Consider the following 207,739-nt stretch of genomic DNA (forward strand, 5'->3'; position numbering starts at 1 on the left):
TGGTCTGTCCCGCCACTGCCGCCAGGGTGACCCCGGCTCCGGCGTTGAGCAGTCGCCTGCGTTCCATGCGTCCCTCTCCTGTTCCGGTGGTTCGGATCGCCTCACACGACCGGTGGCAGGGCCGTGCCGACCTTCAGGTCGAACAGCTCCGCCGCGTTGCGCCACAGCACTCGCTCCAGCTCTTCCTCCGTGAACCGCGCGTCCCGGACCACGCCCAGGGACACGCAGGGGTCGATCAGGGTCGCGTCGGTGCCGAACAGCATCCGTTCGACGGGGACCCCGGCCTCGCGGGCGTACGCGATCCGTCCCGCGTCGGTGGCCGTGCGGCAGTGCTCCAGGTAGAGGCGGTCGCAGGCGGCCGCGGCGTGCGCCGCCTCGCGCCAGGCGTCACCGCCCGCGTGGCCCATGATGACGCGCAGCCCGGGCCGCGCGTCGACGAGTTCGGGCAGAAGGGTGACCTCGCGGCCCCAGGTGTGCAGCAGCAGCGGTACGCCCGCCTCGGCGACCACGTCGAAGGCCTCGGCCATCTCGCGGCAGCCGGGCATCCGCCCCGGGTAGTGGGTGTGGATCTTGGCACCGACGAACCGGCCGGTGTCCAGGCAGCGCCGGAGGTCGGCGGCGCTCTCCTCGATGCGGTTGGGGTTGACGACGGCGTACCCGTACAGCCGGGGCCGGGTCTCCAGCGCCTCGCGGAGGGCGGCGTTCCCGGCGACCGCGTCGTACACCACGGCTTCGGACGCCGAGACGATCTGCAGGTCGATGCCGTAGCGGTCCATCAAGGCGAGGTTGGTGTCCGCGTCACCGGTCGTCAGGTGGAACTGCCAGCGGCCCACGTGGGCGTGCACATCGATGATCGGCATCAGGCGAGCAGCTCCTCGACGTTCTTGGTGGCGATGGCGGCACGGTCGTCGGGCGAGATGTCGGCGTACCGCAGCTTCAGCGTCTGCGGCGAGATGTCCATGAAGGGGGTGCGGGAGCCGAAGACCAGGTGGCGGGAGCCGACGGCGCCGACGACCCGTTCGATGGAGTCGGGGCCGGACAGCATGCGGGTGGTGGCCCGGAAGCCGGGCTCCTCGCGGGCCATGAGGAGGAAGTCGGCGAGCAGGTAGGCGTGCAGGTCGAGGAAGACGACGTCCGCGCCGCGCCCCATCAGGGGCGGACCGAAGCGGCGGGGGTCGCCGTCGTGGAGGAGCACCATGCCGCGGCCGATCGCCAGCTCCACCACGTGCCGGTAGCCGGGGAAGCCGGGCTCGGCGGCCTGTTCGAGGGTGAAGAGCCGCAGGAACCGGACCCCGGCGGCGGCCAGTTCGTCGAGGCGGTCCTCCGCGGTCGGGGCGTCGCGCACGTCGACGGTGCCGACGGGCCGCAGTTCCGGGCAGCCGGCGAGGTCGCGGAGCGTTTCGGCGTTGCCCGCCGCGTCGTCGTAGAGCGGGCCGCGGGTGGAGAGCGCCAGGGCGCCCGCGACCGGGGAGGCGCGCAGATGGGCGCGGACCTCGTCGAGGCCGGTGTCGCGGTGGTGGCGGGGCCACGGCCCGTACAGGACGTCGACGTCCCAGCCGACGTGCTCCTCGGGGGTGGGCCTGAGCCATGCGTACGTCCGTTGCGGCGACTCGCTCATGATGCGGCGACCTTCCCCAGCGCCTGCGCGATCCGGTCCACGTCGTCCTCGCGGTAGGCCTCGTTCCACGGCAGAACAAGCAACGTACGGTCGATGAGCCGCTCGGCGCGAGGACACAGGCCCGGCGGGTACCCGGACAGTGCCGGATTGGCGTACAGCGGACGCTCCAGGTAGCCGGGGAGGGCGGGGACGCCGAGCTCCGCCAGCGCGGTGGCCCAGCGGGTGTTGTCGTCGACCAGCAGCGGGACGACCCACCAGGCGTGGCCGGGGTGCCGCCGGGGCATCGTCACGCCGGGCAGCCCGGCGACGGCGGCGGCCAGGCGCCGCGCGCTCGCCCGGCGGCGGGCCACGACGTCGGCGACGCGCGTGAGCTGGACCCGGGCGACCGCGGCGGCCAGCTCGGTCATGCGGTAGTTCAGGCCCATGGTGCGGTGGATGCGGCCCTCGGCGCGGTCCCAGCCCTTGTCCATGAACAGCCGCATCCGGGTGGCGAGAGCGGGGTCGTCGGTGACGCACAGGCCGCCGTCGCCGGCGGTGATGTGCTTGTACTGCTGGAGGCTGAAGCAGGCGACGTCGCCGGCGGTGCCGAGCAGCCGTCCGTCGTCGTCCTCGCCGAGCCAGGCCTGCGCGCAGTCCTCGACGAGCAGCAGTCCGTGCCGGTCGCAGATCTCCCGCAGCCGTACGGTGTCGGCGGCGCCGCCGAAGAGGTGGACGGCGATGACGGCCTTGGTGCGCGGGGTGATCGCCGCCTCGACGGCGTCCGGGTCGAGGTTCCCGTCGTCCTCGCGCACGTCGGCGAAGACGACCCGCCCGCCCTGGGCGAGGACGGGTGCGACCGTGCCGAAGTCGGAGATCGGGGTGGTGACGACCTCGTCGCCGGGGCCGACCCCGGCGGCGGCGACGGCGAGGTGCAGGGCGGCGGTGCCCGAACTGGAGGAGACGGCCTCGGCGCGCCCGTACAGCCGGGCCATCTCGCCCTCCAGCTCCCGGGCCTCGCGTCCGAACGCCCCGCACAGGACGGCCGAGTCGAGGACCCGGAGCACCGCCGCGCGTTCCTCCTCGCCGAACGTCCTTCCCCGGGGGTCCAGAACTGTGGGCAGCGGCATTTCCCGTTGCGGCATCGGGGGATTATCCTCTCGGCAGCACGCGATTATGGCCTGGGCCGAAAGTAGAACCCCTGTCGACGGCCGTCAATCAGGCGTCACCGAGCAAGTCGCACCCGCGAGTACACCCGGCAGAACGGAGACCGACCATGCCGCTCACGGTCGGCGTGATAGGTCCCGAGGACCTGGTCCACAAGGTGGTCGCGGTCGGCGGCCGCGCCGCCGGATCGGCACGGCTGCTGCCGCTGCCGTACCGTCACGAGGACGAGACCACCCGGGTGGTGACGGACGCCCGGTCACGGGCGGACGCGCTGCTGTTCACCGGGGTGGTCCCGCACGCGCTGGCCGACGCGGCCGGGGTGCTGGACCGGCCGGCGATGTACGTGCCGTACAACGGGGCGACGCTGCTGCGGGTGCTGGTGGAGCTGCTGCGGCTCGGGCACGACGTCTCCCGGGTGTCGATCGACACGCTGCGCAGGGACGAGGTCCTGGAGACGATGACGGAGGCCAAGCTGCCCACGGACCGGGTGCGGGTGCTGCCGTACCGGCCCGGCCTGACGTCGCAGGACGTCGTCGACTTCCACCTCGAGGCGCGGGACGCGCAGAAGACCAGGGTGGCCATCACCTGCCTCGGGTCGGCGTTCCACGTGCTGGAGCAGCACACGCACGCGGTACGCCTCGCCCCGTCCCGGCACTCGATACTGGCGACCCTCCAGGCGCTCGTCCTCGCCACGGCCGGACGGCACAGCGGGGACGCGCAGGTGGCGCTGGGCATCGTCGACCTGCCGGCGGGCACCGGGGTGGACGCGCGGCTCCCGGAGGACATACGGGTGCTCGGCGGCAGTCTGGCCGAGCTGCCGGACGGGCGGCGGCTGCTGGTGACGACCCGCGGGGTGCTGGAGACGGCGACGGAGCGGTTCACCCGGATCCCCTTCCTCGACGCCCTGGCGTCCCGGCACGGCTCCGCGTACGTGGGCTTCGGTCTGGGGCGTACGGCGGCGGAGGCGGAGGCGCTGGCCCGGCGGGCCGTCAACCGGGCGCGCTCGGTGGGCCCGGCGGCCGGGGTGGTGTCCATGGCGGACGACGTCGACATCGTGATCGCGCCGGACGCCGCCGGGGTGACGGGCGGTGTCCCCGGTGAGGCCGGGGCCGCCGGTGCCGCCGGGGTGACCGGTGGCGCTTCCGGGGCGGCCGGTGCCGCCGGGGACCGGTCCGCACGGCCGTCCGCCCTCTCGCCGGAGAGCCCCGCACTGCTGGCCCGCCGGGTCGGCCTGCACCCGCAGACCCTGGACCGGCTGCGGGAGCTGACCGCCGCCGACGGGGCCGCGGGCGTGACCGCCCACCGTGTCGCCGAGCACCTGTCCGTGCAGCAGCGCACGGCCCGCCGCATCCTCAAGCGCCTGGAGCGGGCGGGCGTCGCCGTACCGACCGGGAGCCGCCAGGAGGGGCAGACCGGCCGCCCTCCGATCGTCTACCGGGTGCACCTGTAGCCCGCGGCCCACCGATTGCGGCCAGGGCCGAAACCCCGACATCGCAGCCGCCGCGGTGGGAGCGCCGTACGGCGGAGACCAAGGAGCTCGCGCGTGAGAATCGCCTCCTTCCACACCCGGGTCGTCCGTGCCCGCTACCGCCGCCCGTTCGTCATCAGCAGCGGCACCAGCCCCGAACTGGTCAGCCTCGTCGTGGAGGTGCGGACGACCGACGGCGCCTCGGGCTTCGGCGAGGCGTCGCCGATGACCGCGTACACCGGCGAGACCCTCGCGGGGCTCCGCGCGGCGGTGACCGAGCACGTCGCGCCCGCGCTGGTGGGGCGCGACCCGCGCGACCTGGCCGGTGCCCATGCCGCGATGGACACCGCCATCCGGGGGCAGCACCTCGCCAAGGCGGCGCTGGACCTGGCGCTGCACGACCTCGCGGCGCGGGACGCCGGGTGGCCGGCCCACCTGCTGCTGGGCGGCGGGCGGGTGACCGGCCCGGTGCCGACGACATGGGTGGTGGGGCTGGGCACGCTCGACGAGATGGCGGAGGAGGCCGCCCGGTACGCGGCGGCCGGCTTCCGCCACATCAAGCTCAAGGGCGGTGAGGACCCGGCGCTCGACGTGGAGCTGGTGGCCGCGGTGCGCAAGGCGGTGCCGGACGCGGTGGAGCTGTCGCTGGACGCCAACGAGGGGTACGCCCCGGGCGACGCGGCACGCGCGGTGGGCCGGCTGGCGGACGCGGGCCTGGACCTGGTGGAGCAGCCGCTGCCCCGCTGGGACCTGGAGGGGATGGCGGCGCTGCGGGCGCGGGGCGGGGCGCGCGTGATGGCGGACGAGTCGGTCCAGTCGGCGCACGACGCGCTGGAGGTGGTGCGCCGGGGCGCGGCCGACGTGCTGAACATCAAGGTCCTGAAGGTGGGCGGGCTGTACCGGGCGCGGCAGGTCGCGGCGCTGGCCGAGTCGGCGGGGCTCGCGGTGAAGATCGGCACGATGCCGGAGCTGGGCGTGGCGACCCTGGCTGCCGCGCACCTGTCGGCGGCGCTGCCGCACGCGACGGTCCCGCCGGACCTGGTGGGCCCGCTGCTCGTGGAGGAGGAACCACTGGCCCCGGCCGCGTTCGCGTCGACGCCGGGCACGGGAGTGGTGGAGCTGCCGCTCGCACCGGGCCTGGGGCACCAGCTGGAGGGCACCCCCGGCTGAGGGCGTCCCCGCCCAGGCGTATACAAATGAACCGACAAGGGGACGAAGAACGCGGGGGCGGATCAGCACGGTGACGGACAAAGCGGCGGCCGGGGCGGCGGACACGGCCGGTACGACGGACAGGGCCGGTACGACGGACAGGGCCGGTACGACGGACGGGGCCGGTGCGGAGAACGCGCCGGACGCGACGGACTCGGCGGACTTCGCCGGCGCCATGCGCACGAACTCGGCGGGCACGGCGGACACGACCGGCGCGACGGACGGGCCGCAGTCCCCCGACCGGGCGGGCGGGGCCGGTGTGCCCCCGTCGCCGGGGCGGCGGCTGATCAGCGTCGACGTGGCCCGGGCGATCGCCGTGTTCGCCATGTTCGCCGCGCACATCGGCCCGCCCGCGAAGCCGGAGGGCGCGGGCCACCTGCTGGTGGCGTTCGACGGGCGGGCGCCCGCCATCTTCACCCTGATCGCGGGGCTCTCCCTGACGCTCTCGCGCGGCGGCGCCCGGCCGCGCCCCGGCCCGCCGCCGGCCGGCGCGTGGCGCTCCACGCTCATCCGGTGCGCGGTCCTCGCGGCCCTCGGGCTGGCGCTGACCGAGCTGCGGTCGGGCATCGCCGTGATCCTCACGTTCTTCGCCCTGTACTTCCTCGCGGCCGAGCCCCTCGCCCGGCTGGGCACCCGCGCCCTGACGGCGGTGGCCGCCGTGTCGGTGGTCGCCGGCCCCGTCCTGTCGTACGTCCTGGGCCCCTTCTTCGGCTACCGCGTCGTCGGCCGCGGGCGCTATCCGGGCTTCGAGGCCGTGACCAGCTGGTCGAACTTCACCGACGCGCTGGACACGCTGCTGCTGTCGGGCGCGTACCCGTGGCTGACGTACTTCCCGTACGTCGTCGTCGGCATGGCCCTGGGGCGCCTCGTCGACCTGCGCCGCCCCGGTGCGGCGCGCCGGCTCCTCGGCTGGGGGGCGCTCGCCACCGTGGCCGGGCACGGCCTGTCCGCGCTGGCGCTCGGGCCGGGCGGCGGGCGCGAGGTGCTGCTGCGGGCGATCGCGCAGAGCCACGCGTACGCGGTGAACACCCCCGATCCGGTGCAGGCCGTCCTGAACCGGCAGGCGGGGGCGATCCCCAGCACCTCGTGGGCGTGGCTGCTGGTCGACGGCCCGTACAGTCAGACCCCGTTCGAGACCGTCGCCAACATCGGCGCGAGCCTGCTGCTGCTGGGCCTGGCCGTCGCGGTCTGCCGCATCACGGTCCTCGCGGCGCTGCTGCGCCCGCTGGCCGTCGTCGGCACGATGGGCCTGTCGGTGTACGCCGTGCACGTCGTCGCCCGCGCCGAACTGCACCCGCACCACGGCTGGCCGGCCCTGGGCGCCTTCTGCGGGGTCTCGCTGGTGGCGTGCGCCGTCTGGGCGTTCGTCTTCCGCTCGACACCGCTGAGGCGGGGGCCGCTGGAGTGGGCGCTGCACGCGCTCATGCCACGAGCAACCGGTCCCGCAGCCGGGCGGTCACGGCGTCCGTGACGCCGACCCGCTGCCCGAGGTAGCCGCGGACCGACCCGTACCGGGCCGTCAGGTCCGCGAACACCAGCTCCATGACGGCGGCGGGTGCGCGCCCGTACCCGGGCCACTTCAGCTCCCGGCCCGGGTGGGCGGCGCGCCAGTCGGCGGTGAGCCGTTCGGTGGCCAGCTCGGTGAGCGCGAAGTCCTCCCCCACCTGCTCCGCGGACACGCCGAGCAGGGTCAGCACGAACGCGGCGATGAGCCCGGTGCGGTCCTTTCCGGACGTGCAGTGGAACACGACGGGGCCCTCGTCCCCGGCGATGATCTCGATGGCCTGCCGGATCTCCGCGTGCCCGTCCTCGGTCACCTCGGCGAACCGGTCCGCGAGGTACCGCCACGGGTCGAGGGCGGGGTCGATCTCGGCCTGGTCGTACGGCCGGTGCTCGATGCTGCAGTTCGCGTACCGGAACCGGTGCGCCTCGGGCACCCTGCCCTTCGCCTCGATCTCCCACGGGTAGCGCAGGTCGACGACGGTGCGGACGCCCAGCCCGAGGAAGCGCTCCCAGTCGGCCCCCCGCAACTTCCCGAGCGAATCGGCCCGGTACACCTTCCCCCACGCAACGGTCCGCCCGTCGACGGTCCGGTATCCGCCCAGGTCACGGAAGTTGTGCAACCGCTCGAACCCGATGTGCCGCTCCACGCGTACGCCCCCCGTGTTCGCCGACCTGCCCGACGCCGACCGCCCATCGTAGGCGGCGGCGTCGTCGGGGCGGGCGGGGCGGGGCGGGGCGGGCGGGTGTGGTGCGGACCTGGCCCGTCACCCTGCCGTCGGGCCGTGTCCGGGGGTGGGGCGGGTTTTCGGGGTGTCGGGGTGGGTGGTCTGCCAGGAGTGCCAGAGGGACGCGTAGGCGCCGTCCGCGGTCAGGAGCTGGTCGTGGCTGCCGAGTTCGACGATCCGGCCGCGGTCCATGACCGCGATGCGGTCGGCGTCGCGGACCGAGTCCAGGCGGTGCACGATGGAGATCACCGTGCGGCCCTCGATCAGCGCGGCGAGCGAGCGCTCGACGCGGCGGGAGGCGGTGGAGTCCAGGAGTGCGGTGGCCTCGTCCAGGACCAGTGCGTGCGGGTCGGACAGCAGCAGCCTGGCCAGGGCCAGTTGCTGGGCGGCCGACGGGGACACCGGGGCGGCGCCGGGGCCGATCTCGCTGTCGAGGCCGTCGGGAAGGGCGCGTGCCCAGTCGGCCAGCAGGACGGTGTCCAGGGCCTCCCACAGCCGCTCGTCGGGCGGGGCCTCCTCGCGGGCGAGCGTGAGGTTGTCCCGTACGGTGCCGGTGAAGACGTGCTGCTCCTGGGTCACCAGGACGATCTCGCGCCGCAGTTGGCCCACCGGAAGGTCGGCGATGTCGGCGCCGCCGATGCGTACGGTGCCGCGGGTCGGGTGGTGCACGCCGGCCAGCAGCTTGCCCAGGGTGGACTTGCCCGCGCCCGAGGCGCCGACCACGACCAGGCGCTCGCCGGGGGCGATGTCGAGGTCGATGCCGGACAGGACCTCGCGGCCGGGGCCGTAGCCGAAGCCGACGCCCTCCAGCCGGATGGCGTGGCCCTGGGTGGCCGCCGGCGGCCGGGGCTCCTCGCGCGGGAGCCGGTCCACGCCGAGGATCCGGCGGAGCGCGGCGTTGCCGATCTGGAGCTCGTCGGTCCAGGTGAGCAGGTCGTTGAGGGGCTCGCCGAGGGCCTGCACGTACAGCACGACAGCGGTCAGCGCGCCCAGCCCCACGGCACCGCGCTGGTAGGCGAGCCCGCCGATCAGCAGGGTCAGCGCCATGGGCACCATCGTGGCGAGGTCCAGGCTGGGGAACCAGATGGTCTGCAGCCAGGTGGTGCGCTGCCTGGTGCGTACCACCTGGTCGACGGCGGCGCCGTGGCGCCGCACCTGGCGGGGGCCGAGCCCGAGGGCCTCGACGGTGGCGGCGCCGCGCGCGGTCTCGTGCGTGACGGCCAGGACGTCGGCCTCCTGGGCGAGCAGCCGCTCGTAGGCGCGGGTGGCGCGCGGCCGGTACCACCAGGTCGACAGGACCGCGAACGGCACCCCGGCCAGCAGCCCCAGCGCGAGGAGGGGCGAGGTCAGAAGGATCGCCGCGAAGGTGAACACCAGGGTGACGGCGGCCAGGGCGATGCGCGGCACGGCCTGCCGGATGCTCTCGTTGAGCCGGTCGGCGTCGGTGGTGGCCCGGCTGAGGAGGTCGCCGGTGCCGACGCTCTCCACCTCCGACAGCGGCAGCCGGAGGACCCGGCGGACGAAGTTCTCGCGCGTACGGGCCAGGACGCGCTCGCCCAGCAGGGTGGCCTGGGTGCGGGCGGCGCGGGCGAGGAGCGCGTGGCAGAGCAGGATCGCCACGAAGGCCAGGGCCAGCAGGTCGACCCGCCCCGTGGTGGTGCCCGCCTTGACGGACTCGACCAGGTGGCCGAGGAGCCGGGGCCCGACGAGGCCGGCCACCAGGGCAGCGGCGAACAGCGCGAAGGTGAGGAGCAGCCGGGCGGCCTCGCCGCGGAGGAACGCGCCGACCCAGGCGCGGACGTCGGACCGGTCGGCGAGGGGCAGCCGCCCCGGGTGGCCGGACGCGCCGGCGGGACCGGTGCCGGCGCCGGTGGTCGCGGCGGAGGCGGACGGCGGGGCCGGGGAGGCGTTGCCGGACGGGGTGGTGGCGTCGGTGCGGTGGGCGGGGGTCGTCGTCACGAGGGCACTCCTGCGGAGCGGTCGGTGCTGCCGGGGGCTCGGTCCGCGTCGAGGCGGATCTCTCGGTCGGCGACGCCGTGCCACAGCGGGCTGTCGCTGAACACGACGGTGGTCCGCCCGGCGCGCAGCGCGGCCACCCGCTCGACCACCCGGGCCTCGGTGTGGGCGTCGACGGAGGAGGTCGGGTCCTCCAGCACCAGGACGTCGGGGGCCGCGAGCAGGGCCCGCGCGAGGACGAGGCGCTGGCGCTGGCCGCCGGAGAACGTCCGGCCGCCCTCGTCCACCCGGGTGTCCAGCCCCTCGGGCAGGGCCTCGACCACGTCGGCGGCGTCGGCGGCGTGCAGGGCGCGGTCCAGTTCCTCGGGCGACCGGGCGGTCCGGCCGGTCAGCTCCTCCCGCAGCGTGCCGCTGAACAGGGCGTCGGCGGGCCCCGACCGCAGGACGCGGGAACGCAGTTCGGCCGGGTCCACCCGGTCGAGGGGTACGCCGCCGAGCAGGACGGCCGGGGTGTCGTCCCCGGCGACCGGAGGGAAGGTGAGCCGGTCGGCGAGCTCCCCGGTGCGGTCCGCGGGGGCGGTGACCACGGTGAGCCGGCCCGCCTCGGCGGTGACACCGGTGTACGGGTCGGTCAGCGCCGGCGGCCCGGGCGGCAGCGGCCGGGGGTGGACGGGCGGGGTGACGGCCGGGGTGAGACGCAGCAGGGTGCAGACCCGGCCGGCGGCGACCCTGGCCAGGCTCAGCGTCTCCGCGGCCTCGGTCGCGGTGCTCACCGGCAGGGTCAGGAAGGCGGAAGCCCCGTAGAACGCGACCAGTTCACCGGCGGTGATGGTGCCCTGGAGCGCGAGGCGCGCACCGAGCCAGACGATGCCGACGGTGACGAGTCCGGGCAGCAGGACGCCCGCCGCCTGAAGCCACGCCTCCATCCGGCCGGCCGACTCGCCGGCGCGCCGCACCTCCTGGCTGGTGCGGCGGAAACGTTCGGCGAAGCCGGCCTCGCCGCCGATGCCGCGCAGGATCCGCAGGCCGGCGACGATGTCCCCGGCCTGCGAGGTGGCGACGCCCATGTGCTCGCGCTGGGCCTCGTCGCGTTCCTGGAGGGGCCGCAGCAGCGGTCCGATGCCGAGGACGGCCGCGGGGACGCCGATGAGCACGGCGAGCCCCAGCACGGGCGAGGTCGCGGTGAGGGCGACGGCCACGAGCACGGCGGCGAACACCGCGCCGATGGTGCGCCCGACGACCTCGAAGGCGTTGCCGATGCTTTCGACGTCGGCGGCGGCCGAGGCGGCCACGTCACCGGAGCGGGCCTTGCCGCGCAGGGCCGCGCCCAGCCGGACCACTTGGCGCACCAGCACGCGGTGGGTGTACGACAGGGCGTGCGCCTCGGCGCTCACGGCGGCCTGGATGAGCCCGGCGCCGGCCACGGCCTGGAGCACGCCCAGGCCGAGTGCCGTCAGCGACCACAGGTACAGGCCGCCCTGGCCGGCGCCCCGGCCCGCCTCGTCGATGGCCCGTCCGATGACGAGCGGCACGAGGGCGAGGGGCACCATCCAGACGGTGCCGAGCACGGCGCTGAGGACCAGCGGCCACGGCCGGATGCGCACCAGCCACCACAGGTACGCCCAGGGGCCGCGGGCGTCCGCCTCGGGTACGGCGGCGGGCGCCACCGATGCGTCGAAGAGCCGGTTCGTCACAGGTACCGGTCCCGGGTGGCCGCGCGGTCGACCTTGCCGGTGCGGGTGTGCGCCAGCTCGGGCACCGCGACGATCCGGTCGGGGACGAGGTGGTGCGGCAGGGTGGCGCGCAGCCGGGCCCGCAGCGCGGCGGGGTCGGGGGCGGGAGCGGTGGCGGTGCGGTGGACGGGGCCGGTGGCGTCGTGGGCAGGGCCGGTTGCGTCGTGGGCCGAGTCGGTGCCGTCGGCGCCGGTGCTGTCGTGGGGCGCGGGGGCGTCGTCGTGCGGCGCGGGGGCTTCGGGTGCGAGGACCACGAAGGCGACCAGGGCGGTGTGTTCGCCCTTGCTGTGGGGCGCGGCGGCGACCGCGGTCACACCGGGGAGCCGGCCGATGGCCTCCTCGACGTCCAGCAGGTCCACCCGGTGGCCGCGGATCTTGACCTGGTGGTCGACGCGGCCGTGGAAGACCAGGGTGCCGTCGGCGGCCTCGTGCACCAGGTCGCCGGTGCGGTACCAACGGGCGGGGCCGCCGCCGAGGTCCGCCTCGACGAAGCGGGCGGCGGTGCGGGCCGGGTCGTCGAGGTAGCCGGTGGCCAGCTGGGGGCCGGAGACGAACAGTTCGCCGGGGCCGTCGGGTGCGTCCGGGCGGGGCACCACCGCCTGCCGTACGGACGGCAGCGGGCGGCCGATCGGGACGCCGTCCGCGAACGGGTCGCCATCGGAGGGCCGTTCGGCGTCCGCCGGCCCGGCCACGGTCGTTTCGGCCCCCGGGCCGGCGAGGACGGCGCTGTGGGTGACGAGGGCGGTCTCGGTGGAGCCGTACGTGTTGAGCAGCCGGACGCCGTCGGCGCCGAGCCGGTGCCAGCGCTCCAGCATGTCCGGGCGTACCGCCTCACCGCCGATGACGACGGTCTCGACGCTGCCGGGGAGCTTCCGGCCGGTCTCCAGCAGGTGGCCGGTGTAGATGTGCCAGTAGTCGACGGGCAGGTTGATCAGGGTGACCTCGTGGTCGGTGAGGACCCGGTCGAGGTCCGCCTCGGCGTCCCCGTCCAGGACGACCAGGCCGCCCGTCAGCAGCGGCGGGAGGATCTCCTCCAGGCTGGTGTCGCCGTCCGCGCGGGTGAAGTTGAGCGACACGGTGTCCGGGCCGGCCCCGTACCGCTCGATCAGGTGCGGCAGTACGGCGTGCAGGGCGCGGTGGGGCACCGCCACGGCCTTGGGGGCGCCGGTCGAGCCCGAGGTGAACAGCACGTAGGCGGGGTCGTCGGCGCCCACCGGCCGGCCACCGTGCCGGACCGGGGCGCGGGAGGGGGTCCAGCGGGGGCGCAGGACCCGGTCGACGGCGGGCAGCGGGCCGGTGTCGGCGGTGGCGATCAGCTCCCGGCAGCCGAGGGCGCGCAGGGCGTCGCCCGCGCGGCCGGCGTCCTCGCCGGGCACGACCACGTAGCCGCGGCCGGCGGCGAGGACGCCGAGGATCGCGGCGATGTCCCGGACGCTGTGGTGGGTGACGACGGCCACGGGCGGGTGCGGTCCCGGTGTGCGGGTGGCGACGAGGTCGGCCACCGTTCCTGCCCAGGAAGCCAGTTGGCCGTATCCGACGGTCATTCCGTTGTCGATGACCGCCGGCCGCTCGGGGTGCGAGCGGGCGGCGGCGAAGAAGGGATCGAGCACGCTGGGCAGGGTCATGGCAGGTGTCTTCTTCTCTTGTCCGTCCGGGGGGTGTTCAGCTGTCCGCCGCCCCGGCCGCACCGGGTGCCGCCGACCCGTGGCCCACCGCGTCGAGGAGGGCGGTGAGCGCGGCGCGGTGGCGGGCGGCGAGGTGGCGTACGGTCGCCTCGTCGTGCAGGGCCGTGGAGTACCACCACTCGGCGCGCAGCACGTCGTCGTCGGTCGTGGCGATCACCTCGATGAGGTGGGGCCGTGTCCAGTGCGGGGCGGTGATGTCGCCGATGGGCTCCGGTGCCACGTCCGGCAGCACGGTGCGCAGCGGCAGCGCGTCGGCGTCGTCGCCCTCGAAGTCGAAGGAGACGTCGCTGGGCGGGGCAGCGCGCAGGGCGGCCGAGATGCGCGGCCGGCCGTGCCGGCTGAGCGCGCCGAACCCCACTCCCCCGCCGGGCAGGGCCGCGAGGTGGCCGACGGTACGGGCGAGCCGTTCGGCCGCGGTGCCGGGTGCGAGGTCCAGGCGTACGGGCACGGTGGTGGTGAACCAGCCGGTCGTGCGGGCGAGGTGCGAGTCGCCGACGGCCTCCTCCCGCCCGTGCCGCAGGACGTCCACCCGGACGGCCGGCTCGTCGAGCCATCCGGCCAGCGCCTCGCCCAGGGCGTGGAGGACCAGGTCCCCTGGGTGCGCGCGGTGGGCGCGGGCGGCCGCGTCGAGGCGGGCGGTGAGTTCCGGCGGGAACTCCTCCCGGTGCGTGGCGGCCGTGCGGGCGGTATTCACGGCCCGGGGGTCGTCGGGGGTGTGGTCCAGGGGCACGGTCGCGGGGGTGCGTACGACGTCCGTCCACCACTCGGCCTCCGCCTCGGCCTCGGGGGTACGGGCGTGCTCGGTGAGCGCCCGGGCCCACTCGGGGTACGGCGTGCCCTCGGCGCACCGGGCGTCGGTGCGGCCGGCCTCCAGCGCCGTGTACAGCTCCTCCAGGTCCTCCAGGAGGACGGACCACGAGACCATGTCGAACGCGAGCTGGTGGACGACGATCAGCAGCCGCCCCGGCCGGGTCGGGCCCGCGTCGAAGCGGACGAACCGGGCCACCGGGCCGGTCGCCGGGTCGAGGGCGCCCTGTTCGACCGCGCAGCGCAGGGTGATGGCGGCCGCCAGGTCGGCGTCGGCCAGTTCGGAGATGTCGACCGTGTCCAGCACCGGGCCGAGGGCGGCGCCGGGCGGGCCGTCGAGCGCGACGGCCGCCACCTGCTGGCGGGGCCTGCGGGCCGGCGGGGCCACGACGGTGAGGCGCAGCGAGGCGTGCCCGGCGACCAGGCGGCGCACGGCCTCGGCGAACAGCTCCCCGTCGAGCCCCGGCCGGGTGGTGAAGAGCAGGGCCTGGTTCCAGTGGCCGCGGTCGCCGCTCTGCTCCTCCCACGCCTGTTCCTGCGGAGGGGTGAGCGCGACGGGGCCGTGGCCGGCGCCGGGCGGGGCGGTGTCGGCGGTACGCCGCCGGGCGGCGCGTTCGGCGACCAGTTCGGCCAGGCGGGCGGTGGTCATCGTCGGCACGGCCAGCTCCCGCAGCTGCACCCGGACGCCGAAGGCGGCCTCGACGCGGCGGGCGGTGCGGATCAGGTCGAGGGAGTCCACGCCCAGGTCGAGCAGCGGGGCCGACAGGTCCGCCTCCGGTGTGAGCACGGTGTCGCCGAGCCATGCCTCCAGCCGGGCCCGTACGTCCTCGACGGCCGGAGCGGCGGGGTCGTCGCCCGGGTGCTCGGCGTCGGCGGCGGGGTGGTCGGGATCCGTGACCGAGCGGTCGGGGTGTGCGCCGGGGGCGGGGGCCGTGGGCGATTCCGGGGCCGTGTCCGCGGGGCCGGGGCGGGTGGGGGCGGTCATGCGCCGGCCTCGCCGACGGCGCCGTCGGGGCGGCGCACCAGGAACGGCCCGATGGCCAGCGCGTCCATCGGCAGCCGGTGGAAGGTGGCGAGGGCGTCGCGCGGGCTGCACACCACCGGTTCGTCACGGCCGTTGAAGGAGGTGTTCAGCACCACCGGGGTTCCGGTGTGCCCGCCGACCTCGCCGATGAGCCGGTGGTAGAGCGGGTCGACCTCGGCGGAGACGGTCTGCGGCCGCGTGGTGCGGTCGCTGTGCACCACGGCGGGCATGACGGCGGCGCCGGCCTCGGTGACCGGGGTGGTGACGATCATGTACGGGAGCGGGGTCGTCGTGCCGATGAGGGCCTCGGCCGCCTCCTCCTGCATGCTCGGGGCGAACGGCCGCCACGCCTCGCGGTCCTTGATGCGGACGTTGACCCGGTCGCGGGTCCCCTCGGGGTTCGGCACGGCGACCATGCTGCGGTGGCCGAGGGCACGGGGGCCGCCCTCGGCCCGGCCCTGGAACCAGCCGGCGACCCCGCCGGCGGCCAGGACGTCCGCGGTGGCGGCGGCGATGTCCGCCGGTTCGGTGTAGGCGGTGCCGGACGCCTCCAGGACACGGCGGATCGCGTCGGCGTCCCACTGCGGTCCCCAGGCCACCGAACCCTCCATGGGCCGGATGCGGTCGCCCTCCTGGGCCGCGCACCAGACCGCCGCGCCGAGCGAGACGCCCTGGTCGCCGGCGAGGGGCTGGACGAAGAGGTCCTGGACCTCGGGCATGCGCATGAGTTTGCCGTTGAGCGTCGCGTTGAAGCCGACGCCGCCCGCGACGAGCAGGGTGGTCTCGCCGCTCGCCCGGAGCAGGCCGCGTACGAGCGCCATGACCGCGCGCTCCAGGGCCGCCTGGGCCGTGGCCGCGATGTCGCGGTACTCGAACGGGTCCCGGTCGGTGATTTTGGTGTAGCGCCCCACGCGGGGGTCGAAGCGGCGGACGGAGCGGTTGGGGGCGTCCGGCAGCACCTTCTCCAGGTGCCGCAGCCAGTGCCGGATGGTGGCCGTCTCCTCGTCGGTGCTGCCGGTGGACCGCAGGTCGGGCGGCACGACGCCGACGGTGAAGTCCTCGTCCGTGAAGTCGAGGGCGCCGCCGAAGGTGAGGTCCTGGGGGGTGCCGTACGAGGCCAGGCCCATCATCTTGCCCGCGGCGTCGGCGCCGAGGCCGGCGTACTCGCAGACCGCCGCGTAGAAGTAGCCCAGTGACCAGCCGGGCGTGTGGCTGCGCAGGGTCTTGATCTCTCCGTCGATGCCGACGGCGAGCGTGGTGCTCACGTCCTCGCCCTGCCCGTCCAGGACCAGGATCGCGCCGCGGTCCCGCCCGGAGAGGTGGTAGGCGCTCGCGGCGTGGGCGATGTGATGGTTCACGAACGTCAGGCGCGGGTCGCGGGAGCGCGGGAACAGCGCCTTGGGCAGCAGGTGCTCCAGTGCGGCGGCGTCGTCGGCGAACCAGTCCAGACCGCGGTCGCCGAACAGCTTGGGCAGGTCCCAGCCGTGGGCGACGACGTCGATGTCGTCCAGGGTGAAGCCGCCCTCCGCGAGGCAGTGCGCGGCGGCGTTCAGGGGCGCCTCCCCGTAGGCGTGCTTGTTCCTGGTGAAGCGTTCCTCCTCGGCGAGGGCGACGACTTCGCCGTCCACGACGAGGCAGGCGGCACCATCGTGGCTGGCCCCGGGCCAGCCGTTGACTCCGAGCACACGCATGGTCAGTCCCCAAAGGTCGGTCGGGATCATGCGGTGCACCCCGCGCCTCGTGGGCGCGGGGTGCACCGGTCACGCGGACCGATCTTGTCGACCCGGGGAGTTGTACACGACCTTCGACGTTGTGCGGAGATCGGCGGCGAAGATGGCGGACGCCGCCTTGAGCACCTCGTTCGCGCGCCGCAGTTCCTCCACCTCGCTGCGGAGCCTGCGCAGTTCGGCCCGTTCGTCGCGGGTCAGCGCGCCGGGGGCGCGGCCGGTCGGGGAGGCGGCGGGCGCCGGGGCGCCGTGGTCCCGCCAACCGGGGTCCTGGCCGCGGGCCGAGGCCCGGTCCGGGCCGCGGTCCGGGCTCCGGTCCGCGGCACGGGGGTGGCCGCGGTCCGGGGCACGATCCGTGGTCCGGCCGGCGTCGCGGTCGGTTGCCCGGCCGGTGACGCCGTCCGTTGTCCGGTCTGTTGTCCGGCCCGGGGTTCGGTCCGTCGTCCGGTCGGTGGCGCGGTCCGTTGTGCGGTCCGAGGTCCGGTCCGTTGTGCGGTCCGTCGTCCGGTCGGGGCCGCGGTCCGTTGTGCGGTCCGAGGTCCGGTCCGTTGTGCGGCCGGCGGTTCGGTCGGTCGCGCGGTTCTCCTGGCCCCGGTCCGTGGGCCGGTCCGGCACCCGTTCGGAGCCCCGGTCCACCGCCCGTTCCGCGGTCCGGTCCCGGTTCCCGCCCGGACCGCGGTGCGGGGGATGGTCCGCCGCCCCGGCCGCGTGCCGTCCGGGTTCGGGGTCCGGGTGGTGGCCCGGAGGGCTCGGCGCGGGCCGGCGGCGACCGGCACGGAGCGGCTCCCGGGGAGGTTCCCGTTCCGCTCCGCCCGGGCGCCGCCGTCTCAGGACGTCGCGGGCCTCCAGTTCGCTGCTGACACTGTGCCAGCGGCGCGACCACACCTCCTCGTCCCCACCGCACGCGGCCACATAGGCGAGCGTCACCTTCAGCGAGGGTTTGTGCAGCCCCCGCGCGGCCTCGGCGAGGGTGGCCACGGAGTAGTGCGCCCGTTTCGCCATGGTGCGGTACGACGGGTTCCCGGCCCGCCTCCGTAGAATGCGCAAGTCGTGGGCGAACGCCTCCAGTGGTCCTGCAGTTGGGTCCAGTAACCGCTCTGGCCTGGGCATGTTTCCCCCCTGGTACTCGGTTGTCTCGACGAGGCACAGGTCCCGCGGGCCGTACAACCGTGGTCAGCGGCGTCCGGTCCCGACGGCACGATCAGCCGGAGGCTGCCGGCCTCCCGGCAGGGAGACCTTCGCACCCGATCCGGGGTCATTGGTACATGCCAGTGACATACACATCAACTCATCAACCAACTATTCAGGCCAGCGGTCGCAGCCGGTCGCACCGCCCCCCGAGCGCGGTCGTCCGCTCCCCTCCTACCCCACTGGGCGTCTTCCGCTTCGCGCCGAACGGCCCGGAGTTGTACAGGGGCACTCACTGTTCGCGCCCCGTACAACTTCCCCTCGTGTACAACCCCTCACGCTCTGCAAGATCGACGGCAGGCGATACGGCCGAAACCGATGGGATTGGGTGGCGGGTTGGTGGACACAGCACGCAGCCAGACGGAATCAGCAGCACTGGAAGGCGTCTACGAGTACCGCAGCCGTCCGCTCGTGGAGCCGGACTGGCGGCGCCTGCCCGGGTGGCGCGACGTCACCGCCGCCGAGTGGGCGGACCCCCAGTGGCAGCGCGCCCACTGTGTGAAGGACGCGAAGGGCCTGCGCGCGGTCATGGGCGACCTGCTGGACGAGGGCTTCTACGAGGACTGGGAGCAGGACCGGCTGCACCGCGCCACCATGTCGGTGCTGCTGCCGCCCCAGATGATCAACACCATGGCGCCGGAAGCGGCCGGCGGCCGGCCGGGCGAACTCACCAAGGCGTTCTACGACGACCCGGTACGCCGCTACATGCTGCCGGTCCTCTCCGACCGGCACCCCGAGTGGCCGTCGCACCCGATGGCCTCCCGGGACTCCCTGCACGAGCAGGACATGTGGGTGGTGGAGGGGCTGACCCACCGCTACCCCACCAAGGTGCTGGCGGAGTTGCTGTCGACGTGCCCGCAGTACTGCGGGCACTGCACACGGATGGACCTGGTGGGCAACTCCACGCCCCAGGTCGCCAAGAACAAACTCCAGTTGAAGCCGACCGACCGTGCCGACCGCATCCTGGAGCACCTGCGGGCCTCCCCCGGCATCCGGGACGTGGTGGTCTCCGGCGGCGACCTGGCCAACATGCCCTGGCCGCGGCTGGAGCGCTTCATCGACGGCCTGCTGGGGATCGAGTCGATACGGGACATCCGGCTGGCGAGCAAGGGGCTGGTCGGACTGCCCCAGCACTGGCGCTCCGGGCCGGTGCTGGAGGGTGTCGCACGGGTCGCGCGGACGGCCCGTTCGCGCGGGGTGCGCATCGCGCTGCACACCCACGCCAACGCCGCCCAGCAGATCACCCCGGCGGTGGCGGAGGCGTCCGGGGCGCTGCTGGGCGCGGGACTGCACGACGTGCGCAACCAGGGCGTGCTCATGCGCGGCGTCAACGACAGCGCGCACGACCTGCTCGACCTGTGCTTCGCGCTCATCGATCACGCGGGGATCACGCCGTACTACTTCTACATGTGCGACATGATCCCGAACGCCGAGCACTGGCGGGTTCCGTTGCACCGGGCCCAACTGATCCAGCATCAGATCATGGGCTACCTGCCCGGGTTCTCCACGCCCCGCATCGTGTGCGACGTGCCGCTGGCCGGCAAGCGCTGGGTGGACCAGGCCGACTCGTACGACCGCGTGCTCGGCGTCTCGCACTGGAGCAAGAGCTTCCTCACCCCGCTGGAGGCGGCGGACCCGGAGGCCCGCAACGGCTCGTACCACTACTACGACCCCATCGACACGCTGCCGCTCGCCGGGCAGCAGTGGTGGCGGGAGACCCACCAGGGCGCCCGTCAAGGGTAGAAGGGACAGTTGCACACCCATGAGCAGTCTGCGTCCACCGCGTGAGGACCCCCCGGTGCTGGAGGAGTGGTACCGCCGCCACCTGGGCCCCGACATCCACGACATCAGCTCCAGCGGCGTCCACCCGTACACCTTCGCCGAGATACGCGAACTGTGCGGCATCCCCGCCGAGGACCTGGACGCCGTCGTCATGGACGACAGCGTCTCCCAGGGGGGCGCCGGCATCCGGCAGGCGATCGCCGACCGGTACGCGGGCGGCGACGCCGACCGGGTACTGGTCACCCACGGCTCCAGCGAGGCCATCGCCCTCACCCTCGGCACACTGCTGCGGGCCGGCGACCGGGTGGTCGTCCAGCAGGGCATCTACCACTCGCTGGGCCACTACCCGCGGGCGGCGGGCTGCGACGTCGCCGAGCTGCCGGCCGCGGCCGTGCGCGACGGCGAGATCGACGAGGACGTGCTGGAGGGCCTGGTCACGCCCGGCACCGCGGCCGTCGTCGTCAACTTCCCGCACAACCCCTCCGGCGTCACACTGTCGCCGCAGGGCCTGAAGGCGCTGACCGAGCGGACCGCCGCCGCCGGCGCGACCCTGGTCTGGGACGCCGCCACCGCCGAGATCGCACACCGCTGGGACGTCCTCCCGGACCCAGCCGCCACCCGTGGCGACACGATCTCCTACGGCACCTTCTCCAAGACGTTCGGCCTGCCCGGGCTGCGGGTCGGCTGGGCCATCGCGCCACCCGACATCGTCCCGGCCGTCTTCCCGCTGCGCGACCGCACCACGCTCTTCCTGTCCCCGCTGGTCGAGCTGATCGCCGAGCGGGCGATGCGCCACGCCGACGTGCTGATCGGCAGGCGCGCGGCCGAGGCACGGCGCAACCTCGCGCACCTCACCGAGTGGATGGCCGAGCACGAGGACCTGGTGCGCTGGACGCCGCCGGAGGGCGGGGTGTGCGCGCTGCCGGTCTTCCGGGAGCTGGAGCGGGCGGCGGACGGTCCCGCCGCGGTGGAACGGTTCTGCCTGGAGCTGCTGTCGCGCCACCGCACGCTCCTGGTGCCGGGCACCGCCTTCGGCGCCCCGCACGGCGCGCGGCTGGGCTTCGGCGGCCCGGAGGAGGGCTTCCGGGCCGGACTCGCGGGGCTGTCGGAGTTCCTGCGCACCCGCGGGGCGGGACGGTGACCGCCGTGGACGCACCCGACGTACTGGACCTGTGGGACCTGCGCGTACGCCATCAGCCGGACGCGCCCGCGCTGGTGACACCGGACCGGGTGCTCACCCACCGGTCGGTCGACCGGCTGACCGATGCCTGGGCCGCCTCCCTGGCCGGGCGCGGGGCGGGCCCCGGGCGGCTGGTGGGGCTGGCGTTCGCCGACCCCGGCCGCACGGTGCTGGGCATGCTCGCGGCGCTGAAGGCGGGGGCCGGGTTCACCGTCCTGGACGACCGGCTGCCCGCCGCCGCGCGGGACTCGCTGGTGCGCCGTACGGAGGCGGCGGTGTGGCTGGGCGACGGCGCCCACGCACCCGCGGCGGCGTACGTACCGGACGGCGCGGCCGGCGGCGCGGCCGACGGGACGGCCGGCGGGGCGGCGACCGGAGAGGGGGCCGGGGCGGCGGACGTCGGCGGCCGCCCGGTGCGGCCGCCGGCCCGGGCCGCCGGACACGACGTGGCGTACGTGCTGTTCACGTCGGGGTCCACCGGGCAGCCCAAGGGCACGCTCATCGAGCGGGACTCGCTGCGCAGGTTCGCCGCGGCGGTCGCCGAACGGCTGGAGCTGGCCGCCGGGGACCGCTGGCTCCAGGTGGCCTCGCTGGGCTTCGACGTCCTGATCGAGGAGGTGTTCCCCGCCCTCGTGGCCGGCGCGGCGGTCGTGTGCAGGGCCGACACCCGGGCCCTGGACGCGGAGGAGCTGCACACCATGATGGCCCGTACCGGGACCACGGTGGTGGAACTGTCCACGCAGTACTGGCTGGAGTACGCCCGCTGGCTCGACGCACGGGGCCTGACCACCCCGCCCGGGCTGCGCCTGGTGGTGGTCGGCGGCGAACGCATGGACCCGCGGCCCTACCGGGAGTGGCAGGCCCGGCAGCCCGCCCAACTCGCCCACGTCTACGGGCTCACCGAGTGCACCGTCAGCTCGACCTTCTACACCGGGCTGCTCCCGGCGGACGCCGGGGAGGTTCCGCTCGGCACCCCGCTGCGGGACGTGGAGATCAGCGTCCGGCGCGACGGACGGCCGGTGCCGCAGGGCGAGTCGGGGGAGATCCACATCGGTGGGCCGCTGCTGGCACGCGGGTTCCTCGACGACGACGCCGCCACCGCCCGCCGCTTCGTCCCCGACCCGCTGTCCGCCGTCCCCGGCGCGCGGGTCTACACGACGGGTGACCTGGGGCGCATCGACGCCGACGGGAACCTGGTCTTCCTCGGGCGGCTCGACGACCAGGTCAAGATCCGCGGCCACCGGCTGGAGCCGGCGCGGGTGGAACGCGCCCTGTGCGAGGACCCCTCGGTGGAACAGGCTGTGGTGTTCCCCGACCCGGCGACCGGAACCGTGCTGTGGGCGTTCACCGTCCCGGCCGACCCGGAGCGGGCCCCGCTCCCCGGGGAGGCGGTGCGCCTGACGGCGGCGGAGAGGGACGCGCTGGTGGCGCCGCTGGAGGAGCAGCTGCCCGACTGGGCCGTGCCCAGGGTGCTGTACCGGGTGTCCGTCCTGCCGAAGAACCCGCACGGCAAGATCGACAAGCGCCGGCTGAGCGACTGGGCGACGGCGACGGCGACGGTCATGAACGCGGCGGCGGCCACGGGCACGGGCACGGCGGCCACCGGTACGGGGGCCGGGCGCACCGTCCCCGGAGCCCCGGGACCCGGCGGTGAACCGCTGTCCACCGTCCTCGGCCTCTTCCGCGAGGTCCTCGGCGCACCGGAACTCGGCCCGGACGACGACTTCTTCGAGCACGGCGGGCAGTCCCTGCTCGCCATGCGGCTGCTTGCGCGGCTGCGCGAGTTCCTCCCCTCGGCGGCCGGGCTGCGGGCGAGCGCCCTGCTCCGGTGTCCCACCCCCCGGCTGCTGGCCGGGGCGCTCGCGACCGCCGGTCCACGGGAGGCGGGCCCACGGCAGGCCGGCCCACAGGAGGCGGGCCTGCCCCGGTAGACCGGTCCGCCGCGGGGGGCCACCGGCCCCGCACGGCCGCCCCGCCCCGAGCAGCCACGCACGCGGAGGGCCGCCGGCCGGCCCCCCGGCAGCGGCAACGCGCGGGCGGGCGCCCGGCGCGTCACACCGGCCACCACGCCACACCGACCACCCCGCGCATCACAACGACCAACACGCGTCCCACCGGCCATCACGTCACACCGACCACCGGGCGCCACGCGCATCACACGGGCCAACGCGCACCCCACCGACCATCGCGTCACCACGCACCACCCGAGGGCCCGCGGGCCCGGCTCCGGCCGCCCGCGAGCGGTAACCATCCCCGACCACTCAGCGAGAGTTGGCAATGTCGAACCTCACCGACCAGTCCACACGCAGCTACACCCTCACCTCCGACGAGGCCGCCGCCACCGCCGCGCTCACCCGCGAACTGGCCGCCACCTACCCGTCCTTCGGCGACCCGGAGCTCCTGCGCGACCTGCCGCGGCTCGCGGCCCGGCTGCCGCTCGGCGTGCAGCACTTCCTGCGCGACTTCAAGCTGGGCGACCGCCACGGCCATGTGGTCGTCCGCGGCCACGAGTTCGACCAGCGGCGCATCGGGCCCACCCCCGAGCACTGGCGCGGCCGCCACCGGCCCGGCCCGGAGTTCCCCGAGGAGCTGCTGCTGATGCTGTACTCGGCGGTGCTGGGCGAGCCCTTCGGGTGGGCCACGCAGCAGGACGGCCACCTCGTGCACGACATCTTCCCGATCCGCCAGCACGAGAACGACCAGCTCGGCATGGGCAGCAAGGAGCTGCTGACCTGGCACACCGAGGACGCGTTCCACCCGTACCGCAGCGACTACCTGATCCTGGGCGCGCTGCGCAATCCGGACCACGTGCCCACCACGATCGGCGAGCTGGACCTGTCCTCGCTGTCCGACGAGGACATCGACATCCTGTTCGAGTCGCGGTTCTACATCGCCCCGGACGAGTCCCACCTGCCGAAAAACAACACGATCACCTCCGAGGAGGAGGCGGCCCGCTTCGCCACCATCCAGCGGATGATCGACGAGCGGCCGCTCGGCCCGCTGCTGTACGGCTCGCGCCAGGACCCGTACATGCGGCTCGACCCGTACTTCACCTCCGTGCCGGAGGACGACGCCGACGCCCGGCGCGCGTACGACGCGCTGTTCAAGGTGGTGGACGCCGGTATGCGGGAGGTCATCGCCGACCAGGGCGACGTGCTCTTCATCGACAACCACCGGGCGGTGCACGGCCGTCTGCCGTTCCGGGCCCGCTACGACGGCACCGACCGCTGGCTCAAGCGGGTGTGCGTCACCGCCGACCTGCGGCGCTCGCGCCCGATGCGGGCCTCGGCCGAGACCCGGCTGCTGGGCTGAGCGCACCCGTGGCACTCACCCTCACCGACCTGTCCCGAGACCCGTGGCTGCTGCCCGAGGTGGACGCCCTGATCGGCGCCAACATGCCCGCGTTCATGAGCTGGGAGTCCCCCGGCAACTGGCGCTGGCACGGGATGTACGAGCGCTACCCGGACCACCAGCTGTGCCTGGTCGACGGCGGCGGCAGACTCGTCGCGGCGGCCAACGGGCTCCCGGTGCGGTGGGACGGCACGGCCTCGTCGCTGCCCTCCGGCAGTGACGAGGTCCTGGTGCGGGCCGTCGACGACGGCCCCCCGGAGCGGCCGGACGCCGTCTGCATGCTCTCGGTGTCCGTCGACCCCGCCCACCGGGCGGCCGGCCACGCCGAGCGGTTGCTGACCGAGGTGCGCGCCAGGGCCGCCGACCGGTGCCCGCTCGGGGTGATCATCCCGGTGCGGCCCACGCGCAAGCCGCGCTACCCGCTGGTGCCGATCGAGGAGTACGCCGCCTGGCGCCGTCCCGACGGGCGCTGCTTCGACCCGTGGCTGCGCACGCACCTGGAGCTGGGCGCCCGGCAGCTGGGCATCGCGCACCGGTCGCTGGTGATCCGCCAGCCCGTGTCCCGGTGGGAGGAGTTCCTGAGCCTCCCCCTGCCGGGGCCGGGCGACCACCCGCTGCCCGGCGGCCTCGTGCCGCTGCGGGTCGGCGACGACGGGCACGGCACGTACGCCGAGCCGAACGTCTGGGTGCACCACCCGGCCGGGGCGCCCTGACCCGCACCGCGCGCCCCACGGCGTACGGCCGCCCGGGCGCCTCCCTCCCCGACCATCCCCGCCACTCCCTTCCGACCCTCTGGAGAAACCCATGCCTCCCGTACGTCTCGCCATCGTCGGGTGCGGTGCCGCCGCCCGCGGCTGCCACCTGCCCGCCCTGCCGCCGCTGAAGGGCGACGTCCAGCTGACCGCGCTCATCGACCGCGACCCGCGGCAGGCGCGGGACGCGCTGGAGCTGTACCGCGAGCTGGGCGGTACGGGCGCCGACGAGGTGGTGATCGCCACCGACCCCGCCGAGGCCGCCGGTGACTTCGACGCCGCCGTGGTCGTCGTACCGCACAGCGCGCACGCGAAAACCGTGGAGTCCCTGCTCGCGGCCGGCAAGCACGTGCTGCTGGAGAAGCCGATGACCACCTCGGTCGAGGACGCCCGGCACCTGGTCGAGCTCGCCGCGGACGCCTCCGCGCCGCTGCTCGCCATGGCCCATCCGCGGCGGCTCTTCCCCGCGTACGCCTGGGTGAAGCGGCTCATCGACAGCGGTGACCTGGGCGACGTGGTGCGCGTCGACTGGTCGGAGGGCCACCCGTACGCCTGGGAGCCGGTCTCGTGGTCGATGTTCGACCGGCGGCTCGCGGGCGGCGGGGTGCTCACCGACACCGCCTCGCACGTCTTCGACACGCTGCACTGGTGGCTCGGCCACGACGTCGAGGTCGTCCGCTACCGGGACGACACGCTGGGCGGGGTGGAGACCGACGCCGAGGCCCACCTGCGCTTCGGCGCTGTCGACGTGCACTGCGCGTTCAGCCGGGTGCGCGACCTCGGCATCTCCTGCACGGTGACCGGCACCCGGGCGACCGTCACCATCGGCACCGACTTCCCGGCCGGCGAGTGCACCCTGGTCACGGCGGACGGCGTGGAGCTGCACCGGGGCGACGTGGAGGCGGTGGCGCCCGCGCAGGGCGAGTGGGAGCTGCTCTTCACCGAGCAGCTCGCCAACTTCGCGGCGGCCGTGCGCGGTACCGCCGCCGTGCACTCCGGCCCCGAGGACGGTCTGCGGGTCGTGGAGCTGATCCAGGAGTGCTACGGCGGCGCCCACGAGGAGGCCGTCCAGCCCTGGACCGCGCGCGCCGTCCCGGACGAGTGCGCCGCCGCGGTCGCCGACCGCACGGTGGCGGTCACCGGTGCCGGCGGGTTCATCGGGGGGCGCGTCGTCGAGCGGCTCGCCCTCGGCACCCGGGCGCGTGTCCGTCCCGTGGTGCGCGGCTTCGGCAGGGCCGCGCGGCTGTCCGCGCTGCCGCAGGAGCGGCTGGAGTTCCGCCGGGCGGACCTGCTGGACACCGACGCGCTGCGGGAGGCCTTCGAGGGCTGCGACACCGTCGTGCACTGCGCCTTCGGCAGCGCCGGTGACGAGGCCGACCGCTGGGCCGCCTCGGTCGAGGGCACCGCGAACGTCCTGGCCGCCGCGCGCGCGGCGGGCGTCCGGCGGGTGGTGCACCTGAGCACCGTCGACGTCTACGACCCCGCGGTCACCGGAGAGCTGACCGAGGAGTCGCCGGCCCGCCCGGCCGACCCCGCCGACCGCGAGTACGAGCAGCAGAAGCTCGCCGCGGAGCGGCTGGTCCTCGACGCCCACGGCCCCGACCTGGAGACCGTCGTGCTCCAGCCGGGCGTGGTCTACGGGCCGTGGGGCGGCCAGTGGACCACCGCCCAGTTGCAGCGCCCGGAGGGCGACTTCGCCGCGCTGCCGACGGGCGAGGACACCGGTGTGTGCAACGCCGTGTACGTCGACGACCTGGTGGACGCGGTGCTCCTGGCCACCGGGACCGGGGCGGCGGCCGGTCAGCGCTTCCTCGTCGGCAACGGCGAGCAGCTCGGCTGGGGCCGCTTCTTCGACGCGATCCGCTCGCTGCGGGGCCTGGGCGAGCCGGAGGCGCAGGGCTCCGGCACCGGCGACCCGGTGCCGGACTGGGAGCTGGAGCTGTACCGCTCGACGGCCCGGGCCCGGTACGACAAGGCCGCGCGGCTGCTGGGCTTCACCGCCCGCACCTCCTTCGCCGAGGGCGCCGGGCTGACCGGGCAGTGGGCGGGCTGGGCCCGGCAGGTGCCGGAGGTGCGGTCGTGACCGGGGTCACCGATGTGCTGGTGGTCGCACCGCATCCGGACGACGACGTCATCGGCTGCGGCGGCTCCATCGCCAAACACGTCCGCGACGGCGCCCGGGTGACGGTCGTCATCGTCATCGGGCGCGAGCGCAGCGCCCTCGACGACGCCGTCACCGACGCCGAGTTCGCCGCCGAGACGGAGGCGGCCGCGAAGGCGCTCGGTGTGCACCGCTGCATCCGCTTCGACGAGCCGTCGCGGGACTTCACGCTCTCCCGCCGCGTGCACTTGAACCTGGTGCGGGTGCTGCGGGAGGTGCGGCCGCAGGTGGTCTACCTGCCGCACGACAACGACGACGACGTCGAGCACCGGATGGTGCACCAGCTGACCACCGAGGCGTTGTGGATGGCGCAGTCGGAGTTCTTCCAGGAGGCGGGCGACCGGCCCATGCCCGCGCCGCGGCTGGTCCTCGGGTACGAGGTGTGGGCGCCGATGGCCCGGTTCCAGTACGCGGAGGACATCGACGGCCAGATCGGCACCAAGGTCGAGGCGATGCGCGCGTACGTGTCCCAACTGCGCCACGCCGCCTGGGACGAGGCCATCCGCGGGCTGGCCCGCTACCGGTCCGCGGTGTCCACGGGCACGGGCCACGCGGAGGTGTTCCAGGTCCTGGGCCTGCGCACCCCGCCGCCGGCCGGCGGACCGGGAGGCGTCCGTGACTGAGCGGCTGCTGGTCTGCGGGCTCGGCTCGGGGATGGACCGCTCGCTGGCCGAGCTGCGCTCGACCCGGCGGGAGCTGGTGGTGGTCACCGACACGCCCACCGAGCGGGCCCGGGAGGCGGCGGACGTCCTGCTGGTCTGCGACCCGGCCGACGGCACGGCGGTCCTGGCGGAGCTGTCGGCGGCGGAGATCGACCGGCTGGACGGCGTGTTCTCGCTGGGGGCCGACAATCCGCCGGCCGTCAGCGTGGTGGCGCACCGGTTCGGCTGCCCCGGCCTGCCCCTGGAGACGGCGCTCGACTGCACGCTCAAGGACCGGCGGCTGGCGATCCTGCGGGAGGCGGGCCTGGACCTGCCCCGGTTCGCGGCCGCCGAGAGCGTGGAGGAGGCGCTGCGGGCGGTCGCCGAGGTGGGCCTGCCCGCCGTGATCAAACCCAGTGACCAGACCGGGTCGCTGGGCGTCGTCAAGGTGGACTCGCCCGGGGCGGTACGGGAGTTGGCGGCCGAGGCGCTGCGGCTCAGCCCCGTCGGGCGGATCGTCGTCGAGGAGTTCCTGGAGGGCACCGAGCACACGCTCGCCGCCTTCATGGTCGACGGCGAGCTGCACCGGTTCGGGTTCGCCGACCGGGAGTACGGGCGCAAGGAGGAGTTCGCCCCGTACTTCTTCGAGGGCGGTGACACCCTGCCCAGCCGGCTCACCGGGGAGCAGATCGAGGAGGTCACCGACACGGTGCGGCGCGGGGCACTCGCGCTGCGGCTGGACCCGGCGGTGATCAACACCGACATCCTGCGCACCCGTGACGGCCGGGTGGTGCTGTTGGAGATCACCTGCCGGATCACCGGCGCGCGGATCGCCACCGAGGTGATGCGGCTGGCGACGGGCGTGGACCCGCTGCCCAACGTGGTGCGCCTGGCGCTGGGCCGGCCGCTGGACCTCTCGGAGCTGCGTCCGACCCGCGACGGGGCGGCGGTCCAGCGGTTCCTGCCGGCGGACGGCGGGGTGGTGGAGTGGGTGGGCGACCCGCGGGACGTCGCCCGGCGGGCCGGGGTGCACGACGTCTTCTGGGGCATCGAGCTGGCGCCCGGCACCGTGGTGCCGCCCTACCGCGGCGGGGCGGACGTCCTGGCGGGGGTGATCGCGTACGGCGGTGACTCGGCGGAGGCGGAGGCGATCGCCGAACGCACCCTGCGCGCGCTGCCCCTGCGGTTCAAGGCGCCGACGCGATGACCACGACACCGCCGGCGGACGGGCGCGGAACACCTGCTGCGCCCACCCGCCCGCGTACCCGTACGGACAGCCGTACGCCCAGCCGCGGCGAGGCCCGCGGACACACGAACAGAACGAGGGAGAACGGGATGGCCACCGACCAGGTGGACGAGGCCGCGGTGGACCGGGGGATCGCCCGCACGGCCGTCGTCATCGCGCTGCGCGACGACCTGCGGATCGCCGACTGCATCGCGTCGATCGACGAGGACGTCGAGATCGTCCTGGCGCTCAACGGCCCCAGCGACGCCGTACTGAAGCTGATCGCCGACCACCCGCGGCCGCTGACGGTGACGGAGATCGAGGACGTCGGCAACCTGGGCGCCGCCTACAACGCCGGGGCCGCCGCCACCGACCGGCAGTACCTGCTGTTGATGGACTCCGACTGCACCTTCGCACCGGGCGTGGTGCGGGCGATGGTCCGCGCCGTCCTCACCGAGCCGGTGGTCAAGGGCCAGGTGGTGTACGGGGAGTCGGACGGCCTGCTCAGCCGGCTGACCGCCCGGGTGCGGGAGTTCGACGAGGGCGACTACGTCAGCGCCCTGTCCCCGCCGCTCATCTACAACCGGGCGATCGTCGACCACATCGGCGGCTACCACTTCGACGAGCTGATCCACTGGTGCGAGGACCGGGAGTTCGACTTCCGGCTCCAGCTGGCCGGCATCCCCGTGGTGTACCTGCCCGAGGCCCGGATCTTCCACGACGCCCAGCACGGCTTCGCCAACATGCGCAGCTACTTCCGCTACGGCGTCGGCGAGGGCATCGCCCAGGAGACGGGCGTGTTCACCACGCCGGCCGTGCCGGTGCTGTGGCGGCTGTTCGAGGCCACCAGGACCCTGGTGCACTGCGCCCGCGACAAGGGCGCGGGCGCCGCGGCGTACTACGCGCTGCTGAAGGTGGCCTTCCACGCGGGTACCGCGCACCACCTGCTCAACGACCCCTACCGGGTACGGGACCGCTACCCGGCCTCGGCCAAGCGGGCGCGCATGGTGCGGTCGATCCCGCAGCACAGCACCCGCCTGACCAAGGCCCAGTTGCGGCGGCTGAGGCGGGCGCACTGGGAGGCGGGCCGGCGGATCGAGAAGGTGGCCGACCTGTCGGTCTTCCATCCGGACGCCGCCGGCCCGGCCGCCGCGTCAGCCGCCGGCGAGGCGCGGCAGCAGCAGGTGTGAGGGATGGGCACCGCCGTGGTGGACCGTGTGGTGCGCGACCACCCGGGGGTGGACGTCGAAGCGCGGGGTGTTGCCGGCCGCGACCTCCAGGCGCACGCGGTGGCCGGTGCGGAACACATGGCCGATCGCGCCGAGGCGGACGGTGACCTCCGTCGGCCGGCCGGGGGCGGGCACCCCGCCCGCCTCCGGGCCCGGGCCGGTGTCCGCCTTCGGGTCGGGGCCGGTGTCCGGCACCGGGCCCGGGCCTGCGTCCGGCACCGGGTCCGGGACGGTGTCCGCCTTCGGGCCGGGATCCGGCGTCGCCCCGGGGACCGGCGCCGCCGGTTGCGGTGCCAGCCGGTGGATGCCGTCGCACAGCAGCTCCGCCCGGCCGTCGGGCCAGACGTCGACGAGCTTGCCGGTCACGTCGGCGCCCGCCGCGTCGGGAGTGACGTACACCGTCAGGACGGTGTCGCCGACCACGGTCAGCGGGGCGGTGAGCGGCGCCCCGGTGAAGCACAGGACGTCGTCGCGCCGCTCCACCTCACGCTGGTCGAGGGGGCCGCAGTCGCCGCCGGTGAACTGGCCGGGCAGGGCGGTGGCCCCGCCGGCGGTGGGCACCGGGTCGGCCGGGTCGTGGCGGATGACGTCGCTGCCGGGCGCCTCCGGTGCCGGGCCGGCCACGAGCCGCCGGCCGTCCAGGTGCAGCACGTACGCCTCGGTGCCCGGGACCGGCCAGTCGGGGAAGGCGCGCCACTCGTCGGCGCCGGTGAGGAAGAGCCGCACCGGTTCCGGGGCCGGGCCGGCGGCCGGGCGGCCGCGCAGGTGGCGGTCGAAGTGGTCCAGGTGCAGGCCGGTGACGTCGAGCCGCTGCTCGTCGGCGGCGAGCCCGTAACGGCGCTGCGGAAATGTTCCGCCGGTGACGCAGTGGGACCAGGGTCCGACCACCAGACGTGTCTCCACGCCCTGTTCCCGAATTCCCCGGTAATTCTCCAGGGCCCCGGCCAGGAAAATGTCGTACCACCCCGTCATATTGAGCACGGGAATGTCGATCTCCGCATACGCGTCACGGGGTGCTGCACGTCTCCAGTAAGGGTGTCCGGTGGGATGCGCGAGCCATTCCCGGTAATAGGGCGCGAGCCGGTCCAGGAGGTCGGCGGCCGCGTCCGGGTCCCGGTACAGCTCGTCGATCCGGTCGACCGCGCCGGCCACCTCGGCCAGCTCCGGTCCGCTCAGGCCGGCCCCGTCGAGCAGCAGGTCGTACAGCACCCAGTAGAGGAGGAAGCCCAGCTGGAGGGCGCCGCCCTGGCGGGTCCAGCCCTCGTCGAACCCCGAACCGGCCACGTGGGGCGCGACGGCCCGCAGGCCGGGCGGCCGTTCGGCCGCCGCGAGCAGCGCGGCCATGCCCTCGTAGGAGCGGCCGAACAGGCCCGCCGAGCCGTCGCACCAGGGCTGCCGCACCGCCCAGGCGACGGTGTCGGCGCCGTCCCGGGCCTCGTTCCAGTACGGCTCGAAGGTGCCGCCGGAGGCGAACCGGCCGCGGACGTCCTGCACCAGCAGGGCGTATCCGGAGCGGACCAGCCGCAGCCCGTCGACGGAGGCCCCGCCGGGGCTTCCCGCTTTTCCGTAGGGCGTCCGCCGGATGAGCACCGGCACTTCGCCTGCCGTGTCCGGGCGGTAGAGGTCGGCACTCAATAACACGCCGTCCCGCACGGGTATCTTCACATCGTGTTCCACAACAATACGCACCCGCCAATATTCCAACAGAATCCGGGAATTCACAATGGAGTCCTCCGCACCCTCCTTTCTGGAACCGTTCTTCGACACGGCACGCGACGATCCGGACCGGCCGGCCGTCGTCGACAACGGTCTCGTCCTGACCTACGGCACCTTCGCCGCCTGGGTGGCACGGGTGGCGGGTGCCGTGGAGCCGCGCACGGCGGAGCCCCAGCCGCCCGTCGGGGTCGTCGCGCACCACTCGGCGCGTGATGTGGCGGCGATCCTCGGCGTGCTGGCGGCGGGCCGGGCGTACGTCCCGCTGGAGGCCCACCATCCGGAGCCCCGGCTGGAGGAGATCCTGCGGCGGGTCGGGTGCCGGGAGGCGGTGGCGACCGCGGAGACCGGCTGGCAGCCCCCGGTCGAGAAGGTGATCCGGCCCCGCTGGACGCCGGCCGCCGGGCCGTCCGCGTCACCCGGGCGGGCGTCCGCGCGGCTGCCGCGGCCCGAGGACCCGGCGTACGTCCTGTTCACCTCCGGGTCCACCGGGGAGCCGAAGGGCGTGGTGGTCCCCCACCGTGCCCCGGCGGCCGTGGTGCCGCCGCTGCGCGAGCTGTACGGCATCGGCGACGGCGAATCCGTGCTGCACTTCCACGGCGTGGGCGGCGACACCAGCCTGGAGGAGATCCTGCCGACCCTGACCGGTGGCGGCACCCTCGTCCTGGACGACGGGGCGCGGGAGGGGTTCGCGCGGGTGGCGGAGGAGCAGCAGGTGTCGGTCGCGGTCCTGCCGACCGGCTTCTGGGACAGCCTGACGGGTGATCTGCTGCATCACGGGGCCCGGCTGCCCGCGTCCCTGCGCACCGTGGTGATCGGCGGGGAGGCGGTGCGCGCCGACATGCTGGAGCGCTGGAACCGGGTGCGCGGCGCCGAGGACGTCCGGCTGCTCAACACCTACGGCTCCACGGAGACCGCGCTGGTCACGCACGCGTTGCAGCTCGCCGGGCCGGGCGCCCCGGTGCTGCCGGAGACCGGCGGGGACCTGCCGATCGGGCTGCCGCTGCCGCACGTCGGCCAACTGGTCGACGGGTCGGGCGAGTTGTACGTCTCCGGCCCCGGCCTGGCCCTCGGCTACCACGACGACCCGGGGGCGACGGCCGCCCGCTTCACCGAACGGGACGGCACCCGCTGGTACCGCACCGGTGACCTGGTCGGCGAGGCGGCGGGCGGGCTCCTGGTGTTCCGGGGCCGCTCGGACCACCAGGTCAAGATCCGCGGCTTCCGGGTGGACCTGCTCGACGTCGAGGCGCTGATCGGGCGGTGCGAGGGGGTGTCGTCGGTCGCGGCCGCGCGGGTGGAGCGCGCCGGGCACTCGTCACTGGCCGCGTTCTTCGTCCCCCTGCCGGACTTCGCGCCGGGCGAGGTCGCCGCGGCCATCCGCGAGCGCCTGACCCGGACGACGGCACCGCACCTGGTGCCGGGCCTGATCGTGCCGGTCGACGCGCTGGAGCGCACCCACACCGGCAAGGTGGACCGGAACGCCACCCGGGACCGCCACCTGGGCACCGTGGAGGCCGCCCGATGAGCGCCGCCGCCACGACACCACCCGGTGCCGACGCCACGACACCACCCGGCACGGACACCGCGGCGCACCCGGGCGCGGATACCGCGGAGCTGGCCGCGTACGCCTCGCGGCGGCTCGGCGTGGAGCTCGTGCCCGGGTCCGCGCGGGCCGACGACAGCGGCTGGGACTTCCGTGTCGTCCACATCCGCGCGACCGACGGCACGCACTGGATCCTGCGCCGGCCGAGGCGGCCGGAGGCGTCCGCCCAACTGGCCGTCGAGGGCGCGGTGCTGGCCGCCGTGCGCGGCCGGGTCGCGGTTCCGGTGCCCGACTGGCGGCTGCACACGCCGGAACTGGTGGCCTACCCCCGCCTCCCCGGTGTGGCGGCGGGCAGCGAGGACCCGGAGACCCTGGTCTACGGCTGGTCGATGGACCCGCTGGCCCGGCCGGACCGCTACCTGGAGCCGCTCGCCCGCTGCCTGGTGGCGGTGCACTCCACGCCGCTGGACGGCACGTGGGAGCTGCCGGGCGCGCACCCGGCGGACCCCGGGACCGTACGCTCGCGGATCGCGGACAAGCTGGCCCGCGCCCGGGCCGAACTGGAGCTTCCCGCCCACCGGGTGGCACGGTGGCGGAAGTGGCTGGACGACGACCGCCTGTGGCCCGACCGGCTGGTGCTCGTCCACGGCGACGTGCACCCCGGCCACACCCTGGTGGAGTCCCGTCCCTCCGGCCCCCCGGCGCTGTCGGGTCTGCTCGACTGGGCGAACGCGGGCGTCGGCGACCCGGCGGCCGACTTCGTCGACATGCTGTACGCCGGCGGCACGGACGTCCTCGACCGGCTCCTGGACGCCTACCGGGCGGCGGGCGGCGAGGTCCGGGACGGCATGCGGGCGCACGTCCTGGCCCGGGCGTCGTTCCTCTGGGTCCACGTGGCGCTGCGGGGCCTGGACACAGGTCGCCCGGCGTGGGTGGAGACCGCGCTGCGGAGGCTGGCCCGGTGAGCGGCACGGCGTACACGGTGCACGGCACGGGGCGGCCGGTGGTCCTGGTCGCCGGCGCCGGGGGCGACGGCCGGATCTGGGAGCACCACCAGGTGCCCGCGCTGACCGAGGCGGGCCACCAGGTGATCACCTTCGACCACGACGCGGCCGGCTCCCCCGTCCAGGAACTCGTTTCCATCGTCCGGGACTTGGTCGCGACGCTCGGGTTGCCGCCCTGCCCGCTGGTCGGCCACTCCCTCGGCGCCCTGGCGGTGCAGGAGCTGCTCGTGAGCGATCCGCACCTGGCGAGCGGTGCGGTGCTGGCCGCGACACGGGGACGGCCCGACGCGGTCGGTGACGCGCTGTCCCGCGCCGAGACCGCGATCGCCGAGACCGCGATCGCCGGGTCCGCGTCGCCCGGGACGGCACCGGCCCGGGCGGGCAACCGACTGCCGCCGGAGTACGAGGCGTTCGTACGGCTGGTGCAGAACCTCTCCCCCCGGACCCTGGCCGACGAGGGCGCGGTCACGGAATGGCTGGACCTGTTCGAGATCGCCGCCCTGAGCGGCACCTCCGCCGCGCACCGCCCCCGCCCGCCGGTCCCGGACCGGCTGGCCGCGTACGCGCGGATCACGACGCCCGTGCTGGTGGTCGGCTTCGCCGACGACGTGCTGGCCCCCGCCTACCTGGGGCGCGAGGTGGCCGCCGCGGTTCCCGGCGCCCGCTACACGGAGCTGGCGGACACCGGCCACCTCGGGTTCCTGGAACGCCCCGCCGCCTTCAACGCCCTCCTGCTCGACTTCCTCGCCACCCTCGCCGCCCTCACCACGACCGACACCACCGACGCCGACGGAGCACCCCGTGTCCACTGACTCCCTCCCCACGACACCCGCCACGCACCCCGCCTCCGCCTCCGTGGAGGTGGTGTACGTCGGCCGGGAGGCCCCCGACTCCTGGGACGCCTCCGTGTACCTGTGCGGGCCCACGCCCACCGACCCGGCGGAGCCGTCGTGGCGCCCGGCCGCCGTGGCCGCGCTGCGCGCCGCCTGGGCCGGGCCCGGGCGGCTGGCGGTCTTCCTGCCGGAGCCCGCGGACGGCGGGGACTACCCGGCGTACGCCGACCAGATCGCCTGGGAGGAGGAGGCGATGCACCGGTCGGACGTGGTGCTGTTCTGGATCCCCCGGGACATGGCACGGCTCCCCGGACTGGTCTCGAACATCAAGTGGGGAGCCTGGTACGACTCGGGCCGCGCCGTGCTGGGAACGCCCCCGGAGGCCGAACGCATGGCCTATCTGCTGCACTTCGCGGACACCCGCGGCGTACCGGTGGAGCGCACCCTGCCGGGGGCCGCGGAGGCGGCCCTGCGCGCGGTGGGCACGGGCGGCCGCCGCACCGGGGGCGAGCGGGCGGTCCCGCTCCCGGTGTGGCGTTCGGAGCCCTTCCGGAGGTGGTACGCCGACGGGCGTGCGGCGGGCCTCCGGCTGCTGGACGCGCGGGTGGAGTGGTATCAGCCGGCTCCGTCCCCCGGCGCCGATCCGGCCTGGCTGCTGACCGTCACGGTGGCGCCGGGCGACGGGGCCGCGCCGTCCGTGGTGCGCCTGCTGGCCGCTCAGGGGCAGGGCATGCTCATGTAGAGCGCCTGCTCGCCGTCCGAGGGGGTGCCGTCGTACAGGGCGGTGTCCAGGCCGCAGAAGGTGAACCCCATCCGCCGGTACGCGTGGATCGCCGGTGCGTTGACGTTGGTGACCTCCAGCCAGAGGTGCCCGGCGCCCCGCTCGCGGGCGAACTCCGTCGCGAGCCCCATCAACGCCCGCCCGACCCCGCGGCCCCGGTGCTCCGGGGCGACCTCGATGTCCTCGATGGTCAGCCGGCGGTTCCAGCCGGAGTACGAGACGGCCACGAAGCCCGCCAGGTCGCCGGCGTCCCCGTACGCGACGAACGTCCGGGAGTCCGGGTCGCCGTCCTCGCCGTCCTCCCCGTCGTCCGAGTCGTCGTCGGGGAACACCTTGGTCAGGGGCGGGTCCACCGGCACCTCCCGCAGGGTGAAGCCGTCCCCGGTGGCGGTGACGCGGAAGACGGTGTCGGTGGTGAAGGACCCGTCCAGTGCCTCGATGGCCTCGGCGTCCCCCGGGACACTGGTGCGGTACCGGTAAGCCGTGTCGTCAAGAGTGGTCATGGCGCGACGCTACGGCCACCCCGACCGCCCGACGGCATGTTTCGGCCGCCCCTCGCCCCGCCCCCCGCCCCGCCCCCGGCGCCGCCGAGGCCGTGGGCACCGGTCAGTGCGGAACCACCGGAGCGGCGCGGAGGTCGTCGAGCCGCGGGAAGGGGTTGTCCGGCCGGAACTTCCGGTACACGTCGTCGACGAACGACATGGGGGCCCATTTCGACGGCTGTTCGTCGATCTGGCGGACCACGTCCTGAAGGATCCGCTCCCGCAGGTCCAGCCAGGGGAACGCCGAGTGCGCGGCGTCGAGCACCGCCCGGTCCAGTTCCTCGCCCGCGAACCCGAAGACGTCGGCGCCGATGCCGAGGTGCGCGAGGGCGACGACCGGCTGCTTGTGGACCGCTATCCCGGCCGAGGTGTGCAGCGCCACCGCGTCCCAGATCAGGTCGGCGGCCGCGTCGGACAGACCGTGGTCCCGGGCGAAGCGGGCGGCGCGAAACGCACCGTCCACCTCGAACCGGTTCGGCCCCCGCCCCTCCTCGGTCAGGCCGATGTCGTGCAGCACCGTGGCGAGAAACAGCGTCTCCTCGTCGTAGTGCGTCCCGGCGACGAGTCCCCTGGCAGCGGCGATCGCACGGGCGTAGAAGAAGCTGCGGACGCAGTGGTTGAGGAGGTGGGCGGGCGAATGCTCGGCGGCGAGGGCGAGGGCGGCCTGTGCGGCCGGTGTCCGCGGCCAGGAACCCAGGACGGCCGGGAGGCGGTCGAGCGGGGTCACCGTGCCACCGCCCCCGGCGGCCGGGTCGGGGCGCCCCCCGCCGGGGCGGCCGGTGCGGGTCGGGTTCTGGGCGTGCATGTGGCGCTCTCCTCGGTGTGCGGTCGCCGGATCGGTGCGACAGCGCCCACGCTAGGAGGAACCGGGGCCGCCGTACGATGGCCATGTGGACAAGGAGCCCAAGGATCCGGCCAAGGTCGCGGTGGTGGTGCAGCCGGGCTTCGTCCCCCTGGACGTCGCCATCCCCCAGCAGGTGTTCGGCCCCTGGCCCGACCAGCTGACCGCCTCCCGGGCCGGTGGCTCCCCTTACGAACTGTCGCTGGTGGGGCCACCGTTGGCGGACCGGGCGCCGTTGGCGCACGTGGTCGAGCCGCTGGACCGCCTGGAGGTGGCCCACACGGTGATCGTCGCCGGCGTGGACGACCCCACCGGGCCCCCGGACGCGGAGCTGGTGCGGCGGTTGCGCGCGGCGTACGACCGCGGCAGCCGCATGGTGTCGATCTGCACCGGCGCGTTCGCCCTGGCCGCGGCCGGGATCCTGGACGGCCGGGGCGCCACCACCCACTGGCACTGGGCGCGGCTGCTGAGGGACCGTCACCCGTCGGTGACGGTCCGTGAGGCGGAGCTGTACGTCGAGGACACGGGCGTCTTCACCTCCGCCGGTGTCCTGGCCGGGGCCGACCTGTGCCTGCACCTGCTGCGGCTCGACCACGGCCAGGCGACCACGAACGCGATGGCGCGCTTCCTGGTCGGACCGCCGCACCGGGAGGGCGGGCAGGCGCAGTTCATCGAGCCGCTCCCGCCCGCCGGCGACCCGGGCATCACCGCCGTGACCACCTGGATACTGACGCACCTGGACGAGCCGCTCACCCTCGGCACGATCAGCCGGCACAGCCATATGAGCCCGCGGACGCTGCGCCGCAGGTTCCTTGCCGCGACGGGCACGAGCGTCATGAACTGGGTCGCGGCGCAGCGTGTGGCCCGCGCGCGGGTCCTGCTGGAGACCACTCGTCTCGGTGTCGACGACATCGCCCACCGCTGTGGCTTCGGTTCCGCGGCGTCGCTGCGCGTGCACTTCACCGCGCTGACCAGGACGACGCCGTCGCGTTACCGCCGTACGTTCGCCGGCTGACGGCCGCCGCCCGGCCGACCCGCCCGGCCCGCCCGGCCGACGGCCCGTCGGCGGCCCGTCGTCCGGGTGAGGGGGACGGCGGGCCGCCGGGGGGCGCGGGGCGTACGGAGGGTGCGTACTACTTGGGCATGAGGACGGTGTCGACGATGTAGACGTTGGCGTTCGCCGTCCTGACGTTGCCGCACACGACCTTGGAGCTGTCGTTCACGGTGTAGTCCTCGCCCGATCCCTTGGTGGTGAGCATGCCCTTCTGGAGGGTCTCGAAGGATCCGTTCTCCAGCTGCTGGGGCGTCAGCCTCTCACCGACGACGTGGTAGGTGAGGATGTTCGTCAGCGTCTCCTTGTCGGCGAGGACCTTGTCGAGCTGGGCCTTCGGGATCTTGGCGAAGGCGTCGTTGGTCGGGGCGAACACCGTGATGTTCTGCGCGTTGTTGAGGGTGTCGACCAGACCGGCCTGCTTGACGGCGGTGACCAGAGTGGACAGGGCGGGGTTGTTGGAGGCGGCGGTGGCGACCGGGTCCTTCGCCATGCCGTCGAAGGAGCCCGCGCCCTCCTTCGGGACGCCGGCGCACGCGGGGCCGAAGGGCTGGTCCCCGGTCGCGGGGGCCGCGTTCCCGGTGGCCGGTCCGGCGGCCTCCGAGGCGGGTGCGGAGGCCTTGGTGTCACTGCCGGAGTCCGAGCAGGCGGCGAGCGAGAGGGGGAGGAGCGCGGCGGCGGCCAGCGCGAGGGCGCCACGGCGGATACGCGGGGAGTTCATCACGGTTTCTCCTTGTATGGGTGGATCACTTGTTCAGCGAGGGACGGGTGGTGCTGCTCCGGACGGCGCCAGGCGCTTCCGGTGGTCTAGGTGACGGTGACGAACACGCTGTGCCGGCCGGTCGCGCCGTCGGGGACGGTGGGCGCGCGCCGTTCCGTCTGGACGCTGCCGGTGGCGTCGGTCGCGCGCACGGTGATGCGGTGCCCGCCGGGTGCGGCCGGCCAGCGGTGGGACCACTGGCGCCAGGTGTCGGTGGTGTTCCGGACGGCGAGGTCGGCGTCCTGCCAGGGGCCGTCGTCGACGCGGATCTGGACGCGGGTGATCCCGCGGTGCTGGGCCCAGGCGACGCCGGCGACCGTGACGGTGCCGGCCGCGATCCGGGCGAAGGGTTTCGGGGTGTCGATGCGCGACTGCGTCTTGACGGGCGCCTTGCGGGCCCACTTGCGCTCGACCCAGTAGGGGTCGTAGGCGTCGAAGGTGGTGAGTTCGATGTCCTCGATCCACTTGCAGGCCGACACGTAGCCGTAGAGGCCGGGGACGAGCATGCGGACGGGGAAGCCGTGGTCGAACGGCAGGGGTTCGCCGTTCATGCCGACGGCGAGCATCGCGTCGCGGCCGTCCATGACGTCCTCCACGGGCGAGCCCAGCGTCATGCCGTCCACCGAGCGGGCCACCAGCTGGTCGGCGCCTCCACCGCGGGACGGTGGCACGACGCCGCACTCGGCCAGCAGGTCGTCGAGGCGGACGCCGAGCCAGCGGGCGTTCCCCGCGTAGGGGCCACCGACCTCGTTCGACACGCAGGTCAGAGTGATGTCCCGCTCGATCAGCGGCCGGGCGAGGAGGTCGTCCAGACCGAAGGTCCGGGGGCGGGCGACGCCCTTGCCGTGGACGCGCAGCCGCCACGCTCCCGCGTCGACCTTGGGCACCACCAGGGCGGTGTCGACGCGGTAGAAGTCCGCGTTGGGTGTGGTGTACGGGGTGATGCCGGGGACCGGGAGGCTGACGCCCCTGGGTACGGGCGGTGCGGGCGACGCGGGAGCGGGCAGCACCAGCCCCTCGCGTGACGCCACGGCCCCGCGGGCCCGCCGGCCGGACACGTACCGCCCGAGGAGTCCGCCGGTGGTCGCGACGGCGGCCGTCGCACCGGCGGCGACGAGGAACCCGCGCCGGTTCCGGCCCCCGCCGGTTCCGCCGCCGCCCACGTCCTCCCCGCTGCCGTCCGGGCCGTCCGCGGCGTCCTGCGCGGTGGCCCCGCGGACGGCCTGCTCCCGCATGACGTGGAGGGCCAGGGCACCGGCCGCGGCGCCGGCGAGCGACGGGAGGACGTCCCCGGCGCCCTGCGCGTCGGGACGGCTCGCGGCCGCGACCGCCCCGATGAACCCGAAGAGCAGGACGCCACCGGGGCCCGCCCACCGGCGGCGGAGGGCGATGATCCCGAGTGCGGCGGCGAACAGGGCCAGGACCGCGAGGATGCCGAGCCGGAGCACCGTCTTGTCGTCCTCGCCGAAGGTGCGGACGGCGAAGTCCTTGACCGGCGTCGGGGTGCGGTCGATGACCGCGCCGCCGACGACCGTGACCGGTCCGGCGGCGGGCCTGACCAGGCCCGCGACCAGCTCGGCGACGGCCAGGGCGGCGAAGGCGGCCAGGAGGCCGGCCGTCGCGCCGACGGCGGTGCGGTGCGGACCGCTGCGGAAAGTGCTCACGACCGGCATTCGTCGGAGACCGCCGGACGGATGGGTCGGCCACCCGAACGAGTGAGAAGAACCTCCGCACGACCGGGTTCACCCCGGGTGACGGCGGGCACCGGAAAGTTCTCCCATCCGCATGCCGGACGGCTACGAAGAAGAGAGCGACACCTTCACACACCTCCCGGGGCCCGGAGCGTCGGCTCCGCCCGCCCCTCTCTCACGCCCCCAGGGACAAGGACCGGCATGCGATGGATGACTCGCCCCCCGACGGCCGCGCCTGGCCGCGACTCCGCCTTCTCACGTCAGGAGCAGCGGCGCAGGTGAACCGACCGCTTCCCTCCGGTGCCGGTGCTCCCGCCCCGGCCCCCGCCCCCGCCTGCGCCTCCGCTTCCTCCTCCGCGGGGGACGGCGGCCTGGCCGAGGTCATGGAGAAGGTGGCCCACGGGGACAAGCAGGCCTTCTCCGTCCTCTACGACGCCCTCGCACCCCTGGTCCTCGGCATCGTCGTCAGGGTCGTGCGCGACCGGGCGCAGGGCGAGGAGGTCGCCCAGGAAGTCATGATCGAGCTGTGGCGGCAGGCGGCGAGGTACCGGCCCGAGGCCGGCAGCGTCACCACCTGGGCGGGGACGATCGCCCACCGGCGCGCCGTGGACCGCGTCCGCTCCGCGCAGGCGTCCGCCGACCGCGAGCAGGCCCAGGCGTCCCGCGAGCACCACACCGCCTTCGACGAGGTCGCCGAGCAGGTGGAGACCAGGCTGGAGAGCGAGCAGGTACGCCGCTGCCTGAGCGGCCTGACCGAGCTGCAGCGCCAGGCCGTGACCCTGGCCTACTACCGGGGCCTGACCTACCGTGAAGTCGCCGAGACCCTGCGCACGCCGCTTCCCACGATCAAGACACGCATGCGCGACGGGCTGATCCGGCTCCGCGACTGCATGGGGGTGACCACATGAAGCACCACGCATCCGATGCCCACACCCTGGCCGCCGCCTATGCCCTCGGAGCCCTGGAACCGGACGAGCGGCGGGAGTTCACCGCGCACCTCCGGGAGTGCCAGGCGTGCCGGCAGGAGGCCGCGGAGTTCGAGGCGACCGCGGCCCGGCTGGCGGCGGCCGTCTCCCAGGCCCCGCCGCCCGCCCTGAAGCCGGCGGTCATGTCCGCCATCGACGGCGTGCGCCAGCTGCCGCCGCGCGTGGCCACCACGGCCCCCTCCCGCCTCTCGGGCGTCCTGCGCCGCAGGGCCGTACCGCTGGCCCTGGCCGCCTGCGTGGCGGCGGCGGCGCTCGGCGGCGTCGCGGTGTGGCAGACGCAGCAGAACCGGGAGGCCGAGCAGCGCGCGGGACGGGCCGAGCAGCGCCTCGACGCGATCAGCAGCATCCTCGCCGCGCCCGATGCCCGGACCGTGCACGGCAGGACCTCCAACGGGGCGCTGACCACGGTGGTGTCCTCCCCGGCCCGCGACAGGGCCGTCTTCACCGCCGCCGGCCTGCCGGCACCGGCGGGGGGCACCACCTACCAACTGTGGCTCGACCACGACGGCACCATGCGTCCGGCGGGCTTCGTCGACGGCGACGGAACCGTGCTCATCGAGGGCGGCACCGCCGGCGCGGAAGCGGTCGGGCTCACCGTCGAACCCGACGGCGGCTCCCCGCGCCCCACGACGGCCCCGCTGCTCCTCATGCCCCTGACCGCGTGACCCCCGCCCGCGCCGCCGGCCCCGCCGAGGCCGCCCGGCGCGGGCGTGAGGCGCCGCCGCACGACGACCAGCGGCCCCGGCCGCGTTCCGGACGGCCTCGTCGAAGGCGGTGCCCCCCGCAGCCCGGGCACCCGGCTCGCGATGCTCGGCAACAGGCGGGCGTCGTCCGACGCGGCGCCGGCCCGCGTGCCGGAGAGGTTCGGGTTCCCTCCACGGCGTGTCAGCCGCGAGCGGTTGCCGGAGGTCACGGGGCAGCCGTCTGGTGCTCGAACACCTCGGTGACCGCATTCGGCTCCGCTGTGGTCCCGGCCCGACCGGCGGCCGCCGCCCGTCGGAGTCAGAGGGCGGAACCGGCGGACCGCAACTCCCGCACCAGGGCCCGTACGACGGCGGATCCGGCGAGCTCCGGGGTGGTGGCGTAGCCGACGCGGCGCGTCGGGCGTTCCGGACCGAGATCGGTGATCTCTATCGCGTCCGTCGCTCCGGCCAGGGAGAGCGCGGGCATGATCGCCATTCCGTGCCCACCGCTCACGAGCGACAGCACCGCGCCGTCGTCCTCGGCCTCGATCGTCGCCTTCGGGATCCAGTCCTGCGCGCTCCACCAGGCCCGGGTGTACGAGCCGCAGTTCTCGGCCCAGTCGACGAGCGGCAGCGAGCGCGGGTCAGGGTGTCCGGCCGGATGCACCAAGGAGTAGCTCTCCTCGAAGAGCTCGCTCGCCACCAGCCCCGCCGGCATCTGCGCCCCGTCCAGGGTGGCGATGGCGAGATCCGACCGCCCGTCGGCCACTTCGCCCGCCGTGCCGCGCCCGACTTCACGGACGATCCGCACCTGAGGCTCGATCCCGGGGTACCGCGCGCGCAGCCGCCGCAGGACCGGTGGCAGCAGGTGCAGCGCGGTGCTGCGGAAGGCCGCGATCCGCAGCGGGCCCTCCGGCCCCTGCTTCGCCTCGGCCCGGGCGGCCTCCCGCACCTCGGCGACGAGCACGTCCAGGAGCCGCAGTACACGGCGCGCATGCGCCACGGCCTTCTCCCCCGCCGGGGTGGGTCTCGCACCGCTGCGGCCCCGTTCGAACAGCACGGCGCCGATCCTGCGCTCACTGCCGCGTACCGAGTGGGAGACCGCGGACTGTGTCAGGCCCAGCGCCACGGCCCCGGCCGAGAAGCCGCCGGCATCCGCAACCGCCACCAGAACGCGCAGTTCGTGCGGAGCGAGATCGGTGTCGGTCGTGCGGGCCACGGGGCGCTCACCTCAAGGTATGAGAACTGCTCATGGAACGGGGCGTCGCATGAGCCCAACCGCCTGCCCGAGGGCTCCATTCCCGTTCTACGGTCCCGGCATGACCGAGATCGCCGTCACCGTCCAGCAGACCGCCCGACCCCACGGTTTCCCCACCACCGCGGACTTCGCCTTCGTCGAGTCCGCGATCCCCGAGCCCGCGGCGGGTACCGCACTCGTGCGGAACCTCTACTGGTCCGTGGACCCGTACCACCGCGAGATGATGGACGACGTGCCCGGCGGCTTCACGCTCCGCACACCGCTCGAGGGCCGGACCCTCGGGCGCGTCGTCGCCTCGCGGACGCCCGAACTGCCCGAGGGCGAGATCGTGTTCCATCGGCAGGGCTGGCGCACCCACTCCGTGGTCCGGCCCGAGGAGACACGCAGACTCCCCCGCTTCGACAAGGTCCCCCCGACGGCCTACCTGAGCGTCCTCGGCGGCACCGGACTGACCGCGTACGTGGGTCTCACCCGCATCGCCCGGCTCCGCGAGGGCGACGACGTCTTCGTCTCCGCCGCGGCCGGCGGCGTCGGCACCGCAACGGGCCGGTTCGCCCGGCTGATGGGCGCCGGCCGGCTCGTCGGCAGCGCGGGCTCGGCGGCGAAGGTCGATCATCTGACCCGGGAGGTGGGCTACGACGCGGCGTTCGACCACCACGACGGCCTCCCCTCCGCACTGCTCGCCGAGACCGCACCGGACGGCATCGACGTCTACGTCGACAACGTCGGCGGGGAACAACTGGCCGCCGCGGTGGGCGCACTGCGCGAGTTCGGGCGCATCGTCCGGATCGGCACCATCAGCCGTTACAACACCCCGGACGCGCCCCCGCCGCACTTCGACCACGCGGACGTCGTGGAGAAGAGCCTCCGCATGGAGGGCTTCCTCGTCAGCAACTACCGGCGTCTGCAGGACGAGTTGTACGAGTTCGCGGTGCCCCACCTGCAGAGCGGCCGGCTGGCGCTGGACGAGACGGTGGTGGACGGGTTCGAGCACATCGTGGACGCGTTCGTGGGCATGCTGCACGGCCGGAACACGGGAAAGACCATCGTGCGGGACCGCGCGTAGGTCCGGCTCGGCAAGGCGGCGGACCCGCCTGTCGCCCCGCACGCGGCGATGCCCGGACCGGGCGTGCCCGGTCGGGCCCGGCGGGCAGCCGCGCAGTCCCCCCGGTGGTCCGGTCATGCCCAGGCAGGCATCCCGGCGATCCGGCGACCGGCCGGGCACGAGCCCGCGTCCCGGCCATCCGATCAGGCACCGGCCGGCGCCCTCGTCGCGTCGTTCCGGTCCGTTGCACCCTCGGCGGCGGGTGTGCCGCAGCGGCAGACGCGTGCCGCCGCCCCAGGTCCCCCGCCCCCTCGTCGGTCGTGGTCCGCCCCGGGGCGCGCGTGCCTCGCCCCCGGCGTTCGGTCGCGGCGCCCGGTGACGGCCGCCCTCGCCCCGGCCCCGCCGCCCCGTCGGCGCGGGGGTGCTCCGGCCAGCGGTGGCTGGGGGCGCCCGGTGTCGCGATGATGGGCACAACGGCCGGTACGTGGCCGTGGTGCCGGCACCCTCGGCCACACGTGGGATGCGGCCACCGGCGGGATCACGCCGGTGCCGCGCCGGCGCGAGGAGGCTGCGCGCCGGCGGCCGGCGCGGAGGGCCGAGGAGGCGTTGTGAACGACTACCCCCCGATCGCGGACCACGGCATCATCGGTGATCTGCAGACGGCGGCGCTGATCGCCTCCGACGGAACCCTCGACTGGTGGTGCACCCCCCGGTTCGACTCCCCGAGTGTGTTCGCCTCGCTGCTCGACAGCGACCGCGGCGGTTCCTGCCGCCTCGCCGCCGATGTCGGGGACGAGGCCACCGTGCGCCAGCTCTACCTCCCCGACACCGCCGTCCTCATCACCCGCTTCATGACACCAGGTGGTGTCGGCGAGGTCGTCGACTTCATGCCACCGGACCCGTCGGCGACACCGTCCGCCCGGCACCGGCTGATCCGGGTCGCGCGGGTGGTGCGCGGCAGCATGCCGTTCGAGCTCATCTGCCGGCCGCGCTTCGACTACGGCCGGGCACCGCACGGGCTGACCCGGCTGGACGACGGGTCCGCACTGTTCCGGGGGCCCGGCACGGACCTGCACCTGCAGGTCACTCCTCCGATCGCCCTGCACCCGAACGGCACCGACGTCTCCGCCCGCTTCACCCTCCGGGCCGGGGAACGGGCCGCTGTCGTCCTCACCAGCGAGACCGGCACCCCGGGCGGCCTCAGCGGCCTTCCCGGCGGTGCGACGCCCACCACCGACGCGATCCTCGCCGACTTCGACGCGTGCAGCGCGTTCTGGCTGAACTGGCTGCGTGCCTCCCGCTACCGCGGCCGCTGGCACGAGATGGTCACGCGCTCCGCCATCACCCTCAAGCTCCTCACCTACGCCCCCACCGGTGCCCCCATCGCCGCCGCGACCATGGGACTGCCCGAGCAGATCGGCGGGGAGCGCAACTGGGACTACCGCTACACCTGGGTCCGCGACGCCTCCCTGTCGGTGCGGTCCCTGATCGACCTCGGCTTCTCCGCGGAGGCGAACGCCTTCCGCCGGTGGCTGCGCGACCGCCTGGACGCCGGTGGCACCGCCTCGGGCGAACCGCTGCAGATCATGTACCGCGTCGACGGCGAACCGCACATCGCCGAGGAGGTGCTGGACCATCTGGAGGGCTACCGCCGCTCCTCCCCCGTACGGGCCGGCAACGCCGCCGCCGACCAGATCCAGCTCGACATCTACGGCGAGGCCGCCTTCGCCTTCGCCCAGGCCGAGGACATCGGCGGCATCCGTGGCTGGCACGCCTTCGCGCGCGTCATCGACTGGCTCGCCGACCACTGGGACCGCCCGGACGAGGGCATCTGGGAGACCCGCGGCGGGCGCCAGAACTTCACGTACAGCCGTCTGATGACCTGGGTCGCCTTCGACCGTGCCGTCAAGCTCGCCTCCGCCCACTCCCGCCCGGGCGACCTCACCCGCTGGCTGGGCGCACGCGACGAGGTCCTGCGGCAGATCGTCGACCGCGGCTGGGACGACGGACGGCGTGCCTTCGTCCAGCACTACGACACCGACGTCCTCGACGCGTCCCTGCTCCTGATGCCCAAGGTCGGCTTCCTCACCCCCACCGACCCCGACTGGCTGAGCACCCTCGACGCCATGGACGGCGAACTCGTCAGCGACAGCCTCGTCTACCGCTACGACCCCGCCGCCTCACCCGACGGCCTGCGGGGGTCGGAGGGCACCTTCAACCTGTGCAGCTTCCTGTACGTCGAGGCACTCGCCCGGGCCGGCCGCCTCACCCAGGCCCGCTACGCCTTCTCCAAGATGCTCACGTACGCCAACCACGTCGGCCTGTTCGCCGAGGAGATCGGCCCCTCCGGCGAACAACTCGGCAACTTCCCGCAGGCGTTCACCCACCTGGCACTCATCGACGCGGCGATCGCCCTGGACGAGGAGCTGGACCGCGCCGAGAACGAGCCGGGCTGACGGACGCGCCCCGCCGGGGTCACCGGCGCGGCGCACCCGGCGGATCCGCCCTGCCGGCTCCGGCGGCGGGGGGCCGGGGAACGCGCGGCAGCAGAGCCGCGGCGGTCAGTCCGACCAGCCCGACGACCGCGAGCGCCCCCATCGCCGCCGCGTACGCGCCCTTGCTGAGCCCCGACACCAGGATCGTGCCCGCGACGGCCGTGCCGAGCGAGGAGCCGAGGTTGGAGACGCAGCGGGACAGGCCGGAGATCTCGCCCTGCTGCGTCTCGGCGAAGCACGACTGGACCACGTTCACCGAAGGAGTGAGCATCACCCCCAGACCCAGCCCGATCAGCAGCAGGCCGGGGGCGAACGCCCAGGCACCGGGCTTCCAGGCGACCAGGGCCAGCAGCACCGCGATGCCGGCCGTCGTCACGACGAAGCCCGCCATGATCAGGGTGCGCTGCGCACGGCGCCGGGCCAGCTTCTCGGCAGCCAGGGAGGAAGCGAGGATGCCGAGGGTCGCGGCGGTGAAGATCACGCCCGTCCGGATCGCGTCGTAGCCGCGTACGACCTGCAGGTAGGCGGCGACCGTGAACGAGACGCCCATCAGCATCAGCCACTGCGTGTTCTGGGTGACCAGACCGAGGTTGGAGGTGCGGTCGCGGAACAGGTCCGTCGACAGCAGCGCCTCCCGGCCGGCGCGCTCACGGCCGCGCACCCGGGCGAAGAAGCCGACCAGCACCAGCGCACCGGCCAGCAGCAGGCCCAGCGCTAGCCACCCGTTGTTGTCGACGGCCAGGATGCCCGTCACCAGCAGCACCAGGCCCGCCGCCGACAGCACCGCCCCGACGGTGTCGAACGGCCGAGCGGGGTCGGGCGGGAGCGGATCGTCGATCCCGCGGCTGAGCACCACGATCACCACGATCACCAGCGCCTGGAACACGAACGCCGCCCGCCAGCTGATCCCACTGGTGATCAGCCCGCCGATCAGCGGGCCCGCGGCCGCCCCGATGCCGCCCATCGCCATGATCGCGCCGAACGCCCGTGCCCGGGACGCCGTGTCGGTGAACAGCAGCGTGGTCAGGATGTAGACCGGCGGGATCAGCAGCGCCGTACCCACGCCCTCCAGGATCGAATTGCCGATGATCAGCACGCCCAGTCCCGGCGCCACCGCGCTGAGCACCGCGCCCGCCCCGTAGATCACGAGCCCGGCCAGCAGGCAGCGCTTGCGCCCCCACTTGTCGGTCAGTTTCCCGCCCGGGATCATCAGTGCGGCCATCACCAGCAGGAAGATCGTGATCGCGACCTGCACGCCCTGCACCGTGGTGTCCAGGTCCTCGCTGATGTCGTTGATCATCACGTTCATGTTCGAGCCCGCGAAGCTGCAGATGAACTGTGCCAGCGCCAGCGGTGCCAGGACACGCCGAGCCGTCGGCGCGGGTCCCGACGCTCCCGCAGCAGCCGATCCCGCCATACCGCCCGTCCCGTCCGCTCGCCCGGTCCAAGGACCGCCCGGGGCCGCTCCCGTGGATCGGCGCGGCCTCCCCATGACCGTCCCACGAGTGCCTGCCGTCACGACGAAGACGCGCAGTACCCGGCCGGTTTCGTCACCGCCACGAGGTCGTGGGTCCGGTGGCGCCGGGCCGGTTGCGGCGCCTTCCTACCGGCGGCTGCGCACCAGCAGGTGGAGGAAGTACGGCGTGCCGATCACCGCGGTCATCAGACCGGCGCCGAGCTGGGCCGGTGCGATCACGGTGCGGCCCACCAGGTCCGCCGTGCACACGAGGACGGCGCCGAGGAGCACCGCGACCGGTACCACGCGGGCGTGCCGGCGGCCCACGAGGGCGCGGGCCGCGTGCGGGGCGACGAGTCCCACGAAGCCGATGGTGCCGGCGGCGGCCACGGCGGTGGCGCTGAGCAGCACGCTGAGGACGAGGAAGCCGAGGCGCCCGCGTCCGAGGTCGAGGCCGAGGAGGCGGGGGGTGTCCTCGTCGAGCGAGACGAGGTCGAGTTCGGTGCGCCGGGCGACCGCGACGGCCACGCCGATGGCGAGGGCGGCGGCGAGGGGCACCACGTCGGGCAGGGTCCGGCCGTACGTGGAGCCGGAGAGCCAGGTGAGCGCCTTGGTGGCGTTGAACGGGTCGGTGAGGATGATGAGGAGGCTGACGAGGGCGGCCGCGCCCGAGTGGATGGCGAATCCGACGAGGACGAGCCGGGTCTGCTGGAATCCGCCGCGCGCGGCGAGTCCGAAGAGCAGGGCGGAGGCGGCCGCGGCGCCCGCGAACGCGGCACCGGCGACGCCCCACCCGCTCGCCATGGGCACGGTGGTCACGAGGAGCACGGCGCCGAGGGCGGCACCGCCGGAGACGCCCATGATGCCGGGTTCGGCGAGGGGGTTGCGGGTCACGGCCTGGACGAGCGTCCCGGCCAGGGCGAGGGCGGCGCCCGCGAGGAGGGCGGCGAGGACGCGGGGCACACGGGTGTCCAGGACGAAGCCGACGGTCTGTCCGGCGCGGCCCAGTGCCCAGTTGGTGACGTCGCCGAGGAGCAGCTTGGCGTCGCCGAGGAGGACGGCCGCGACGATCACGCCCACGAGTGTCGCGACGAGGGCGGACGCGACGGTGAGGAAGGCGGTGCGGCTCCTGATGCGCAGCTTGTCGGCGGCGACGCCGGCGGTGTCCCGCAGTCGTGCGGCCATGACCGTCACGAAGACGGCTCCGACGAGGCTGGTGACGACGCCGGTCGGCACGGCGACGGCCGTGTCCGCCGGCACGAGGGTGCGCAGCAGCACGTCGGCGCCGAGCACGAGCCCGGCGCCGACGAGTCCCGCGGCCGGGATGCCCGCACGGGACCGTGCGAAGCCGCGGAACCGGCGGGCCAGGGGGCGAACGAGCGCCGGGGCGCACAGGCCGACGAACCCGACCGGACCGGCCAGGGTGACGGCTGCCGCGGCGAGCAGGGCGGCGAGGACGACCGCGGTCATGCGGGTGGCGCGTACGGGTACGCCGAGGCCGCGGGCGGCGTCGTCGCCGAGGGCCAGGGCGTCGACCCGGCGGGCGAGGAGCAGCAGGCCGAGGAGGCCGACGGCGCCGATGGGCGCCATCTGCAGGACGCCGTCGAAGCCGTTCTGGGAGATGCTGCCCTGGTTCCAGTGGTAGACGCCCTCGGCTTCCTGGGGGAACAGCAGGACCAGTCCCTCGGTCATGGCGGTCAGCCCGAGGGTGAGGGCGCTGCCGGCCAGTACGAGGCGGATGGTGCCGGTGCCGAGGCCGGACAGTCCGAGCACGACGGCCGCGGCGGCGAGTCCGCCGGCGAAGGCGACGCCGGAGGAGGCGAGCAGCGGCAGCGAGAGGCCGGTGGCGGCGGTGAGCCCGAGGGCGAAGTAGGAGCCGGCGTTGACGGCGAGGGTGTCCGGCGCGGCGAGGACGTTGCGGCTGACCGTCTGCAGGGCGGCGCCCGCCATGCCGAGGAGGACCCCGACGAGCAGCCCCGCCGTCATCCTCGGCAGCCGCGAGGCGATGACGACGGACGCGTCGGCGGTGTCGGCGCGGCCGGTGAGGGCCTTGAGGACCTCGGGGGCGCCGACGGAGGCGGTGCCCTGGGTGATGTCGACGAGTGCGAGGCCCGCGACGAGGAGGAGCAGTGCGGCCGTCACCGCGGCGGCGCCCGTGCGGGACGCGGTCGCCGGCGGAGGGGTGGCGGGGGTGGTCGCGGTGACGGCCATGGTGCTGCTGGCTCCTCTTCCCTACTTCTTCGTCAGTTCGGTGACGACGGAGTCGATGTACTGGTTCATCGACTCGGGGCCGCCGAACATCCAGATGCCGTCGGGCAGGCGGTGGACGTTGCCCTTCTTGACGAACGGCAGCGAGGTCCACACCTTGTCCTTGGCGAGGGCGCCGGTGAACGGGGTGCTGTTCCGGTCGCCGTCGTTGCCGATGTAGGCGAAGTGCACGTCGGCGCTGAGCTTGGTGAGGCCCTCCACGTCCGTGGTGCCGAGGCCGTACGCCGGGTCGCCCTTGACCGTCCAGTCGTTCTTCAGGCCGAGCTTCTCGTTGACCGCGCCGATCAGCGAGCCGCCGGTGAACGGGCGGATCGAGGTCTGGTTGGAGACGAGGTAGCCGTCGGCGAAGGCGTACTTGGCACCCGCGAGTCCGGCTCCCGCGAGGGCCTTCCTACCTTCCTCGATCTTCGCCTCGAACCGCTTCTTCAGCTCGCCGGCCTTCTCGGTGGTGCCGGTGGCCCGGGCGAGCAGGTCGAGGTTCTTCGTCATCCGCCCGATCGGGTCGGCCGCGTCGGCCGACTTCACCTCCACCACCGGGGCGACCTTGCGCAGCTGCTTCACGGCGGCCGGCGGCAGGTCGGTGCTGGCGACGATGAGGTCCGGCTTCAGGGCGGCGATGGTGTCCATGCTCGGCTCGCCGCGGGTGCCGATGTCCTTGGGCTCGTTCTTCAGCGGGACCGCGCTGTCCCAGGTCTTGTAGCCCTTGACGTCGGCGACGCCGACCGGGTCCACGCCCAGCGAGATCAGCAGCTCGACCTCGTGCCACTCGGTCCCGACGACCTTCTTGGCGGGGCCGTCGAGTTCGACCTTCTGCCCGGAGGCGTCGGTGAGCGTGATGCGCTCGGCGGTCTTCTCGGTCTTGCCGTCGGCGGCGGGCTCGGTGGTCCCGCAGGCGGTCAGGGTGAGGGCCGCCGTGGTGAGGACCGCGGCGGTGACCAGGTGTCGTCTCATGAGGGGGTGCTGAGCCTTTCGCTTCGCGAGTGGTGCCGGCCGATGGCCCGGGTGCGCAGCCGGCCGGTGAGGGGGTCGGTGTCGACGTCGATGCGGATGCCGTACGTCTCGGTCAGCCGTGGCGCCGTCAGGACGTCCTCGGGTCTGCCGTCGGCGACGATCCGTCCCTGCTGGAGCAGGGCGATCCGGTCGGCGACGGCCGCGGCCTGGTCGAGGTCGTGCAGGACGACGCCGACGGCGATGCCGTGCTGGTCCGCCAGGTCGCGCATGAGGTCGAGCAGTTCGACCTGGTAGCGCAGGTCGAGGTAGGTGGTGGGCTCGTCGAGGAGCAGTACTCCCGTCTCCTGCGCGAGGCAGCCCGCGAGCCACACCCGCTGGAGCTGTCCGCCCGACAGGTGCTCGGCCCCGCGTTCGGCGAACTCCGCGACGCCCGTGAGCGCGAGCGCACGGTCGACGGCGGCGGCGCCCCCCGGGTCGGTCCTGCCCCAGCGTCCCCGGTACGGGTAGCGCCCGAACTCGACCACGTCCCGGACGGTCAGCCCGCTGGGCGTGGGCCTGCCCTGCGTCAGCAGCGCCACCATGCGGGCGAACTCGCGCGGGCTCAGCGCGAGCCCGTCGGTGTCGCCGTCGATGACGAGCTCCGCGGTCCTGGGCCGCTGCAGGCGCGCGATCGTACGCAGGAGCGTCGACTTGCCGCTGCCGTTCGGTCCGACGAGGGCGGTCACCTCGCCGGGCCGCAGCGTCAGCGAGGCGTCGTGGACGACGTCGACGCCGTCGTACGCCACGGTGACACCCGTGGCCGACAGTTCATGACCACGGGGGCGTCCGGCCGCGGAGGTCTCTTCACCAACATGCACGCCGTGAGGTTAGCCTACCCTTAGTTGAAAGTGAAAGGGCGGAGCCACCGCACCGAGACAAGGCTGAAATAAGCCAAGCTCGGACCACATCGCGCCGACATAGGCCCTCATCCGCCCGTGAGAGGCGTGACTTCGTGCCGGGTGGCGGCTCTCCTCCGCCGGGCAGGCCCTACCGGGTGGCCGCACACGGCGGGTCGTAGGGCAGGGGGACGACGTACCGGCTCCATTGCTGCCGGGTCAGGGCGCCGGAGCTCCCGGCGCAGATGCGGCTGATGGCGGACTCGACGTCCAGGTCCCAGAGCGTGGCCACGCCGTCGTCGGTGGTGGCGGCCAGGGTACGGCTGTCCGGGCTGAACGCCAGGACGGCGACGAATCCGGTCTCCACGGTCAGCGGCCCGCCGATGGCGGTGGGGTGGTCGGGATCGGAGACGTCCCACAGGTGGATGGTGCCGCTGTCGGTGTGGCCGGCCGCCGCGAGGGTGCGCCCGTCCGGGCTGAAGGCCACCGACCACAGGCTGCCCCCGGGTACGGTCAGGGGGCTGCCCCTGCGCGAGAGGCGGTGGGGGTCGGTGGCATCCCACAGGGTGACGGTGCCGCGACTGTTCCCGGTGGCGAGGGTGCGGCCGTCCGGACTGAACGCCACCCAGGTGCTGGTGGCGGTCGGCTGGTCGATCGGCTGCCCGATGCGGACCCCGGGGGCCGTCGTACTCCACAGTCCGACGGTGCCGTTGCTGCCGTCGCCGCCGGCCGCCAGCATCGTGCCGTCGCGGCTGAACGCCAGGGACATGACGGACGACGTACGGGAATTGGAGATGCCGGCCCGGGAGACGGGGTGTGCGGGGTCACTGACGTCCCAGAGGGCGATGCTGCCGGACCTGTGGTCGCCGGCCGCGGCCAGGGTGTTGCCGTCGGGGCTGAACGCCAGCGAGAAGATGAGCCCGTCCGCCCCGGTGAGGGTCTCACGGAGGCGAACGGGATGGCTGATATCGGTAACGTTCCACAAGGTGACCGTGCCGCCGCTGTCGCCCGCGGCCAGGGTGCGGCCGTCCGGGCTGAACGCCACGGCGTCGACCGGGTCGTCGGGGCCGGTGAGCGGATCGCCGCGGGGAACGGGGTGGTTGGGGTCGGTGGTGTCCCACAGCGAGACGGTGTTGTTCTGGTTCCCAGCGGCCAGGGTCCGCCCGTCCGGGCTGAACGCCACGGATGCCACGTTCCCGCCGGCGCCGACGATCCGGGTCGGCGGCAGATTCCACAGATCGACGTTGCCGTCGTGGTTCCCGGCGGCGAGGGTGCGGCTGTCCGGGCTGAACACCACGTCGGTCACCGCGTCGCCGGGACCGGTCAGCGGCCGGCCCAGAAGGCCGATGGCCTTGGGGTGGGTGACGTTGTACAGATGGATGGTGTGGTCGGCGCTGCCGGCCGCCAGCGTGTGACCGTCGGGGCTGAACGCCACCGACGTGACGGACTGGGTGGGACCCGTCAGCGGCTTGCCCAGAGGGGCGGGGCGGCCGGGATCGGCGACCTTCCACAGGTGGACCCTGCCGGGGTTGGACCCGGCGGCCAGGGTGCCGCCGTCCGGGCTGAACGCCACGGACTTGACGTGGTGCCCGGCCTTGACGGAACGGCCCCGGCCGGGGCGGGCCGGGTCGGTGGTGTTCCACAGGCTGATGGTGCCGGCCTCGTCGTCGCACGCGGCGGCCAGGGTACGCCCGGTGGGGCTGAACGCGATGCGACCGGAGAAGACTCCGGGGCAGCCGAGGTTCAGGGGCGGTTCCGCGGGGTCGACGTCGTCGGGGCGGGTGACGTTCCACAGGCTGACGAGTCCGGCGTGCCATCCGGCGGCCAGGGTGCGGCCGTCGGGACTGAACGCCAGCGATTCGACGGCCGTCGCGGCGTCGAAACCCCGAATGGCGGGAGCCTTCGGCCGGCCGAGCGGGACCGGGTGACTGGGGCTGGTCAGGCCCCACAGGTCGACGAATCCGCCGGAACCACCGTCCCCCTTGTCGCTCAAGTGGCCCCCGACGGCCAGCACCCGGCCGTCCGGGCTGAACGCGAGCGACCGGATCGACGCCACGGAACGGCTCACGGAAATGGGCCGGCCCAGCTCCACCGGACGGCCGGGATCGGAGACGTCCCACAACCGGACGGTGTTCTGGCGGTAATGCCCGGCCGCCAGCATGTGCCCGTCGGGGCTGTAGGCCACGGTGTTCACCGCGCCCTGCGGGCCGGGCAGCCGGGTGGCCAGCGGTGTGTTCTCGGTGCTGATGAGCCGGGACGCCGCCTCCGCGGTCGGGTCCATGCGATAGGCGGTCAGCGCGAGTTGGGCGGACAGCGAAGGATCGGTCGGCGCCAGCTGCACGGACGCGGACGTGACGGCGGCGTTGACGGCCTGGTCGCGGGCGCGCAGGGCCCGGGACTCCTGCCGGAAGGCGAACACCGCGGTCAGCGAGGCGATCACGGCCAGGGCGGTGATGGTGGCGACCGCGGCGCGCCGGAGCCATTGCCCGCGCCGCTGGTGGTGGCGGGCGGCTGCCAGGAACGCCCGGGCGGCGGCGCTGAGTTCCGGCCCGTGCGTCCCGGCCCAGGCGAGTGCGGCCTCCAGGCGGTTGCCGCGGTACAGCGCGGCCGCCTCCCGGCCGGCCCGTTCCCAGTGCGTGGCCGCCTCTTCGAGATCCTGCCGTACGAGGTTCCCGCTGCGGTCGTGCTCGATCCAGCCCCGCAGCCGGGGCCAGGCGCGGATGAGCACCTCATGCGTCATCACGACCGTGTCCTGGTCCCGGGTGAGCAGCCGGCCGCGGGTGAAGTCGTCCAGGACCCTGACGGCCGCTTCCCGGTCCGGCGCGTGACGCAGCAGCTCGTCGTACCGGACGCGCCGGCGGCTGTCGTCGGCGTCGCGCCCCACGATGACGAGCCGCAGGAACACCCACCGCGCGGCCTCCTGGCAGGGCGGCGGCAGGATGTCGTAGAGCCTGTTCGCCGTGGTGGCGATGGCGCCCTGGATGCCGCCGGTGACGCGGTAGCCGTCCACGGTGAGCGTGTGCCCGTGCCGCTGCTGCCAGGTGGCCCGCAGGGCGTGCGCGAGCAGCGGGAGCCGGCCCGTGGTGCTGGTGCCGACCGGTCCGCCGACCGCCCCCAGGTCCGCCAGCAGCACCTCGACCAGGCCGTCCTCGACGTCGAGGCCCACGCTGCCGGCCGGGCGGCGGATCGCGTCCTTGAGTTCGTCCTCCGTCATCGGTTCCAGCAGGACCGGTCCGGCCCGCAGTGCCGCCCGGAGCTGCGGATGGGCCGTGCACGCGGCGTAGAAGTCCGCGCGCACCCCCAGCACCACGACCGCACCGCCCGTGGGCCGGGCCAAGCGGTCGAGCACGTCGATGAGCCACTGCCGGTCGGTCTCGTCGCCGCAGGCCGTGAAGATCTCCTCGAACTGGTCGACCACGACGACCAGTCCCGCGGGCGGGGCGTCCCCGGTGGGCGCCGGGTCGCCGGCCCCGGTGATCTCGCGCAGTTCGGCGAGGCACCGTGCGGGATCGGCCCGCCACGCCGCCGCCGTGCTCCGGGCGGCCCCGGCGTCGAGCCCGGCGGCGGTGGCCAGCGCGAGGGCCGGGGACGCCGTCGGGGTCAGCAGCAGCCGCGGCCACGTGCTCGAACCCGCCACCGGAAACCGGCCGTCGTCCAGGGCCGGCAGCACCCCGGCCGCGAGCAGGGACGACTTCCCGGCCCCCGAGGGGCCGATCAGCACCAGCGGGCCCCCTTCACGCATCCGGGCGTCCATCCGCTCGCACACGAGGTGGACCATGCGCTCACGGCCGTGGAACCACTGCTTGTGCTGCGCGCCGAACGGGGCCAGGCCCGGGTACGGGCACAGCACCCGGTCGGCTCCGGGGCCGGGCACGGTTCTTCGCCCCTCGGCGCCGTAGCGGACGTGGAGGTCTCGGCCGGCCTGGAAGACGCTGCCGCCGCCGGTCGCGCTCGCCTCCTGCCGTTTCGGCTGCCAGAGGGGCGGCCCGTCGGGGGACGGGGCGCCGGTGCCGCGTTCCGTCACGCCTGTCCGCCTCTGGTGACGGTCATGTCCCGGCCCGCCAGGTAGGCGTCGCCGCCGGAGACATGTGCCTCCATCGTCATCGAGCCCGTGATCAGCTGTTCCGGGGCTCCGGCGGAGCGCGGTTCCCCGCCGAGCAGCGCGCGCAGCTCCTCGACGGCGTCCGGCCGCGTGGCCATGAGCCGGACGATGCGGGCCTGCCACTCGGCGACCAGCATCCCTTGGAGCTCCTGCCCGTCACCGGTCCGCCGTGCCCGGAGCAACTCGCCCCGTGCTTCGCCGAGTTCCTCCTCGACGCGCTCCGGGTGCGCGGACCGCCACAGTGACAGGACCGAGGACTTGACCGCGGCCCAGCCGTCCGTCGCCAGCAGATCGATCAGACGCGCCGCTGCCACCGATGCCAGGCCGGCGAGTTCCACACTCGTCTCCATGCTTCTCCCCGTTCCTTACCGTGCGTGGGCCGCGATCGCGGTCATCGTCAGGTGGGAGGCGACGAACACGCGGTCGCCGCCCACCGTCCACAGGAACCCCACGTCCGGCTGCCCGGGGTCGCTGTATCTCCACCGGGCCCTGCCGGTGGCCGCGTCGATGGCCCACAGCGTCTTGGCGCTGTCGGTGGCGAAGACGGTGTCGGCCGAACACTGCGCGCTCTTGCCGGAGATCCTGAGGGAGGCGTTGAACATGTTGGAACCGCCCGTCTCGCTCGCCCCGTCGAGCCTCGCGACCCATCGGGGCGTACCGTCGGCGGTGGCCAGGGCGGCCAGGTCGCTGCCGACGGGTACGTAGACGGTCGCACCGTCGAGGCCGGCGAACGGGGCGCCGATCCGGACCCGGTCCCCGCTCCTCGACTCGAAGCGCTGATGCCACTTCTCGCTGCCCGTGGCCGCGTCGACGGCGAACAGCGTGTCGCCGTCGCCGCCGGCGAACAGGAACAGCCCGGCGGCGTAGCACGTCAGCGGCCAGCCGGTGGTGAAGTAGAACCCGCCGTACGGGACGGACACCTTCCAGCCGCGGGCGCCTCTCCTTCCGGCGTCGATCATCTGGACGCGGCCGGGCCTGCTCGCCGGTACGGCCGAGGTGGCCAGCAGGCGAGACCCGGTGGGTGGCACCAGCACGTTGTTGATGTCGGTGCCCTTGACCCGCCACAGTCCCTTGCCGGTCGCGGCGCTGAACGCACGGATGTAACCGGTGGTCGGGGACGTGGACGAGTACGACCCGTCCAACACGCCCATCGTCCCGCACACGTACACCGTGTTCCCCGCGACGGCCACATAGGTGCTCCGGTACATCGCGGTGGGCTTGCCCCCGCCGGATTCGACCTCGGCCATCCTGGTCGCCCACTTCGCCTTCCCACTGGCGGCGTCGAACGCCGCCAGCAGGCCCGACTGATCGGGGGTGTCGCAGAGCAGGTAGAACACTCCGTCCGCGTACGCCGTCGGGTACTTGAAGCTGGTCGTGCCGTATTCGTTGACCGTGTTGAGCCCGGGGAACCTGGATTTCCCGGTCGCGGCGTCCAGGAAGGACGTGGCGGTGTCCGTGACCACCATGACCACCGTGCCGGAGGCTTCCAGGCAGGTGGGGGCGTGTTTCCCGACGCTCGACCATGCCTTGACGGCGTCGGGTCCGGCCAGCACGAGCGCTTCCGGTCCGTCCGTCGGGGACGGCGACGCGGAGGAGGCCGGGGAGCGCACGCCCGGCGGAGTGGCCGGCCGTGCGGTGGGTCCGGGCCCGCCGGCCCGGCCGCCGGGTGTCGGCGACGGGTCGCCGGTGAAGGCGAGTGCCGCCGCGGTCCCGCCGAGTACCGCCGCGCCCCCGGCCAGACCCATGAGCAGCTTCCGGCGGCTGACACCCGCGCCGGCGGCGTGCACCGGCGGCGGGCGTAACACCGTGCCCCGGCATCCGGCCCCGGCGGACGCCGATCCCAGGGCCGCGGTCGCGGCGGCCATGTCGGCGGTCACCGCCGGCGGCAGCCAACAGCCCGCGGGGGCCGGAAGGTCCTGACGCCTCAGGTACTCGACGAGTTGCTCGGCGGTGGGACGGTCCGGCGGGTCCGGGTACAGGCAGCCGCCGATCACGTCGCGGAGCGACCCGGGGAGGGCGCCTGTGTCCGGCTCGCCCCCGGAAGCCGCGTACAGCACGGTCGACCCGAGGTCGAACATGTCGTCCGTCGGTGCGGGCGCCGGACCGCCGGTGGGTCCCGTGAGTCCCAGGGCGATGACACGGGGCCCGTCCATGGTCAGCATGACCGAGTCCGGGCCCAGCCCGCCGTGGACCCGCCCGGCCGCGTGGAGTGCGGCCAGCGCCCGGGCGAGGCCGTCGGCGAGCACCCGCAGAGCCGGTTCGGGCAGCGGACCGTGCCGGTCCACCGCCCGCCGGAGCGGCAGTCCGGCGGTGAACCCGGTCGCCAGCCAGGGAACCGGCGCGTCTGCGTCGGCATCCAGCACCGGTGCGAGGAAGGGACCGGACAGCGTCCGTGCCGCCTCGACGCCGGCCCGGAACCGGTCCCGGAAGCCCGGCTCCGCGGCGAGTCCGGGTCCCACGACGGTGACCGTGACGAGCAGCCCGTCGTCCGTGCGGGCCCCGAAGACTTCACTCCCGCCGACCGTGCTCTGCCTTCCGAGCAGCGTGTAGGGCCCGATCCGATGCGTACCGCCTGCTCCGGGATGATCCATCGTCCGCCCCTCACGCCAGCCTGATCGTCTGGTCCCGGGCCGCCTGGTAGGCGCTGCCCCCGCCGGACACATGGGCCGTCATGGTCGTCGGCGGCACGGCATCCGCGGCCGGCGCCGTGCCGTGCCCGGGTTCGACGGGCGCACCGGCACCGGGCAGCAGAGTGGTCACCGCGTCGACCAAGTGCGCGAGCCCGTCCGGCAGATGGGTTTCCGGGACGCGGAGGAACTGAAGGCCCGCCAGCTCCGCGATCTCGGCCGGCAGCGCGGAGGCGTCCGGCAGCATCGTCGCGTCCCCCAGGAGGACCGGGACGACGCGGTTTCCCGCCCGCAGAGCCGTCGCGATCTCCACGCGGACCCAGTCGTGATCCCGGTCAAGGAGCCGCCCGCCGTCCTCGCCCCGGGCGTCGAGCCAGCCCGGCCCGATCAGTACGCACATGAGCTCGCACTCGGCGGCCTGCCGCCGCAGGATCCCGGCGAAATCGGCCCCGGGCGGAATCGACCGGCCCGACTTGAAGACCTCGTCGGCACCCAGGCGGTCGGACAGCGCGCGGTAGACGCGGTCTCGCATCCACCGGGAGTCCGGTTTGCGGAAGCTGAGGAAGATACGCGGCACAATTGCCCCCTCTCCGGCAGGTATTGCCGTCAGGAATCGTGTTCACCCTAGGGGTGGCGTACGCGCCCGGTGGCTATTCGCCGGGGATTGAATAGCGGCCGCGCGGCTCCGTACGCTGACTGGTATGGACCCGGTGGAGGACGCGGCAGGGACGGTCCCGGCAGGGGCATCGGCCGGCACCCGTCTGCCACCGGGCGACTTCGGCGTCGTCCTGGCCACGCTCCGGGCACGCCGGGGCTGGAGCGTGCGCGAGGTGGCCCGGCGCGCGAACGTGTCCGAAGGGCAGATCTGCAATCTGGAGAGCGGGCTGCGCAACCCGACGCCCGCCGTGGCGGCGGCGTGCGACGCGGCCTTCGGCACCGGCGGGGAACTCGTCGAGCTGGCCGGGGCCGGCCGTCGCGGCGCCCGCGCCGAGGCCGTCGTGGAGGCGGGCCCCGTGGTCGCCGGATACGAGCGGGTCCTGCGGGAGTTGAAGGACATCGGCAGATCGACCGGGCCGACGTTCGTCACCGCTTCGATGAAGTCGATCACGCGGATCCTCACGGACGCCGGTTCGCACGCCGTCGGCGAGCAGCGTGCCGAGATCTGGCTGCTGGCATCGAGGTTCGCCGAATACACGGGGTGGATGGCGCAAGAGGCGGGAAATCCCGCGGAGGCACTGCGCTGGACGAGCCTCGCTGTCCGCTGGGGCGCGCACGGCGGGGACGAAACGGTGGCCGCGTACGCCCTGGTCCGCAAGGCGTTCATCGCCCAGCACCGCGGTGACACCGGTGCGGTGATCCGTTTCGCCGACCAGGCGGCCGGGCACCCGGCGGCCACCCCGGTGATCCGCGCGCACGCCGCACGACGCGCGGCCCAGGGGCATGCGCGCCGTGGCGACGCGGGGGCCTGCCGGGAGGCGCTGGAGCGGTTCACGATCCACGCCGCCGAGGCCGTCGGCGACCGGACCCCTCCGTGGGGCCCGCGCATCGAGAACGGCAACTCCCGCCTCATCGAGGCCTCCTGCCTGCTCGGCCTCCACCGCTTCGAGCCGGCCGCCGACCTCTTCGCCACCGAACTCCGGGCGGCCGCCCCGGCGGACGGCAACTCCCGGGCCCGCTTCGCGATTCGCCAGGCGACGGCCCTCGCCGGCGCCGGCCGCCTCGACGACGCCTGCCAGGTCGTCGAGGCCGCGCTGCCCGTGATCAGACGCATCGACTCGGCCACCACCCGCGCGGAGCTGGCCCGTTTCGTCGAGCACGCCCGCGCCCGGCGACCCGCCCGGGGCCAACTCGCCCTCATCGAAGCCTCGGCCGCCCTCGCGGCCGGCTGACGGTCACGAGGCGCCCTGCCGGGGCGACGGGTCGGCGGACCCACGCCGGCGCGGCCCGCCCGCGGCCAGGCGATCAGAAGAACAGCAGGTCAGGCACCCTTTGCCGCAGGCTCCAGAATCGCCACGCACTCCACGTGGTGGGTCATCGGGAACAGGTCGAACGCCCGCAGCGTGCGCACCCGGTAGCCCACCTCCGCGAAGTACGCGATGTCACGGGCCAGGGCGGCCGGGTCGCAGGCGACGTACGCGATCCTCCGCGCACCCAGGCCGGCCAGGTGCTTGACGGTCTGCTTGCCGGCGCCCGCCCGCGGGGGGTCCAGGACGACGAGGTCGACCTCGGTGATGCCCGTGCGCGGGAGGGCCTGCTCGACCTTGCCCTGCTCGATGCGGACGCGGTCGAAGTGCTCCAGGTTGTGGCGGGCGTCCTCCACCGCGCGCTTGCCCGACTCGATGCCGAGGACCGCGCCCTTGTCGCCCACCCGGTCGGCGAGCGCGCCCGCGAAGAGGCCCGCGCCGCAGTAGAGGTCCAGGGCGGTGTCGCCCTTGCGGGGCAGGAGGCCCTGCATCACGGCGCGCACCAGGGTGTCGGCGGCCTGCGGGTGGACCTGCCAGAAGCCGCCGTTGCCGACGCGGTAGGTGCGGTCGTCGGCGCGCTCCCGTACGAACGGGCGGCCGTGCACGCGGTGCACTCCCCCGTCCTCGGCGACCCGCAGCACGGAGACCGGCCGGTTCAGCTCCACCAGGGGCAGGCGTGCTCCCGGGCGGGGCGTGAGGACGACCTGGCGGTCCTGCGAACCGCTCGCGGCGATCGCGTCCACCGACTCCATGCCCGACCAGTCGCGCTGCTCGATGCCCAGTTCGCTGACGCCCGGCGCGGCGATCAGGCAGCGGTCGATCGGCTGGACGTCGTGCGAGCGGTGCTTGCGCAGCCCGGCGTGGCCGTCGGCGTCCACGGCGTACTGGACGCGGGTGCGCCAGGCGGGGACCTCGCCGGCCGGGACCTTGTCGCCCTCGGCCGGCATGACCGTGCCGTCCCAGCCGGCCTCCTCGGGCGTCAGGCCGGCGAGCCGCTGGAGCTGCTCGGCGACGACCTCGCCCTTCAGCCGGCGCTGGGCACCGGGCTTGGCGTGCTGCCAGTCGCAGCCGCCGCACTTGCCGGGGCCGGCGTACGGGCAGGGCGCCTCGACCCGGTCCTTGGAGGCCTCCAGGACGCGCACGGCGTCCGCGCGCAGGAAGCGGGAGTCCTCGTTGCCCTCCGTGACGCGCACGACGACCTTCTCGCCGGGCAGCGCGTGCCGGACGAACAGGACGCGGCCCTCGCCGGTGCGGGCGATGCAGTGGCCGCCATGCGCGACGGGGCCGACCTCGACCTCGTACTCGACCCCGACGAGGGAGGACTCGGGTGCGTTCTGCATGTGGGGGTGACTCCAAGGGCTAGGGGGCTGCCAGGCGGCGGCAGCCCTCCAGTCTACGTGCCCGCGGGGTCAGCTCTTCGCCGTCGGGTCCTTGGGGCGCTCCACGGCGGGGCCGCGGCGCACCGAACCGGGCGCAGTCCACTCCTGGCGCTTCTTCGCCCGCTTCTTCGCGAGCTCGGAGGACTGGAGCTGGTACGGCACGGAGGTGACCATCACGCCCGGGGTGAACAGGAGGCGGCCCTTGAGGCGCAGGGCGCTCTGGTTGTGCAGCAGGTGCTCGTACCAGTGGCCGACCACGTACTCCGGGATGATCACGCTGACGGCGTCGCGCGGGCTCTCGCGGCGGATGTTCTTGACGTACTCGATGACCGGGCGGGTGACCTCCCGGTACGGGGAGTCGAGGATCTTCAGCGGGACGTTGATGCCGCGCCGTTCCCACTCCTCCTTGAGCGCCTTGGTCTCGGCCGGGTCGACGTTGATGCTGAGCGCCTCCAGCTTGTCGGAGCGCATCAGCCGGGCGTAGGCGACGGCCCGCAGTGTGGGCCGGTGGACCTTGGAGACCAGGACGATGGAGTGGACGCGGGACGGCCGCACGGTGTCGTCGCTCGGCTCGTCGGGCGCGGCGATCTCGTCGGCCACCCGGTCGTAGTGCTTACGGATCGCGGTCATCGTCCCGTAGAAGATGACCATGCCCAGCAGGGCGACCCAGGCGCCGTGGGTGAACTTCGTCGCGAGGACGACGACCAGGACGAGGCCGGTGAAGAACGCGCCGAAGGTGTTGATCGCGCGGGAGCGGATCATGCGGCGCCGGCGGGCGGGGTCGTGCTCGGTCCGCAGGTGGCGGTTCCAGTGCCGCACCATGCCGGTCTGGCTGAGGGTGAAGGAGACGAACACGCCCACGATGTACAGCTGGATCAGCTTGGTGGAGTCCGCCCCGTACAGCCACACCAGGAGCATGGCGGCGCCGGCGAGGAGCACGATGCCGTTGGAGAAGGCGAGCCGGTCGCCGCGGGTGTGCAGCTGGCGCGGCAGGTAGCGGTCCTGGGCGAGGATCGAGCCGAGGAGCGGGAAGCCGTTGTACGCGGTGTTCGCCGCGAGGAACAGGACGAGCGCGGTGGCCGCGGCGAGCAGGATGAAGAAGAACGTGCCGTCGCCGAAGACGGCGGCCGCGACCTGCGAGATCACCGGGTTCTGGACGTACTCCTCGCCGACGGGCACGCCGTCGCGGATCAGGTCGTGCGCCGGCTGCTCGGCCATCTTGACGTCGGTGGCCATGGCCAGGCCGATGATGCCGCAGAACATGGTGACGGCGAGGCCGCCCATGAGGGCGAGGGTGGAGGCGGCGTTCCTGCTCTTGGGCTTGCGGAAGGCGGGGACGCCGTTGCTGATCGCCTCGACGCCGGTGAGGGCGGCGCAGCCGGAGGAGAAGGCCCGCAGCAGCAGGAAGACGAGGGCGAATCCGGCGAGGCCCTCGTGTTCGGGCCGGATCTCGAAGTCGGCGGTCGGTGCCTTCATGGTCTCGTCGAGGACGATTCCCTTGAACGCGCCCCAAGCGATCATGATGAAGACGCCGACGACGAACACATACGTGGGAATCGCGAACAGCTTCCCCGATTCCTTCACACCCCGGAGGTTCATGAGGGTGAGGAGAAGGATTATCACTATGGCGGAGAGGACCTTGTGCTCGACGACGAAGGGAATGGCCGAGCCGAGGTTCTCCACTCCGGAGGAGATGGATACGGCCACGGTGAGCACGTAGTCGACGAGGAGGGCGCTGGCGACGGTGAGGCCGGCCTTCGGGCCGAGGTTGGTGTTGGCGACCTCGTAGTCCCCGCCGCCGCTGGGATAGGCGTGGACGTTCTGCCGGTAGGAGGCGACGACCGTGAACATCAGGACCACGACGGCGACCGCGATCCAGGGGCTGAAGTGGTATGCCGACACACCCGCGATGGAGAGGACCAGCAGGACTTCTCCCGGTGCGTACGCCACCGAGGAAAGCGGGTCGGATGCGAAGACGGGGAGCGCGATGCGTTTGGGGAGAAGGGTTTCTCCCAGCCTGTCGCTGCGCAGCGCCCGGCCGATCAGGATCCGTTTGGGCACGTCGGTCAGTTTGGACACGCAGAGGATCGTAAGCGCTTGAAATGAGCACCGCCCACCCACCACCCCTGGATCCCGCAGAAACTTGCACTCCCTTAACGCGGACGGCGCGAAACGCTGTGAGACGCGCCACCGATCCGCCCGTACCGCCCGTTCACGCGGGGTTCCGGTGGCGTACACGGGGCCCGTTCAGCTGCGGTTCGTTCTCCGGTCGTGGCGGCAACCGGGCGGGCGCGGGCCGCGTCCTTGTGGAGGGTTCCGTACCGGTGGGTGGCCTAAAGGAGCCGGAGGACGCGTCGGCCGCCTCGGATGAGGGCAACAGCGCGGTGGCGGCATAAGCTCGTCTTCGGGCAACACCGCACGCAGGCTGAGAGAGAAGAGTGAGCAGGGTGTTTTCGCAGGTCAGCAAGATGACCAGGAGTGCGGGGTAAGCAGACGTGCACATCGTCATCATGGGCTGCGGGCGAGTGGGAGCCGCACTCGCGCAGACCCTGGAACAGCAGGGCCACACGGTCGCCGTGGTCGACCAGGACCCGACGGCTTTCCGACGCCTCGGTTCCGGCTTCGGCGGGCGGCGCGTCACCGGTGTCGGGTTCGACCAGGACACCCTGCGCGAGGCGGGCATCGAGGAGGCCGGGGCGTTCGCCGCGGTCAGCAGCGGTGACAACTCGAACATCATCGCGGCGCGGGTCGCCCGTGAGATGTTCGGCATCGAGAACGTCGCCGCCCGCATCTACGACCCCCGGCGGGCCGAGGTGTACCAGCGGCTGGGCATTCCGACGGTCGCCACCGTGCGCTGGACCGCCGACCAGATGCTGCGGCGGCTGCTGCCCTCCGGCGCGGAGCCGCTGTGGCGGGACCCGAGCGGCGGGGTGCAGCTCGCCGAGGTCCACACGTCCCCCTCGTGGATCGGGCACAAGGTCAGCCGGCTGCAGGAGGAGACCGGCGTGCGCGTCGCCTTCCTCACCCGGCTCGGCGAGGCGGTCCTGCCGACGTCGCAGACGGTGTTGCAGGAGGGCGACCTGGTGCACGTGATGATGCGGACGGACGAGATCGAGAAGGTCGAGGCGGCGTTCGCCGAAGGCCCTGAGGAGGGCGGTCACTGATGCGGGTCGCTATTGCGGGCGCCGGCGCGGTGGGCCGTTCCATCGCGGGCGAGCTGCTGGAGAACGGGCACGAGGTGCTCCTCATCGACAAGGCGCCGACCGCGATCTCGGTGGAGCGGGTGCCGCAGGCGGAGTGGCTGCTGGCCGACGCGTGCGAGATCACCTCGCTGGACGAGGCCGCGCTCCAGCGCTGCAACGTCGTCATCGCGGCGACCGGCGACGACAAGGTGAACCTCGTCGTCTCGCTGCTCGCCAAGACCGAGTACGGGGTCCCCCGGGTCGTCGCCCGGGTGAACAACCCGAAGAACGAGTGGCTGTTCAACGAGTCCTGGGGCGTCGACGTCGCGGTCTCCACGCCGCGCCTGATGTCGGCGCTGGTGGAGGAGGCGGTGAGCGTCGGCGACCTGGTCCGGCTGCTGCGCTTCAGCCACGGCGACGCGAACCTCGTCGAGCTGACGCTCCCGCCGGAGTCGGCGGTCGCCGGTACGTCGGTGGGCGACGTGGAGTGGCCGCAGGACACCTCGCTGGTGACGATCATCCGCGGCTCGCGCGTCCTGACGCCGGGCCCGGAGGAGACCCTGGAGGCCGGCGACGAGCTCCTCTTCGTCGCGGCCCAGGCCCGCGAGGAGCAGCTGGAGGACCTGCTCTCCGTACGCCGCGAGGACGCCACGGGCTGACCCGTCGTCCACACCCGAAGGGCCCGTAACCGGTGACGGTTCCGGGCCCTTCGCGTGTGCGGGCGGGAGGCGCGGGTCCGGTACGTCGCGGGGGCGCCGGGCGGGCGGTGCGCCGCCGGCCGTGCCCGCACTGGGCGGGTGGCCCGCCTCGGGCGCGTACCGGCGTGCGGGGCGCCGCCCGCCGGTACCGGCACCGCGGCCGGCGGGCCGGGCAGGGGCGGCGGGTGCCGTCAGGCTTCGCCGTGGTGGGGGCGGGGCTGCGGGTCGGCGGCCGCGCGGGCGGCGGCGGCCTTGCGTTCCTCCTCGGCGCGCTCCTCCGCCTCCATCTCCGCGAACACGTCGATCGGCGGCGGCGCCTTCGCGAGGAACACCCACGTCAGGTAGACCGCGAGCAGGAACGGCGGGATCTTGAGGGCGACCAGCACCCAGCCGAGCTGGGTGGTGTCGGCCCACCAGTACAGCGGGAAGAGGATCGCGCACTTGGCGAGCAGGATCAGGCCCCACGCCCAGCTGGCCTTGGCGTACGCCTTCTTGCGGCCGGGGTTGCGGGTGCGCCAGGAGAGGTTCTCCTTGAAGACCGGGCCGAGCATCAGGCCGATCAGCGGCACACCGGCGATGGTGGTCGCGATGTACGCGATCGCCAGGCCCAGCGTGTAGAGCATGCCCGGCAGGTAGAAGTCCTTGGCGTTGCCGGTCATCATCGCGAAGACCACGCCGAACGCGACGCCGAAGACACCGCTGAAGGCGTGCTTCACGGTGTCGCGGCGGATGAGGCGGACCGCGACGAGCAGCAGGGAGACACCCAGCGCGGCGATGGCCGACAGGTGCAGGTCCTTGTTGATCGTGTAGATCGTGACGAAGAGCAGACCGGGGAGGACGGTCTCCACCATGCCGCGTACGCCGCCGAAGGCGTCGAACAGTGCCGCTTCCGTCACGGCCTTCGAGTCGTGCGCGCCCGCGGGGGCGTCCTGATCGGTGGTGGTCGGCTTGTCGACTGACGTCACCGGCTACTCCTGTCCGAGCGGTCGGAGTTCGTATTTGGGGTTGAAGAGGACCCTGCGACCGTGGCTCATGGAGATCCGGCCGGAGGCGATGAGCTTGCGGCCCGGTTCTATGCCCACGATGGAGCGCCGGCCCAGCCACACCACGTCCAGCGGGGCCGTGCCGTCGAAGAGTTCCGCCTCCAGGGCGGGCACACCGGCCCGCGGGCGCAGAGTGACCGTCCGCAAGGTACCAGTCACCTTGACGATCTGCCGGTCGTCGCAGTCCGAGATACGGATGCACCCCGAAGCCTGCGTGTCCTCCCGGAGCTCCTCCGACTCGAGCTCACCCTGGGAGCTCGAAAGCCGGCCGAGCATCCGGCGGAAACGGCCGGACTGCTTCTCGGTTCGCGGTGCAGCACTCATACAGAAAGCGTACCGGCCCTCACTGCCGGGAAATCAGCGCTCGAACCGGTACCCCATGCCGGGCTCGGTGATGAAGTGCTCGGGGTGCGACGGGTCCGCCTCCAGCTTGCGCCGCAGCTGCGCCATGTAGACCCGCAGGTAGTTCGTCTCGGTGCCGTACGACGGCCCCCACACCTCCTGGAGCAGCTGTTTCTGGCTGACGAGCCGGCCGCCGTTGCGGACGAGCACCTCCAGCAGGTGCCACTCGGTGGGGGTGAGCCGTACGTCCCGCCCGTCGCGCTGCACCTTCTTCGCCGCGAGGTCGACGGTGAAGCCGGCGGTCTCGACGACGACCGTGCCGCCGTCGCCGTGGCCCACCGGTTCGGCCCGGCGCACAGCGGCGCGCAGCCGGGCCAGCAGCTCGTCCATGCCGAAGGGCTTGGTGACGTAGTCGTCGGCGCCCGCGTCCAGGGCCTCGACCTTCTCGTCGGAGGTCTGGCGGGCGGAGAGCACCAGGATGGGCACGCGGGTCCAGCCGCGCAGCCCCCTGATCACCTCGACGCCGTCCATGTCGGGCAGGCCGAGATCGAGGATGACGACGTCGGGGTGGCGGCCGGCGGCCAGTTCCAGCGCGGTGGCGCCGTCGGGCGCGGCGTCGACCTCGTACTTCCGTGCCTTCAGGTTGATCACGAGGGCGCGTACGATCTGCGGCTCGTCGTCGACCACGAGCACCCGCGTCATGAGGGGCCTGCTTTCTCCAGCGGGGGGACTTGGGGGATGGTGGCGGCCGGGGCGGCCGCCGCCTTGAGCGTGAGGACCATGGTGAGGCCGCCGCCGGGCGTGTCCTCGGCCGTGATGGTGCCGCCCATCGCCTCGACGAATCCGCGCGCGACGGCGAGGCCGAGGCCCACCCCCGCGCCGCGCGGCGCGTCGCCGTGGCGCTGGAACGGGGCGAAGATCCGGTCCTTGGCCTCGTCGGGCACGCCGGTGCCGCGGTCCACCACCCGCAGCTCGACGCGGTCGGCCATCGCGCTGGCGGACACCAGGACGGGCGCTGCGTCGGGGCTGTACTTGACGGCGTTCTCGACGACGTTGGCGACGGCCCGTTCCAGCAGGCCCTTGTCGACCTCGACCATCGGCAGGCTCTCGGGGATGTCCAGTTCGGCGCTGCCGTCGGGGACGCCGCCGAGCGCCATGGGGACCACCTCGTCGAGGTCGATGGCCCGGATCAGGGGCGTCACCGTGCCGGTCTGGAGGCGGGACATGTCCAGGAGGTTGCCCACCAGGTGGTCGAGCCGGTCGGCGCCCGCCTCGATGCCTTCGAGGAGTTCGGCGCGGTCCTCCTCGGACCACTCGACGTCGTCGGACCGCAGCGACGAGACGGCCGCCTTGATGCCCGCGAGCGGGGTGCGGAGGTCGTGGCTGACGGCCGCCAGGAGCGATGTACGGATCTTGTTGCCCTCGGCGAGCTTGCGGGCCTCCTCGGCCTCGCCGACCAGCCGCTGCCGGTCGAGCACGACGGCGGCCTGGGCGGCGAAGGCCCCCAGCACCCGGCGGTCCTCGGCGGGCAGGACGCGGCCCGAGAGGGCGAGCGCCATGTGGTCGCCCACGGGCATGTCGACGTCCGCGTCCTCGGGACGGGCGACGGGCCGGCGGCCGACGCTGCCGGCGCGGGTCCACGGTTCGACGTCGCTCTCGCGCTCCAGCAGGGCGACCGATTCCATGGAGAACGTCTCGCGGACCCGTTCGAGCAGGGCGTCGAGGGCGGTCTCGCCGCGCAGCACGCTGCCGGCCAGGAAGGACAGCACCTCGGACTCGGCACGCAGCCGTGCCGCCTGGTGGGTGCGGCGGGCGGCGAGGTCCACGACGGAGGCGACCGAGACGGCGACGCCGAAGAAGACGGCGATCGCGACGATGTTCCTGGGGTCGGCGATGGTGAACCGGTACAGCGGCGGGGCGAAGAACCAGTTGAGGAGCAGGGAGCCGAACGCTGCGGACGCCAGGGACGGCGCCAGGCCCCCGAGCAGCGCGGACGCCACGGTCAGGGACAGGAACAGCAGCATGTCGTTGGCGAGCCCGGGGTCCGCGTCGATGTGGGTGAGCAGCAGGGCGAGGAGCGCGGGGCCGGCGACGCCGGTCACCCAGCCCCAGATGATCCGGGAGCGGCCGAGGCGGGCGCCGCGCGCGCCGGGCAGCCCGCGTCCGCGGGCGACCTCCTCGTGGGTGACGATGTGGACGTCCAGGTCGGGGCCGGAGTCGCGGGCGACGGTGGCGCCGACACCGGGGCCGAAGACGTACTGCCAGGTCTTGCGGCGGCTGGAGCCGAGCACGATCTGCGTGGCGTTGACCCCGCGGGCGAACTCCAGCAGCGCCGAGGGGACGTCGTCGCCTATGACGTGGTGGAAGGAGCCGCCGAGGTCCTCGACGAGGGTGCGCTGGACGGCCAGCTCCTTGGGGGACGCGGACGTCAGGCCGTCGCTGCGGGCGATGTAGACGGCGAGGATCTCGCTGCCGGAGCCCTTGGCCGCCATCCGGGCGGCACGGCGTATCAGGGTGCGGCCCTCGGGCCCGCCGGTGAGGCCGACGATGATGCGCTCGCGGGCCTGCCAGGTGGTGCGGATGTTGTGCTCGCCCCGGTACTGCTGGAGGTACTCGTCGACCCGGTCGGCGGTCCAGAGGAGGGCCAGCTCGCGCAGGGCGGTGAGGTTGCCGGGGCGGAAGTAGTTGGAGAGGGCCGCGTCGACCTTGTCCGGCTTGTAGATGTTGCCGTGGGCCATGCGGCGGCGGAGCGCCTGGGGCGACATGTCGACCAGTTCGATCTGGTCGGCGCGCCGGACGACCTCGTCGGGGACGGTCTCCCGCTGGCGTACGCCGGTTATGGACTCCACGACGTCGCCGAGCGACTCCAGGTGCTGGATGTTGACGGTGGAGATGACGTCGATGCCGGCGGCGAGCAGTTCCTCGACGTCCTGCCAGCGCTTGGCGTTGCGCGCGCCGGGGGCGTTGGTGTGGGCGAGCTCGTCGACGAGGGCGACGGCGGGCCGCCGCTCCAGGACCGCGTCCACGTCCATCTCGGCGACGACGGCACCCTGGTGGGTGAGGTCCTTGCGGGGTATCTGTTCGAGGCCGTGGAGCACCGCCTCCGTGCGGGGACGGTCGTAGTGCTCGACGCAGGCGACGGCGCAGTCGGTGCCGCGCTCGACGCGGCGGTGCGCCTCGGAGAGCATCGCGTACGTCTTGCCGACGCCCGGTGCCGCACCGAGGTAGATCCGAAGCTTGCCGCGTCCCATGGCCTCATTGTCGCTGTGTGTCGTTCGCCTGCGTGTGCGTAGACCTTACGACCAGGCCCTGCGGCAAATGGGACGGGGAGGTCGCTTCCCGGACCTCTTGACGGGATTCTGATGCGCCGGACCGGGGGCCGGAGCCCCTGGTTCCGCCCGGGCCGTGCCCGCTCGACACCCGCTCAGTGCTCGCTCAGTGCTCGGTCAGCGTGCCGTCGCCGAGTTCCAGGACCCGGTCCGCCAGGCCGAGCAGCTGGGCGTCGTGGGTGGCGACGAGGGCGGTGACGCCTTCGCTGCGTACGACGGCGCGCAGCAGCTCCATCACCGCGAGGCCGGTCTCGGCGTCGAGCTGCCCGGTCGGCTCGTCGGCTATCAGCCGGGCCGGTTCGTTGGCCAGGGCGCGGGCTATGGCAGCCCGAAGCCCTGGAAGACGAACCCGATCCGGTCGCGGCGCAGCTCCAGCAGCCCGGTCTCCCCCAGGCCGGCGAGGTCGGTGCCGTCGATGGTGATCCGCCCCCGGTCGGGGGTGTCGAGCCCGCCGACGAGGTTGAGCAGCGTGGTCTTGCCCGAGCCGGAGCGGCCCTTGAGCGCGACGAGCTCACCGTGCGGTATCTCGAAGGAGACGCCCCGCAGCGCGTGGACGGCCGCCGCCCCCGTCCCGTACGACTGGTGGACGTCCTCCACCCGCACCATGGGCGGCCGGCCCCCGGCGACGGCCGTGGCGGCGTTCTCCCCGCTGCGCTGCTCGGACATCAGTTCCCCCGTCCCCGTCCGTGATCAGTATGCGGGGGGCCGATCAAGGCCCGCAACGCCTGTGGACGACGCGCGGGAACGCGCGGGAACGCGAGGGGCCGCGCCCCGTGTCGTACGGGGAGCGGCCCCTCGTCGGTGTGCCGGCGACGGCCCGGCGGACCTCAGCGGACCTCGGTGATCTCCGGGCCCCGCTGGAGGTGGCCCATGCCGCCGGAGAAGCGCGACGTCTCCTGGTCCTCCTGCTGCACGCCCTCGGGCACCATCTGCGCGTCGTTCGGCAGCTTGAGGACGATCGGGTCGCGCGGCGCCATCGGCCCCTCGCCCCGAACCACGACGGTGTCCCGGAAGATCTGCTCCAGCAGCCCCGCGGCCTGCGGCTGCACCGCGCCCTGCCCGGAGATGACACCGCGCAGGAACCAGCGGGGGCCGTCGACGCCGACGAAGCGCACCAGCTGCACACCGCCGGTGCCGTCGGGCAGCTTGACGGGCACCTGGGCGCGCAGCTCCCAGCCGAGCGGGCCCTCGACCTCGTCGATGACGCCACCCTGCTGCGTGATGCCGGAGGCGATCTCCTCGCGGACCTCGCCCCAGATGCCTTCCTTCTTGGGCGCGGCGAACGCCTGCAGCTGGATGGCGCTGTCACGCAGCACCACCGTGGCCGCGACGATCGCGTCGCCCGCGACCTCCACCCGCAGCTCCATGCCCTCGACCCCGGGCACGAACATGCCACCCAGGTCCACCCGGCCCTCTTCGGGGCGGGAGACCTCGGAGACGTCCCAGGGACCGTCGGGCCGGGGTGCCGGCGGAAGGTTCACCCGGCGCGGCTCGTCGTCCGCGTCATCCGTGCCGACCTCGTCGACGACCTGCTCGGCCTCGCCCGCTGCGTCGGCAGCGGCACCGCTCTTCTTGCGACGTCCGAACACGTCACTGTCCTTCCCGGTCGGATACGACCGAAGCGTATCGATTCCCACCCGTCCAGCCCTCCGTGGCGGCATGACCGCCGGTGGACCCGAAGCCCCCCTCGGCCCGCGCCGAGCCGGGAAGCTCCGCCACTTCGTGGAAACGGACCTTCTCGACTTGCTGAACGACCAGTTGGGCGATCCGGTCGAACCGTGCGAACCGCACGATCTCGCGCGGGTCGAGGTTGACCACGATCACCTTGATCTCCCCACGGTACCCGGCATCCACCGTCCCTGGGGCATTCACGAGGGCCACTCCGCACCGAGCTGCGAGACCCGAACGCGGGTGCACGAACGCCGCGTACCCGTCGGGCAGCGCGATCGACACTCCGGTGGGGAGGACCGCGCGCTCTCCGGGGGCCAGCTCGGCGGCCTCGGTGGTGACGAGATCGGCGCCGGCGTCGCCCGGGTGCCCGTACGACGGGAGCGGCACCTCCGGGTCCACGCGGCGGATCAGGACGTCGACGGGGTTGCGCATCAGGGGTTCACCTCGAAGGCGCGGGCGCGCCGGACCTGGTCGGGGTCGGCCATCGCCGCCTGGATCTCCTCCGGGCGGCCGTTGTCGATGAAGTGGTCGACCTTGACCTCGATGAAGAGGGCGTCGGCGCGGACGGCCACGGGCCCCTCGGGTCCGCCGATCCGGCCCGTCGCCGTGCAGTAGATCTTCCGGCCGTGCACGGCGGTGACCTCGGCCTGCAGGTGCAGCACCGTGCCGACGGGCACCGGGCGGACGAAGTCGGTCTCCAGCCGGCCGGTCACCGCGATGACCCGCAGCAGCCAGTTCAGCGAGCCGAGCGTCTCGTCCAGTGCGGTGGCGAGGATGCCGCCGTGCGCCAGGCCCGGGGCGCCCTGGTGGTCGGACGTGACGGTGAACTCGGCGGTGATGGTCACGCCCTCGCCGGCCCGTGCCTCCAGGTGCAGTCCGTGGGGCTGCCCGCCGCCGCAGCCGAAGCAGTGCTCGTAGTGGGCGCCCAGGAGCTCGCCCGGGGCGGGCGCGTCGGGGTGCCGTACCGGCGGTATGGCGTCGGCCGGGGGCGTCAGTGCAGTGCTCACAGCGGGAGACCTTACCCGCGCGGCCGACCAGCGGTCGCGCCGTGCCAAGCTTGGGTGTATGCAGCCTTCCGCAGCGGCCTCCGTACCGGCCTCCGCCCCGCAGTACGACGAGCGTCTCACCGCTCCCCGCTCCTGGTGGTTCCTGGCCGTCCTGGTGGGCGTCTCCGGCGGGTTGATCATGCTGCCGCTGGGCACGCTGCCCATGCTGGGCGGCGTCATCCTGGCCGGTGCGCTGGCGTGCATGGCGGTCAGTTCGTACGGCTCGGCGCGCATCCGGGTGGTCGCCGGATCGCTGGTCGCCGGGGACGCCCGCGTCCCGGTGTCGGCGCTCGGTGAGCCGGAGGTGCTGGACGCCGAGGAGGCGCGCGCCTGGCGGACGCACAAGGCGGACCCGCGCGCGTTCATGCTGCTGCGGGGGTACGTCCCCGGCGCCGTGCGCGTGGAGGTGACGGACCCGGCCGATCCGACGCCGTACCTGTACCTGTCCAGCCGCGACCCGCGGGCCCTGGCGGCCGCGCTGGCCGGCGTACGGCCACAGACGCAGGCGTAGGGACGCACAGGTCGCGCGGGGGCACGCCCAGGGGCGGGGGCGGGGCGCGCGGCCGGCGGGGGCTAGAAGCCGATCTCCTTCGGGTTCTCCGACTGTTCCAGCGGGGGCAGGGAGGGCAGCGCGTCCCAGGGCACCTGGCGGGCGCGGAGGTCCGTACGGATGCGCTCGGCGAGCTTCTTGGTGTCGCGCCGGTTCATGACGGCACCGACGGCCGCGCCGACCATGAACGGCATCAGGTTCGGCAGGTTGCGCACCATGCGCTTCATGATCTGCTGGCGCAGCTCGCGCTTCATGCGGCCGCCGAGGGCGGCGTTGACGGTGGCGGGCCTGGTGACGTCGATGCCCCGTTCCTCCGTCCAGGAGGTGAGGTACGCCGCTGCCCGCTCCTTGAGGTTGCCCGGGGGCCGCTGGCCGTAGACCTCGTGGAGTTCGGCGATGAGCTTCAGCTCGATCGCCGCGACGCCGGTGATCTCGGCGGCCATCTCGGCCGGCATGGCCGGCGGTACGGGCAGCATGGCGGCCGCGCCGATGCCGGCGCCCACCGTGGAGGTGGCGTTGGCCGCGCCCGCGATCAGCTTGTCCGCGAGCTGTTCGGGGGTGAGGCCCGGGAACTGCCCGCGGAGGGTCGCCAGGTCCCGGACGGGAACGCGCGGGGCGTTCTCGATGAGCCGGTCGGCGAGGTGGGCGAGGCCCGCCCTGGCGCCCTCACGGCTCCTGTGGACGCCGCGCATGACGGCGCCGAGGCGTCGCCCTCCGGCGGACGTCCCGGCCGGTGTACCGGCCGTTGTGTCCCGCACGGACGGCGCCCCTGCCCTTCCGGCTGCCTCGAGCGAGGCCGAGGGGCCCCGCTCGTCGTCACGCGCGCCGGGAGGGGGCAGGAGGGCGGAGTGCTCGGCGGGCGCGTCGTGAGCGCCTGGTGCCGGGCCTGTGCCGCCCTGGTACGCCTCCGGCTTCCCAAGGAGCCGGAAGCGTCGCTTCCGAGAAGGGGTGTCGTCGCCTGCCACGGCCGACGGACCCTAGTCGCAGTCGCGGCAGATCGGCTGGCCGTTCTTCTCGCGGGCCAGCTGGCTGCGGTGGTGCACCAGGAAGCAGCTCATGCAGGTGAACTCGTCCGCCTGCTTGGGCAGCACCCGGACGGCCAGCTCCTCGTTCGAGAGGTCCGCGCCGGGCAGCTCCAGGCCCTCGGCGGCCTCGAACTCGTCGACGTCGACGGTCGAGGTCGACTTGTCGTTGCGCCGGGCCTTCAGCTCTTCAAGGCTGTCCGAGTCGACGTCGTCGTCGGTCTTGCGTGGGGTGTCGTAATCCGTTGCCATGTCGCTCTCCCCCTCTGGGTGGTTGCGGTGTCTCCAGCGCACGTAACGCGTGAGAGGCCGGACTTGTGCCCGACCTGAGGCGGAGATTTTGCCTCACATCAAGGTCTGTTACTCAATCGACACCCAACCGGACCCCTCGAGAGCGATCGGGTTTGGATGGCGAACGGGACCGTACACGGTCCGGAAGCCGCGCCCGATGGGCGCCACCCCGTGTACTTCCCGTGATCCCACCCCCCGGAAACCCGGACTTTTCCCGGTTTTCCGGGGGAATTCTTGATCACGGAGAGTAGATGGCCGGAACCGGTCCCTTGTGATCGATCACACACGGAACCCTCGTGAACGGGTCACGAAAATTCCGCGTAAAGCGAACAGCATGGACGGCTCGCCCGGCGTGTCACACCGGAAGCGTGACACGCATGACGAGGCCGCCGCCCTCGCGGGGCTCCGCGATGATACGGCCCCCGTGGGCCCGGGCGACCGACCGGGCGATCGACAGCCCCAGCCCGACGCCCTTGTCACTGCCGGTGCGCTCCTGCCTGAGCCGCCGGAACGGCTCGAAGAGGTTGTCGATCTCGTACGCCGGGACCACCGGCCCCGTGTTCGAGACCACCAGCACCGCCTGGCCGGGCCGGGTCTCGGTGGTGACCTCCACCCAGCCCCCGTCCACGTTGTAGCGGACGGCGTTCTGCACCAGGTTCAGGGCGATCCGCTCCAGCAGGACGCCGTTGCCCTGTACGCCGGCAGGGGCGCGCTCGCCGCGGATCTCCACGCCCTTGGCCTCGGCCTCCGACCGGGTCTGGTCGATGGCCCGCGAGGCGACCTCCGCCAGGTCCACCGGCTTGCGCTCCACGATCTCGTTGTCGCTCCGGGCGAGCAGCAGCAGGCCCTCCACCAGCTGCTCGCTGCGCTCGTTGGTGGCCAGCAGCGTCTTGCCCAGCTGGTGCAGCTCCGCGGGCGCCCCGGGGTCCGACAGGTGGACCTCCAGCAGGGTGCGGTTGATCGCCAGCGGCGTGCGCAGCTCGTGCGAGGCGTTGGCGACGAACCGCTGCTGGGCGGTGAACGCCCGGTCCAGCCGGTCCAGCATGTCGTCGAAGGTGTCGGCGAGCTCCTTGAGCTCGTCGTCCGGGCCGTCCAGCTCGATCCGGCGGGAGAGGTCGGTGCCGGCCACGTTGCGGGCGGTGCGGGTGATCCGGCCGAGCGGGGACAGCACGCGGCCCGCCATGGCGTAGCCGAAGGCGAAGGCGATGACGCTGAGGCCCAGGAGGGCGAAGAGCGAGCGGCGCAGCAGGTCGTCCAGGGCGTGCTCGCGCTGCTGGTTCACACAGGTGTTCATCGCCCGGTTGAACTCGTCGGGACCGGCCTCGACCGGGAAGTTGCAGACGTTGCTCGTCACCTGGCCGTTGACGATCTTGAACGGGAGTTCGCTGCCGATGTGGAGGGCCTGGGCGGCCAGCAGGTAGATGATCGACAGCAGCAGGATGCCGGCGATCAGGAACATCCCGCCGTACAGCAGCGTGAGCCGTATGCGGATCGTGGGACGCAGCCAGGGCCGGACCGGCTCCCTGGGGTCCCAGGTCGGCTTCGGTGGCGCCTGCGGTGGCGCGGGGATCGGGGTGGGGGTCGGAGCCACGGGATCAGATCCGGTACCCGGAACCCGGCACGGTGACGATCACCGGCGGTTCGCCGAGCTTGCGGCGCAGGGTCATCACGGTCACGCGCACGACGTTGGTGAAGGGGTCGGTGTTCTCGTCCCAGGCCTTCTCCAGCAGCTGCTCGGCCGAGACCACGGCGCCCTCGCTGCGCATGAGGACCTCCAGCACCGCGAACTCCTTCGGCGCCAGCTGGATCTCCCTGCCCTCCCGGAAGACCTCGCGCCGGTTGGGGTCGAGCTTGATCCCGGCCCGCTCCAGGACGGGCGGCAGCGGCACCGTCGTCCGCCGGCCGAGCGCCCGCACCCGTGCCGTGAGCTCGCTGAACGCGAACGGCTTGGGCAGGTAGTCGTCCGCGCCGATCTCCAGGCCCTCGACGCGGTCGCTGACGTCACCGGAGGCGGTGAGCATCAGGACGCGGGTCGGCATGCCGAGGTCGACGATCTTGCGGCAGACGTCGTCGCCGTGGACGAGCGGCAGGTCGCGGTCGAGCACGACCACGTCGTAGTCGTTGACCCCGATGCGCTCCAGGGCGGCCGATCCGTCGTACACGACGTCGACGGCCATGGCCTCCCGGCGCAGACCGGTGGCCACCGCATCGGCGAGCAGCTGCTCGTCCTCGACGACGAGTACGCGCACAGGTGGTTCCTTCCTCCGAGCCCGGTGCCGGGCAGGTCTTCCGCACTGGCCGTGCGCATCCATCCTGCCCCGTACGCGCGTAAACCGGCTGTAAGGCGGCTTGGGACGGCAGACGACCACTGTGCGGCGATACGGGAATCAACTGAATTCACGGACGAGTTGAGGTTTCCGTGAGGAAGCCCTTGGGGAGGACGACTGCACACCCGAGATCACGCCCCGTATGTGGCGCGCCACAAACCGCTCTGTCCCCCAGAGGTGCAGTGCGTGATCGAACGACAACCCTCGGCACACCCCCGTGCCACCGACCCATGACGAGGGGGCGCACGATGGACGCTTTCACCGCAGGACTGCTGCAGCGCATAAGGGCCACGGAGACCGACCTCACTCGGGCTCGCGAGACGGGAGACGACTTCCTGGCCGATGTCGAGCAGGCTGAGCTCGACGACCTGCACCGCCTCGCGGCGGAGCACGGCGTGGAGATCACCACCGCGATGGCCTGACCCCGGGCAGGACAGGGCCAGGGCCCCGGCCGCTCCGCAGATTCCGTGCGGGACGGCCGGGGCCTTCCGCTTGCCCGGGGCGGCCCGGACCCGCGCGGGCGGGCCGCCGTCCCGGCGCCGCCCCGGCGGGCCTCCGCGGCGGCGGAGGACCCGTCCTGGTCGTACCGGGCGCCCGTCCTAGTCGTGCCAGGCGCCGAAGTCCTCCAGGAGGGCCTGGAGCGGCTCGAAGACCCCCGGGGACGCCGCCACCGTCAGCTCGCCCGTCGGCGGCGTACCCGGCCGCCCGCCGGTCAGCGCTCCCGCCTCGCGGGCGATCAGGGCCCCGGCCGCCAGGTCCCAGGGGTGCAGCCCCCGCTCGTAGTACCCGTCCAGGCGGCCGGCGGCCACGTCGCACAGGTCGACGGCGGCGGAACCGCTGCGCCGGATGTCCCGGAGCCGGGGGATCAGGCGCTGCGCCACGTCGGCCTGGTGGGCGCGGACCGCGGCCACGTAGTTGAACCCCGTCGAGACGAGGGCCTGGTCCAGCGGCGGGGCGGGGCGGCAGCGGACGGGCCGGTCGTTCAGGAAGGCGCCGCCGCCGAGGACCGCGCGGAAGGTCTCACCGCGCACCGGCGCCTCGACGACGCCCACGACGGCCCGGCCGTCCCGCTCGGCGGCGATGGACACCGCCCAGGTCGGCAGGCCGTAGAGGTAGTTCACCGTGCCGTCCAGCGGGTCGACGACCCAGCGGATGCCGCTGGTGCCCTCCGTGGCGGCTCCCTCCTCGCCGAGGAGTCCGTCGTGGGGACGGTGCTCGGCGAGGAAGTCCGTGATCAGCTTCTCGGCGGCGATGTCCATCTCGGTGACGACGTCGATCGGGCTCGACTTGGTCGCCGCCACCCCGAGGTCGGCCGGCCGGCCGTCGCGCAGCAGGGCACCGGCCCGGCGGCCGGCCTCCAGGGCCACGCCGAGGAGCTCGGTCAGGAGCGGGTCACGCGGATCGGTCACGGGGTCTCCTCAGGCGTACGGGCTGTCGGCACCGGCCGCCGCGGGCCGCTCGCTGCGGGCCGGGCAGCAGCCGACGGGGCACAGGTCGTGCGACGCGCCGAGGGCGCCCAGCGCGCACCGCTCCACCGAGGTCCCGCGCTCGGCCGCAGCGCGCTCCAGGACCAGGTCCCGGACGGCGGCCGCGAAGCGCGGGTCGTCGCCGACGGTCGCCGACCGGCGCACCGGGAGGCCCAGCTCGGCGGCCTTGGCGGTGGCCTCGGTGTCCAGGTCGTACAGGACCTCCATGTGGTCCGAGACGAACCCGATCGGGACCATGACGACCGCCGGTGCCCCGGCGGCGTGCAGGGCCTCCAGGTGGTCGCAGATGTCCGGCTCCAGCCACGGGATGTGCGGGGCGCCGCTGCGGGACTGGTAGACCAGCTCCCAGGGGTGCTCGACGCCCGTCTGCTCCCGGACGGCGTCGGCGATGAGCCGGGCCACGTCCAGGTGCTGCCGCACGTACGCGCCGCCCTCCCCGTGCTGGTCCGCCGGTCCGGAGGTGTCGGCGGCCGAGGTGGGGATCGAGTGCGTGGTGAACGCGAGGTGGGCGCCCGCGCGGACCGACTCGTCGAGCTCCGCCAGCGACGTCAGGACGCCCTCGACCATGGGGCGGACGAACCCGGGGTGGTTGAAGTAGTGCCGCAGCTTGTCGACCCGGGGCAGCGGCAGCCCCTCCGCCTCCAGCGTGGCGAGGGCGTCGGCCAGGTTCTCCCGGTACTGCCGGCAGCCCGAGTACGAGGCGTAGGCGCTGGTGGCGAGGACCGCGATACGGCGGTGACCGGCGGTGACCATCTCGCGCAGCGTGTCGGTGAGGTACGGCGCCCAGTTCCGGTTGCCCCAGTGGACGGGCAGGTCGAGACCGGCGTCCGCGAAGTCCTTGCGCAGTGCGGCGAGCAGCGCGCGGTTCTGGTCGTTGATGGGGCTGACGCCGCCGAACAGGAAGTAGTGCTGCCCCACTTCCTTGAGGCGTTCCTTGGGGATGCCCCTTCCCCGGGTCACGTTCTCCAGGAACGGGACCACGTCGTCGGGGCCCTCGGGCCCGCCGAAGGAGAGCAGCAGCAGGGCGTCGTACGGGGCTGGATCGCGCTGATCGGCCATGGCATCGGACATGGTGCCGATCCTGCCACCCGGTTCCGACAGCGGGGAAACCGCCGTGCGCCCTCACCCGTTCGGACGTAATCTGTCAAGGCTGCCCATACGCCTTACGCCTCACGCGCCCTACGCCTCACCGGCCGGAGTACCCCCTTGCCCAGTCCCTACCGCGCGATCTTCTCCGCCCCCGGCACCGTGGGGTTCTCCACCGCCGGCTTCCTCGGCCGTATGCCGCTGGCCATGATGGGCATCGGCATCGTCACCATGATCTCCCAGCTCACCGGCCGCTACGGGCTGGCCGGCGCGCTCTCCGCGACCCTCGCCGTCTCCGCCGCCGTGCTCGGCCCCCAGGTCTCCCGGCTGGTCGACCGCTACGGGCAGCGGAGGGTGCTGCGCCCGGCCACCCTGGTCACGGTCGCGGCCGTGGCGGGCCTGCTGGTCTGCGCGCAGCAGGGGTGGCCGGAGTGGACGCTGTTCGTGTTCTCGGCCGCCGCCGGCTCCGTGCCGAGCATCGGTGCCATGACCCGGGCCCGGTGGGCGACGATCTACCGGGGTTCGCCGCGCGAGCTGCACACCGCGTACTCGTTCGAGTCGATCATCGACGAGGTGTGCTTCATCTTCGGCCCGATCATCTCCATCGGTCTGTCGACCGTGTGGTTCCCCGAGGCGGGTCCGCTGCTGGCCGCGGTGTTCCTGGCGGTCGGCGTGTGGTGGCTGACCGCCCAGCGCGGTACGGAGCCCCGCCCGCACCCGATCGAGCAGCACACCGGCGGTTCGGCGCTGCGGTCGCCCGGTCTGCAGGTGCTGGTGGCGGCGTTCGTCGCGACCGGCACGATCTTCGGCGCGGTGGACGTGGTGACCGTGGCGTTCGCGGAGGAGGAGGGCCACAAGGCCGCGGCCAGCCTGGTGCTGGCGGTGTACGCGCTGGGCTCGTGCGTGGCGGGGGCGGTCTTCGGCCTGCTGCACCTCAAGGGCGAGCCGTCGCGCAGGTGGGTCGTGGGTGTGTGTGCGATGGCCGTGAGTATGATCCCCCTCCAACTGGCCGGGAGCCTGCCGTTCCTGGCCGTGGCGCTCTTTGTCGCGGGCCTCGCCATCGCGCCGACGATGGTGACGACCATGGCCCTCGTCGAGGCCCACGTACCGCGCACCAAGCTGACCGAGGGCATGTCCTGGACGGGTACCGGCCTCGCGGTCGGCGTGGCGCTCGGCTCCTCGGCCGCCGGCTGGGTGGTCGACGCCCACGGGGCGGCCGCGGGGTACGCGGTCCCCGGCGTCGCGGGAGTGCTCGCGGCCGTGGTGGCGTTCCTGGGGTACCGCCGGCTGCGCAGGCCGGTGCCGACGCGGGAGGGGCAGCGTGAGCGGGACTCTCAGGGCTCTGGGGAGCCGGAGCGAGAAGGACACGTGGCGTAACTGGGCGGGGACGGTGGCCGCGAGGCCGGTGCGGGAGGCGCGTCCCGCCTCCGTCGAGGAGCTGGCGGAGACGGTGCGGTCCGCCGCCCGGGAGGGCCTGCGGGTCAAGACGGTCGGCTCGGGCCATTCGTTCACGTCGATCGCCGCCACCGACGGCGTCCTGATCCGCCCGGACCTGCTGACCGGCATCCGCCGGATCGACCGCCGGGCGATGACCGTGACGGTGGAGTCGGGCACTCCGCTGAAGCGGCTGAACGTGGCCCTGGCCCGGGAGGGCCTGTCGCTCACGAACATGGGCGACATCATGGAGCAGACGGTGGCGGGGGCGACCAGCACCGGTACGCACGGCACGGGCCGGGACTCCGCCTCGATCGCCGCGCAGGTCCGGGAGCTGGAGCTGGTCACCGCGGACGGCCGGGTGCTGACCTGCTCCGTGAAGGAGAACCCGGAGATCTTCGCGGCCGCCCGGATCGGGCTGGGCGCGCTGGGGGTCGTCTCGGCCCTGACGTTCGCCGTGGAGCCGGTCTTCCTGCTCACCGCGCGCGAGGAACCCATGACGTTCGACCGGGTCACCGCCGACTTCGAGGCGCTGCACGCGGAGAACGAGCACTTCGAGTTCTACTGGTTCCCGCACACCGGCAACTGCAACACCAAGCGCAACAACCGCAGCGCCGGCCCCGCGGCGCCGCCCGGCCGGGTCAGCGCCTTCGTCGAGGACGAGCTGCTGTCCAACGGGCTCTTCCAGGTGGTGAACTCGCTGGGCCGGGCGGTGCCCGCGACCGTTCCCGCCATCGCCAGGGTCGCCAGCCGCGCCCTGTCCGCCCGTACGTACACGGACATCCCGTACAAGGTCTTCACGAGCCCGCGCCGGGTGCGGTTCGTGGAGATGGAGTACGCGCTGCCGCGGGAGGCGGCCGTCGGCGCGCTGCGCGAGCTGAAGGCGATGGTCGACCGGTCGCCGCTGCGCGTCAGCTTCCCCGTGGAGGTCCGGACGGCACCCGCCGACGACATCGCGCTCTCCACCGCCTCGGGCCGGGACACCGCGTACATCGCGGTGCACATGTACAAGGGCACGCCGTACCGGTCGTACTTCACGGCGGCGGAGCGGATCATGACGGCGCACGGGGGGCGCCCGCACTGGGGCAAGCTCCACACGCGGGACGCCGCCTACTTCGCGGAGGTGTATCCGCGGTTCGGTGAGTTCACCGCGCTGCGCGACCGCCTCGACCCGGACCGGGTGTTCGGCAACGACTACCTGCGGCGGGTCCTGGGCGCCTGACCGCTCAGCCGGCCGGGCCGTCCGCGGACGGCGCCGGGGCGGGCGGAGCCGTGTCCTCCGGAGGCGCGGGGGCCGGGGAGGGCGGCGCCGTGCCGGGCCGCGCCGGGCCGGTTGTCGGTGCCGGCGCGGTGGTCGTGGGGCCGGTGGGGGCCGGGGTGGGGGTGGGAGCACCGGGGCCGCCGTCGCCGTCCGGTCCGGGTGTACGCGCCGGGGGCCGCTGCTCGTCCCGGTGCCGTTCCGGGTGCAGGTCCGAGGGCTGTTGCGGGTGCGCGGGCGACGGGGTGGTGGCCGGCCGGTGCGCGGAGTCGCCCCCGCGTACGACGCCGCTGACCGTGGTCCCCCCGCCGCCGCTGAGGTCCTGACCGGACATCAGCTCGTAGGCGGTGATGCCCGCCATGGCCACGCCGAAGACCACCGCCGCCGCGAGCACCGAACGTTTCCAGCCACGGACGCGTGTGCCATACGTCGTGGCCCCGCCGAACTCCCCCTGGCGCCCGGCACCGTCCGCCGTCACCCGCCGGAGGGGCGGTCCGCCCGGACGGGCCGGCGGCCGGGCCCGGCCGGTCCTCGGACGCGCCGCCCGGACCGTGGCACGCACCCGCTCCCCCGTGCTCCCGAGCACGTGCTGGAGGACCGAGCCCCCGCAGGTGGCGACGACGCTGATCACGCCCGCGCCCAGGACCGTGCCGTACACCCCCATCTTGGAGGCGAGTTTCGCCGCCACGACCGCGGCCACGGCGCTGCCCGCGACCTGGGCGGCGTTCAGATCGAGCCGCTTGCCCTTGCCCTTCATCCCTTCTGTCCCGTTATCTCGCGCATACGACTTATCGTCCATCTGAGATCTGATTTCACCCATCCGTACCAGCATGCCGAGTTAAGGGACTTATAGGCGAATCGAATGGTTCCGTTTCTGGAGGTTCCGTGAAGGACACCACGAATGACGGGCGATCAGGGCATCCAACTGCCGTACCGGGGGAGAACTTCGGCGGCGCGCCGGTCCACCCAGGTGGCCCGAATGGAGTACTGTGGCGAGCCCTGGGCCCCGATCCCTTTCGGGCGTCCGGGACCAACGGGAGGGGGCCGAAAGCGGCACTCGTTCCGGCGGCGCCGCAGCACCGCACGGCCGCCTGCTGCACAGAGTGACCAAATCGGTCACCCTGAGTGGCGAACAGGTAACCGTGCCATAACGGCGTTCCAGGGCCCATGCCCGACACGCCGGGCAACTCGGCAAGGTTGTGGCAGGCTGCACCCGGGCAGGCCACACTCGACTAGCGGAAGCAGCGACGCAGGTGACGTCGGCAGGCACCACCCGGGAGGTCCCCATGCCCGAACTGCGTGTCGTGGCCGTCTCCAACGACGGCACACGACTGGTGCTGAAGGCTGCCGACAACACGGAGTACACGCTTCCGATCGACGAGCGGCTGCGCGCCGCCGTCCGCAACGACCGTGCCCGCCTCGGCCAGATCGAGATCGAGGTGGAGAGCCACCTCCGCCCCCGCGACATCCAGGCGCGTATACGCGCGGGTGCCTCCGCGGAAGAGGTCGCCCAGCTCGCCGGCATCCCCGTCGAGCGGGTACGCCGCTTCGAGGGCCCCGTCCTCGCCGAACGCGCCTTCATGGCCGAGCGCGCCCGGAAGACCCCGGTGCGCCGGCCCGGCGAGAACACCGGACCGCAGCTGGGCGAGGCGGTCCAGGAGCGGCTGCTGCTGCGCGGCGCCGACAAGGACACGGTGATCTGGGACTCGTGGCGCCGCGACGACGGCACCTGGGAAGTGCTGCTGGTCTACCGCGTCGCGGGTGAGGTGCACTCGGCGAGCTGGACGTACGACCCGCCCCGCAGGCTGGTCCAGGCCGTGGACGACGAGGCACGCGCGCTGATCGGCGAGACCGACGACGCGGTGGCCGTCCAGGAGCCGAGCTTCCCGTTCGTCCCGCGCATCGCGCGCCTCCCGCGCGACCGGCCGCTGGACCGGGCCCTCGACCGGCAGATGGAGCGCCCGGCACCCGTACCGGCGCCCGAGCCGGAGGAGGAGTCCGAGCGCGACTCGCTGACGAGCCTGCTGGAGGCGGTGCCGAGCTTCCGGGGCGACATGGTCGTGCCCGACCGCCCGGCCGCCGAACCCGCGACGGCCGACCCCGTCCAGGAGCCCGACGCGGAGGAGCCCCCGGCCCCCGCCGCCTCGGCGGGCGCCGGCTCGGCGTACGCGGACGTCCTGATGCCCCGCGCGGTGAGCGGTCACCGCGACCGTCTGACGGGCACGACCGACCGGCAGGCCGAGGCGGACGGCGTCCGCCCCGGGCGCCGCGCGGCGGTCCCCAGCTGGGACGAGATCGTCTTCGGTACGCGGCGCAAGAAGCAGGAGTAACGGGAGCAGAGGGCGCGACGGCGGAGCGAGCGGCGCGTCACGCGCCGGGCGCGGGTCGCCGCGCCGCCCGCGCCGGTGGGGCGGGCGGCGGAACGACTCCCGGGGGTGCGGGCGGGGTTCGGCTAGCCGCGGGCGGGGCCCTTGGCGACCGGGCGGGCGGGGTCGGACGACCATTCGGACCAGGAACCCGCGTACAGCGCCGCCCGGATGCCCGCGATCTCCAGCGCCAGCACCTCGTGGGCGCCCGAGACACCGGAGCCGCAGTAGACGCCGACCTCCGGGGCGTCGCCCGCGCCCAGGGCCTTGAAGCGGGCCGACAGGATCTCGGCGGGCAGGAACCGGCCGTTCCCGTCGACGTTCTCCGTCGTCGGGGCCGAGGCCGCGCCCGGGATGTGGCCGCCCACGGGGTCGATCGGCTCCACCTCGCCCCGGTACCGCTCCCCCGCCCGCGCGTCCAGCAGCAGGCCAGTCCGGGCCAGCGCCGCCGCCCCGTCCGCGTCCAGCAGCGGCAGGGCACCCGGCTCGGGGGTGAAGTCGCCGGGCTCGGGCGCCGGCGCCTCGGTCGACAGCTCGCCCCGCCAGGCGGCCAGGCCGCCGTCCAGCACCTGCACCTCCGGGTGCCCCGCCCAGCGCAGCAGCCACCACGCGCGGGCGGCCGCCCAGCCCTGGCCGCCGTCGTACACCACGACCGGCGCGCCGGTACGGACGCCCGCGCGGCGCATGACGGCGCCGAACTCCGTCACGTCCGGCAGCGGGTGCCGGCCCCCGGCGCCGGGCCGGCCCGCCAGCTCGGTGTCCAGGTCGACGTAGACGGCTCCCGGGATGTGCCCCGCGTCGTACGCCGGCCTGCCGGGCGGACCGCCGAGCTGCCACCGGACGTCCAGGAGGACCGGAGGGCGCGCGCCGGTCAGCTCGTCGACGAGTTCTGCTGCCGAGATGATGGGGTTCATGACGCCATCCTCGCGCAAGGAGGGGCGTGCACGGGCGCACGGGCGCCGCCTGTACACCTGCGTGGGGATGGGCAACGATTTTTCGGGCATCCTCCTGCCGAATCGCGCCAACTCACGGCGCGGCCGGGACGCACCGCGCGGCCGACGGTGCGAGCATCTGACGGGGCGTACAGCCGGTGCCACGGCCGGTCCGACGAGCGGTGCCTCAGCGGCGCCGCGGCCGGTGGTGCCGCTGCCGCCGCAGCCGGTGGCGACACCGTGCCGGTGAGGCGCGGCGGCACGGCGCACGCCCGGTCCCCGCACGGCCACGACGATGGTCCGAGGAGAGAGTGACGATGACCGAGGCGACTCGGCACGAACCCGGTACACCCTGCTGGGTGAGCTTGATGGCGCATCGCCTTGACGCGACGCAGGAGTTCTACGGGGAGCTGTTCGGCTGGCAGTTCGAGCCGGGGCCGCAGCAGTTGGGCCCGTACGTCCGCGGGCTGCTCGACGGCCGGGAAGTGGCGGGGATCGGCCAGCTGCCGGCCGACCGGGACCTGCCGACCGCCTGGACGACGTACCTGGCGAGCAACGACGCGGGCGGGACCGCGGAGGCGGTCCGGTGCAGCGGCGGCACGGTCGCCGTCGGGCCGATCACGGCCGCCGACGCGGGGCGGCTGGTGATCTGCTCCGATCCCACCGGCGCCGTCTTCGGTGTCTGGCAGGCCGCCGCGCACCTCGGTACGGGCATCGTCGGCGTGCCCGGGACACCGGCCTGGAACGAGCTGCTGACCCAGGAGACGGAGTCGGTCGGCAAGTTCTACAAGACCGTGTTCGGGTACGAGCTCGACCCGGTCGTCTCGGCCGACCTGGACCTGGTGATGCTGAAGGTCGGCGACCGGCCCGTCGCCTCCCTGCACGGCGTCGGCGCCTCCCTGCCGCGCGACCGGGGCGCCCACTGGATGACCTGGTTCGAGGTGGCGGACACCGACGCCGCGGCGCGACGGGTGGCCGAGCTGGGGGGTCAGGTGCTCCAGCCGCCGCGCGACGACCCGGCCGGGCGGCTGGCGACCGTCGCCGACCCCGAGGGCACGGTCTTCACGATCGTGCGGTCGGCCGGTCGCTGAGTTCCTCGGCCGGGACCGGCAGCACGTCCGGCGAGAGGGCGGCGGCACGTGCGGTGGCGGCCGTCATCCGGCGCCGGTGGTGGCGGCGGCAGAGCACCTCGTACCCGACCTCGTCACCGGCGTTGACGTCGCCCACGACGACCTGCGCGCCCTCGACGACCATCTCGCCGCCGACGGTGCGCGCGTTGTGGGTGGCGCGGGCGCCGCACCAGCACAGGGCCTCGACCTGCAGCACCTCGACCCGGTCGGCGAGTTCGACGAGGCGCTGCGAGCCGGGGAAGAGCTTGGAGCGGAAGTCGGTGGTGATGCCGAAGGCGAAGACGTCCAGTTCCAGGTCGTCGACGACCCGGGCGAGCTGGTCGATCTGCTCGGGCGCGAGGAACTGGGCCTCGTCGGCGATCACGTAGTCGCAGCGGCCGCCCTTGGAGAGGTGCCCGACCAGGTAGGCGTAGAAGTCGAAGCCCTCGGCGGCCTCGACGGCGTCGGTGACGAGACCGAGCCGGGAGGAGAGCTTCCCTTCGCCCGCCCGGTCGTCCCGGGTGAAGATCATGCCCTGGAGGCCGCGCGCCGAGCGGTTGTGCTCGATCTGCAGAGCGAGGGTGCTCTTTCCGCAGTCCATGGTTCCGGAGAAGAACACCAGCTCGGGCATGGGGAAGTGACGACCTTTCGGGGCAGGGTCGGGGGCGGCGCGGCGGGACGGCGGGGAGGGCGGGTCAGGAACGTACTTCGAGGAGCGGGACGAGCTGCTCCACGGGTGTCATCGAGCCGTGCACACCCACCATGGCGGACTCGTTCGGCTCGTTGACGGAGGCCGTGATGATGACGTCGTCGTGGGCGGCCGCGATGACGTCGCCGATCCTGCCGTGGACGCGCTCGTCGATCGTGGGACCGAACCAGCCTGCCTCGATCGCCTCGTCGCGGCTCGCCACCCAGAACTGCTCGCCGAGCACCTCGCGCCAGCAGGCCAGTACGTCGGAGGCGGCGCCCGGCACCGCGTAGACGTGGCGGGCCCGGCCCTCGCCCCCGAGCAGGGCGACGCCGGCGCGCAGTTCCCAGTCCTCGTCGAAGTCGATGCGGGACTGCTCGTCGAACGGGATGTCGATCATGCCGTGGTCCGCGGTGACGTACAGCGCGGCGCGGGGCGGAAGCTGCTCGGCGAGGCGCTGGACGAGCCGGTCGACGCACATCAGCTGGCCGCGCCAGGCGTCGGAGTCGACGCCGAAGCGGTGGCCGCTGCCGTCGACCTCGCTGTAGTAGGTGTAGACGAGCGAGCGGTCCCCGGCGGCCAGTTGCCCGGCGGCCAGGTCCATCCGCTCCTCGCCGGTGAGCCGGCCGTGAAACGTTCCGCCACTGAGCGCGACCTTGGTCAGGGGGGTGTCCCGAAAGGTCGGGGACGAGACCTGCGCGGTGTGGACGCCGACGGTGTCGGCGATCTGGAAGACGGTCGGGTAGGGCTGCCAGGCGTGCGGCGGTGTCCACGGCTTCCAGCGCAGCTGGTTCATCAGCTCGCCGATCGCGGGGTCGCGCACGGTGTAGCCGGGCAGGCCGTGCTCGCCGGGCGGGCGTCCGGTGCCGACCGAGGCGAGGGAGGTCGCGGTGGTCGCCGGGAAGCCTGCGGTGATGGGCCGTCCCGTGCCGCCCCGGGAGCTGCCGAGGAGGGACGCCAGGAACGGCGCCTCGCCGGGGTGGGCCTTGATCTGCTCCCAGCCGAGGCCGTCGATCAGGAACACGCAGTTGCGGTCGGCGGGCGTCAGCTCGGCGATGCGGTGCTCGAAACCGGGCACCTCCAGGCCGGCGGCGATGGTCGGCAGGAGGTCGGCGAGGGAGCCGGTGCCGTACTCGGGCACCGGGGCGGTGTCGAGGGAGAGCGGTACCGGTTCGTCGGGCCAGGCGGACGCCATGTGTGCGGGCTGGGCCATCAGCGGGTGGCCGCGGTGGCTTCGGACAGGGCCTGCGCGAAGGCGAGGGCCTGGCGGACCGTCTCCGGGCCGTCACCGGCCTCGCTGACGCGCAGGCTCAGGTCGTCGGCGGTCGAGCTGCCGGTGTAGCCGTGGTCGGCGTCGCAGTTCGGGTCGCCGCAGGCGGCGGGCTCCAGGTCGATCCGGGAGACGGCGCCCCAGCCGATCGTGAGGACGACCTCGCGCGGCAGGGTGCCGGGCGTGTACGACTCCGGGTTGGCGACGACGCGGCTGAGCACGACGGACGAGATCCGGCCGAGCTTCACCGACTCGGTGGAGGTGGTGGCGTACGGCGTCGGGGAGCTGGTGTCGGCGTTCTGCTCGTCGGTGTGGCTGACGATGAAGCGCGTGTTCGTCAGGACGAGGACCGTGACGTGCCGGCGCACCTCGTTGGCGTCGAAGGTGGTCTCCTGGTGGACCAGGTACGACGCGATCGGCTCCCCGCCGACGGCGGCCTCGACCGCCTCGGCCACGAGGGCCGGGTAGTAGCCGCTGCGCTCGATCGCCGCGCGCAGCCCCTGGGTGGTCGTACCGGTCTTCGCCATGGGCTCCATCCTACGGGGGCGCGGTGACTGCACGGCACGCTCGGGAGCCGGGTCGCCGCCGGGGCGGTACCGACCGCGGGCGGGCCGGGGGCGGGTCGGTACCGGACCGCGGGCGCCGGGAGGGGGCGGGGGGCCGGGGCCGGGGCGGCCGGGCCCCGGGCGGCCGGGGGCCGGGGCGGCCGGGGGCCGGGCGGTTCCGCCCGGGTCAGTAGCTCGGGAGCCTGCGCGGGCCGAGGTCCGTCCATGCGGGGGCGGGTGCGAGCCGGACGGTGGCACCCAGGACGGAGAGCCCCCGCGGGGCGACGACCACCGGTTCCAGGCCGACGGCGACGATCTCCGGGTGGTCGTCGACCAGGCGTGACACCCGGAGCAGCAGCTCCTCCAGGGCGGCGGTGTCGACGGGCGCGGAGCCGCGCCAGCCGAAGAGGAGCGGGGCGGTGCGGATGGAACGGATCTGTTCCGCGACGTCCCGGTCGGTGGCGGGGACCAGGCGGTGGGCGGTGTCGCCCAGCAGTTCGGACGGCGCGCCCGCCAGCCCGAAGGACAGGACGGCGCCGACCCCGGGGTCGATGGCGGCCCGTACGACGGTGTCGACGCCGCGCGGGACCATGGCCTGGACGACCGGCTGGAGCTCCTCGGGCTTGCCGAGGGTCTCGGTCAGCTCGGCGTACGCGGTGCGCAACTGCTCCTCGCCGGCCAGGTCCAGGCGTACGCCGCCCAGGTCGGGCCGGTGGCGCAGGTGCGGGGCGGTGGTCTTGAGCGCGACGGGGTAGCCCAGGCCGGCGGCGGCGCGGACGGCCTCGTCCGGGGTGGGCGCGGGCAGCGTGGGGCGTACGGCGATGCCGTAGCGCCCGAGCAGTTCGCGGGCGTCCTCGGGGGCGAGGGTGACGCCCCGTTCGTCGGCGCCTCGCGCGAGCGCCCGCTCGATCTGGGCGGCGGCCCCGGTCTCGTCGATGCCCTCGTACTCCGGGACGCGCCCGGGGTCGGCGATCTGGCGCCGCCACTGCCCGTACCGGACGGCCTCGGCCAGCGCGCGGACGGCCCGCTCGGCGGCGGGGTACGCCGGGATGCGGTACCCGCCCTCGGGGGCGCCTGGCCCCGGCGCCCCGGCGCCGTCGGCGGCGGGGGTGGGCACAGGGGCGGGCGCGGAGGAGGGGGACTCGGGGCGCGGTGCTTCCGGGGCGGCCCCCGGCGTCGGCGGGGCCGTGCTGGTGGCGGCGGCCAGGGCGTCGGCGAGGGCGCCCATCTCCACGTGGACGACGAGCACCGGCTTGGCCGGCGCCTCCGCGGTGGCCGCCCGCAGCGCCTCCGCCAGGTCCTCGCCGTCACCGGGCTCGGTGACGCCGTTCTCCCCCACCCACGGGATGGCGGTCACCACGACCGCGTCGCACGCATCGTCCCGGAGCGCTTCGGCGAGGGCCGTGCGGAAGTCGTGCGGTGTGGCCGCCGTCGTCAGGTCGCGCGGGCGCCGGGGGCGGAGCCCCTCGGTCAGGCAGGCGTCGTAGGTCAGCAGGCCGAGCGACTCCGAGTTGCCGAGGATCGCCACGCGGGGGCCCGCCGGGAGCGGCTGGCCGGCCAGGAGGAGGCCGGCGTCGACGAGCTCGGTGACCGTGTCGACGCGGATCACGCCCGCCTGGCGGAGCAGGGCGGAGACGGTGGTGTGGGGGATGCGGGTGACCGGCACGGCGTGGCCGGGGGGTGCGCTGCCGCTGTGCCGGGCGCCCTTGACCACGACGACCGGCTTCACGGCCGCCGTGCGCCGGGCGAGCCTGGTGAACTTGCGGGGGTTGCCGATCGACTCCAGGTAGAGCAGGACGACGTCGGTGTCGGGGTCGTCGTACCAGTACTGGAGGATGTCGTTGCCCGACACGTCCGCGCGGTTGCCGGCCGAGACGAAGGACGACAGGCCGGCGCCGCGCCGGTGGAGCCCGGACAGCAGGGCGATGCCGATGGCGCCGGACTGGGTGAACAGCCCCGTCCGCCCCGGGACGGGAGGGTGCGGGGCGAGCGAGGCGTTGAGCCGCACGCCCGGGGCGGTGTTGATGATGCCGAACGCGTTGGGGCCGATGATGCGCATGCCGTACGAGCGTGCCTGGCGCACCAGTTCCCGCTGGCGGGCCCGGCCTTCGGCGCCCTGTTCGGCGTAACCGGCGCTCAGCACGACCAGGCCCTGCACGTCGTGCTCGCCGCAGTCGGCGACGACCTCCGGGACGCGCTCCGCCGGCACGGCGACGACCGCGAGGTCGACGGGCTCGCCGATGTCGGCGACGGAGCGGAAGGCGGGCACCCCGTCCAGCGAGGTGGTCGCGTCGGGCAGAGCGCGGTTCACGGCGTACGTACGGCCCGTGTACCCGGCGTCGAGGAGGTTGCGCAGGACCGTGCGGCCCACTCCTCCCGGGGTACGGCCCGCCCCGATGACCGCCACCGAGCCGGGGGCGAGGAGCCGCTGCACGGACCGGGCCTCGGCGCGCTGTTCACGGGCGCGCTGGACGGCGAGGGACCGGTCGGTGGGCTCCAGGTCGAGGTGGAGGCGCACGGCGCCGTCCTCGAAGCTGCGCTTCTGGGTGTAGCCGGCGTCGGTGAACACCTTGATCATCTTGTTGTTGGCGGGCAGCACCTCGGCGGCGAACCGCCGGATGCCCCGCTCGCGCGCGACCGCGGCGATGTGTTCGAGCAGCGCGGAGGCGACACCCCGGCCCTGGTGGGCGTCCTGGACGAGGAAGGCCACCTCCGCCTCGTCGGCCGGGGCGCTCGCGGGCATGCCCTGGGCGTTGATCCGGTCGTACCGGACGGTGGCGATGAACTCGCCGCCGACGGTGGCCGCCAGGCCCACCCGGTCCACGTAGTCGTGGTGCGTGAAGCGGTGCACGTCCTTGGCGGAGAGCCGGGGGTAGGGTGCGAAGAACCGGTAGTACTTCGACTCGTCCGAGACCTGCTCGTAGAAGCTGACCAGGCGCTCGGCGTCATCCGTGGTGATCGGCCTGATCCGCGCGGTGCCGCCGTCCCGCAGCACGACGTCGGCCTCCCAGTGGTCGGGGTACACGTGTTCCGGCTGATCCGACGGGGTCCGCATGGGCCCCAGGGTACGGTGCGGGCCGCCGGTCGCGGAGGTGCTGTGGACAACGCGGGACGGGGCCGTCCGACCGGCCGCGACGGGTCCCGGGAAGGCCGGTTCGAGCACCCTGTGGGACATGAGAGACTGGGTTCGACAACTGGTCTAGACAACCTCTGAGACTCGAAGGGCAACACCATGGCTGAGCGCCGCGTCAACGTCGGCTGGGCCGAGGGCCTGCACGCCCGCCCCGCCTCCATCTTCGTCCGCGCCGCCACGGCCACCGGCGTCCCCGTGACGATCGCCAAGGCCGACGGCAACCCGGTCAACGCCGCGTCGATGCTCGCGGTGCTGGGCCTGGGCGCGCAGGGCGGCGAGGAGATCGTGCTCGCGTCGGACGCGGAGGGCGCGGACGCCGCCCTGGACCGTCTGGCGAAGCTGGTCGCCGAGGGGCTCGAGGAGCTTCCCGAGACCGTCTGACCTCAGGGTCGCCCCACCCCCGCGTCGGCGCCGCGTCGCCGCATCGCTTCACGGCGGAGCCGTACCCCCGGGAATCCGGGCGGTGCGGCTCCGCCGTTTTCATTGCCCTCGGCGCCCGGACGGTTTCCCCCCGGAACGCAATTCGAGCGCCGCTTTCGGGCAGGGGGAATTACGGCAGGGAAATTGCCCCTTCTTTGTATACGGTGCCGCTGTTAATTACGGGCACCCGCGGTGTTTACGCGATGTTGCGAAGTCCTCACGGCGTCCCCGGCCGGGCGCTCCCGCGCCGCGGGCCGCTCCACGCGCCGCAGCCGGTGCGCGCCGAGAGCCCGCTCCACGTGCAGGGTGGTGAGCGTACGGGCCCGCTCCGCGTCGCCGCGGGCCACGGCGTCGACGATGGCGCCGTGCTCCGCCCATGCCTCCGCGGGCCGGGCGGACTCCTCGACCGCGTACATCCAGGTGATCTTGTGCCGCAGCTGGGTCAGCAGCGCCGTCAGGGCGGGGCTGCCGGAGGCCTGGGCAAGCGTCTCGTGGAACCAGCCGCCCAGCGAGCGCAGGTCCTCGCCCTGGCCGCGGCGCGCCCTCTCCTGGCCGAGCCTGACCAGCCCCCGCAGCACCTTCAGGTGGGCCTCGGTCCGGCGCTGGGCGGCGCGCGCCGCGCCGAGCGGCTCCAGCAGGGTCCGCATCTCCAGCAGGTCGGCGGCCTCCTGGTCGGTGGGCTCGGCGACGTACGCGCCGACATGGCGGCGGGTGGTGACGAACCCCTCCGACTCCAGGGTGCGCAGCGCCTCGCGGACCGGGACGCGCGAGACTCCGTAGCGGCGGGCCAGCTGCTCCTCGGTGAGCCGGCTGCCGCGGGCGAAGACGCCGTTGACGATGTCGTCGCGGATCGCCGTGCATACCGAGTGCGCTGGAATGCGCATACCAGAACCCCCACTTAATCCGCGCGAAACTCAGCCGATTGACACCTGTTCAGTGACTCTATTGCAAAGAGCCCGCATTTCCGATAGCCACCTGGAATCCATGGAGTTCTTTTTGGCCAGGAAGCCCGCGCCAGGAAGCCCGCGCCGGACGCCGCGCCGGGAGCCGCGCCCCGGCGGCCGCCGGGAGCCCGCGGCAGGGCGCCCGCCGGGAGTGGGCCGGCACGCCGAAGGCCCCGGTCCGCAGAGCGGGCCGGGGCCTTCGGGAAGGACTGGAGGGGTCAGACCCTGACGCCGTGCGAGCGGAGGTACGCGACCGGGTCGATGTCCGAGCCGTAGTCGGCACCCGTGCGGGCCTCGAAGTGGAGGTGCGGCCCGGAGGAGTTGCCGGTCGAGCCGGAGAGGCCTATCTGCTGGCCCGGCATGACGGTCTGGCCGGCCGACACGCTGACGGAGGAGAGGTGGCCGTACTGGGTGTAGGTGCCGTCGTTCATCCGGATCACGACGTTGTTGCCGTACGCGCCGCCCCAGCCCGCCTCGACGACGGTGCCCGCGCCCACGGAGACCACGCTGGAGCCGGAGGCGGCGTGGAAGTCGATGCCGGTGTGGCTGCCGGAGGACCACATGGCGCCACCGGTCTGGTAGCCGGTGCTCACGTAGGTGCCGGCGATCGGCAGCTGGAAGGCGTTCAGCCGCTTCCGCTCGGCCTCGCGGTCGGCGCGCTCCTTGGCCTCGCGGGCCGCCTCGACCCGGATCTCGGCCCTGCGCTTGGCCTCCGCCTCGGCCTTGGCCTGGGCGGCGGCCTTGGCCGCGGCCTCCTGGGCCTCCAGCTCCTGGGCCTCCGCCTGGGCGTCGACCTGCTCGGCGAGGGTGTCCGTGATGACCGCCTGGTTGAGGCCGGTGTCCTCGAGCGAGCCCGGAGCGGCGTCCGGGGCGGCGGCGAGGGCCGGGGAAGCGAGGGTTCCGATGACGCCGGTGGTGGCGATGGCCGCGACTCCGGCGACGTGTGCGCTCTTGCGGCTCAGACGGCTCGGGGCACGGTGCTTCCCGGTGGCACGGGTGAACGCCATGAAGTGGCTGATCCTTTCCTTCCTTCTCGCCTACCGGGTTAGCTGACGGGTTCGGAGCAGGAAGGTCTCCTACGGGCCCCTCCGCACGGGTGCGAAGGCGTCCGATTCACCCCAGGGACTTCATGGGTCCCCGGCTCCCCAGGCTCGCGCCTGACGGGGACTCGGCGATGGCTGCCCGGTGCCGCGGGTGCGACGGTTGCCGGTCGGACAGCGCATCAGACGCTAAGCGGCCGATCTTTCAATCACCAAACAGACACGGTTTTTTGTAGCGCACGCCACAGGTCAGACACTGAACCTCCGCAATAAAACGGACATATGGAAAGGCCCCGGTACCGGGTGGTGCCGGGGCCCTTCGCCCGTCCGCCTGCTGGGGGGAGGTGTTGCCAATCAGCCGGTGACGACGGTCACTTCACCGAGGCCGAGCGCCTCCACGGGCTCCTTGATGCGAGCCGCGTCCCCGACGAGGACCGTCACCAGACGGTCCGTCGGGAAGGCGCTGACGACCGCCGCGGTGGCCTCCACGGTGCCGGTCTCCGCGAGCCGGGCGTAGAGCTGGGCCTGGAAGTCGTCGGGCAGGTGCTGCTCGACCTGGTCGGCGAGGGTGCCGGCGACGGACGCGGCCGTCTCGTACTTGAGCGGGGCGACGCCCACCAGGTTCTGCACGGCCGTCTCGCGCTCGGCGTCGGTCAGGCCCTCGGCGGCGAGGGTGCGCAGCACCTTCCACAGGTCGTCGAGCGCCGGTCCGGTGTTCGGCGTGTCGACCGATCCGCTGATGGCGAGCATGGCGGCGCCGCCCTGGGGGCCGGAGCGCAGGACCTGGCCGAAGGCCCGTACGCCGTAGGTGTAGCCCTTCTCCTCGCGCAGGACCTTGTCCAGGCGGGAGGTGAGCGTGCCGCCCAGGCAGTAGGTGCCGAGCACCTGGGCGGGCCAGACGCGGTCGTGCCGGTCGGGGCCGATCCGGCCGATGAGCAGCTGGGTCTGCACGGCTCCGGGCCGGTCGACGATGATCACGCGGCCGGTGTCGTCCGCGGTCACGGGCGGGACCGGGCGGGGTTCGGCGGTGTCGCCGGTCCAGGCCCCCAGGGTGTCGGCGAGGACCGCGTCGAGGTCCACGCCGGTGAGGTCGCCGACGACGACCGCGGTGGCGGTGGCGGGGCGTACGTGGGCCTCGAAGAAGGCGCGTACGGCCGCGGAGTCGATGCCCGCGACGGTCGCCTCGGTGCCCTGGCGGGGGCGCGACATGCGGGAGGTGGCCGGGAACAGCTCCTTGGAGAGCTGCATGGCCGCGCGGCGGGCGGGGTTGGCGATCTCGTGGGGGATCTCGTCGAGCCGGTTGCGGACGAGGCGCTCGACCTCGCTGTCGGCGAAGGCGGGGGCCCGCAGTGCCTCGGCGACCAGCCCGAGGGCCTTGGCCAGGCGGGAGACCGGCACCTCCAGGGAGATCCGGACACCGGGGTGGTCGGCGTGCGCGTCGAGGGTGGCGCCGCAGCGCTCCAGCTCGGCGGCGAACTCCTCCGCCGAGTGCTTGTCCGTGCCCTCGGACAGGGCCCGCGCCATGATCGTGGCGACGCCGTCGAGGCCCTCGGGCTCGGCCTCCAGCGGGGCGGCGAGGAAGATCTCCACGGCCACGACCTGCTGGCCGGGGCGGTGGCAGCGCAGCACGGTCAGGCCATTGTCGAGGGTGCCGCGCTCGGGGGCGGGGAAGGCCCACGGCTTGGCGGTCCCTGGCCGGGGCTGCGGGTGGAACTCCATGGACGTCAGGGACACAGCGGCGTCGCTCACTGGTCGGCCCCCTCTTCTTCCTGCTCGCTGTGGTCGGTGCCGGCGGGTTCGTAGACCAGTACCGCGCGGTTGTCGGGGCGCAGACGGGCCTGGGCGACCGCCCGCACCTCGTCGGCGGTGACGTCCAGGACGCGCTGGACGGCGGTGAGGGCGAGCTGCGGGTCGCCGAACAGGACGGCGTACCGGCACAGTTCGTCGGCGCGGCCGGCGACCGTGCCGAGCCGGTCCAGCCACTCGCGCTCCAGCTGGGCCTGGGCGCGCTCCATCTCCTCGGGCGTGGGGCCCTCGGCGGCGAACCGGGCCAGCTCGTCGTCGACGGCCGACTCGATGTCGGGCACCTCGACCCCGCCGGACGTCTTCACGTCGAGCCAGCCGAGCGAGGGGGCGCCGGCCAGGCGCAGCAGGCCGAAGCCGGCCGCCACGGCCGTGCGGTCGCGGCGCACCAGCCGGTTGTGCAGCCGCGACGACTCGCCGCCGCCCAGGACGGTGAGGGCGATGTCGGCGGCGTCGCACTCGCGCGTGCCGTCGTGCGGGAGCCGGTAGGCGGCCATCAGGGCGCGGGCCGGGACCTCCTCGACGACGACCTCGCGCAGCTGCCCGCCGATGGTCTCGGGGAGCGTCCCGTCCCGCGGCGGCTGCTTGCCGTCGTGGGAGGGGATGGAGCCGAAGTACTTCTCGATCCAGGCGAGCGTCTGCTCGGGGTCGATGTCCCCGACCACCGAGAGGACGGCGTTGTTGGGCGCGTAGTACGTACGGAAGAAGTTCCGGGCGTCCTCGAGGGTGGCGGCGTCCAGGTCGGCCATCGAGCCGATCGGGGTGTGGTGGTAGGGGTGGCCCTCGGGGTAGGCGAGGGCGGTCAGCCGCTCGAAGGCGGTGCCGTAGGGGACGTTGTCGTACCGCTGGCGGCGCTCGTTCTTGACGACGTCCCGCTGGTTCTCCATGGACTCGTCGTCGAGCGCCGCGAGCAGGGAGCCCATCCGGTCCGCCTCCAGCCACAGCGCAAGCTCGAGCTGGTGGGCGGGCATGGTCTCGAAGTAGTTGGTGCGCTCGAAGCTGGTGGTGCCGTTGAGGGAGCCGCCGGCTCCCTGCACCAGTTCGAAGTGGCCGTTGCCCTGGACCTGCTTCGAACCCTGGAACATCAGGTGCTCGAAGAGGTGGGCGAGACCGGTGCGGCCCTCGACCTCGTGGCGCGAGCCGACGTCGTACCAGAGGCAGACCGCGGCGACCGGGGTCAGGTGGTCCTCCGAGAGCACCACGCGCAGGCCGTTGGCCAGGCGGTGCTCGGTCGCTGTCAGGCCGCCGGAGCCGGCCTGGGCTGTGGCCGTGTGACCCATGGGCATGTACGTCCCTTCGATCGCTTGGGATGAGTCCGGCTGCGGGTCGCGGCGGACGTCCGCTGCCACTGTATGCAGCTGCCGCGACCTGCTGCGGGACCGCTGTGGAAGTCCTGCCACTGTATGCAAGCGGACCGGCACCCCGCGAAGTTCCCGGATCCCCGTTCCGTCCCTCTTCCGGGTCGCGGTCGGCGTTGTCAGTGCGACGGTCCACAATGGTCGGCGTCAGATCAACCTTGTTGGTGAAGGAGCCGCAGCCGCGATGGCCCGCCGCAGCACGAAGACCACGCAGCCCGACGACTTCGAGGAGAGGATCCTCGACATCGACGTCGTCGACGAAATGCAGGGCTCCTTCCTCGAGTACGCGTACTCGGTGATCTACTCCCGGGCCCTGCCGGACGCACGCGACGGCATGAAGCCGGTGCACCGCCGCATCGTCTACCAGATGAACGAGATGGGCCTGCGGCCCGAGCGCGGCTTCGTGAAGTGCGCCCGGGTCGTCGGCGAGGTCATGGGCAAGCTCCACCCGCACGGCGACGCGTCGATCTACGACGCGCTGGTGCGCATGGCGCAGCCGTTCTCGATGCGCCTGCCGCTGGTGGACGGGCACGGCAACTTCGGTTCGCTGGGCAACGACGACCCGCCGGCCGCCATGCGGTACACCGAGTGCCGGATGGCGGACGCGACGTCCCTGATGACGGAGTCGATCGACGAGGACACCGTCGACTTCAACCCGAACTACGACGGGCAGGAGCGCGAACCGGTCGCACTGCCCGCCGCCTTCCCGAACCTGCTGGTCAACGGCGCGTCGGGGATCGCGGTCGGTATGGCGACCAACATGCCGCCGCACAACCTGGGCGAGGTCATCGCGGCCGCCCGCCACCTGATCAGGCACCCGGGCGCCGACCTCGAGACGCTGATGCGGTACGTGCCGGGTCCCGACCTGCCGACGGGCGGCCGGATCGTGGGCCTGACCGGCATCAAGGACGCGTACGAGAGCGGCCGCGGCACCTTCAAGATCCGCGCCACGGCGACCGTGGAGAACGTGACGGCCCGCCGCAAGGGCCTGGTCGTGACGGAACTGCCCTTCGCGGTGGGCCCCGAGAAGGTCATCGCGAAGATCAAGGACCTGGTCGCGGCCAAGAAGCTCCAGGGCATCGCGGACGTCAAGGACCTCACCGACCGCGAGCACGGGCTGCGGCTCGTCATCGAGATCAAGAACGGCTTCATCCCCGAGGCCGTGCTGGAGCAGCTGTACAAGCTGACGCCGATGGAGGAGTCCTTCGGCATCAACAACGTGGCGCTGGTCGACGGGCAGCCGCTCACGCTGGGCCTGAAGGAGCTGCTGGAGGTCTACCTCGACCACCGCTTCGAGGTGGTCCGGCGCCGCAGCGAGTTCCGGCGCACCAAGAAGCGCGACCGGCTGCACCTGGTCGAGGGCCTGCTCGTGGCGCTGCTCGACATCGACGAGGTCATCCGGGTCATCCGCTCCAGCGACAATTCGGCCCAGGCCAAGGAGCGCCTGATCGAGCGCTTCTCGCTGAGCGAGATCCAGACCCAGTACATCCTGGACACCCCGCTGCGCCGGCTGACCCGGTTCGACCGGATCGAGCTGGAGAGCGAGCGGGACCGGCTGAACAGCGAGATCGAGGAGCTGACCCGGATCCTGGAGTCGGACGCCGAGCTGCGCAAGCTGGTCTCCTCGGAACTGGCCGCGGTGGCGAAGAAGTTCGGCACGGAGCGGCGCACCGTGCTGCTGGAGTCGGCGGGCGCGCCGGTCGCGGCGGCGTCCCTGGAGGTCGCGGACGACCCGTGCCGGGTGCTGCTGTCCTCGACGGGTCTGCTGGCCCGTACGGCGAGCGGCGAGCCGCTGCCGGACAGCGGCGGCAGGCGCACCAAGCACGACGTGATCGTCTCGGCGGTGCCCGCGACGCAGCGCGGCGAGGTGGGCGTGGTGACGTCGGCCGGGCGGTTGCTGCGGCTGTCGGTGATCGACCTGCCGCAGCTGCCGGACACGGCGTCGGCGCCGAACCTGTCGGGCGGGGCGCAGCTGTCGGAGTTCCTGACGCTGGAGAAGGACGAGGCGGTGATGTGCCTGACGACCCTCGACGAGTCCTCGCCCGGTCTGGCGATCGGCACCGTCCAGGGCGTGGTCAAGCGCGTGGTGCCGGACTATCCGGCGAACAAGGACGAGTTGGAGGTCATCGGCCTCAAGGAGGGTGACCGGATCGTCGGCGCGGCCGAGCTGCGGACGGGCGAGGAGGACCTGGTCTTCATCACCTCCGACGCGCAGCTGCTGCGGTTCCCGGCCTCGGCGGTGCGTCCGCAGGGCCGTCCGGCGGGCGGCATGGCCGGCATCAAGCTGTCGGCGGGCGCCGAGGTGATCTCGTTCACCGCGGTCGACCCCGCGGCGGACGCCGTGGTGTTCACGGCCGCCGGGTCGACCGGCTCGCTCGACCCGACGTCGGCCACGTCGGTGAAGCTCACCCCGTTCGACCAGTACCCGCGCAAGGGCCGCGCGACGGGTGGTGTGCGCTGCCAGCGGTTCCTGAAGGGCGAGGACGCCCTGGTCCTGGCCTGGGCGGGCGCGGCGCCGGCCCGCGCGGCGCAGAAGAACGGCACCCCGGTGGACCTGCCGGAGATCGACCCGCGCCGCGACGGCTCGGGCACCCCGCTCGCGAAGCAGGTCGAGGTGCTGGCCGGCCCGTCCTCGTAAGGCCGCAGCGCCCGCCCGCCGCGACGCGCGCCCGCCGGGGAGCGGGCGCGTCGCCGCCGCGGGCGCGCCGGTGCGGGTCAGCGCCAGGGGATGTTCCGCCAGGGGCTGCCCTCGTCGTCGGTGAGCAGCCGGTGGGCGGCGAGGGCGCCTTCGTAGAAGTGCCCGTACTCCTCGCCGTCGAAGCGCAGCACCCTGCCGAGCGCGTACCCCGCCGAGAAGCCCTCCCAGGAGGAGTACGCGGCCTTGGCGAGCGCGCCCGCGTGGACGATGGTCTGCTCGGCCTGCTGCGGGTCGCAGTAGCGGGCGGACAGGCCCCAGCGGGCGAGGTTGACGGCCCTGCCGTAGTCGTACGCCGAGGCCGTGGTGACCCAGCCGTCCTCCGCCAGCAGCCCGTCCGCCCGGAATCGTGCCTCGTAGCGCAGGATGCGGCGTACCAGTTCCGCCATCTCCGCGACCAGCGCCGGAGGGGCTCCCCGGTCCTGGAGGCTTCCCGCGGCGGTCTCGCGCCACAGGTCGGCGGGCGGGAGCTCGCCGATGCTCCGGCGGAGCTGTTCACGCACGCGCAGCGCGTACTCGGGCTCCGCCGGACTGTTGCTGTAGTCCAGCAGGAACGCGGTCTGCCGCCGCCAGCCGTCGTGGTCGGTGATGTCCCAGGACCTGCGCAGCCTGCGCCGCTCCGAGGTGTAGTCGCCGCAGACCGTGCCGGCCTCGTTCCAGGGCACGCCGTTGGACACCGCGAGGTGCGCCCCGCAGGCAAGCCCGAAGGCGAGCGGTCCGAAGAGCGGCCCGGTGTGCAGGGCGGTCAGGCTCGGCACACAGCAGCGGTCGGCCTCGACCTCCTTGGCGGCGGCGGCAGCCTCGGCGTGCAGGGTGCGCCACTGGGCGCGGTCCTGGGGCGACGCGGGGAGGTTCAGCGCGGCCGGGGTGAACGGGTTGACGGCGAGCCACTGCCCGGGGGCGGACCAGGGGTGGTCCGCCACCCAGCCCAGTGTCACTTCGTGGAACACCCAGTCCGGGTGCCAGGGCGGGAGCATGCCGCGGGTGAACAGGGGCCTGTACGTGCCCCTGCTCGCCGGGTCCACCGCCACCCGCCACAAGACCCTGTCGGGCTCGGCGTCGACCTCGTGACGGACCTGGCCGATGAACAGCTCGGCGCCCGCCAGGACCCGCAGCTGCGCCTGTACGTCCCCGCGCAGTCCCGCCTCGTACAGCTGCCGCTCGATGTGCGTGGGCGGGACCCAGCTCATGCCCACGGCCCGCTTCGGTCCCGGCCCGCGCCGGTCTTGGCCGGCGGTGTCCAGTGCGTCGTCCCCCGTGTCACGGGCACGATCTTATGAATCGTCTTCGCCGGCCGTTTCCTGGGGCTCCGGTACGTAACGCAGCACGCCCCACATGCTGTGCTCCTCCGGGGCGTCCTGCGGGCCGGTGACGCGGCAGCCGTCCAGGGCCTTGTGGAGGGCGTCGCCGTCCGTCCCGGAGCCGATGAGGACGAGCTGGGTGAGGCGCTGCGCGCCGGGCGGCCAGGGTTCCGGGTAGAAGCGGAGGAAACGGCCGACGGCGTGCAGGGTGTAGCGGTTGGCGGGGTCGAGTGCGCCGAAGTCGACGAAACCCTTGATCCGGTAGAGGCCGTCGGGGCGGGAGTCGAGGAAGTCCAGCAGCCGGCGGGGGTGCATCGGCTCGTCGGCGGTGAAGGAGACGGTGTCGTAGGCCGCGTGCGGGTGGGTGTCGTGCTCGTCCTCGCGCAGGTCGTCGAAGGAGAGCTGCCCTTCGATCTCGTCGTCCCGGCGCGTGGCACGGTCGAAGAGGAGCTCGGGGTCGACCCGGCCGTACGCGGCGTCGACGACGGCGGCGCGCTCGGCGAGGCCTGCGACGGCCCTGTGGACGCGGCGCAGCTCGTCGTGGCCGACCCGGTCGGCCTTGTTGACGACGACGAGGTCGGCGATGGCCAGGTGGCGGTCGGTCTCGGGGTGCCGGGCGCGGGTGGCGTCGAATTCGGCGGCGTCGACGACCTCGACGAGACCGCCGTACACGACGCGCTGGTTGTCGCTGGCGAGGATCATGCGCACCAGTTCCCGCGGCTCGGCCAGGCCGCTCGCCTCGATGACGATGACGTCGAGGCGGGAGGAGGGCCGGGTGAGGACCTCCAGATAGGTGTCGAGCTCGCTCGCGTCGACGGCGCAGCACAGGCAGCCGTTGCCGAGGGAGACGGTCGAGCCGACCTGTCCGGCGACGGTCATGGCGTCGATCTCGATCGAGCCGAAGTCGTTGACCATGACGCCGACGCGGGTGCCTCTGGCGCTGCGCAGCAGATGGTTGAGCAGGGTGGTCTTCCCCGATCCCAGGAAGCCCGCGAGGACGACGACGGGGATCTGCTGCACGCTGCTCAAGGGGCACCCTTCTCGGTCGGCTGTCGGTCGGCCCCGCCCGCGGGAGTCGCGCCCACGGCCGTCGGGCGGCCACCAGGATAGGCGCGCGGGGTGGCGCCGGTGGCGGTCGCCGGAGGCTCGGTGGGTGGTTGCCGGACGACTGCCGGGCGGCCGTCGGGCCGGACATTTCGTACGTGACGCCGGACATTTCCTCTGCGGCGGGGCTCCCTTACCGTTCCTGCATGAGTCCCGCCCCGAGCCCGCCGCCCTCCCCCGCCCCCGCGCCGCGCTCACGCGGGCCGGCGGGGCGGCGCCGCCGGTTCGGCTGGCCGCAGCGGGTGTTCTCGCAGGTCCTGCTGATGCAGCTGGCCATCGTCGTGGGCGTGACGGTGCTGGCCACCGGCCTGTTCCTGGCGCCGCTCAGCGCCCAGCTCGACGACCAGGCGATGCGGCGCGCGCTGGCGATCGCCGAGACGACCGCGTCGAGCCGGGTCGCCGAGGACCTGACACGTACGCCTCCGAGTGCCACCGGGCCGGTGCAGGCGGAGGCCGAACGGATCCGGACGGCCACCGGCGCCGAGTACGTGGTGATCATGGACCGGCGCGGGGTGCGGTGGTCGCACCCCGACCCCGTACAGATCGGCAGGGTGGTCTCCACCGACCCGAGCGAAGCCCTCGCGGGCAGGGACGTGATGGAGATCGACGACGGCACGCTCGGCCGCTCGGCCCGCGGCAAGGTGGCGCTGCGGGACGCGGTGGGCGGGATCGTCGGCGCGGTGTCCGTCGGCATCGAGTACGACAGCGTCCGCGCCCGGCTGCTGGCCGCGATCCCGGGCCTGCTGGCGTACGCGGGTGGCGCACTGGCCGTCGGGGCCCTGGCGGCGTACCTGATCTCCCGGCGGCTCCAGCGCCGGACCCATGACCTGGCGTTCTCGGACATCTCGGCGCTGCTCGCCGAGCGCGAGGCGATGCTGCACGGCATCCGTGAGGGCGTCGTGGCGCTGGACCGCGCCGGGCGGATCCGGCTGCTGAACGACGAGGCGCAGCGGCTGCTGGGCGTGGGCCCGGAGGCGGCGGGCCGGTCCCTGGAGGCCGCGCTCGGGCCGGGCCGTACGACGGACGTGCTGGCCGGCCGGGTGTCGGGCGAGGACCTGGTGACCGTGCGCGGACACCGGGTGCTGATCGCCAACCGGATGCCGACGGACGACGGGGGCGCCGTGGCGACGCTCCGCGACCGGACCGAGCTGGAGCGGCTGGGGCGCGAGCTGGACTCCACGCGCGGACTGATCGACGCGCTGCGGGCGCAGGACCACGAGCACGCCAACCGGATGCACACGCTGCTGGGCCTGCTGGAACTGGAGATGCACGAGCAGGCGGTGGAGTTCGTCACCGAGGTGGTGGGCGTGCACCGGGCGACGGCCGAGCAGGTCACCGAGAAAGTGCGCGATCCGCTGCTGGCCGCGCTCCTCGTGGGCAAGGCCACCGTGGCGGCGGAGCGCGGCGTCCCGCTGCGCCTGGCGCCGGGCACCTTGCTGCCGGACCGGCTGGTCGAGCCCCGCGAGCTGGTGACGGTGGTCGGCAACCTCGTCGACAACGCCGTCGACGCGGCGGCCGGGTCGGCGGAGCCCCTCGTGGAGGTCGAGCTGCGGGCGGAGGGCCGCACGGTCGTGCTGCGGGTCACCGACAGCGGGCCGGGCGTCCCGCCCGAGCGGCGGGAGCTGGTGTTCACCGAGGGGTGGTCCACCAAGGACCTCCCGGCGCACGGGGGCCGGCGCGGCCTGGGGCTGGCCATGGTGCGCCGTCTCGCGGAGCGCCAGGGCGGCACCGCGCGGGTGGCGCGGGCCCCGGGCGGCGGCGCCGCCTTCACCGTCGTCCTCCCCGAGGCCCTGGCGGATGCCGCCCCGGCCGGCGGGGACGCGGCTCGGTCGGCGGGTGCCGGTGGTGGCGCCGGGGGCGGTGACCCGGAGGAGTGGGGTACGCCGCCGGCGGCGCGGGGGCAGGTGGGCGCCCAGGGGCCCGCGGAAAGCGCAGGCGCCCCGGCGGTCGCCGGATCACCGCCGGCCCCGCACACGGGCGCTCAGCGGCCTTCCCGGGGCCCGGACGGCTCGGCCTGCCCGGCACCCGGCGCACCCGCGCCCGTACCTCCCGGCGAGACCCCCGCGCCGGAGTCGTCGACCGGGCGCGGAGGTGCGCGGTGATCAACGTGCTCGTCGTGGACGACGACGTACGGGTGGCGGAGATCAACGCCGCGTACGTGGCGAAGGTCCCGGGCTTCGCGGTCGTGGCGCTGGCCCACACGGCGGCGGAGGCGCTCGCCCGGGTCGAGGACTCAGCGGTGGACCTGATCCTGCTCGACCACTACCTGCCGGACGGCAACGGCCTGGCGGTCGTCCGCGAACTGCGCGGCCGCGGGCACCAGACCGACGTGATCATGGTGACGGCGGCCCGTGACGTGGCCACCGTCCAGGCGGCCCAGCGCCACGGTGCGCTCCAGTACCTGGTCAAGCCGTTCAACTTCGCGGGACTGCGCCCCAAGCTGGAGGCGTACGCGGCGCTGCGGCGCACCCTCGACGGCGGGGGCGAGGCCGAACAGGCGGAGGTGGACCGGATCTTCGGCGCCCTGTCGGTGGGGTCCGGGGCGCCGGACCTGCCCAAGGGGCACTCCCCCACGACCGCCGAGCTGCTGCGCCAGGTACTGCTCGGCGCCGACGGCGCGCTGTCCGCTCAGGAGATCGCGGAACGGGCGGGGGTGAGCCGGCAGACGGCGCAGCGGTACCTGAAGCTGCTGGAGCGGACCGGCCGGGTGCGCCTGTCGCTGCGGTACGGCGAGACGGGCCGGCCGGAACACCGCTACGCCTGGGTCACCTCGTGAGCCGCCCGGCCGGCCACCGGGCCCGCTGCGCGCCGTCCCGCCCGGCCACCGGCCCGGCTCCCGGGCCGCGGACTCGCCCGTCAGGCCGCGCCCGCGCCCGTCAGTGCGCGTACCTCCGTCTCGGCATGCCGGGCCTCGTCCGGGGCCTCGGGCGAGGTGACCGTGCCGAGCCAGCCGGCGAGGAAGCCCAGCGGGATGGAGACCATGCCGGGGTTCTCCAGCGGGAACAGCTGGAAGTCCATTCCGGGGAAGAGCGCCCCGGGGCTGCCCGACACGACCGGTGAGAGCAGCACCAGCAGCACCGCCGGGACGAGCCCGCCGTACACCGACCAGACCGCACCGCGTGTGGTGAAGTTCCGCCAGAACAGGGAGTACAGCAGCACCGGCAGGTTCGCGGACGCGGCGACCGCGAAGGCCAGCCCGACCAGGAAGGCGACGTTCATGTCCTGGGCCAGCAGCCCGAGGGCGATCGCGACCGCGCCGACCCCGACGGCCGCCATCCGCGCGACCGCGACCTCGGTGAACCGCCGCTTCCGGTGCGGCCGCCCGAGCGTGGCGTAGAGGTCGTGCGCGACCGAGACCGACGAGGCGAGGGTGATGCCCGCGACGACGGCCAGGATCGTGGCGAAGGCCACCGCGGCGACCACCGCGAACAGCACCGCTCCGCCGGTCGTGCCCGCTCCGCCGCCGAGGTCGAGGGCGAGCAGCGGCACGGCCGTGTTGCCGGCGGCGTTCGACGCCCGGACCTCCGTCGTGCCGACGATCGCGGCCGCGCCGAAGCCGAGGACGATCGTCATCAGGTAGAAGCTGCCGATGAGGCCGATGGCCCAGACGACCGAGCGGCGGGCGGCACGGGCGGTCGGCACGGTGTAGAACCGGGACAGGATGTGCGGCAGTCCCGCGGTCCCGAGGACCAGCGCCAGGCCCAGACTGATGAAGTCGAGGCGGGCGGTCCAGTCCCCGCCGTATCTGAGGCCGGGCGAGAGGAAGTCCTTGCCGTGGCCACTGCGTTCGGCGGCGGCGGTGAGCAGCTGGTCGACGTCGCCGTGGAAGCGCAGCAGGACCAGCACGGTGAGCGTGGCGGCTCCCGCCATGAGCAGCACGGCCTTGACGATCTGGATCCAGGTGGTGGCCCGCATCCCGCCCAGCGACACGTAGATCACCATCAGCGCGCCCACGCCGATCACGGTCCAGGAGCGGGCGGCCGCGCTCGTGCCGCCCAGCAGCAGGGCGACCAGGCTGCCGGCTCCGACCATCTGCGCCACCAGGTAGAGGACGGACACGGCCACCGAGGAGGTGCCGGCGGCGATCCGCACCGGCCGCTCGCGCATCCGCGCCACGACCACGTCGGCGAGGGTGAACCGGCCGCAGTTGCGCACGAGTTCGGCGACCAGGAACAGGACCACCAGCCAGGCCACCAGGAAGCCGACCGAGTAGAGCATCCCGTCGTAGCCGAAGAGGGCGATCAGGCCGGAGATGCCGAGGAAGGACGCCGCGGACATGTAGTCGCCGGCGATGGCGAAGCCGTTCTCCATGGGCGAGAACAGCCGCCCCCCGGTGTAGAACTCCTCGGCCGATCCGCGCCGCCGACGGCCCGCCCAGGTGGTGATCGCCAAGGTGCCCGCGACGAACGCGGCGAACAGCAGGAGCGCCAGGGCCTGGTGGTCTCCGGTCAACGTTCGGCCGCCCCTCTTGTCAGCTCCTGGGTGTCCCACCGCAGGTCGAGTGCGGCGCGGTCGCGGTACAGCCGGGCGTGGCGCGCGTACGCCCAGGTCAGTGCGAAGGTGGTGAGGAACTGTCCGAGTCCGGCGACCATCGCCACGTTCACCGCCCCCGCGACGGGGTGCGACATCAGGCGGGGCGCCGTGATGGCCGCCACCACGTAGGCCAGGTACCAGGCGAGGAACGCCAGGACGGCCGGTACGACGAACCGCCGGTAGCGGGCGCGTACTTCCTGGAAGGCGGCGCTGCGCTGCACCTCCAGGTAGATGTCGGCCGCGGCACGCCGCTGCTGCGGCGGCCGGGCCGGGCCGGGCACCGCCGGCGTCCCTCCGCCGTCGCCCTCGCCCCAGCCTGAGGCCAGCGCGTCGTACCACGGGTCGTCGATCCGCGTGGTCGCGGCTTCGAGCCCTTCCCTGTTCTCCACCGGTCAACTCTCCTTGTCGGCGAACCGTTTCGGCCGCGTGCACAAGGATGGGCAGACCGGGCGGTTCCCGGACTCTTCTCTCCCTCACTTCACCCCATCAGGTGACGGAGACGCCCGGTGCCCCGGCTCCGTCCGTGCGGGGAGCCGGGGCACCGGGGAAGCGGATCAGGCGTCGATGCGGGAGCGGTCCAGGGTCGCGGCGGAGCTGGTGATGAACTCCTTGCGCGGGGCCACGTCGTTGCCCATCAGCAGGTCGAAGACCTGCTCGGCGCCTTCCAGGTCACCGATGTTGATCCGGCGCAGGGTGCGGTGCCGCGGGTCCATCGTGGTCTCCGCGAGCTGGTCGGCGTCCATTTCGCCCAGGCCCTTGTAGCGCTGGATGGAGTCCTTGTAGCGGACTCCCTTGCGCTGGAACTCCAGCAGCGTCTGGCGCAGTTCGTTGTCCGAATACGTGTAGACGTACTTGTCCTGGCCCTTCTTGGGCTGGACGAGCTCGATGCGGTGCAGCGGCGGTACGGCGGCGAAGACCCGGCCCGCCTCCACCATCGGCCGCATGTAGCGCTGGAACAGCGTCAGCAGCAGGCAGCGGATGTGCGCGCCGTCGACATCGGCGTCCACCAGCAGGACGATCTTGCCGTACCGGGCCGCGTCGATGTCGAAGGTCCGGCCCGATCCGGCTCCTATGACCTGGATGATCGCACCGCACTCGGCGTTCTTGAGCATGTCCGAGACGGACGACTTCTGCACGTTCAGGATCTTGCCGCGGATCGGCAGCAGGGCCTGGAACTCGCTGTTGCGGGCGAGCTTCGCCGTGCCCAGGGCCGAGTCGCCCTCGACGATGAAGAGTTCGCTGCGCTCCACGTCGTCGCTGCGGCAGTCGGCCAGCTTGGCGGGGAGCGAGGAGGACTCCAGGGCCGTCTTGCGGCGCTGCGCCTCCTTGTGCTGGCGGGCCGCGATCCGCGTGCGGGCGGCGGCAACGGCCTTCTCCAGCACCGCGCGGGCCTGGGCCTTGGCGTCGCGCTTGGTGGAGGTGAGGAAGGCCTTCAGCTCCTTGGCGACCACGTTGGCGACGATCCGGTTGGCCGCCGACGTGCCGAGGACCTCCTTGGTCTGGCCCTCGAACTGCGGCTCGGCGAGCCGCACGGTGACGACGGCGGTGAGGCCCTCCAGGGCGTCGTCCTTGACGATGTCGTCCTCGGCGACGCGCAGCAGCTTGCTGGAGCGCAGGACCTCGTTGACGGTCTTGGTGATCGCGCGCTCGAAGCCGGTGACGTGGGTGCCGCCCTTGGGGGTGGCGATGATGTTCACGAACGACTTGACGCTGGACTCGTACCCCGTCCCCCAGCGCAGGGCGACGTCCACGCCCAGTTCACGGGTGACCTCGGTGGGGGTCATGTGCCCGCGCTCGTCGAGCACCGGCACGGTCTCCTTGAAGGTGCCCTGGCCGGTCAGCCGCAGCACGTCGCAGACGGCCTTGTCCTGGGCCAGGTACTCGCAGAACTCGCTGATGCCGCCGTCGAAGCGGAACGTCTCCTCGCTCTTGCCCTCGCCCTCCAGGTCGCGCTCGTCACGGACGACGATGGTGAGGCCGGGCACCAGGAAGGCGGTCTGGCGGGCCCGCTGGTGCAGGTTCTCCAGGGAGAGCTTGGCGTCCTTGAGGAAGATCTGGCGGTCCGCCCAGTACCGGACGCGGGTGCCCGTGCGGGCCTTCGGCACGCGCTTGGTCTTCCGCAGCCCGTTGGCGGGGTCGAACGGGGCGTCCGGGCCGGACTCGGTGAAGATCCCCGGGACGCCGCGGCGGAAGCTGATGGCGTGGGTGGAGCTGCTGCGGTCGACCTCGACGTCGAGCCGGGCAGACAGCGCGTTCACCACGGAGGCGCCCACGCCGTGCAGGCCGCCGGAGGCGGCGTACGAGCCGCCGCCGAACTTGCCGCCGGCGTGCAGCTTGGTCATGACGACCTCGACGCCCGAGAGACCGGTCTTGGGCTCGACGTCCACGGGGATGCCGCGGCCGTTGTCCCGGACCTCCACCGAGCCGTCGTGGTGGAGGATCACCTCGATGTGGTCGCAGTAGCCGCCGAGAGCCTCGTCGACGGAGTTGTCGATGATCTCCCAGAGGCAGTGCATCAGGCCACGGCTGTCGGTGGACCCGATGTACATACCGGGCCGCTTGCGAACCGCCTCGAGCCCCTCAAGGACGAGCAGGTGCCGCGCGGTGTAGTTGGAACCGTCACGGTCTGCGGTCAGCAGCGCACTGGACGGCACGGACGTATCGGCGGTCACGCGGTTCGCTCCTCGCTGAATTTGGATGGTGGCCTGTGGGGGTAAAGGCCCGGCGTCTGTCACCGGTCAGAGGGTACAGAGGCCTGGTAGAGCCGTTGTCACGCCACCCACGTGAAAACTCATGCTAGTCCAGAGTCGCAAGGGTGTTCGATCCCTCGATGGAGTGACGTGGACATCACGTTCCCTTCCAGGCATGAACCATTTAGGCTCCGGGCACGTCCTCATGAACAACCGGCAACCGCCGGGAGGGCTGAACGAGACTGAACGAGACAAGCAACGCGAAACCCGTAGAGCACAGCAATACGGCTCATTCGCCGCCAACCGGCAGCAGACAGCCTCCTTGGAAAAACTTTCAGGGAAAAGCCACGAGCGGGAACGTTTTCGGCCTGGTTGGATGTTGACCCTGGTACGACAGCTCGTCGAGCTAGAGAAGAGGCGACGTGACTACTGTTCTGACCCCCGCGAGCCCGCTGACGGCCGCCGACCGCTGCGACCGCTGCGGCGCCCAGGCATATCTGCGCGTCGTGCTGACCAGCGGTGGTGAACTGCTCTTCTGCGCCCACCACGGGCGCAAGTTCGAGCCGGAACTCAAGAAGATCGCCGCGGAAATACAGGATGAGACGGACCGGCTCACCACCGTGCCGACCGCAGTCGATGAGGATCGCTGACACTCGCATCCACGACGAGCCAGGGGCCGGTCCAGGACCGGCCGACGGGCGACCGTCCCTCCCGAGGGGCCGGTCGCCCGTTCTCATACCGTCGCCGGGCGAACCCGGCCGGTGACGCCCTTCCGGGCGCCCTCGCGCGGGCCGGACGGCAGGTGCGCCGGCACCGGTGGCGCCGGCGCACCTGCCGCGCCCGCGCTCACAGGGGCGGCAGCACCGCCGAGACCCGGGTGTAGACGCCCGGGCTGCCGGGCTCCCCGCAGCCGCTCCCCCAGGACACCAGTCCGATGAGCCGCCCCCGCGCGACCAGCGGCCCCCCGCTGTCCCCCTGGCAGGCGTCCCGTCCGCCCTGGGGGTCCCCGGCGCACAGCATCGTGGCGGGCAGGTACCCCCCGCCGGCCTCCGGAGGGTACGCGCGGGAGCAGACCTCGTCGGGCAGCACGCTCACGCTCGCCGCGCGCAGCGTGTACGCGTACGCCCCGCCGCCGGTCGTGTCGCCCCAGCCGTACACCGCGGCGCTCGTCCCGGGCCGGTAGGCCGGGTCGCCCCGGCGGGCCGCCTCGATGACGTACGAGCGCGGCAGCGCACTCGCCAGCGTGAGCACGGCCAGGTCCCCGGACTGGGTGTCCGCGTCGTACTGGGGGCTGATCCAGGCCCCGCTCACCGCGATCTCCCGTCCGCCCGCCTCGCGCAGCTCCGTGCGCCCCGCGATGACCTTGAGGTCGCTCAGCTCCCGCGCGTCCGTGCCGAGCACCGTCGGGCCCAGGCAGTGGGCGGCGGTCACCACCTTGGTCGGTGCGACGACCACCCCGCCGCAGAACTGCCCCGCCCGCGTACCCCCGAACCGGTCACGGCTGGAGAGGGCCACGGCCCAGGGACTGTCGGAGGCACGCACCGGTTCGCCTCCGACGACGACGCTGTCGGCGGCAGCGGGCGCGGGCGTACTGAGCGGCAGGACGGCCGAGGCCACGAGGGCGGCCACGGCCGCTGTCCGCTTCCGGCTGATGGGACGACGCATGCGGTCTCCTGACTCTCCGGTGAACCAGCTTCACCCAGAGTCGACCAGCGCGCCGCGGCCCGCACCCCAACGGCGTGACCTCGCCGCGCAGGCCGGAGGGCCCGGTTCCCTTCCGGGATCCGGGCCCTCCGGCTCGTACGACCGTCCGACCTCAGTCGAGGTAGTCCCGCAGCACCTGGGAACGGGACGGGTGGCGCAGCTTGGACATGGTCTTGGACTCGATCTGGCGGATCCGCTCTCGGGTCACGCCGTAGACCTTGCCGATCTCGTCCAGCGTCTTCGGCTGGCCATCGGTGAGGCCGAAGCGCATGGAGACCACACCGGCCTCGCGCTCGGACAGCGTGTCGAGCACCGAGTGCAGCTGCTCCTGGAGGAGCGTGAAGCTGACCGCGTCGGCCGGCACGACCGCCTCGGAGTCCTCGATCAGGTCACCGAACTCGCTGTCGCCGTCCTCGCCCAGCGGGGTGTGCAGCGAGATCGGCTCACGGCCGTACTTCTGGACCTCGATGACCTTCTCGGGGGTCATGTCGAGCTCCTTGGCCAGCTCCTCCGGGGTGGGCTCGCGGCCCAGGTCCTGGAGCATCTGGCGCTGGACGCGCGCGAGCTTGTTGATGACCTCGACCATGTGCACCGGGATACGGATGGTGCGGGCCTGGTCGGCCATGGCGCGGGTAATCGCCTGACGGATCCACCAGGTGGCGTACGTGGAGAACTTGTAGCCCTTGGTGTAGTCGAACTTCTCGACCGCGCGGATCAGGCCCAGGTTGCCCTCCTGGATCAGGTCCAGGAAGAGCATGCCGCGACCGGTGTACCGCTTGGCCAGCGAGACCACGAGACGGAGGTTGGCCTCCAGCAGGTGGTTCTTGGCGCGGCGGCCGTCCTCGGCGATGATCTCCAGCTCGCGCTTGAGCTTCGGGGCCAGCTTGTCGGAGTTCGCCAGCTTGTCCTCGGCGAACAGACCGGCCTCGATGCGCTTGGCGAGCTCGACCTCCTGCTCGGCGTTGAGGAGCGGGACCTTGCCGATCTGCTTCAGGTAGTCCTTGACCGGGTCGGCGGTGGCACCGGCGACGGCGACCTGCTGCGCGGGCGCGTCGTCCTCGTCCTCGTCCGAGAGCACGAAGCCCTTGTTCTCGCCCTCGGCCTCCTCGTCCTCGCCCTTGCCGGGCGCGACGTCCTCGAGCAGCTCCTCGCCCTCGACGACCTCGTCGGCGTCCTTCTTGGCCGTGGTCTTCTTGGCCGTGGTCTTCTTGGCGGCGGTCTTCTTCACCGCCGTCTTCTTGGCGGCGGTCTTCTTGGCTGCCGCCTTCTTGGCAGGGGTACCGGCCTCGTCGGCCGGCGCGTCCGCGTCCTGGGCCGCCGGAGCCGCGGCGGCCGCGACGGACTTCGTCACGGTCGTCTTGGCGGTGACGGTCTTGGTGGCGGTGCGCTTTGCCGGGCTCTTCGCTGCGACGCTCTTGCGGGTGCGCTTCGGCGACTCCGCTGCACTGACCATCAGCGTCACACCCTCTTCCTCGAGGATCTGATTGAGGCTGCGCAGAACATTCTTCCACTGGGTTGGCGGAATCTGGTCAGCCTCGAAGGCCCGACGCACGTCATCGCCGGCGATCTGCCCATCAGCCTTTCCCCGCTCGATGAGCGCCATCACAGACTCGGACTCGGCGATCTCCGGCGGGAGCGTACGGGATGTGCTGGCCGACACGAACAACCTCTCGGAACGATGGAAACGGCTTCCGGCCCCGCCCATGATCGGGCCGGAGCCGACGACCGTCGGCTGGGGATGTGCCGACGACGCGGGCTGAACCTCGGAGGTGCACAGCGCCGTGTCCGGCGGCTGTATTCCCTCCTCGGCTGTCACCTCTTAGGTCATCGCAGGGCATCGAGGAGCGTTACGCCCAATCCGCGTGGCCCGAGTCACACCCCGTATGCATCCAAATACCCCCAGATCGGGAGGTCATCCCCTATCACGCCACCGAATCCCCTGCTCCCCGGGCGGGCGCCGGCCGCCGTTCGGGGTCCTACGGGCGCGCCGGGCCCCCGGGACGGTGTCCGGGGCCCGGCGGCACACGCCGCGTGCGCGAGGGTGAGCGCTCCTGGGCCGCGGGGCGGCTCAGTGCTCGCGGGGGGCGGGAACGACCCGCTCCACCTCGGGGTGCACGGTCAGCAGCTGGCGCATGGCGGCCTCGGCGGCCGGTCCGTCGCCGTTGGCCAGGGCGTCGACGATGCGCGCGTGGTGGGCGAGGCAGGGCTCGCCGGGGCGGTCACAGCTGATCGTCGGCGATCCGGACACCTGGAGGGCCGCCGAGACGATGCCGGAGAGGTGCTCGAGCATGCGGTTGCCGGCGAGCTGGATCAGCAGGCTGTGGAATTCGGCGTCGGCACGGGAGAAGGTGATCGCGTCACCCTGCGCGAAGGCGTGCCCCATGATCTCGACCATGTCGCCCAGGCGCTGCTGGACGTCCTCGCGGCCGTGTCCGGCGGCGAGACGCGCGGCGAGCGGCTCGATCGTCCAGCGCAGCTCGCCCAGCTCCCGGCGCTGGTCGTCGCGCTGGGGGCCGAACGCCCGCCATTCGATGATGTCGGGGTCGAGCAGGTTCCAGTCACTGACGGGGCGGACCCGGGTACCGACGTTGGGACGGGCGCTGACCAGACCCTTCGCCTCGAGGACGCGGAGGGACTCGCGCACCACGGTGCGGGACACCTCGAACCGCTGACCGATCTCCTCGGGTACGAGCGGGCGGTCGGCGCCGAGGTCGCCGGAAACGATCATCTGACCGAGCTGTTGGACGAGTTGGCCGTGCAGTCCGCGGCCGCGGCTGCCGCCCGCCCGCCGGCCCACCCGGCCGAGGTCCGTGTCGGCGCCCTCCCACGAGGGGGGCCCGACCCGGTCGGCGACGGGGGTCTCCGGGTAGGTGTAGCGGTCCAGTCCGCCCGGGGCCGTCAGGCCGGTCTCGACGGGGCGGGCGGCGGTCATCATGGTGTGCGCAAGGGTACTCACGCATCCTTTGTCGGCGTCGCTTCCACGACCCTTGAGGTCTTTGGTGAAAAGCACACGAAAGGGTGATCGGCGCTCGCTCTCCAATTGACGCCTTATCGGAAGGAACCGGGCAATTTTCAAGTGAGTTGTGACTGTTTGGAGCGGCACGATCACCGCTCGGTCACCATCGGCCGCGCAACGGCTACCAACGGGCCCGACGGCGCAGTCCGGTGAACAGATAAACGCACGTAAGCGCTGTCACGGACAACACCAGCGCCGTGCCCACGGGTTGGGCGACGACCCGGGCCACCGCCAGAAGCCAGCGGTCCGCCTCGTGGGGCCACTCGGTCCAGGACAGTTCGCGCAGCCTGCCCGGCAGCCCCGCGAGCGAACGCACGGACGGACCCGCCAACACCTGCTGCACCAGGGGCGCGACGACGACCGGCACGGCGAGCACGGCGGCGACGCCCGCCATGGTCGCCCGGAACACCCCGGCGGCCAGGAGCCCGGCCCAGGCGCACCCCACCGAGAGGCCGGCCCAACCGGCACAGAGCGCCGGCCAGTCCCCCGGCACGGGGATCACCGCGCCGCCGTAGAGGAGGCGGAGGGCCGCGAGGTCGGCCGCCGCGGCCAGGAGGGCGAGCAGCACCGCGGTGGCGGCGGTGACGGCGAGCTTGGCGAGGAGCAGCCCCAGGCGGCGCGGGACGGTGCCGGCGCCGGCGGAGAGGACCGGGTGGCGGTACTCGTCGCCGAAGGACAGCGCGCCCAGCAGGCCGGCCGCCAGGGCGGCGGGCGGGAGCGGCAGGAGGGTGGGCCAGGCGGCCAGCACGGCGGGCAGGGGGGTGGTGCCGTGGCGCGCCAGGAACGCGGCGAGGGCGACGGACACCAGCAGGGTGGCCGCGGCGATCACGCGGGCGGTGGGCACACCCAGCAGACGGCACAGCTCGTACCGGAGGGGGCGCAGGGGGCTGCGGAGGGGCCTCACCGCGAGCGGGGGCGGCAACTGGTGGGGGTGGGGCTGGTGATGCGAGTGGTACGGGGGTGTCGTTGTGGGACTTGCAGTAGCTGTGGGACGCGCAGGGTCTGCGGGGGGCTCGGAGTGCGTGAGGCGCTCGGGGTCCGCGGGGGACGCGGTGGGCGGGGCCGGGGAGGGGGCCGGTACGGGTACGGGGGCGCGGGTGGCGGTGGGGGTGGCCGGGCCCGGTCCGGTGTCGCCGATCTCGTCGGCGAGTTGGTGGAGGAGCACGCCGTGCCGGAAGGCGGTCTCCCCGACCTCGGCGCAGTCGCTGCCGTAGACGCACAGCCGGTTGCCCTCCTCGGTGACCACCTCGACGGAGCGCTGGGCGGCGCGCGCCTCGCGGGTGACCAGGGCGGCGAGTCGGGCGGCGTGCGGGGTGCGGACGGCGACGCGGGGGCGCAGCCGGGTGCGGGAGAAGGCCGCCGCGTCCTGGTCGGCGACCAGCCTGCCACCGCTGATGGTGACGACGTGGTCGGCCGTGCGGGCGGCCTCCTTGGGGTCGTCGGTGGTGTAGAGCACGGTGCCGCCATGCGCGGCGTGGGCCTTCAGCAGGCCGAAGAGCCAGCTGTTCTCGCGGGGCGAGAGTCCGTTGGCCGGCTCGTCGAGCAGGAGGGTGTGCGGATCGCCCAACAGGGCCGCGGCGAGGCCGAGTCGGCGTTCCATCCCGAGGGAGAGCGCGCCGAGCCGCTGGTCGCGCAGTCCGGCGAGGCCGACGATGTCGAGCATGGCGTCCGCGCGGGAGGCGGGCACGCCCGCGGCGGCGCAGAGCATGCGCAGCTGGCCGCGGCAGGTCCGGGCGGGGTGGCCGGGTACGTCGCCGAGCAGGACGCCGACCTCGCGGGCGGGGTGGGCGATGCGGTGGAGGGGGCGGCCCCGGAAGTAGGTGACCCCGCGGCCCGGTTCGCGTTCGAGCATCATCCGCAGGGCGGTGGTCTTGCCCGAACCCGTGGCGCCGAGCAGCGCGGTGACGCTGCCGGGCCGGGCTTCGAAGGTCAGGTCGTCCACGGCGGGCGGACGGTCTCGGCGGGGGGTGCTGGTCAGTCCGATTGCCTGGAGCATCGCTTCTCCCGCGGTAGAGGAAACCGCTCGGCGGCAGGGCGGGTACCGCAGCAAGATAACGCGATATTTCGGACTTTTGGTGCAGGGTTGAGCGGTGGCGGCCGGGTGTCAGACCTCGGGGCGGAGCATCGGAGGGTTGAGCAGGGTCGCGCCGCCGGCCCTGAAGAGCTGGGCGGGACGGCCTCCCTGACGGGTCGTGGTGCCCCCCGAGGGGACCAGGAAGCCGGGCGTCCCCGTCACCTTGCGGTGGAAGTTGCGCGGGTCCAGGGCGACGCCCCACACCGCTTCGTAGACCCGGCGCAGCTCGCCGACCGTGAACTCGGGCGGGCAGAAGGCCGTGGCCAGCGACGAGTACTCGATCTTGGAGCGGGCGCGCTCCACCCCGTCGGCGAGGATCCGGGCGTGGTCGAAGGCGAGGGGCGCGGGCTGCTCGCCCTCGCGGCCGGCGCCGCCTTCCTGGTCGAGCAGCTCGTCGACGGGTGCCCAGCGGGCGCTGTTGGCGTCGCCGCCCGCGCGGGGCGCGGGAAGGTCGGGGGCGAGCACCAGGTGGGCGACGCTGACGACCCGCATGCGGGGGTCGCGCTCAGGATCTCCGTAGGTGGCGAGCTGTTCGAGGTGGGCGCCGTTGCCCGCTTCGGGCAGCGGGGAGCCCGGGTCGTGGGCGCACAGGCCCGTCTCCTCGACGAGTTCGCGGGCCGCGGCCGCGCCCAGGTCCTCGTCGGGCCGGACGAACCCTCCCGGCAGTGCCCACCGCCCCTGGAACGGCGGCTCCCCACGGCGTACGACCAGTGCGCACAGCGCATGGCGGCGCACCGTGAGCACCACCAGGTCGACGGTCACGGCGAAGGGCGGAAAGGCCGACGGGTCGTAGGGCGACATGCGGCGATCATAGTCGTCTTCCTGACGATAAACACCTCCTCACGCAGGGTCCGGCGGCACTTCTTCCGCCCGTGCCGGCCTGCCCGGTGCCGGTGCCCGCCCGGGCGGCGGGCGCCGGCTCACACGCCGAGCTGGAGGCCCGCCGCGGCCTCCTCGACCATGCCGAGTCCCAGTCTGTTGACCCGTACGGCGAAGGGCTCGCCCGCGACGCGGAGCCCGGCCAGCCGGACGGCGCCCAGCGGGGCACCGCGCATCGGGTGCAGCGCCACCATGTGCGCCGGCACGTCGGGGCGGACCCCCGCCACGGTGGTGAGGAGGTGGACGCCGACCGCCGAGGCGACGGCGGCGGGACGGCACGCGGCGGGGTGCGGCACCGGTTCGCTGTCGGTGGTCCGCTGGTCGCCCCCGTACATCTCGGGCAGCCGGTAGGCGAACGCCTCGGCGGCGTCGAGCAGGCCGCGCAGCAGGGACGCCGCCTCCTTCTCGTAGCCGGCGGCGGCGAGCCCGGAGACGGCGACGGCCGTCTCGTGGACCCGGACCGCTCCCGAGCGGTGCCCGAAGGGGTTGTGGGCCGGCTCCCTGGCGGCCAGGCCGCGCAGACCCCAGCCGGTGTCGAGGGCGGGGCTGCCGAGCAGCCGGGCCAGCTGCTCGGTCTGCACCTTGTCGAGCAGGCCCTCGGCGAACCCGCCGCCGCCCAGGAGACCGGTGTCCAGGAGGTGCGCCGCGCCGCCTCCCAGGTACGGCAGCGGCAGGCCCGCGGAGGTGCGGGCGGCGACGGGACGGCCGCCGGTGCGGTCGTCGATCCAGAACCGGTCCTGGAAGACCTCGCGCAGGGTGCGGGCCCACTCGCGCCAGTCGTCCGCCCCGGGGCGGCCGCAGGCCTCCAGGAGGTCGGCGCCGAGGAGGGCGGCGCGGTGGGCGTGGGCCTGGGTCTCGGCCCGCAGGAGCCCCGCCGGGCCGGGCTCCCGCAGCAGGCCGTTCGGGTCGGCGGTGCCGCGCAGCCAGTGGAGGCACCGCTCGGCGGCCGGGAGCAGCTCGACGAGGTCCTGCTCCGGCAGGCCCCAGCGGAAGGCCTCGGCCAGGACGGCGGGGAAGGCGAGGGTCGCCTCCGTGCCGGTGCAGCTGGGCGGCAGGTGGGGGCCGGTGTCGCGCAGCGGTCCGGGGATGCGGCCGGCGCCCGGGCCCGGGCCGGGCAGCTGTGTGCGGGCGAGGGTGCGCAGGGTGCCGGCGGCGAGCCGGGTGCCGAGCGGGAGGGCCATGCGGGCGGCCCACAGCGCTTCCGCGGGTGCGGGGCCGCAGCGCCACGGGACGCCCGCCGCCGGGTGGAGGTCGGAGGGGTGCGCCGGGTCGCGGACCAGGAGGGCGCGCAGGTCGTCGAGGCCCGTCCGCAGGAGTCTGTCGACGCGCGGGTCGTCCCCCTCGGCACGGGCCTCGGTGAGGGCACGTCCGCGCGTCCGGCCGCCGGGCCGTGCGGTGCCCTGGGAGCGGACCCGGACGTGGATGGCGATGGTGCGGGCGGTGCCGGGGCGCAGCTCCAGCTCCCAGCGCAGGAGCCCCGCGGAGGCCACGGTGTCCTTGGGCGGGGGGTCGGCGGTGACGATCGCGTGGCCGCCGTCGGGAGCCGTCCAGCGCAGCCCCGAGTCGTGGACCGTGGCGCGCAGCTCGGGGGTGGGCCTGCCGGAGGCGACGGTGCCGAGGTCCGCGAGGTCGCTGCCCAGGCAGACCTCGACGGGCAGCCGGAGGGTGCGCCCCAGCGAACTGCGGAAGGTGATCCGTTCGGCGCCGTCCGCGTCCCGGAGCCGTTCGACGGTGACACCCGGGTCCGGGCCCGGGTCGGCGGACGTGCGCACCACCGCGAGGAACCGGGCCCGCTCGGCGGAGAGGAGCCGGCCCTGCACGGTGAGCGGGTCCCGTCCGGCCACGCGCAGGTGGCAGCGGGAAAGGACCCGGCGGCCCTCGTGGTAGACGCCTTCGAGGCCCTGGCCGCCGAGCTGGCCGTGCCGCGGGGAGACGGCGAACGACGGCAGGGCGACGCAGACGAGCGCGTCGTGCACGGGCGGCAGCCCGGGCGGGCCGGCCGTGACCGGTGGGGCGGGCCCGGCGGCCGGCGGCCGGTGGAACGGCGGGACGGTGGGCCGGGACGGGTCGGTGAGGTCCATGGGTGGTGTGCTGAGCCTTCTGTGCGCTCCGGACAGCCGCTGGAGGTACGACGGCACGGGTCGGGCGACTCCGCCACCAAGGGGAACGGCGCCACGGGCGTCATGGTCACGCTCGTCATCGTCCGGTCCTGCTCCCCCGTCCCCCGCCGCGGCGGACCGCGGCGGTGCGGGCCCCGGCCCCGTCCCGCCGGGCCGTCCCGGGCGCGGCGACCGGGGTGCCGCTCCCGGTGCCCGGCGGGGCGGACCGGCGCTTCCCGCGCCGGGCGGCCGGGCGCCCGCCGGGAAGAGCCCGCCCGCCGGGCACGCTCCGCCCCCGCAGCCTCGCCCGGGCCCCCGACGCGGCCCGTGCCTCCGCGGCCGCCCGCGCGTCCCTCTCGTCCCGCAGGCACCGCCGGAGGGACTCGGGGTCGAGGCCCTCGTTGCACGCCTGGTGCAGGAGCCTGGCGAAGACGTACTCCGGGTCGACCTCCAGGGCGCGGCCCAGCGCCACCCGGGCACCGGGCTCGTCACCGCTCGACCAGGAGACCCAGCCGGCGAGGGTCAGCGGCGCGGCGGAGTGCTCGACGTAGGCGCCCACGCAGCGGCGGGCCAGTGCGCGCCAGAGCCGCAGGGCCGGGGCGGCGTCGGGCCCCTCCATCCACTCCGCCGCCCGGTCCCGGGTCTCCCGGTCCTGCAGCCCGAGGATGACGGCGGCCGCCTCGTCGTCGCCGATCAGGGCGTCGTCCTGGGTGTCGGCCGCCGCCGGGTCCATGATCCGCGGGCCGTCCGCGAGGCGGCGCACCAGCTGCTCCGCCAGCCGGATCGTCTCCGTGCGCACCGTGTCCCGCCCCTCCGCGTCGAGAATCCTGGGCACCAGGGCGGCGGCGCCGCCGTCGAGCGCCCGCAGCTGCCCGGCCGACCGGGACGTCTCGTACGGCCAGGGCAGCAGCCGCGCCTCCATGTCGCGCAGCGAACCGCGCACCTGGATGCCCGCGTACGCCGCCGCGGCCGCCATCACCGACGTACCGGGGAGGGCCAGGGGGTTGCCCTCGGGCGGGCAGCAGCGGGTGTCGGGGCAGCAGTAGGACCAGAAGCGGCCGTCGGAGATGCACAGCGCCTCGTACACCGGCACGTCGAGGGTGCCGCAGGCCGTCCGCAGCCGCTGGGCGAGGGGACGCAGCCGCTCCATGACGTGGCGGCCGGTCTCGCCCTCGGCCGGGTCCTGGCACACGAAGACGACGATGCCGTCGGGCCGCGCCCCGCGCCGCTCGCAGCCCTCGACGAGGCATTCGGCCAGCTGCTCGGCGACGGGTGGCCATTCCCTCGGCGAGCGCGGGATGCCGAGCCTGAGCCGGCCGCCGAAGCGGCCCCGGTCGCCGTGGAGCGCGACCATCACGATCGAATCGGTGGGGTGATAACCCATCATGTACGGCAGCGCGTCCGCCAGTTCGGCGGGACCGCGCAGGGTGATCTGCTGCTGGTCGCCGGTGGGCCCGGTGGTGTCGTGGTGCTTGTTCATGGCCACGACGGTCCCGCGAACGCCGTCGGCCGTCGACCCCTGTGGAAAACCGCCGCGCGGCGCCGGGCGGCTTCGTCCACAGGGCCCGCCGGCCGCTCGCGGGCGGCGCCGCCGGCTGGTATACGCGCGCGGCGCGGCCCGGCGGACCGCCGCCCGGCCGCTGGTTCGCCGGTTGTCGTACCCGTGCTGTTGCATGGGGGCATGGAGCACACGAGCAACGCAGGATCCAGCACCCTCCGCGCAGCCGCCGACGCCGTGCTCGCCCGCCTCGTCGGGGACGACAGCGGCACGGCGAGACTGCGGGAGGACCAGTGGCGCGCGATCGAGGCGCTGGTCGCCGAGAAGCGGCGCGCCCTGGTCGTGCAGCGCACCGGCTGGGGCAAGTCGGCCGTGTACTTCGTCGCGACCTCGCTGCTGCGCGAGCGGGGCAGCGGCCCGACCGTGATCGTCTCACCGCTGCTGGCGCTCATGCGCAACCAGGTGGAGGCGGCGGCGCGCGCCGGGATCCGCGCCCGGACGATCAACTCGTCGAACACGGAGGAGTGGGAGACCGTCCAGCAGGAGGTGACCGACGGCACGGTGGACGTGCTGCTCGTCAGTCCCGAACGGCTCAACAACCCCGACTTCCGGGACCAGGTCCTGCCGAGGCTCGCCGCGGCGACCGGCCTGCTGGTGGTCGACGAGGCGCACTGCATCTCCGACTGGGGCCACGACTTCCGGCCGGACTACCGGCGGCTGCGGACCATGCTCGCCGAGCTGCCGCCCGGGGTCCCGGTCCTCGCCACCACCGCCACGGCCAACGCCCGGGTGACGGCGGACGTCGCCGAGCAGCTGGGCACGGGCGCCGGCACGGACGCGCTGGTGCTGCGCGGCCCGCTGGACCGGGAGAGCCTGAGCCTCGGGGTGCTGCGGCTGCCGGACGCGGCACACCGGCTGGCGTGGCTGGCCGACCACCTTGGCGAGCTGCCCGGCTCCGGGATCATCTACACGCTGACCGTCGCCGCCGCCGAGGAGGTGACCGCCCACCTGCGCCAGTGCGGCCACACCGTGGCGTCCTACACCGGCCGCACCGAGAACGCGGACCGCCAGCAGGCCGAGGAGGACCTGCTCGCCAACCGGGTCAAGGCGCTGGTGGCCACTTCGGCGCTCGGCATGGGCTTCGACAAGCCGGACCTCGGCTTCGTCGTGCACCTGGGGTCGCCCTCCTCCCCCATCGCCTACTACCAGCAGGTGGGACGCGCGGGGCGGGGCGTGGAGCACGCCGAGGTGCTGCTGCTGCCGGGCAAGGAGGACGAGGCGATCTGGCAGTACTTCGCCTCGGTGGCCTTCCCGCCCGAGGAGCAGGTGCGCCGGACCCTCGACGTACTGGGGCACTCCGACCGGCCGCTGTCGCTGCCCGCCCTGGAGCCGCTGGTGGAGCTGCGCCGCACCCGCCTGGAGACGATGCTCAAGGTCCTGGACGTGGACGGGGCGGTGCGCCGGGTGAAGGGCGGCTGGACGGCGACCGGGCAGCCCTGGTCGTACGACTCCGAGCGGTACGCCTGGGTGGCGCGGCAGCGGGAGGCCGAGCAGCAGGCGATGCGTGACTACGCGTCGGCGACCACCTGCCGGATGGAGTTCCTGCGGCGGCAGCTGGACGACGAGGAAGCGGCGCCGTGCGGGCGGTGCGACAACTGCGCGGGGCCCCGCTTCGACGTGAAGGTGTCGGCCGCCGCGCTGGACGCCGCCCGCGGTGAGCTGGGCCGCCCGGGCGTGGACGTCGAGCCGCGCAAGATGTGGCCGACGGGGCTGCCGGCGGCGGGCGTCGACCTCAAGGGCCGTATCCCGGCCGGTGAGCTGTCCTTCCCGGGCCGGGCGCTCGGACGGCTCTCCGACATCGGCTGGGGCAACCGGCTGCGGCCGATGCTGGCGCCCGGGGCACCGGACGGCCCCGTGCCGGACGACGTGGTGGACGCCGTGGTGCGGGTGCTGGCGGACTGGGCCAGGGGGCCGGGTGGTTGGGCGTCCGGGGCTCCGGACGCGCCGCCGCGGCCGGCGGGGGTCGTCACGGTCGCCTCGCACGGCAGGCCGCAGCTGGTGGGTTCACTCGGGCGCCGGATCGCCGAGGTGGGCCGGATGCCGCTGCTCGGTTCGGTCGAGTACGTGCCGGAGGCCGCCGACGCGCGGATCTCGCGGACCAACAGCGCGCAGCGGGTGCTGGGATTGCACCGGGCGCTGACAGTGCCGCCCGAGCTCGCCGGGGAGTTGGCCTCGGCCGGCGGTCCGGTGCTCCTGGTGGACGACCTCTCGGACAGCGGCTGGACGCTCGCGGTCGCCGCGCGCCTGCTGCGCAGGGCCGGCGCGGAGGGGGTGTTTCCGCTGGTCCTCGCCGTCCAAGGGTGACGGGACGCGTCATCCCCGGATGGATGGGGAAGGATATGAGTGTCATACCGGCCCATTCCAGACAGCGGCCCCAATTGCTCGTTGCCGCTTGCCCGTTCCGCCAGCAAGAATTGGAATCCGCTTCCCGCACGGCCCGTTCGCGGTCCAGAAGGGCTGTGCCGGTGCGTCCCTCACTCGACCCTGCCCGCTCTGTGGGCGCGTATGCGAAGGGAGGACCGTGACCTTCGGATTCGCTCCGTCCGCAGCCACCTCGATCAGCACGCCCGCCGACTCCGCCAGCCGCCTCGCCAGGATGCTCGAACCCGCCGAGTGGGCAGCGGCCGGCATCCCGCTGCTGCGCAACCCGCGCGAGGTCGTCAGCGGCCTGCACACCCGCCACCGTCCGACGCCCGCCACCGCTGTCGTCGCCGTCCTCGACCACGAGGAACGGCTGGCCGCCAGCGCCTCCTTCACGCGCCGGGCCGTGCCCGCGGACGGCTGGGAGTTCCGCAACGCCCTGCTGGCGCACTTGCGCCGGGTCATCCCGCACGACCTGCGGCGCCGCACTCCGGTGCGTACCGCCGTCCTGCTCTACTGCCGTGACGGGGACGAGCGGTGGACGGAGGAGGACGGCGCGTGGATGTGGGGGCTGCGGGACGCCTGCACCCTGCACGGGCTGCGCTGCGGCGCGTACATCACCCTCACCCGTGGGGGCTGGCAGGTGCTGGGCGAGGGCCGCGGCGGGCGGCGCCCGCACTCCGCCTCGCCCCCGGGCGACCTGGCGGACGCCTCGGCCGACGAGATACTCCCGGCTCCGCGCACCGCGAGCGGCGCGGCGGAGCCCCTGCGGCGCACCGCGGCACGCTGAGGCACCGGCACGGGCTCCCGCGGCCGGGTGCCGTGGTCGGCGACGACGACGGCACACGGCGACCGGGGCGGCGACCGGCGGCCGGACGGCACGGCGTTCGCGGGACCGCCGCCCGGGCAGCAGCGCCGGGCGGGCGCGGCAGCGGCCCGGGAGGAGCCGCCGTCCCGGCCGCGCAGGCGGGCCCCGTCGCGCGGAGCCGCCTGCGCGCGGGGCTCAGACGCCGGCGCCCAGCACCGGGTTGATCCGCTGCGGGTCACCGCACACGATCAGCAGCGCGCTCGCCCGGCCCATGGCCGCCGGCAGGGCGCGGGCGACCGCGTCGTCACCGCCGCCGTTGACCGCGACGACCACGACCGGCCGGGCCGACGCGCGCTCCGCGGCGGCCGCGTCCGCGAAGAACACGTCGTCGCGGGCGTCGTGTTGGGCCCAGTAGGCCGCGTCGCCGAAGGACAGCTCGTGGGTCGCCCACGGGTGCGGGTCACCGGTGGTCAGGACCAGGATGTCGCCCGGCGCCCGCCCGGTCTCCAGCAGCAGGTCGACCGCTTCCTCGGCGGCGTCGAGCGCGCCGGACGCGGGGGCGGGGATCAGCTGGATCTGCGGGCCTGCCGGTGACGGGGGCCGCGGCGCGGAACGATTCTCCGGCCGGGGCGTCGGGGGCTGCGCCGCACCGGTGTGCTGGCGGGGCGACGCCGGGTTCGTGGGCCTCGCGGGGCCGGGGCCCGGGCGTCCGGGACGCGGCGAGGCCGCGGAACGCGGGCCGGGTACGGGTCGGGGGGTCGGCGCGGGGCGGCCTGCGGCCGGAGTGGCGCGGGGACCCTGGGCACTCTCGTGAATCTGAGGCTCCTCGGGGATGAGAGGCATAAATGGATGTCTATCAAACGCCGGTGCGAGTGGCACCGGCGGGTGGCGCATACATGCGAGGTGCACGGAAAGGTGCATACCCGCGACGTCCGCATGTGGCCTGCTGTGCGGCGGGACGATGCCGGATGTTCAGAAATCGAAGCCGAGTTGGCCCCCGCTTTCCAGTGCGGCCGCCTCCGCGGAGATGCGGACCTTCTTGAGGTGCCGCCACTGGGGCAGAGCGTCGAGGTAGGACCAGCTCAGCCTGTGGTACGGCGTGGGGCCCCACTCCCGGAGCGCCGCCTTGTGGACGGGCGACGGGTATCCGGCGTTGTCCCCGAACCCGAAGACGGCGCACTGGGCGTACTCCGCCTCCAGTTCGGCCATCATCGCGTCCCGCTTCACCTTGGCGATCACCGAGGCGGCGGCGACGGCGACACAGGACTGGTCGCCCTTGATGACCGTACGGACCTGCCAAGGACGCCCCAGATAGTCGTGCTTGCCGTCCAGGATGACCGCATCAGGGCGGACGGGGAGCGCGTCCAGGGCGCGGACGGCGGCCAGCCGCAGGGCGGCGGTCATCCCGAGCTCGTCGATCTCCTCGGGAGAGGCGTGCCCGAGAGCGTGCGAGGTGACCCACTTCTCCAGCTCCTCGGCCAGTTCGGCGCGGCGCTTGGGGCTGATGAGTTTGGAGTCGGTCAGTCCGGGAGGTGGCCGGCGCAGCCCGGTGACGGCGGCACAGACCGTGACGGGACCGGCCCACGCTCCGCGTCCGACCTCGTCGACCCCGGCGACGATCTTTGCGCCGGTGGTCGCTCTGAGCGAGCGCTCGACGGTGTGTGTGGGTGGTTCGTACGGCATGGCGCCAGACAGGTTACGCCGCCCGGCCCCGCCCGCGATACCCGGATTGCGATCCTCCGGCCGGGCGGTCCACCGGGGGCCCTGCCGACGGGTTGTCGCGCGCGCCGCCCGGCGCCCCCGGGACACTCGGGCGGGCACGCCGGCCGGGAGCGCCGAGAGGCTCCCTCAACCGCCCGGAGCGCAGGAGCGGAGCCATGCCGAGGCGCTCGTCCGCACCTCGTTCGGTTCACTGACGCACACGGTACGAGCGGTGCGCTGCGGGCGACCGGTCAGGGGTCGCACCGCAGCCGGGTCCCGGGCTGACGGACCCGCCCGGTCCACCTCCATCCGCCGGAGGCAACAGGCGTACGCCGATCCGGCGGGGCGGCCGGCAGTACCGGCCGCTCGGCGAGGAGGCGGTCGGCGAACGCCCGAGGGTCGGCTTGCTGTCGCATTCGCGAACAGCGGGATGGGTCATCGGAGCGGGTCGGACCCGCCTGGCGGCCTCGACAGGATCGCGGGCGGGGCGGGGAGCCTGTGGCCCGGCACCGCGCCGCCGCGAGCCGTCGGCCGCGAGCCGCGCGGCGGCCGGCTTCGGGCGTCGGGCGTCAGTCGCTGCCCACCTCGCCGTGTTCGTCGAACTCGCCGTACTCCTCCCGCTCGCCGCCGTACTCGTCCCGCTCAGGAGTACAGACGTACCCCTCGAAGGTGAGCGCGCGGTCGTCGACGATGTCGCGGGCGCGGACCTCCGCCAGGCTGACGGCGTACCAGGGCTTGTCCTCCTCGTACATGTCCCCGGCGATGGTCCGGAGGGCGCACGACCGCAGCGGCTCGGGCAGCCGGTCGAGGGCGGGCGCGGCGTCGGCCGACAGACCTTCCAGGTAGCCGACGTCGATCTTGCCGGTCGTCTCGTAGCGCTCCACGTTCCGCTCGGCGACGAGCCCGTCCGGCGACGCCAGTCCAAAGGCGAGGACACCGGCCGCCGCGCTGACGGCGACGGCGCGCGGGAGCTGCAGCCGGCGCGCCCCCACGACACCGGCCACCATGAGCAGGACGAGGACGACGCCGAGCCACAGCTCCATGGCGGCCACCGAGACACGCAGCCGGGTGAGGCCGTAGGCGTCGACGTACAGGTCCATCCGGCGCAGCGCGGACGCCACCACCACCAGGGTGAGCAGGCACAGGGTGCCCAGGACGGACCGCACCAGGGTGCGGTCCCGGGCCCCGCCGCGGGGCGCCCACCGGAGGGCGAGACCGATGACGGCGAGCGTGAGCAGCGTGGCCCACAGGAGCTGCCAGAAGCCCTGGCGCGCGTACTCGGCGTAGGTCAGGCCGGTCTGGCTGAGCACCTTCTCGTACCCGCCGAACAGCACGGTGAGCTGTACGGCGTTGAAGACGGCGAAGAGCAGGTCGAGGACGATCAGCGGGAGCGCCCACTCGAGACGTGACCGCGGGCGTCCGGGGCGGGCCTTCAGACTGTCCCACCGCAGCGGGGCGGCGGCCGTCCGGGCGGCGGCGAGCGCTCCCAGCAGCCCGAGGACGAACAGCAGGGACCGCCAGGGCCCCTCGGTGACCGACACGTCGGGCACCAGCGAGCCGAGCAGGTCGGCGAAGGCGGCGTCGGCGCCCGCGAAGAGGCCGCCGAACACGACCAGGAGCCCCACCGCGACGGCGGTCGTCCGGAGCACGGGGGCCACCCGGCCCTGGGCGCCGCCGGCCCGCTCGCGCAGTCCGCGCCCGGCCCAGAGCACGCCGGGGACGATCGAGTCGAGGAGGCCGAACGGTCCGAGGACGATGCCGCGCCAGCCGCGGCTCCCGTGCAGGGCGAGCGATGCGAGGCCCAGGGCGGCGACCACGGCGAGGAAGGTGGGCCAGCCGGCGTCGCGCAGGGCGGGCACCACCAGCAGGGCGAGACCGCCCAGCCCCCAGACGACGGTCCAGGGCCGGACGCGGCGGCCGGCCGCGGCGGCGGCGAAGTAGGCGGTGAGGCTCGCCGGTACGGCGACCATGAGGAGGTTCAGGCCCAGCCCGTCACCGAGCAGGAGCGCGCTGAGGACGGCGGTGGCCAGGGCCGACCAGAGGGCGGCCGCCGGTATCGGGCCGGGCGGCCGCGGGCGTATGCGCGTCAGCCAGGTGTCGAGCGAGGCGGGGGCGGAGGGCGGCCGGTAGGGCGGTACGGCCGTGGCCGGCCACCCGGGTACGGGCCCGGCTCCCCCGCCCGCATGGGCACCCGCGCGGGCGCGCGCGTCACCGGCGGCAGGCTGGGGTGACGTGGCTGGGGACGGGGCCGGGGGTGGAGGGATGGACGCGGCCGGAGGGGCCGGTGAGGCCAGGGCCGTGTCCGGGACCGCATCAGGGGCCGGCGCGGGCGCCGTGGGCCGTGCGTCCTGCGGCGAGGACGGGGAGGTGGATGAGGACGACTGCTGCCGCGGTGAGGGCTCCTGCTGCGACACCGGCGCCGAGGCGTCTCCCGTCTCCGGCTGGCCGGCGGTCGCCGGTTGCTCCCCCGGCGGTACCGGGGACGACGGCGACGGCGACTGCGCTTCCGCCTGCGACGGCGGAGGCGCGGACGACGGCTCCGATCCGGCCGGCCGCGACGGCGACGGCGGTGGCGTTTCGGACGGCGTGTCTGGCACGGGACCCCCTCCCGACCGGGGCCCGCACACCTCGAAGCGGCTGTGCCGTACGACCCCGGCGTCTGGTCGGCGCGCGCTTGTCATGATCAAGGCGGCGGCGTGGCCGAAAGGGTAGCCCGGAAACCGCTCCGATCCCCTTCGGCCGCCGCGCTGTGGCAGGACCGTGACAGTGCGCCCGCGACCGGGCCGCCACCAGCCTGTGACCGGGCCACCGTCAACCCGCGACCGGGCCGCCACCAGCCTGCCTCCGGGCCGCCGCCCACATACGACCGGGCCACCGCCAACCCCCGACCAAGCCGCAGCCGACGGCCGCCGGCGGTCGCCTCAGGCGCCGGCCGGCCCCGTCGGCAGCCAGTCGGGCAGCGCCTCCGTACGGTCGGCCCACTCGGCGGGCGGCACCCCGGCAGCCGTCGCGGCCACCACTCCCCCGGCGATCGCGCACGTCGTGTCGACGTCCCCGCCCACCTGCGCGGTGGTCCAGAACGCCTGCTCGAAGTCGCCGAGGGAACGGGCGGCGGACCAGAGCGCGAACGGCACGGTGTCGTGGGCGCTCGTGCGCCGGCCGCTGCCGAGCACGGCGGCGACCGTCGCCGCGTCGCCGTAGTCGAGCATGTCCCGGGCGCGGCGCAGCCCGGCGCCCACCGCACTGCGCGGCACCAGCGCGACGACGCCGTCCAGCAGGTCCTCCGGCTTGGGCGGCCCCGCCGGATCGGCCGCGAGGGCGGCGGCGGCCGCGACCGCCATGCAGCCCACGACGGCCTCGCGGTGCTGGTGGGTGGTGTACGAGGAGATCTCGGCCTGGTGCGTCGCCTGCTCCGGATCGTCGGCGTACCAGGCGCCCAGCGGGGCGATGCGCATGGCGGCGCCGTTGCCCCAGGAGCCCTGCCCCTTGAACAGGCCCGCGGCCAGCTCCCGCCAGTCGCCGCCCTCCCGGATCAGGCGGAGCATGCGGTTGACCGCGGGCCCGTAGCCCCGGTCGAAGTCGTGGTGGTGGGCGAACGACAGGGCGAGCGCGTCCTGGTCGACGCGGCCGTGCTCGGCGAGGACGGCCAGCACGGAGCAGGCCATCTCCGTGTCGTCGGTCCACTGCCAGGGCTCGGGCGGCAGCTCGCGCCGCTTCAGCAGGGGATAGTTGGCGGGGACGAAGAACTGGGAGCCCAGGGCGTCTCCCACGGCCAGCCCGCGCAGGCTGGCCAGGGCGCGTTCGAAGCGCCGCTCGGAGGAGGAATCAGCGGTCATCGCCCTGCCACTCTATCCGGTGGTGCCGTACGTCTCAGGGGCTCGCCAGCGGTCGAACGGCCGGTCCAGGGCGTACCGCCCGTCCTCCCCGAGCACCAGCATCCGGGTCTCGCCGTTGCGCGGGTTGGTCAGCGACTCGAATTCGGCGACCGTCCAGTGGAACCAGCGCATGCAGAACAGCCGCATGGTCAGGCCGTGGGTGACGAGCAGGACGTTCGGCGGGTGGTCGGGCGCCTCGAAGCTGCGGTGGAGGCTCTCCAGGAACGCCCCGACCCGGTCGTACACGTCCGCCCCCGACTCGCCCTGCGCGAACCGGTAGAAGAAGTGCCCGTACGCGTCCCGGTACGCCTTCTGGAGCCGGACGTCGTTCCTGTCCTGCCAGTTCCCCCAGTCCTGCTCGCGCAGCCTGGGCTCCTCCCGGACCCTCACCTGTGCGGGGTCCAGCCGGAGCAGGTGGTACGTCTCATGGGTGCGGCGGTACGGCGAGATGTAGACGCTCACCGGCTCGTCCCCGAACAGGGCCCGCAGCCGTTCGCCCGTCTCCTCGGCCTGGCGCCGCCCCCGGTCGGTGAGCCTCAGGGCGTGATCGGGCTCGCGCTCGTACACGGTGTCGTCGGCGTTGCCCTCCGATTCGCCGTGCCGTACGAGAACGATGCGCCGTGGTCGTGCCATGCCCCGACCCTAGAGCGCCCCTTCCGGGGCGGCTCCACCGGCCCGGTACGGGCGGCCGCCATCCGGCGTACCCGCCGCCGAGCGCCCCTCCACGGCGGGGCTGCCGCCCGCCGCCCCGGAGGGCCCCTCAGACCGTCCAGGCCGCTTCGAGATCCACGACGTCGCCGGTCAGGGCCGCGACGTCCGCCTCGATCTGCGCGCGCAGCGCGAGCCGTTCCACCCGCTCCGTGCGGTACTTGCCGTGCTCGGCCGCCGACCGCCACATCGACAGGACCAGGAACTCGTTGCCCGGCGCCTCGCCGAACAGTCCGCGCAGCATCCCCGGCGAACCGGCCATGGCCGGGTTCCACACCTTCTCCTGCATCAGCGCGTAGTGCTCGACCCTCTCCTCGCGGATCCGGCTGTGCGCGACCCGGACGACGTCGGCGTCCGTGAAGCGGGGCTCGAACCCCGTCTTCACGTCGAACCGGTGGTCGAACAGCTTGACCTGCGCGTCCTTGAACGTGCCGGACTGCGCGGCGGCCAGCCGGTCGTGCGAGCGCGCCATGAAGGAGTCGTAGAAGGGCCGGCTCTCCCAGAAGGAGAAGACATGGGCGACACCGGGCCGGCTCCGGCTCCAGCCGCCCCCCTGCCCACGGAAACCCGGCTCACCCAGCAGCCCCGCCCACTTCCGCTGTCCCCGCTCGAACCCACGACGGTCCACCACGGTGCAGCGAATCCACTTGACCAGCACCGCGCCATCGTACGGCGCCGGGCGGCCCCCCGGTCCCGGTCTCGCGCACCGCACCCCGCCAGCGGCCGGCTGGCACGAACACCCGCCCCCGGTTCGAACGCCCCGGCACAATGATCGGATGACCGCGCTGCACACCAACCCGCTCTTCGCACGCCTCGAATCCGCCGAACGCGTCCTCGTGGCGGGTGCCGGCGGCGGCTTCGACATCTACGCGGGGCTCCCGCTCGCCCTGTCGCTGCGCCACCAGGGCAAGGAGGTCCACCTCGCCAACCTGGCCTTCAGCGCGGTGGAGGGCCTGCCCCTGGACTCCTGGCTGGCGCCCGACGTCGCCGTCGTCACCCCCGGATCGGCGCCGCACCAGACGTACTTCCCCGAGCGCACCCTCGCCCAGTGGCTGGCGCTGCACGGCCTCCCCAGCACCGTCCACGCCTTCGCCCGCGTAGGGGTCCAGCCGCTGCGCGCGGCGTACCGGGCGCTGATCGAGCACCACGCCATCGACGCGGTCGTCCTGGTCGACGGCGGTACCGACATCCTCATGCGGGGCGACGAGGCCGGGCTCGGCACCCCGGAGGAGGACCTGACCAGCGTCGCCGCGCTCGCCGGGCTGGACGTGCCGGTGCGGCTCGTCGCCTCGATCGGCTTCGGGGTCGACGCGTACCACGGCGTCAGCCACGGCCTGGTCCTGGAGAACATCGCCGCCCTGGAGAGGGACGGCGCCTATCTGGGTGCCTTCTCGGTGCCGCGCGCGACCCGTGAGGGTGCTCTTTTCCTCGACGCGGTCGCCCACGCCCGGGACAACACCCCCGACTTCCCGAGCATCGTCAACGGTTCGATAGCGGCGGCGGTCCAGGGATCCTTCGGCGACGTCCGGTTCACGTCCCGCACCCGGGGCAGCGAGCTGTTCATCAACCCGCTCATGGGGATCTACTTCGCCTTCGAACTGGAGGGCCTGGCCCGCCGGTGCCTGTACCTGGACCGCATCGAGGACACCCATCTGATCCGTCAGGTGAGCAGCCGGGTGGAAGCCTTCCGGGACGAGCTGCCACGGCAGCGCCCCGCACGCCGGATCCCGCACTGAGCGCGCGTGACACCATGGCAAGCAGCCGTCTGCCACGGGCAGTTGGCCGAGCAGGTACCAGAGAGGGGATTCCGTTGAGCAGTGCCAACAAGGGGGTCGGCAAGGTCGAGGTGACACTCAAGTGGGACCCGAGCCCCTCGGGCGCCCCCGACCGTGACCTCGACATCATCGCCGCGGTCTACCGCGCCGAGGAGCCGCATGGCGCGCCCGCGTACGTGGTGCACTTCGGCAGCCGCTCCCCGGACGGGACCATCACCCTCCAGCGGGAGAGCCGTACCGGGCAGGGCTTCGGTTTCGACGAGGCGATGACGCTGGAGCTGAACCGCCTGTCACCGGCGTACGGGCGCGTGATGGTGGGGGTGGCCATACAGCAGGGCGGCGGGCGGACGACGTTCGGTGACATCGCGGGTGCCCTGGTCCTCGTCAAGGAGGGCTACCGGGAGCTGGACCGTTACGACTTCGCCGACCTCGGGGACGCCACCGCCGTGACGGTCGTCGAGTTCCTCCGCGAGGGTACGGGGGGATGGGGTTGGCGCCGCGCCGTCCGGGGCTTCGACGCCGACCCGCAGTCCTTCACCGGGCTGATGGGCGCCGAGACGGCCTGACTCCGGCGCGGACACGCGGAACGGGAGGACCCTGCTCGGGCCCTCCCGTTCCTCACGTGTGCGGCCGGCGCCGGCTGTCAGCGGTCAGCCGTCCACGGTCGTCAGCTGCAGCCGCTCGTGGAGCCGCAGCCCTCGCAGATGTAGCAGGACCCGGCCCGCTGCATCTTCGTACCGCACGAGAAGCAGAGCGGCGCGTCCGCGCTGATGCCCAGCTGCATCTCGACCAGCTCCGCCGAGGTGTGCGCCTGCTTGGGGGCGGACGCCTCCGTCCCGGTCTTCGCCGGCGCGGCGGCCGCGACCGCCTTCGGGGCCTCCTGCTGGCGCGGGGCGGACTGGGCCAGGCCCTCGACGTCCACCTCCTCGTCGGACGGCTCGTACGAACCGGTCTCCAGGTGGCGCTGGCGCTCCTCGGCCGAGTGGATGCCGAGCGCCGAGCGGGTCTCGAAGGGCAGGAAGTCCAGCGCCAGGCGGCGGAAGATGTAGTCGACGATCGACTGCGCCATCCGCACGTCCGGGTCGTCCGTCATGCCGGCCGGCTCGAAGCGCATGTTGGTGAACTTCGAGACGTACGTCTCCAGCGGCACGCCGTACTGGAGACCGACCGAGACGGCGATGGAGAAGGCGTCCATCATGCCGGCGAGCGTCGAACCCTGCTTCGACATCTTCAGGAAGACCTCACCGAGACCGTCGTCCGGGTAGGAGTTGGCGGTCATGTAGCCCTCGGCGCCACCCACCGTGAACGAGGTGGTGATCCCGGGGCGGCCCTTGGGGAGGCGCTTGCGGACGGGGCGGTACTCGACGACCTTCTCGACCGCGGCGCGGATCGTCTCCTCGGCCTTCTCGGTGACCTCGGCCTTCTCCTGCTCCTTCTTCTTGGCGGAGAGGGGCTGGCCGACCTTGCAGTTGTCGCGGTAGATGGCGAGCGCCTTGACGCCCATCTTCCACGCCTCGAAGTAGACCTCCTCGACGTCCTCGACGGTGGCCGTCTCGGGGAGGTTGACCGTCTTGGAGAGCGCGCCGGAGATCCAGGGCTGGATGGCGGCCATCATGCGGACGTGGCCCATCGCGGAGATGGAACGCTCGCCCATGGCGCAGTCGAAGACCTCGTAGTGCTCCTGCTTGAGGCCGGGCGCGTCGATCACATTGCCGTGCTCGGCGATGTGGGCGACGATCGCCTCGATCTGCTCCTCCTGGTAGCCGAGGCGGCGCAGCGCCTGCGGCACGGTGCCGTTGACGATCTGCATCGAGCCGCCGCCGACCAGCTTCTTGAACTTGACCAGCGCGAGGTCGGGCTCCAGGCCGGTGGTGTCGCAGGACATCGCCAGACCGATGGTGCCGGTCGGGGCGATGACGGACGCCTGGGCGTTGCGGAAGCCGTTCTTCTCGCCGAGGCGGATCACGTCCTGCCAGGCCTCCGTGGCGGCGGCCCAGATCGGGGTGTCCAGGTCGTCCATGCGGACGGCCTTGGCGTTGGCGTCGGCGTGCTGCCGCATGACCCGCTTGTGCGGCTCGGCGTTGAGGGCGTAGCCGTCGTACGGGCCGACGACCGCGGCCAGCTCGGCGGAGCGCTTGTACGAGGTGCCGGTCATCAGCGAGGTGATGGAGCCGGCGAGGGCGCGGCCGCCGTCGGAGTCGTACGCGTGGCCCGTCGCCATGAGGAGGGCGCCGAGGTTGGCGTAGCCGATGCCCAGCTGACGGAAGGCGCGGGTGTTCTCGCCGATCTTCTGCGTCGGGAAGTCCGCGAAGCAGATGGAGATGTCCATCGCGGTGATGACCAGCTCGACGACCTTGGCGAAGCGCACCGAGTCGAACGACTGGTTGCCCTTGCCGTCGTCCTTGAGGAACTTCATCAGGTTCAGCGAGGCCAGGTTGCACGAGGTGTTGTCCAGGTGCATGTACTCGCTGCACGGGTTCGAGCCGTTGATGCGGCCGGACTCCGGGCACGTGTGCCAGTGGTTGATGGTGTCGTCGTACTGGATGCCCGGGTCGGCGCAGGCCCAGGCGGCCTCGGCCATCTTGCGGAAGAGGGCCTTGGCCTCGACCTCCTCGATGACCTCACCGGTCATACGGGCGCGCAGGCCGAACTTGCCGCCGGACTCCACGGCCTTCATGAACTCGTCGTTCACGCGGACGGAGTTGTTGGCGTTCTGGTACTGGACGGACGTGATGTCGTCGCCGCCCAGGTCCATGTCGAAGCCCGCGTCGCGCAGGGCGCGGATCTTCTCCTCCTCCTTGACCTTGGTCTCGATGAAGTCCTCGATGTCGGGGTGGTCGACGTCGAGGATGACCATCTTGGCGGCGCGGCGGGTGGCGCCACCGGACTTGATCGTTCCGGCGGAGGCGTCGGCGCCGCGCATGAAGGAGACCGGGCCGGAGGCGTTGCCGCCGGAGGAGAGCAGCTCCTTGGAGGAGCGGATGCGGGAGAGGTTCAGGCCGGCGCCGGAACCGCCCTTGAAGATCATGCCCTCTTCCTTGTACCAGTCGAGGATCGACTCCATGGAGTCGTCGACGGACAGGATGAAGCAGGCGGAGACCTGCTGGGGCTGCGGCGTGCCGACGTTGAACCACACCGGCGAGTTGAAGCTGAAGATCTGGTGCAGGAGGGCGTAGGCCAGTTCGTGCTCGAAGATCTCGGCGTCGGCGGGCGAGGCGAAGTAGTTGTAGTCCTCACCGGCCTTGCGGTAGGTCTTCACGATCCGGTCGATCAGCTGCTTCAGACCGGTCTCGCGCTGCGGGGTGCCGACGGCCCCGCGGAAGTACTTGCTGGTGACGATGTTGACCGCGTTCACCGACCAGAAGTCGGGGAACTCGACGCCACGCTGCTCGAAATTGACCGAGCCGTCGCGCCAGTTGGTCATGACGACGTCACGACGCTCCCACACGACCTCGTCGTACGGATGCACGCCGGGGGTGGTGTGGATGCGCTCGATACGCAGACCCTTGTTCACCTTGGTCCCCTTGGTACGGGACCCTCGTGCCGGGCCGCTCGCCGTCTCTGTCATGCCGCCTCCCATATACGGGCAAAAACACCCTGAAGTGCCCAGATCTTCCCAAGGCACGTTTTCTGTCTGTTGTCCCGGGCACCACGCACAGCACCCGTGACACGTCATGTGCCGCTCAGCGGCTGACCGCCGGCCCCTCGCCGGACCGGGCGGTCAGTCGGCGGCGGTCGCGGGGACCGGGACCCCGGGGGCCGCGCCGGTCCCGCAGTCGTCCGCGGGGGGCCGCCGCTCGCGGAGTTCCGCGATGGCGGCCTCGAAGTCCTCGAGTGAGTCGAACGCCCGGTACACGGACGCGAAGCGCAGGTACGCGACGAGGTCGAGCTCCTGCAGCGGTCCGAGTATGGCGAGTCCGACGTCATGGGTCGTGAGTTCCGCGCTGCCGGTGGCGCGCACCGCCTCCTCGACCCGCTGGCCGAGTTTGGCGAGGGCGTCCTCGGTGACCGGCCGCCCCTGGCACGCCTTGCGCACTCCGGAGATGACCTTGGTGCGGCTGAAGGGCTCGGTGACCCCGCTGCGCTTGATCACCATGAGTGACGCCGTCTCCACCGTGGTGAAACGGCGGGAGCAGTCGGGGCACTGGCGGCGGCGGCGGATGGCCGTTCCGTCGTCGGTGGTGCGACTGTCGACGACGCGGCTGTCGGGGTGCCTGCAGAAGGGGCAGTGCATCTCCCAACCCTCCTTCACAGCACGACTGAATAGCCTCGTCAGGACCGGTGAGGGCCCCTCGAAGCAGCCACCAGCATAGGCGATGACCACGCCCCCGAAGGACAGGGGGACCACAACTTGTGGGTGGCCGGGCCAATCCAACCACTAGATCTGGGGTCGAGCCGCCTTTTGGCCCCACAGCGCGTGTCGCGCGTCGCGGCACCGGGGATCGCCCCAGAGCCTACGGGAAGGAGGCGGCGCGGCGGAGTGCGGGGGCCCGCGCCGGCCCTCCGGGGCGCTTCACGGCGCCGCCCCGGACGGGCACCCGAGGGGAGCCCCGCGGCGGCGCACGGACCACAACACGGCGCCTACCCGCGCTCCGGCGCGCGACACCCGCGCGGGGCGGATCGCGGGGACCCTCCGTCATCATCGGCGGGGCCGCGGACCGCCCGGCGAGATCCTCGGACCACCTGCCGCGTACGCACAGGCGGGGCACGGTCCTACGGACCGACGGCGCCGGCGGTACGGCGAGGGGACGGCGGTGCGGGGGTGCCGGTGAAGGGGCGCGGCCGTGGGGCTACCGTGGGAGCACGGCCGCGGCGGCCGGAATCAGTCGGTCGACGGTCGCACATACACCTAGTCACACGCACACGTAAGCCAATCTACGATATTTCACTCGAACGTGTGTTTGGCGCAACCTTTCGAAAGCAACTACCGTTGTCCAGCTAGGGAGACCATTCGAGAGGGGCCGACGTGACCACCACCGCAGACAGTGCCACCATCACTGCCCAGGACCGCTCCCAGAGCCGACTCGAGCCGGTGCATGCCATGAACGAAGCGACCACGCACGCGGAGGGGCCCAAGCCCACACGATCGCTGCCCGGGCGACCTCCAGGCATCCGGGCCGACAGCTCCGGGCTCACGGACCGGCAGCGGAGGGTCATCGAGGTCATCCGGGACTCGGTGCAGCGGCGCGGTTACCCGCCGTCGATGCGGGAGATCGGCCAGGCGGTGGGACTGTCGAGCACCTCCTCGGTCGCCCACCAGCTGATGGCACTGGAGCGGAAGGGATTCCTGCGCCGGGACCCCCACCGCCCCCGGGCCTACGAGGTCCGCGGCTCCGACCAGCCGAGCAGCCAGCCGACCGACACCACCGGCAAGCCCGCCGCGTCGTACGTCCCGCTCGTCGGCCGTATCGCCGCCGGTGGCCCCATCCTGGCCGAGGAGTCGGTGGAGGACGTGTTCCCCCTCCCCCGCCAGCTCGTCGGCGACGGAGAGCTGTTCGTCCTGAAGGTCGTCGGCGACTCGATGATCGAGGCGGCCATCTGTGACGGCGACTGGGTGACCGTGCGCCGCCAGCCGGTCGCGGAGAACGGCGACATCGTGGCGGCGATGCTGGACGGCGAGGCCACGGTCAAGCGCTTCAAGCGGGAGGACGGGCACGTCTGGCTGCTCCCGCACAACGCGGCCTACCAGCCGATCCCCGGCGACGAGGCGACGATCCTCGGCAAGGTGGTGGCGGTACTGCGGCGCGTGTGACAGCGCGCGCCGGCTCCGACCGGACCCCGGGACCCACTGCGCCGGTCCCGGGGTCCTACTCATGCACCGACCGGTCCCAGCCCCGGTTCCGGTCCCGGTTCCGGTCCCGGGGAGTGCCGACGGACCGGCCCGGCGGCGGACCGCCCGGCCGCTCACGACCCCGTGCCGCCTAGACGTCGGCGGCCCGCGTCTCGTCCGCCCGCTCGTCGCCGGACTTCGCGTCGCCGGACTTCGCGGTGGCGGCCTTCGCGGTGGCGGCCTTCGCCGCGGCGTCGATCGCGGCCAGGGAGCGACGCACCTGGTTGCGGTCCGTGGTGTACCAGAAGTCGGGCAGTGAGGCGCGCAGATAGCTGCCGTACCGGGCGGTGGCGAGCCGGGGGTCCAGGACGGCCACCACTCCGCGGTCGCCCGTGGCCCGGACCAGCCGGCCCGCGCCCTGCGCCATCAGCAGCGCCGCGTGCGTCGCGGCGACGGCCATGAAGCCGTTCCCGCCCGCCTCCTCCACGGCCTTCTGGCGCGCGCTCATCAGCGGGTCGTCGGGCCGGGGGAACGGGATGCGGTCCATCACCACCAGCTGGCAGTTCGGCCCGGGGACGTCGACGCCCTGCCACAGCGAGAGCGTGCCGAACAGACAGGTGTCCGGGTCACTCGCGAAGTTCTTGATCAGTTCACCGAGGGTGTCCTCGCCCTGGAGCAGGATGGGCTTGTCGAGCCTGCCCCGCAGTTCCTCGGCGGCTGCCTGGGCTGCCCGCATGGACGAGAAGAGGCCGAGCGTGCGGCCACCGGCCGCCTCGACCAGCTCGGCCAGCTCATCCATCATGTCGCCGCGGCTGCCCTCCCTGCCCGGGGCGGTCAGGTGCCGCGCCACGTACAGGATGCCCTGCTTCGGGTAGTCGAAGGGCGAACCGACGTCGAGGCCCTTCCACACCGGCACGTCCTCGTCCTCCGTGCCGACCGTGCCCTCCGGCGGCAGGCCCAGCGAGGCACCGACGCCGTTGAAGTCGCCGCCGAGCTTCAGCGTGGCGGAGGTCAGGACGACGGACCGCTCCGCGAAGAGCTTCTCGCGCAGCAGACCGGAGACGGACAGCGGCGCCACCCGCAGGGACGCCCCGAACCGGTCGTGCCGCTCGTACCAGACGACGTCGTACTCCGAGCCCTGCGTGATGCGCTCGGCCACGGCGTGCACGTTCTCCACGGAGGCCATGGCCTGCTTGCGGACCGCGTCCTCGTCCTGGACCGACCTGTCCCGGGTGGAACCGAGGGCGGAGATCACCGTCCGTGCCGCGTCGCGGAGCGCCATCAGCGCGTACCCGAGGTCCTCGGGGATCTCCTCCAGCCGGCCCGGCAGGGCCAGCTCCATCAGCCGCTCGAACCCCTCGGCGGCCGTCTGGAGCTGGTCCGCGACCTTCTCGTCGACCAGCTTCGCCGCACGCCGCACGGCGCGGTTGACCTGGCCGGGGGTGAGCTCGCCGGTGGCCACGCCGGTCACCCGGGAGACCAGCTCGTGGGCCTCGTCGACGATCAGGACCTCGTGCTGCGGGAGCACCGGGGCGCCCTCGATCGCGTCGATCGCGAGCAGGGCGTGATTGGTGACCACCACGTCGGCGAGCTTGGCGCGCTCCCGCGCCGCCTCGGCGAAGCACTCCGCTCCGTACGCGCACTTCGACGCGCCCAGGCACTCCCGGGAGGTGACGGACACCTGCGCCCACGCCCGGTCGGAGACACCGGGGGTCAGGTCGTCCCGGTCCCCGGTCTCGGTGTCGTCGGACCAGTCGCGCAGACGCAGCAGGTCCTGGCCGAGCTTGCTGGTCGGCGCGGCCGCCTCGAAGGGGTCGAAGAGGCCGTCCTCCTCCTCCTGCGGGACGCCCTCGTGGAGCCGGTGCAGGCACAGGTAGTTCGACCGCCCCTTGAGCATGGCGAACTCCGGGCGCCGCCGCAGCTGCGGATGGAGCGCGTCCACCGTGCGCGGCAGGTCGCGCTCGACCAGCTGCCGCTGGAGGGCCAGCGTCGCGGTGGCGACCACGACCCGCTCCCCGTGCGCCAGCGCGGGCACCAGGTAGCCCAGCGACTTGCCGGTGCCGGTGCCGGCCTGGACCAGGAGGTGGGAGCCGTCGTCGATGGCCTGCGCCACGGCCTCGGCCATGGTGACCTGGCCTGGCCGTTCCACGCCGCCGACGGCGGTGACGGCGGTGTGGAGGAGCTCGGGGAGGTATGGCTTCGTCATAGCCCGTCCACCCTACGGCGCGGCACTGACAACCGGCTCACGCGAGCGGATTGGGGACGGTGCCGTGGACGGCGGCGTGCGGCCGCTGCGCCCGGTCGCGGTAACCGTCCAGATGCAGGCGGTTGCGGTTCAGACAGAGCCGCTCGATGCGCGGGGTCAGCAGGTCGAACAGCTCGTAGCGGTCCTTGAGGTCCGGGAACCGGGCCTGGTGGCGGAGGACCTCTGCCCGTACGAGTGACCAGAAGTCGCGCTCCGGCACGCCCAGTTGCTCCTCGCACAGGGGCGCCAGGTAGCGGAAGACGCCGATGAAGAGCCCGGAGTGGATGAACTGGGTGAGGAAACCGGGCTCCTCGGTGAGCAGCACGGCACGCACGTCGTCCGGCATCGTGCCGTGCTCGGGCACCGGGTGGGCGCTGACGTTGATGTCGTCGACGAAGTCCTTGATCGCCAGGCGTACGGGCACGTCGTGGTCGTCGAAGACGACGATGGTGTTCTCGCCGTGCGGGGAGAACACCGTGCCGTACCGGTAGAGGAAGTGCAGCAAGGGGGGCAGCAGGGCGGCGAACAGGTGCCGGAGCCAGACCTCGGGGCGGAGTCCCGAGCGGGCCACCAGTTCGGCGGTGAAGGAGCGGCCCGCCGCGTCGGTGTGCAGGAGGGAGGCGAGGGTCCGGGCGCGCTCGCCGGCCGGCAGGCTCAGCGGTTCGCGCCAGATCGCGCCGAGCAGCTCCTTGTACTGGTACGGGGCCTCGGGGAGGCGGTCGTACAGGGGGTGCTCGACCGTGACGGAGGCGACCTCGCCCAGCAGGATCACCCGGCACTCGTCGCGCAGGAAGGGGTCGGCGTCGCGCAGGGCGTGGACCCAGGAGGTCACGGCGGGGGCGGCGAGGGTGCGTTCGGTGGGCAGGCCGCGCCAGACCAGGGTGTTCAGCACGGACAGCGGCAGCTTGACGCTGAACCGGTCCGGCCGGCTGACGTTGAGGAACGTACGGATGGACTGCTGCGGCAGCCGGAGGTCGCCGTCGGCGGGGAGCGGCACGATCGCGCCCTCGGCGATCGCCGGCGCGTACAGCGGGAGCAGTACCTCGTCCCACTGCCAGGGGTGCACGGGCAGGTACAGGTACCGCTCCGGGTCGTGGCCCCGGGCGCGGAGTTCGGCGGCGAACGCGTCGCGCAGGGCGGGGGCCAGCTCCCGTTCGTAGAGGCGCGCGGGGGTGTCGAGCGCGGGGACGCCCCGGTAGGCGGCGAGCGCCGTGCTGACCGCGATCCACGGCAGGGGGGCCGCGCGGCGCGCCTCGGGCGCCCACCGGGCGGCGTCGGCGGCGGAGAAACCGATGCGGCCCTTGTTGAACACGATCCACGGGTGGCCGGTCTGGTGGCCCTCCAGTTCGGCGTAGCCGAGGTCGGCGAGCCGGGCGGCCGGGAGTGCCGTGTGGTGCAGCCGGGCGTCGGCGGCGAGCGTGATGGTCAGCTCGCGCAGGAGGTGCCCGAGCGTGGCTCCGTCGAGGCGGAGGAGGTGGCGGGCGCGTACGAGGAAGTCCAGCGGGTCGGTGAAGGGCCGGCCGTCACGGGTGATCGAGCGGGGGTCGACCCGCCAGCTGCCGTAGGCGGTCCGGCGCGCGGCGAAGGCGAGGACGGACCCGTCGTCGAGCCGGAGCGTGTACGGGTCGGTCGGCGGACGTCCCTCCCTCCCCGCCCGGTCGGCGTCCGGCACGCCCCCGTCGCCGTCCGCCCCTGCCGGGCCGCCGCCCTCCTCGGCCCGCTCGGCGGTCGGCGCGGCCCGGTCGGCGTCCGGCGCGGTCCGGTCGGTGTCCGGGGCTGCGGGGAGCCGGGCCGGATCGATGATCTCCTCGTACGCGAACTCACCGAGCATCTTCGCGAGCAGCAGGCGCGAGGCCCGGGCCCAGGTCCGCGGGTTGAGCTCGGGCGGACCGGCGGAGGTCGGCGGGGCGGGCGGCTCCGCGGAGTCGGGGGTGACAGGCGGTTTCGGCACGGGGACTCCTCCGGGTGGAACCGATGTGGATCGAGCGGTCTATGTGGAGCAGCGCGCTGGTCACAGCAGGTGTCGCAGGGTGCGGTCGCGGATCATCAGGGCGGCTCGCTTGTCGGGGAGGTCGAGTTCGGCGGAGAACCGGAAGCCGGCGCTCAGGAAGGCGGAGACGGAGGGGGTGTTGCGGAGGTCCGGCTCGGCGACGACCCGCGCGCAGTGCGGGCGGTGGTCCAGCACGAGGTCCGAGACCGCCCGGAGCAGGGTGCTGCCGACGCCCCGGCCGCGGTCGGTGACTCCCCCGATGAGCAGGTGGACACCGGTGTCGTGCGGGCGGGCCGGGTAGTACCGGGCCAGCGGGTCGAGGTCGGCGCGGTAGATCTCGAAGTAGCTCATGGGCGTGGTGTCCAGGACGCCGAGGCAGGGCACGCTGCGCCCGTCGCCGTCGAGTTGGGCGCGCAGGTGGGCCTCGGTGACCGAGGCCGGGCCGGCCAGCTCCCAGAAGGCGGCGACCGCCGGGTCGTTCATCCACCGGCTGATGAGGTCCCGGTCGCGGGCGAGGTGCACCGGGACGAGCCGGAAGGGCCCCAGGGGTGTGGTGGCGGGGGCCCAGCCGGCGACGGTGTCGAGGAGGTCGTCGCCGGCGTCGTCGGCCGGCCGCCGGCGCCCGGGGCCCGGGTCGTCGGGGCGCAGCAGGGTCAGCAGTTCGTCGGGCAGCCGGAGGTCCAGGGTGTCCTCCGTGCCGGTCCCGGCCGGCGCGGGGGCGCTGGGTCCGGTGTCGGCACTCGCGTCGGTGGGAGGCACGGGCGCTGTCCTCTCGGCGGTCGGGGCGGGGCGGGTGGTGTCAGCGGCGGAGGGGGTTGGGGACGGTGACGTACACGGACTGGGTGTCGACGGGGCCGACCAGCTCGTCCAGGCCGTGCAGCCGGGTCAGGAGGTTGGCCTTGCAGCGCAGGGTCGGGCTCTCCAGCAGGCGGGCCGGCAGGGGGGAGCCGAGGCCGGTGCTGCTGGTGAGGAACTGCCGGAAGGCGGCGAGGAGGAGCTGCTCGTCGGCGAGGCGCTGGGAGCCGAAGGCGCCGATCAGGCCGAGGATGTTGTTGATGCCGAGGTAGTAGGCGAACCGCTCGTCGGTGACGTCGTCGGGGACGAAGGTGTCGCTGCGGGTGCCGATGCCGGGGAGCCGGTGCTCCAGGGCGGTCCGGTGCGATTCGCGGAAGTAGTAGCCCTGGTTGTCGCGGTAGCGGCCGCCGCGGGGCCAGCCGTCGGGGTCGAGGATCACCAGGGTGTTCTGCTGGTGCGCCTCCAGGGCGATGCCGGCGGTGCCGTCGAGCCACAGCACGGGGCGGACGACTTGGTCGAGGTAGCGCAGGAACCACTCGGCGGCGACGGCGCCGGTGGGGCGGCCGGTGCGGGCGGCGAGCCGGGACACGATGACGGCGAGGCGCGACCGCATCCGGGCGCTGCCGGGCCAGGGGCGCGGGGTGGTGAGGCCGGCGACACAGGCGGCGTCGTCCCCGAGGCCGAAGGGGTTGTGGCGGAGGACGACGTCGAGTCCGGGGACGGGTTCGCCGGACGGGGTGTCGACGGCCAGCCACGCCGGGTCGCGCACGATGTCGAAGCCCGGGTGGGCGGCCTGCCACTGTTCGGCGAGGCCGGTGCGCAGGAGCCGGTGCACCTCGACCCCGCGGTGGAGTTCCTTGCGGAGGTTCTCGCGGCGGGAGTTGGTGATGCGTACGCCGAGGGAGAGCTTCAGCATGGCCGGGGCGCCGGGCCGGTGGACGGTCCGGACGGAGGAGGTGGGGTGCCACGGGGCGCCGTGCGGGCCGAGGTCGTGGAGGAGGCCGGCGGAGAGCAGTTCGGCGACGGCGGGCCGGTGGAGCAGGTCGCGGGCCTGCCAGGGGTGCAGCGGCAGTGCGGCGGTGCCGTCGGGGAGGGCGAGGCCCTCGGCGAGGCGGGCGGTGAGGTGGTCGGCGGTCCGCGGGCGGCCCTGTTCGGTCCAGGCGGAGTCCGTGGCGAGCACGGACCGGTCGACGGCCATCCAGTGCAGCGGGAAGGAGCCGCTGGTCTCGGGCGAGTAGAGGCGGGCCTCGGAGTCGGTGAGCCCTTCGCGGCTCTTGGGCGTGGGATGGAGGGGGTGGCCGAGCAGCAGGGACTGCTCGGTGGCCAGGAAGAGGTCGGCGTCCGCGGCGGGGCCGGGGTGGTGGCGCCGGTGGGTGAGGAAGACGGCGGTGCGGCGGGCGGAGTCGGCGACCCGGCCCACCAGGTCGGCGCCCTCGCGGTGGTCGCCGGCGGGGCCCGACTCGCGGCCGATGAGGGCGGCGGTGGTCACGGCGTCGACGGGCGGGGCGGTCGGCGGGGCGCCTTCGAGGGTGGGCGGCCCGAAGCGGTGCCAGCCGGTGGGCGACCAGTAGTGGACGGGGACGAGGAGCGCGGTGCCGCTGGCGGGGAGGGGGACGCGCAGGGTCCGGCCGCCGGGCCGGGTCAGGCCCTTCTCCCGCACCCAGCAGCGCAGCAGGTTCTCGACGGTCGCCGCGTCCGCCGCGTGGTGGGCGTCCGGGTGGTCGAGGGGGTCGGGGCCGTCGGCGTGGGCGCCGTGCCCGTCCGTCGCGCCCTTGGCCGGGGCATGGCCGCCGGGCAGGTCTTCGTACCCGCCCGCGTGCTGGCGCGGCACTGTCGTCGACTCGCCGGGGCGGTGGCCGGCGGGGGCGGTGGGAGGGCCGTCGGCGCCGGGTGCCGCGGGTACGGGGGTGGGGTTCACGGGCGGGGACTTTCTGGTGAGGAGGTTCGGGTTCAGCGGGACGGCCCGGGGTCGCTCGGGCGGGGCGTGGTGTTCTCCGCGGCGCCCAGGGCGTCGGCGAAGCGGTCGAGGACGGCCCCGGCCTGCTCGTCGGTGAGCGTGAGCGGGGGCAGGAGGCGTACGACGGCGTTGTGCCGGCCGCCGAGTTCGACGATGAGCCCGCGTCCGAGGCACTCGCGCTGGACGGCCGCGGCGAGGGCGGGGTCCGGCGGCGGGACGTCGGCCGTGGTGTCCGGGTCGACCAGCTCGACGCCGATCATGAGTCCCCGGCCCCGTACGTCCCCGATGCGGGGGTGGGCGGCGGCGAGGCCCTGGAGCTGCCCCAGCATGCGTGCGCCGAGGGTCGCCGCGCGCTCGGCGAGGCGGTTCTCGCGTACGAAGGCGAGGGTGGCCGCGCCGGCCGCCATGGCCAGCTGGTTGCCGCGGAACGTGCCGGCGTGGGCGCCCGGTTGCCAGACGTCCAGGCCGGACCGGTAGACGATGACGGCGAGCGGCAGGGAGCCGCCGATGGCCTTGGACATGACCATCACGTCGGGGACGACGCCGCTGTGGTCGACCGCCCAGAAGGCGCCGGTGCGGCCGACTCCGGTCTGCACCTCGTCGGCGATGAGCGGGATGGAGCGGTCGGCGGTGACGCGGCGCATCCGGCGCAGCCAGTCGTCGGGCGCGGGGATCACCCCGCCCTCGCCCTGGACGGGTTCCAGGATCATTCCGGCCGGGGCGGGGACGCCGGACTTGGGGTCGTCGAGGAGGGTCTCGGTCCAGCGGGCGGCGATCCCGGCGCCGCGTTCGCCGCCGACGCCGAAGGGGCAGCGGTAGTCGTGCGGGTAGGGCAGGCGGGTGACCCGTACGTCGGTGGCGCCGCCGGAGGCGGCGAGGGCGCCGGCCGTCATGCCGTGGTACGCGCCGGTGAAGGCGAGCAGTCCCTGCCGGCCGGTGGCGTTGCGCACCAGCTTGAGGGCGGCCTCGACCGCGTCCGTGCCCGCCGGGCCGCAGAACTGGATCCGCGCGTCGTCGGCGAGGCCGCGCGGCAGCGTGGCGAACAGCTCGGTGATGAAGGCGTCCTTGACCGGGGTGGCGAGATCGAGGACGTGCAGTGGGGCGCCGGAGTCGAGGACCTTCTTGATGGCCTCCAGGACCACGGGGTGGTTGTGGCCGAGGGCCAGGGTCCCGGCTCCGGAGAGGCAGTCGAGGTAGCGTCGCCCGTCGGCGCCCTCGATGGTCAGGCCCCTGGCCCGCACGGGCACGATGGGCAGGGCGCGCGCGTAGGTGCGGGCGGCCGATTCGCGCAGCGACTGGCGCCGCAGGATCCCCTCCTGTGCGCTCGTCGGTGCCACCGGGGCTGAGTCGGTCACGGCCACGGCTTCGGATCCTCCCGGTAACGGTTGCGCTGCCCACCGGTCTACGACTCGTCCCGCTTCCGGGCGGAATGAGCACCGGCCTGGTGTCCCTCGTACGTACCAACGACGAGATGTGTTTCCGATCACGGTGTTCGTGAAGATCCTTACGGCCGGGGAACCGCGGCCCTGCCGCTCGCCGTCCCCAACGGCACCGGCATAGTGGGGGGCCGCACTCCGGTGCCGGAGCCGGCCGAAGTCCGGCCGGGCGCAGCCGGGTCCGCACGTGCCGGGAGGCACGCGGAAGTGCTCCGTCACGAAACACGACGTCACGAAGTCCCAGGGGGATCACGACATGCGACCCATTCGTCCGCTGCTCGCCGCAGCCTCCGTCGCCGCGGCACTGGCCCTGACGGCCACCGCGTGCGGCCCGAGCGAGGAGAACGCGGGCGGTGAGCCGACCGCCTCCGCCGACCGGACGTCCGACGGCAAGATCACGATCCCGGACGACCTCAAGGACCGGCTCAAGGAGCACGGGATCGACTTGGACAAGTGGCGGAACGGCGAGTGGAAGAACTGGGACAAGGACAAGTGGCTGCGGGAGGCCAAGGACTACGTCAACCCGATCATCGAGGACCTGTGGGACCCGGACCGCATGCGTGACGCGGAGCAGCCGGAGAGGCCCGTCGAGGACGGGGACATCTCCGGTGACGAGGGCGTCACGGATCCGACGCCCGAGCCGGTCGAGGCGGCGGCCGTGAAGGCGCCGTACCACGACGGCGTCCCGGAGGCCGGGAAGGTCCTCTTCGACGGGCCCCAGGGCTCGATGGTGTGCTCCGCGACCGTGGTGAAGGACCCGGCGAACCCGGGCAGGTCCAACCTCGTCTGGACCGCGGGCCACTGCGTGCACGCCGGCAAGGAGGGCGGCTGGTACCGCAACATCGCCTTCGTCCCCTCGTACAACGACAGCGGGAGGACCGGGGCCGACCTGGAGAACGCGACCCGCGAGGAGATGGCGCCCTACGGCGTGTGGTGGGGCGACTGGGCGCAGACGTCCGAGCAGTGGATCTCCCAGGGGGCGGCGACCGGCGGCCAGGGCGCCCCGTACGACTACGCGGTCATCCACGTGACCCCGGAGAAGGGCGGCAACGGCAAGTCGCTGGAGGAGACGGTCGGTTCGGCGCTCCCGGTGGAGTTCGCCGCGCCGGCCGCGCCGGAGATCGCCGAGATGGAGGCGACCGGCTACCCGGCGGCTCCGCCGTTCGACGGCCAGCTGATGTACCAGTGCGCGGACAAGCCGGGCCGGCTGTCCCTCGACGCGGCGCAGCCCACGATGTACCGCATCGGCTGCACCATGACGGGCGGCTCCTCCGGCGGCGGCTGGGTCGCGCGGGGCAAGGACGGCAAGCCCGCGCTGGTGTCCAACACCTCCATCGGCCCGGTGACGGCGGGCTGGCTGGCCGGTCCGCGGCTGGGCGACGAGGCGAAGGGCATCTACGAAGAGGTCAGCAAGAAGTTCGCGGGCCGGTAGGCCCGCGGTCCGGGCGTCGCGGCGGGGGCCGCGGCGCCCGGTCGGACGCGGCGCCTGGCGGACCGGGGGCCGGTGGGCCGGGGGCCGGTGGACCCGGCCCCGTGAGCTCCTGGCGCCGGGGCCCGGCGCCTCGCCCGGTGGAGACTCCGTGCAGGTCATCGCCGGTGGCGACGGCCGCGCGCGGGCCCGGCATAAAGTAGGGGCGCGATCTCGGACGGGCGGTCCCGGAAGACCGCCCGTTTGCATGTCAGGTTCATGGCATTTCCGTACGGCACATGCGTTATCAGGGGGAATCGTCACCATGCGATCCATACGTCCGCTGCTGGCCGCTGCCGGCCTCGCCGCGGCTCTCACGCTGACGGCCACCGGCTGCGGCCCCACCGGGGACGAGGCGGCCGGCAAGCCCGCCGCGTCCAGCCCCGCCGGCACCGGAGGCGGTGGCGCGGAGCTGCCCGCCGACCTCGCCGACAAGCTCAGGGAGCACGGCGTCGACCCGGAGAAGTGGAAGAACGGCGAGTGGCGGAACTGGGACCGCGACACCTGGCTGCGTGAGGCCAAGGACTTCGTCAACCCGGTGATCGAGGGGCTGTGGAAGCCGGAGCGGATGCGGTCCGCCACGTCCCCGGCGAAGACGATGGCCGCCGGGACCGCCACGGGCGACCAGGGCGCCACCGACCCCGAGCCGAGGCCGGTCGAGGCCGTGGCGGAGGAGAAGCCGTACCACCGGAACGCCGCACCGGTCGGCAAGGTCTTCTTCGACGCCCCCGGCGGCTCGATGGTCTGCTCCGCGACCGTCGTCAAGGACCCGAAGAACCCCGGCAGGTCCAACCTCGTCTGGACCGCGGGCCACTGCGTGCACGCCGGCAAGGAGGGCGGCTGGTACCGCAACATCGCCTTCGTCCCCGCGTACAACGACCTGGGCCGGTCCCCCGACGCGCTGGAGAAGGCCCCGCCGCAGGAGGTCGCGCCCTACGGCGTGTACTGGGCGGACTGGGTCTCGACCTCCGGCGAGTGGATCTCGCAGGGCGGTCCGACCGGCGGCGGGGGCGCCCCGTACGACTACGCCGTGATGCACGTGAAGCCGGAGAACGGCACCAAGTCCCTGGAGGAGACGGTCGGTGTCGCGCTCGACGTCGACTTCGGTGCCCCGCAGGCGGCGGGCATCCCCGCGATGGGCGCCTGGGGCTATCCGGCGGCCCCGCCGTACGACGGTGCGCTGATGCACAAGTGCGTCGACCGCCCCGGCCGGCTCACCCTCACGCCCGGTACCCCGACCATGTGGCGGATCGGCTGCACCATGACCGGCGGGTCCTCCGGCGGTGGCTGGTTCATCGAGAAGCCGGGCGGGAAGCTGGCGCTGGTGTCCAACACGTCCATCGGCCCGGTGACCGCCGGCTGGCTGGCCGGCCCGCGCCTCGACCGGGGCGCGGAGCAGATCTACACGATGATGAGCGACAAGTTCGCTGGGCGGTGACCGTCCGGCACACGTGAAGGCCCGCCCCCTCGCGAGGGGGCGGGCCTTCGCCGTTCGGCCGGCCGCCGGTGGCGCGCCGCCGGGACGCACGCCGGTGCGCCGCCGGGGGCGTCAGGACGTCAGGACGTCAGTGCGCCGCCGGGACGTACGGAGCCAGGAACGCGGCCAGTTCCTCGTGGACGCGTGCCTTGAGCAGCGTGCCCTCCGGCGTGTGCTCCTCGGAGAGCACCTCGCCCTCGGCGTGCGCCCGCGACACCAGCGCGCCCTGCGTGTACGGCAGGAGCGCCTCGATCTCGACCTGCGGTCGCGGCAGCTCGGCGTCGATCAGTGCGAGCAGTTCCTGCATGCCCATGCCGGTCCGGGCCGACACCGCGATCGAGTGCCGCTCGATGCGCAGCAGCCGCTGCAGGACGAGCGGGTCGGCGGCGTCCGCCTTGTTGATCACGACGATCTCGGGCACGTCGACCGCGCCGACGTCGCGGATCACCTCGCGCACGGCGGCCAGCTGCTCCTCCGGCGCCGGGTGCGAGCCGTCCACCACGTGCAGGATCAGGTCGGAGTCGCCGACCTCCTCCATGGTGGAGCGGAACGCCTCGACGAGGTGGTGCGGCAGGTGCCGTACGAACCCGACGGTGTCCGCCAGGGTGTACAGGCGGCCACTGGGCGTCTCGGCCCGGCGCACGGTCGGGTCCAGGGTGGCGAACAGCGCGTTCTCCACCAGCACGCCCGCGCCGGTCAGCCGGTTGAGCAGGGACGACTTGCCGGCGTTGGTGTAGCCGGCGATGGCGACCGACGGCACCTTGTTGCGGCGCCGCTCCTGGCGCTTGATGTCACGGCCCGTCTTCATCTCCGCGATCTCACGGCGCATCTTCGCCATCTTCTCGCGGATCCGTCGCCGGTCCGTCTCGATCTTGGTCTCACCGGGACCACGGGTGGCCATGCCGCCACCGCCGCCGCCGCCCATCTGCCGGGACAGCGACTGACCCCAGCCGCGCAGCCGCGGCAGCATGTACTGCATCTGCGCGAGCGCGACCTGCGCCTTTCCCTCTCGGGACTTGGCGTGCTGGGCGAAGATGTCGAGGATCAGGGCGGTCCGGTCGACCACCTTGACCTTGACGACGTCCTCGAGGTGGATCAGCTGGCCGGGGCTGAGCTCACCGTCGCAGACGACGGTGTCGGCCCCGGTCTCCAGCACGATGTCCCGCAGCTCGGTCGCCTTGCCCGAGCCGATGTAGGTGGCCGGGTCCGGCTTGTCGCGGCGCTGGATCACTCCGTCGAGCACCAGCGCGCCCGCCGTCTCGGCGAGCGCGGCCAGCTCCGCGAGGGAGTTCTCCGCGTCCTGCACCGTCCCCGAGGTCCACACGCCGACGAGCACCACGCGCTCCAGCCGCAGCTGCCGGTACTCGACCTCGGTGACGTCCTCGAGCTCCGTGGAGAGACCCGCGACACGGCGCAGGGCCGCGCGCTCGGAGCGGTCGAACTGGTCGCCGTCCCGCTCTCCGTCGATCTCGTGGCTCCAGGCGACGTCCTCTTCCATCAGGGCATCGGCCCGAAGGCTCTCGGTGCGGTTGGTGTCCGCGAAGCTCTGCGCGTCCTGGGAAGGGGATGAAGAGGAGGTCATTGGATCCTTACGTCGTGGGATGACTCGCCCGGCCCACGCCGGGACGAGCTGCTCGTCAGTCACAACGCGTGACTCCCCCGGATCATTCCCGGGGCGGGTCCCCGTCATTCCGGGGTCCCGGCCGCGCCGCCGACCACCTGATGGTCGCACGGCACGACCGGGGCCGTCACCCGGGTTTCCTCCCGGGTCTCAGCGCTTGGCGGAGGGCGCCGGCGCCTTGGTGGAACCCTTGGCCGGCGCCTTGCTGCGCCAGTCGGGGTGCCCCGGCATCCTCGGCGTGTGCTCGCCGTACAGCCACCCCTGCATGAACGCGGTCAGGTCGCGGCCGGCCTCCTCCGAGGCGAGCCGCACGAAGTCGTCCGTGCTCGCCGTGCCGTGCGCGTACCGGTCGACCCAGCGCCGCTCCAGCCGCTCGAAGGCCGGCTTCCCGATCTCCTGCCGCAGTGCGTACAGGACCAGGGCGCTGCCGTCGTAGACGACCGGGCGGAACAGGCTGATCTTCTGGCCCGCCGCGGGCGGGCGGGGCGCGGCCGGCGGTCCGCCCGCCGCGCGCCAGCGGTCGGAGTCGAGGTACGCCTGGCGCATGCGCCGCTCCAGCGGCTGCTTCGCCGTCTCCTCCGCGTACAGCGCCTCGTACCAGGTCGCGTGCCCTTCGTTGAGCCACAGGTCGGCCCAGCGGCGCGGTGAGACGCTGTTGCCGAACCAGTGGTGCGCCAGCTCGTGCACCATGATCGACTCGACGAACCACTTCGGCAGGCCGCCGCGGGTGAACAGGGAGCGCTCGAAGAGGGAGAGCGTCTGCGTCTCCAGCTCGAAGCCGGTGTCCGCGTCGGCGACGAGCACCCCGTACGTCTCGAAGGGGTAGCGCCCGACCTTGCGCTCCATCCACTCCAGGTGGTCGGGCGTCCGCTTCAGCCAGGGTTCCAGCCGGTCGGCGTCGGCGAACGGCACGACGTCGCGCACGGGCAGGCCGTGCGGTCCGGTGCGGCGGACCACGGTGGAGCGGCCGATGGACACCTGGGCCAGCTCGGTGGCCATGGGGTGGGAGCCGCGGTACAGCCAGGTGCGGTCGCCGCCGGCGAGGGCGCGGGCGACGAGCCGGCCGTTGGCGACCACCGTCAGGTCCTCGGGCGCGGTGACCCGGAAGGTGAAGTACGCCTTGTCGGCGGGGTGGTCGTTGCCGGGGAAGACGCGGTGGGCGGCGTCGGCCTGGTTGGCCATCGCCAGGCCGTCGCCGGTGCGGACCCAGCCCCCGGTGTTCCTCGGCCCGGCCGGGTCGCTGGTGTGCGTCACGGAGACGCGGAACCGCTCGCCCGGCCCGACCGCCCGGGCCGGCTCGACGACGAGGTCCTCGCCGCTGAGCGCGAACTCGGCGGGCCGGCCGTCGACCTCGACCCCGTGGACGGTGCCGTGGGTGAAGTCCAGGTTGACGCGGTCCAGCCGGTCGGTCGCCCGTGCGTCGATCCTGGTGACGGCGTCCAGCGGCTTGCTGTTGTCGCCCCGGTAGGTGAGGGCGATGTCGTACGCGAGGACGTCGTAGCCGGGGTTGCCGAGCTGCGGGAAGAGCGGGTCGCCGATGCCCAGCGGCTGGGGCGCGGGCAGCGCGGCGCCGATCAGACCGGCCGACGCCGCAGCCACCAGGGCCACCCGGAGGCGCCGGGAGGTGCGGGCTGTGCGTGGTGCACGCGATGTGAGGGACATGAGGCAACCGCTACCAGCGCGCCGGTCCAGGACCGCGACGGCGCGCGCCCCGCGCACCCGAACGGGCTCGGCGCGGGAGCCGGGAGGCGGCGGGGTGGCGTGGGACGCAGGGGGCGGGCGCGAGTCGGCGCGGGACGCCGGGATGGGATGGGATGGGGCGGGGCGGTCAGCCGGTGGTGGCCGCCGGCTGCTGGGCGCGGCTCACGTCGTACACGCCGGGCACGTCGCGCATGGCGCGCATCAGGCCGGGCAGTTCGGCGGCGTCGGCGAGCTGGAGGGTGTACGTGTGCCGGACGCGCTGCTCGCTGGGGGGCTCCACGGTGGCCGAGACGATCGCCGCGCCCGCCGTCGCGATGGCCTCCGTGAGGTCGGCGAGCAGCCTCGGCCGCCCGAACGATTCGGCGACCAGCGTGACCCGGCACTCGGCCGCCTCCCCCCACCGCACGCCGACGGGCACCCGGCCGGCCGCCTCCATGCGCCGCACGGCGGGGCATCCGACACGGTGGACGGTCACGTTCCCGCCGCGTACCGGGAAGCCGGTGACCGCGTCGGGCGGCACGGGCGTGCAGCAGCGGGCCAGCCGCACCTGGGCGCCCGGCAGGTCGGCCACGACGGCGTTCGCCGCGGCGTCCCGGGGGGCCGGGGCGTCGGCGCACACGGTCGCGGCCGGGGGGCGCGGGGCGGCCGCCGGGACCTTCACGCCCTCCGGGTGCGCGGCGAGCCAGCCGGTGATGGCGATGCGGGCGGCCGGGGTGCGGGCGTGCTCCAGCCAGTCGGGCGAGGGCCCGGACGCGGGGTCGTGCACCGGCGTGCGGACCGCGGCGCCGGTGCGGGCGGACCCGGCCGCGGCGGGCCCCGGCAGGTCGCCCGGCGCCGCGTCCTCCCGGGCGAGCAGCGGCTGCACGGTGTCCCCGTCGTTCAGGACGGTGCCGAGCGCCGCGAGGCGGCCGTTGACGCGGGCGCCGACGCAGGTGTGGGCCGCCTCGCCGTACTGGGCGTACGCCGCGTCCACGCAGGTCGCGCCGGCCGGCAGCGCGAGGGTGCCGCCGTCCGGGCGGAAGACGGTGATCTCGCCGTCCTGGGCCAGATCGGCGCGGAGCGAGGTCCAGAAGGTGTCGGGGTCGGGGGTGGACCGCTGCCAGGCGAGCAGCCGGGAGAGCCAGCCCGGCCGGGTGGGGTCGGTGCGCTCGCCGTCCTCGCCCACGGGCTCGGTGCCCTCGGCGGGTGCCGCGTACGGGTTGCCGAGGGCGACGACGCCGGCCTCGGCGACCTTGTGCATCTGGTGGGTACGGATGAGGACTTCGGCGACCGCGCCGTCCGGCGCGGCGACGGCGGTGTGGAGCGACTGGTAGAGGTTGAACTTGGGCGCCGCGATGAAGTCCTTGAACTCGGAGATGACCGGGGTGAAGCAGGTGTGCAGCTCGCCGAGGACCCCGTAGCAGTCGGCGTCGTCGCCGACCAGGACGAGCAGCCGCCCGAAGTCGGTGCCGCGCAGTTCGCCGCGCTTGAGCCGGACGCGGTGCACCGAGACGAAGTGGCGTGGCCGCACCAGCACTTCGGCCGGGATGCGGGCCTCTCTGAGCACCGTTCTGACGTCGTCGGCGATGGCGGCCAGGGCGTCCCCGGCGGTGGCGTTGTCGGCGACGAGGGCGCGGGTGTTCTCGTACTCGGCGGGGTGGAGGATGGCGAAGACCAGGTCCTCCAGCTCGGTCTTGAGGGCCTGGACACCGAGCCGTTCGGCGAGCGGGATGAGGACGTCGCGGGTCACCTTGGCGATCCGGGCCTGTTTCTCGGGGCGCATCACGCCGAGCGTGCGCATGTTGTGCAGCCGGTCGGCGAGCTTGATGGACATGACCCGTACGTCGTTGCCGGTGGCGACGAGCATCTTGCGGAAGGTCTCGGGCTCGGCCGCGGCCCCGTAGTCGACCTTCTCCAGTTTGGTGACGCCGTCGACGAGGTAGCAGACCTCCTCGCCGAACTCCTCGCGGACCTGATCGAGGGTCACGTCGGTGTCCTCGACCGTGTCGTGGAGGAGGGAGGCGGTCAACGTGGTGGTCTCGGCGCCCAGTTCGGCGAGGATCAGGGTGACGGCGAGCGGGTGGGTGATGTAGGGCTCGCCGCTCTTGCGGAACTGGCCGCGGTGCGAGGACTCGGCGAGGACGTACGCCCGGTGCAGCACGGCCAGGTCGGCGTCCGGGTGGTGTGCGCGGTGGGCCTCGGCGACGTGGCTGATGGCGTCGGGCAGGCGGTCCCTGGCGCCGGGGCCGAGGAGTGCGGCGCGGCCGAGCCTCCGGAGGTCGATCCTGGGGCGGCCGCGCCGACGGCTGGGCGCGGGGTTCGTGGCCTCTGCACTCAGGTTGGTGGCCTCTGCGCTCATGGGCACCTCCGACGGCGTCGACCGGCGGTGGGGCGGGCAGGCGTGCCCGCCGGGCCGGTGCTTGATGCTACCGAGCCCACCACGTAGTGCTGACCCGCTCTCGCTCAGCGTGAACCGGATCACCCATTCGAGCGACGGTTGCGCAAAGGTCGGGCAGGGGTCTCAGACGAGCGCGGCGGTGAGCCAGGCGGGGTCGATCCGGCCCTCGGCGACGATGACCGCGGGACCGGTCATCTCGATCTCGCCGTCGGGCCGCTCGGTGATCACGAGCGTCCCGCCGAGGACGTCGACGGTGTACGTGACCGGGGTCCCCGTCTCGGCCGGGTCGGCGCCGTCGCGGCGGGCCGCGGCGACGGCCACGGCGCACGCGCCCGTGCCGCACGAGCGGGTCTCGGCCGCGCCGCGCTCGTGGACGCGCATGGCGACGTGCCGGGGGCCCCGGTCGGCGACGAACTCGATGTTGACCCCGTCTGGGTAGACCGCGGCGGGCGTGTAGGGCGGCTCGGTGAACAGGTCGCCGGCGTGGTCGAGGTCCTCGACGAACGCCACGGCGTGCGGGTTGCCCATGTTCACGTTGCGCGCCGGCCAGCTGCGGCCGTCCACGGTGACGGTGACCCCGTCCTCGGGGAGCCGGGCGCGGCCCATGGAGACGGTGACGTCGCCGTTCTTGGCGAGGTGGACGAGCTTGACGCCGCCGCGGGTGGCGACCGCGACGTCCCCGGCGGTGAGGTGTCCGGCGTGCTGGAGGTAGCGGGCGAAGACCCGTACGCCGTTGCCGCACATCTCGGCGACCGAGCCGTCGGCGTTGCGGTAGTCCATGAACCATTCGGCCTCGTCGGCCATGTCCCGCGCGTCGGGGTGGGCGGCGGACCGGACGACGTGGAGCAGCCCGTCGCCGCCGATGCCGGCCCGGCGGTCGCAGAGGCGGGTGACGACGCCGGGGGTCAGGTCGAGCGCGTTCTCCGGGTCGGGCACGATCACGAAGTCGTTCTCGGTGCCGTGGCCCTTGAGGAAGGCGACGGGAGCGCTGGTCACGGGTGCGGTGGTCACGGGATCAATCGTACGGGTGCGGCCGGACACCCGGCCGGTCGGCCCGTAGCGCCACCCGCCCCTGGTTCCGCGGGGCTCGCCGGGGCCGGCCGGGTCGGGGGGCCGGGGCCCGGCGGGCGGACGAGCGGGGCGCCGGCGGCTCCGCAGGCGGCCGAGCCGGGCGGCGGCGTCAGCGGAGGCGGGCGACGCGCCAGACGGCCAGGGCGACCGGGACGGCGACGCCGACGACGTACAGGGCGATCACGCGCCAGTCCGGGCGCTCGCCGGAGCCGCGGGCGGGCAGGCCCGGCCAGGTGTAGCCGACGCGGCGGGCGGCCATCATGCCCCACCCGGCGGCGCAGCCGCACAGCAGCAGGCCGAGCATGGCGAGGACCGCGCCGCCGTCGCCGGAGCCGAAGGCGAGGGGGAATCCGAACATCAGCGAGCCGATCACGGCGAGCCCGACGATGGGCGCGAGCTGCCAGATGCGCAGCTTGCGCTGCGGCCGCAGTTCGACCTCGACCTCGTCGGGGGCGATCGCGGGGGTCCCGTCCTCGTTGAGGTCGGGGCCGTCCGGGCTCAGGCCCGGTGCGTCACCGGCCACCCGTGGCTCGTCCGGTGCTTCCTGGTGTTCTCTGTCGCGAGGGCCGGCCTCCATCGCCACGCGCCCTCCCCACTCGGATTCCACTGGTCGATCGATGCTCGATGATGGCACGCCCTTGACCGCCGGAATGACGGGCAGGGCGTCCCGATGCCATCACGTGATCAGGCTGTAACCGCTCGTTCGACCAACGCCAGCGCCCGACGCGGAAGTTCCGGGCGGTCCGCGGCGGCGCCGCTGAGCCAGTGGACGCGCGGGTCGCGCCGGAACCAGGAGTCCTGGCGGCGCGCGAAACGCTTGGTGGCGCGTACGGTTTCGGCGCGCGCCTCGTCCTCGGTGCACTCGCCGGCGAGCGCGGCGAGGACCTGCTGGTAGCCGAGCGCCCGCGAGGCGGTGCGGCCCTCGCGCAGGCCCCGCGCCTCCAGGTCGCGGACCTCGTCGACGAGGCCCGCCTCCCACATGCGGTCCACGCGGGTGGTGATCCGTTCGTCCAGCTCGGGGCGGGCCACGTCGACGCCGATCTGCACGGTGTCGTACACCGAGTCGTGGCCGGGGAGGTTGGCGGTGAAGGGCCGGCCGGTGATCTCGATGACCTCCAGGGCACGGACGATCCGGCGCCCGTTGCTGGGCAGGATCGCGCGGGCGGCCTCGGGGTCGGCGACGGCGAGGCGGGCGTGCAGGACGCCGGAGCCGCGCTCCTCCAGCTCGGCCTCCAGGCGGGTGCGCACGGCCGGGTCGGTGCCGGGGAACTCCAGGGCGTCGATGGCGCCGCGCACGTACAGCCCCGAACCGCCGACGAGGACCGGGGTGCGGCCGGCGGCGAGCAGCCGGTCGATCTCGGCGCGGGCCAGCCTCTGGTACTCGGCGACGCTGGCCGCCTCGGTGACGTCCCAGATGTCCAGGAGGTGGTGCGGGACGCCGCCGCGCTCCTCGGGCGTCAGCTTGGCGGTGCCGATGTCCATCCCCCGGTAGAGCTGCATGGAGTCGGCGTTGACGACTTCACCGCCCAGCTGCTGGGCGAGGTGGACGCCCAGATCGGACTTTCCGGCCGCCGTGGGGCCGACGACGGCGATGACCCGCGGGGCGGGAGGTGCAGTTCTCACCGCCCCAGTCTCGCAAACCTCGCACCGGGTCCCCGAACGAGTTACGTGACGGCGCGACATCGGCGTCGTTGCCTGTTGCGAGGTTCCGACCGCCGGTTTACGGACCGGCTTCCACCGGGCGACGCAATGGGACGCTCCGGACGGCGCGGGATTTCGCCCACACGAGTACGCTATGGAGTTGATATGGGCGTTTTTGCACGGTTTCGCCGACGTAAGGAGTCTGCCGAGGTCTCGCCCCAGGAGGAGTCGGCCGTGACGTCGGCCGACCAGGCGGCGGAGGGCGCGGAGAACGCCGCCGAGGGGCCCGGCGCGACGGACGCGGCGGACGCGACGGAGGCGACCGACCCGGCGGGCACGGAACCGGAGGCCGCCGCCGAGGGCGTGGAGATCCCGAAGCAGCAGAGGGCCGAGGAGGCGGCGGACAACGAGGCCGGCGAGAGCGCCCGAAAGTAGGATCCTCACGACGGTTACTCCGAGGGAAGGTGCCCCATGGGCTTCCTGCATTCGTTGAAGGCCAAGCTCGGTCCCGCCAAGGAGAAGGTTTCCGACCTCGCGCAGCAGCACGAGGGCAAGATCGACCACGGGCTGGAGAAGGCCGCGAGGATGGTCGACCGGAAGACCAAGGGCAAGTACAGCGACAAGATCCAGTCGGGTACGGGCAAGGCCAAGAACGCCGTGGGCCGGATCGCCCACATGGACGGGAGCGGTACGCCGCCCACCCCGCCGGCCCCTCCGGCCGCCTGACCCCGTACAGCCGGCCACGGCATCACGGACGGCCGCGGAGCACACCACCGTGCTCCGCGGCCGTCCGCCGTTCCGTGCCGGGTGACCGGGGGCGCCCCCCTCGGGGCGCGGACGCGGTCAGGACCAGGCGGCCACGAAGTAGCCGACGCCGTACGGGGCGTCCTCGTACAGCAGGCGCCCCTCCAGTCCCGCGCCCTCGGCGGCACCGGCCAGGACCTGCCACGGCGCCCGCCCGGCCGCCTTCAGCTCGTACGCGAGGTGCTCGTCCAGCGCCGCGAGGGCGGCCGTGTCCGCCGAGCCCAGCGCCCGGGCGGCCCCCTCGTCGAAACCGGCGGCCCGCTCGTCGAGGTAGCCCGGCGCCTTGAGAGTGCGGCACGCGCTGCCGTCCCCCAGCACCAGCAGCGCGACACGCCCGGCCCGTGCGGCGACCTCGCGGCCGGCTCCCGCGCACTTCGCGGCCGGGAGCCGCTCGCCCACGGCGAGGCCCTCGACCGGGGCGTGCGACCTGCCGGCGCGCTCCAGCAGCCAGGCGCCCACCGCGAGGGGCGCGGGCAGCCGCCGGACACCGCCGGGCCCCGTACCGAGCCGTACGTCCAGGTCGACGCCGAAGCCCCGGAAGTCGCCCGCCGTCCCCGCCGGGTACTCCTCGGGCTCCTCCGCCGCCCCCGGGCCGACCACGACCAGCAGGTCCGGGCGCGAGGCGGCGAGCACCGCGAGCGCGTCGGAGCAGGCCGTGCGCGCCCCGTCGAGCTCGGGCGCGGCGCCGGCGGCGACCTCGGGGACGAGGAGCGGGGGGCAGGGGCAGACGGCGGCGGCGACAAGCATGATCCGCAGCGTAGCCGGTGCCGCCGTACCTGCTTTCCGTGACCGGGCGCGGGGGCGCGGCCGGTCCGCGGACGGACGCGACCGCCCCGGCGTGCCCCCGCGGGCCGGGCGTACCCCCGGGTGCCGGCCCGCCCAGGCGGCTACCGGCGCTCCCCGGCGGCTGCCGGCGTGACGCCTGGCGGTGCCGGGGCGCCCTGCCGGTGCCGGCCGGCCGTCAGCCGGCCGTCAGCCGACCGCGCAGCCGCCCGTGACCGGCGGGAGCGGGGCCGGGGCGCCGATCTGCGGGAGGCCCAGCATGACGCCGGCGGGCCGGGCGGCCTCGGCGGCGTTCCGCTTCTCCCAGGCGTCGCCCGCGCGGGTGCGGCGGACGGTGGTGGTCGGGCCCTCGGCGAGGAGGTGGTGCGGGGCGGCGTAGGTGATCTCGACGGTCACCACGTCGCCGGGGCGCACGTCCTGCTCCGGCTTGGTGAAGTGCACCAGGCGGTTGTCGGGGGCGCGGCCGGAGAGGCGGTGCGTGGTGCCGTCCTTGCGGCCCTCGCCCTCCGCGACCATGACCTCCAGGGTGCGGCCGACCTGCTTCTTGTTCTCCTCCCAGGAGATCTCCTCCTGGAGGGCGACCAGGCGCATGTAGCGGTCCTGCACGACCTCCTTGGGGATCTGCCCGTCCATGGTCGCCGCCGGGGTGCCGGGGCGCTTGGAGTACTGGAAGGTGAACGCCTGGGCGAACCGCGCCTCGCGCACCACGTGCATGGTCTGCTCGAAGTCCTCCTCCGTCTCACCGGGGAAGCCCACGATGATGTCGGTGGAGATGGCGGCGTGCGGGATGGCCTTCCGCACCTTGTCGATGATCCCGAGGAAGCGGTCCTGGCGGTACGAGCGGCGCATCGCCTTCAGGACGGTGTCCGAGCCGGACTGCAACGGCATGTGGAGCTGCGGCATCACGTTGGGCGTCTCGGCCATCGCGGCGATGACGTCGTCGGTGAAGTCGCGCGGGTGGGGCGAGGTGAAGCGGACGCGCTCCAGGCCCTCGATCTTCCCGCAGGCGCGCAGCAGCTTGCTGAACGCCTCCCGGTCGCCGATGTCGGAGCCGTACGCGTTGACGTTCTGGCCGAGCAGGGTGATCTCGGAGACGCCCTCGGCGACCAGTGCCTCGATCTCGGCCAGGATGTCGCCGGGACGGCGGTCCTTCTCCTTGCCGCGCAGCGCCGGGACGATGCAGAAGGTGCAGGTGTTGTTGCAGCCGACGGAGATCGAGACCCATGCGGCGTACGCGGACTCCCGCCGGGTCGGCAGGGTGGAGGGGAAAGCCTCCAGCGACTCGGCGATCTCGATCTGCGCCTCCTCCTGGATGCGGGCGCGCTCCAGGAGCACCGGCAGCTTGCCGATGTTGTGCGTACCGAAGACGACGTCGACCCACGGCGCCTTCTTGACGATGGTGTCGCGGTCCTTCTGGGCGAGGCAGCCGCCGACGGCGATCTGCATGCCGGGCCGCTTGGTCTTCATGGGGGCGAGGCGGCCGAGGTTGCCGTACAGCTTGTTGTCGGCGTTCTCGCGGACCGCGCAGGTGTTGAAGACCACGACGTCGGCGTCGCCGTCGGAGCCCTCGGGGGCCCGTACGTAACCGGCGCCCTCCAACAGGCCGGAGAGGCGCTCGGAGTCGTGAACGTTCATCTGGCACCCGTAGGTGCGCACCTCGTACGTCTTCAAACCGTCCACTACTCCGCCAGCCACGTCGTTACCGCTCACCCGTCCAGGGTAAGGGGTCCCGTCGGCCCGCCCTGCTGCATCCGGACCGCCGGGCCGCCGGGCCGCCGGAACGCCGGGCCGTCGGGGAGAAGGGCGGGTCCCGCCCTTCGGCGCGGTGTCAGGTCACGGCGCGGAGGGTGGCGCACAGCGGGGCCGAGGGCAGGAGCAGCAGGCCCACCCGGGGCCGCACCTCGGCGTCCGGGAGGTCGAGGCGGAAGCGCTGCGCGAGCGCGGCGAGCACGAGCACGGCCTCCACCTGGGCGAACCGGGCGCCGAGGCAGGTGCGCTGTCCGCCCCCGAACGGGAACCAGGCGTGATCGGGCACGTCACCGGAGCCGCCCCCGTCCCACCGCTCCGGGCGGAACTCGCCGGCCCCCGCGAACCAGCGCGGGTCCCGGTGGGTGGTCCACGGGCTGCACCAGACGACGGTGCCGGGCGGGACGCGCCTGCCGCCCAGGACGGCGCCCTCCCGGGCCACCCCGGCGAGGAGCCAGGCGGGCGGGTAGAGCCGGAGGGCCTCCTTGACGATCTGCTGGGTCCAGGTGAGCCGGTCGTGGTCGTCGATGGTGGGCGGACGTCCGGCCAGGACGCGGTCGAGCTCGGCGTCGAGCCGTTCCCGGACGGAGGGGTGGCGCGACAGCAGGTACCAGATCCAGGTCAGCGCGGTCGACGTCGTCTCGTGCCCGGCCGCCCACAGGGTGACGGCCTCGTCCCGCACCTCGTGGGGCGACAGGGGCATGCCGTCCTCGTCACGGGCGGCGAGCAGGCGGTCCAGCAGGTCGTCGCGGCCCTCCCCGCCGCCCGGGCCGCCGCCCGCTGTGTTCCCGGCCTCCCGCGCCCCGCCCGACCGGGCGCGGATCAGCCGGTGGACCTCGGCGTCGATCGTGGCCACGGCCGCCCGCAGCCGCCGCCGTGCCGGCGTGGTCACCCAGCCGGGCAGGAAGAGGCTGACGCTCCGCAGCTCGGCGCCGATCTCGTGCTCCGCCACGTTCATCGCGCGGGCCAGCTCCCCGGTCGCGTCGCCGAGGTCGTTGCCGAACAGGCAGCGCAGCACCACGCGCTGGGTGATCAGCGCCATCTGCCGGCGCACGTCGATCCGCTCGCCGTCCCGCCAGCCGTCGGCGGCGGACCGGGCGCAGTCGACCATCGTGGCGGCGTAGGTCCTGACCTGACGGGGCCGGACGGTCGGCTGCACGAGCGAGCGCTTGCGGCGCCAGTCGGCGCCGCCGCTCATGATCACGCTCTCGCCGACGACCTGCTTGAACGCCCAGCCGATGTCCAGGATGTCGTACGTGTGCTCCCGGGCGGCCAGCATCTCGGCGATGTGCTGGGGGTGGGAGAGGAACACGCTCCGCCGGGGCCCCAGCGACCAGAGGACGGCGTCGCCGTGGTCGTCGCGCAGCCGCTCCAGGAAGGCGAGGGGGTCCCTGCCGAACGCGGGGAGGTTCCCGAGGACGGGCAGGCCCCGCGGGCCGGGGACGGGGGCGAGGGGGGTGCGGCAGGTGGTCACGGGGGCTCCAGCGGTCGGACCGGCGGCGGTGGTACTCGACACCCCTAACGCCCTGGGCCCCGCCAGGTGGCGACCCGCCCCGGCCGGCCGGGGCGGCACCGTGCGAGGCGCGGCGGCGGGGGCACGTCGTGCGGGGCGCCGGGCACGGCGTCCGTATACGGCATCGGGGCCGGCGTCCCGTATCGCGTCTCACGCACGGCGTCACGTACGACGCCGGGGCCCGGTGTCCCTCAAGGCGCCACGCAGGACGTCGTGGACCGCGTCACGTCCGGCGCCCCATGTCCGGCGTCTCACGCAGGGCGTCACGTAGGGCGACCGGCCCGTCGCCGAACACGCCTGGCCAGCACCCGGAGCGAGCTGGCAGGATCGCGCCATGCTCCAGGTCCCGTCCCGCATCACCCGCCGCCGCACCCTCCAGGGGTCGGCGGTGGGTCTCGTGGTGCTGGGTCTGCTCCTGTGGTGGCTGGTGCCCGCCGGGGAACCGTCCCCGCGCGGCAAGGTCACCTTCAGCACCGGTGTGCCGACCGGGGTGTACCAGCGGTACGGCGAGCTGCTGGAGGAGGCCCTCGGGCGCAACGTGCCCGACGTCGCCATCACCCTCCTCGACAGCGAGGGCTCCCGCCAGAACCTGGCGCGGCTGGCGTCCGGGGAGGCCGACTTCACCATCGCCACGGCCGACGCGGTCGCCACGTACATCCGGGACAGCCGGCCCGGCGCGTACGACCTGCGCGGCTGCGCCCGGCTGTACGACGACTACGTGCAGCTCGTCGTGCCCAGGGGTTCGAAGGTGCGCTCCACCCGTGACCTGCGGGGCCTGCGGGTGGGGGTCGGGCAGGACGGGTCGGGCGTCCGGCTGATCGCGAACCGGCTGCTGCAGGCCGCCGCGATCGACCCGGAGACGGACATCGAGCCCGTGTCCGCCGGCATCGACACCATGCCCGCCCTGCTGGAGAAGGGGCGGCTCGACGCGTTCTTCTGGTCGGGCGGCCTGCCCACCAGCGCCGTGCAGAAGCTCTCCGAGCGCTTCCCGATCCGCCTCGTCCCGCTGGACGGCGAGCTGATCAACGGCGTGCACGAGGGCGGTGGCAGCGGCCGCTACTACCGTTCGGCCGTGGTGCCCGCCGACGCGTACGCGCTCGCCCAGGAGGGCCGGCCGGTCGAGACCGTGGCCGTGGCGAACCTGCTCGTCACCACCGACCGTACGGACCCGGCGCTGGCGGAGGCCTTCACGCGCACGGTCATCCAGAGCCGGGACCGCATCGGCCGCGAGGTGCACCCCGCGCAGCTGGTCGACCTGCGGACGGCCGTCTACACGGATCCGCTGCCGCTGCACGAGGGCGCGCGGCGCTACTACCGTTCGGTGAAGCCCTAGGGAGTGTCCGCAAAGTATCGGCGTCCGCCCGGAGGCCGGGCGGGACTCCGCGGACTCGCTCCGCGCCGGTTCCGTACGGTCCCGCCCGCTTTGGGCGCCCCGCACCCTGCGCCCCGCGGCCGGCCGCGCGGGCCCGGCGGCCCGGGCCGACCGCTCAGGCCGTGTCCGGCGCGCTGCGCGGGACGGTGACCGTGACGCGCAGGCCGTGCGGCTCGTGGTGGGCGTACGTGATCGAGCCGCCGCCCGCGGCGAGCAGGGCGCGCGAGATGGAGAGGCCGAGGCCGGAGCCCTTGACGTTCTGGTGGCGGTTGCTGCGCCAGAAGCGGTCGCCGACGCGCGCCAGTTCGTCGTCGGTCAGACCGGGGCCCCGGTCGGTGACCACGATCGTGGAGGTGTCGCCGTCCGCCGCGACGGTCACGGTCACCTCCTCGCCCGAGGGCGTGAACTTCAGCGCGTTGTCGATCACCGCGTCGAGCGCGCTGGACAGGGCGACGGGATCGACCCAGGCCGTCACGGCCGTACCGCGGCCGGTCAGGCGGACGCCCCGCTCGTCGGCGAGGGGCCGCCAGGCGGCCACGCGTTCGCCCGCCAGCTCCCCGATGTCGGTCAGCCGCAGATCGGCGGACGCGTGCTCGGCGAGGGCGAGGTCCAGGAGGTCGTCGAGCACCTGGGCGAGGCGCTTGCCCTCGGTGCGTACGGAGGCGATCTCGTCGTTGCCGGGCGGCAGTTCCAGCGCGAGCAGCTCGATGCGGAGCAGGAGCGCGGCGAGCGGGTTGCGCAGCTGGTGCGAGGCGTCGGCCACGAAGGCCCGCTGCTGTTCCAGCACCTCCTCGACGTTGTCGGCCATCTCGTTGAACGAGCGCGCCAGGCGCCGCAGTTCCGGCGGGCCGCCGGCCGCGGCCACCCGGGAGTTCATCCGGCCCGTCGCGATGTCGTGCGTGGCGGCGTCCAGGACCTTGACGGGCTTGAGCACCCACCCGGTGAGCCGGAACGCGGCACCGACCGCCAGGAGCATCGCCGCGACCTCACCGGCGGCGATCAGCAGCCAGCCGTGCAGGATGCGGGAGCGCAGCTGCCCGGTGGGCGAGTCGGTGAGCACCACGGCGACCACGTCGCCGTCCCGTACCACGGGTGAGGCGACCGCGAGGCGGGCGTCGCGCTGCCAGGGCCAGACCTGCGGCGGGTCGTGGCTGCGGCGGCCCAGGAGGGCCTCGCGGAAGGCGCGGCGGGGCTCGCCGCTCTCGGGTACGTCCCAGTCCTTGGGGGCGCGGGCCATGGTGGTGGTGTCGCGGTAGAAGACGCCGACCTGGATCCCGTACACCTCGTGGTAGCGGACGAGTTCGCCGTGCAGGGTGGACTGCCGCTCGTCGATGCCCGGCCCGCGCTCGGTGACGAACTGGGCGAGCGCCGCGAACCGTGCGGTGTCGTCGATCCGGTCGACCACGACGGTCTGCTGCTGGGCGGCGGCGAGGCTGGCCGCGAGCGGGAAGCCGAGCGCGAGCAGCACGCCCGCCATGAGGACGAGGAGGAGGGGGAGCAGTCGGGTGCGCACAGGGGCTTCAGGGAGTTACGCGGCCGGCGCGACCAGGCGGTAGCCGACGCCGCGGACGGTCTCGATGAGGGCGGGCATCCGCAGCTTGGCGCGCAGGGATGCCACGTGGACCTCCAGGGTGCGGCCGGTGCCCTCCCAGCTGGTGCGCCAGACCTCGCTGATGATCTGCTCCCGGCGGAAGACGACACCGGGCCGCTGCGCGAGCAGGGCGAGCAGGTCGAACTCCTTGCGGGTGAGCTGGACCTCCGCGCCCTCGACGCTCACCCGCCGGGTGGACAGCTCGATGGTGACGGGGCCGAGCCGCAGTGCCGCCGCCTCGTCCGTGCCGCCGGAGCCGCCCGTACCGCCGCCGCTGTCGTCAGGGTCCGCGGCGGCGGAGCGCCGGCTGACGGCGTGGATGCGGGCGAGCAGCTCACCGGTGTCGTACGGCTTGGTGACGTAGTCGTCGGCGCCCAGGTTCAGCCCGTGGATCCGGGAGCGGACGTCGGCCCGCGCGGTCACCATGATCACCGGGGTGGTGGTGAGCTTCCGGATCTTGCCGCACACCTGGTAGCCGTCCTGGTCGGGCAGGCCGAGGTCCAGGAGGACGACGCCGAAGGGCGCCCGTCCGGCGTTGGCGGCGGGCAGTACGGCCTGGAGCGCCTCCTCGCCGTTGCGGGCGTGGGTGACGTCGAAGCCGTGCTTCTTGAGGATCGCGGACAGGGCCGCGGCGACGTGGTCGTCGTCCTCGACGAGCAGCAGTCTCATGGCCCCCCTCCGAAAGGTGCGATCGCTTCGGTGACCTTAAGGCCACCTCGGCATGAACGCTGATGTGCGGCCCGCCAGTCAAGAGGGTTCCGGCCGCCGGGCGGGTTCCGTTATGCACCCGTTCTCCACACCACCGCCCCGGCGCCGTCCCGTTCACGCATAGTGTCCGGTTGAAGCCGGATCGTTATGCTCAATTTCCGCTCAGATGTAATGACGCTGGTCGCACCGCGTGCTTAATGTCCTCTCCAACCGAGCAGGACGGAGCAAGAAGCCGATGAGCGGAGTGTCAGTGACCAAGGGCGCGGAGGATGCCGTACCGACGGCGGGCGACCTGGTCGTGCTGAGCAACGTCAACAAGCACTTCGGCGCGCTGCATGTGCTCCAGGACGTCGATCTGACCATCGCCCGTGGCGAGGTCGTGGTCGTCATCGGGCCGTCCGGGTCCGGCAAGTCCACGCTGTGCCGCACCATCAACCGCCTGGAGACGATCGACTCGGGCGGCATCACCATCGACGGCAAGCCGCTGCCCCAGGAGGGCAAGGAGCTCGCCCGGCTCCGTGCCGACGTCGGCATGGTCTTCCAGTCGTTCAACCTCTTCGCGCACAAGACCGTGCTGGAGAACGTCGTGCTGGGCCAGGTCAAGGTCCGCAAGGCCGACAAGAAGGCCGCGGAGCAGAAGGCCAGGACGCTGCTCGACCGGGTGGGCGTCGGCTCGCAGGCCGACAAGTACCCGGCGCAGCTGTCCGGCGGCCAGCAGCAGCGCGTCGCGATCGCCCGCGCCCTGGCGATGGACCCGAAGGTGATGCTCTTCGACGAGCCCACGTCGGCGCTCGACCCCGAGATGATCAACGAGGTCCTCGAGGTCATGCAGCAGCTGGCGCGGGACGGGATGACGATGATCGTCGTCACCCACGAGATGGGCTTCGCGCGGTCCGCCGCCAACCGGGTCGTCTTCATGGCGGACGGCCGGATCGTCGAAGAGGCGACGCCCGAGCAGTTCTTCAGCAGTCCGCGCAGCGACCGGGCCAAGGACTTCCTGTCGAAGATCCTTCACCACTGACGGATCCCGCTGGCCTCCAGCGGTGACGACGACCAACGAACCACGACATAAGGGATGTTCACCATGAAGCTCCGCAAGACGGCCGCGCTGGCCGTTGCTGTGCTCGCGCTGTCCGCGACCGCCTGTGGTGGCAAGGAGGGCTCCGCGGGCGACAAGCCGGCCGGCGTCCAGCCCGGCGCCACGAACGCGCCGGCGCTGCCGCAGTACGTCGTCGCGACGAACGTCGACCTGAAGGGCTCGGCGACCTTCAAGGCCGCCAAGGAGCGCGGCAAGCTGATCATCGGCTCCAAGGCGGACCAGCCGTACCTCGGCTTCGAGGACCAGGCCACCAAGAAGCGCTCCGGCTTCGACGTCGAGATCGCCAAGATGATCGCCGCGGAGCTGGGCTTCACCGAGTCCCAGATCGAGTGGAAGACGGTCGACTCCAGCACCCGCGAGACGGCCATCTCCAAGGGTCAGGTCGACTACTACGTCGGCACCTACACGATCAACGACAAGCGCAAGGCGCAGGTCGGCTTCGCGGGCCCGTACTACAAGGCCGGCGCCGACCTCCTGGTCCGCAAGGACGAGACCGCGATCACCGGCCCGGAGACCGTCAAGGGCAAGAAGGTCTGCTCGATCAAGGGCTCCACGCCGCTGCAGGAGATCAAGCAGCCGAAGTACGGCGCGAGCACCACCGAGCTCGGCAAGTACTCGGACTGCGTCCAGCAGCTCCTCACCAAGCAGGTCGACGCGGTGACGACGGACGACGCGATCCTCAAGGGTTACGCCGCCCAGAACCCCGGCAAGCTGAAGGTCGTCGGCAAGCCGTTCACGCAGGAGCCGTACGGCATCGGCATGAACAAGGAGGACAAGGTCCTGCGCGAGGCGGTCAACAACGCGCTGGACAAGAACATCAAGGGCGGCATCTACAAGAAGATCTACGAGGCCACCCTGGGCCTGTCCGGCTCGGAGTACACCGCGCCGCCGGCCCTCGAGCGCTACTGACCGACGCCGCTCCGGGACGGAGCGCCCCGTACCGACGCGTACGGGGCGCTCCGCCCCGTGCCCGGCGCGCCGCCCGACCGGACGCGCCCGGCACGCCGCGGGCGCGTCGCGGACGCACGTACGCACACGGCACGCGACGCGCCCCGCGAGCGCCACGGCACGGGAAGGGGCACGGGCACCGGTGCTCGCAGCCGCACCCGCGCCCGCACCCCCCGTGCACGCCGCTTCCCCCATGCATCCGACACCCGCACACCGCCCCGTACACCGCTCGCACGCACCTTGACCGCCAGCCGCTGACCGCCGACGCGGAGACCCCATGAACGTACTGCTCGACCACTTCTCAGAGTTCCGCGACGGCTTCATAGGAACCGTGTCGATCACCGCCGTCAGCACCGCCATCGCGCTGGTCCTCGGCATCGCCATCGCCGGCTTCCGGGTCTCCCCCGTCCCGCCGCTGCGCTGGTTCGGCACGGCATGGGTGACCCTGCTGCGCAACACGCCGCTGACGCTGCTGTTCCTGGTGACGACGTTCGTGGTCCCGGAGATCCTCTTCCCGGGCATGAGCGCCTTCGTCCTCGGATCGATCGCGCTCGGCTTCTACACGTCGTCCTTCGTCTGCGAGGCCGTCCGCTCCGGCATCAACACGGTGCCGCTGGGCCAGGCCGAGGCGGCCCGCTCCCTGGGCATGACCTTCTCGCAGACGCTGCGGCTGATCGTGCTGCCGCAGGCCACCCGGACCGTGCTGCCGCCGCTGAGCTCGATCTTCATCGCGCTCACCAAGAACTCGGCCATCGCCGGCGCCTTCAGCGTCACCGAGCTCTTCGGATGGCAGAAGCTGATGAGCGAGGACGGGTACGACATCATCCCGATCTTCCTCTGGGTCTCCCTCGCCTACCTGGTGGTCACCTTCTCCATCAGCGGTGTCTTCCGCATCCTTGAGCGCCGTATGGAGGTCGCCCGATGAGCGCCAGCGTTCTCTTCGACGCCCCCGGCCCCAAGGCCGTCATCCGCAACCGCGTCTACGCCGTCCTCGGCACCCTGGCCATCCTGGGGCTGCTCGCCGTCACGATCGTCCGGCTGAGCGACAAGGGGCACCTCGCCCCCGAGATGTGGGACATCTTCAACTACGCGGGCATCCGGCAGAACATCGCCGACGCCATCCTCGCCACCCTCAAGGCGTTCGGCATCGCGGCCGTCGGCTCGCTGGTGCTGGGCGTGCTCCTCGCCGTCGCCCGGCTCTCCGACCACAAGCCGGTCCGGTGGCTGGCGACCGGCTTCATCGAGCTGTTCCGCTCCATCCCGCTGCTCATCACGATCTACGCCGTGTGGGTCGGTTTCCTCACCGACTACTCGATGTGGGCCCTCGCAGTCGGACTGTCGATCTACAACGGCTGTGTCCAGGCCGAGGTGCTGCGCGCCGGTGTCAACTCCGTGCCGAAGGGCCAGCGGGAGGCCGCGTACGCCCTCGGCATGAGCAAGACGCAGGTCATGACGACCGTCCTGATGCCGCAGGCCGTCCGGGCGATGCTGCCGACGATCATCAGCCAGCTGGTGGTGACCCTCAAGGACACCTCGCTCGGCTTCATCATCCTGTACCCCGAACTCCTCCAGACCGCCCGCCTCATCGCGTCCAACACGCAGGTCAACGGCATGTACCCGTACGTGTCGACGATCGTGGTGGTCGGCGCGATCTACGTGGCGATGTGCCTGGCGCTCTCCGCGCTCGCGACCTGGATCGAGAAGCGGGGCCGCCGCGCCAAGACCGGCATCGGACCGGCCGCGCCGGCCGGCAACGCGGCCGTCCTCGGCGGCGACGCCGGGAACGCCGCCGCCAACACGATCCTGCTCGGCGGGGGCGACGGTGGGGCCGGCGGGGCCATTGACAAAGGCACCGGCGGGACCGGCAGCTGACACCATGTGACATCATCCGGGTGTCTTGAGCGAGTGACGGGGGCAGTGGCGGTCGCGCCGCTGCCTCCGTCACTTGACGCAAGCACTCGCAGTGGGTTGCATACGTTCTGTGATCGCGTCGCGTCGGGCTCCAGCCGCACTCTCCCGTGTTTCCCCTGCTCACCGCATGGCCGTACACGCCACAGGAGTCGCACCGTGGACCCGGTGATCGTGGTCGGCGCCGGCCCGGTCGGGCTGGCGCTCTCCCTCGCCCTCGCCGCGCAGGGCGTACCCGCGGTCGTCCTGGACGAGGGCCCCGGCAAGGAGGAGCCGCGCGCGGCGCGCACCGCCGTACTCCGCCCCGACACGGCCTTGTTCGTCGAGCGGCTGGGCTGCGCCACCGTACGCGACGAGGGAGCCCGCTGGACCGGCTGGCGGTCGATGCGCCGCAGGCAGCAGATGCGGCACGTCGAGTTCGGCCCCGGGGCCCCGTCCCCGCTGCACATCCCGCAGCACGCCCTGACCCGCGGACTGCGGGAGGCCATCGCCGCCCTGCCGGACCCCGCACTGGTGCGGGTGGTCACGCACAGCCGCCTGGACGGCATCGAACAGGACGCGCACGGCGTCACCGCGCACACCCGCGGGCCCGGGGAGCCCTGGTGGCGGGGCAGCCACCTGGTCGGCTGCGACGGGGCCCGGTCGACCGTGCGCAAGCTGCTGGGCGTCCGCTTCCCGGGCCGCACGGCCGTCGAACGGCACGCCGTCGCCGCCCTGCACGCCGAACTGCCTTGGCCGGACGAGGCCCTGCTGCACCGTCAGCCGCCGTGGCGCGGCGTGGGCGAGGAGGTCACGGCCCGGCCGCTGCCCGACGGCGGCTGGCGGCTGGACTGGCTGCTGCCTCCGCGCGGCGACCTGGTCACGCCCGACGCGCTGGTGTCGCGGATCCGGGAGACACTGACCGGCTGGTGCGGTGACACCCCGGCGTACGACCTGGTCGACACCGGCGTCTACACCCTCCACCACCGGCTCGCCAAGCGGTGGCGGGTGGAGCGGGCGTTCCTCGCCGGGGACGCCGCGCACCTGCTGGGCGCGCTCGGCACGCAGGGCCTGGACGAGGGGCTGAGGGACGTCGAGAACCTGGCGTGGAAGCTCGCGACGGCCTGGCACCACGGCGCCTCGGACGTGCTCCTGGACAGCTACCAGGCCGAGCGGCGCACGGCGGTCGCGGCCCGGCTGCGCGCGGCCGACCAGTCGTTGCCGGTGCTGCGCGGCGCCGGCGGCCTGCGGACGTACCTGCGGGGCGGCGGGCACGACTCCCTGCTGACCGACGGCCACGTGGGGCGCGGCCCGCTCGGCGCGCCGCCCGCCTACCCGCACTCCCCCATCGCGCCCCCGCACGCCGAGGGACACACCGGTGTCGGTACGCCGCTGGGGGCGCCGGTCGAGGACGTACGGGTCACGGCTCCGGAGGACGGCACGACGGCGCGGCTGCGGGACCGGCTGGGACGCGGCCGGCTCCTCGCCGTGCTGGTCGCGCCGGGCACGGGGGTGTGGGACCGGCGGCACTGGATGTCCGCGGGCGTGATGCCCCGGCTGGTGGAGGCCGTGTCCGCGCTGCCGGTGGAGGGCGAGGTGCTGGTCACCGAGGCGTACCCCGGCGCGGCCGCGCACACCGTCCTGCTGGTGCGGCCCGACGGGCACTTGGCCGCGGCCTTCGGCGGCGTACGCCCCGAGGAGCTGTACGCGGCGGCCGACGCGGTGAGGGGCGGCGCGCCCTCCCACGAGCACACGGACCGGACGGCCGACGTCGTGTGACGGTGCACCGCGCCGCACCGGCCCGGTGGACGCCGTCCCCGGGCCGGCCGACGCCGGGGTCCGGTGGCGGACCTCGTGTCGCGGTGGACGTCGTTTGACGGGTGCGGAAGTCCGTGCTGTACTCCCGATCATGAACGGCACCGATGTGCGCCTGTGGCGGAGGGTCCATATGGACCTGGTCCGCTATGCGGGCTGCGTGTGTCGTCCGTCCTGCTGAACTCGCCCTTCCCTTTCCGCGCGCGCCGGTGCCGGGCCACAGGTCCGTCCGTGCCCGTGACCCGCGCGCGGTTTCCGCGACTTCGAGTCCAGGCCCCCAGGACGGTTTCCCGTGTCCCAGTCTGTCTCCGTTCCCGTACAAGGGACTGAGGCGGCGGCGCCGACCGCTGCCCATCTCCACGACTTCGTCCGCCGCGCCGCGGCCGACGCCCGACTGATCGCCTCGCTCCCCCTCGACCCGGAGGGCCGCACCTGGGTGCGGCTCGACGGTCCGGGCGGCAGCGAGGCCTGGCTCATCGGCTGGCCTCCCGGAACCGGTACGGGATGGCACGACCACGCCGAGTCGTTCGGCGCCTTCGCCACCGCGCGGGGCGCGCTCAAGGAGAACTCCCTTGCCGTGCGGCTGCCTTCGGGCGGCTGGCGGGCGCTCGAACTGAACGAGGGCGTCGACCGCGAGCGCCTGCTGCGGTCCGGCCAGGGGCGGGCCTTCGGCCGGCACCATGTGCACGAGGTGCTCAACGAGTCCCGCACCGAGCACGCCGTCTCGGTGCACGCGTACTACCCGCCGCTGCCCCTGATCCGGCGCTTCAGCCGTACCGGCCCGGTGCTGCGGCTGGAGCAGGTCGAGCGGCCGGAGGACTGGCAGTGAACATCGACGAGTTGCTGGAGCGCGTCAGGACGGGCCTGGACCGGGTGGGCCCGCGGGAGGCGTTCGCCGCGGCCGAGGCGGGGGACGCGCTGCTGGTGGACATCCGCTACGCGGCGCTGCGCGAGCGCGACGGGCTGATTCCGGGGGCGCTGGTCGTCGAACGCAACGAACTGGAGTGGCGCCTCGACCCGCTGGGCAGCCACCGCGCCCCGGAGGCGGTGAGCCACGACCTGCGGGTCGTGGTGGTGTGCAACGAGGGGTACGCGTCCTCCCTCGCGGCCGCCTCCCTGCACCAGTTGGGCCTGCACCGGGCGACCGACCTCATCGGCGGCTTCCAGGCGTGGAAGGCCGACGGCCTGCCGGTCACCGCGCCCTGAGGCCCTTGCCCGGCGTGCTCGCCCCCGCGGGCGCGCCGGTACCGCCGGGCCCCCGCCCCCGTCCCGCGGGCGGGCGGCCCCGTCGGCTGCCGCCCCAGCGCGTTCCCCCTTCCGGGCCCTCCAGCCCTGGGGTCCCCCGCCCGGCCTCCGGTGCTTCCAGCCCTGAAGGCCGGGAGCCCGCCCGGTGCTTCCGGTCCTCCGGCTCTCCCGGTCGTCCGGCCCGCCCGATCGTCCGGCCCAGCGGCGCTCCGGTCCTTCCTGGTCCCCCGGCCCGTCGTTCCCCCGGTCCTCCCCCTCCGGTCAGAACCCCTCGGGCGGCAGGTCCTCCGTGTCCTCCCCCTCCGCTTCGAGCGCCTGCCGCACCACCCGCAGGGCCATGCCCTCCGGGTAGCCCTTGCGGGCGAGCATGCCCGCGAGGCGGCGGAGCCGACGGTCACGGTCGAGCCCGCGGGTCGCCCGGAGCTTGCGGGCGACGAGCTCCCGGGCCGTCTCCTCCTCCTGCTCGGAGTCGAGCTGCCCCACCGCTTCGTCGATCAGCTCGGCGTCCACGCCCTTGGTCCGCAGCTCCCGTGCGAGGGCGCGGCGGGCGAGGCCCCGGCCGTGGTGCCGGGACTCCACCCACGCGCCCGCGAAGGCCGCGTCGTCGATCAGGCCGACGTCCTCGAAGCGGGAGAGGACCTCGTCGGCGACCTCGTCCGGGATCTCGCGTTTGCGCAGCGCGTCCGCGAGCTGCTTGCGGGTGCGCGGGGTCCCGGTGAGCAGGCGCAGGCAGATCGCCCGCGCCCGCTCAGCCGGATCCTGGGGCGACAGCTCCTTCTCGGCCCTCGACGAGTCGGCGCTGTCGCCCGGCCATTCGGTGCGCCTGGCCATGGGGTCAGGCCTTGGCGGCCGCGGTCTTGGTCGCCTTGGTGGCCTTGGCCGCCGGGGCCGGGACCGACTTCGCCGGCTCGTCCGCGGCCGGGGCGCCCGCCGCACCCGTCTCGTCCGCACCGGTGTCGGCCGCCGGGGTCTCGGGCCGGACGCCGACGCCCAGCTTCTCCTTGATCTTCCTCTCGATCTCGTTGGCGAGATCCGGGTTGTCCTTGAGGAAGTTGCGGGCGTTCTCCTTGCCCTGGCCCAGCTGGTCGCCCTCGTACGTGTACCAGGCGCCCGCCTTGCGCACGAAGCCGTGCTCGACGCCCATGTCGATCAGGCCGCCCTCGCGGCTGATGCCCTGGCCGTAGAGGATGTCGAACTCGGCCTGCTTGAAGGGGGGCGCGACCTTGTTCTTGACGACCTTGCAGCGGGTCCGGTTGCCGACCGCTTCCGTGCCGTCCTTGAGGGTCTCGATGCGGCGGATGTCGATGCGCACCGAGGCGTAGAACTTCAGCGCCCGGCCACCGGTCGTGGTCTCGGGCGAGCCGAACATCACGCCGATCTTCTCGCGGAGCTGGTTGATGAAGATCGCCGTGGTCTTCGACTGGTTCAGCGCGCTGGTGATCTTGCGGAGTGCCTGGCTCATCAGACGGGCCTGGAGACCGACGTGCGAGTCGCCCATCTCGCCCTCGATCTCCGCACGCGGCACGAGCGCCGCCACGGAGTCGATGACGATCAGGTCGAGCGCGCCGGAGCGGACCAGCATGTCCACGATCTCCAGGGCCTGCTCGCCGTTGTCGGGCTGGGACAGGATCAGGTTGTCGATGTCGACGCCGAGCTTCTGGGCGTACTCGGGGTCGAGGGCGTGCTCCGCGTCGACGAACGCGACCTGGCCGCCGGCCTTCTGCGCGTTGGCCACGGCGTGCAGGGTCAGGGTCGTCTTGCCGGAGGACTCCGGGCCGTAGATCTCCACCACACGACCACGCGGCAGGCCGCCGACGCCGAGCGCGACGTCGAGCGCGGTCGAACCGGTCGGGATGACCTCGATGGGCTCCCTGGACCGCTCGCCCATGCGCATCACTGCGCCCTTGCCGAATTGCCGTTCAATCTGTGCGAGCGCGGCGTCGAGCGCCTTCTCGCGGTCGGTTCCTGCCATGGGTTCCACCCGATTTGCTTGAGTCGATCGCTTCACGTCAAAGACGCTAACCCCTGCCACTGACAATGGGCCCCGACGTCCCTCCGACCTGTGGATAACCCAGCGGCCGGCACCCTGCCGTCCCCGTGGTTCCGGGCCGGAACCCCATAAGAATGGATGTTCGATTTTGGTGTCAAGCGAGCCACACCGGTCCGCGGCGGGGCGTCGCGGGCGCGGCCCGCGCGGGTGAACCGGGGGCCGGCGGGCCGCCGCCGGGCCGCCGGGCGGCGCCCATTCTTCGTAGCATGGCCCTCCCCTCCCGTGCTCGTCGCAGCCGTGCGGTCGCATGGGTGGCCGGCACGGGCGTCACGCTCGCCGTCGGACTGTTCGTCGTCGTCTGGACGGTCGTGGCGACGCTCCGGGCGGAGGACGGGAGCGAGCCGGCCGCCCGCACCGTGATCGGCTGGGCGCTCGTGGCCGCCGGCTGCGGCGCCCTCCGCTTCCGCCACCACCGGCCCGTCGCGGTCGCGGTGGTCACCCTGCTGGCCTGCGTCGCCTACTGGGTGGGCGCGAGGGCGGCACGGGCCGGCGGACGGCCCGAGGGGGCCGCGTGGCGGCGCTGGGCGACCGGCGTGCCCCTGGGCGGCCCTCCTGGTGCCCATGGTGGCGCTCGGCGCGCTCGCCCTGCCCGCCGCCCAGATGCGCCTCGGTTTCGCCGACGCGGGCAACGACCCGGCGACGACCTCCAGCAGGCAGGCGTACGACATGCTGGCCTCCGGTTTCGGGCCGGGCTTCAACGGGCCCCTCGTCGTGGTCGTGGACGGCGGCCACGCGCGCGTGGCGGCCGATGTGCGGCGGGCGCTGGACTCCGTCCCGGGCATCGCGGCGACCGCGGGGCCCCTGCCCACCGACGACGCGTCGGTGCGGACGGTCGTCGGGTTCCCGGAGTCGGCCCCGCAGGACGAGGCGACCTCGGAGCTTGTCCAGCGGCTGCGCACGGGCGTGCTGCCGGCGCTGGAGCGGGAGACGGGCGCCGAGCTGCTGGTCGGCGGCCCGACCGCGGCCACCGAGGACTTCGCGGCCACCGTCACCGACCGGATGCCGCTGTTCGTGGCGATCGTCGTCGGCCTGTCGGCGCTGCTCCTGCTGGTGGTGTTCCGGTCGGTGCTCATCCCGCTGAAGGCGGCCCTGCTGAACCTGGTGAGCATCGGAGCGGCGCTCGGGGTGGTCACGCTGGTCTTCCAGCACGGCTGGTTCGGTGTGCAGGCGGGCCCGATCGAGGCCTTCATCCCGGTCATGATCTTCGCGATCGTCTTCGGGCTGTCCATGGACTACGAGGTCTTCCTGCTGGCCGGATCGTCCCGGCGGTGATGCGCCTGCTGGGCCGCGGCGCGTGGTGGTTCCCGGCCGCGCGGGCCCGCCGCCTGCCGGAACCGGCGCCCGAACACCCCTGAAGGCGCTCGCGCGGGCCGCCGTCCGGCGGGGCGTCAGGCGCCTCCGGGCGGCGGGGCCTGCTCGTCCAGTTCCTTCTTGGCCCGCAGGGCCCGCTGCACCCGGGCGAGGACGGCCTCGCCGTGCCGCCGGTGGCCGTGCACGCGCGGGTCCTCCGTCACGTCGTACCTCTTCACGTACGCGCCGAGGAAGGCCTGGAGGGTGGCGACCGCCGGGATCGCGATGAGCGCCCCGACCGCGCCCAGCAGCGCCGTGCCGGCGACGACCGACCCGAAGGCGACCGCCGGGTGGATGTCGACGGTCTTCGCGGTGAGCTTGGGCTGCAGCACGTAGTTCTCGAACTGCTGGTACACCACCACGAACGCCAGCACCCACAGGGCGTACCACGGGTTCTCGGTGAAGGCGATCAGCATCGGGAGCGCACCGGCCAGGTACGTGCCGATGGTGGGGAGGAACTGGGAGACCAGGCCCACCCAGACGGCGAGCGCGGGCGCGTACGGCACCGCCAGGATCTGCAGCAGGACGTAGTGGGCGACGCCGGAGATCAGCGCCATCAGCCCGCGCGAGTAGAGGTAGCCGCCGGTCTTGTCGACGGCGATCTCCCAGGCCCGCAGCACCTCGGCCTGCTTGGCGGGCGGCAGGACGGAACACAGGGACCTGCGCAGCCGGGGCCCGTCGGCGGCGAAGTAGAACGAGAACAGGAAGATCGTCAGCAGTTTGAACAGGCCGCCGAGCACGGTCGCGGAGACGTCCAGCACGCCGCTGGCGCTGTTCTGCACGTACTTCCGCAGCCAGTCCGAGCGCAGCAGGCTGTCCTGCACCTCGACCCGGGAGAGCTCGGTGTGGAAGGTGTGGTTGATCCAGTTGATGAGCGAGTCGAGGTACCGGGGGAAGTCCTCGACCATCTCGATGATCTGCCCGGCCAGCATGGACCCGAGCAGGACGACGAACCCGACGCCCGCCGCCAGGACGGCGAAGAACACCAGGAAGGTGGCGAGCCCGCGCCGCATGCCGCGGGCGGCCATCCTGCCCACGGCGGGCTCGATCGCCAGGGCCAGGAAGAAGGCGATCAGGATGTTCAGCAAAAGGCCGATGAGCTGATGGAACGCCCAACTGCCGAGCTGGAAGCAGGCGTACAGGGCGAGGGCCAGCACCATGGCCCTCGGCAGCCAGCGGGGCATCCGCGCGACGGCGGGGGCCCCGCCCCCGGCCGGGCCGGGCGCTCCGGGCGCGGTCCTGCTCGGGGGCACGGTCGCGGGCGCGTCGGTGTCCGGTGACGCGGGGTCGCCCGTCACCGGCTCGGTGGTCGTCGTCTCGGTCTCGTCAGTCGGGGCCACGGGGCAAGTCTCGCGTACGGCTACGACATACGGCGGACCAGCCCGGACATCGCCGCCCGCGACCGTCCCGCACGGCTGCCGGCCCGTGCCTCCGCCCGACGTCCCGACGCCCCGGACCCCGGCCCCGGACCCCGTGCCTCCGCCCGCCGCACCCCTGCCTGTGCCCGCCCGCCCCCGGACGACGGCGCGGCCCGCGGGGCGCCCCGGGTCAGCGCTTGTCCGCGGGGACGTCGACGGCCGCGCAGACCGCGCGCCACACGTCCTTCGCCTCCCACCCCGCTTCCAGCGCCTGGTACACCGTCCGGCCGCCCAGTTCGGACATCACATGGTCCCGGGCGAAGGACTCGGCGTACGCCGCACCGAAGTGGTCCGCCATCCGCTCCCAGAAAATCGTCAACCGCATGCCTCGATTATCCCGCTCCTGGGAGTGCAGCCCGGTCCGCGGCCCTTGCCGAAAGCCCTTTCCGCCCTACGGTCGGAGCATGGCTGGAACTCCCCTCTCGCGCGCCGAGCACTTCATCTGGCTCACGGCCCGCGTGCTCGAACAGCGGCGGTTCGCTCACCACTTCCTGGGCGGTGGCGCCGACCCCGTGGAGGCCGCCCTGACCGCGTACCTCAACGAGGACGGGGGTTACGGACACGCCCTGGAACCGGACCTGCGCGGGCCGGTCAGCCAGCCGCTGCACACCGCGCACGCGCTGCGCGTTCTGGACTCCATTGGCCGCTGCGGCGGACTGCGCGTGGAGCGCGTCTGCCGCTACCTGACGGCGGTGTCCACCCATGAGGGGGCCCTTCCGGCGCTCCACCCCTCCATCCGGGGCTATCCGGTCGCTCCGTTCGTCCCGGTCGTGGACGATCCTCCGAGCGACCTGCTGGCCACCGGCCCGGTGGTCGGGCTGCTCCACCGCAACCAGGTGTGGCACGCGTGGCTGTTCCGCGCCACGGACTTCTGCTGGGCCGCCGTCGACGCGCTGGACAAGACCCACCCGTACGAGGTCCAGGCCGCCGTGGCGTTCCTCGACGGCGTCCCGGACCGGGCCCGCGCGGAGGCCGCCGCGGACCGGCTCGGCCGCCTGGTGCGCGACCAGCGCCTGGTGGTGCTGGACCCCCGGGAGGCGGACGGGCACCCGGTCCCGCCGGGGTACGCCCCGGGCGAGCACCACTTCCCGCACGACTACGCGCGCGTGCCGGGTTCGCTCGCCCGCCGCTGGTTCACGGACGAGGAGATGTCCCGCTCCCTGGACCTGCTCGCGGCCGAGCAGGACGAGGACGGCGGCTGGCCGATCAGGTGGCGGCGGTGGGCCCCCGGCACGGCCCTGGAGTGGCGTCCGATCGTGACGGTCGAGGCGTTGCGGACGCTGCGGGCGTACGGCCGCCCGATCGGCGGCTGAACCGGCGTCCGCCCCCATGAGCCGCCCACAGCCCGACCCCGGGGAGCCCCGGGGCCCGGCAAGCCCCCGGCCGTCAGCCGCCGAGGGCCCGTACGCCGGCCGTCACCGCGACGGCGGCGGCGACCACGACGAGGAACGGGGCGCGCAGCACCAGGGCGAGCGCCGCGGCGGCGAGCCCGGCCGCCCGGGCGTCCACGACCAGCGCGCTGTCGGTGCTGAAGGTCTGCTGGGCGGTCAGCGCGGCCAGGAGGGCCACGGGCAGCAGTGCCGCGAGCCGCTGCACCAGCGGCCGCTCCAGCGCCCCCGCGGGCACCAGGAGCCCGACCAGCTTGAGGAGGTAGCAGCCGGCGGCGGTCAGGCCTATGGCGAGCCAGACGATCATCGGTCCGTCCCCTTCTCCGTACGGTCGGCCGCGCGGCCCTGGAACCACAGCACGGCGGGCGCGGCGAGCGCCGCGACGAGCACCGGCACGCCGGCGGGCAGCACCGGCAGGAAGGCGAGGCCCAGGAGGACGGCGAGACCGGCGACCGCCCTTTCGGTGGCCGTGCGCAGCATGGGGGCCAGCAGGGCGAGGAAGACGGCCGGTCCGGCGGCGTCCAGCCCCCAGGCGTCGGTGTCGCCGATGGCCTCCGCGCCGAGCGCCCCGAGCAGCGTGGTCAGGTTCCACAGGACGTAGAGGGTCAGTCCGGTGACGGTGAAGCCGAGCCGGGCGGCGCGCCGGTCCGGCTGGGCGAGGGACACGGCCGTCGTCTCGTCGATGACCCAGTGGGCGGCGAGGGGGCGCACGGCCCGCGGCAGGGCGAGGAGCTGCGAGAGCCGCAGCCCGTAGAAGGCGTTGCGGGTGCCGAGGAAGAAGGCGCCCGCCGCGGCGGTGAACGGGTTCCCGCCGGCCGCCAGCGCGCCGACGAGGGCGAACTGCGAGGCGCCGGTGAAGACGAGCAGGCTGAGCGCGCAGGTCTGGAGGATGCTCAGGCCCGCGCTGGCGGAGGTGACGCCGAAGGCGAAGCCGGAGAGGCCGACGGCCACTCCGACGCCGAGCGCGTCGCGGACGACGGCACGGTCGGGGCGGTGGGCGGCCCCGGGACCGGTGCGCGGGGACGGGGGTGCGGGTGCGGGTGCTGTTCGATCTGCCACGGGGGCGACGTTACGAACCCGGCGGCTTCCCGGTCTTGTACGTTCTTGCGCGCTCCCGCTGGTAGGCGCCCGGAGGCACCCCGACGATCCGGGTGAAGTGGCGGTTCAGGTGGGGCTGGTCGGTGAAGCCGACGGTGACGGCGGCGGCCGCCGGGGCCGTACCCGACTCCAGCAGCCGGCGGGCCGTGCGCACGCGCGCGTTGGTCAGCCAGGTGTGCGGGGGCATGCCGTAGGCGGCCTTGAACGCGCGGAGCAGGGCGAACGGGCTGGTGCCGAGCTCGCCGGCGAGCTGTTCCAGCGACGGCGGATCGGCCATGCGCTGCCGGAGGAGTTCCTGGGCCAGGGCGGCCGTGCGGGCCCCCGCGGCGAGCGGTTCGCGCCGGGGGAGCGGGCGGCCGTGGCGGCGCAGCAGCCGGGCCACGGCCACCCGCAGGAGGCTGTCGGCGGCGAGCGCGTTGCCCTCCTCGGCGGCCCGGTGGACGGCCCGGATGAGCAAGGCGGTGTCCTCGTCCTCGACGATGGTCTCGGCGAAACCGACCGTGCCGCGCAGGGTCGTCTCCTCGCGCGCTATCGAGCCGACGAGCGCCGTCGACGGGTAGAGGGTCGCGTATGACCAGCCCTCCGGCACCCCGGCGTGGGCCGAGTGCGGCACCTCCGGGTTGATCATGACGACGGTGCCGGGGCGGGCCCGGATGGTGCCCTCCGGCATGACGACGTCCTCCACCCCGCGCCGCACCGCCCCGAAGACGTACCCCTCATGGCTGTGCCGGGTGAACGAGTGGCGTACGTAGCGGGCGCGGAGCAGGTCGAGCCCGGGCACGGCCGGATACTGCCAGTGCCTGGCCCACTCGCCGTCCCGCCCGTTCTCCCGCCCGCTCGCCATTCCTCCATTCTGCGCCCGGGCCCGCGCTCCCGACCTGCGTGTCCACTGCCCGGACCGCCGCGGGCTGCGTTGCCGCGCCGCATTGTCAGTGGCGGGGTGCACGATGGGGGGCATGGCCAGGACTGCGCTCGACTCCTTCTCCCCCGCGACCCGCGGCTGGTTCACGGGGGCCTTCAGCGCGCCCACCGCGGCGCAGGAGGGCGCGTGGCGTGCCATCGGGGAGGGGGCCGACGTCCTGGTCGTCGCGCCGACCGGGTCAGGCAAGACGCTGGCCGCGTTCCTCGCGTCGCTTGACCGGCTCGCGTCCACGCCGCCGCCCGCCGACGCGAAGAAGCGCTGCCGTGTGCTGTACGTGTCCCCGCTGAAGGCGCTCGCCGTCGACGTGGAGCGGAACCTGCGCAGTCCGCTGACCGGCATCCGTCAGGAGTCCGTCCGCCTCGGTCTGCCCGAGCCGGACGTGCGGGTGGGCATCCGCTCGGGCGACACCCCCGCCGCCGAGCGGCGTTCGCTGGCCACCAGGCCCCCGGACATCCTGATCACCACCCCGGAGTCGCTGTTCCTGATGCTCACCTCCGCCGCGCGGGACGCGCTGTCCGGCGTCGAGACGGTGATCCTGGACGAGGTCCACGCCGTGGCCGGCACGAAGCGGGGCGCCCACCTGGCCCTCTCCTTGGAGCGGCTCGACGAGCTGCTGCCCCGCCCGGCCCGCCGCATCGGCCTGTCCGCGACCGTACGGCCGGTGGACGAGGTGGCCCGCTATCTGTCGCCGCAGCGCAGGGTGGAGATCGTCCAGCCCGCCTCCGGGAAGGAGTTCGACCTCTCCGTGGTGGTCCCGGTCGAGGACCTCAGCGAGCTGGGGGCTCCTCCGTCGAGGGCGGGCGGAGGCTCGCCCCCGGACGCGGACCAGGCCGAGCGGCCGTCGATCTGGCCGCATGTCGAGGAGCGGATCGCCGACCTCGTCCAGGCGCACCGGTCGACCATCGTGTTCGCCAACTCCCGGCGGCTGGCCGAGCGGCTGTGCAACCGGCTCAACGAGATCGCCTATGAGCGGGCCACGGGCGAGGCGCTCCCCGAGGGCCACTCCCCCGCCGACCTGATGGCGCAGTCCGGCGCCGCGCAGGGCGCCCCGCCCCTGCTGGCCCGGGCGCACCACGGTTCGGTGTCCAAGGAGCAGCGGGCCCTGGTCGAGGAGGACCTCAAGGCGGGCCGTCTGCCGGCCGTGGTGGCGACCTCCAGCCTGGAGCTGGGCATCGACATGGGCGCGGTGGACCTGGTGGTGCAGGTCGAGTCGCCCCCGTCGGTCGCCTCCGGCCTCCAGCGCGTGGGCCGCGCGGGGCACCAGGTGGGCGCCGTGTCCACGGGCGTGGTGTTCCCCAAGTACCGCGGCGACCTGGTGCAGGCGGCCGTCGTCACCGAGCGGATGCGCTCCGGCGCCATCGAGTCGATGCGGATCCCGTCCAACCCGCTGGACGTGCTGGCCCAGCAGCTGGTCGCCATGGTGGCGCTGGACACCTGGCAGTTCGACGACCTGCTCGCCATGGTCCGGCGGGCGGCGCCGTTCGCGTCCCTTCCGGAGTCGGCGTTCACCGCCGTCCTGGACATGCTCGCGGGGCGGTACCCGTCGGACGCCTTCGCGGAGCTGCGCCCGCGCGTGGTGTGGGACCGCGTCACCGGTGCGGTGACCGGCAGGCCGGGCGCGCAGCGCCTCGCCGTGACCTCCGGCGGCACGATCCCCGACCGGGGCCTGTTCGGCGTCTTCCTGGCGGGCTCCGACCCCAAGAAGGGCGGCGGCCGGGTCGGGGAGCTCGACGAGGAGATGGTGTACGAGTCGCGTGTCGGTGACGTGTTCACCCTCGGCACCTCGTCGTGGCGCATCGAGGACATCACCCGCGACCGGGTGCTGGTCTCCCCGGCGCCCGGCGTGCCGGGCCGGCTCCCGTTCTGGAAGGGGGATCAGCTGGGCCGCCCGCTGGAGCTGGGCCGCGCGGTGGGCGCCTTCCTGCGCGAGGTCGGGTCCCTCGCACCGGACGACGCGCGGCTGCGGCTGCTGGCGGCGGGCCTGGACGCCTGGGCGGCGGACAACGTCCTGGCGTACCTGGACGAGCAGCGCCAGGCGTGCGGCCATGTGCCCGACGACCGGACCATCCTGGTGGAGCGGTTCCGCGACGAGCTGGGCGACTGGCGCGTGGTGGTGCACTCGCCGTTCGGCGCGCAGGTGCACGCCCCCTGGGCGCTCGCCCTGGGGGCCCGGCTCTCCGAGCGGTACGGCATGGACGCCCAGGTGATGCACGCCGACGACGGCATCGTGCTGCGGCTGCCCGACGCGGACCTGATGGGCCTGGACCTGCTGGACCAGGCACCGGCCGCCCCCGGCCTGGAGTACGACGACGAGAAGGCGCCGGTGGGCGCCGCGGACGTGCTGTTCGACCAGGGCGAGGTCGACCAGATCGTCACGGACCAGGTGGGCGGTTCGGCGCTGTTCGCGTCCCGGTTCCGCGAGTGCGCCGCCCGGGCGCTGCTGCTGCCGCGCCGCAACCCCGGGAGGCGCACGCCGTTGTGGCAGCAGCGGCAGCGCGCCGCCCAACTGCTCCAGGTGGCGAGCGAGTTCGGCTCGTTCCCCATCGTCCTGGAGGCGATCCGGGAGTGCCTCCAGGACGTCTTCGACGTCCCCGGCCTCAAGGAGCTGATGGGCGACATCGAGTCCCGTCGCGTCCGGCTCGTCGAGGTCACCACCCCCGAGCCGTCCCCCTTCGCCCGGTCCCTCCTCTTCGGCTATGTGGCGCAGTTCCTGTACGAGGGCGACTCGCCGCTCGCCGAGCGCCGGGCCGCCGCCCTGTCCCTGGACTCCCGGCTGCTGTCCGAGCTGCTGGGCCAGGCGGAGCTGCGCGAGCTGCTCGACGCGGACGTGCTGGCCGAGCTGGAGGCGGAGCTGCAGTGGCGCACGGAGGACCGGCGGGTCAAGGACGTGGAGGGGGTGGCCGACGTCCTGCGGGTCCTCGGGCCGCTCACCGACGCCGAGCTCGTCGAGCGCGGCGCCGACCCGGAGTGGCCCCGGCACCTGGCGAAGACCCGCCGGGCCATCCAGGTCCGTGTCGCGGGCGCCGGCCACTGGGCGGCCGTCGAGGACGCGGGCAGGCTGCGCGACGCCCTCGGCACGGCCCTGCCGGTCGGCGTGCCGGAGGCGTTCACCGAGCCGGTCAAGGACCCGCTCGGCGACCTCCTCGCGCGGTACGCGCGCACCCACGGCCCCTTCACCTCCGCCCACGCCGCCGCCCGGTTCGGTCTAGGCGCCGCCGTCACCGACGGCGCCCTGCACCGCCTGGCCGCCGCGGGCCGCGTGGTCCAGGGCGAATTCCACCCTTCCGGCATCGGCCAGGAGTGGTGCGACGCGGCCGTACTGCGCCGGCTGCGCCGCCGCTCGCTCGCCGCTCTCCGGCACGAGCTGGAACCGGTGCCGCCGGCCGCGCTCGCCACCTTCCTGCCCCAGTGGCAGCACCTGGGCGGCAACAACCTGCGGGGCATCGACGGCCTCGCCCGCGCGGTCGAGCAGTTGCAGGGCGCGCCCGTCCCCGCCTCGGCGCTCGAGAAGCTGGTGCTGCCGTCCCGCGTCGCCGGGTACAGCCCCGCCATGCTCGACGAGCTCACGACCACGGGCGAGGTCGTATGGGCGGGAGCGGGAGCCCTGCCCGGAAAGGACGGCTGGGTCTCCCTCTACCTGGCCGATGCCGCGCCGCTGCTGCTGCCGCAGCCCCATCCGCTGGAGCTCACCGCACTGCACGAGTCGGTGCTCGCCACGCTCTCCGGCGGCTACGGCCTGTTCTTCCGCCAGATCGCCGACCAGATCCGCGCCACCACGCACCCGGAGGCGACCGACCCCCAGCTGGCCGACGCCCTGTGGGACCTCGCCTGGTCGGGCCGGCTCACCAACGACACCCTGGCCCCGCTGCGCGCCGTGCTCGGTTCGGGGCGTACGGCGGGCTCCACCGCCCACCGCGCCAGGCGCACCGTCCCCCGCGGCCGGTACGGCACGCTGGCCGCCGCGGCGCGCACGGCCTCCCGTTCCGGCCCGCCCACCGTCAGTGGCCGCTGGGCACTCCTCCCGCCGCCGGAGCCGGAGCCCACCCACCGGGCCCACGCCCTGGCGCGCACCCTGCTGGACCGGCACGGCGTGGTCACCCGGGGAGCGGTGGCCGCCGAGGGCGTGGAGGGCGGCTTCTCGGCGACGTACCGCGTCCTGTCGGCGTTCGAGGACAGCGGCCAGGCCCGCCGCGGCTATGTCGTCGAGGGGCTGGGAGCGGCGCAGTTCGCCATGGACGGCGCCGTCGACCGTCTCCGCGCGGCGGCCAACGCCCGTGACCGGGCCGAACCGGGCGCCCCCCAGAGCGCGGTCGTCCTCGCCGCCGCCGACCCGGCCAACGCGTACGGCGCCGCCCTGCCCTGGCCGGAGCCCCCGACGGGCGCCGGTCACAAGCCCGGTCGCAAGGCGGGCGCGCTGGTCGTCCTCGTCGACGGCGAGCTGACCCTGTACGTGGAGCGCGGCGGCAAGACCGTGCTGTCCTGGCCCGCCGAGCCGGACGACCCGTCCCTCCGGGCCGCCGCCGAGGCCCTCGCGGCCACCGCCCGGGCGGGCGCCCTGGGCACCGTCACGGTCGAGCGGATCAACGGCGCAGCGGCCCTCACCTCGCCGTTGTCGGGCTCCCTGGAAGCGGCGGGTTTCCACGCGACCCCCCGCGGCCTCCGCCTCCGCGCCTGACCCGCCCGCGGCCCGTCCGGGACGCCCGGGACGCCGCTCGACGCCGCCCGGGCCTCACGGGTCGCCCCACGGGCGCCGGGCTCCCCCGCCAAGCGCCGCCCCTCGCGCCCCCGCGCCGCCCTCGCACGCCGCCGCGTCCCGCATCATGGATCCATGCCCGAAGGAGACACCGTCTGGCTGACCGCCCACCGCCTGCACGCCGCCCTGGCGGGCCGGCCCCTGACCCGCTCCGACCTCCGCGTCCCGCGCCTGGCCACCGTCGACGTCACCGGGCGGACGCTGCTGGACGTCACCCCGCGCGGCAAGCACCTCCTCACCCGCATCGAAGGCGGGCTCACCCTCCACTCCCACCTCCGGATGGACGGCTCCTGGCGCGTCTACACCCCCGGTCAGCGCTGGAACGGCGGCCCCGACCACCAGATCCGGGCCATCCTCGGCACCGCCACCCACACGGCCGTGGGCTACCGCCTCCCGGTCCTCGACCTGATCCGCACCAGCGACGAGTCCTCCGTCGTGGGCCATCTCGGGCCCGACCTCCTGGGGCCGGACTGGGACGCCGAGGAAGCCGTGCGCAGGGTGTGCGCCGATCCCTCGCGCCCGCTCGGCGAGGCGCTGCTCGACCAGCGGAACCTCGCGGGCATCGGCAATGTGTACAAGTGCGAGCTGGCGTTCATGGCACGGGTCACGCCCTGGCTCCCCGTCGGCGAGCTCGAGCCCGGCGTCCCCGAACGGCTGATCGCCACCGCCCACCGGCTTTTGGAGGCGAACAAGGAGCGCTTCGACCGGCGGACCATCCTCACCACCGACCGCCCGGACCGGAAGCTCTACGTCTACAGCCGGAAGAACCACCCCTGCTACCGCTGCGGGACGCTCATCCGCCGCCAGGAGGAGTCGGGCCGCGACCGCATCTCCTACTGGTGCCCGGGCTGCCAGTCCGGCCCGGCACCCCCGGCTCGGCCGGGCGGGTGAACACAACCCCGAGGCGCTCCACCCGGCGGGTGAACGGGGCCGGGCGAACCCGTCGTGGGGCCCGCCGTCCGGTGTGACCAGCGCCCCCGTTCAGGACCGGCCGGACCTTTCACCCGAACGGTGGTGCAGCCATACCGCCGTGAGGCGCAGGAGCCTGGAGCGGGTGCGCGCCGCGGGCGCCGTGCGGGCCGAGGCCACGTGCACGGGCAACAGGCTCAGTCCCCAGCCGCCCGCCGCCACGGTGCCCTCCACGAGCCCCGCCTGACCGGGCGTCAGCGCCAGCCTCAACACCGCCCACCACCACAGCCCGCCCACCACCAGTGCGAGAACGAGGGCGGGCAGCGGAATCCGTCGCCGTACCATGGCCGCCTCCTCCGGTCGACGCTAGACCGGGACGATCACATGGCGGGAGGGCGTACCGGTGCGCGCCTCCGGCGCACGCCGGGCGCTTCGGTACACCCTCCCGTTCATGTTCTTCCCGTCCCGGCGCTCAACGTCCAGCGCTCGACGGGATCACGGGTTGTCCGCCTGGCGGCTCTCCGCCTGGAACATCCACGCGTGCTTCTCGAGGTCCGCGGTGAGGGCGATCAGGAGGTCCTGGGAGACCGGGTCCGGCTTGTCGGTGGTCTCGATCCGCTCCCGCATACGGCCGATCACGACCACGAGCGCATCGACCATGATCCTGACCGCTTCGTCGTCCTTGATCCAGCCGGTCGGCACGTTCTTGATCGCCGTGCTGGACGCGACCGTGCCGGCTCGGCCGTCCGGGGTGACGCCCAGGGCCGACGCGCGCTCCGCCATGACGTCGGAGTGCTGGCGGGCGGTGGCCACGACCTCGTCCAGCTGAAGGTGGATCGAGCGGAACCGCGGCCCGACCACGTTCCAGTGCACCTGCTTGGCCACGAGGGACAGGTCCACGGCGTCGATCAACGCGCCCTGCAGGGCTTCGCCGACCACCTTCAGGTCGGCGTCGGACAGCGGGCTCTTGACGACAGACATTCCGAATCCTCCGTTCCCGGCGCGCGACGGGATCGCACGCCCGACCACCATTGCACATATGACCTAAAACGGGCATTCGGAGTAAACGAAAGCCCCGGTCGGCCATTCGGGTACCCGACCGGGGCTCAGCCCAAAACGTGCGATCTCCGAAGAGAGTCCCGCATGCCCTCGTGCGAGCGCTCGCAGGAGCGCGGCTGAGGGCACTCAGGCGGCGACGACGTCCACCGCCTCCGCTGGTGCCTTGATGGTCACCCGCTCGGTCGGCACGCCTGCCACCGACGTCACGGACACAGAATTGAGCATCGGGCGTACTGGTGCCGGCACCGGCTCACTCGCCGCTGCCGATTCGGCCAGCTCAGCCAGCGAGAGCTCGTCGCTCACCTCTCGCATGAGCTCGGACATCCGTACGTCAAGCGCGTCGCAGATCGCGGAGAGCAGCTCGGAGGAAGCCTCCTTCTGCCCCCGCTCCACCTCGGAGAGATAGCCGAGCGAAACTCGGGCGGACGAGGAGACTTCGCGCAGAGTACGGCCCTGGCGCTGGCGCTGCCGACGCAGCACGTCACCCAACAGGCGACGGAGCAGAATCATCGGTGGCTCCCTCCTCGGACCGTGTAGCCGCATCCTTCACGCCCCACCGTACCGCCTCGCGCTGCGGCCGTGCGGGGAGCGATGACGTGTTCACTCAGGGCTGCAAACATCAGTTCCCCCCGTTCTGTTCCGTATCCTGTGCCCGCGCATTTCCCGAGAGTTCGCCCACGAGCAGTTCCAGCACGCTCCGTACACTCTCTCTACGAATTTCCGCACGGTCGCCGTTCAATCGCAGTGCGGCGACTTTCCCCGCACCGAGGGCCCCGCCGGCCGGTCCGCAGACGGCGACGTACACCGTCCCCACGGGCTGTCCGTCCTGCGGGTCGGGACCCGCCACACCGGTCGTCGCGATGCCCCATCCGGCCGCCAGCCGGTCCCGCACACCTGCCGCCATCTGCAGCGCGACATCCGGATCGACCGCACCGCGCCGCTCCAGCAGGGCCGCGTCCACACCGAGCAGGTCACGCTTCAGTGCGGTCGCGTACGCCGTGACCGACCCCCGGAAGGCTCGCGAGGCGCCGGGCACGGACGTCAGTTCCGCCGCCACCAGACCACCGGTGAGCGACTCGGCGACCGCGACCGTCTGGTCACTCTCCGCGAGGAGGGCCAGGGCGCGTGCCGCCGCGGTCATCGTCCCGGCTCCGTCCCGGTGCGCGGCGGCGCCTTCAGCGCGCGCTCGGCCGCGAGCCCCCGGCGCCGCAGGACCACCGCCTGCCGCACGTAGTCGAGCCCGGTCACGACCGTCAGCACGACGGCCACCGCCATCACCCAGAAGCGCAGGGTCGCCAGCGGCCCGGTCAGCGCCAGGACGTACATCCCGACCGCCGTGCCCTGCGCCAGCGTCTTCATCTTGCCGCCGCGGCTGGCCGGAATGACTCCGTGGCGGATCACCCAGAACCGCATCAGGGTGATGCCCAGCTCCCGGAAGAGGATCACTCCGGTCACCCACCAGGGCAGGTCGCCCAGCGCCGACAGGCAGATCAGGCCGGCCGCCATGATCGCCTTGTCGGCGATCGGGTCGGCGATCTTCCCGAAGTCCGTGACCAGGTTGTACGCGCGGGCCAGGTGGCCGTCGAAGATGTCGGTGATCATGGCGACGGCGAACGCCGCCCATGCCCACGCCCGCCACGCCGGGTCGTAGCCGCCGTCCTGGAGCAGGAGCACGACGAACGCCGGCACGAGCACCAGCCGCACCATGGTGAGGATGTTGGCGATGTTCCACAGGCTGGCCTGATTGACCGCCGCGGCTCCCAGCTTGCCGCCGGGCGCCGGCCTACCCGTACCGCCCGCGGCGGAGGCCGGGGCTCCGGTCATCTGCCCGCCTCCTCAAGACACTGGGCCACCAGGTCGACGCCCTCCGTGCCGACGACCTTGGCCGTCACCATCCGGCCCGGCACCAGCCCGTCGGCCGACGTGAAGACCACCTGGCCGTCGGTCTCGGGCGCCTGGTGCGCGGCACGCCCGACGGCGCCGTCGCCGCCCGGCGTCGTGTCCACCGACTCGACCAGCACCTCCAGGGTCTCGCCGAGCCGCTCCTCCGCGCGCTGCGCGGTCAGCTCCTCCGCGAGGCGCGACAGGTGGGCGAGCCGCTCGTCGACGACCTCCTGGTCGAGCTTGTCCTCGTACGTGGCGGCTTCGGTGCCGTCCTCGTCCGAGTACCCGAACACGCCGATGGCGTCGAGCCGGGCGTGCGTGATGAAGCGTTCCAGCTCCGCGAAGTCCTCCTCGCGCTCGCCGGGGAACCCGACGATGAAGTTGGACCGCACACCGGCCTGCGGCGCCTTGCCCCGGATGGTGTCCAGCAGCTCCAGGAACCGGTCGGTGTCCCCGAAGCGCCGCATCGCGCGCAGCACGTCGGGGGCCGAGTGCTGGAAGGACAGGTCGAAGTAGGGGGCGACCTTCTCCGTCGACGTCAGGACGTCGATGAGCCCGGGCCGCATCTCGGCCGGCTGGAGGTAGCTGACGCGGACGCGCTCGATGCCGTCGACCGCGGCGAGCTCGGGCAGCAGCGTCTCCAGGAGCCGGATGTCGCCGAGGTCCTTGCCGTACGAGGTGTTGTTCTCGGAGACCAGCATGATCTCCTTCACGCCCTGTCCGGCCAGCCAGCGCGTCTCGCCCAGCACGTCGCTGGGGCGCCGGGACACGAAGGAGCCGCGGAAGGACGGGATGGCGCAGAACGAGCAGCGGCGGTCGCAGCCGGAGGCGAGCTTCACCGAGGCGACGGGGCTGGTGTCCAGCCGGCGGCGCAGCGGCGCGCGCGGCCCGGACGCGGGCGCGACACCCTCGGGCAGGTCCTCGGGGGCGGGCGCGGGCTCCTCCTGCGCGTGGCCCGGCAGGGCGATCCCGGCGGCGGCCTCCTGGCGCTGCACCGGGCTGAGGGGCAGCAGCTTGCGCCGGTCGCGCGGGGTGTGGGCCTCCACGCTCCCGCCGCTCAGGATGGTCTGGAGGCGGGTGGAGATGTCGGCGTAGTCGTCGAAGCCCAGGACGCCGTCGGCCTCGGGGAGCGCCTCGGCCAGCTCCTTGCCGTACCGCTCGGCCATGCAACCGACGGCGACGACGGCCTGGGTGCGGCCGTGGTCCTTGAGATCATTCGCTTCGAGCAGGGCGTCGACGGAGTCCTTCTTGGCGGCCTCGACGAAGCCGCAGGTGTTGACGACCGCGACGTCCGCGTCGGCGGCTTCCTCGACGAGCTCCCAGCCGTCCGCTGCCAAGCGGCCTGCGAGCTCCTCCGAGTCCACCTCGTTACGGGCGCAGCCAAGAGTGACAAGGGCGACGGTACGGCGTTCGGGCATGGACTCAAGACTACTTCGTCCCAGCGACACCCCCGCCGCTCAGGGGTCCCGGCGGCACCTCCCCGCCCGTCCCGCCGCACGACGGGACGGTCGCCCCCGCTGCCCCGCCCGCGAAACCACCCGGTCCGGTGGTCCGCCGCCGCCCCCGCCCCCGCCCCGGGCGCACCCGGCCCCAGGCCCGCCCGCGCCCCGGGCCACGGCCCGCCCGCGCCCCGGCCCGCCCCGTCCCGCGCCCCCCGTGGCCGCACCGGAAGAAGACGAAACCCCGGGGCGGTGAACCGCCCCGGGGAAGAACCACCTCACCGACCGCGCCCCTGCGGTCACCCGCACGGGGCGGTCATCCGACCTCGGGGTCGCCCTTGGTGTAGGTGAGGCGCTCGACCTGGCCGGGCTCGAACTCGTCGGCGACCTTCTTGCCGTTCACGAAGATCTCGATCGCCCCGGCGTTGCCCAGGATCAGGTCCAGCCGCTCGTCGTCCTGGAAGGTCTTGGAGTCGCCCTTGAGGAGCAGCCCGTCGAAGAGGAGCTTGCCGTCGCGGGCCTTGGCGGAGATCCAGCTCTTGTCGTCGATCGCGGTGAGCTTGACCGTCACCTTGTCCTTGGGCGCGGCGGCGATGGCGCTCTCGGACGGTGCGGGCGGCGGGGCGACCACCTTGGGCGGCTTGGGCTTGCCGGTGGCCTTCTGCGCCGGGGCCGGGCCCTCGGCGACATGGGTGGAGCGCGATCCGCCGCCGTCCCCGTTGAACAGGGTGAAGCCGACGAAGCCGATCACCGCCACGATGGCGGCGACCATGGCGGCCGTCCAGTTGGGCCGCCGCCGCTCCGGGCGGATGCGTTCGGCCTCGAACAGCGGTGCGGCGGGCGTGGGCGACGGGCGGCCGCCGTGCGCGGCGTCGTACTGCTCGACCAGGGCCGCGGGGTCGAGGCCGACCGCGCGGGCGAGCGTGCGGACGTGGCCACGGGCGTACACGTCGCCGCCGCACCGGGAGAAGTCGTCCTCCTCGATGGCGTGCACGATGGGGATGCGGACGCGCGTGGAGGTGCTGACCTCCTCCACCGTCAGACCCGCGTCGATACGTGCCTGCTGCAGCGCACGGCCGATCGAGGGCCGGTCGTCCTCGGGATTGTCAGGGACGTCCGCGACGCCCTCGGCGCCCGCGGTACGCGTGTCGTCCGTGGTGTCGGGGGTCGAAGGACGGTCGTCTTCGGGGGATTTGCCGATGGACACGGGGGCGCCTTTCGAGCGTGTAACCACCTGCTGGAGGTTCAGTCTATGGGTGGTACGAAAGGGTGGAGCAACCGGGCGGACGCACTTTGTACGCCATCGGAATGGCCGGGCGTCCGAGGGGCGGGACAACTGCCCCCGCCCCTCCTTCCAACTTGACGTACGGCGGAGGGAAACGGTTGCTCCCGAACTTGTCACGCGGAGAGTCCTACGACTCCGACTCCCCCCGGATGACGGCGAGTACTCCATCCAGCTCATCCGGTTTGACAAGGACGTCCCGCGCCTTGGACCCCTGGCTCGGTCCGACGATGTTGCGCGACTCCATCAGGTCCATCAGCCGGCCCGCCTTGGCGAAGCCCACGCGCAGCTTGCGCTGGAGCATGGACGTCGAGCCGAACTGGGTGGTGACGACCAGCTCGGCGGCCTGGCACAGCAGGTCGAGGTCGTCGCCGATGTCCTCGTCGATCTCCTTCTTCTGCTTGGTGCCGACCGTGACGTCGTCGCGGAAGACGGGCGCCATCTGGTCCTTGCAGTGCCGTACGACCGCCTGGACCTCCTCCTCGGTGACGAAGGCGCCCTGCATGCGGACCGGCTTGTTGGCCCCCATCGGCAGGAACAGGCCATCGCCCTTGCCGATCAGCTTCTCGGCGCCCGGCTGGTCGAGGATGACCCGGCTGTCGGCGAGCGACGAGGTGGCGAAGGCGAGCCGGGACGGCACGTTCGCCTTGATGAGGCCGGTGACGACGTCGACCGAGGGCCGCTGGGTGGCCAGCACGAGGTGGATGCCGGCGGCGCGCGCCAGCTGGGTGATGCGGACGATCGCGTCCTCGACGTCCCGGGGCGCGACCATCATCAGGTCGGCCAGCTCGTCGACGATGACCAGGAGGTACGGGTAGGGCTGGAGCTCGCGCTCGCTGCCCTCCGGCGGCTTGACCTTGCCGGCGCGCACGGCGGCGTTGAAGTCGTCGATGTGCCGGTAGCCGTACGCCGCGAGGTCGTCGTAGCGCAGGTCCATCTCCCGCACCACCCACTGGAGGGCCTCGGCGGCCCGCTTGGGGTTGGTGATGATCGGCGTGATCAGGTGCGGGATGCCCTCGTAGGCGGTCAGCTCGACCCGCTTGGGGTCGACGAGCACCATCCGGACGTCCTCGGGGGTCGCCCTTATCATCACCGAGGTGATCAGGCAGTTGATGCACGACGACTTGCCGGACCCGGTGGCACCGGCGACCAGGATGTGCGGCATCTTCGCGAGGTTGGCCATCACGTAGCCGCCCTCGACGTCCTTGCCGAGCGCCACCAGCATCGGGTGGTCGTCCTCGGCGGCGTCCGCGAGGCGCAGCACGTCGCCGAGGTTGACCATCTCGCGGTCGGTGTTGGGGATCTCGATGCCCACGGCGGACTTGCCGGGGATCGGGGAGATGATCCGTACGTCGGGGCTGGCGACGGCGTACGCGATGTTCTTCGTCAGCGCCGTGATCCGCTCGACCTTCACGGCCGGGCCCAGCTCCACCTCGTACCGGGTGACCGTCGGACCGCGGGTGAAGCCGGTGACGGCGGCGTCCACCTTGAACTCGGAGAACACGTTCGTCAGTGACGCGACGATCGCGTCGTTGGCGGCGCTGCGTGTCTTCCCGGGGCCGCCGCGCTCCAGCAGGTTGAGCGACGGGAGGGCGTAGGTGATGTCCCCGGCGAGCCGGAGCTGCTCGGCGCGCTGCGGCAGTTCCTGCGGCTCGTCGCGGACGGGTGCGGGCTTGGTGAGGTCCGGTACGAGGCCGCCGGGCGTCTGCGCCTCCCGCGCGGGCGGTACGGAGCCGGTGTCGCCGGCCCCGCGCGCAACCCGCGCGCCCCGGGTGTCCCTGGCCTCCCGGGCGTCCCGTCCCCGGTCGCCGGTCACGTCCCGCGTCAGGTCGGCGACCACCGGGGAGGGCGGCATGCCGTTGAGCACGGCACCGTCCAGCGCGGCGGCCGCGGCGGCGGCCACGTCGACGGCGTCCAGGGGCCGGTCGAAGTCCGGCTCGGCGGCCGGGGCGGCCGCCCTGCGGGGCCGCCTGCGCCGGGTGAGCGCCTCCTCCTCGGCGTCCTCGGGGTCGTACGCCGAGGGCTGCGCCCCGCCCCGCCGGGAGCGGGCGGGCAGTGCCTCGCGCCACTGCTCGTCGTACCGCTCGTCGTCGACGCCCACCTCGCCGGGGAGGGGCTCGACGATGCCGAGCCGTACGCCGAGCGCCCGCAGCCGCTGCGGGATGGCGTTGACGGGGGTGGCCGTGACGACGAGCAGTCCGAACACGGTGAGCAGCACCAGCATCGGTACGGCGAGGACCTCGCCCATCATGAAGATCAGCGGCTTGGAGGCGGCCCAGCCGATCAGACCGCCCGCGTCGCGCACCGCCTCGCTGCCCAGGTCCCGCCCGGGCGAGCCGCAGGCGATGTGCACCTGGCCGAGTACGCCGATGACGAGCGCGGACAGGCCGATCACGATCCGCCCGTTGGCCTCCGGCTTCTCGGGGTGGAGGATCAGCCGGACGGCGATGGAGCCGACGAGGAGCGGGGCGAGCAGGTCGAGCCGGCCGAAGGCGCCGGTCACCAGCATCTCCACCAGGTCGCCCACCGGGCCCTGGAGGTTGGCCCAGGTCCCGGCCGCGACGATCAGGGCGACGCCGAGCAGCAGCAGCGCCAGGCCGTCCTTGCGGTGCGCCGGGTCGAGCCCCTTGGCGCCGCGCCCTATGCCGCGGAGCATGGCGCCGACCGCGTGGGCGAGGCCCAGCCAGAGGGCGCGCACGAGCCGGTAGACGCCCGCGGTCGGGGAGGGTGCCGTCCTCGGCGCGGCCTTCTTGGCCGCCGCCTTCCTGGCGGGTGCCTTCCTCGCGCCCCGGGCGGCGGGCCCGGCCGCCTTCGCGGATGCGGACTTCTTCGCGGGGGGCTTGGCCGGGGCGGCCTTCTTCGCCGCGCCGGTGGTACGGCCGGCGCGCGGCCGCGCGGTGCCCGCCGCGCCCTGGGAACCCTTGCCGGACGTACGTGAGGCCATGGTGGTGAGGTTACCGGTGTGGGGCGCGGTGGACACGTGTGCCCACCGCTTCACCCGTTCGTGTCGTCCCGGCGGACGCGCGGTGCTGACGCGCACTCAGCGGGACGGCGTGCCGCACGGGCGACGCCGTCAACAGGGGGGCGGGACGGGACCCGCCGTCCTTCGGTGGGCGGGCCCGCCGTTCTTCACCGGACGGTCGGTCGCCGGAGGGTCAGTTCTGCGCCGGCGGCAACGGCGGGCCGCCGCTGCCGGTTCCGGGTTCGAGCGCGTCCAACGCCCGGCGCAGCCCGGTGAGTTTGCGTTCCAGGTGCGCGGCGGTGGCGACGGCCGCGGCGTCCGCCGAGTCGTCGTCGAGCTGCTTGGACAGCGCCTCCGCCTGCTCCTCGACCGCCGCGAGCCGCGCGGACGGTTCCGCCAGGAGGCCGGGGGACTCCTTGACCGTTCCGCCCTGGCCGCCGCCCTCGAGCTGGAGGCGCAGCAGCGCCGCCTGCTCGCGCAGCTGACAGTTCTTCATGTACAGCTCGACGAAGACGGAGACCTTGGCGCGCAGTACCCAGGGGTCGAACGGCTTGGAGATGTAGTCGACGGCCCCGGCCGCGTACCCCCGGAAGGTGTGGTGCGGGCCGTGGTTGATCGCCGTCAGGAAGATGATCGGGATGTCCCGTGTCCGTTCCCGACGCTTGATGTGCGCGGCGGTCTCGAAACCGTCCATTCCTGGCATCTGGACGTCCAGCAGAATGACCGCGAAGTCGTCCGTCAGCAGCGCTTTGAGCGCTTCCTCCCCTGACGATGCCCGCACCAGCGTCTGATCGAGCGCAGAGAGGATGGCCTCCAGCGCCAGCAGATTCTCCGGTCGGTCATCGACCAGGAGGATCTTGGCCTTCTGCACCATGGCCCGTCCTCCTCGCCCCGGCAGTTGGCCGGGCGCCGCCCCAGGGGACGACTCCCTTGCGCCGTCCGTCCTTGTGCCGGTCATGGTAGCCGCACCCCGCCTGTCACCACACCCTGTCACCGCGATGTCACTGTGCACATAGCAGAAACGTAGTGGGAGACCAGAAGGTTCCCCGAACAGCGCCCTCTCACACGCTTTCAACCACAGTCAGTCAGCAACTCGCCAGGTTTTTCCTCGCCACCGCTCACTCTCCGCTCATCCACTGCTCCATGACGGCGAGCAGATGATCCGGATCCACCGGCTTCGTAACGTAATCGGAAGCGCCCGACTCGATCGCCTTCTCGCGGTCGCCCTTCATCGCCTTCGCGGTGAGCGCGATGATCGGCAGGCCGGCGAACTGCGGCATGCGCCTGATCGCGGTGGTCGTCGCATAGCCGTCCATCTCGGGCATCATGATGTCCATCAGTACGACCGTCACATCGTCGTGCTGCTCCAGGACTTCGATGCCCTCCCGGCCGTTCTCCGCGTACAGCACCGACAGCCCGTGCTGCTCCAGCACGCTGGTGAGCGCGAAGACGTTGCGGATGTCGTCGTCGACGATCAGCACCTTCTCGCCGTGGAACGAGAAGCTCGGCCTCGGCTCGTGCGCCTCCTGCCCGGCCGCCGGCCACGCCTCCGCGGCCGCCGAACCCCCGGAGCCCGCCGCCGCCCCCGAAGGCCCCTGCCCGGACGCCTGCGCGCCGGAGGAACCGGAGGCCCCCTGCCCCTGCGCACCGGCCGGCGCACCGGTCTGCCCCGGCTGACCCGCCTGCGACGGCTGGCCCGGCCGGCCCGGCAGCGCGGTCCGCTGGTCCGCGGCGCCCAGCGCCGCCCTGCGGCGGTGCCGGAACAGCGCGCCCGCGCCGGAGCGGCGCCCCGAGCGCTCGTCGCCCGGTCCCGCGGCGGGCAGCCCGTGGACGTCCAGGGCGCCCTCGTCCGTACCGTGGTGGAGATGGTCGGCGCCCTGCCCGTGCCCGTACCCCTGCGGCGGCAGCTCGCTCGGGTGCAGCGGCAGGTACAGGGTGAAGGTGGACCCGCGGCCCGGCTCGCTCGCCGCGTGGATCTCGCCGCCCAGCAGGCGCGCGATCTCCCGGCTGATCGACAGCCCCAGGCCCGTACCGCCGTACTTGCGGCTGGTCGTCCCGTCCGCCTGCTTGAACGCCTCGAAGATCACCCGCATCTTGCTGGCCGCGATGCCGATCCCGGTGTCCGTCACGGAGAAGGCGATGAGGTCGCCCTCCGCGTCGCGCAGCGAACCGGCCTCCAGCAATTGCTCCCGGATCGACTGCGGCACGTCCGCCTTCGCCGGGCGGATCACCAGCTCCACCGCCCCGCTGTCGGTGAACTTCACCGCGTTCGACAGCAGGTTGCGCAGCACCTGCAGCAGCCGCTGCTCGTCGGTGTGGAGCGTGGCGGGCAGCTCCGGCGAGACCCGCACCGAGAAGTCGAGCCCCTTCTCCGCGGTCAGCGGCCGGAACGTCGCCTCCACGTAGTCGACGAGCTGCACCAGCGCGATCCGGGTCGGGCTGACGTCCATCTTGCCCGCCTCGACCTTCGACAGGTCCAGGATGTCGTTGATCAGCTGGAGCAGGTCCGAGCCCGCGCCGTGGATCGTCTCGGCGAACTCGACCTGCTTCGGCGACAGGTTCCCGTCCGCGTTGTCCGCCAGCAGCTTCGCCAGGATGAGCAGCGAGTTCAACGGCGTACGCAGCTCGTGCGACATGTTCGCCAGGAACTCGGACTTGTAGCGCATGGAGACCGCGAGCTGCTCGGCCCGCTCCTCCAGCACCTGCCGCGCCTCCTCGATCTCGGTGTTCTTGACCTCGATGTCGCGGTTCTGCTGCGCCAGCAGCTCGGCCTTCTCCTCCAGTTCGGCGTTGGAGTCCTGGAGCGCCTTCTGCCGGTTCTCCAGTTCGGCCGACCGCTCGCGCAGCTGCTCGGTCAGCTCCTGCGACTGCTTGAGCAGCACCTCGGTCTTGGAGTTGACGCTGATGGTGTTGACGCTGGTCGCGATCATCTCGGCGATCTGGTTGAGGAAGTCGCGCTGGATCTGGGTGAACGGCTGGAACGACGCCAGCTCGATCACCCCGAGCACCTTCCCCTCGAACAGCACCGGCAGCACGATCACGTGCGCCGGGGCCGCCTCCCCGAGCCCGGAAGAGATCTTGAGGTACCCCGGCGGCACGTTGACCTGGATCGTCCGCTTCTCCTCCGCGGCCGTCCCGATGAGCGTCTCGCCCGGCCGGAACGACGTCGGCATCGCTCCGGACGAGTAGCCGTAGCTGCCGCGCATGACCAGCTCGTACGAGCCGTCCTCGTCCGCGCCGATCTCGTTGCCCCCGCCGGTCGGCATCGCCAGGAAGAACGCGCCGTGCTGCGCCGACACGACCGGCGTCAGCTCGCTCATGATCAGCGAGGCCACGTCCTCCAGATCGCGCCGGCCCTGCATGAGGCCTGAGATCCGGGCGAGGTTGCCCTTGAGCCAGTCCTGCTCCTCGTTGGCCAGCGTCGTGTCGCGCAGGTTGGCGATCATCGTGTTGATGTTGTCCTGGAGGACCTGGATCTCGCCCGCCGCGTCCACGTCGATCTTGAGGTTCAGGTCGCCGCGGGTCACCGCCGTGGCCACGGCCGCGATGGCGCGCACCTGCCGGGTCAGGTTCCCGGCCATCTCGTTCACCGACTCGGTGAGGTCGCGCCAGGTGCCGTCCACGTCGCGCACCCGGGCCTGGCCACCGAGGATGCCCTCCGTGCCCACCTCGCGGGCGACCCGGGTCACCTCCTCGGCGAACGACGACAGCTGGTCGACCATCGTGTTGATGGTGTTCTTCAGCTCCTGGATCTCACCGCGCGCATCGATGTCGATCTTCTTGGTGAGGTCGCCCTTGGCGATGGCGGTGGTGACCGTGGCGATCTGGCGCACCTGACCGGTCAGGTTGGACGCCATCGAGTTCACCGACTCGGTCAGGTCCTTCCATGTGCCGGAGACACCCGGCACCCGGGCCTGGCCGCCCAGCTCACCCTCCGTACCCACCTCACGCGCCACCCGCGTCACCTCGTCGGCGAACGAGGACAGCGTCGTCACCATCGTGTTGACGGTGTCGGCCAGCTCGGCGACCTCGCCGCGCGCCTCGACCGTCACCTTCTTGGTCAGGTCACCGTTGGCGACCGCCGACGACACCCGCGAGATGTTCCGCACCTGGGACGTCAGGTTGTTGGCCATCACGTTGACGTTGTCGCTCAGGTCCTTCCAGATGCCGGTCACGCCCCGCACCCGGGCCTGCCCGCCGAGGATGCCCTCCGTGCCCACCTCGCGGGCGACCCTGGTCACCTCGTCGGCGAAGTTCGACAGCTGGTCCACCATCGTGTTCACGGTGGTCACCAGGTCGAGGATCTCCCCCCGCGCATCCACGGTGATCTTCTTCGACAGGTCGCCCTTCGCGACCGCCGTGGTCACCTCGGCGATGTTCCGCACCTGCGAGGTGAGGTTGTTCGCCATCGAGTTGACGGACTGGGTGAGGTCCTTCCAGGTGCCGGAGACGCCCTGCACCTCCGCCTGCCCGCCCAGGATGCCCTCGGTGCCCACCTCGCGGGCCACCCGGGTCACCTGCTCGGCGAAGTTCGACAGCTGGTCCACCATCGTGTTGAGGGTGTTCTTCAGCTCCAGGATCTCGCCGCGCGCGTCCACGTCGATCTTCTGCGACAGGTCGCCCCGCGCCACCGCCGTGGCGACCTGGGCGATGTTGCGCACCTGCGCGGTGAGGTTCCCGGCCATGCCGTTCACCGAGTCGGTCAGGTCGCGCCACACCCCGGCGACGCCCGGCACCTGCGCCTGACCGCCGAGCCGCCCGTCGGTGCCCACCTCGCGGGCCACCCGGGTCACCTGCTCCGCGAACGCCGACAACTGGTCCACCATCGTGTTGATGGTGTTCTTCAGCTCCAGGATCTCGCCGCGCGCGTCCACGTCGATCTTCTGCGACAGGTCACCGCGCGCCACCGCCGTCGTCACCTGCGCGATCTGACGCACCTGCGAGGTGAGGTTGCCGGCCATGAAGTTGACGGAGTCCGTCAGCTCCTTCCACGTACCGGACACCCCCGGTACGCGGGCCTGGCCGCCGAGCCGGCCCTCCGTGCCCACGTCCCGCGCCATGCGCGTCACCTGGTCGGCGAACGAGGAGAGCTGCGCCACCATCGTGTTGACGGTGTTCTTCAACTCCAGCATCTCGCCCGCGACATCGACGGTGACCTTCTGCGACAGGTCGCCGTTCGCCACCGCCGTCGTCACCTGGGCGATGTCCCGCACCTGACCGGTGAGGTTGCGGAACGCCGTGTTGACCGAGTCGGTGAGGTCCTTCCACGTCCCCGCCGCACCCGGTACCTCGGCCTGACCGCCCAGGCGGCCCTCGACGCCCACCTCCCGCGCCACCCGGGTCACTTCGGAGCCGAACGCCGACAACTGGTCCACCATCGTGTTGACGGTGTTCTTCAACTCCAGCATTTCGCCGGCCACATCGACGGTGACCTTCTGCGACAGGTCGCCGTTCGCCACCGCCGTCGTCACCTGCGCGATGTCCCGCACCTGCGTCGTCAGGTTCCGGAACACCGTGTTGACCGAGTCGGTCAGGTCCTTCCACGTCCCCGCCGCACCCGGCACCTGCGCCTGACCGCCCAGCAGCCCCTCGGCACCGACCTCGCTCGCCACCCGCGTCACCTCGTCGGCGAACGTCCGCAGCGTCTCGGTCATCTGGTTGATCGTGTCGGCGAGCTGCGCCACCTCACCCCGCGCGCTCACCGTCACCTTCTGCGACAGGTCACCGTTCGCCACCGCCGTGGTCACCTCGGCGATGCCCCGCACCTGGGACGTCAGGTTCCCCGCCATCGTGTTGACGGAGTCGGTCAGGTCCTTCCACACGCCCGCGACGCCCGGCACCTCCGCCTGGCCGCCGAGCTCGCCCTCCGTACCCACCTCGCGGGCCACGCGCGTGACCTCGGAGGAGAACGAGGACAGCTGGTCCACCATCGTGTTGACGGTGTTCTTCAGCTGGAGCATCTCGCCGGCCACATGAACGGTGACCTTGCGTGACAGGTCGCCCTTGGCGACCGCCGTCGTGACGAGCGCGATGTCCCGCACCTGAGCGGTCAGCCGGTACGCCATGGTGTTCACCGAGTCCGTCAGGTCCTTCCACGAACCCGACATGCCCCGGACCTGCGCCTGACCACCCAGCTTGCCCTCGGTGCCGACCTCCAGCGCCACCCGCGTCACCTCGTCGGTGAACGCCGACAGCTGGTCGACCAGGTTGTTCACGGTGCGGGCGACCCTCAGGAACTCGCCCCGCAGCGGCCGCGCCGACCCGTCCGTACCCTCCGACCGCAACTCCATCCGCTGGTCGAGGTCACCCTCCGCGACCGCGGACAGCACCCGCCCGACCTCGGAGACCGGCCGGGTCATGTCGTCCACCAGCGCGTTCGCGGCCTCGATGGCCTGCGCCCACGCGCCCTCGCTGGCCCCGACCTCCAGCCGCTCGGACAGCTTGCCCTCGCGCCCGACCATCCGCCGTACCCGCTGCAGCTCACCGGTCAGGTGCAGTTTCCGGTCAGCGACCTCGTTGAAGACGGCGGAGATCTCCGCCATCACCCCGTCGCCGGTCACGGTCAGCCGCTTGCGGAAATTGCCGTCCCGCATCGACACCAGAGCCGCCAGGAGCCGATCCAGGGCGGCGGCGTCCACCTCGACGGTCCCGCCGCTCCGGGGCCGTCCGCCCTTCGCGCGCGTGCTACCGCCCCGCGCCGTCACGCCAGACTCCACCGTGTCCCTCCCGAAGGGGTTGACCGTACTGCTCGGGCATTGCCGCTCCCGCTGCCGCTGGAAGCCTTCCCAGTGTTTCACCACGACGGAACCCGGCCATAACAGTTCGGCAGCTTCGCATAACGTCCCCGTCCTCGGGGGACGGAAACAGCGGTGACCTCCATCCGCCCGGACAGCGAAGGTAAGTAACCTGGCATCCGGCTGTCCAACCGCCCCGGTCCGCCCGGCAGGGGCGGCGCGACGCTGCAAGACCACCGGGCACGGGGAGGGGCAGGGCCGATCATGGCAGAGCCGGGCGTCGATACGTGTACGAGGAGTTCTGTGATCACCGCTCGGGCGGCCGCCACCTTCGAACCCGTGGGACGGTCCGTGGCGACCGCCCGGGCCTTCGTCCGGGACACCCTCCAAGGCTGGGGGTACACCGACGTCGTCGACGACGCCGTCGTCCTGACCAGCGAACTCGTCACCAACGCCGTGATCCACGCCGGAACGGCCGCCGACGTCCTGTGCCTGCGCACCGAGAACGGCGTGCGCATCGAGGTCGCCGACCGCTATCCGGAGCGCGAGGTCCCCCTCCAGGGCAGCAGCCGTTCCCTGACCGACCCCGACAGCGAGAACGGCCGCGGACTGCTCCTGTGCGCCGCGCTCGCGTCCCGCTGGGGCGTCGAGTACTCCCCCACCCGCAAGCAGGTCTGGTTCCAGCTCGACCTCCCCGAACGCCCCGTCGGCACCCGCTCCGCCGGCCCCGTCCTGCCCACCGAGCTCCTCCCGGTCGCCGACGACCGGGTCCGTGTCGCCGTCGCCCAGATCGACCGCCACGGCGCGATCACCGCCTGGAACGAGGACGCCGAGCACCTCTTCGGCTACGCGGCCGACCAGGTCGTCGGCAAGCCGCTGGGCGACCTCGCCGCCTGGCCCCACACCCCCGGAATCGGCACCGGCATCGCCGAGGCGCTCCGCCTGTCACGCTGGGAGGGCAGCTACGGCATCCGCGGCACCGACGGCCGCGTCATCCCGGTGTACGCCTCCCACCTGCGCGTACGCGACACCAACGGTGAACCGTCGACCGTCTGCCTGCTGGTACGGGACTACGAGCGCGCCGTCCTGCAGTCCCCGCACCGCACCCCAGTCGACTCCAGCAACGAGAGCCGCAGCACCGACCCGTTCGAGGTCTTCATCGGCTCCCCCGCCCCCGACGACCTGGACGGCCTGCTCCAGCGGACCGTCGAGCGCGCCCGCGACATGCTGGACGGCGACGCCGCCTTCCTCCTCCTCGCCACCGACGACGAGACCGAGCTGGAGGTACGCGCCACCACCGGCCTGCCCTCCGCGCGCCAGCGCTTCGCCCGCGTCCCCGTCGAGGCCGCCGGCACCGGCCGCTACTCCTCCGCCCGCATGCCCGCCGTCCACGAGGATCTGTCGGCCGTCCCCGGCTCGGTGCCGCTCCTCAACGGCACCGGCATGCGCTCGGTCGTCACCGTCCCCCTCAAGGTCGAGGGCCGCCTCACCGGCTCGCTCGGCGTGGCCGCCGAGGCCGCGGGCCGGTACTCGAACGAGGAGGCACTGCGCCTCCAGTTCGCCGCCGACCGCATCGCCCTGGCCGTCGAGTCCGCCCGCCTCGGCGAGCTCGAACGCCTGCGCCGCGGCTCCCTCAGCTTCCTCGTCGAGGCCTCCGACCTGCTCGCCGGCACCCTCGACCGGGACCAGACCCTGGCGCTGATGGCGCAGATGACGGTCCCCACGCTCGCGACCTGGTGCGCCGTCTACACGATCGCCGACCCGACCTCCGAGCCCTACCTCTCGTACGTACTGCACGAGGACGAGGAGCGCATCGACGGCCTCAAGGCCCTGCTGGCCAAGATCCCCCCGCCCGAGCCGGTCCCCTCCCCCGGCGCCCGCGTCTGGACGGCCCCCGCCGACGTCGCCCATCGCGCGGCCCTGCGCACGTCCATGCGCGAGCTGGGTCTCGCCTCCACCCCCCTCTCGTCCGGCATCGGTACGACCCTGGCCACGGCCGCCGCGGTCGGCGGCGAGACCGTCGTCCTCCCCCTGGTCGCCCGCAACCGCGTCATCGGCATGCTGACCCTCGGCCGGCCGACGGACGACCACTTCCGCCAGGAGATCCTGGAACTCGCAGAGGACCTCTCCCGCCGAGCGGCCCTGGCCCTGGACAACGCCCGCCTGTACTCGGAGCGCATGGCCATCAGCCAGTCCCTCCAGCGCAGCCTGCTGCCCCCGGGCCTGCCCCAGATCCCCGGGGTCGAGGTCGACGTCATCTACCGCGCCGCCGGCGAGGGCAACGAGGTCGGCGGCGACTTCTACGACCTGTTCCCCATCAATGACGACGCCTACGGCTTCGCCATCGGCGACGTCTGCGGTACGGGCCCGGAAGCGGCGGCCGTCACGGGCCTCGCCCGCCACGCCCTGCGCCTGCTGGCCCGCGAAGGCCTCGGCGGCCCGGCGGTCCTGGAGCGTCTCAACGCCGCGATCCTCGACGAGGGCGCCCGCAGCCGCTTCCTCACCCTGCTGTACGGCGAGCTGTGGCCCCAGGAGGACGGCAGCGCGCTCCTCAAGGTCGTCTGCGCCGGCCATCCCCTCCCGCTGCGCCTCCGCCAGGACGGCACGGTCGAACCGGCCGCCGAGCCGCAGCCGCTGCTCGGCGTCATGGACGACTTGGAGCTGTACGAGGAGACCGTCACCCTCGCCCCGGGCGATGTCCTGCTCTGCGTCACCGACGGCGTCACCGAACGCCGCGAGGGCTCCCGCATGCTGGGCGACGACGGCCTCACCGAGGTCCTCACCACGTGTACGGGCCTGACGGCCGGCGCGGTCACCGCCCGCATCATGCGCGCGGTCGAGCGCTTCGCCGCGGAGCCCCCGTCGGACGACATGGCCATCCTGGCGATGCGCCTCCCGGAGCCTCACACGGACTGAGCGCCCGGAAATACGAAGAAGGCCCCCGCCACTAGGGCGGGGGCCTTCTTCGTTCTCTGAGCCCCCAAACGGAATCGAACCGTTGACCTTCTCCTTACCATGGAGACGCTCTGCCGACTGAGCTATAGGGGCCAGCTTGTCGCTTCGGTGTTTCCCCCTCGGCAACGAGATAAAGCATACCCCGAACGAGCGGGAATGCCCAACCGGCACTGACGGGCCGGCAGACGTCCAAGTAGCGGCGGAGCGGCTCGGACTGACACCGCCTCATCCAGGCAAATAGGCCCGGAACGCAAAAATGCCTC

161 protein-coding genes, 1 tRNA gene, 1 pseudogene and 1 riboswitch are annotated in these 207,739 nt (G+C 73.5%); of the genes and pseudogenes, 59 read left to right on the forward strand and 104 right to left on the reverse strand.

All coding sequences use genetic code 11. From position 1 onward, the window contains the following. Positions 1 to 101: 101 nt before the first annotated feature. The 3 genes from A4V12_RS23745 to A4V12_RS23755 are packed head-to-tail and all read right to left on the reverse strand — an operon-like array spanning position 102 to position 2,739. Complete coding sequence (locus tag A4V12_RS23745; protein WP_064071434.1) at positions 102 to 860, reverse strand: amidohydrolase family protein; 759 nt, start codon at positions 858 to 860, stop codon at positions 102 to 104. Further along, positions 860 to 1,618 (reverse strand): hypothetical protein, encoded by a 759-nt coding sequence (locus tag A4V12_RS23750; RefSeq protein ID WP_064071435.1) that lies wholly within the window; start codon positions 1,616 to 1,618, stop codon positions 860 to 862. Before A4V12_RS23750 ends, A4V12_RS23745 begins: the two co-directional genes overlap by 1 nt. Further along, positions 1,615 to 2,739, reverse strand: a complete 1,125-nt coding sequence (locus A4V12_RS23755) for a DegT/DnrJ/EryC1/StrS family aminotransferase (protein ID WP_234372316.1) — start codon at positions 2,737 to 2,739, stop codon at positions 1,615 to 1,617. Before A4V12_RS23755 ends, A4V12_RS23750 begins: the two co-directional genes overlap by 4 nt. 131 nt (positions 2,740 to 2,870) lie before the next feature. Here A4V12_RS23755 and A4V12_RS23760 point away from each other — a divergent pair, with 131 nt between their 5' ends. From A4V12_RS23760 to A4V12_RS23770, 3 genes are all read left to right on the forward strand, one after another. Next, positions 2,871 to 4,211 (forward strand): hypothetical protein, encoded by a 1,341-nt coding sequence (locus A4V12_RS23760; RefSeq protein WP_064071437.1) that lies wholly within the window; start codon positions 2,871 to 2,873, stop codon positions 4,209 to 4,211. Positions 4,212 to 4,304: 93 nt separating this feature from the next. Further along, the gene (locus A4V12_RS23765) at positions 4,305 to 5,399 is read left to right on the forward strand and encodes a mandelate racemase/muconate lactonizing enzyme family protein (protein ID WP_064071438.1); all 1,095 of its coding nucleotides are present in this window, start codon (positions 4,305 to 4,307) and stop codon (positions 5,397 to 5,399) included. A 70-nt stretch (positions 5,400 to 5,469) separates the two neighbouring features. Continuing rightward, the gene (locus A4V12_RS23770) at positions 5,470 to 6,909 is read left to right on the forward strand and encodes a heparan-alpha-glucosaminide N-acetyltransferase domain-containing protein (RefSeq protein WP_064071439.1); all 1,440 of its coding nucleotides are present in this window, start codon (positions 5,470 to 5,472) and stop codon (positions 6,907 to 6,909) included. Here the strand turns inward: A4V12_RS23770 and A4V12_RS23775 are convergent. The 7 genes from A4V12_RS23775 to A4V12_RS40030 all read right to left on the reverse strand — a co-directional run bounded on the left by A4V12_RS23775 (position 6,860) and on the right by A4V12_RS40030 (position 17,600). After that, positions 6,860 to 7,588, reverse strand: a complete 729-nt coding sequence (locus A4V12_RS23775) for a tyrosine-protein phosphatase (RefSeq protein WP_064071440.1) — start codon at positions 7,586 to 7,588, stop codon at positions 6,860 to 6,862. The genes A4V12_RS23770 and A4V12_RS23775 overlap by 50 nt on opposite strands. Positions 7,589 to 7,705: 117 nt before the next feature. Then, a complete protein-coding gene (locus A4V12_RS23780) occupies positions 7,706 to 9,625 on the reverse strand; it encodes an ABC transporter ATP-binding protein (RefSeq protein WP_064071441.1) in 1,920 nt (639 codons plus the stop codon). Next, on the reverse strand, positions 9,622 to 11,316 hold the full coding sequence (locus A4V12_RS23785) for an ABC transporter transmembrane domain-containing protein (RefSeq protein ID WP_064071442.1): 1,695 nt from the start codon (positions 11,314 to 11,316) through the stop codon (positions 9,622 to 9,624). The genes A4V12_RS23780 and A4V12_RS23785 overlap by 4 nt, the downstream gene beginning before the upstream one ends. Continuing rightward, positions 11,313 to 12,980, reverse strand: coding sequence for an AMP-binding protein (locus A4V12_RS23790; protein ID WP_064071443.1), 1,668 nt, complete (start codon positions 12,978 to 12,980; stop codon positions 11,313 to 11,315). The genes A4V12_RS23785 and A4V12_RS23790 overlap by 4 nt, the downstream gene beginning before the upstream one ends. A gap of 37 nt (positions 12,981 to 13,017) precedes the next feature. Further along, entirely contained in the window at positions 13,018 to 14,832 is a 1,815-nt protein-coding gene (locus tag A4V12_RS23795) for a condensation domain-containing protein (protein ID WP_064071444.1), read from the reverse strand. Further along, the gene (locus A4V12_RS23800) at positions 14,829 to 16,562 is read right to left on the reverse strand and encodes a carbamoyltransferase family protein (protein WP_064071568.1); all 1,734 of its coding nucleotides are present in this window, start codon (positions 16,560 to 16,562) and stop codon (positions 14,829 to 14,831) included. The genes A4V12_RS23795 and A4V12_RS23800 overlap by 4 nt, the downstream gene beginning before the upstream one ends. Before the next feature lie 69 nt (positions 16,563 to 16,631). Then, positions 16,632 to 17,600, reverse strand: coding sequence for a hypothetical protein (locus tag A4V12_RS40030; protein ID WP_434974783.1), 969 nt, complete (start codon positions 17,598 to 17,600; stop codon positions 16,632 to 16,634). A 525-nt stretch (positions 17,601 to 18,125) separates the two neighbouring features. Between A4V12_RS40030 and A4V12_RS23815 the strand changes: the two genes are divergently transcribed. The 9 genes from A4V12_RS23815 to A4V12_RS23855 all read left to right on the forward strand — a co-directional run bounded on the left by A4V12_RS23815 (position 18,126) and on the right by A4V12_RS23855 (position 30,068). Further along, positions 18,126 to 19,529, forward strand: a complete 1,404-nt coding sequence (locus A4V12_RS23815) for a KamA family radical SAM protein (protein ID WP_064071445.1) — start codon at positions 18,126 to 18,128, stop codon at positions 19,527 to 19,529. A gap of 19 nt (positions 19,530 to 19,548) precedes the next feature. Beyond that, positions 19,549 to 20,709: a capreomycidine synthase gene (gene vioD / locus A4V12_RS23820; RefSeq protein ID WP_234372317.1), complete on the forward strand. Its 1,161-nt coding sequence runs from the start codon at positions 19,549 to 19,551 to the stop codon at positions 20,707 to 20,709. Between the two features lie 5 nt (positions 20,710 to 20,714). Beyond that, positions 20,715 to 22,679, forward strand: a complete 1,965-nt coding sequence (locus A4V12_RS23825; protein ID WP_234372318.1) for an amino acid adenylation domain-containing protein — start codon at positions 20,715 to 20,717, stop codon at positions 22,677 to 22,679. A 346-nt stretch (positions 22,680 to 23,025) separates the two neighbouring features. Next, entirely contained in the window at positions 23,026 to 24,060 is a 1,035-nt protein-coding gene (gene vioC / locus A4V12_RS23830) for an arginine beta-hydroxylase, Fe(II)/alpha-ketoglutarate-dependent (RefSeq protein WP_064071448.1), read from the forward strand. An 8-nt stretch (positions 24,061 to 24,068) separates the two neighbouring features. Further along, on the forward strand, positions 24,069 to 24,812 hold the full coding sequence (locus tag A4V12_RS23835) for a hypothetical protein (RefSeq protein WP_064071449.1): 744 nt from the start codon (positions 24,069 to 24,071) through the stop codon (positions 24,810 to 24,812). 91 nt (positions 24,813 to 24,903) lie between these two features. Further along, positions 24,904 to 26,934, forward strand: coding sequence for an NAD-dependent epimerase/dehydratase family protein (locus A4V12_RS23840; RefSeq protein WP_064071450.1), 2,031 nt, complete (start codon positions 24,904 to 24,906; stop codon positions 26,932 to 26,934). Beyond that, positions 26,931 to 27,635, forward strand: a complete 705-nt coding sequence (locus A4V12_RS23845; RefSeq protein WP_234372319.1) for a PIG-L deacetylase family protein — start codon at positions 26,931 to 26,933, stop codon at positions 27,633 to 27,635. Before A4V12_RS23840 ends, A4V12_RS23845 begins: the two co-directional genes overlap by 4 nt. Continuing rightward, the gene (locus A4V12_RS23850) at positions 27,628 to 28,860 is read left to right on the forward strand and encodes an ATP-grasp domain-containing protein (protein ID WP_064071452.1); all 1,233 of its coding nucleotides are present in this window, start codon (positions 27,628 to 27,630) and stop codon (positions 28,858 to 28,860) included. Before A4V12_RS23845 ends, A4V12_RS23850 begins: the two co-directional genes overlap by 8 nt. A 128-nt stretch (positions 28,861 to 28,988) precedes the next feature. Continuing rightward, the gene (locus A4V12_RS23855) at positions 28,989 to 30,068 is read left to right on the forward strand and encodes a glycosyltransferase (RefSeq protein ID WP_064071453.1); all 1,080 of its coding nucleotides are present in this window, start codon (positions 28,989 to 28,991) and stop codon (positions 30,066 to 30,068) included. On the opposite strand, the gene A4V12_RS23860 is transcribed toward A4V12_RS23855, so the two are convergent. After that, a complete protein-coding gene (locus A4V12_RS23860; protein ID WP_234372320.1) occupies positions 30,033 to 31,772 on the reverse strand; it encodes a CocE/NonD family hydrolase in 1,740 nt (579 codons plus the stop codon). The genes A4V12_RS23855 and A4V12_RS23860 overlap by 36 nt on opposite strands. 58 nt (positions 31,773 to 31,830) lie before the next feature. Here A4V12_RS23860 and A4V12_RS23865 point away from each other — a divergent pair, with 58 nt between their 5' ends. From A4V12_RS23865 to A4V12_RS23880, 4 genes are read left to right on the forward strand one after another with little or no spacing between them, the layout of a single operon-like run. Continuing rightward, on the forward strand, positions 31,831 to 33,348 hold the full coding sequence (locus A4V12_RS23865) for an amino acid adenylation domain-containing protein (protein WP_064071454.1): 1,518 nt from the start codon (positions 31,831 to 31,833) through the stop codon (positions 33,346 to 33,348). After that, positions 33,345 to 34,331 (forward strand): macrolide 2'-phosphotransferase, encoded by a 987-nt coding sequence (locus A4V12_RS23870; protein ID WP_234372321.1) that lies wholly within the window; start codon positions 33,345 to 33,347, stop codon positions 34,329 to 34,331. The genes A4V12_RS23865 and A4V12_RS23870 overlap by 4 nt, the downstream gene beginning before the upstream one ends. Then, on the forward strand, positions 34,328 to 35,182 hold the full coding sequence (locus A4V12_RS23875; RefSeq protein ID WP_064071455.1) for an alpha/beta fold hydrolase: 855 nt from the start codon (positions 34,328 to 34,330) through the stop codon (positions 35,180 to 35,182). The genes A4V12_RS23870 and A4V12_RS23875 overlap by 4 nt, the downstream gene beginning before the upstream one ends. Then, positions 35,172 to 35,945 carry a nucleoside 2-deoxyribosyltransferase domain-containing protein gene (locus A4V12_RS23880; RefSeq protein WP_064071456.1) on the forward strand — a complete coding sequence of 258 codons (774 nt, stop codon included), beginning with the start codon at positions 35,172 to 35,174 and terminating at the stop codon, positions 35,943 to 35,945. Before A4V12_RS23875 ends, A4V12_RS23880 begins: the two co-directional genes overlap by 11 nt. Here A4V12_RS23880 and A4V12_RS23885 read toward each other — a convergent pair. Together A4V12_RS23885 and A4V12_RS23890 are read right to left on the reverse strand one after the other, a co-directional pair. Continuing rightward, positions 35,921 to 36,487 (reverse strand): GNAT family N-acetyltransferase, encoded by a 567-nt coding sequence (locus tag A4V12_RS23885; RefSeq protein WP_064071457.1) that lies wholly within the window; start codon positions 36,485 to 36,487, stop codon positions 35,921 to 35,923. The two genes, A4V12_RS23880 and A4V12_RS23885, sit on opposite strands and share 25 nt — an antisense overlap. 103 nt (positions 36,488 to 36,590) lie before the next feature. Further along, complete coding sequence (locus A4V12_RS23890) at positions 36,591 to 37,331, reverse strand: HD domain-containing protein (protein ID WP_079137288.1); 741 nt, start codon at positions 37,329 to 37,331, stop codon at positions 36,591 to 36,593. A gap of 85 nt (positions 37,332 to 37,416) precedes the next feature. Between A4V12_RS23890 and A4V12_RS23895 the strand changes: the two genes are divergently transcribed. Then, a complete protein-coding gene (locus A4V12_RS23895; RefSeq protein WP_064071458.1) occupies positions 37,417 to 38,382 on the forward strand; it encodes a GlxA family transcriptional regulator in 966 nt (321 codons plus the stop codon). A gap of 118 nt (positions 38,383 to 38,500) precedes the next feature. On the opposite strand, the gene A4V12_RS23900 is transcribed toward A4V12_RS23895, so the two are convergent. Continuing rightward, complete coding sequence (locus tag A4V12_RS23900; RefSeq protein ID WP_064071459.1) at positions 38,501 to 39,139, reverse strand: fasciclin domain-containing protein; 639 nt, start codon at positions 39,137 to 39,139, stop codon at positions 38,501 to 38,503. Between the two features lie 86 nt (positions 39,140 to 39,225). Beyond that, complete coding sequence (locus A4V12_RS23905) at positions 39,226 to 40,851, reverse strand: molybdopterin-dependent oxidoreductase (RefSeq protein WP_064071460.1); 1,626 nt, start codon at positions 40,849 to 40,851, stop codon at positions 39,226 to 39,228. 401 nt (positions 40,852 to 41,252) lie between these two features. Between A4V12_RS23905 and sigK the strand changes: the two genes are divergently transcribed. Both sigK and A4V12_RS23915 read left to right on the forward strand, forming a co-directional pair. Then, entirely contained in the window at positions 41,253 to 41,777 is a 525-nt protein-coding gene (gene sigK / locus A4V12_RS23910) for an ECF RNA polymerase sigma factor SigK (protein WP_064071572.1), read from the forward strand. After that, positions 41,774 to 42,520, forward strand: coding sequence for an anti-sigma factor (locus A4V12_RS23915; protein ID WP_064071461.1), 747 nt, complete (start codon positions 41,774 to 41,776; stop codon positions 42,518 to 42,520). The genes sigK and A4V12_RS23915 overlap by 4 nt, the downstream gene beginning before the upstream one ends. A 337-nt stretch (positions 42,521 to 42,857) precedes the next feature. On the opposite strand, the gene A4V12_RS23920 is transcribed toward A4V12_RS23915, so the two are convergent. Then, a complete protein-coding gene (locus tag A4V12_RS23920) occupies positions 42,858 to 43,757 on the reverse strand; it encodes a LysR family transcriptional regulator (protein WP_064071462.1) in 900 nt (299 codons plus the stop codon). A gap of 100 nt (positions 43,758 to 43,857) precedes the next feature. Between A4V12_RS23920 and A4V12_RS23925 the strand changes: the two genes are divergently transcribed. Further along, positions 43,858 to 44,862, forward strand: coding sequence for an NADP-dependent oxidoreductase (locus A4V12_RS23925; RefSeq protein WP_064071463.1), 1,005 nt, complete (start codon positions 43,858 to 43,860; stop codon positions 44,860 to 44,862). 587 nt (positions 44,863 to 45,449) lie between these two features. Further along, positions 45,450 to 47,297, forward strand: a complete 1,848-nt coding sequence (locus A4V12_RS23930; protein ID WP_064071464.1) for a glycoside hydrolase family 15 protein — start codon at positions 45,450 to 45,452, stop codon at positions 47,295 to 47,297. 19 nt (positions 47,298 to 47,316) lie between these two features. Here A4V12_RS23930 and A4V12_RS23935 read toward each other — a convergent pair whose 3' ends face one another. The 8 genes from A4V12_RS23935 to A4V12_RS23970 form a co-directional block, all read right to left on the reverse strand. Then, entirely contained in the window at positions 47,317 to 48,753 is a 1,437-nt protein-coding gene (locus A4V12_RS23935; protein ID WP_064071465.1) for an MFS transporter, read from the reverse strand. A gap of 186 nt (positions 48,754 to 48,939) precedes the next feature. After that, positions 48,940 to 51,003: an iron ABC transporter permease gene (locus A4V12_RS23940; RefSeq protein ID WP_064071466.1), complete on the reverse strand. Its 2,064-nt coding sequence runs from the start codon at positions 51,001 to 51,003 to the stop codon at positions 48,940 to 48,942. A 21-nt stretch (positions 51,004 to 51,024) separates the two neighbouring features. Next, on the reverse strand, positions 51,025 to 52,011 hold the full coding sequence (locus tag A4V12_RS23945; protein ID WP_064071467.1) for an iron-siderophore ABC transporter substrate-binding protein: 987 nt from the start codon (positions 52,009 to 52,011) through the stop codon (positions 51,025 to 51,027). Beyond that, positions 52,008 to 52,868: an ABC transporter ATP-binding protein gene (locus tag A4V12_RS23950; protein ID WP_064071468.1), complete on the reverse strand. Its 861-nt coding sequence runs from the start codon at positions 52,866 to 52,868 to the stop codon at positions 52,008 to 52,010. The genes A4V12_RS23945 and A4V12_RS23950 overlap by 4 nt, the downstream gene beginning before the upstream one ends. A 169-nt stretch (positions 52,869 to 53,037) precedes the next feature. Continuing rightward, complete coding sequence (locus tag A4V12_RS23955) at positions 53,038 to 56,910, reverse strand: WD40 repeat domain-containing protein (RefSeq protein WP_064071469.1); 3,873 nt, start codon at positions 56,908 to 56,910, stop codon at positions 53,038 to 53,040. Then, positions 56,907 to 57,338, reverse strand: a complete 432-nt coding sequence (locus A4V12_RS23960) for a hypothetical protein (protein ID WP_064071470.1) — start codon at positions 57,336 to 57,338, stop codon at positions 56,907 to 56,909. Before A4V12_RS23960 ends, A4V12_RS23955 begins: the two co-directional genes overlap by 4 nt. Before the next feature lie 15 nt (positions 57,339 to 57,353). Continuing rightward, positions 57,354 to 59,579, reverse strand: a complete 2,226-nt coding sequence (locus A4V12_RS23965) for a PQQ-binding-like beta-propeller repeat protein (protein WP_064071471.1) — start codon at positions 59,577 to 59,579, stop codon at positions 57,354 to 57,356. Positions 59,580 to 59,589: 10 nt separating this feature from the next. Continuing rightward, positions 59,590 to 60,192, reverse strand: coding sequence for a toll/interleukin-1 receptor domain-containing protein (locus A4V12_RS23970; RefSeq protein WP_079137290.1), 603 nt, complete (start codon positions 60,190 to 60,192; stop codon positions 59,590 to 59,592). A 124-nt stretch (positions 60,193 to 60,316) separates the two neighbouring features. On the opposite strand from A4V12_RS23970, the gene A4V12_RS23975 reads away from it, so the two are divergent. Next, positions 60,317 to 61,504 (forward strand): helix-turn-helix domain-containing protein, encoded by a 1,188-nt coding sequence (locus A4V12_RS23975; protein ID WP_064071472.1) that lies wholly within the window; start codon positions 60,317 to 60,319, stop codon positions 61,502 to 61,504. 89 nt (positions 61,505 to 61,593) lie between these two features. Here A4V12_RS23975 and A4V12_RS23980 read toward each other — a convergent pair whose 3' ends face one another. Both A4V12_RS23980 and A4V12_RS23985 read right to left on the reverse strand, forming a co-directional pair. Then, entirely contained in the window at positions 61,594 to 62,919 is a 1,326-nt protein-coding gene (locus A4V12_RS23980) for a class I SAM-dependent RNA methyltransferase (protein ID WP_064071473.1), read from the reverse strand. Positions 62,920 to 62,988: 69 nt separating this feature from the next. Next, positions 62,989 to 65,037 (reverse strand): APC family permease, encoded by a 2,049-nt coding sequence (locus tag A4V12_RS23985; protein ID WP_064071474.1) that lies wholly within the window; start codon positions 65,035 to 65,037, stop codon positions 62,989 to 62,991. Positions 65,038 to 65,453: 416 nt separating this feature from the next. Here A4V12_RS23985 and A4V12_RS23990 point away from each other — a divergent pair, with 416 nt between their 5' ends. Continuing rightward, the gene (locus A4V12_RS23990) at positions 65,454 to 66,122 is read left to right on the forward strand and encodes a potassium channel family protein (RefSeq protein ID WP_064071475.1); all 669 of its coding nucleotides are present in this window, start codon (positions 65,454 to 65,456) and stop codon (positions 66,120 to 66,122) included. Beyond that, a complete protein-coding gene (locus A4V12_RS23995) occupies positions 66,122 to 66,799 on the forward strand; it encodes a potassium channel family protein (RefSeq protein WP_064071476.1) in 678 nt (225 codons plus the stop codon). The genes A4V12_RS23990 and A4V12_RS23995 overlap by 1 nt, the downstream gene beginning before the upstream one ends. Before the next feature lie 230 nt (positions 66,800 to 67,029). Here the strand turns inward: A4V12_RS23995 and A4V12_RS24000 are convergent, their stop codons facing one another. From A4V12_RS24000 to A4V12_RS24035, 8 genes and pseudogenes are all read right to left on the reverse strand, one after another. Then, positions 67,030 to 67,803 (reverse strand): DUF3159 domain-containing protein, encoded by a 774-nt coding sequence (locus A4V12_RS24000; RefSeq protein ID WP_064071477.1) that lies wholly within the window; start codon positions 67,801 to 67,803, stop codon positions 67,030 to 67,032. A gap of 3 nt (positions 67,804 to 67,806) precedes the next feature. Next, entirely contained in the window at positions 67,807 to 68,205 is a 399-nt protein-coding gene (locus A4V12_RS24005; protein WP_079137291.1) for an OB-fold nucleic acid binding domain-containing protein, read from the reverse strand. 33 nt (positions 68,206 to 68,238) lie between these two features. Continuing rightward, on the reverse strand, positions 68,239 to 68,925 hold the full coding sequence (locus A4V12_RS24010) for a response regulator (RefSeq protein WP_064071479.1): 687 nt from the start codon (positions 68,923 to 68,925) through the stop codon (positions 68,239 to 68,241). Continuing rightward, positions 68,922 to 71,474: a sensor histidine kinase gene (locus A4V12_RS24015; protein WP_064071480.1), complete on the reverse strand. Its 2,553-nt coding sequence runs from the start codon at positions 71,472 to 71,474 to the stop codon at positions 68,922 to 68,924. Before A4V12_RS24015 ends, A4V12_RS24010 begins: the two co-directional genes overlap by 4 nt. Positions 71,475 to 71,658: 184 nt before the next feature. Beyond that, positions 71,659 to 72,218: pseudogene (locus A4V12_RS24020) on the reverse strand (ABC transporter ATP-binding protein). A 161-nt stretch (positions 72,219 to 72,379) separates the two neighbouring features. Next, on the reverse strand, positions 72,380 to 73,141 hold the full coding sequence (locus A4V12_RS24025) for a DUF3710 domain-containing protein (RefSeq protein ID WP_064071481.1): 762 nt from the start codon (positions 73,139 to 73,141) through the stop codon (positions 72,380 to 72,382). 1 nt (position 73,142) lies between these two features. Next, positions 73,143 to 73,655 (reverse strand): dUTP diphosphatase, encoded by a 513-nt coding sequence (gene dut, locus A4V12_RS24030; RefSeq protein WP_064071482.1) that lies wholly within the window; start codon positions 73,653 to 73,655, stop codon positions 73,143 to 73,145. Beyond that, positions 73,655 to 74,230 carry a PaaI family thioesterase gene (locus A4V12_RS24035; RefSeq protein WP_064071483.1) on the reverse strand — a complete coding sequence of 192 codons (576 nt, stop codon included), beginning with the start codon at positions 74,228 to 74,230 and terminating at the stop codon, positions 73,655 to 73,657. The genes dut and A4V12_RS24035 overlap by 1 nt, the downstream gene beginning before the upstream one ends. Positions 74,231 to 74,288: 58 nt before the next feature. On the opposite strand from A4V12_RS24035, the gene A4V12_RS24040 reads away from it, so the two are divergent. After that, positions 74,289 to 74,780 (forward strand): DUF3093 domain-containing protein, encoded by a 492-nt coding sequence (locus A4V12_RS24040; protein ID WP_064071484.1) that lies wholly within the window; start codon positions 74,289 to 74,291, stop codon positions 74,778 to 74,780. 62 nt (positions 74,781 to 74,842) lie between these two features. Here A4V12_RS24040 and A4V12_RS24045 read toward each other — a convergent pair whose 3' ends face one another. The 4 genes from A4V12_RS24045 to A4V12_RS24060 all read right to left on the reverse strand — a co-directional run bounded on the left by A4V12_RS24045 (position 74,843) and on the right by A4V12_RS24060 (position 78,381). After that, entirely contained in the window at positions 74,843 to 75,784 is a 942-nt protein-coding gene (locus tag A4V12_RS24045) for a hypothetical protein (RefSeq protein WP_079137292.1), read from the reverse strand. 12 nt (positions 75,785 to 75,796) lie between these two features. Then, a complete protein-coding gene (locus A4V12_RS24050; protein ID WP_003955561.1) occupies positions 75,797 to 76,093 on the reverse strand; it encodes a DUF4193 domain-containing protein in 297 nt (98 codons plus the stop codon). 394 nt (positions 76,094 to 76,487) lie between these two features. After that, complete coding sequence (locus A4V12_RS24055; protein WP_234372322.1) at positions 76,488 to 77,723, reverse strand: sensor histidine kinase; 1,236 nt, start codon at positions 77,721 to 77,723, stop codon at positions 76,488 to 76,490. Positions 77,724 to 77,727: 4 nt separating this feature from the next. Then, positions 77,728 to 78,381, reverse strand: coding sequence for a response regulator transcription factor (locus A4V12_RS24060; protein WP_064071485.1), 654 nt, complete (start codon positions 78,379 to 78,381; stop codon positions 77,728 to 77,730). 308 nt (positions 78,382 to 78,689) lie between these two features. On the opposite strand from A4V12_RS24060, the gene A4V12_RS24065 reads away from it, so the two are divergent. After that, positions 78,690 to 78,881: a hypothetical protein gene (locus tag A4V12_RS24065; protein WP_064071486.1), complete on the forward strand. Its 192-nt coding sequence runs from the start codon at positions 78,690 to 78,692 to the stop codon at positions 78,879 to 78,881. Between the two features lie 177 nt (positions 78,882 to 79,058). Here A4V12_RS24065 and A4V12_RS24070 read toward each other — a convergent pair whose 3' ends face one another. Together A4V12_RS24070 and A4V12_RS24075 are read right to left on the reverse strand one after the other, a co-directional pair. Continuing rightward, on the reverse strand, positions 79,059 to 79,868 hold the full coding sequence (locus A4V12_RS24070) for an inositol monophosphatase family protein (RefSeq protein ID WP_064071487.1): 810 nt from the start codon (positions 79,866 to 79,868) through the stop codon (positions 79,059 to 79,061). A gap of 9 nt (positions 79,869 to 79,877) precedes the next feature. Then, positions 79,878 to 81,005 (reverse strand): ferrochelatase, encoded by a 1,128-nt coding sequence (locus A4V12_RS24075; RefSeq protein WP_064071576.1) that lies wholly within the window; start codon positions 81,003 to 81,005, stop codon positions 79,878 to 79,880. A 147-nt stretch (positions 81,006 to 81,152) separates the two neighbouring features. On the opposite strand from A4V12_RS24075, the gene A4V12_RS24080 reads away from it, so the two are divergent. Next, positions 81,153 to 82,409, forward strand: coding sequence for an MFS transporter (locus A4V12_RS24080; protein WP_064071488.1), 1,257 nt, complete (start codon positions 81,153 to 81,155; stop codon positions 82,407 to 82,409). Beyond that, on the forward strand, positions 82,375 to 83,688 hold the full coding sequence (locus A4V12_RS24085; RefSeq protein WP_064071577.1) for a D-arabinono-1,4-lactone oxidase: 1,314 nt from the start codon (positions 82,375 to 82,377) through the stop codon (positions 83,686 to 83,688). Before A4V12_RS24080 ends, A4V12_RS24085 begins: the two co-directional genes overlap by 35 nt. A gap of 4 nt (positions 83,689 to 83,692) precedes the next feature. On the opposite strand, the gene A4V12_RS37075 is transcribed toward A4V12_RS24085, so the two are convergent. Next, positions 83,693 to 84,481 carry a hypothetical protein gene (locus tag A4V12_RS37075; RefSeq protein ID WP_107415499.1) on the reverse strand — a complete coding sequence of 263 codons (789 nt, stop codon included), beginning with the start codon at positions 84,479 to 84,481 and terminating at the stop codon, positions 83,693 to 83,695. A gap of 529 nt (positions 84,482 to 85,010) precedes the next feature. On the opposite strand from A4V12_RS37075, the gene sepH reads away from it, so the two are divergent. Next, on the forward strand, positions 85,011 to 86,054 hold the full coding sequence (gene sepH / locus A4V12_RS24095) for a septation protein SepH (protein WP_064071578.1): 1,044 nt from the start codon (positions 85,011 to 85,013) through the stop codon (positions 86,052 to 86,054). 122 nt (positions 86,055 to 86,176) lie between these two features. Here sepH and A4V12_RS24100 read toward each other — a convergent pair whose 3' ends face one another. Further along, positions 86,177 to 87,004, reverse strand: coding sequence for a sulfurtransferase (locus A4V12_RS24100; protein WP_064071490.1), 828 nt, complete (start codon positions 87,002 to 87,004; stop codon positions 86,177 to 86,179). Positions 87,005 to 87,339: 335 nt separating this feature from the next. Here A4V12_RS24100 and A4V12_RS24105 point away from each other — a divergent pair, with 335 nt between their 5' ends. Next, positions 87,340 to 88,113 (forward strand): VOC family protein, encoded by a 774-nt coding sequence (locus A4V12_RS24105; RefSeq protein WP_064071491.1) that lies wholly within the window; start codon positions 87,340 to 87,342, stop codon positions 88,111 to 88,113. Here the strand turns inward: A4V12_RS24105 and A4V12_RS24110 are convergent. From A4V12_RS24110 to A4V12_RS24125, 4 genes are all read right to left on the reverse strand, one after another. After that, positions 88,085 to 88,762, reverse strand: a complete 678-nt coding sequence (locus A4V12_RS24110; RefSeq protein ID WP_064071492.1) for a thymidine kinase — start codon at positions 88,760 to 88,762, stop codon at positions 88,085 to 88,087. The two genes, A4V12_RS24105 and A4V12_RS24110, sit on opposite strands and share 29 nt — an antisense overlap. A 64-nt stretch (positions 88,763 to 88,826) precedes the next feature. Then, positions 88,827 to 90,032, reverse strand: coding sequence for an alkaline phosphatase family protein (locus A4V12_RS24115; RefSeq protein WP_064071493.1), 1,206 nt, complete (start codon positions 90,030 to 90,032; stop codon positions 88,827 to 88,829). After that, positions 90,032 to 90,616 (reverse strand): DUF5998 family protein, encoded by a 585-nt coding sequence (locus A4V12_RS24120; protein ID WP_064071494.1) that lies wholly within the window; start codon positions 90,614 to 90,616, stop codon positions 90,032 to 90,034. The genes A4V12_RS24115 and A4V12_RS24120 overlap by 1 nt, the downstream gene beginning before the upstream one ends. A gap of 205 nt (positions 90,617 to 90,821) precedes the next feature. Continuing rightward, positions 90,822 to 93,689, reverse strand: a complete 2,868-nt coding sequence (locus A4V12_RS24125) for a bifunctional acetate--CoA ligase family protein/GNAT family N-acetyltransferase (RefSeq protein WP_107415502.1) — start codon at positions 93,687 to 93,689, stop codon at positions 90,822 to 90,824. A 177-nt stretch (positions 93,690 to 93,866) separates the two neighbouring features. Between A4V12_RS24125 and A4V12_RS24130 the strand changes: the two genes are divergently transcribed. Then, complete coding sequence (locus tag A4V12_RS24130) at positions 93,867 to 94,148, forward strand: HPr family phosphocarrier protein (protein WP_029382363.1); 282 nt, start codon at positions 93,867 to 93,869, stop codon at positions 94,146 to 94,148. 212 nt (positions 94,149 to 94,360) lie between these two features. Here the strand turns inward: A4V12_RS24130 and A4V12_RS24135 are convergent, their stop codons facing one another. The 4 genes from A4V12_RS24135 to A4V12_RS24150 all read right to left on the reverse strand — a co-directional run bounded on the left by A4V12_RS24135 (position 94,361) and on the right by A4V12_RS24150 (position 99,260). Next, complete coding sequence (locus A4V12_RS24135; protein WP_064071495.1) at positions 94,361 to 95,071, reverse strand: GntR family transcriptional regulator; 711 nt, start codon at positions 95,069 to 95,071, stop codon at positions 94,361 to 94,363. A gap of 278 nt (positions 95,072 to 95,349) precedes the next feature. Further along, positions 95,350 to 96,138 (reverse strand): M23 family metallopeptidase, encoded by a 789-nt coding sequence (locus tag A4V12_RS24140; protein ID WP_064071496.1) that lies wholly within the window; start codon positions 96,136 to 96,138, stop codon positions 95,350 to 95,352. A 13-nt stretch (positions 96,139 to 96,151) separates the two neighbouring features. Then, positions 96,152 to 96,315, reverse strand: a riboswitch (cyclic di-AMP (ydaO/yuaA leader). Between the two features lie 210 nt (positions 96,316 to 96,525). Continuing rightward, positions 96,526 to 97,890: a M16 family metallopeptidase gene (locus tag A4V12_RS24145; RefSeq protein ID WP_199831368.1), complete on the reverse strand. Its 1,365-nt coding sequence runs from the start codon at positions 97,888 to 97,890 to the stop codon at positions 96,526 to 96,528. A gap of 26 nt (positions 97,891 to 97,916) precedes the next feature. Further along, complete coding sequence (locus A4V12_RS24150) at positions 97,917 to 99,260, reverse strand: insulinase family protein (RefSeq protein WP_079137295.1); 1,344 nt, start codon at positions 99,258 to 99,260, stop codon at positions 97,917 to 97,919. 256 nt (positions 99,261 to 99,516) lie between these two features. Here A4V12_RS24150 and A4V12_RS24155 point away from each other — a divergent pair, with 256 nt between their 5' ends. Beyond that, on the forward strand, positions 99,517 to 101,970 hold the full coding sequence (locus A4V12_RS24155) for a DNA gyrase/topoisomerase IV subunit A (protein WP_064071499.1): 2,454 nt from the start codon (positions 99,517 to 99,519) through the stop codon (positions 101,968 to 101,970). A 77-nt stretch (positions 101,971 to 102,047) separates the two neighbouring features. Here the strand turns inward: A4V12_RS24155 and A4V12_RS24160 are convergent, their stop codons facing one another. Together A4V12_RS24160 and A4V12_RS24165 are read right to left on the reverse strand one after the other, a co-directional pair. Further along, positions 102,048 to 103,217: a DUF1266 domain-containing protein gene (locus tag A4V12_RS24160; RefSeq protein WP_064071580.1), complete on the reverse strand. Its 1,170-nt coding sequence runs from the start codon at positions 103,215 to 103,217 to the stop codon at positions 102,048 to 102,050. An 84-nt stretch (positions 103,218 to 103,301) separates the two neighbouring features. Then, positions 103,302 to 104,357 carry a CobW family GTP-binding protein gene (locus A4V12_RS24165; protein WP_064071500.1) on the reverse strand — a complete coding sequence of 352 codons (1,056 nt, stop codon included), beginning with the start codon at positions 104,355 to 104,357 and terminating at the stop codon, positions 103,302 to 103,304. 221 nt (positions 104,358 to 104,578) lie between these two features. Here A4V12_RS24165 and A4V12_RS24170 point away from each other — a divergent pair, with 221 nt between their 5' ends. Together A4V12_RS24170 and A4V12_RS24175 are read left to right on the forward strand one after the other, a co-directional pair. Then, the gene (locus tag A4V12_RS24170) at positions 104,579 to 106,534 is read left to right on the forward strand and encodes an ATP-binding protein (RefSeq protein WP_107415500.1); all 1,956 of its coding nucleotides are present in this window, start codon (positions 104,579 to 104,581) and stop codon (positions 106,532 to 106,534) included. Continuing rightward, a complete protein-coding gene (locus tag A4V12_RS24175; protein ID WP_064071501.1) occupies positions 106,531 to 107,208 on the forward strand; it encodes a response regulator in 678 nt (225 codons plus the stop codon). The genes A4V12_RS24170 and A4V12_RS24175 overlap by 4 nt, the downstream gene beginning before the upstream one ends. An 80-nt stretch (positions 107,209 to 107,288) precedes the next feature. Here A4V12_RS24175 and A4V12_RS24180 read toward each other — a convergent pair whose 3' ends face one another. The 3 genes from A4V12_RS24180 to A4V12_RS24190 form a co-directional block, all read right to left on the reverse strand. Further along, complete coding sequence (locus A4V12_RS24180) at positions 107,289 to 108,884, reverse strand: solute symporter family protein (RefSeq protein WP_064071502.1); 1,596 nt, start codon at positions 108,882 to 108,884, stop codon at positions 107,289 to 107,291. Continuing rightward, positions 108,881 to 109,354, reverse strand: a complete 474-nt coding sequence (locus A4V12_RS24185; RefSeq protein WP_064071503.1) for a DUF485 domain-containing protein — start codon at positions 109,352 to 109,354, stop codon at positions 108,881 to 108,883. The genes A4V12_RS24180 and A4V12_RS24185 overlap by 4 nt, the downstream gene beginning before the upstream one ends. 165 nt (positions 109,355 to 109,519) lie before the next feature. Beyond that, complete coding sequence (locus A4V12_RS24190) at positions 109,520 to 111,637, reverse strand: DNA gyrase/topoisomerase IV subunit B (RefSeq protein ID WP_064071504.1); 2,118 nt, start codon at positions 111,635 to 111,637, stop codon at positions 109,520 to 109,522. Between the two features lie 440 nt (positions 111,638 to 112,077). Here A4V12_RS24190 and A4V12_RS24195 point away from each other — a divergent pair, with 440 nt between their 5' ends. Beyond that, positions 112,078 to 112,305, forward strand: a complete 228-nt coding sequence (locus tag A4V12_RS24195; RefSeq protein WP_064071505.1) for a DUF7455 domain-containing protein — start codon at positions 112,078 to 112,080, stop codon at positions 112,303 to 112,305. 196 nt (positions 112,306 to 112,501) lie between these two features. On the opposite strand, the gene A4V12_RS24200 is transcribed toward A4V12_RS24195, so the two are convergent. Next, complete coding sequence (locus A4V12_RS24200; RefSeq protein ID WP_064071506.1) at positions 112,502 to 113,320, reverse strand: serine protease; 819 nt, start codon at positions 113,318 to 113,320, stop codon at positions 112,502 to 112,504. Positions 113,321 to 113,471: 151 nt separating this feature from the next. Then, positions 113,472 to 115,019: an RNA polymerase sigma factor gene (locus A4V12_RS24205; protein ID WP_064071581.1), complete on the reverse strand. Its 1,548-nt coding sequence runs from the start codon at positions 115,017 to 115,019 to the stop codon at positions 113,472 to 113,474. Here A4V12_RS24205 and A4V12_RS38125 point away from each other — a divergent pair. Then, positions 114,952 to 115,119 (forward strand): hypothetical protein, encoded by a 168-nt coding sequence (locus A4V12_RS38125; protein WP_179166852.1) that lies wholly within the window; start codon positions 114,952 to 114,954, stop codon positions 115,117 to 115,119. The two genes, A4V12_RS24205 and A4V12_RS38125, sit on opposite strands and share 68 nt — an antisense overlap. A 308-nt stretch (positions 115,120 to 115,427) precedes the next feature. Here the strand turns inward: A4V12_RS38125 and A4V12_RS24210 are convergent, their stop codons facing one another. The 5 genes from A4V12_RS24210 to A4V12_RS24230 form a co-directional block, all read right to left on the reverse strand. Further along, positions 115,428 to 116,315: an FCD domain-containing protein gene (locus A4V12_RS24210; protein WP_079137297.1), complete on the reverse strand. Its 888-nt coding sequence runs from the start codon at positions 116,313 to 116,315 to the stop codon at positions 115,428 to 115,430. A gap of 181 nt (positions 116,316 to 116,496) precedes the next feature. Further along, on the reverse strand, positions 116,497 to 118,371 hold the full coding sequence (locus tag A4V12_RS24215; protein ID WP_064071508.1) for an ATP-binding cassette domain-containing protein: 1,875 nt from the start codon (positions 118,369 to 118,371) through the stop codon (positions 116,497 to 116,499). A gap of 108 nt (positions 118,372 to 118,479) precedes the next feature. Next, complete coding sequence (locus A4V12_RS24220; protein WP_064071509.1) at positions 118,480 to 119,250, reverse strand: NUDIX hydrolase; 771 nt, start codon at positions 119,248 to 119,250, stop codon at positions 118,480 to 118,482. Positions 119,251 to 119,369: 119 nt separating this feature from the next. Next, positions 119,370 to 121,409, reverse strand: a complete 2,040-nt coding sequence (locus tag A4V12_RS24225; RefSeq protein ID WP_064071510.1) for a glycogen debranching N-terminal domain-containing protein — start codon at positions 121,407 to 121,409, stop codon at positions 119,370 to 119,372. 115 nt (positions 121,410 to 121,524) lie between these two features. Beyond that, positions 121,525 to 122,907: a DUF4192 domain-containing protein gene (locus A4V12_RS24230; protein ID WP_064071511.1), complete on the reverse strand. Its 1,383-nt coding sequence runs from the start codon at positions 122,905 to 122,907 to the stop codon at positions 121,525 to 121,527. A gap of 201 nt (positions 122,908 to 123,108) precedes the next feature. Here A4V12_RS24230 and A4V12_RS24235 point away from each other — a divergent pair, with 201 nt between their 5' ends. Next, entirely contained in the window at positions 123,109 to 125,289 is a 2,181-nt protein-coding gene (locus A4V12_RS24235) for a RecQ family ATP-dependent DNA helicase (RefSeq protein ID WP_064071512.1), read from the forward strand. Positions 125,290 to 125,506: 217 nt separating this feature from the next. Next, entirely contained in the window at positions 125,507 to 126,136 is a 630-nt protein-coding gene (locus tag A4V12_RS24240) for a hypothetical protein (RefSeq protein WP_064071513.1), read from the forward strand. 213 nt (positions 126,137 to 126,349) lie between these two features. Here the strand turns inward: A4V12_RS24240 and A4V12_RS24245 are convergent, their stop codons facing one another. The 6 genes from A4V12_RS24245 to A4V12_RS24270 form a co-directional block, all read right to left on the reverse strand. Further along, complete coding sequence (locus tag A4V12_RS24245) at positions 126,350 to 126,997, reverse strand: hypothetical protein (RefSeq protein WP_064071514.1); 648 nt, start codon at positions 126,995 to 126,997, stop codon at positions 126,350 to 126,352. A 129-nt stretch (positions 126,998 to 127,126) separates the two neighbouring features. After that, positions 127,127 to 127,837 carry a ribonuclease HII gene (locus tag A4V12_RS24250; protein ID WP_064071515.1) on the reverse strand — a complete coding sequence of 237 codons (711 nt, stop codon included), beginning with the start codon at positions 127,835 to 127,837 and terminating at the stop codon, positions 127,127 to 127,129. Positions 127,838 to 128,424: 587 nt separating this feature from the next. After that, positions 128,425 to 130,269, reverse strand: a complete 1,845-nt coding sequence (locus tag A4V12_RS24255) for a DUF4153 domain-containing protein (protein ID WP_423564471.1) — start codon at positions 130,267 to 130,269, stop codon at positions 128,425 to 128,427. A 507-nt stretch (positions 130,270 to 130,776) separates the two neighbouring features. Continuing rightward, complete coding sequence (locus A4V12_RS24260; protein ID WP_064071516.1) at positions 130,777 to 131,691, reverse strand: ADP-ribosylglycohydrolase family protein; 915 nt, start codon at positions 131,689 to 131,691, stop codon at positions 130,777 to 130,779. Positions 131,692 to 131,703: 12 nt separating this feature from the next. Beyond that, on the reverse strand, positions 131,704 to 132,363 hold the full coding sequence (locus tag A4V12_RS24265) for a histidine phosphatase family protein (RefSeq protein WP_064071517.1): 660 nt from the start codon (positions 132,361 to 132,363) through the stop codon (positions 131,704 to 131,706). A 127-nt stretch (positions 132,364 to 132,490) separates the two neighbouring features. Next, the gene (locus tag A4V12_RS24270) at positions 132,491 to 133,096 is read right to left on the reverse strand and encodes a YdbC family protein (RefSeq protein WP_064071518.1); all 606 of its coding nucleotides are present in this window, start codon (positions 133,094 to 133,096) and stop codon (positions 132,491 to 132,493) included. Positions 133,097 to 133,214: 118 nt separating this feature from the next. Between A4V12_RS24270 and A4V12_RS24275 the strand changes: the two genes are divergently transcribed. Both A4V12_RS24275 and A4V12_RS24280 read left to right on the forward strand, forming a co-directional pair. Next, positions 133,215 to 134,174: a DUF1152 domain-containing protein gene (locus A4V12_RS24275; RefSeq protein WP_064071519.1), complete on the forward strand. Its 960-nt coding sequence runs from the start codon at positions 133,215 to 133,217 to the stop codon at positions 134,172 to 134,174. A gap of 74 nt (positions 134,175 to 134,248) precedes the next feature. Then, a complete protein-coding gene (locus A4V12_RS24280; protein WP_064071520.1) occupies positions 134,249 to 134,779 on the forward strand; it encodes a TerD family protein in 531 nt (176 codons plus the stop codon). A 101-nt stretch (positions 134,780 to 134,880) separates the two neighbouring features. Here A4V12_RS24280 and A4V12_RS24285 read toward each other — a convergent pair whose 3' ends face one another. Together A4V12_RS24285 and nrdR are read right to left on the reverse strand one after the other, a co-directional pair. Then, entirely contained in the window at positions 134,881 to 137,781 is a 2,901-nt protein-coding gene (locus A4V12_RS24285; RefSeq protein ID WP_064071521.1) for a vitamin B12-dependent ribonucleotide reductase, read from the reverse strand. Positions 137,782 to 137,934: 153 nt separating this feature from the next. Then, the gene (gene nrdR, locus A4V12_RS24290; RefSeq protein WP_064071522.1) at positions 137,935 to 138,447 is read right to left on the reverse strand and encodes a transcriptional regulator NrdR; all 513 of its coding nucleotides are present in this window, start codon (positions 138,445 to 138,447) and stop codon (positions 137,935 to 137,937) included. Positions 138,448 to 139,179: 732 nt separating this feature from the next. On the opposite strand from nrdR, the gene lexA reads away from it, so the two are divergent. Further along, positions 139,180 to 139,965 carry a transcriptional repressor LexA gene (lexA, locus tag A4V12_RS24295; RefSeq protein WP_064071523.1) on the forward strand — a complete coding sequence of 262 codons (786 nt, stop codon included), beginning with the start codon at positions 139,180 to 139,182 and terminating at the stop codon, positions 139,963 to 139,965. A gap of 169 nt (positions 139,966 to 140,134) precedes the next feature. On the opposite strand, the gene A4V12_RS24300 is transcribed toward lexA, so the two are convergent. From A4V12_RS24300 to A4V12_RS24320, 5 genes are read right to left on the reverse strand one after another with little or no spacing between them, the layout of a single operon-like run. Next, on the reverse strand, positions 140,135 to 142,189 hold the full coding sequence (locus A4V12_RS24300) for an ATP-dependent DNA helicase (protein ID WP_234372323.1): 2,055 nt from the start codon (positions 142,187 to 142,189) through the stop codon (positions 140,135 to 140,137). Between the two features lie 37 nt (positions 142,190 to 142,226). Beyond that, a complete protein-coding gene (locus A4V12_RS24305; protein ID WP_064071524.1) occupies positions 142,227 to 144,179 on the reverse strand; it encodes an IucA/IucC family protein in 1,953 nt (650 codons plus the stop codon). 60 nt (positions 144,180 to 144,239) lie between these two features. After that, a complete protein-coding gene (locus A4V12_RS24310) occupies positions 144,240 to 144,977 on the reverse strand; it encodes a GNAT family N-acetyltransferase (protein ID WP_064071525.1) in 738 nt (245 codons plus the stop codon). A gap of 40 nt (positions 144,978 to 145,017) precedes the next feature. Beyond that, entirely contained in the window at positions 145,018 to 146,931 is a 1,914-nt protein-coding gene (locus A4V12_RS24315) for an IucA/IucC family protein (protein WP_064071526.1), read from the reverse strand. A gap of 32 nt (positions 146,932 to 146,963) precedes the next feature. Continuing rightward, entirely contained in the window at positions 146,964 to 148,331 is a 1,368-nt protein-coding gene (locus tag A4V12_RS24320; RefSeq protein ID WP_064071527.1) for a diaminobutyrate--2-oxoglutarate transaminase family protein, read from the reverse strand. Positions 148,332 to 148,662: 331 nt separating this feature from the next. Between A4V12_RS24320 and A4V12_RS24325 the strand changes: the two genes are divergently transcribed. Next, entirely contained in the window at positions 148,663 to 149,838 is a 1,176-nt protein-coding gene (locus A4V12_RS24325) for a trypsin-like serine peptidase (protein ID WP_064071528.1), read from the forward strand. Positions 149,839 to 150,139: 301 nt separating this feature from the next. Further along, on the forward strand, positions 150,140 to 151,312 hold the full coding sequence (locus tag A4V12_RS24330) for a trypsin-like serine peptidase (RefSeq protein WP_064071529.1): 1,173 nt from the start codon (positions 150,140 to 150,142) through the stop codon (positions 151,310 to 151,312). Between the two features lie 127 nt (positions 151,313 to 151,439). On the opposite strand, the gene hflX is transcribed toward A4V12_RS24330, so the two are convergent. The 6 genes from hflX to miaA form a co-directional block, all read right to left on the reverse strand. Then, positions 151,440 to 152,933 carry a GTPase HflX gene (gene hflX, locus A4V12_RS24335; RefSeq protein ID WP_064071530.1) on the reverse strand — a complete coding sequence of 498 codons (1,494 nt, stop codon included), beginning with the start codon at positions 152,931 to 152,933 and terminating at the stop codon, positions 151,440 to 151,442. Between the two features lie 189 nt (positions 152,934 to 153,122). Beyond that, positions 153,123 to 154,634: a M1 family metallopeptidase gene (locus A4V12_RS24340; RefSeq protein WP_064071531.1), complete on the reverse strand. Its 1,512-nt coding sequence runs from the start codon at positions 154,632 to 154,634 to the stop codon at positions 153,123 to 153,125. Between the two features lie 166 nt (positions 154,635 to 154,800). Next, positions 154,801 to 156,990 carry a RelA/SpoT family protein gene (locus A4V12_RS24345; protein WP_064071582.1) on the reverse strand — a complete coding sequence of 730 codons (2,190 nt, stop codon included), beginning with the start codon at positions 156,988 to 156,990 and terminating at the stop codon, positions 154,801 to 154,803. A 183-nt stretch (positions 156,991 to 157,173) separates the two neighbouring features. Further along, the gene (gene dapF / locus A4V12_RS24350) at positions 157,174 to 158,046 is read right to left on the reverse strand and encodes a diaminopimelate epimerase (RefSeq protein WP_064071583.1); all 873 of its coding nucleotides are present in this window, start codon (positions 158,044 to 158,046) and stop codon (positions 157,174 to 157,176) included. Positions 158,047 to 158,230: 184 nt separating this feature from the next. Next, on the reverse strand, positions 158,231 to 158,698 hold the full coding sequence (locus tag A4V12_RS24355) for a hypothetical protein (protein ID WP_064071532.1): 468 nt from the start codon (positions 158,696 to 158,698) through the stop codon (positions 158,231 to 158,233). A gap of 107 nt (positions 158,699 to 158,805) precedes the next feature. Continuing rightward, complete coding sequence (gene miaA / locus A4V12_RS24360) at positions 158,806 to 159,744, reverse strand: tRNA (adenosine(37)-N6)-dimethylallyltransferase MiaA (protein ID WP_064071533.1); 939 nt, start codon at positions 159,742 to 159,744, stop codon at positions 158,806 to 158,808. A gap of 252 nt (positions 159,745 to 159,996) precedes the next feature. Here miaA and A4V12_RS24365 point away from each other — a divergent pair, with 252 nt between their 5' ends. Further along, positions 159,997 to 160,197 (forward strand): hypothetical protein, encoded by a 201-nt coding sequence (locus tag A4V12_RS24365; RefSeq protein ID WP_064071534.1) that lies wholly within the window; start codon positions 159,997 to 159,999, stop codon positions 160,195 to 160,197. Between the two features lie 36 nt (positions 160,198 to 160,233). Further along, the gene (locus A4V12_RS24370; RefSeq protein ID WP_064071535.1) at positions 160,234 to 160,488 is read left to right on the forward strand and encodes an antitoxin; all 255 of its coding nucleotides are present in this window, start codon (positions 160,234 to 160,236) and stop codon (positions 160,486 to 160,488) included. A gap of 117 nt (positions 160,489 to 160,605) precedes the next feature. On the opposite strand, the gene A4V12_RS24375 is transcribed toward A4V12_RS24370, so the two are convergent. From A4V12_RS24375 to A4V12_RS24385, 3 genes are all read right to left on the reverse strand, one after another. Continuing rightward, positions 160,606 to 161,313, reverse strand: a complete 708-nt coding sequence (locus A4V12_RS24375; protein ID WP_064071536.1) for a class III extradiol dioxygenase subunit B-like domain-containing protein — start codon at positions 161,311 to 161,313, stop codon at positions 160,606 to 160,608. 225 nt (positions 161,314 to 161,538) lie between these two features. After that, positions 161,539 to 163,029: a tRNA (N6-isopentenyl adenosine(37)-C2)-methylthiotransferase MiaB gene (gene miaB / locus A4V12_RS24380; RefSeq protein ID WP_199831369.1), complete on the reverse strand. Its 1,491-nt coding sequence runs from the start codon at positions 163,027 to 163,029 to the stop codon at positions 161,539 to 161,541. Between the two features lie 148 nt (positions 163,030 to 163,177). Further along, on the reverse strand, positions 163,178 to 164,569 hold the full coding sequence (locus A4V12_RS24385; RefSeq protein WP_064071538.1) for a cytochrome P450: 1,392 nt from the start codon (positions 164,567 to 164,569) through the stop codon (positions 163,178 to 163,180). A 373-nt stretch (positions 164,570 to 164,942) separates the two neighbouring features. On the opposite strand from A4V12_RS24385, the gene A4V12_RS24390 reads away from it, so the two are divergent. Then, positions 164,943 to 165,941 carry a TAXI family TRAP transporter solute-binding subunit gene (locus A4V12_RS24390; RefSeq protein ID WP_064071539.1) on the forward strand — a complete coding sequence of 333 codons (999 nt, stop codon included), beginning with the start codon at positions 164,943 to 164,945 and terminating at the stop codon, positions 165,939 to 165,941. 154 nt (positions 165,942 to 166,095) lie between these two features. Here the strand turns inward: A4V12_RS24390 and A4V12_RS24395 are convergent, their stop codons facing one another. Continuing rightward, a complete protein-coding gene (locus A4V12_RS24395; RefSeq protein ID WP_064071540.1) occupies positions 166,096 to 167,493 on the reverse strand; it encodes a sensor histidine kinase in 1,398 nt (465 codons plus the stop codon). A gap of 15 nt (positions 167,494 to 167,508) precedes the next feature. After that, a complete protein-coding gene (locus A4V12_RS24400) occupies positions 167,509 to 168,240 on the reverse strand; it encodes a response regulator transcription factor (RefSeq protein WP_064071541.1) in 732 nt (243 codons plus the stop codon). Between the two features lie 274 nt (positions 168,241 to 168,514). Here A4V12_RS24400 and A4V12_RS24405 point away from each other — a divergent pair, with 274 nt between their 5' ends. The 8 genes from A4V12_RS24405 to A4V12_RS24435 all read left to right on the forward strand — a co-directional run bounded on the left by A4V12_RS24405 (position 168,515) and on the right by A4V12_RS24435 (position 175,234). Then, the gene (locus A4V12_RS24405) at positions 168,515 to 169,300 is read left to right on the forward strand and encodes an amino acid ABC transporter ATP-binding protein (protein WP_064071542.1); all 786 of its coding nucleotides are present in this window, start codon (positions 168,515 to 168,517) and stop codon (positions 169,298 to 169,300) included. Between the two features lie 63 nt (positions 169,301 to 169,363). Then, positions 169,364 to 170,287, forward strand: coding sequence for a glutamate ABC transporter substrate-binding protein (locus A4V12_RS24410; protein ID WP_064071584.1), 924 nt, complete (start codon positions 169,364 to 169,366; stop codon positions 170,285 to 170,287). Between the two features lie 316 nt (positions 170,288 to 170,603). After that, on the forward strand, positions 170,604 to 171,251 hold the full coding sequence (locus tag A4V12_RS24415) for an amino acid ABC transporter permease (protein WP_064071543.1): 648 nt from the start codon (positions 170,604 to 170,606) through the stop codon (positions 171,249 to 171,251). Beyond that, on the forward strand, positions 171,248 to 172,198 hold the full coding sequence (locus A4V12_RS24420; protein WP_064071544.1) for an amino acid ABC transporter permease: 951 nt from the start codon (positions 171,248 to 171,250) through the stop codon (positions 172,196 to 172,198). The genes A4V12_RS24415 and A4V12_RS24420 overlap by 4 nt, the downstream gene beginning before the upstream one ends. Positions 172,199 to 172,393: 195 nt before the next feature. After that, positions 172,394 to 173,992 (forward strand): FAD-dependent monooxygenase, encoded by a 1,599-nt coding sequence (locus A4V12_RS24425; RefSeq protein ID WP_064071545.1) that lies wholly within the window; start codon positions 172,394 to 172,396, stop codon positions 173,990 to 173,992. 130 nt (positions 173,993 to 174,122) lie between these two features. Continuing rightward, positions 174,123 to 174,209, forward strand: coding sequence for a putative leader peptide (locus A4V12_RS39820; protein WP_344429281.1), 87 nt, complete (start codon positions 174,123 to 174,125; stop codon positions 174,207 to 174,209). 111 nt (positions 174,210 to 174,320) lie between these two features. After that, on the forward strand, positions 174,321 to 174,857 hold the full coding sequence (locus A4V12_RS24430; RefSeq protein ID WP_064071546.1) for a cysteine dioxygenase: 537 nt from the start codon (positions 174,321 to 174,323) through the stop codon (positions 174,855 to 174,857). Beyond that, positions 174,848 to 175,234, forward strand: coding sequence for a rhodanese-like domain-containing protein (locus A4V12_RS24435; RefSeq protein ID WP_064071585.1), 387 nt, complete (start codon positions 174,848 to 174,850; stop codon positions 175,232 to 175,234). Before A4V12_RS24430 ends, A4V12_RS24435 begins: the two co-directional genes overlap by 10 nt. 300 nt (positions 175,235 to 175,534) lie before the next feature. Here A4V12_RS24435 and recX read toward each other — a convergent pair whose 3' ends face one another. Together recX and recA are read right to left on the reverse strand one after the other, a co-directional pair. Beyond that, on the reverse strand, positions 175,535 to 176,104 hold the full coding sequence (gene recX / locus A4V12_RS24440; protein WP_064071547.1) for a recombination regulator RecX: 570 nt from the start codon (positions 176,102 to 176,104) through the stop codon (positions 175,535 to 175,537). 4 nt (positions 176,105 to 176,108) lie between these two features. Next, entirely contained in the window at positions 176,109 to 177,245 is a 1,137-nt protein-coding gene (gene recA, locus A4V12_RS24445; RefSeq protein WP_064071548.1) for a recombinase RecA, read from the reverse strand. 639 nt (positions 177,246 to 177,884) lie between these two features. Here recA and A4V12_RS24450 point away from each other — a divergent pair. Then, positions 177,885 to 178,595, forward strand: coding sequence for an MMPL family transporter (locus tag A4V12_RS24450; protein WP_064071549.1), 711 nt, complete (start codon positions 177,885 to 177,887; stop codon positions 178,593 to 178,595). 116 nt (positions 178,596 to 178,711) lie between these two features. On the opposite strand, the gene A4V12_RS24455 is transcribed toward A4V12_RS24450, so the two are convergent. Further along, positions 178,712 to 179,857, reverse strand: coding sequence for an AI-2E family transporter (locus A4V12_RS24455; RefSeq protein WP_064071586.1), 1,146 nt, complete (start codon positions 179,855 to 179,857; stop codon positions 178,712 to 178,714). A gap of 364 nt (positions 179,858 to 180,221) precedes the next feature. After that, positions 180,222 to 180,416 (reverse strand): DUF3046 domain-containing protein, encoded by a 195-nt coding sequence (locus A4V12_RS24460; protein WP_064071550.1) that lies wholly within the window; start codon positions 180,414 to 180,416, stop codon positions 180,222 to 180,224. A gap of 79 nt (positions 180,417 to 180,495) precedes the next feature. On the opposite strand from A4V12_RS24460, the gene A4V12_RS24465 reads away from it, so the two are divergent. After that, entirely contained in the window at positions 180,496 to 181,404 is a 909-nt protein-coding gene (locus A4V12_RS24465; protein ID WP_064071551.1) for a hypothetical protein, read from the forward strand. Between the two features lie 73 nt (positions 181,405 to 181,477). On the opposite strand, the gene A4V12_RS24470 is transcribed toward A4V12_RS24465, so the two are convergent. The 3 genes from A4V12_RS24470 to A4V12_RS24480 are packed head-to-tail and all read right to left on the reverse strand — an operon-like array spanning position 181,478 to position 183,421. Continuing rightward, positions 181,478 to 181,786, reverse strand: a complete 309-nt coding sequence (locus A4V12_RS24470) for an AzlD domain-containing protein (protein ID WP_064071552.1) — start codon at positions 181,784 to 181,786, stop codon at positions 181,478 to 181,480. After that, a complete protein-coding gene (locus A4V12_RS24475) occupies positions 181,783 to 182,538 on the reverse strand; it encodes an AzlC family ABC transporter permease (RefSeq protein ID WP_079137301.1) in 756 nt (251 codons plus the stop codon). The genes A4V12_RS24470 and A4V12_RS24475 overlap by 4 nt, the downstream gene beginning before the upstream one ends. Before the next feature lie 10 nt (positions 182,539 to 182,548). Beyond that, a complete protein-coding gene (locus A4V12_RS24480; RefSeq protein ID WP_064071554.1) occupies positions 182,549 to 183,421 on the reverse strand; it encodes an AraC family transcriptional regulator in 873 nt (290 codons plus the stop codon). 112 nt (positions 183,422 to 183,533) lie between these two features. Here A4V12_RS24480 and A4V12_RS24485 point away from each other — a divergent pair, with 112 nt between their 5' ends. Both A4V12_RS24485 and A4V12_RS24490 read left to right on the forward strand, forming a co-directional pair. Further along, positions 183,534 to 188,174: an ATP-dependent helicase gene (locus A4V12_RS24485; RefSeq protein WP_064071555.1), complete on the forward strand. Its 4,641-nt coding sequence runs from the start codon at positions 183,534 to 183,536 to the stop codon at positions 188,172 to 188,174. 153 nt (positions 188,175 to 188,327) lie between these two features. Further along, complete coding sequence (locus A4V12_RS24490; RefSeq protein ID WP_064071556.1) at positions 188,328 to 189,143, forward strand: Fpg/Nei family DNA glycosylase; 816 nt, start codon at positions 188,328 to 188,330, stop codon at positions 189,141 to 189,143. A gap of 90 nt (positions 189,144 to 189,233) precedes the next feature. Here A4V12_RS24490 and A4V12_RS24495 read toward each other — a convergent pair whose 3' ends face one another. The 10 genes from A4V12_RS24495 to A4V12_RS24540 all read right to left on the reverse strand — a co-directional run bounded on the left by A4V12_RS24495 (position 189,234) and on the right by A4V12_RS24540 (position 204,503). Beyond that, positions 189,234 to 189,506: a hypothetical protein gene (locus A4V12_RS24495; RefSeq protein WP_064071557.1), complete on the reverse strand. Its 273-nt coding sequence runs from the start codon at positions 189,504 to 189,506 to the stop codon at positions 189,234 to 189,236. A gap of 150 nt (positions 189,507 to 189,656) precedes the next feature. Then, on the reverse strand, positions 189,657 to 190,142 hold the full coding sequence (locus tag A4V12_RS24500) for a Dps family protein (protein ID WP_064071558.1): 486 nt from the start codon (positions 190,140 to 190,142) through the stop codon (positions 189,657 to 189,659). Between the two features lie 204 nt (positions 190,143 to 190,346). After that, the gene (locus A4V12_RS24505) at positions 190,347 to 190,730 is read right to left on the reverse strand and encodes a helix-turn-helix domain-containing protein (RefSeq protein WP_019889909.1); all 384 of its coding nucleotides are present in this window, start codon (positions 190,728 to 190,730) and stop codon (positions 190,347 to 190,349) included. Between the two features lie 109 nt (positions 190,731 to 190,839). Further along, complete coding sequence (locus A4V12_RS24510; protein WP_064071559.1) at positions 190,840 to 191,361, reverse strand: CinA family protein; 522 nt, start codon at positions 191,359 to 191,361, stop codon at positions 190,840 to 190,842. Continuing rightward, complete coding sequence (gene pgsA / locus A4V12_RS24515; RefSeq protein WP_064071560.1) at positions 191,358 to 192,044, reverse strand: CDP-diacylglycerol--glycerol-3-phosphate 3-phosphatidyltransferase; 687 nt, start codon at positions 192,042 to 192,044, stop codon at positions 191,358 to 191,360. The genes A4V12_RS24510 and pgsA overlap by 4 nt, the downstream gene beginning before the upstream one ends. Beyond that, the gene (rimO, locus tag A4V12_RS24520) at positions 192,041 to 193,522 is read right to left on the reverse strand and encodes a 30S ribosomal protein S12 methylthiotransferase RimO (protein ID WP_064071561.1); all 1,482 of its coding nucleotides are present in this window, start codon (positions 193,520 to 193,522) and stop codon (positions 192,041 to 192,043) included. The genes pgsA and rimO overlap by 4 nt, the downstream gene beginning before the upstream one ends. Before the next feature lie 337 nt (positions 193,523 to 193,859). Further along, positions 193,860 to 194,624, reverse strand: a complete 765-nt coding sequence (locus A4V12_RS24525) for a helix-turn-helix domain-containing protein (protein ID WP_064071587.1) — start codon at positions 194,622 to 194,624, stop codon at positions 193,860 to 193,862. 331 nt (positions 194,625 to 194,955) lie between these two features. Beyond that, complete coding sequence (locus tag A4V12_RS24530; protein ID WP_199831367.1) at positions 194,956 to 197,769, reverse strand: DNA translocase FtsK; 2,814 nt, start codon at positions 197,767 to 197,769, stop codon at positions 194,956 to 194,958. Positions 197,770 to 197,980: 211 nt separating this feature from the next. Further along, on the reverse strand, positions 197,981 to 198,661 hold the full coding sequence (locus A4V12_RS24535) for a response regulator (RefSeq protein ID WP_064071563.1): 681 nt from the start codon (positions 198,659 to 198,661) through the stop codon (positions 197,981 to 197,983). A 244-nt stretch (positions 198,662 to 198,905) separates the two neighbouring features. Next, positions 198,906 to 204,503, reverse strand: a complete 5,598-nt coding sequence (locus tag A4V12_RS24540) for a HAMP domain-containing protein (RefSeq protein ID WP_234372325.1) — start codon at positions 204,501 to 204,503, stop codon at positions 198,906 to 198,908. 282 nt (positions 204,504 to 204,785) lie between these two features. On the opposite strand from A4V12_RS24540, the gene A4V12_RS24545 reads away from it, so the two are divergent. Beyond that, on the forward strand, positions 204,786 to 207,437 hold the full coding sequence (locus tag A4V12_RS24545; RefSeq protein WP_064071564.1) for a SpoIIE family protein phosphatase: 2,652 nt from the start codon (positions 204,786 to 204,788) through the stop codon (positions 207,435 to 207,437). 59 nt (positions 207,438 to 207,496) lie between these two features. Here A4V12_RS24545 and A4V12_RS24550 read toward each other — a convergent pair. After that, positions 207,497 to 207,569, reverse strand: a tRNA-Thr gene (locus tag A4V12_RS24550). Positions 207,570 to 207,739 lie beyond the last annotated feature (170 nt).

It is taken from the genome of Streptomyces noursei (genome assembly GCF_001646665.1).
Classification (GTDB): Bacteria; Actinomycetota; Actinomycetes; order Streptomycetales; family Streptomycetaceae; genus Streptomyces; species Streptomyces lavendulocolor.

Bases quoted from the DNA above. Each gene is read 5' to 3' on its own strand.
- A4V12_RS24375 (WP_064071536.1), bottom strand. From the start codon at position 161,313: ATGCTTGTCGCCGCCGCCGTCTGCCCCTGCCCCCCGCTCCTCGTCCCC.
- hflX (WP_064071530.1), bottom strand. From the start codon at position 152,933: ATGACCTCCTCTTCATCCCCTTCCCAGGACGCGCAGAGCTTCGCGGAC.
- nrdR (WP_064071522.1), bottom strand. From the start codon at position 138,447: ATGCACTGCCCCTTCTGCAGGCACCCCGACAGCCGCGTCGTCGACAGT.
- A4V12_RS24130 (WP_029382363.1), top strand. From the start codon at position 93,867: ATGGCTGAGCGCCGCGTCAACGTCGGCTGGGCCGAGGGCCTGCACGCC.
- A4V12_RS24110 (WP_064071492.1), bottom strand. From the start codon at position 88,762: ATGCCCGAGCTGGTGTTCTTCTCCGGAACCATGGACTGCGGAAAGAGC.
- A4V12_RS24050 (WP_003955561.1), bottom strand. From the start codon at position 76,093: ATGGCAACGGATTACGACACCCCACGCAAGACCGACGACGACGTCGAC.
- A4V12_RS24410 (WP_064071584.1), top strand. From the start codon at position 169,364: ATGAAGCTCCGCAAGACGGCCGCGCTGGCCGTTGCTGTGCTCGCGCTG.
- A4V12_RS37075 (WP_107415499.1), bottom strand. From the start codon at position 84,481: ATGAAGGGCAAGGGCAAGCGGCTCGATCTGAACGCCGCCCAGGTCGCG.
- A4V12_RS24065 (WP_064071486.1), top strand. From the start codon at position 78,690: ATGACGAGGGGGCGCACGATGGACGCTTTCACCGCAGGACTGCTGCAG.
- sigK (WP_064071572.1), top strand. From the start codon at position 41,253: ATGGAGAAGGTGGCCCACGGGGACAAGCAGGCCTTCTCCGTCCTCTAC.
- A4V12_RS23745 (WP_064071434.1), bottom strand. From the start codon at position 860: ATGCCGATCATCGATGTGCACGCCCACGTGGGCCGCTGGCAGTTCCAC.
- A4V12_RS24545 (WP_064071564.1), top strand. From the start codon at position 204,786: ATGGCAGAGCCGGGCGTCGATACGTGTACGAGGAGTTCTGTGATCACC.
- A4V12_RS24135 (WP_064071495.1), bottom strand. From the start codon at position 95,071: ATGCGCATTCCAGCGCACTCGGTATGCACGGCGATCCGCGACGACATC.
- A4V12_RS24015 (WP_064071480.1), bottom strand. From the start codon at position 71,474: ATGGGACGCGGCAAGCTTCGGATCTACCTCGGTGCGGCACCGGGCGTC.
- A4V12_RS23870 (WP_234372321.1), top strand. From the start codon at position 33,345: ATGAGCGCCGCCGCCACGACACCACCCGGTGCCGACGCCACGACACCA.
- A4V12_RS23890 (WP_079137288.1), bottom strand. From the start codon at position 37,331: ATGCACGCCCAGAACCCGACCCGCACCGGCCGCCCCGGCGGGGGGCGC.
- A4V12_RS24450 (WP_064071549.1), top strand. From the start codon at position 177,885: ATGGTGGCGCTCGGCGCGCTCGCCCTGCCCGCCGCCCAGATGCGCCTC.
- A4V12_RS24100 (WP_064071490.1), bottom strand. From the start codon at position 87,004: ATGAACCCCATCATCTCGGCAGCAGAACTCGTCGACGAGCTGACCGGC.
- A4V12_RS24490 (WP_064071556.1), top strand. From the start codon at position 188,328: ATGCCCGAAGGAGACACCGTCTGGCTGACCGCCCACCGCCTGCACGCC.
- A4V12_RS24405 (WP_064071542.1), top strand. From the start codon at position 168,515: ATGAGCGGAGTGTCAGTGACCAAGGGCGCGGAGGATGCCGTACCGACG.
- A4V12_RS24370 (WP_064071535.1), top strand. From the start codon at position 160,234: ATGGGCTTCCTGCATTCGTTGAAGGCCAAGCTCGGTCCCGCCAAGGAG.
- A4V12_RS24485 (WP_064071555.1), top strand. From the start codon at position 183,534: ATGGCCAGGACTGCGCTCGACTCCTTCTCCCCCGCGACCCGCGGCTGG.
- A4V12_RS24415 (WP_064071543.1), top strand. From the start codon at position 170,604: ATGAACGTACTGCTCGACCACTTCTCAGAGTTCCGCGACGGCTTCATA.
- A4V12_RS23960 (WP_064071470.1), bottom strand. From the start codon at position 57,338: ATGGAGACGAGTGTGGAACTCGCCGGCCTGGCATCGGTGGCAGCGGCG.
- A4V12_RS24340 (WP_064071531.1), bottom strand. From the start codon at position 154,634: ATGTCCCTCACATCGCGTGCACCACGCACAGCCCGCACCTCCCGGCGC.
- dut (WP_064071482.1), bottom strand. From the start codon at position 73,655: ATGCGCAACCCCGTCGACGTCCTGATCCGCCGCGTGGACCCGGAGGTG.
- A4V12_RS24530 (WP_199831367.1), bottom strand. From the start codon at position 197,769: ATGGCCTCACGTACGTCCGGCAAGGGTTCCCAGGGCGCGGCGGGCACC.
- A4V12_RS24075 (WP_064071576.1), bottom strand. From the start codon at position 81,005: ATGGCCGATCAGCGCGATCCAGCCCCGTACGACGCCCTGCTGCTGCTC.
- A4V12_RS23855 (WP_064071453.1), top strand. From the start codon at position 28,989: ATGGCCACCGACCAGGTGGACGAGGCCGCGGTGGACCGGGGGATCGCC.
- A4V12_RS24245 (WP_064071514.1), bottom strand. From the start codon at position 126,997: ATGCCTCTCATCCCCGAGGAGCCTCAGATTCACGAGAGTGCCCAGGGT.
- A4V12_RS23935 (WP_064071465.1), bottom strand. From the start codon at position 48,753: ATGGCGGGATCGGCTGCTGCGGGAGCGTCGGGACCCGCGCCGACGGCT.
- A4V12_RS24155 (WP_064071499.1), top strand. From the start codon at position 99,517: ATGGCCCGCCGCAGCACGAAGACCACGCAGCCCGACGACTTCGAGGAG.
- A4V12_RS23900 (WP_064071459.1), bottom strand. From the start codon at position 39,139: ATGAACTCCCCGCGTATCCGCCGTGGCGCCCTCGCGCTGGCCGCCGCC.
- A4V12_RS24225 (WP_064071510.1), bottom strand. From the start codon at position 121,409: ATGGACCTCACCGACCCGTCCCGGCCCACCGTCCCGCCGTTCCACCGG.
- A4V12_RS24200 (WP_064071506.1), bottom strand. From the start codon at position 113,320: ATGCGTCGTCCCATCAGCCGGAAGCGGACAGCGGCCGTGGCCGCCCTC.
- A4V12_RS23945 (WP_064071467.1), bottom strand. From the start codon at position 52,011: ATGAGACGACACCTGGTCACCGCCGCGGTCCTCACCACGGCGGCCCTC.
- A4V12_RS23975 (WP_064071472.1), top strand. From the start codon at position 60,317: ATGGACCCGGTGGAGGACGCGGCAGGGACGGTCCCGGCAGGGGCATCG.
- A4V12_RS23995 (WP_064071476.1), top strand. From the start codon at position 66,122: ATGCGGGTCGCTATTGCGGGCGCCGGCGCGGTGGGCCGTTCCATCGCG.
- A4V12_RS24355 (WP_064071532.1), bottom strand. From the start codon at position 158,698: ATGGAGGCCGGCCCTCGCGACAGAGAACACCAGGAAGCACCGGACGAG.
- pgsA (WP_064071560.1), bottom strand. From the start codon at position 192,044: ATGACCGGAGCCCCGGCCTCCGCCGCGGGCGGTACGGGTAGGCCGGCG.
- A4V12_RS24510 (WP_064071559.1), bottom strand. From the start codon at position 191,361: ATGACCGCGGCGGCACGCGCCCTGGCCCTCCTCGCGGAGAGTGACCAG.
- A4V12_RS24260 (WP_064071516.1), bottom strand. From the start codon at position 131,691: ATGACCGCTGATTCCTCCTCCGAGCGGCGCTTCGAACGCGCCCTGGCC.
- A4V12_RS24500 (WP_064071558.1), bottom strand. From the start codon at position 190,142: ATGTCTGTCGTCAAGAGCCCGCTGTCCGACGCCGACCTGAAGGTGGTC.
- A4V12_RS23980 (WP_064071473.1), bottom strand. From the start codon at position 62,919: ATGCAGAACGCACCCGAGTCCTCCCTCGTCGGGGTCGAGTACGAGGTC.
- A4V12_RS24285 (WP_064071521.1), bottom strand. From the start codon at position 137,781: ATGACAGAGACGGCGAGCGGCCCGGCACGAGGGTCCCGTACCAAGGGG.
- A4V12_RS24325 (WP_064071528.1), top strand. From the start codon at position 148,663: ATGCGACCCATTCGTCCGCTGCTCGCCGCAGCCTCCGTCGCCGCGGCA.
- A4V12_RS24480 (WP_064071554.1), bottom strand. From the start codon at position 183,421: ATGGCGAGCGGGCGGGAGAACGGGCGGGACGGCGAGTGGGCCAGGCAC.
- A4V12_RS38125 (WP_179166852.1), top strand. From the start codon at position 114,952: ATGAGCGCCATCACAGACTCGGACTCGGCGATCTCCGGCGGGAGCGTA.
- A4V12_RS24250 (WP_064071515.1), bottom strand. From the start codon at position 127,837: ATGCCGTACGAACCACCCACACACACCGTCGAGCGCTCGCTCAGAGCG.
- A4V12_RS24215 (WP_064071508.1), bottom strand. From the start codon at position 118,371: ATGCTCCAGGCAATCGGACTGACCAGCACCCCCCGCCGAGACCGTCCG.
- A4V12_RS24465 (WP_064071551.1), top strand. From the start codon at position 180,496: ATGGCTGGAACTCCCCTCTCGCGCGCCGAGCACTTCATCTGGCTCACG.
- A4V12_RS23925 (WP_064071463.1), top strand. From the start codon at position 43,858: ATGACCGAGATCGCCGTCACCGTCCAGCAGACCGCCCGACCCCACGGT.
- A4V12_RS23790 (WP_064071443.1), bottom strand. From the start codon at position 12,980: ATGACCCTGCCCAGCGTGCTCGATCCCTTCTTCGCCGCCGCCCGCTCG.
- recA (WP_064071548.1), bottom strand. From the start codon at position 177,245: ATGGCAGGAACCGACCGCGAGAAGGCGCTCGACGCCGCGCTCGCACAG.
- A4V12_RS24495 (WP_064071557.1), bottom strand. From the start codon at position 189,506: ATGGTACGGCGACGGATTCCGCTGCCCGCCCTCGTTCTCGCACTGGTG.
- A4V12_RS24010 (WP_064071479.1), bottom strand. From the start codon at position 68,925: ATGACGCGGGTGCTCGTGGTCGACGACGAGCCGCAGATCGTACGCGCC.
- A4V12_RS24455 (WP_064071586.1), bottom strand. From the start codon at position 179,857: ATGCCCCGCTGGCTGCCGAGGGCCATGGTGCTGGCCCTCGCCCTGTAC.
- A4V12_RS24125 (WP_107415502.1), bottom strand. From the start codon at position 93,689: ATGCGGACCCCGTCGGATCAGCCGGAACACGTGTACCCCGACCACTGG.
- A4V12_RS23840 (WP_064071450.1), top strand. From the start codon at position 24,904: ATGCCTCCCGTACGTCTCGCCATCGTCGGGTGCGGTGCCGCCGCCCGC.
- A4V12_RS23885 (WP_064071457.1), bottom strand. From the start codon at position 36,487: ATGACCACTCTTGACGACACGGCTTACCGGTACCGCACCAGTGTCCCG.
- A4V12_RS24230 (WP_064071511.1), bottom strand. From the start codon at position 122,907: ATGAACAAGCACCACGACACCACCGGGCCCACCGGCGACCAGCAGCAG.
- A4V12_RS23755 (WP_234372316.1), bottom strand. From the start codon at position 2,739: ATGCCGCAACGGGAAATGCCGCTGCCCACAGTTCTGGACCCCCGGGGA.
- A4V12_RS40030 (WP_434974783.1), bottom strand. From the start codon at position 17,600: ATGGCGAAACGGGCGCACTACTCCGTGGCCACCCTCGCCGAGGCCGCG.
- A4V12_RS23940 (WP_064071466.1), bottom strand. From the start codon at position 51,003: ATGGCCGTCACCGCGACCACCCCCGCCACCCCTCCGCCGGCGACCGCG.
- A4V12_RS24140 (WP_064071496.1), bottom strand. From the start codon at position 96,138: ATGGCGTTCACCCGTGCCACCGGGAAGCACCGTGCCCCGAGCCGTCTG.
- A4V12_RS24330 (WP_064071529.1), top strand. From the start codon at position 150,140: ATGCGATCCATACGTCCGCTGCTGGCCGCTGCCGGCCTCGCCGCGGCT.
- A4V12_RS24390 (WP_064071539.1), top strand. From the start codon at position 164,943: ATGCTCCAGGTCCCGTCCCGCATCACCCGCCGCCGCACCCTCCAGGGG.
- A4V12_RS24220 (WP_064071509.1), bottom strand. From the start codon at position 119,250: ATGTCGCCCTACGACCCGTCGGCCTTTCCGCCCTTCGCCGTGACCGTC.
- A4V12_RS23965 (WP_064071471.1), bottom strand. From the start codon at position 59,579: ATGGATCATCCCGGAGCAGGCGGTACGCATCGGATCGGGCCCTACACG.
- A4V12_RS24170 (WP_107415500.1), top strand. From the start codon at position 104,579: ATGAGTCCCGCCCCGAGCCCGCCGCCCTCCCCCGCCCCCGCGCCGCGC.
- A4V12_RS23865 (WP_064071454.1), top strand. From the start codon at position 31,831: ATGGAGTCCTCCGCACCCTCCTTTCTGGAACCGTTCTTCGACACGGCA.
- A4V12_RS24275 (WP_064071519.1), top strand. From the start codon at position 133,215: ATGACCGCGCTGCACACCAACCCGCTCTTCGCACGCCTCGAATCCGCC.
- A4V12_RS39820 (WP_344429281.1), top strand. From the start codon at position 174,123: ATGAACGGCACCGATGTGCGCCTGTGGCGGAGGGTCCATATGGACCTG.
- vioC (WP_064071448.1), top strand. From the start codon at position 23,026: ATGTCGAACCTCACCGACCAGTCCACACGCAGCTACACCCTCACCTCC.
- sepH (WP_064071578.1), top strand. From the start codon at position 85,011: ATGCCCGAACTGCGTGTCGTGGCCGTCTCCAACGACGGCACACGACTG.
- rimO (WP_064071561.1), bottom strand. From the start codon at position 193,522: ATGCCCGAACGCCGTACCGTCGCCCTTGTCACTCTTGGCTGCGCCCGT.
- A4V12_RS23760 (WP_064071437.1), top strand. From the start codon at position 2,871: ATGCCGCTCACGGTCGGCGTGATAGGTCCCGAGGACCTGGTCCACAAG.
- A4V12_RS24150 (WP_079137295.1), bottom strand. From the start codon at position 99,260: ATGCCCATGGGTCACACGGCCACAGCCCAGGCCGGCTCCGGCGGCCTG.
- A4V12_RS24400 (WP_064071541.1), bottom strand. From the start codon at position 168,240: ATGAGACTGCTGCTCGTCGAGGACGACGACCACGTCGCCGCGGCCCTG.
- A4V12_RS24145 (WP_199831368.1), bottom strand. From the start codon at position 97,890: ATGGAGTTCCACCCGCAGCCCCGGCCAGGGACCGCCAAGCCGTGGGCC.
- A4V12_RS23795 (WP_064071444.1), bottom strand. From the start codon at position 14,832: ATGACCGCCCCCACCCGCCCCGGCCCCGCGGACACGGCCCCGGAATCG.
- A4V12_RS24535 (WP_064071563.1), bottom strand. From the start codon at position 198,661: ATGGTGCAGAAGGCCAAGATCCTCCTGGTCGATGACCGACCGGAGAAT.
- A4V12_RS24420 (WP_064071544.1), top strand. From the start codon at position 171,248: ATGAGCGCCAGCGTTCTCTTCGACGCCCCCGGCCCCAAGGCCGTCATC.
- A4V12_RS24115 (WP_064071493.1), bottom strand. From the start codon at position 90,032: ATGGCCCAGCCCGCACACATGGCGTCCGCCTGGCCCGACGAACCGGTA.
- A4V12_RS24235 (WP_064071512.1), top strand. From the start codon at position 123,109: ATGGAGCACACGAGCAACGCAGGATCCAGCACCCTCCGCGCAGCCGCC.
- A4V12_RS23915 (WP_064071461.1), top strand. From the start codon at position 41,774: ATGAAGCACCACGCATCCGATGCCCACACCCTGGCCGCCGCCTATGCC.
- recX (WP_064071547.1), bottom strand. From the start codon at position 176,104: ATGGCCAGGCGCACCGAATGGCCGGGCGACAGCGCCGACTCGTCGAGG.
- A4V12_RS24040 (WP_064071484.1), top strand. From the start codon at position 74,289: ATGCAGCCTTCCGCAGCGGCCTCCGTACCGGCCTCCGCCCCGCAGTAC.
- vioD (WP_234372317.1), top strand. From the start codon at position 19,549: ATGAGCAGTCTGCGTCCACCGCGTGAGGACCCCCCGGTGCTGGAGGAG.
- A4V12_RS24300 (WP_234372323.1), bottom strand. From the start codon at position 142,189: ATGACGAAGCCATACCTCCCCGAGCTCCTCCACACCGCCGTCACCGCC.
- A4V12_RS24460 (WP_064071550.1), bottom strand. From the start codon at position 180,416: ATGCGGTTGACGATTTTCTGGGAGCGGATGGCGGACCACTTCGGTGCG.
- A4V12_RS24120 (WP_064071494.1), bottom strand. From the start codon at position 90,616: ATGGCGAAGACCGGTACGACCACCCAGGGGCTGCGCGCGGCGATCGAG.
- A4V12_RS24470 (WP_064071552.1), bottom strand. From the start codon at position 181,786: ATGATCGTCTGGCTCGCCATAGGCCTGACCGCCGCCGGCTGCTACCTC.
- A4V12_RS24105 (WP_064071491.1), top strand. From the start codon at position 87,340: ATGACCGAGGCGACTCGGCACGAACCCGGTACACCCTGCTGGGTGAGC.
- A4V12_RS23750 (WP_064071435.1), bottom strand. From the start codon at position 1,618: ATGAGCGAGTCGCCGCAACGGACGTACGCATGGCTCAGGCCCACCCCC.
- A4V12_RS23905 (WP_064071460.1), bottom strand. From the start codon at position 40,851: ATGCCGGTCGTGAGCACTTTCCGCAGCGGTCCGCACCGCACCGCCGTC.
- A4V12_RS24505 (WP_019889909.1), bottom strand. From the start codon at position 190,730: ATGATTCTGCTCCGTCGCCTGTTGGGTGACGTGCTGCGTCGGCAGCGC.
- A4V12_RS24265 (WP_064071517.1), bottom strand. From the start codon at position 132,363: ATGGCACGACCACGGCGCATCGTTCTCGTACGGCACGGCGAATCGGAG.
- A4V12_RS24005 (WP_079137291.1), bottom strand. From the start codon at position 68,205: ATGAGTGCTGCACCGCGAACCGAGAAGCAGTCCGGCCGTTTCCGCCGG.
- A4V12_RS24160 (WP_064071580.1), bottom strand. From the start codon at position 103,217: ATGAGCTGGGTCCCGCCCACGCACATCGAGCGGCAGCTGTACGAGGCG.
- A4V12_RS23800 (WP_064071568.1), bottom strand. From the start codon at position 16,562: ATGCGTGTGCTCGGAGTCAACGGCTGGCCCGGGGCCAGCCACGATGGT.